Consider the following 225082-nt stretch of genomic DNA (forward strand, 5'->3'; position numbering starts at 1 on the left):
GCCATGGCCGGTTCCGCCTCCTACCTGATCGCCGCCGCCCTGCTGCTGGCCCCCCTGCCCGTGCAGGCCGAAACCGCCTGGCAGCAGGCCATGGACGACAACCCGTTCCTCTTCAACGAAGAGCTGCGCGGCGTGCTGCGCGACCAGCCCGACCTGATCAGCAATGCGCTGGACCGGGGCGCGGCGCGGCTGAAGGCCGCCGTCTGGTCGCCTCTCCAGGATGAGATCGATACCGACCTGCAACGCATCACCCTGCATGATGCCGATCTTTTCGCACCCGGCCCCCAGGGCTTCGGCGCGGCGGATACCCCGGCGAAGATTACCCTGTTCACCGCCGCCGACTGCCCCGCCTGCCCCCGCGCCGAGGCCGAGCTGGCGCAGATCGCCAAGGAGCACCCCGGCCTGCGGGTCGAGGTGCGCAGCGCCGCCGCCACCCCCGACGACCGCCTGGCCCTGGCCCTTGCGCAGGACAAGGGGCCCGAGGCCGCGCGGCGCTTCCGCTCCGGGCTGATGCAGGGGCAGACCCCCGAGGCGCTGGTGAAGGCGGAAGGCGCGGATCTGGCGCAGCTGCGCAGCCGCGCCGAAACCCCCGCCATGGTCGAGACCGTCGCCCGTCAGGCGGATCTCTTCGGAGAGCTCGGGCTGGATACCGTGCCCTCCTACGTGATGAACGACAAGCTGATCCGCGGCGCCGTGCCGACCGTCGTGCTTGAACATTACCTCGCGAAGTGAGGAGGGGCGGCCTTATTCGGCCGCCTTGACCTCGCCTTCGTCGATGGCAGCCGCGCGTTTCTCGACCTCCTCGACGATATGGTCGATCATCTGGTCATTCGACATCTTGTGGCTGGCCTTGCCGGCCAGGTAGACCATGCCGCTGCCCGCACCGCCGCCGGTAAAGCCGACATCGGTCATCAGCGCCTCGCCGGGGCCGTTCACCACGCAGCCGATGATCGACAGCGACATCGGCGTCTTGATGTGCTCAAGGCGTTTTTCCAGCGCCTCCACCGTCTTGATCACGTCAAAGCCCTGACGTGCGCAGCTCGGGCAGGAGATGATGTTGACGCCGCGATGGCGCAGCCCCAGCGATTTCAGGATCTCGTAGCCGACCTTGACCTCTTCCACCGGATCGGCCGAGAGGCTGACGCGGATCGTGTCGCCGATGCCCATCCACAGCAGGTTGCCGAGGCCGATGGCGCTCTTGATGGTGCCCGACATCAGGCCGCCGGCCTCGGTGATGCCAAGGTGGATCGGCGCATCGGTCTGTTCGGCCAGCATCTGGTAGGCGGTCGCCGCCATGAACACGTCTGAGGCCTTCACCGAGATCTTGAATTCGTGGAAATCGTGGTCCTGCAGGATCTTGATGTGATCCAGACCGCTTTCCACCATCGCGTCCGGGCAGGGCTCGCCGTATTTCTCAAGCAGGTGCTTTTCCAGGCTGCCCGCGTTGACCCCGATCCGGATCGAACAGTTGTGGTCCCGCGCGGCGCGGATCACCTCGGCCACGCGCTTTTCATCGCCGATGTTGCCCGGGTTGATGCGCAGGCAGGCGGCCCCCGCTTCGGCGGCCTCGATGCCGCGCTTGTAGTGGAAATGGATGTCCGCGACGATCGGGACCGGGCTTTCCTTCACGATCTCCTTCAGGGCGCGGGCCGAGGCCTCGTCCGGAACGGAGACGCGCACGATGTCGGCGCCGGCTTCGGCGGCCCGCTGCACCTGCGCGATGGTGCCGGCGATATCCGTGGTCACCGTGTTGGTCATCGTCTGGACCGAGATCGGCGCATCGCCCCCCACCGGGACATTGCCGACCATGATCTGGCGGCTCTTCCGGCGGTCGATATTGCGCCAGGGGCGAACGGGATTGTGCGACATGAGAGATCCTCTTCCGGCTCGGGGCAGAGATAAACCTTCCCCACCGCAGGTGCAATCGGATGGCGGGGTCCCGCAACGCAACGCGCCCGGAACCGCCGGGATCCGGGCGCCTGGTCTGCACGAGATCTGCAGGGGGCTGTCAGATCAGTCGGACTGGCGATCCTGCGGCAGGTCCGCCTCGGCCACGACCGAGATCACCTTCTGCGCGGTCGGATCCGCCGAAAGGTCCGCCACCTTGTAGTTGTCTTCCAGCTGGTCCGCCGAGAGCGCCACATTCTTGACGACGCTGGTCCCCTTGCCGGCCGGGCCGTAAAGCTTGCCGTTGACCGCGAAATAGACCGAGCCCGACATGCCGGCACGCAGATGCGCGGGCTCTTCGGTATTGGGCAGCGCGTAGCTTTCGCCGGCGGTCATGGTCTTTTCCAGCAGCACGGTGCCGTCGGCGCTGGTTACCCGCACCCAGGCCGGGCGCACGGCGACAAGCGACACGCCGGGCTTGGCATCCGCCACCACCTGGGGCTGCGGCACCGGCTTTCCGTCGGCCTGCAGGCCAAGTGCCACGGCGACCGCCTTGTCCTCGACCGAGCCGCCGGAGGCGGGCGCAGCCTCGGCCACCAGATCCGTCGTCGAGGGATCCTTGCCGACGAAGGTGCCGATCTGCGCCGGATTCAACGTGGCGATCGGCGCATCGCGCGAGGCGACGACGGGCACGTCCAGCGCCTGCGGACGATAGAGCCGGTACATGGAATCGGCAGGGGCGTTGTAAAGGCCGGCGGCCTTCTGTTCATCGGCGACCGGATCGTCGCTGGGATGGGTCGCGGCCTCCAGCGGATCGAGGTCGGCCAGCACGTCCGGGGTGCTTTCCACCGGGGCGAACTTGACCCGCTGCACCTCGTTCAGGACGGCATAGCCGCCGTAGCCCAGGCCGCAGATCAGCGCGATCAGCACCAGCGCCGAGCCGATGGCGGCGGGTTCGATGCGGCTGAACCAGCTTTCGCCGGCAGGAATGAAGGGGGTTTCGGGGGCCAGGAAGGGATCGCGCGGCGAGGGCTTGCGCGGCGCCTCCTTGCGGTCTGGCCGCGGGCGCGAGGAAGCCTCTGCCGCCATGCCATGGGCCGGCGCGAAGCCGCTTTCGCGGCAGAACTGGCGGAAGGTCGCCTCGGCATCCATGTTGAGGTAGCGCGCGTAGGAGCGCACGTAGCCGGAGATGAAACCGGGGGTATCGAAAGCCTCGGGGTCGCAGTTCTCGATGGCCGAGATGTAATTCGCCTTGATCCGAAGCTCGCGCTGGACGTCCAGAAGCGACTTGCCCATCGTGGCGCGTTCGCCGCGCATCACGTCGCCAAGCTTGACCTCGAAATCGTCGTAGCCGCGAGGCTGACGAACCGCCTGATCCCCGACAGGCTTTTTCTTCCGCCGCATGATCCCTGCCCCGTTGAGTTCCCCATGACCCGCTCCTGCCCCGATTCGAGTCACGCTCTTTGTTGACGCGAGCCTAACATGAATCAAGGAGCTTTGGGCCATTTCGCGGCATACACGCCATATTTCGGCGTGAGCCCGCGCATGAGGACTAATACTTGGGTCCTCCCCGAAATCTTCGTGGAGGGGTGACGTATTCCTGCATGTGGCCAACCCATGGAACCCCTTTTCGGTTCCCGCGGAAAGCCACGACTGTGCAAGATTCCGTGATTTGCATGAACGAAGGCTTAACGTCGCCGGGGCTCATGGACGCAAAACGCCCGGCCCCCTGCGGGACCGGGCGTTCCGGATGTGGATGCGGGTCTCGCCTAGCTCAGCCGGCCAGGTCCTGGCGGTTCAGCGCGCAGTGCGACCAGAGCTTGTCCATGGCACGCACCAGCGCGTCCAGCTCCTTGGGGCCGTGCACCGGCGAGGGGGTGAAGCGCAGGCGCTCGGTGCCGCGTTTCACGGTCGGGTAGTTGATCGGCTGGACATAGATGCCGTGGTCTTCCAGCAGCATGTCCGACAGCATCTTGGTGTGCACCGGGTTGCCGACGATCACCGGGACGATATGGCTGCCATGGTCGATCAGCGGCAGGCCCAGGGCCTTGAAGCGGGTCTTCATGATGCTGGCACGTTCCTGGTGCAGGTCGCGCAGCGCCTGGTCGCCCTTCAGGTGCCGGATCGAGGCCGCCGCCCCTGCCGCCACGACGGGGGGCAGCGAGGTGGTGAAGATGAAGCCCGGCGCATAGGAGCGGATCGCGTCGCACATCTTGGCCGAGGCCGCGACATAGCCACCGAAGACGCCGAAGGCCTTGCCCAGCGTGCCGTTGATCAGGTCGATGCGATGCGCGAGGTTGTCGCGTTCGCTGACGCCGCCGCCGCGCGGGCCGTACATGCCGACCGCGTGCACCTCGTCGAGGTAGGTCAGGGCGTTGAATTCCTCGGCCAGCTCGATCAGCTGCTCGATCGGGCCGAAGTCGCCGTCCATGGAGTAGACCGACTCGAAGGCGATCAGCTTGGGCGCCTTGGGATCATCGGCTTCCAGCAGTTCGCGCAGGTGGGCCAGGTCGTTGTGACGGAAGATGCGCTTGGCGCCACCGTTGCGGCGGATGCCCTCGATCATCGAGGCATGGTTCAGCTCGTCGGAATAGATGATCATCCCGGGGAACAGCTTCGGCAGCGTCGAGAGAGTGGCGTCGTTCGCGGTATAGGCAGAGGAGAAGACCAGCGCCGCTTCCTTGCCGTGCAGGTCGGCCAGCTCGGCTTCCAGCGCCTTGTGGTAAAGCGTCGTGCCCGAGATGTTGCGCGTGCCGCCCGAGCCCGCGCCCACATCGTTGAGCGCCTGGTGCATGGCCTCAAGCACCACCGGGTGCTGGCCCATGCCCAGGTAATCATTGCCGCACCATACGGTCACCGGACGCTCCGTCCCGTCGGGGCGGCGCCAGGTCGCGTGCGGGAAATTGCCCTTGTGCCGAACGATGTCGATGAAAGTACGGTAACGGCCTTCCTCGTGCAGCTTGCCGAGGGCCTGATCCAGTTGAGCTTCGTAAGTCACGTGGCTACTCTCTTCTTCACGTCGGGTCCGGCCCGGAGATGAAAAGCGGAGGCCGGTCTACGTCTGCTTGCGCAGGCGGGTTCCGTGTACCACCCCACCCCCGGATTTGGAATGGTAATAAAGTCCTGTGTCGCGTCTACGGAGGCTACAAATTGACGCCCCCCACATCCTTGACCTGAGTCAAGACGCGCACACCAAAGTGACCGCTAACAAAATTTTCCGCCCAAACTATGACCAGATCGAATAATCCGCAGAAAATTCGACGCTTTGACCCTTTACGCCCCCCCGAATCCGAGTCAGAAGTCAGCTGTACTCAGCAAGACTTTTTCCATTCCTTTCAAATACCTGCATATTTCCTCCCGGCCCCCGCCCCTCCCTCCGAGGGGCGGGGGTCTTGCTGTTCGGGCCCGCCCCATGGGATCGCTCCCGCAGGCAGGCCGGTCTCCGCATCCGCGCAGAACGCGTTTTGCCCGGGCGCACAATGCTTGAAAAAACAGACTGTCACATTCTGGTGACAGATCATCTGTTCGGGTGCCGGGGCGATCTCTGGACAAGCGCGGCGCGGGTGGTACGGTCCGCCCCGACCAAAGCACGACAGGAGCCCTCATGTCTCTCGACCCCGTCCTCGCCCATATCGACTCGGACCTCTCCGCCGCCACCGAGCGGCTGATGGAGCTGCTGCGCATCCCGTCGATCTCGACCGATCCCGCCTACAAGGGCGACTGCCAGACGGCAGCCGACTGGCTGGTGGCCGACCTGAACTCCATCGGCATCAAGGCCGAGAAACGCGTCACCCCCGGCCACCCGATGGTGGTGGGCCATGTGGAGGGCGAAGGCCCGCACCTGCTGTTCTACGGACATTACGACGTGCAGCCGGTCGACCCGCTGAACCTGTGGGACCGCGACCCGTTCGATCCAGCTATCGAGGACACCGCCAAGGGCAAGGTGATCCGCGGCCGCGGCACCGCCGACGACAAGGGCCAGCTGATGACCTTCGTCGAGGCCTGCCGCGCCTGGAAGAAGGTCAACGGCACCCTGCCCTGCAAGATCACCTTCTTCTTCGAGGGCGAAGAGGAATCCGGTTCCCCCTCGCTGGTCCCGTTCATGAAGGACCATGCCGAAGAGCTGAAGGCCGACATCGCGCTGATCTGCGACACCGGCCTGTTCGGAGAAGAGACCCCGGCCATCGTCACCACGCTGCGCGGCATGATGAGCGACGAGATCACCATCACCGGCCCGACCCGTGACCTGCATTCGGGCATGTACGGCGGCATCGCGATGAACCCGATCCGGGTGCTCTCGAAGGTGCTGGCGGCGCTGCATGACGACGAAGGGCGCATCACCGTCCCCGACTTCTACGAGGGCGTCCCCGAGATCGCCCCCGAGATCATGGCGCAGTGGGAAGCGCTCGGCTTCGACGAGACCGCCTTCCTGGGCGAGGTCGGCCTGTCGAAACCCGCCGGCGAGCAGGACCGTTCCGGCCTTGAGATGATCTGGTCGCGTCCGACCTGCGAGGTGAACGGCATCTGGGGCGGTTACACCGGCACCGGCTTCAAGACCGTGCTGCCCTCCGAAGCCCATGCCAAGATCTCGTTCCGGCTTGTCGGCCAGCAGGACCCGCACAAGATCCGCGAGAACTTCCGCAAATTCGTGAGCGACCTGCTGCCCGAGGACGTGAAGGTCACCTTCAAGACCCACGGTGCCTCCTTTGCCTCGCAGATGGAAACCTCGGATCCCATCTTCGAGAAGGCCCGCCTGGCGCTTTCCGACGAATGGCCGCGCGAGGCCGCCTATGTGGGCTCCGGCGGCTCGATCCCGATTGCCGGGCATTTCAAGAAAATCCTCGACATGGATTCGATGCTGATCGGCTTCGGCAAGGATGATGACGGGCTGCATTCCCCGAACGAGAAATACGACCTTAACTCCTTCCATAGTGGAATCCGGAGCTGGGCCCGCGTGCTGGACGCCCTGACCCGCTAAGGGTCGGCGATCATGGCGGGTTCCCGACAAGGAGGAGCCCGCCATGGTCCTGAATATCGAAGAAGAAATCGACGCCCGCATCGCCGCCATGGAGGCCGAGCCGCAGGCGTCCTCGGGCAGCCACATTGTCCGGCGTGAAATCCTGTTCATCACCGAAGCGGTCCACACCACCGGAGCCGAGGCGCTGTCCCCGGTCCGCGGCCTCGCGCAGATCGAGGTCTGCGGCACCGCCACCCCCTCTTCCGAGGTGCGGCGCGGCATCATCCGCTTCCGCCCCCGGGACGAGCTGCGCGCGCCCTATTACAAGGAGGCGGACCGCACCATCCGGCTGTGGCTGGACATTGCCCATCTGGACCACCTGGCGATGCAGCTCAATCACCGCAAGCGCTGGCTGTGGATCGGCATCTGGCCCGACGGCTACACCTATGCCGATGTGCATTCCCGCCCCTGAGGGGCGGGCCCCTGCCCGGTCAGACGCTCAGCGCAGCTCTCCGGCGGCGATGGCGGCCTGAAGCCGGTCACGGAAAGAGGTGTCGCGCTCCGGCAGCTCGTTCTCCACGTGGCTGGCCTCGGTCAGGAAGTGGTCATAGCCCCGGCCCATCTCGATCCCGCGGCGGGTGTGCATGTCGATGGCGTAATCGGGCACCTCGGGGGTGCGGTTGCGCGCCACCAGCTCCAGCCGGGCGAAGCCTGCCATGTCGTCCGAGGTCCGGTCCTTCGGCGCCCGGGCGATCAGGCGGATCGCATGGGCGGCAAACAGGAACCGCTCCGGAGAGGGCCAGGCGACGCGCAGGTGCTGCTGGAAGAGCGTCTCGATCAGCACCGGCAGCATCGGCTCTCCAAGGCCCACGTCCTCCACCGGAATCACCTGCAGCCGCGCCCAGAGCTTCTGCTCCAGCGCCTCGGAGGTCAGGAACATCTCGTAGCCCAGCAGCAGGGCCGTCTCGGCCGCGCCGCGACGCAGGGACTTCTGCAGCCCCGAGATCACCTCGTCCGCGGGAATGTCGTGATACGTGCGGACCTTCTGCCAGGGATCGGGGGGCATCGTCACGTCCATCGGGGGCTCCTGCGGGAAATGGGGTGGGCAGAAACGAAAACGCCCTCCGCGAAGGGAGGGCGCTTGCGCTTGAAGTGGCGCGGTTGACGGGGCTCGAACCCGCGACCCCCGGCGTGACAGGCCGGTACTCTAACCAACTGAGCTACAACCGCGTTGAGGGCGATTTACGGGACAGGGCCGGAGCCGTCAACGGGGAAAATCGACATCAGCGACAGAATTCGACGTTTTTCGCGCGAGGCCTTCCGGCACACGCCAAGCCCTTGGGCAAAAATGAAAAAAGCGCCCACGAAGGGGCGCTTTTCATTACGGCAGTGGCGCGGTTGACGGGGCTCGAACCCGCGACCCCCGGCGTGACAGGCCGGTACTCTAACCAACTGAGCTACAACCGCGCAGCTGCCGTGAGGGGGCTTCTATGGGCAGCGCACGGGACCGTCAAGACGCAGATGCCCCCCGAAACGACGAAATGCGCGGATTTTCCGGATGCCCTAGCTGCCCCCGCGCAGCGCACCGAAAGGCCGCGTCCGGACATGAAAAAAGCGCCCCGAAGGGCGCTTTTCATTACAGCAGTGGCGCGGTTGACGGGGCTCGAACCCGCGACCCCCGGCGTGACAGGCCGGTACTCTAACCAACTGAGCTACAACCGCGCAGCTGCTGTGGAGGGCGTTCTATTGGCAGGGAGGCAGACCGTCAAGCAGGATTTTCGCTTTTTCCTCGAGAAGTTGTCGCCCGCCCTGCCCGCCCCCTCACAGCCTCATGAAAACAAGGGCTAAGGCCAGAAAGGTGACGCTGCTTCCCCGGCTCATCCGGCCAGGAACGGCACCGGGATGCCGAAGGTCTGGGCCAGCAGGATGAAGTTCAGCGACAGCACCACCGCCGCCCCGGCCCCCGCCAGCACACGCCAGACCAGCCCCAGACGGAACGCCCCCATGATGTCGCGGCGGCTGACAAAGATCAGCAGCGCCACCATCGGCACCGGCAGCGCGATGCTCAGCACCACCTGGCTGAGGACCAGCGCCCGCGTCGCATCCACCCCCATGGCCACGACGGCGAAGGCCGGGATCATGGTGACGAGACGGCGCAGCCAGACCGGGACGCGGCGGCGGATGAAGCCCTGCATGATCATCTGCCCCGCCATCGTCCCCACCACCGAGGAAGAGATCCCCGAGGCGATCAGCGACAGCAGGAAGAAGCCCGCCGCCGCCCCGCCCAGCAGCGGCGTGAGGGTGTGATAGGCGGTTTCGATCTCGGCCACCTCGGAATGGCCCTGATGGAAGGCCGAGGCCGCCATCATCACCATCGCCATGTTGACCAGCCCGGCCCCGGCAAGGGCGATGATCACCTCGCGGTTGGAATAGGTCAGCAGCTTGCGGCGGTCGCTGTCATTGCGCACCTCGGCACGGTTCTGCGACAGGCCGGAATGCAGGTAGATCGCATGGGGCATCACCGTGGCGCCGATGATGCCGACGGCGATGGTCAGCGCCATGGTGTCGGGCAGTTGCGGCGTGACCAGCCCGGCAGCGGTCTCTCCCCAATGGATCGGGGCGATGAACACCTCGGCCAGGTAGCTCAGCCCGATGATGCCCACGAAGAAGGCGATGACCTTCTCCATCGGGCGGAAGCCGCCGCGATCGAACAGCAGCAGCCCGTAGGTGACCAGCGCGGTGATCACCATCCCCGCCATCAGCGGCATGTGGAACAGCAGCGCCAGTCCGATGGCACCGCCCAGGAACTCGGCCAGATCGGTGGCCATGGCCGCGACCTCGCTCACCGCCCACATGATCCAGACCACGGGGCGCGGGAAATGCATCCGGCAGTGCTCGGCCAGGTTATGCCCGGTGACGATCCCCAGCCTTGCCGAGAGCGCCTGGAACAGCATCGCGATCAGGTTGGCGCCCAGCACCACCCAGAGCAGCGTATAGCCATAGCCCGCCCCCGCCTGGATGTTCGTCGCGTAATTGCCCGGATCCATATAGGCGACCGAGGCGACGATGGCCGGCCCGGCAAACAGCAGCGCCGCCTTCGGCCCGTGCCGCTTGCCGTCCAGCACGTCGGCAATCGCCTGCCTGGTCCGTCCGGAAGAATTGGTCATGGTCATGGTCGTAAGGACTTTTGCAAAAGGAACCTGGGGAAAATAAAGCCTCGGCTACAAAGAGGTCAATGATGTACAAACAAAAGTCTTAGCATGATAAGGTTTGCATTTGCGCCGCTGCCTCTCCGGCAGTCATTGCCGGCGGGTGACAAATCGTAGCCGGGCCTTCACAATGAAACCCGGCTTGCACGCGGATCGTTCCCTGCGTATCCCGGGCGCCCGGGCTTGCGCCGGGCGCGGGCCGGACGGCAGGTCGAAGCAGGCAGGCCACAGCAGGCAGGAATGATGTCGGAAACAGAAGACGCGCCGATGACCCCAGATGATGCCCCCGACTGCGCCGCCCAGCCGGCGGAACGCTTCAACCAGGCCCGTGCCGCCCAGGCCAACGCGGTGCTGGAGGATTACGCCGAGATGATCGGCGATCTGATCGAAGAGATGGGCGAGGCCCGGATCACCGACATCGCCGCCCGCATGGGGGTGACCCATCCGACCGCGACCAAGGCCGTGGGCCGCCTGAAACGCGAGGGGCTGGCGGTGTCGCGCCCCTATCGCGGGGTCTTCCTGACCGAGGAAGGCGCCGCACTGGCGGAACGGGTGCGTGCCCGTCACCGCACCGTGGTCGATTTCCTGGTCGCCGTCGGCGTGCCCGAGGAAAACGCCGAGCTGGATGCGGAGGGGATGGAGCACCACGTCTCCGACATCACCCTTGCCGCCTTCGAAGCCTTCCTGAAGGCCCGGACCCCCTGAGCGGCCCGGACCGGCGCCTTACTTCACCAGCGTCAGCTTCACCGGCGCCCCGCGGCGTGCCGCCAGACCGGCGGCGCGGGCGAAACTGCCGTGGATCGCATCCTCCAGCCCGCCCTCGGGGGTGCCGATGACCAGTTGCAGGGCATGCCCTTCGCGGGCGCGGGTGACCAGGCTCTGGGCCGCCTGCCCCACGGGTTCCTCCAGGATCTCCTCGCGGGCGCTCAGCCCGTCGGCCTCGATCCGGGCATGGGCGGCTGCCGCGATCTCCTCGGCGCGTTCGCGGGTTTCCAGCGCGACCTCCTGACCATCCAGCGCCTCGCGCAGGCGGACATGCAGGGCGACAACCGGCGCGTCCCCGGCGGCATGGGCCAGGGCGATGGCGCGTTCCAGCAGCTCCGCGTCGCGACCCGTGCCGTCCAGCGCCACGTAGACCGGCTGCGGCCCGGGCACAGTGGCCGGCGCGTCATGGATCAGCGAATGCCGCCGCGTGATCAGGATCACCGGGGCCAGCAGCGCGGCAATGGTGGCGACCGAAAACGCCGTCAGCACGTTGGTATGTTCGGCAATGGTGGGCACCGCGAAGGGCGCGATGACACCGGCGAACCAGCGCAGGAAGTTGTAGCCAGCCGAGGCCACGGGACGCGCGACGTTCGACACTTCCAGCGCCAGCTCGGTGAACAGGGTGTTGCAGACCCCGATCACCGCACCGCTGGCGATGATGCAAAGCGCGATGGCGGTCTTGTTGCCAAAGCCCATCACCAGCAGCAGCGCCGCCAGGATCACCAGGCAGACGGTGGTGACCGGCAGCAGGCCGAAGCGCGCCTCGACCCGGGGCGCCACGAAGACCGAGAACACCGCCAGCATCACGCCCCAGCCGAAGAAGATCGCCCCCACCGCATAGGCCGAAAGGTCCAGCACGAAGGGCGCGAAGGCCAGCACGGTGAAGAAGGCGAAGTAGTAGAACAGCGCCGCCAGCGACACGGTGAACAGCCCCGGGTGCCCGAGCGCCCGGATCGGCGCGCTGAGGGATGTCTTCTGCGCCGGTTTCGGCAGCGACGGCAGGAAGATCGCGATGGCGACAAAGCCCACCGCCATCAGGGTTGCCGTGCCGAAGAAGGGAAAGCGCCAGCTTTGCGCGCCAAGCGCCGCGCCGATCAGCGGGCCCGCCGACAGGCCAAGACCCATCGCCGCCTCGTAGATCAGCACCGCGCGGCCCGTGCCGCCCTTGGCCACCGCCACCAGCACCGACAGGGCGGTCACCACGAAGAAGGCATTGCCCAGCCCCCAGCCGGCGCGGAACCCCACCAGCGCCGCAACCGAATCCGAGGTCCCCGCCAGCGCCGAGAAGACCACGATCAGCACCGCCCCCATCAGCAGCGTGCGCCTTGCGCCAAGCCGGGAGGAGACGAAGCCCGTGATCAGCATCATCACCGAGGTGACGAAGAAATACGAGGTGAACAACAGAGAGACCTGCGCCGGAGAGGCCTTCAGCCCCGCCGCGATCGAGGTCAGGATCGGGTCCACCAGCCCGATGGACATGAAGCCCACCACGCAGGCGAAGGCCGTGGCCCAGACGGCCTTTGGCTGATCGAAGAAACCGGATGTGTCCGAGGGCGCTCCGGCGGCGCCCGCATCTGTGGATGACATGGGAAAGCTCGCGGATAATGTGGAAATCGCTTGAACCAAGGCGTAATCCTCGGCGCAGGAGGAATCAAGTTGTACGATACAATAAAATACCCGGAGTGACCCGATGACCAATGAAACGCCGTGCCCTGCCGATGCCGTCACCCGGATGGAGCCCGAGATCGCCTTCATGGTCCGCGGCCTTGAGGGCATCTACCGGCGGCGGAAATACCCGATGGAGCGGGCGCATTACCTGGTGCTGATGAACCTGCTGGAGGGGCCGCTGGCCAGCGGCGCGCTGGCGGCGCGGCTGTCGCTCGACCAGTCGACGATCACCCGGCAGATCGCCGCGATGGAAAAGCGCGGCCTGGTCGAAAAGCGCGCCAACCCGAAGGACGGGCGCGGCGTGGTGATCGCCGCCACCCCCGAGGGAGAGGCCCGCTACACCGAGATGCGCGCCCTGCGGCTGGAACGGCTGTCGGAAATGCTCTCGGACTGGCCCGAGGCCGACCGCGCCCGCTTCGCGGAGCTGATCACGCGCTTCAACAGCGCGCTGATGGCCTCGGAGGGCGGTCAGGTGCTGAAGGGGCGCTGAATGCGAACGGGCGCCCGCGAAGGGGCGCCCGCCAAAGGATCGAAACCCGGCCTCAGTGGCCGAAAACGTCCGAATCCGCCATGTCGGGATCCTCGCGGCCCATGCCATTCATCGCGGCCATCTCTGCCTCCGAAAGGGCAAATCCGAAGACATCGAGGTTCTCGGCCAGCCGCTTGGGGTTGGAGGATTTCGGCGCCGGCAGGTAGCCGGACTGGACATGCCAGCGCAGCACCACCTGGCCCGGGGTGACGCCATGGGCCTCGGCGGCGGCCGTCACGCGGGGATCGGACAGCAGTTCGCCGCCGCGCCCGATCGGGCTCCAGCTTTCGGTGATGATGCCGTGCGCGTTATGCACCGCAACGATATCGTCGCGACGGTGGTAGGGATCCAGCTGGATCTGGTTCACATGCGGCACGTAGCCCCGCGACAGCAGATCGTTCAGGTGCGTCACCTTGAAGTTCGACACGCCGATGGCGCGCACCAGCCCGGCATCCAGCACCTTCATCAGCCCCTCGAAGGCCTCCACGTAGCGGCCCTGGCCGGGGTTGGGCCAGTGGATCAGCAGCAGGTCGAGGTAATCGAGGCCCAGCCGCTCCAGGCTGCCCTCGCAGGCCTGGCGCACGCCTTCGACGGAATGCCAGGTCTTGTTGAACTTGGTGGTCACGAAGACCTCGTCGCGGGGCACCGAGGAGGCCCGCAGCCCCTGCCCCACGCCCTTTTCATTGCCGTAATTCTCGGCGGTGTCGACCAGGCGGTAGCCCATATCCAGCGCGGTCTCGACGGTGCGCGCGGCCTCGGCATCGTCCATCGGCCAGGTGCCAAGACCCAGCTTCGGCATCTCGACGCCATTCGACAGCAGCGTCACAGGCGCCAGCTCAAGTGTCGTGGTCATGGAAAAATCCTCTTGTCGGAAAGCTCGGAGCGTTCCCTCCCGAAAACGCCCCGTCAAATCTGGCAGGTCGGGAACCCGCCCCCCACAGGTAGGGGCTGACGCCGCTTCGCGCCAGCCCAAGATGACGCAAAGGCAGTCTCGCACGGGCGATGCTTCGCCCGGCGCAGGGGGCACGACGGCACAGAGCCTGCCCCGCCCCGTCTCCCGGCACCATACCCCTTTCGGTCCATACCGCGCCGCGCCCCCTGCGGGCAGTCTGGCCCCGTTCGCGCAGCCCTCCAGAGGCCGCGCCGCTCCACAGGGATCAAAAAAGGACAGACGGGATGAACACCTCCTCCATCAGCGCCATCGCACTGGCCATGGCCTTCGGCTTCACCACCGCGGCCCAGGCCGAGGACAGCGTCAACGTCGGCGTGCTGCAATCGCTCTCGGGCACCATGGCGATCTCCGAGGTCACCGTGAAGAACGCCGAGGTCATGGCCATCGACGAGATCAACGCCGCCGGCGGCGTCATGGGTCACCAGATCAAGGCCGTGGTCGAAGACGGCGCCTCGGACCCGGCGATCTTCGCCCAGAAGGCCACCAAGCTGATCCAGAACGACGACGTGGCGACCGTCTTCGGCGGCTGGACCTCGGCGTCGCGCAAGGCGATGCTGCCGGTCTTCGAACGCGAGAAGGCGCTGCTGTGGTACCCCGTCCAGTTCGAGGGCAACGAATGCTCCTCCAACATCATGTACTCGGGGGCGCAGCCCAACCAGCAGCTGCTGCCCGCCTATGACTGGGCCAAGGCGGAAGGCTACAAGAGCTTCTTCCTGCTGGGCTCGGACTATGTCTTCCCGCGCACCGCGAACCTGATTGCCAAGAAGCACATCGCCAAGGACGGGCTGAAGCTGGCGGGCGAGGAATACGTGCCCCTGGGCGGCACCGATTTCTCGGCCGTGATCTCGAAGATCCGCGCCGCGAAACCGGATGTCATCTTCAACACGCTGAACGGCGACAGCAACGTGTCCTTCTTCAAGCAGATGGCCGCCGCCGGCATGACCCCGGAGAAGATGCCGGTCATGAGCTTCTCGATCGCCGAGCAGGAAGCCAAAGCCATGGGCCCGTCGCTGGTCGAGGGGTCCTATGCGACCTGGAACTACTTCCAGTCGCTCGACACCCCGGCGAACCAGAAGTTCGTCGCCGACTACCAGTCGAAATTCGGCGCCAATGCGGCGATCACCGACCCGATGGTGCACGGCTATCTTGACGTCTACGCCTGGAAGGCCGCGGTCGAGAAGGCCGGCTCCTTCGATCCCGACGCCGTGCGCAAGGCCGCCGTGGGCCTCGACTTCGACACCCCCCTGGGCGAGGCGCATTTCGCCGCCAACCAGAGCCTCGTGCAGACCGCCTATGTCGGCCAGCTCGACAAGGACGGGCAGTTCCAGATCCTGTGGACCTCGGACGCCCCGATCGAGCCCAACCCCTACGATCCGGTCGCCTTCCCCGGCAAGACCTGCAACCCGGTCACCAACTGAGCTGACACAGGGCCGTCCCCGCGCTCCCCGAGGGCGGCCCCTCCTTTCCCCAACATCGTAAGAAGGACAGACCAATGCTTGATGGCGCCCTCCTCGCGGGGCAGGTGTTCAACGGTTTCAGCGTGGCTTCGCTGTTCGTGCTGGCGGCCCTCGGCCTGGCACTCAGCTTCGGCCTGATGCGGGTCATCAACATGGCCCATGGCGAAATGCTGATGCTGGGCGGATACCTGGCCTACCTGACCTACCTGATCGTTCCCGGCCCGCTGGCCATCCTTGTCGCCATGCCGGTCGCCTTCCTGGGCGCGGCGCTGCTGGGCGGCATCCTGGAAATCACCGTGATCCGCAAGCTTTCGGCGCGCCCCCTCGACACGCTGCTGGCGACCTGGGGCGTCAGCCTGATCCTGCAACAGGGCGCGCGTTCGATCTTCGGACCGATCGGCGTCGGCGTCACCGCGCCGGACTGGCTCAACACCGGCTTCACCCTGGCAGGCGTCTACTTCCCCTCCACCCGGATCTTCATCCTGGCCGTTGCCGTGATCGTGCTGGTAGCGCTTGGCCTGCTGATCGCCCGCACCCGCCTTGGCCTGCTGGTGCGCGCCGTCAACCAGGACCGCATGATGGCCGCCGCCTCGGGCATCAACGTGCGCCGGGTCGATCTGGCCGTCTTCTGTCTGGGCACCGGGATCGCGGGGCTTGCGGGCGTCGTGCTCTCGCTGCTGGGGCCGGTGACGCCATCGGTCGGGCAAAGCTACATCATCCCCGCCTTCCTGGTGGTCGTGATGGGGGGCCTTGGCTCGATGGTGGGCACCACCATCGCCGCGATCATCCTCGGCCTTGTCTCGGCGCTCAGCCAGATCTTCGTCGATGTCTCGATGAGCCAGGTCCTGATGCTGCTTGCCGTGATCCTCTTCCTGCAGTTCCGCCCCCAGGGCGTGATCGCCACCCGTTCCCGCGCGCTGGAGGACTGATGCGATGACGAAATCCTCTCCCTTCCGTCACGCCTGGATCCTGGTGCTGATCGTCGCGGTGCTGGCACCGATGCTGGTCTCTTCCTACAACCTCAACCTGCTGGGCCGCTTCCTGTCGATGGCGATCCTGGCGGTCGGCATCGTCCTGATCTGGGGCGAGGCCGGCATCCTGACCCTGGGCCAGGGCGTGTTCTTCGGCCTCGGCGGCTATTCCATCGCCATGTACCTGAAGCTTTCGACCCTGCCCGAAGGATCGCTTCCCGACTTCATGGAATGGTCGGGCGTCATGGCCCTGCCGTGGTTCTGGTGGCCCTTCAAATCCGGCCTGCTGGCGCTGCTGGCCATCATCCTGGTGCCCGCCGTCTTCGCCGGGATCTTCGCCTGGGCCATGTTCCGCCGCCGCATCGCCGGCGTCTACTTCGCCCTGATCACCCAGGCCGTCGCCCTGACCTTCGCCACCCTGCTGACCAGCCAGCAAAGCACCACCGGCGGCTACAACGGTCTGACCGGCTTTACCGAGGCCTTCGGGATGCCCCTTGGCACCGATCAGGCCAACCGGACGCTCTACTGGATCACCCTGGCGGTGCTGGTCGCAGTCTTCGCGGGCTCCAAGTGGCTGATGGCGACCCGCTACGGCACCCTGCTGCGCGCCACCCGCGACGGCGAGAACCGCGTGCGCTTCCTGGGCTACAACACCACCCCCTACAAGGTCGTGGCCTTCATGCTGGCCGCCGTCTTCGCCAGCCTGGGCGGGGCACTCTTCACCCTGCATGCAGGCGTGGTGTCGCCGGCCTTCGTCGGCGTCGTCCCCTCGATCGAGATGATCGTCTGGGTCGCGGTCGGCGGGCGCAAGTCGCTCTGGGGCGCCGTGGCCGGTGCGCTGATCGTCAACTTCGCCAAGGACATCATCAGCTCGGCCCTGCCCGAGGCCTGGCTGTACGTCCTGGGCCTGATCTTCATCCTGGTCGTCACCTACCTGCCGAACGGTCTGGCCGGTCTGGTCGAGGATCTTCTGGCGAAATCGCGCCGCCCCGCCGCCCCCGAAGGCGCCCTCGTGGAGGAAGGCAAATGACCATGGCAACCGCTACTGCCGACCCGATCCTGAAGGTCGATGGCATCACGGTGGATTTCGACGGCTTCAAGGCCATCGACAACTTCTCGATGACACTGGAGCGTGGCCAGCTGCGCGTGCTGATCGGGCCAAACGGCGCCGGGAAATCGACGCTCTGCGACACGATCATCGGGCGGGTGCATTCGGCCTCGGGCAGCGTCACCTTCAACGGCGAGAACATCACCAACAAGCCGGAGTTCGAGATCGTGCGCCGCGGCATCTGCCGCAAGTTCCAGACGCCCGGGGTGCTGCCCTCGCTGACGGTGCGCGACAATCTGGCGGTGGCCGCGCAGCGCGACCGCCGCTGGTGGACCGCCTTCCAGATCGGCGCCAAGGCCGCCGAGGCCCGCAAGGTCGAGGATATCCTCGAACAGATCGGCCTGACCGAGCGCGCCGACACGCTGGCGGCAGATCTGGCCCATGGCGAAAAGCAGTGGCTGGAAATCGGCATGGTCGTCGCCACCGAGGCCGACCTGCTGCTGCTGGATGAACCGACCGCCGGGATGGGGCCGAACGAGACCTCGAAGACCGCGAAGCTGATCCATTCCCTGCTGGGCAAGCACGCCGTGCTGGTGATCGACCACGACATGACCTTCGTGGAGGAACTGGGCGGCAAGGTCACCGTGATGCACCAGGGGAAATTCCTGAAACAGGGCAGCGTCGCCGAGGTGCGCGCCGATCCCGAAGTGGCCGCCGTCTACCTGGGCCGGGCGAAGGAGTAAGCTGATGGAAACGCTTCTGAAGATGGACAAGGTTTGCGCCGCCTACGGGCAGAGCCAAGTGCTGTGGGACATCGACCTGGATGTGGAACGCGGCGGTGCGCTGGCGCTGATCGGGCGCAACGGCGTCGGCAAGACCACCCTGCTGCGCACCATCATGGGCGTGCAGAAGACCACGAAGGGCCGGGTGCAGTTCGACGGTGCCGACGTGACCGAAGCCAAGCCCCACGAACGCTCTCGCGCGGGCATCGGCTTCGTGCCGCAGGGGCGCCATGTCTTCCCGCACCTGACGGTGGAGGAAAACCTGCAATCGGGACTGTCCGCCCTGACCGGGCGCGGCAAGGGCCTGATCGGCAAGGGCATCCCCGAGCATATCTATGACCTTTTCCCGAAGCTCCTCCAGATCAGGCACCGCAAGGCAGGCGTGCTCTCGGGCGGGGAACAGCAGCAGCTTGCCATCGGGCGGGCGCTGGCCGGTCAACCCAAGCTGCTGCTTCTGGACGAGCCGACCGAGGGCATCCAGCCCAACGTCGTCCAGCAGATCGAGGACGCCCTGCGCCGCGTGCGCACCGAGCTGGGCGTGACCATCGTCATCGTGGAGCAATACCTCGATTTCGCCTGGTCCTTTGCCGATGACTACTGCGTGCTGATGCGCGGACGCACCGTCCGCCAGGGGCGCACGGCCCAGGAAAGTGCGGCAGACGTAGCGCATCTGGTCAACGTCTGATCCGGGGCGCTCAGGCCCCATAGCAAGGGCGCCGGAGCGGAGGATGCGGGCAAAGGGCGGTCGGATGTCCTGCCGCCCCCTGCCCCCTCCGGACTGGGGCGGGCGCGGATGCTAGCCCCGTTCGGCCAGCACCTGCACCGCCATGGCGGCCGCCGTCGCCCGGTTCTCGGCCCCGAGCTTGGCGTAGATCTGAAGCAGGTGCTTCTTCACCGTCGCCGCCGAATTGCCGAGGATCTCGGAAATATCGAGGTTCGACTTGCCGGCGGCCAGCCAGACCAGCACCTCGGCCTCGCGCTGTGTCAGGGTGAAACGCTCGCGCAGCAGCGCCTCGCGGGCGCCGGGGACCTCTTCGGTGACGCGGAACAGGTATTCGCCGGGACGCACCGGGTTGAGGTAGGTGAACTCCACCTGGCCGCCCTCCAGCGCCACCCGCACCGCGCCACCCGCCGATCCGCGTGCCGACAGAAGCTGCGCCGCCAGCAGATCGTCCAGCACCAGCCGCCCGCCCGGCAGCAGCCCCGCCAGCATCTCTTCGGCGCGCGGCGTGCTCCACAAAAGCCGCCCGTCTTCGGACAGCGACAGCAGGCTGCGCCCGGTGGCATCCAGCGCCGCGCGCGCGCCCTCGCTGCGGCGCGCATTGGCCATGTGGACGCGGATGCGCGCGATCATCTCTTCCAGCTTGATGGGCTTGGTCACGTAATCGACGCCCCCCGCCGCCAGCCCCGCGACGACGTGATGGGTGTCCGTCAGGCCGGTCATGAAGATCACCGGGATATGGTCGCGCCCCGGGGTCTGCTTGATCGCCCGGGTGGTCTGGAACCCGTCGAGCCCCGGCATCACCCCGTCCATCAGGATCACATGGGGTTCCACCTTCGCCAAAAGATCCAGCGCCCCCTGCCCGGAGGTCGCGACCAGCACCGTCAGCCCCTCGGCCTCAAGCGTGTCGGTCAGCAGGCCAAGCGCCTCGGGGCTGTCATCGACGATGAGGACGGTTTCGCCAAGATCAGTCATCCGTTTCCTCCTTCAGCCGCGCCAACAGGCCCGGCAGATCGAACCCCTCGGCCAGCGCACGCCAGGCCGCCAGCCGCGCCGGGTCGACGCCGGTGCCCGCCAGCCGGTCCAGTTCGTTCAGCACGCCGCGCCGGTGGCCGATCTCGGCGGCGGCACGCAGGGCGGTGGTGTCGATGGCGGTCCGCACGGCGACAGGCGGCGGGGGGGCGGCCTTGTCGCGCAGCCAGGTCAGGTGCAGCAGCTCCCCGACGATCTCTTCCATGGCCTTCACCTCGAAGGGTTTCGCCAGGAAGGCATCGTGATCGGCACCGCCATCGCGCGGGGCGCTGGCGCGGGCATCCTGCGCATTGCCCGACACCATCAGGATGGCGATCCCGGGGAAGCGCGCGCGCAGGTGATGCGCCAGCTCCCAGCCATCCATCCCGGGCATGGCAATGTCCAGCAGCGCAAGATCCGGCGCCTCCGTGACCTTCTCCAGCGCCTCGGCCCCGCCCGTCGCGAGGGTCAGGGCAAAGCCCAGCGGCTCCAGCACCTGCCGCGTCAGCTCAAGGTGCTGGGGATCGTTGTCGACCAGCAGCACCCTGCGGCGCGGCCCCGAATAGCCGGTGACCGGCAGGTCCTTGGCCGGCGCCTCGGCCCCGGGTTCGGCCTCGAACATCAGCATCTCGACCGTCATGGTGCTGCCCTGGCCGGGGGTGCTTTCGACCCGGATGCGCCCGCCCATGATCTCGACCAGAAGCTTGGTGATGGTCAGGCCCAGGCCCGAGCCGGGGATCGCCTGCGCCCGGGCGCCGCTGCCGCGGTCGAAGGGCTGGAAGATCCGCTCCTGATCCTGCGGCGCGATGCCGATGCCGGTGTCGTGGACCTCGACCACCAGCATCGGGTCGCGGTATTGCACGCGCATCCCCACCCGGCCCGCCTCGGTGAATTTCACCGCGTTGGTCAGCAGGTTGATCAGCACCTGGCGGAAGCGCTTGCGGTCGGCCAGCACCTGCCGGGGCAGCCGCCCCGTGCGCGCATAGGCGAAGGCGATGCCCTTCTGCTCGGCCTGAAGGCGGAACATGTCGGCCAGCTGTTCCAGCAGCTCCGGCAGGGCGATGCGATCACGCGACAGCACCATCGTGCCGCTCTCGATCCGCGAGATGTCCTGCAGCGCATCGACCAGATCGGTCAGATGCTCGGCCGAGCGGCGGATGACGTTGACGGCGTTCTTCGGGCCGGTGCCGTCGCGCTCCATCAGCTGGGCATAGCCGTAGATGGAGTTCAGCGGCGTGCGGACCTCGTGGCTGAGGCCGGTCAGAAAGCGCGACTTGGCGATATTGGCCGATTCGGCGGCCGCGCGGGCCTTCTGGGCGGCGGCCTCGGCCTTTTCGCGGGCGGTGGCCTCTTCCATCAGCTGCTCGGCCTGACGCTGGAACTCGTCCTCGACCTTGCGGCGGCTTTCATGGGCCAGCACCAGGAACCAGGCGGTCAGGCCCGAGAGGATCAGCAAGGCCAGGAACGACACCCAAAGGGCGCCGGTCACCGCCTGTTCCTGCGCCAGACTGTAGCCCGGCGCCATCTGGTGCAGCACCGCGCCGTAAAGCCCTGCGATGGTCAGCGCGAACAGCAGCGTCAGCCCCGCCACCTGCCCGATGCGCGATCGCGTGCGCGCCGCGATCCGGGGCGTCAGCAGCCGGTCCGCCAGCCGCGCCGCCTGCTGGGAGGCGCGCGCATCGGTCTTGCACAGGTCCCGGCAGCGCCCTTCCAGGGAACAGCAGAGCGAACAGATCGGCACGCCGTAGGCCGGGCATTGCGCCATGTCGACGGGATCGAAGCGGTTCTCGCAGATGCCGCACTGGCACAGGCCATCGGCGCCGGGCGCGACCTGGCTTTCCCTCGCCAGGTAAAAGCGCCCGCCGGTGCCCCAGGCGATCAGCGGGGCGGTGAAGAAGGAAATGACCAGCCCGATGACGACGCAATAGGCCTGGGCGATCTCTCCGAACAGGCCGAGGAAGCACAGCACCGCCACCAGCACCGAGAACGCCATGGCGCCGCAGCCCACGGGGTTGATGTCGTAAAGATGGGCGCGCTTGAACTCCAGCACCGGCGGCGACAGCTTCAGCGGCTTGGCGATCACCAGATCGCCCGCGATGGCACCCAGCCAGCCGACCGCCAGCATGGAATACAGATCAAGGATGCTCTCGATGGCGCGGAAGACGCCGAATTCCATCAGCATCAGCGCCAGCAGGCAGTTGAAGACCAGCCAGACCACCCGGCCCGGGTGATTGTGGGTCAGCCGCGAGAAGAAGTTGGACCAGGCGATGGAGCCCGAATAGGCATTGGTCACGTTGATCTTCACCTGACAGACGCAGACGAAGACCCCGGTCAGCACCAGCGCCACGGTGGGATTGCCGAGGAGCTGGGCGAAGGCCATGTTGTAGATCTCTGCCGGCTGGGCCGCGCGCTCGGGTGCAAGGCCCTGCGACAGCGCCAGATAGGCCAGGAAAGAGCCCAGCACCAGCTTGGCCCCGGCGATGAAGACCCAGCCCGGTCCAGCCAGCACCAGCGCCACCCACCAGCCCCGGCCGCGTTTCACCGACATGAAGCGCAGGTAGTCCACCTGTTCGCCGATCTGCGGCAGCAGCGACATCAGCAGCGACAGCCCGGCCCCGATCAGCAGCGGGTCGAACCCGCCCGAGCCAATGGTTCCCGAATGCGACAGCCAGCCCGGCAGCCGGTCGCTGCCCATCAGCGCCACGATCAGCAGCGGCGCGACCTGCAGCACGATCCACACCGGCTGCGTCGCCAGTTGCAGAGAGGAGATCCGCTTGATCCCGAAGGCCGCGATGGGAATGACCACCAGCGCGGAGATCATGTGCGCCAGCCACAGCGGCAGGCCCAGCACCATGCTCAGCGCCACCGACATGATGCTGGCCTCGATGGAGAACAGCACGAAGGTGAAGCTGGCATAGACCAGCGAGGTGACGGTGGAGCCGATGTAGCCGAACCCCGCCGCCCGGGTCAGCAGGTCGATATCTAGGCCCGATTTCGCCGCCTGGATCGCGATGGGCAGGCCGATGGCGAAGGCCAGCACCATCAGCGCGGCAATGGCCACCAGCGCGTTCAGCGTGCCGTAGCCCAGCGTCAGCGATCCGCCCAGCGCCTCGCAGGCCAGGAAGGCCAGCGCCCCCAGCGCCGTCTGGGCCACCCGCGCGGGCTTCAGCCGCACCCGGTTGGCGGTGAAGCGCAGGGCGAAATCCTCCAGCGTCTCGTTCGCCGCCCACTGGTTGTAGCTGCGCCGCTCGACCGCGATGCGCTGGATGTGACTCATGCGTGTTCCCGTCCCGCCCCATGGGTCTGGCCCCGGCGCCCATTGTGGCACTTCCCGGGGGCGGGCCTCAATGGGCGGCGTCGGGAAACCCCGGAGAGATCAGGAAGATGGCCGGGCGGCTGCCCAAGCGCTCAGCCCCGCAGCAGCCGCAGCCCCGCATCCATGGAGCCATCGCGGATGTCGTCCTCAAGCGCGCGGCGCATCACCGTCAGATCGCGCGCCCGCATCGCCGCCAGCATCTCCTTGTGGTGATCCTTGGCGATGGTCACGTCGTAGGAGTTCAGCACCTGGCGCTGGAACGGCCCCAGTTGCAGCCAGATGCTCTCGATCATCGGCAGGGCGGGCTGGTTCGGGTTCAGACCGTAAAGCCGCTTGTGGAAGGCCTGGTTCAGCTGGGTCAGCGCATCCAGATCGCCGCGCGCCACCGCCGAGTCCATCGCAAGATCCGTGGCCGTCAGCTCGTCGATGACGACATCGGACAGCCAGGGGAAGGCGCGCTCGGCGGCGTGGCCCTCCAGCGTCAGGCGCAGGCGCACCAGCTCCTCGAAACGGGCGGCATCCATCTGCGGCACCTGAAGGCGGCGGTTGCCCAGCACGTCGATGGCCTGTTCGGAATGCAGCCGCCGCACCGCCTCCCGGATCGGCGTCGGACTGAGCGAGAGCGCCTCGGCCAGCCCCCGGAAGGTCAGCGCCGTGCCCGGCGGCAAGGCCCCCAGCAGGATCGCGTTGCGCAGCCGCGCATAGGCATAATCCTGAACGGTGAGCCCGGCATCATGGGGCACATCGGGGATTTGGCTCATTTTCCGTTCACCTCGTGCGGCAAGGATGCGTGCCAAGGGGTCTCCGCTTGACTCGATTCATAATGCTATCACATACTGAAAAAAGCTATCACAAATTACCCCCGGGGAGTTGAAAATGGACAAGGCCGAAGCCGAGCGCTGGCTGGCGGAACGCCCGGAGATCGAGACGATCTTCGCCTGCATCTGCGATCTGAACGGGGTGATGCGTGGCAAGCGCGTGCCGGCGGAACAGATCGACAAGATCGTCGACGGCAGCCTGCGGATGCCGCTGTCGCTTCTGTCGATGGACGTCTGGGGCGAGGATATCGAGGGCAACGACCTGGTCTTCGACACCGGCGATGCAGACGGGCTGTGCGATTTCACCGGGCGCTCCCTGTCCCCGGTGGACTGGACGTCCCGCCCCGCGGCCTTCGCCCAGCTCTGGATGCGCGAGGAGGACGGCACCCCCTTCGCCGGCGATCCGCGCCGGGCGCTGGCCGATATCGTGGCGCGCTACAAGAAGCTTGGCCTGACCCCGGTCGTCGCCACCGAACTGGAATTCTACGTCTGCGACCCCTCCGAGGCCGCGCCGCAGCCGCCCTGCTCTCCGGTCACCGGCAAGCGTCTGGACAGCGACGGCGCCCTGTCGCTGGACGAACTTCAGCATTTCGACGCCTTCCTGAACGAGGTCTACGACGCCTGCCGTGCCCAGGGCATCCCCGCCGATGCCGCGATCAGCGAAAACGGCGCCGGCCAGTTCGAGATCAACCTGCTGCACGTCGCCGACGCCATGGAGGCCGCCGATGATGCGGTCCTCTTCAAGCGCCTGGTGCGCGGCATCGCGCGCCGCCACGGCTTTGCCGCCACCTTCATGGCGAAACCCTATGGCGCGCGCGCGGGCAGCGGCATGCATGTCCACTTCTCGCTTCAGGACGAGACCGGGCGCAACGTCTTCGACAACGGCGGCCCCGATGGCAGCCCGATCCTGCTGAACGCCGTCGCCGGCCTGCTGGCCACGATGCACGAGAACACGCTGGTCTGGGCCCCGCACGAGAATTCGTTCCGCCGCCTGCTGCCCGGGGCGCACGCGCCTTCGGCCATTGCCTGGGGCTATGAAAACCGCACCACCGCGATCCGCATCCCCGGCGGCAGCCCGAAGGCCCGCCGGATCGAACACCGCGTCGCCGGGGCCGACGCCAACCCCTACCTGGTGCTGGCCTCGATCCTGGGCGGCGCGCTGGTGGGCATCGAGCGCGATATGGTGCCCCCGCCCCCCGTCATCGGCGATGCCTATTCCCAGGACCTCGACCACCTGCCGCCCGACTGGGCCTCGGCCATCGAAAGCTTTGCCCGCGGCCAGCTGGTCGGCCAGATCTACGCCCGCCGCCTGCAACGGATGTTCGTGCAGTGCAAGCAGCAGGAACTGGGCCGCTTCACCCGCCACGTCACCGATTTCGAATATCACAGCTATCTGGAGTCCGTCTGATGGCCCCCGCCAGCTACGCCGGAAACGGCGAACACACCGGCAGCTACTATGCTGCCTCCGCCAACCCCGCCCCCGAACGTCCGGCCCTGAAAGGCGCGATCGAGGCCGATGTCTGCGTCGTCGGCGCCGGCTATTCGGGCCTCTCCACCGCGCTGCACCTGGCCGAGAAGGGCTACAAGGTGACGCTTCTGGAAGGCGCCCGCGTCGGCTGGGGCGCCTCGGGGCGCAACGGCGGGCAGATTGTCAACGGGCTGAACGCCAGCCTGCAGACTATCGGGCGCCGCTACGGTGCCGATACCGCCCGCTTCGTCGCCGGCCTGGCGCTGGAGGGCGGCAACATCATCCGCGAACGCGTCGCCACCTACGGCATCCAGTGCGACCTGAAGCCCGGCAACGTCTTCACCGCGATGAACGGTCGCCACATGAAGGAGCTCGAGGAAATGCTCGAGCTCTGGCAGGGCTATGGCCTCAACTGCCTTGAGATGCTGGACCGCGAGGCCCTGTCGCGGCACGTCAAAAGCGATCTCTACACCGGCGGCATGATCGACCACATGGGCGGCCACATGCACCCGCTGAACCTCGCCCTGGGCGAGGCGGCAGCGCTGGAAAGCCTGGGCGGCACGATCCACGAACACTCCGCCGTGCTTTCCGTCGATACCGACGCCGCGCGCCCCGTGGTGCGCACCGCCGACGGCCAGGTCACCGCCCGCATCCTGGTGCTGGCCGGGAATGCCTACCTCGGCAACGCCGTGCCCGCGCTGGCAAACCGGGTGATGCCGGTCTCGACCCAGGTGATGGCCACGAAACCCCTGGGCGAGGCACTGGCACGCGAGCTGATGCCCGCCGACACCTGTGTCGAGGACCTGCGCTATGTCCTCGATTACTACCGCATGTCCGCCGATCACCGGCTGCTGTTCGGCGGCGGCGTGGTCTATGGCGGGCGCGACCCGGCGGACATCCGCAAAAGCCTGATCGGCAACCTGGCCCGCGTCTTCCCGCAGCTTGCGGATGTGCAGATCGACCACGCCTGGTCGGGCAACTTCGCCCTGTCCTTCAGCCGGGTACCGCAGATGGGGCGCCTCGGCCCCGCCACCTATTTCGCGCAAGGCTACAGCGGCCACGGCATCACCGGCTCGCACATGTACGGCAAGATCCTGGCCGAGGCGATCCATGGCGACACCACCCGCTTCGACACCTTCGCCGCACTGCCCTGGATCCCCTTCCCCGGAGGCCGCACCTTCCGCGTGCCCTACACGGTGATGGGCGCCTGGTGGTATTCGCTGCGCGACCGGCTGGGCGTCTGATCCGCCCGAAGCTTGGGCAGGGGCGGCCCTGCGCCGCCCGCCCACTCCCCGCGCCCATCGACCGGCCTGCGCGCCCCTGCGCGGCCTTGGGCACACCCGGACGGAGAGGCATCATCGGCGGCGCCGTGATCGGCGTCTCCACGGCCCTTACCCTGCTAAAGGACGGCCATGCCGTCACCCTGTTCGATCGCGCCGGCATCTGCGCCGGCGCAAGCCAGGGCAATGCCGGCGCCTTCGCCCTGACCGACGTGACGCCCATGGCCGCCCCCTACGCCGCCACCCGCTTCTGACCTCTCCATTTTCTTGTTCCAAATACCTCGGGGGAGCGCCGCAAGGCGCGGGGGCAGCGCCCCCTCCCCGGTCGCCGCAGCGAAAAGGCCCGCCGGATCGCTCCGACGGGCCCCTCCTCCTGCCGAAACCGCGCTCAGGCCGGTTCGAACCAGTCCTCGGCCAGGGTGATCTCCAGCCGCTCCTGCACCGCTTCGGCGCTGGAGGCCACAACCAGCCCGTAGCGTCCCGCAGGCGCCGACCAGCCGCCCTTCGCGACATCGAAGAAGGCCAGCTCCCGGGCCGTCACCGTGATCTCGGCCAGGCCGCTTTCCCCCGGTGCCAGCGCCAGCTTGGCAAAGCCGCGCAGCTCCTTCTCGGGGCGCGCCACCGGCGCTTCCGCCGGGGTCACGTAGAGTTGCACGACCTCCGCACCGGCCCGGTCGCCGGAGTTCGTCACCTCCAGCGACAGGGTCACACCCGCCGCCGTCATCTTGGTGGACGACACCTGCGCCGTGCTCCAGCCGAAGCGGGTGTAGCTCAGGCCGTGGCCGAAGGGGAACAGCACGGGCACCTTGCGGCTGTCGTGGAAGCGGTAGCCGACGAAGACCCCCTCGTCATAGCGCACATGGCCGCCCTCCCCGGGATAGGAGATCGCCGCCTGCGTCCAGGCGCCGTTGTCCTTCATCGCGACAGGGAAGCTCTGCGGCAGACGTCCGCCCGGGCCCACCTTGCCCAGCAGGACATCCGCCATGGCATGACCGACCTCCTGGCCGGGATACCAGAACTGCACCACGGCCTTCACCTTGTCGAGCCAGGGCATCTCGACCGGGCCGCCGGTCTGGAGGACCACGACGGTGTTGGGGTTGACCGCCGCCACCGCCTCGATCAGCGCGCCCTGATCGCCGGGCAGATCCATATGCGGCAGGTCGTGGCCCTCGCTGTCCCATTCCTCATTGCGCCCCACAAACAGCAGCGCCACGTCGCGCGCCCCCGCAAGGGCGACGGCGGCGTCGATCTCGGCCTGTCCGGTCGGCTTCTCGATGCCGAAGCGCAGCGCCCGCACGGTGATCCCGTCATCAGGATGATCGGGCGAATAGTAGTCGATCCGCAGCTCATAGCTGCGCCCCGCCTCCAGCTCCACCGTGCCGCGCTGCTCGTCATTGGCCAGCCCGAAGAAGTTCATGCCCTTCTGCCAGCCGGTCTCTCCGTCGATGATCTCCTGCCCGTCGACATAGGCGCGCGCAAAGCCCGCATTCACCAGACCGGCCACGTAGGTGCCGCTTTCGGCGGGGGTGAAGCGGGTCTCGATCCGGACCGAGAAATTGTCCTGATCGAAATCCTCGACCGGCAGGTCGAACCAGAAGAAATTCGCCTCCTGCTCGCTCAGGGTGTGCATCGGCGCGCCCTCGAAGGAACGGCCCCGGAAGAACGACAGCTTAAGATCGCCCTTCAGCACCTCGATCAGGCGGTTGTTGCCGCAGCCCGGAGCGGTGGCGACCTTGTCGGCACCCAGGGCGGCGCGCAGCCCCTCCAGCGGGCTGACGCGGTAGGGCGCGTTGATCTGCGCCGACCCGCCGCCCATGATCCGCGCCACGGCGGCATTGGGCCCGATCGCCGCGACCGAGGGGGCGCCCGCCAGCGGCAGGATCCCGTCGTTCTTCAGCAGCACCGCACCCTCGGCGCCCAGGCGCCGGATCAGCGCGCGGGTCTCGGGCAGATCGCGGGTGACCTCTTCTTCCGGGCCCTCGCTTTCGAAGGCGCCGACGCGTTCGAACAGCTTCAGCAGCCGGGCGCAGGCGGCGCGCACGGTTTCGGGCGCGACCTCTCCGGCCTCCATCGCCGTCAGCAGGCGGGCGCCGCGGTAGCGGCTGGGGCCCGGCATCTCAAGGTCGTGGCCGGCGTTGATCGACTCTGCCGTGGAATTGGTGCCGAACCAGTCCGACATGAAGATGCCGTCATAGCCCCACTGTTCGCGGGCGACCTCGGTCATGGCCCATTTATGAGCATCCATGTGCACGCCGTTCAGCCGGTTGTAGCCGGTCATCACCGCCCAGACGCCGGCCTTCTTCACCGCCGCCTCGAAGGGCGCCAGGTAGATCTCGCGCAGCGTGCGCTCGTCCACGTCCGAGGAGATGGTCTGGCGCTCGATCTCGCTGTCGTTGGCGACGAAATGCTTGATCGTGGCGCCGACGCCCTGGGCCTGAAGCCCCTCGATATAGGCCACCGCCAGCGCCGAGGTCAGCATCGGATCCTCGGAATAGCATTCGAAGTTGCGCCCGTTCAGACCCGAGCGGTGGATGTTCACGGTCGGCGCCAGCAGCACCCGCGCCCCCTTGGAGCGCGTCTCGGCGGCCAGTTCGCAGCCCATTTCGCGCGCCGCCGCGACATTCCACGACGCGCCAAGCGCGATGGCGCAGGGGAAGGCCGCCGCCTTCGTGCCGTTGGTCAGGCCGCCGGCCCCGCGCGCGCCGTTCGGCCCGTCCGAGACCTTGAGCTTGGGAATGCCCAGCCGCGCCACCGGCTCGGTGGTCCAGAAATCCGCGCCCGCCAGCAGCGACACCTGCTCTTCGGGGGTCAGCGCGTCCAGCAGGGCGGCGATGTCGACCGGCGTGCGGGAAGGGTAATCCTTGCTCATGAACTCTCCTGAGGTCTTCGGGCCCGGACACGCCGGGCGGGGGCAATGGATCGCGGGCCATCCGACAGGGACGCACGGCCCGCGACCAGAGCGGCAGCCCGTGCGGGAAGGTCACGGGACCGCCGGGAGGCAACCGGAGGCGTCGCCGCGCGGCGCCTGACAAAACCTATACATCAGTAGGTTTTTGTGTAAAGGGGGTCGGCGCCGCCCTGCGACCCGGGGGCGGGAGGCCGCGCGGGCGCCATCGCGGTTGACTTTCACAGGCGCGCGGGGACACTTCCGGCCCTCGGCCCGAGGGCGGTATCGGCAGAAGGACAGTGCCATGAACAGCGAACAGCCCGGCCCGGCCCCGGGCACCCCCGCCAGCGGCCCCGGCGCCCGCGGCAGCTACCGCAAGGGCCAGAAGCGGCGCGCCCAGATCGTCGACGCGGCGATGGAGATCTTCGGCAGGGCGGGCTACCAGAACGCCTCCTTCGCGGCAGTGGCCGAGGCGGTGGGGCTGACCCTGCCCGGCCTGCTGCACCATTTCCCCCGCAAGGTGGACCTGCTGATCGCCGTGCTGGAACAGCGCGACACCGACATGCGCACGCGCTTTCCGGTGATCGACGACAGCTGGCTGGGCACGCTGGACTCGCTGATCCAGGTGGCGCGCTACAACGAAACCGTGCCCGGTGTGGTGCGCGCCTTCTCTCTGCTGTCGGTGGAAAGCCTGACCGAGGACCACCCCGCCGCCGCCTGGTTCGCCGCCCGAACCGAGGAAACCCGCGGCCTGATGGCGCGTGCCTTCCGGCGCGGCCTGGCCGAGGGCACGCTGAAGCCCGACCGCGACCCCGAGGCCCTGGCCGCAGAGGTGATGGCGGTGATGGACGGCCTGCAAATCCAATGGCTGCGCGCCGGCACCGCCTTCGACCTGAGCGGCATCTTCGAGGCCTATGCCCGCCACTTCATCGAGACGCACCGCGCCTGAGCGCGCGCCGCGCGGCAGAGCTGACGCCTAGCCCTCTCCCCCGGGCCGCCGCCCGGATCGGGGTGCGGGGCCGGTCTGGCCCAGCAGGTTGTCCGAAATCCGCCGCAGCACCTCTTCGGTGGCGGCGATCTCGGCGGGGGTCAGGCCGTCCAGCGCCTGGCCATAGACCCGCTCGGCCTTGTCGCGCATCCGCCGGCGCAGCGCCGCGCCCTTCTCGGTCAGGTGCACCCGCTTGGCGCGGCTGTCGCCGGGATCGACCTCGCGGCGGACCAGCGCCATGCCCTCCAGCCGCTCGACCACGTCGCTGATCGTCATCGCCCCGGTGCGCAGCTCCTGGCCCAGCTCGGTCTGGGTCTGGCCATCCCGCTCTCCCAGGGCGCCCAGGATGCGCCATTGCAGCAGGGTCAGCCGGTAGGGTCGCGCCTCGCGTTCGAAGGCGCGCTTGAGCAGGCCGGCGGCCTCCTGGGTCAGCAGGCCGATGCGTTTCTTGCCATTGGTCGTCATGGACCTCTCCGGCAGGTTGCAGGCGGCGGGCGGATACAGCCCGGGCCTGTATCGCAGATAGGCCCCCCGCCCTGCCCTGTAAAGACGCGTCCGCCGCGCCATCCCGACGCGCCGGCCCCCTTTCCCATCGACAGGAGCGGCCCGTTGCCGCTAGCCTGCCGCCGTGGGAGGAGACAGCGCAAGGTGCGGGGCCGGAAACACCCGCCCCGGTCCGGTAACAGGACCGCCGGGCGGCCATCGGCAACAATCGGCCCCAGGGGCAGGCGGTGGCATGTTGCCGGAACGCCGCCGGGGGCGTCGAGGGGATTGCATGATCGCCTGCGACAGGCCATCAGGGCGGGGGAAAGCCGCTGGCAGAATGTTGCCCACTCTGACAGGAACGTGTTTTCAAGGCGGCCACCGCGCCGCACCATGCGAGTCGACAAGATGACAAGCCGTGGACCCACCGCGGCACAGTACGAGAGCAGGAGCACAGTTAAACAGTGCCAACACATGACGCGAGGGACAGCGGAACATCCTCTCCGGCCAGCGTCCGTCCGTTCCAGGTCCGAGGACGGTTCCTGACCGCGATCGCCCTGCGGATCGAGACCGATCAGGCCGATGACGGGTTTTACAGCGCGCTGGACGCGCAGCTGCAGCAGACCCCCCAATTCTTCACGGGCGCGCCCATGGTGCTGGATTTCGAGAAGGCCCCCGCCTTCGTCCAGCCCGAGCAGATCCATCGCCTGGTCGATGAGCTGCGCCAGCGCCGGCTTCAGGTCTTCGGGGTCCAGAATGCCGGGGATGCGCAGCGCCGCGTCACCGACGCCCTGGGGCTGATCCCGATTGCCAACGGCCGCGAGGCCCCCCTGCCCGAGGCCCGCCGGGCCCCGGCGGCCGCCCCCGCCTCGGCCCCCGACGCGCCGGCCCCCGCGCCGCGCCCGGCGACCGAGAACAAGCTGATCACCGCGCCCGTGCGTTCGGGCCAGACGGTGGTTGCCGAACATGGCGACCTGACCATCCTGGGCTCCGTGGCCTCGGGGGCGGAACTGGTCGCCGCGGGCAACATCCACGTCTACGGCCCGCTGCGGGGCCGGGCCATGGCCGGCGTCCATGGTGACGAGGACGCCCGCATCTTCTGCCAGCATCTCGATGCCGAGCTGCTGGCGATCGCCGGTCTCTACCGGACCAGCGACACGATCGAAGCGGCTCTGCGCAAGAAGGCCGTGCAGATCTTTCTCGACGACGACAGACTGCGCATGGAGGCGCTCGGATGACGAAAGACAAGGAAAAGAAGAAGGCGCCTCTGGGGAAGATCATCGTGATCACCTCCGGCAAGGGCGGGGTCGGCAAGACGACCTCGGCCGCGGCGATCTCGGCCGGGCTGGCACGGCTGGGCCACAAGACCGTGGTCATCGACTTCGATGTGGGCCTGCGCAACCTCGACATGATCATGGGCTGCGAACGCCGCGTGGTCTTCGACTTCATCAACGTCATCCAGGGCGATGCACGTCTGAAGCAGGCGCTGATCAAGGACAAGCGCGAAGAGAACCTCTACATCCTGCCGACCTCGCAGACCCGCGACAAGGATGCGCTGACCGAGGAAGGCGTCGAGAAGGTCCTCGGCGAACTGCGTGAAGAGTTCGACTACATCATCTGCGACAGCCCCGCCGGCATCGAGCGCGGCGCCCAGATGGCGATGTATTTCGCCGACGAGGCCGTCGTGGTGACCAACCCCGAGGTGTCCTCGGTGCGCGACAGCGACCGGATGCTGGGCCTACTGTCCTCGCGCACCAAGCGCGCCGAGGGCGAGAAGGAGGCCGTCAAGGCGCAGGTCCTGCTGACCCGCCACGACCAGGGCCGCATCGACAAGGGCGAGATGATGACCGTCGAGGACGTGCTGGAGATCCTGGCCGTGCCGCTGCTGGGCATCATCCCGGAAAGCCAGGCGGTGCTGCGCGCCTCCAACGTGGGCTCTCCGATCACGCTGCTGGAAGACCATTCCGCCGCCAAGGCCGCCTATGAGGATGCCGTGGCGCGCCTGACCGGCAAGAAGGTCGACATGCGCGTCGAGGCAGAGCGTCGTCCCGGGTTCTTCAGCCGACTGTTCGGGCGCACGGCATGAGTCTATTCGGATTCAGCTTCAAGCCCCGCAAGAAAGGTTCGGCCGAAACCGCCAAGGACCGTCTTCAGATCCTGCTGGCGCACGAACGCTCCAGCGGCAGCGGCACGCCGGACTACCTGCCCCAGCTTCAGCGCGACATCATCGAGGTCGTGAAGAAGTACATCCAGGTCGAGCAGGACGATGTCGAGATCCGGATGGAACGCGGCAACGAGCTGTCGAGCCTCGAGATCAACATCGAAGTGCCCAGCGGCAAGCCGAAGGAAGAAGCTGCGAAGGCCTGAGGGCCTTCGCCGATTGATCCGCAGGTGCGGCGCGTGATATGTCTTCGGACAGCATCTCGCGCCGTGCTCTGCCGGTGCGGCTGACCCCTCCGCACCCGCGCGCAGACCGCGCGCGCCGGATCGCCCAAGACGGCCCCAAGGCCGCCGCGATCCCGGGCGGACCCAGCCCCGGTGCCGTCGGAGCCGCTCCGGCCAGACAGAGCCGCCGGTGACGGGGACGCGCCATGGGTAGAGACAGACGCAAGCTGGATGACGAGGCCGGACGCCTGGCCGCGCTGAGGCGCACCGCCATCCTGGACACGCCGCCCGAGGCGCCCTTCGACCGGATCACCGCGCTGGTGTGCACCGTGCTGGGCGTGCCGATGGCCCATGTCAGCCTGGTCGACCGCGACCGGGTCTGGCTGAAATCTGCGGTCGGGCTGAAGATCCGTGGCGTGCCGCGCGACCGGTCCTTCTGCACCCTGACGATCCAGACCTTCGAACCGATGATGATCCCGGACGCGACCCAGGACGCCCGCGTCCGCGACCTGGAGGCCGTGACCGGAGAGATCGGCATCCGCAGCTACCTCGGGATTCCCCTTGAAAGCCCCGACGGCTACGTGCTGGGCTCGCTCTGCGCGCTCGACACCCGCCCGCGCAGCTTCACCGAGGCCGAGATCGCCACCCTCAAGGGCTTTGCCCGGCTGGTGATGAGCGAACTCGAACTGCGCCAGATCGCCCACAGCGATGCGCTGACCGGGGCGATGACCCGGCGCGGCTGGATGGAGGCCGCCGAACGCGAAATCGCCGAGAGCCGGCGCGACGGGATGCCGGCGGCGCTGCTGCTGATGGACATCGACCATTTCAAGCGGATCAACGACACCCATGGCCATGCCTCGGGCGACCTGGTGCTGCGCGAGGTCGCCCAGACCTGCTTTGCCGAGCTGCGCGAGGCCGACCTGCTGGCCCGCATCGGCGGCGAGGAATTCGCCGCCCTGCTGCCGCTGACCGACACCGAGGGCGCCCTGGCGCTGGCCGAACGGCTGCGCGCCGCGATCTCGGGCCGGCTGCTCAGGGTCGAGGGCGGGATGCTGCATGTCACCGCCAGTTTCGGGGTCGCCGGGCTGACCCCGGGGATCACCGGCATCGAAGACTGGCTGAGTGCGGCGGATGCCCTGCTCTACCGGGCCAAGATGGACGGGCGCAACCTCTGCCGGGTGGCCTGAGCCCGCGCCCGGGGCTCAGCAGTTCTCGCCGATCAGCACGTCGAAGGGCAGCACCTTCTGCACCGGCATCGGGCTGTCGCCCTCGTCCAGCAGCGCCACCAGCGCCCGCACCGTCTCGCGCGCGATACGTTCGGCGGGATGGGCCAGGATCATGTCGATCTCGCCGCCGATCAGCAGGCCCCGGGTCTCCTCGGTCAGCTCGTTGCCGATCAGCACCGTGGGCCCGCTGCGCGCCCGCAGCGCCCGCGCCGCCCCGGCCAGCCCGCCCCCGGTCAGGAACAGCGCCGACAGGTCCGGATGGTCGCGCAGCAGCGCCGTGACCACCTGTTCGGCGCGGGCATCGCTTTCTTGGGTCGGCGGCGCCTCGACGATGGTGAAATGCGGCACCGACAGCTCGCTCATGAAGGCGCGGAAGGCGGCGGCCATGGACTGCTGGCAGACGTAGCGCGCGCTGCCCGGCACCAGGGCGACCTTGCCGCCCTTCGGGCAGAGCCCGCGGGCGAACCATCCGGCCGAGCGCCCCAGCTGCCAGTCGTTCGACCCGATGAAGCCGCGCCGCCGCGCCGAGGAGATGTCGGAAAGCATCGCCAGCACCGGCACGCCGCGCGCCGCCAGTTCCTCGATCGCCATGTTCACCTTGGGATGGTCGATGCAGACCGCCGCGATGGCATCGCATTTTTCGCCAAGCGCCAGCAGCGCCTCGGCGGTGCGGGCCGGATCCAGATCGGCGACATGGGAAAACACGGCCCGGCCCTGGATGCCGGTCTGGGAGGCGACGTCGCGGGTGATCTGATGCGCCAGGGCCTGATAGAACTGCCGCGCCCGGTCGTTCAGCAGGAAGCCCAGGGTGCGCACCGGAACCGCAGTGTCGCGCCGGCTGCGAATCGATCCGACGGCGTGGAAGCCGATCCGCTCGGCGGTGGCCAGAACATGACTGACCGTGGCGGGCTTCACCCGGCCCCGACCACTGAGGATCCGGTCGATCGTGGACACGCTGACATGGGCTTCGCGGGCCAGGTCCGCAATGGTGATGCGTGCGCTCAAACTGTCACTTCCTTCGCTGACGTGCGTCCTGCCCCCTCCTTCCCAGAGCGTAGCTAGTAGCAAACCGCCACGCACAAGCAACAGCTTAAACGTGTGGGATACCGCAAGAGGCACGTCAATGTGATGGGGGAAATCCCTCATTTCCCCTCACCTTGACGGAAAGGTTCGGACGGCGCGGCGGCATCCTTCGTGACGACTTGTGGGCGGACCTGCGACAACATACCGCCGTATACTGTTCCAGCAGACGCCAGACGTTATCCTCCAACTGTCTCCGGCGCCGCAGGATGTAACCGCCCTTCGAGCCCGGCATCCGGCCCGAAAGGGTCCCTCCCCCGGATGTCAGGGTCGCTTATGCGGCCATTTCGTGAGATAAACGCGCTACGCCCCTGTTTCGGCAAGGGCGCCCTTGCGGCGATTTGCCACAGGGTCGCTTTCTAGCCAACCGCGGGCGCGGCGTAGTTAAAGAGGTGTCCCGATGAACCGAAGAGAAGCCCTGTTCTCGCTCGGCTCCATGGCTGCAGCAGGGGGCCTTGCCTCCAGCGCCAAGGCTGCCGAGTTGCACGGCGTTCCCGCACAGACCGCCCTGTCTGCCGACAACATGCCCACCCCGGCCCGCCGCGGCGGCGCCTTCCAGGTGCTGACCGACGATACGGACCGTGCCACCGTGAAGGCCGTGTTCGACCGTCTGATCCCCTCCGACGAGCTGGGCCCCTCGGCCAGCGAAGCCGGTTGCCTGGAGTTCCTGGACGATCAGCTGGCCGGCGACTACGGCTCCGGCAAGGCGCTGTACCTGGAAGGGCCGCTGCGCCCGGAGAACGAGGAAGCCATCATGGGCTCTCCGCAGTTCCTCAGCACCCCGCGCGAGCGTTACAACACCGGTCTGAAGGCGCTGGAAGCCTATGCGCAGAAGACCGACGGCGCCGCCTTCAGCGCGCTGTCGCCCGACCGCATCGACGCCATCCTGACCGACCTCGAGGCCGGCAAGCTCGATCTGGGCAAGGACGTCAACGGCCAGGCCTTCTTCGAGCTGATGCTGCAGAACGTGCGCGAAGGCTACCTTGCCGACCCGATGTACGGCGGCAACAAGGACATGGCCGGCTGGAAGATGATCGGCTTCCCGGGTGCGCGGTATGACTACCGCCCCTACGTGGATCGCCACGACCAGGATCTGAGCCTGACCCCGGTCAGCATCATCCCCAGCAACTGACGGCCAGGAGAATAACTATGGAAACCAGACCCAAGGCCGATGTGGTCATCTGCGGGTTCGGCTGGGCCGGCTCGACGATGGCCGAAGAGCTGACCCGGGCGGGCCTCAACGTTGTCGCCATCGAGCGCGGCAAGTGGCGCGACACCTCGACCGACTTCCCCCCCGCCGTCGACCCCGACGAGCTGAAGTGGCACACCCGCCGCAACATGCTTCAGCCGATGAGCGTGGAAACCACCACCTTCCGCAACAACACCGGTCAGACCGCGGCCCCCGTGCGCAACTGGTCGGCGTACCAGTTCGGCTGGGATGTCGGCGGCGCCGGCACCCACTGGGCCGGCATGTCCTGGCGCTTCACCCCCTGGGACTTCCAGGTGGCGACGCAGACCAAGGAACGCTACGGCGCCGGTCGCCTGAACGAGCTGGACCTGGACTTTGTCCAGGACTGGGGCGTCACCTATGACGAGATGGAAACCTACTACGACCGCTTCGAGCGGATCGCGGGCACCTCGGGCAAGGCAGGCAACCTCAACGGCCAGAAGATCAAGGGCGGCAACGTCTTCGAGGGCGCGCGCAAGCGCGAATACCCGACGCCGCCGCTGAAGGATACCTACTGGATGTCCAAGTACCGCAAGACGGTCGAGGACATGGGCTACCACCCCTTCACCATCCCGGCGGGCAACCTGTCGCAAAGCTACGTCAACACCCTTGGCGTCACCATGGGTCCCTGCACCTACTGCGGCTTCTGCGACTTCCACGGCTGCGGCAACTTCTCCAAGTCCTCGCCCCAGGCCTGCATCCTGCCGGCGCTGATGCGTCGCAAGAACTTCACCCTGCTGACCGAGACCGAGGTCCTGCACGGCGTGAAGTCCGAGGATGGCAAGACCCTGACCGGCGTGAACTGCATCACCGCCGACGGCACCGAGGTCTTCCAGCCCGCCGACGTGGTCTGCTTCACCGCCTACCAGATGGACAACGTCCGTCTGATGCTGCTGTCGAAAGTGGGCACGCCCTACGATCCCTCGACTGGCGAAGGCACCATCGGGCGCAACTACAACTACCAGACCTGCGCCTCGATGACCGGCTTCTTCGATGACAGCCACATGAACCCGTTCATCGGTGCGGGTGCGCTTGGCGTGCAGATCGACGACTTCAACGGCGACAACTTCGACCACGCCGGTCTCGACTTCATCGGCGGCGGCGGCATCATGGGCTATTCGACGGACGGGCGTCCGATCGCGCACATGAACAGCCTGCGCGGCGGTGCCAAGCGTTGGGGCTCCGAGTGGAAGAAGGCCTATGCGCGCGATTACTCGACCGCGGGCAACATCTTCGTCCAGGGTACCTCCATGCCGACCCGCGGCAACTACCTGTCGCTCGACCCGAACTACAAGGACCGCCACGGCCAGCCGCTGCTGCGCGTCACCTTCGACTGGGCCGAGAACGACAAGAAGATGACCAACTGGGTCACCGACAAGGCCAAGGAAATCATGGTCAATGCCGGCGGCAAGGACATCAACCTGGAGCGCCAGACCGACCAGAGCTGGAACCCCTACAGCCAGGACAGCTCGCACACCATCGGCGGTGCCGTCATCGGTGCGGATCCGACCCGTTCGGCGCTGAACCCCTATCTGCAAAGCTGGGACTGCCCCAACCTGTTCGTCGTCGGCGCCTCTGCCTTCCCGAACAACGGCGGCTACAACCCGACCGTCACCGTCGGTGCCCTGGCCATTCGCGCGGCCGAGGCAATCCATACCGAGTACATGAAGAACCCCGGCGCGCTGGTGAAGGCATAACCCATGGCAAAGTGGATCAAGATCGCGGGCGGCGTCGTCGTCCTGGCAGCCATCGGTGCCGGCGGCTGGGCCTACAGCGCGCTGAACACCTCGCGCTCCTCGGTGGCAGATGATTCCGTCACCCTGGCCAAGTTCACCAGCTCTGACGCAGAGGCCATCAAGCGTGGCGAATACGTCATGCGCATGGGCGACTGCGCGGCCTGCCACACCCGCGAGGACGGCGATTTCGCCGGTGGCTACGAGATCGCGACGCCCTTCGGCACGCTGGTCTCCTCCAACATCACGCCCGATACCGACACCGGTATCGGCAACATGACCGAGAAGGACTTCTTCAACGCGGTCCGTCAGGGCATCGGTTCGCACGGCATGCTGTACCCGGCCATGCCCTACACCGCCTATGCCAAGTTCACCGACCAGGACATGCATGACCTCTGGGCCTACATGTCCACCGTCAAGCCGGTTAAGCACGACGTGGACGAGAACGGCGGCATGAGCTTCCCGTTCAACATCCGCCTCGCCATGGCGGGCTGGGACATGCTGTTCTTCAAGAACGAGGGCTTCACCCCCGATTCTTCGCAGTCCGAAGCCTGGAACCGCGGCAAGTACATCGTCGACGGCGGCGGCCACTGCTCGGCCTGCCACAGCCCGCGCAACTTCCTGAGCGCCGAGAAGGAAAGCGCCTACCTGCAGGGCGGTTCGCTCGGTGACTGGTACGCGCCCGACCTGACCTCGAACCCGCATGTCGGCCTGGGCAACACCTCGGCCGAGGACATCGCATCCTACCTGACGACCGGCAGCGACGGCGTGGCCGTGGCCGCAGGCCCGATGGCCGAGGCGGTGGAGCATTCGCTCCAGTACCTGACCACGGATGACGCGATGGCGGTGGCGACCTACCTGAAGTCGATCCCCGCTTCGGCCACCAAGCCCGGCACGGCCCCCAAGATGTCCGACAGCGAGACCGCGCGTCTTGCGGATGTCTACGAGGTCAACTGCTCGGCCTGCCACGGTCTGAACGGCGAAGGCATCTCCGGCATGGTGCCGGCGTTCGCGGGCAACCACGGCCTGCTGGGCGATGATGCGACCAACCTCGTTCATGCCATGCTGAAGGGCGCCCGCGCGGCCCACACGCACACGGCGCAGACGGCGGCGGGCATGCCCTCCTTCGCCTGGAAGATGGACGACAAGGACATCGCCGAGATCCTGACCTATGTCCGCAACAGCTGGGGCAACTCTGCCGCCCCGGTGTCGGCAGACCAGGTCGGCGCGATGCGTGCCGCGCTGGACGCCCGCGACCAGATCAAGGTTGCCGACTGAGGCCACTGACCGGAGGGACGCCCCGGCGCCCCTCTCCCGAAAGACCCCGAGATCGCGCCCTGTCCCGCAGGGCGCGATCTTTTCGTTTGCCCTGCCTTGCCCTGCCGGCCTCCGAACCGGCCCGCTCCAGTGCCGAAACCGGTTGGATCGCAAGAGCCGCTCCACAGAATGCAACCGGGTTTTGGGAATATGATGCCCGCCGGCAACATTTTGTCACAATGCGTTTCTTATCGGAGAATACTCTGGAGATTCCATTTTCTTTTTGCCACGCCCATCAGGTCGGAATTGCCAATCGGGGGAGCGGCATTTTTCGACCAAAGCGGGAACGAAGTATACGGGTAGAAAATGAAAGAGTTATCTCTGAAATGTGCCGCCGTGCATTGGGACAGCACGGACCTGCGGCATTGCAATCCGGCCAATCATCCAGACGGTCTTCCGGCGCGCATCCGCTCCGGAGAGCGCGCGCCCTCCATGCGCAGCAGCGACCACCCCGAGGCCGCGCGTGGCAGCGCGTCCTGGCCGCGCGGGCTTGGCACGCCGTCGCGGCGCAGCGCGGGCGGACCGCGCCTGCCGACGTCGTCGCGCACCCTGATCGGCGCCAAGATCGCCGTTTCGACGGACGGGGGCGGCCACCTGTTCGATTTCCAGCGCTGCCAGCTGATCGGCCCTTCCGGGGAGGCCACCGATCTGAAGGTCGCCTTCGCCTATGTGCGGGAACTGAAGATGCGCCTGCAATATGTCTCCACGCCCGAGGCGATGATGGACCTTCTGCGCCGCCACGCCCGGGACCGGGACGTGATCCAGCCGCTCTATCTGGAAAGCTGATCCACCCCGGCGCCAAAGGCGGCGCCTTGCCATTGGAAATGCAGCCCCCCGGGCCCGGCCAATACGCAGGCCGGTCCGGGGAATGACGGGATGCATTCCCGGCTCTTGCGATTGCATCAACCGGATGGCGCCGGCATGGCATCGGCATCGCCCGAATGGGCAATGCCGCCAACCCCATATGCGCCAGGCGATGCCCCACCTCCGGCCCTGCCCCCGGCCCGAAACCGCGGACGGTTCTTCCCCCTATGGCTAACTGCCCGAAGCGACAGGTGCGCGGCCCGGTGCGAACTGGTAGAACAGCCTGGGAGGAGCTTGCATGACCGACACGAACGGGACCATCCCCGATCCGCACCACAGGCCGACGGACCGCGAGGCCGCGCTTGCCCACGAGGTGGAGACGCTGCAAAGCGCGCTTCGCGCCATTGTCGCGGTCGCCATGCAGCATGGCCTGCGCGACTACTGCAAGGATCGCCACCCCGCCATCGTCCAGGAGCTGGAGGCCGGGCTGGACCTGTCGGAGCAATGCGTCGAACTGAAATATCCCAGGATCCTGGCCGCGCTGCAGGACATCCCGGGCCTCCGGGCCTCCTGCGGAGAGACCGGAGAGCGGACCTATTTCCAGAATGACGTCGATGATGTCGCCTATCTGGAACATGCGCTCAAGGACCGGCGCTTCGTGCTGCGCGGCATCTGGGTGGTGCCGGCCTATCGCGGCCAGGGCATCGCGCACCGGCTGCTGCGCAAGCTGATCGAGGCCGCGGACGAGACGCAGTGCGGCATCGCCCTTTATCACGAACCCTTCGGCACACAGGGCCTGAAGAAGACCGAGCTTGAGGCCTTCTACAACCGCCACGGCTTCCAGCAGCACGAGACGACACCGGGCGGCCTGTTCCGCTTCCCGGGCTCGCCTCTGGACCTTTACGCCCGCCGCCCGCGCTGAGGCTCAGCCCCGGGCGGCCCTGGCGGTGGCCCGCAGGTGCCGCGCATCGGTCCCGCAGCAGCCGCCCAGCACCCGCAGGCCGGACATCTGCCGGTAAAGCGCCCCCAGCTGCCGGCCGAATTCCTCCGGATCGCCGTCATCCAGCTCCGTGGCTTCGTCCAGCTCGGCATGGCTCTTGCGCGAGGCATTGGCGACGATGCCACACAGATGCGCCTGCCAGCTGCCGCCGTCCAGCGCCCGGGCGATGTGATCGGGATGGGCACAATTGACCATGATGCCCGCCGCCGGCGCCTCTTCGGCCAGGATCGACACCGCCGAGGCCAGGGACATGCCGTCGGCCAGGCGCCCGTCGGTTTCGACCGTGAAGGAGATCAGCGCGGGCAGCCCCGCCGCGCGGGCCGCCATCGACAGGCCCACCGCCTCTCCGGCGGCGCCCAGGGTGTAGGCGCTGACCAGATCGGCCCCTGCGGTACGCGCGGCCTCGACCTGCGGGGCGTGATAGGCGGCCGCGGCCTCGGCGGTCGCGATCCCCGGCTGGTAACCGTCGCCCCGGGGGCCGATCTGCACGCTGACCCGGGTCTCGACATCGGGATGCTCGCGCGCGACCCGAAACGCCAGCGCCACCGCGTCCCGGGTGATCCGGGTCAGATCCTGCGGCCCGTATCCCAGCACGGCGGCCCGGTCCGGGTTCGCCATCCAGGTCGGCGTGTCCAGCAAGATGCCCGCGCCGGTGTCCCGGCCAATGCCGATCAGCTCCCTGTAGCTGCGCACCAGAAGATCCCGGCCCGCCTCGGTCTCGACCAGGGGAAAGGCCGCGAAATGCGCAAGCGCCACGCCCTGGTTGAAGATCAGGTCGGTTTCCAGCCCGGTCCAGGCTATCCAGACACGATCCTTGCTCAGAAGTTCCATTCGGCCCGCCTCCCAACCGACCGCCAGGATGACATTCTAGCATCGGAATGGGTTTTCGCACAGCCCGTCGGTGCGCCCCCCCGGGATCAGCCGGTGGAATGGCCGGACAGGGCAAAACTGCCCTGCACGGTGGCGGCGCCCCGGCCAAAGGCCATCGTCAGGGCGTCCGGTCGTGCCCGAAGCCCAAGCCCGGACAGGAACTGCCGGAACGGCCCTGCCTCCCGGCGCGTGTCGATCCGGATGAACTGGCCCTCCAGCCCGGACAGCAACGCAGCCGTCAGCCGGATCGCGTCGGCCTCCCGCTCGGCGATCAGCGGTCCGATAAGGAATCCGCGCCCGAACCTGCGGCGCATGGCAAAACCGGCGATACGCCCGCCGCGCTCGATCACGCGGGTCTGCGACCGGCTCTCCAGGCTTTCCAGCACCCGGGCACGATCGGCTTCGTAGACATTCTGATCCAGGCGCAGAAGGCCGGGGAATTCCCCTGGCCGCAGCAGCCGGACGTCGCCGGAGACGGCAGGAGCCCGACACAGCAGCCCCTCGATCTTGAGGACCGGTGCGCCCACGCCCGCGCCCAGATCCCGGAACACGGCCACGTCCTCCCGGCAGGCATTCAGGAAGGCGGCGTCGCCACCGGTGCGTTCCACCGCCGCGCGGGTCAGGACCTCGAACAGGTCCGAGCCGCGCAGCCTGGGGTGGGTGATCACCATCCCGAGGGCGGAAAGCGCATTGCGATAGGGAAAATACATCGCCGAACCATGCACCCGATCCATCGCGTCGACCGCGACGATCCCCTGCCCCGACTCGAGGTTGGCGGCCCAGTCCGAACGGCGATGCGGCCAGCCGATGCTGACCGACAAGCCGTGCAATGCGTCCAGATGGCCGGGCTGCATCGCCACGATCCGCAGGTCGTGACGTTCGATCCCGCCCCGCCGGGCCATCCGCTGCATCATGTCATTCCCCTTGCCAAGGCGGACCGGCCCCACCGGGCGCCGCGATCCGTTCCCGATCCTTCCAGCTTCGGGCGGCGACAGCAAGCCGCCCGCGCACCACCTCAGATCTGCGCGCGGATGGCCGCAGTGTCGATCACCGACCAGACATTGCGGATGCGCCCGGCCTCGAAGGCGTAGAAGACATTCTCCGTGAAGCGGACCCGCCTGCCGTTCACCGGCACGTCGAACAACCTCCCGACGGGCCTGCAATCGAAAGCCAGGCCAGCGGCCAGCAGCGGCGGATCGCAGGCCAGCCGCGCCACGACAAAGCGCAGGTCCGGAATGGCTCTGAAATCGCCGATCAGCATGTCGCGGTAGCCGTCCAGACCCAGGGGCCGTGCATTGTGGGTCACCGCCGCGTCGACGTAACGGGACAGCTGCGGCCAATCCTGGCGGTTCAGGCAGGCGATGTATCCGTCATAGGTTCCAATGATCTCCTCGCGTGTCATGTCGCCCCCTTCACGTCCGAGACCACTCTGGCACACCAACCGCCCGGCGACGATCCCCCCGCGCGCCTCTCTGCTCCGGGCACGGGGCGGCAGGGCGCCGCCGGTCCCCGCCCCCCGACCCGCAGGTCTTTGCCGAAGCCGGCGCCCCCGGGTTGATTTCCTGCCGGGCCGGATAACCCTTTCCCCAATGACCGACCGCATGTCCCCTCCCTCCCGGCCCCGGGCGGCCGCGCTGCTTGCCGCAGCCCTGCTCCTGACGCTGCCCGGCTGCTCGCCGCCGAACGACACCTCGAAGGTGGTGCCCCAGTCCAACGTGGTGCAGGACGCGCGCCACGACCTGCTTGGCTTCAGCAAGACCCGGATGCGGATGTGCGCCGGCTTTCCCACCGCGACGGTCCAGATGGACGAGACCACGGACATCTGGACCTATGCCAAGAGCGGCACGCGCAGCGGCGTCGCCGTCTCCCTGCCCTCGGTCGATGCCGGGCCGCTTGAGGGTTCTGCGGGCACCGTCTCGGTCAGCGGCGGCGCGACCTGCTCCATGCAGGTCCGCTTCGTCTCCGACAAGGTGGCCGAGGTGGATTTCGCGGGCGATAGTAATACGCGTACGGAGCTTTACGCCTATTGCGTGCCCCTGGTGGACAACTGCGTCCGCGAGGCCCAGCTGGCACAGGGCCGCTAGACGCGCGCCACGCCGTGGTCCGAAAACGAAAAAGCCCCGGCGAACCGGAGCTTTTCGAAGAAAAGTGGTGGGTGATAAGGGATTTGAACCCCTGACATCTTCGATGTGAACGAAGCGCTCTACCACTGAGCTAATCACCCGTGAGGCGCCTTCTAACGAAGCCCGCCGGGCTCTGCAAGCACCTCTTTCGCATTTCCGTGCAGTTTTTCTCACGACCTAGCGGCAGCCTTCTTCGCCTCCCCGATCCCTCAGGTAACATATTGTTTTCATGTCACCTTCCCAGCCTATCGGGCGGTCCGAAAACAGAAAGGGCGCCCCAAGGGCGCCCTTTCCGCGATCTGTGAAGGATCAGTGGGCGATGGCGCCCGGCCCGTCCTTGTCGGCCAGCTTGGAGCGCGCTGCCGCAGCGGCCTCCTCGGCGGCCTCGTCCCATTCGACAGGCTCGGGCTGACGCACCAGCGCCTGTTCCAGCACCTCCCGCACGTGGGTCACGGGGATGATCTTCAGCCCCTGCTTCACGTTGTCGGGGATATCGGCCAGATCCTTCTCGTTCTCCTCGGGGATGAAGACCGTGGTGATGCCGCCGCGCAACGCCGCCAGCAGTTTCTCCTTCAGGCCGCCGATCGGCATCGCATTGCCCCGCAGCGAGACCTCGCCGGTCATGGCGATGTCCTTGCGCACCGGGATCTGCGTCAGCACCGACACGATCGAGGTCACCATGGCCAGACCCGCAGAGGGGCCGTCCTTGGGCGTCGCCCCATCGGGCACGTGGACGTGGATGTCCCAGTTGTCGAAGCGCGGCGGCTTGATGCCGATCTCGGGCGCGATGGAGCGCACATAGGAGCTGGCGGCATCGATGGATTCCTTCATCACGTCGCCCAGTTTCCCGGTGGTCTTCATCCGGCCCTTGCCCGGCAGGCGCAGCGCCTCGATCTGGAGCAGATCGCCCCCGACCGATGTCCAGGCCAGCCCGGTCACGACACCGATCTGGTCTTCCTTCTCGGCCAGCCCGTAGCGGAACTTCTTCACGCCCAGGAAGTCGTCGAGGTTGTCCTCGGTGACGGTCACGGTCTTCGCCTCGCCCTTGACGATCATCGTCACGGCCTTGCGCGCCAGCTTCGCGATCTCGCGCTTGAGGTTCCGCACGCCGGCCTCGCGGGTGTAGCGCTGGATCATCTCGGTCAGCGCGCCGTCGGTGACCTCGAACTCGCCCTTCTTCAGGCCGTGGTTCTTGATCTCCTGGGCGACCAGGTGCTGCCGCGCGATCTCGCGCTTCTCGTCCTCGGTGTAGCCGGCCAGGCTGATGATCTCCATCCGGTCCAGCAGCGGGCCCGGCATGTTGTAGGAGTTCGCCGTGGTCAGGAACATCACGTTGCTGAGGTCGTATTCCACCTCGAGGTAGTGATCGACGAAGGTGCCGTTCTGTTCCGGATCGAGCACTTCCAGCATGGCCGAGGCCGGGTCGCCACGGAAGTCCTGCCCCATCTTGTCGATTTCATCGAGCAGGATGAGCGGGTTCGTGGTCTTGGCCTTCTTCAGCGCCTGGATGATCTTGCCCGGCATGGAACCGATATAGGTCCGGCGGTGGCCGCGGATCTCGGATTCATCGCGCACCCCACCAAGGGAGATGCGGATGAACTCGCGCCCCGTGGCCTTGGCGACGGATTTGCCAAGGGAGGTCTTGCCGACACCCGGAGGACCGACGAGGCACAGGATCGGCCCCTTCAGCTTCTGGCTGCGCTGCTGCACCGCAAGGTATTCGACGATGCGCTCCTTCACCTTCTCGAGGCCGTAGTGATCCTTGTCGAGGACCTCCTGCGCCAGGTTCAGGTCCTTCTTGACGCGGGACTTGGTGTTCCACGGGATCGACAGCATCCAGTCGAGGTAGTTGCGCACCACCGTGGCCTCTGCCGACATCGGCGACATCGACTTCAGCTTCTTGATCTCGGCATCGGCCTTTTCACGGGCCTCCTTCGAAAGCTTGGTCTCGGAGATGCGCTGTTCCAGCTCGGCGATCTCGCCCTCGCCGTCCTCGCCATCGCCCAGTTCCTTCTGAATGGCCTTCATCTGCTCATTTAGGTAGTACTCGCGCTGCGTCCGCTCCATCTGGGACTTCACGCGAGTCTTGATCTTCTTCTCGACCTGCAGGACGGACATTTCGCCCTGCATCAGGCCATAGACCTTCTCCAGCCGCTCCGAGACGGGCAGCGTTTCCAGCAGCTCCTGCTTCTGGTCGACACTGATGCCCAGATGCCCGGCCACGAGGTCGGCCAGCCGCGAGGGATCGCTGCTTTCGGCCACCGCCGAGAGCGCCTCTTCGGGGATGTTCTTCTTGATCTTGGCGTAGCGTTCGAATTCCTGGCCCACGGTGCGCAGCAGCGCGCGGGTGGCTTCCTCGTCACCGGCGGTTTCCTCAAGATATTCGGCGGTGGCCTCGAAGAAGCCATCGTTTTCAAGATAGCCGGTGATGCGCACGCGGGTCGTGCCCTCGACCAGCACCTTGACGGTGCCATCGGGGAGCTTCAGCAGTTGCAGCACGTTTGCCAGCACGCCGGCCTTGTGGATGCCTTCGTTGGTCGGGTCATCCTCGGCCGGATCGATCTGGCTTGCGAGCAGGATCTGCTTGTTGTCCGCCATCACCTCTTCCAGAGCGCGCACCGATTTGTCACGTCCGACGAAGAGCGGGACGATCATGTGGGGGAAGACCACGATATCGCGCAGCGGAAGCACGGCGTAGGAGGGGTTCAGAGGCTCAGTCATGCTCTATCCTTGTCTTGGGCAGAGGGCGGGGTCCCGGTCGCGGCAACCGCTCCCTCTCCGTTTCCTGGATGTCATCTGGGGGCGCGGGCCCCTGAATGCAACCGATTGGCGTCCAGTGTGCCCGCGCCGGTGATCCCCGGCAAGCACCATATGCGCGGCTTTTCAGGCAGGATCCCCGGCCCGCCCCTGCCCCCTGACCCCGATGACGTGGCGTTGTGCCGGGCGGCACCCTGCGCCGGGGGCTCTGCCCCCATTGGCCTGCGGCCAATTCCCCCGAGGTATTTGGAACAAGAAAATGGGCAGGGGCGCGCCTTGCGTTTCATCTTTCCCCAAATACGGCTGTCGCGCCCTCTGTCCCGGGCCCGCCGTCAGGTTTTCATCTTTCCATAAATATGCATGTCTTCCGCGCGGTCTCGGGACTGGCATTCGGGCAGGGAACGCGCTATCGCGCGGCCATGACACAGCGCTTCTCCTTCACCCTCAAGGCCACCGACGGCAAGGCCCGCACCGGCGTCATCGACACGCCGCGCGGCCAGATCCGCACGCCCGCCTTCATGCCCGTGGGCACCGCCGCCACCGTGAAGGCGATGATGCCCGAAAGCGTCGCCGCGACCGGCGCCGACATCCTGCTTGGCAATACCTACCACCTGATGCTGCGGCCTACAGCCGAACGCATCGACCGGCTGGGCGGGCTGCATCGGTTCATGAACTGGGACAAGCCCATCCTGACCGACTCGGGCGGGTTCCAAGTGATGAGCCTCGCCGAGCTGCGCAAGATGACCGAGGAGGGCGTGACCTTCCGCAGCCATGTCGACGGCTCTCGGCATTTCCTGAGCCCGGAGCGCTCGATGGAGATCCAGAAGCTGCTGGGCTCGGACATCGTGATGTGCTTCGACGAATGCCCCGCCCTGCCCGCCACCGAGGAGCGCGTCGCCGAGGCGATGCGCCTGTCGATGCGGTGGGCGCAGCGCTCGCGCGATGCCTTCGGGGACCGGCCGGGCCATGCGCTGTTCGGCATCCAGCAGGGCGGCGTCACCGAGGATCTGCGAGGCGAAAGCGCCGAGGCGCTGAAGGCCATCGGCTTTGACGGCTACGCGATCGGCGGCCTGGCCGTGGGCGAGGGCCAGGAAGCGATGTTCGGCGTGCTGGACTACGCGCCCGACCAGCTGCCCACCGACAAGCCGCGCTACCTGATGGGCGTCGGCAAGCCCGATGACATCGTGGGTGCCGTCAAGCGCGGCGTCGACATGATGGATTGCGTGCTGCCCTCGCGCTCCGGACGCACCGGCCAGGCCTGGACCCGGCATGGGGTGGTCAACATCAAGAACGCCCGCCATGCCGACGATCCCCGCCCGCTTGACGAACACTGCACATGCCCGGCCTGCCGCAACTATTCGCGCGCCTACCTGCATCATGTCTTCCGCTCTCACGAGATGATCTCGGGGATGCTGCTGACCTGGCACAACCTGCACTACTTCCAGGAGCTGATGCAGGGGATGCGCGATGCCATCGCGGAAGGCCGCTTCGACGCCTTCGAGGCCGCCTTCCACGCCCAGCGAGCCGAGGGCGACATCGAGCGCCTCTGAGCCCGCCCCCAGATCCCTGACATGCAAGCGGCGCCCCCCTTTCGGGAGGCGCCCTTTTCGTACCGAAACCGGAAGGGGCCGGGATCAGAAGGTCATGATGTAGGACACGCCCATGACCACCGGATCGACCTCGGCGGTGCCGAGCCTGGTGCCGTTGAGGTTGGTGTCCATGTCGATGTCCATCCAGCGCACGTCGGCCCGGATCGCGCCGCGCGGGCTGATCGCGTAGTCGAAGCCGGCATGGGCGGCCAGGCCCCAGCTGTGCGCCAGCTCCAGACGGCCCAGCGGGCTGTCGACATCCAGGGCGGTGGTGTAGTTCACGCCCGCCCCGATGAACGGCGTCAGCGCGGACTTGTTCTTGAAGTGGTAGTTCACCGACACCGTCGGCGGCAGCTGGGTGACGTTGCCGATATTCGCGCCGTTGAGGTAGATGTCATGCTTGAAGGGCGTGGCGGCCAGCACTTCCAGGCCCAGCTGGTCGGTCAGGAAATATTCCACCGTCAGGGTCAGCTGGGTGTCATCGCCGATGGTCAGGTCGCCGGCGCTCAGGTGGCCGTTGTCGCTCTTGGGGTTCACGTTCCCCACGCCCAGACCGAAGGTGATGTCGCCCTTCTGCTGAGCGCTCGCGCCGGTTGCCGCAAAAGCCAGCATGGCGGCGGCGGACAGAAGCAGGATGCGCGTTTTCATGTCAAATCCTCTTGATCGTGCATGCCGCTCCTGTGCGCCTCTCGCGCCGCCCTGCCCTTGATCTGCATCAAGAATTCGCCACATAGCGAAAGGTGCGGCGAACGGGCGCAGCTGCGGGGCTGCCGGCCCCTTCCGCCTCTGGACCCTGCCGCGCCGATTTCCTATATAATCGCTCAGGAACAGGACGGATATGACATGACCGACACCCCCGAGCCCATGGAAGGCGAACCGCTGATCGCGCCCTCCAGCACCGATCACCCGCTCTACGACAAGGTGGCCGAGGCCTGCCGGACGGTCTATGACCCCGAGATCCCGGTGAACATCTACGACCTCGGGCTGATCTACACGATTGCCATCACCCCCGAGAACGAGGTCTCGATCATCATGACCCTGACCGCGCCGGGCTGCCCGGTGGCCGGCGACATGCCCGGCTGGGTCATCGACGCGGTCGAACCGGTCGAGGGCGTCAAGCAGGTCGATGTCGACCTGACCTGGAACCCGCCCTGGGGCATGGACATGATGAGCGACGAGGCCCGCCTCGAACTGGGCTTCATGTAAGGCGCCGGCGGCCCCGCGGGGCCGCAGCGCACCGGCCCTGCATTTCGGACAGGGCGCCTGCGCATCCGCGCCCCTTGGCAAGCAGGCCCGCCCTGCCTAAATTCCTGTGACAAGGAGACAGCCCATGTTCAGCATTCCCGGCAAGCAGGCCGTGACCATCACGCCCCGCGCAGCCTCGCAGATCGTCAAGCTGATGCAGAAGGACGGCCAGAGCGCCGGCCTGCGCATCGGCATCAAGAAAGGTGGCTGCGCCGGCATGGAATACACCATGGAATACGTTGATTCCGTGGACAAGATGGACGAGGTCGTCGAACAGGACGGCGCCCGGGTGATGATCGCGCCGATGGCGCAGATGTTCCTCTTCGGCACCGAGATCGACTACGAGACCTCGCTGCTGGAATCCGGCTTCAAGTTCCGCAATCCGAACGTGGTCGAGGCCTGCGGTTGCGGCGAATCGATCAAGTTCGCCGACATGTGATCCCGGCGGGGGCGGCGCCATGGCGGTCGACCCCGACCTTCTCGCCTATGTGAGAGAGCTTTTCGAGGGGCTGGGCCCATTGCGCACGGGGCGGATGTTCTCCGGCGCGGCGCTTTATGCCGAGGGCGATGCGATGTTCGCGATGATCGCCGCCTCGGGCACAGTCTACATGAAATCCGACGCCACCACCGAGGCCGCCTACCTGGCCGCCGGGGCCCGCCCCTTCACCTACACCCGCAAGGAGGGTGTGCGGGAGGTCCGCGCGCTGCTCTCGCTGCCCGACAGCGCCCTCGACGACCCCGAGGAGGCGCTCTTCTGGGCCCGTCTCTCGCTGCCGCCCGCGCGTGCGGCGGCGCTGGAAAAGCGGCGGCGGAAGCCGCGGCGGCCCGCCCGGGGCTGACAGGATCCCTTTCCGGCCTATGTCTGCGCTATCAGTGGCTTGACCTCCGACGCCTTCGGGTAAGAATGCAGCCGAGGTCAAGAGCCGGGAAAATCCGGGAAGGGATGGAATATGCGCAGAAAACTCGCCGCAGGGAACTGGAAGATGAACGGGATGAAAGCCTCGCTCGCAGAGATCGAGGCGCTGGCCAAGGCCCACCCCGATCCGGCCTGCGACCTGCTGATCTGCCCGCCTGCCACGCTGATCGCCGCCGCCGCGGAGATCTGCCAGGGCACCGGCGTGAAGATCGGCGGCCAGACCTGCCATGACCGGCTGGCCGGCGCCCATACCGGCGACATCTCGGCCACCATGCTCAAGGATGCCGGTGCCAGCGCCGTGATCCTGGGCCATTCGGAACGCCGCGAGGATCACGAGGAAAGCTCCGAAGACGTGCGGATGCTGGCCAAGACCGCGCAGTCGGCCGGGCTGATGACGGTGGTCTGCGTCGGCGAAAGCCTGTTCCAGCGCCAGTCCACCAACACGCTCGACATCATCGGCGCGCAGCTCTCTCTGTCGATCCCCGACAGTTCCACCGGCGAAAACCTCATCGTCGCCTATGAACCGATCTGGGCCATCGGCTCCGGCCTCACCCCGACGAAGGACGAGATCGGCGAGGTCCACGATTTCATGCGCGCCCGCCTCGAACACCGCTTCGGCTATGGCGTCGGCAAATCCGTCCGCCTGCTCTACGGCGGCTCCGTGAAGGGCTCCAACGCCGAGGAGATCTTCTCGATCTCCAATGTCGACGGCGCGCTGGTCGGCGGCGCCTCCCTGACAGCCGAGGATTTCGGCCCCATCGTCAGCGCCCTCGAAAAGGCCTGAGGCCCCCCGGCTCTCTCATCTGGCCGGAAATATCCCCGCCGGAGGCAAGCCGCCGCGCAAGCGGCGGTTTTTTCATGGCCCGGACGCAACGAAACGGCGCCCCCGAAGGGACGCCGCCAAAACCAGGGCCCAGCCGAAGCCTTACCTGGTGACGATTTCCGGCCCCATCACCGCATTCGGCAGGAAGGTCGAGATCGCGGGGATATAGGTCACCATGATCAGGAAGATGAAGAGCACGCCCAGGAACGGCAGGGCCGCCTTCACCACCCGCATCATCGGCATCCCCGCCACCCCCGAGGTCACGAAGAGGTTCAGGCCGACCGGCGGGGTGATCATGCCGATCTCCATGTTCACCACCATGATGATGCCCAGATGGATCGGGTCGATGCCAAGCTCGATGGCGATGGGGAAGACCAGCGGCGCGACGATCACCAGCAGCCCCGAGGGCTCCATGAACTGGCCGCCGATCAGCAGGATCAGGTTCACCACCACCAGGAACATCACCGGCCCGAAACCCGCCGACAGCATCGCCTCGGCGACATGCTGGGGCACCTGTTCATCGGTCAGCACATGCTTGAGGATCAGCGCATTGGCGATGACGAACATCAGCGTGATGGTCAGCTTGCCGGCCTCGAACAGGGTCTTCTGGGTGTCGCGGTGGAACCAGGCGGTGACCAGGGCCTGCGGCTTCTTCCACAGCGGCGTGTTGGCCTGCCCCTCCGCGCCCTTCAGCGGCCCCATGTCGCGATAGATGAAGACCGCCGCGATGAAGGCATAGACCGAGGCCACGGCGGCGGCTTCCGTCGGCGTGAAGATCGCGCCGGTGATGCCGGGGATGCCGTAGATCCCGACCATGATGATCACGATCAGCATCAGGCCCCAGAAGGCTTCCCTGAAACTCGACCAGACCTCGCCCATGCCGGCGAACTGGCCCTTGGGCATGTTCTTCACCCGCGCCATGATCCAGATCGCGACCATCAGCATGGCCCCCGCGAGGATGCCGGGGATGACACCGGCCAGGAACATGCGGCCCACAGAGACATCGACGGCCGTGGCGTAGACCACCATCACGATCGACGGCGGGATCAGGATGCCCAGCGTCCCGGCGTTGCAGATGACGCCCGCAGCAAAGTCCTTGGTGTAGCCCGCCTTGGTCATCGCCCCGATGACGATGGAGCCGATGGCGACCACGGTTGCGGGCGACGAGCCCGAGAGCGCCGCGAAGATCATGCAGGCGAAGACCCCGGCGATGGCCAGACCGCCCTGCAGGTGCCCGACGCAGGCGATGGAAAACCGGATGATCCGTTTCGCCACCCCGCCCGTCGACATGAAGCTGGAGGCCAGGATGAAGAACGGGATCGCCAGCAGGGTGAAGTGCCCGACGAAGGCCTGCATCAGCGTCTGCGCGATGGAGGCAAGCGAGGTATCCCCGAACCACAGCAGGAACAGGATCGAGGACAGGCCGAGCGAAACGGCAATCGGCACGCCGATCAGCATGAAGCCGATGACAAGGCCGAAAAGAATGATGACGGTCATGGATCAGCTCTCCCCGCGGCGCTCTGCGACGTCCGCGATTTCATCTTCGACTTCATGGCTGGCGACGATCCGGTCCAGCTTGCCGGCCCAGACCTTCAGCGCGACCTGCACGAAGCGGAACAGCAGCAGCGCCATGGACAGCGGCAGCACGGCATAGGGGATGAAGCGCGGCAGCTTCTCGTAGGCCTCGCCCTCGTTCATCGCGCTCTCCAGGAAGCCCAGGAAGGCGGGGAACGGGATGTCGTTGACCTCGTACCAGGATTTCGAACGGAAGCGGTCCTCGAAGCCCAGCGGGAACCAGCGCCCCCCGGTCTGGGGCAGGTTGGCGAAGTTGGCCCAGTAGTCCCAGGCGCCCTTCAGCATCAGGCAGGCATAGACCAGGCACAGCGCGATGGCGATGACGGCCAGCACCCGGCGCACCGGCAGGGGGCAGATGTCGACCACCGCATCGACGCCCAGGTGGGCGTTCTTCTTGACCGCGTAGGAGGCGCCCAGCAGCACCAGCCAGCCGAACAGGAAGACGGTCGATTCCAGCGCCCAGAGGATGTTGGAATTGAAGACGTACCGCGCCACCACATTGGCGAAGGTGATGAGCGTCATGGCGCCCAGGATCACCGCGATCAGGGTTTCCTCGATCCGGTCGACAAAGCTTTCACCGGGTGCAGCGTGCATCTGCCTCCCCTTTCCTGTCCGTTGTTGTCATTGGGGGCGAAGCGGAAGGGCGCAGGATCCGTGCCCGCGCCCTTCCCTGTCTCGCGCGGCGCGCGTCAGAACTGGGCGTTGATCGCCTGGGCGGCGTCGATGTTGTCCTGGCCGACGTCATCGGTGAACTGGTCCCAGACGGGTTTCATCACGGCGACCCAGTCGGCACGCTGCTCGGGCGTCAGCTCTCGGATCACGCCGCCGGCGTCCAGCACCCCCTGGCGGGCATCGGCATCGACCTGGGCAATGGCCGCGTTGCGCTCCTTGGTGACACCGTCGAGGATCTCAAGGAACTGATCGCGGGTGCCCTCGTCCAGGCTGTCCAGCCAGTCGACCGAGGCCACGACCATGTAGTCGAGCACACCGTGGTTGGTCTCGGTGATGCCGTCCTGCACCTCGTAGTACTTCTGGCCCAGGGTGTTGGACCAGGTGTTCTCCTGGCCATCCACGACGCCCTGCTGCAGCGCGCCGTACACTTCCGAGAAGGCCATCTTCTGGGGCGAGGCGCCAAGGGCTTCCATCTGGGCGACCAGCACGTCGCTGGGCTGCACGCGGAATTTCAGGCCCTTGGCATCCTCGGGCTCCAGCAGCGGCTTGTTGGCCGAGAACTGCTTCAGCCCGTTGTGCCAGAAGCCCAGGCCCGCCAGCCCGCGGCGCTCCATGGAGGACATCATCGCCTGACCGTTGTCGGAGGCCTGGAAGGCATCGACCGCTTCCATGTTCTTGAACATGAACGGCAGGTCGAAGATGCGGAAGACCTTGGTGAAGGTCTCGAATTTCGACAGCGAGGGGGCGCCAAGCTGAACGTCGCCCTGCAGCATCGCCTCCAGCAGCTTGTCGTCATCGTAAAGGGTCGAGTTCGGGTAGACCTCCATGCAGGCCTTGCCGTCCATCTGCTCGTTCACGCGGGTCTTCAGCAGTTCGGCGGCAATGCCCTTGGGGTGCTTGTCGGTATTGGTGACATGGCTGAACTTGATCACCATCTCGCCGGCATCGCAGCCGGCCGGATCGGCCAGGGCCGCGGAGGCGGTGACAGAAAGCGCAAGGGCAGTGGCGGCGGTGGTCAGGAATTTCATCTGTATCTCCTCCCGAGAGTGCAGGTGGGCGGGTCCTCGCCCGACTGACAGCGAAAATCCGCAAACGCGGCCCTGCACTCAAGAAAAACTGACGAAACCGTGAAGAGATCTGTTTTTCGAAGCGAAATCAGCTTCTTGCAAACAAGCCATGCGACAGGAACATAGCCGCCATGCATTCAATGTGCGAAATCCCACACAGTGAAATCGCCCATTTGTGCGGTTTCCCGCACAGTGCTCAGCGAAACGACTCGGGCCTCAGGCCATGTTTCGCCAGTTTGTCGTAGAAGGTCTTGCGCGGCAGCTTCAGCGCCTCGGCGGCGGCCGAGGCATGGCCGGCATGGCGTTTCAGCGCCGCCGACAGCAGGCTCTTCTCGATCTGCGCCATCTGCTCGGCCAGGCCCAGGTCCGAGGGGCGCTCCTCCTCCGCCTCCCCGCCCGAGAGGACAAAGCGCATTGCCGCGCTCATCAGCGAGCGCGCATTGCCCGGCCAGTCGCGGGTCATCAGCCCGGCGACGACTTCGGGGGTGACCTCGGGGGCGGCCATGCCGGATTGCTCGGCGGCCTGGGCGACATACTGGCGGAACATCACCGGGATATCCTCGGGGCGCTCCTTCAGGGCCGGGGAATGCACACTGAGCGGCTCCAGCCGGTAGTAGAGATCGGCATTGAAGCCCCCCTCCTCCACCGCCTGACGCAGCGCGGTGCTGCATCCGGCGATCAGCCGGGCGGGGGCGCCGCGCTCCATCAACTCGGCCAGGGCGAACTGCGCCGCCTGACCCAGGCCCGCGATCTCGTCGAGATAGAGCGATCCGCCGGCGGCCTCCTGAAAGGCTGCGTCCAGCGCCTCGGGGCCAAGCCCCGCCGAGGCGCGCTTGACGAAGGGGCGCTGCGCCGCCGGAGAGGACAGGTGGATGACCTCGGCCACCTTGGAGATGCCCGCGCCCGGCGCGCCGGTCACCAGCACCTCGCCGGTCAGGCGGGCCAGCTGGCGGATGCGCCGGCGCAGCGCCTCGGACTGTTCGGAGCGCCCGAAGATCATCCGCGCCGCCGGATCGCCGCTTTCCAGCTGGGCCTTCAGGCGGCGGTTCTCAAGCACCAGTTCGCGGGTCTTCAGGGCCCGTTCCAGGATCGGCAGCAGCTCGGCGCTGGCGCAGGGTTTTTCCAGAAAGCCGAAGGCGCCGCGCTTCATCGCATCGACCGCCATCGGAATGTCGCCCTCGCCGGTCAGCAGGATGACCGGCAGCTCGGGGTCCAGCTTCAGCGTGTGGTCCAGCAGGAAGAAGCCGTCGCGCCCGGGCATCCGGATATCCGACAGGATCACCCCGTCGAAGTCCGGCGTGATACGGTCCTTGGCGGCCACGAAGGAACCCGCCGGCAGCGGATCGAGATCCGCCAGCTCCAGCGTCTGGGCCAGCGCCTCGCGCACCGCTGCATCGTCATCGACCACCAGAACCTGTCGCGTCATTCCGCCTGCCTCCTGTTTCCTTCCAGATAGCCGCGCCCCGCCCGCAATGCGAGGGGTTCAGGCGGTCTCTTCGGCCAGGCCTTCCAGCTGCACGGTGAATTCGGCACCGCCATCGGGATGGTTGCGCCCCCGGATCGCACCGCCGAAACTTTGCACCAGCCCGTAGGAGATCGACAGCCCCAGCCCCATCCCCTCCGAGGCGCCAACCTCCTTGGTGGAATAGAACGGGTCGAAGATGCGGTCCGGCTCGGCAATGCCGGGGCCGGTGTCGCGCACCCGCAATTCCGGCGACGGCCCGTCGGTCAGGGTCACGGTCAGCACCTTGCGCTCGCGTCCCGCCATGGCGTCGATGGCGTTCGAGATCAGGTTGACCAGCACCTGGCCCAGCCGCACCTCTCCGCCCATGGCCCAGACCGGCCCCTCGGGCGGGGACCAGTTCAGCCGCACGTCCTCGCGCAGCATCCGCGCCTCCGTCAGCTCGAGCGCGGTGGCGGTGACGGCGTGGATGTCGATGCGGCGCACCGGCTCGCTTTCCTGGCGGGCGAAGGCGCGCAGGTTGCGGATGATGCGGCCCATCCGCCCCGCCAGCTCCTCGATCCGGGTCAGGTTCTGGGCGGCACGCTCGGGCTTGCCGCGTTCGAGGAACAGCGCGCCGTTGCCGGCAAACTGGCGGATCGCCATCAGCGGCTGGTTCAGTTCGTGGCTGATGCCCGCAGACATCTGCCCCAGGGCCGAGAGGCGCCCGGCCTGCACCAGCTCGGCCTGGGCGCGGGTCAGCCGGGCCTCGGCCTCCTGACGTTCCGCGACCTCGCGGCGCAGGCGGGCATTGGCCCCCGACAACTGCGCGGTGCGGGCGGCAACCCGGGTTTCCAGCCGCGCGTTCAGATCGGCAAGGGTGCGGCGGCGCTCGGCCACCAGCACCAGGATCAGCCCCAGCCCCAGCAGCACCAGCGCCACCACGGCGGCCTGAAGCCGCGCCAGGCGCAGCACCGGGCTGGCATCGACCAGCGCCTCGGCCCGCATACCGATCTGCGGCAGGTCGCGGGTCACGTGCAGCGCCACCCGGGGCAGGTAGGGGCCCCAGTCGATCCGCCAGATGTCGAAGCCCCCCGGGCGGGTCCGGCGCAGCCGCGTCTCGGCCCCCCCGGGCGGCGAGAAACCGGCCCCTTCCGCCGCCCGCTGCCATCCCAGCAGCTCGGACCGGTTGGAGATGAAGACGGTGCCGGAGGCATCGGTGAACAGCACCGCCGGACCGGCGCCGCGCCACTCCTGCTCCAGCAGGTCGATGTTGACGGTGACGATCAGCAGCGCCGTGACCCTTCCCGAGGCGCCAAAGACCGGGGCGGCATAGACATAGACCCGCAGCCCGCTCTCGGGATCACGGCCATGGGCCTGCCCCAGGGCCCCCTGCAGGGCCCGGGCCCGGGCCTGCGCCATGTAGGGGGTGGCGGGCACCGCACTCGGCTTGGCCTCGGCCAGGACGCGGCCATCGGCATCGACATAGGCCATGTTCAGCAGTCCGGTCCGGTCGCTCACCCGGAGCAGCATCGCCTCGGCCGCCTCAGGCGTGCCCCGCCCCTCCGACAGCGCCTGCAGCAGCGGATGGGTCTTCACCAGCACCGCGAGGTCGCGGTAGCGCTGCAGCTGACCGGTCAGCCGGTCCGCCGCCAGCGACAGGTCGGAGGCACCGCCCTGCGCCAGCCCCTCCAGCGACTGCCGGTAGCCGGCCTGGAACACCAGGGCCGAGACCAGCCCCACCGCCGCCACCAGCAGCCCCAGCATCCCCAACCTGCGTGACATCGCGTAACCTCCCCCGCCTTCTTAGCGGGAGGGCTCTTGCCATGGAAAGCGCAACTCGCAAAGTGGGCGTCATGATCCAGATATCGCAATCCCCGACGGACGCGGATTTCGTCCAGAACCCCTACCCGTTCTACGACCGGGCCCGTGCTCAGGGACCGCTGCTGGAATGGACCGATTACGGCGTGCCCGCCGCCTTCAGCTACGCGCTGGTGAACGCGCTGCTGCGCGACCGGCGCTTCGGCACCAAGCCCCCCGAGGATCTGGAGCCGCCCCGCCCCGCGCATCTCGACGGGTTCTACCGGGTCGAGGACCGCTCGATGCTGGCGCAGGAGGGGGCGGCCCACAAGCGGCTGCGCGGGCTGGTGCTGCGCGCCTTCACCTCGCGCCGCATCAACGCCCTTGGCCCCGAGATCGAGACCCTGTGCCACCGCCTGATCGACGAGTTTCCCGCCGACCAGCCCTTCGATCTGGTCAGCGCCTATGCGACCCATGTGCCGGTGATCGTGATTGCCCGGCTGCTGGGCGTCCCCGAGGACATGGCGCCGCAGCTGCTGTTCTGGTCGAACACCATGGTGGCGATGTATCAGGCCCGCCGCGACACCCGCATCGAGGAAGAGGCCGACCGCGCCTCGGCCGAGTTCTACGACTACATCCGCGGCTATGCCGAGGAGCGCCGCAGCCGCCCCGGCGACGATCTGATCACCGAGCTGCTGAACGCTGAGGAAGACGGCGAGAAGCTGACCATGGACGAGCTGATCGGCACCTGCATCCTGCTGCTGAACGCCGGCCACGAGGCAACGGTGAACACCCTTGGCAACGGCGTTCTGACGCTGCTGCGCCACGGAGAGGCGGCGCGCTGGCTGACGCCCGAAACCGTGGACGGCACCGTCGAGGAAATCCTGCGCTACGACCCGCCCCTTCACCTCTTCTCGCGCTATGCGCTGGAGGAAGCCGAGGTCGGCGGCCACCTGTTCCGCCGCGGCGACCGGGTGGCCTGCCTGCTGGGATCTGCAAACCGCGATCCCGACACCTGGGAGGAGCCGAACCGCTTCGACCCGGCCCGACCGGTGAAGACCAACGCGGCCTTCGGCGCCGGGGCGCATTTCTGCATCGGCGCGCCGCTCGCCCGCCTGGAGCTGAAGATCGCCCTGCCGGTGCTGTTCCGGCGCTGCCCGAACCTGCGCCTTGCGGAAGAGCCGCGCTATGCGGATCTCTACCATTTCCACGGGCTGAAGGACCTGATGGTCACGGTCTGATCCCGCACGCGGCCCCGTTGCGCCCCCGACCTTCGCCACCGCAACGCGAGGCCGGTGGCGCACTCCGCGGCGCCCGGGCTCCCTCATCTGGCCGGAAATATCCTGCAGGGGGTCGGGGGGATGCAAAATCCCCCCGTTTCACCGCTCTCAGAGCGGCAGCGCGGTGGTCGACTTGATCTCTTCCATCGACAGCAGCGCGGTGACGTTGTGCACCTTCACCTCCGAAATCAGCGCCTGATAGAAGGCGTCATAGGCGCGCGCATTCTTCACCCGCACCTTCAGGATGTAGTCGATGTCCCCGGCCAGACGGTGCGCCTCCTGCACTTCGGGGCGATCGCGCAGCGCCTTCAGGAAGGCCGCCTGCCAGTCGGCCTCGTGCTCGCTGGTGCGGATCAGCACGAAGAAGCAGGCGTCAAAGCCCAGGGCCTCGGGATCCAGCACCGCGACCTGCGGCCCGATGATCCCGGCTTCCTTCATCTTGCGGATCCGGTTCCAGACCGGGGTCTTGGAAGACCCCACTTTCCGGGCAATATCATCCAGGGATTGCGCCGCGTCCTGCTGCAATTGCAAAAGGATTTTCCGGTCAGTCTCGTCCAGACGGACACTCATTCCCGCTTCTCCACCGGCTTTGGAACGTTTCGTGACGTGCCAGACATCAGGGAAACGAAATTCCTTATTTCCCGACCCCCATGGCACGAACACAGGATTATTTCCTATTCTAGGGGCAAGTCAACGCCACCATGAAAAGCCCCGACATGCGACATTTTCCGATCTTTCTGGACATGGACCGCACCCGCGTCATCGTCTCGGGCGGGGGTGACGCTGCGCTGGCCAAGCTGCGGCTGCTGCTGAAGACCAATGCGGCGATCACCGTTCATGCCCTCCGCCCGCTGCCCGAGATCCGCGACCTGGCCCGCAACGGCCGGCTGCACCTGACGGATGCGCCGCTGGACGCCACTGCCCTTTCCGACGCGACGCTGGTCTATGCCGCCGACGAGGATGCCGCCCGCGATGCCGCGACCATGGCCCTGGCCCGCGCCGCCGGCGTGCTGGGCAATATCGTCGACGATCTCGAGGGGTCCGACTTCATCACCCCCGCCATGGTCGACCGCGCGCCGCTGACCATCGCCATCGGCACCGAGGGCGCCGCCCCCATGCTGGCCCGCGCCGTCAAGCGCGACCTTGAGGAGCGCCTGCCCGCCGCCACCGCGGAGCTTGCCCGCGCCGCCCAGGCCTTCCGCCCCCGTGCGGAGGCCCTGCCCCATGGCCGCGCCCGCCGCGCCTTCTGGGCCGAGTGGTTCGAAAGCCACGGCCCTGCGGCCCACGGCAACGGCACGGCCCTTGAGGCCGCGCTGGAAACACTGCTCAAGCGCCACCTTTCCGGGCAAGACGCCGAAGGACGCATCACCCTGACCTTCACCGCCAGCGCCGATCCGGACCTGATGACGCTGAAGGCCCGCAAGGCCCTCGACAGTGCCGACGTGGTCATCCACGATGACGACATCGCGCCCGGCATCCTCGAACTGGCCCGGCGCGAGGCGCGCCTGATCTCCCTGGCGCCCGCCTCCAACCGCATTCCGCCGCTGCACCAGCTCCTCGCGCTCGAGGCCGATGGCGGCGCCCATGTGCTCTACATTTCCGGTGCCCCGCTGTCCCGCTCTCTCGGGGCGGCCTGCCGCCGCAGCGGCATCACCGTCGACATCATTCCCGGCATCGCCGCCCGCGACGCGGCGCAACTGAAGGAAACCGCCTGACATGCCCCGTCCCTTTACGCCCAAGGTCGTCACCGCCAATGCCCTTCTTGAGGGCGATGTCGTCTACTTCACCGCAGCCGACACCTGGACCCGCCAGCTGGCCGAGGCCGAACTGCTGCACGATGCCGAAACCGCCGAGGCCCGCCTGGCCGTTGCCGCGCAGCAGCAGGACCAGATCGTCGGCGCCTACCTGACCGACATGAAGGACGGCGACGCCGGTCCCGAACCCACCCATTTCCGAGAGGAGTTCCGCCGCACGGGCCCCTCGAACTACTTCCACGGCAAGCAAGCGGAGGCCTGAGCCCATGTACCAGTACAACGACTTCGACCGCGCCTTCCTGGCGGCCCGCAACGCCCAGTTCCGCCAGCAGGTGGAACGCCGCATCGACGGATCCCTGACCGAGGAAGAGTTCCGCCCGCTGCGCCTGATGAATGGCCTCTACCTGCAGCTGCACGCCTACATGCTGCGCGTCGCCATCCCCTATGGCACGCTGCGCGGCGAACAGATGCGGATGCTCGCGACCATCGCCGACAAGTGGGACAAGGGCTATGGCCACTTCACCACCCGCCAGAACATCCAGTACAACTGGCCGAAACTGCCGGATGTGCCGGATATCCTCGACGCGCTCGGCGAGGTGCAGCTGCACGCCATCCAGACCTCGGGCAACACCATCCGCAACGTGACCGCCGACCATTTCGCCGGTGCCGCAGCAGATGAAATCGCCGATCCCCGCCCCGTCGCGGAACTGCTGCGCCAGTGGTCCACCGATCACCCGGAATTCCAGTTCCTGCCGCGCAAGTTCAAGCTGGCCGTGTCGGGCGCCGAACACGACCGCGCGGTGCTGCGCGCCCATGACATCGGCATCCAGCTGGTCGAGAAGGACGGCCAGCGCGGCGTCCGCGTCTTCGTCGGCGGCGGCCTGGGCCGGACGCCCGTCATCGGCAAGGTCATCAAGGACTTCCTGCCGGAAGCCGACATGCTGCCCTACCTGGAGGCCATCGTCTCGGTCTACAACACGCTGGGTCGGCGCGACAACAAGTACAAGGCGCGCATCAAGATCACCGTGAACGAGAACGGGCTGGAAACCATCAAGCAGAAGGCCGAGGAACGCTTTGCCGTCCTCAAGCCCCTGTTCGAGGGCGTCGATCAGCAGATGCTGGCCGGGATCCGCGCGATGTTCGCCGCCCCCGCCTTCCGCAACGCGCCCCTTGAGGGCTACGAGGAAGCGCGCGCCGCCTCCCCCGCCTTCCGTGCCTGGACCGACACCAACCTGTCGGCCCACAAGCAAGAGGGTTATGCCATCGTCACCGTCTCGCTCAAGAAGCATGGCGAGACGCCCGGCGATGCGACCTCGGAGCAGATGCGCCTGCTGGCCGATCTGGCCGAAAAGTACGGCCATGACGACATCCGCATCAGCCACGAACAGAACGTCATCCTGCCCCATGTCCACAAGTCGGACCTGCCCGCGCTCTACGAGGCGCTGAAGCCTGCGGGCCTGGCAACCGCGAACGTCGGGCTGGTGTCGGACATCATCGCCTGCCCCGGCATGGATTACTGCGCGCTGGCGACCGCCCGCTCGATCCCCGTCGCCCAGGAGATCGCCACCCGTTTCGAAGAGCTCAAGCTGGAGCACGAGGTCGGCCCCCTGAAGATCAAGATCTCGGGCTGCATCAACGCCTGCGGCCACCACCACGTGGGCCATATCGGCATCCTGGGGCTGGACCGCGCGGGCGTCGAGAACTACCAGATCACCCTGGGCGGCGATGGCTCCGAGGATGCGGCGCTTGGCGAACGCACCGGGCCCGGCTTTGCCTATGACGAGATCACCGGCGCGATCGAGACCATCGTGAAAACCTATCTCGGCCTGCGCGAGGGCGCAGAGGAAACCTTCCTCGCCGCCTATCGCCGGGTCGGTGCGCAGCCCTTCAAGGACGCGCTCTATCCCGAGAAAGCTGAAAGGAAGGCCGATGCCGCCTGAAGCAGCCATGGATTTCGGGGGTGCCCCCTCGCCGGATATCACGGCGCGGGTGCAATCCCTGAATGATCGTTACCGCCACCACGGCGCAACCTCGGTGCTGGAAGCGGCGCTGAAGGATCATGACGTCGGCGATCTGGCGATGGTCAGCTCTTTCGGAGCCGAGTCGGTGGCCCTGCTGCACCTTGTCTCGATGGTGGACCGGAGCGTTCCGGTCTACTTCATCGACACGCTGATGCTGTTCCAGGAGACGCTGGATTACCAGGTCGAGGTCGCCGAACGGCTGGGCCTGAAGAACATGCGGGTGATCCGTCCCGCCCCCGCGGCCCTCTCCAAGGAGGACCCGGACGACACGCTGCACCTGTTTGACACCGACGCCTGCTGCGCCCTGCGCAAGACGCGGCCCCTCCAGCAGGTGCTGGGCCAGTTCGACGGCTGGATCACCGGGCGCAAGCGCTTCCAGAGCGCGACCCGCGCCGCGCTGGAGTTCTTCGAGGCCGACGGGCCCGACCGCATCAAGGTCAACCCGCTGGCGCACTGGACCCCCGAGGACGTGCGCAACTACATGGAAGAGAACCGCCTGCCCAAGCATCCGCTGGTGGCAAAGGGGTACCCCTCCATCGGCTGCGCGCCCTGCACCAGCCCGGTCAAGCCGGGCGAAGACCCCCGCGCCGGACGCTGGCGCGGACAGGACAAGACGGAATGCGGCATCCACGTCGTGGATGGCAAGATCGTGAGAGGACCGAAAGCATGAGCATTATCGTGACCGATGAGGGCTTCTCGGCCCTGGACTGGGCTGCCGACCTGCCGGAGACGGACGTGGTGGTGCTGGCCTCCGATACCGACCCGCAAACCGCCGAAGCCGGCGCCGCTGCCCTGGTCAAGGTCGAATTTCCCTCCTTCGCGGACGGACGCGGCTTTACCATTGCCCGGGTTCTGCGCCAGAAAGGCTATACCGGCAAGCTGCGCGCCGTGGGCCATGTCATCGCCGATCAGTATGCGATGGCCCGCCGCTCTGGTTTCGACGAGGTCGAGATCAGCGACGACCTGGCCGCGCGCCAGCCGGAAAAACAGTGGAAGTTTCGGGCAGATTGGACGGCGCATGACTATCAGTCGCGCCTGCGTCACGCCTGAGGCTTCCGAAACCGCGATATTCGAGATAGGAAGGATCGCAAGATCCTTTGTGTACATATGAACCAGACCGCCGTGACCGATACCGCTCCCGCCCAGAAGGCGACCCCCACCCTGCCCGACGCCCAGACCGTGACCTTCGTCAAGCACTGGACCGACCGGCTGTTCAGCTTCCGCGTTTCGCGGCCCGCCTCGCTGCGCTTCCGCTCGGGCGAATTCGTGATGATCGGCCTGATGGGCGATCCCGACGAAAAGACCGGCCGCCAGAAACCGATCCTGCGCGCCTATTCCATCGCCTCCCCCTCCTGGGACGAGGAGCTGGAGTTCTACTCGATCAAGGTGCCGGACGGTCCGCTGACCTCGCGCCTCCAGAAGATCGAGGTCGGCGACCAGATCATCCTGCGCCCGAAACCCGTGGGCACGCTGGTGCATGACGCGCTGCTGCCCGGCAAGCGGCTGTGGTTCTTCGCCACCGGCACCGGTTTCGCGCCCTTCGCCTCGCTGCTGCGCGAACCGCAGACCTACGAGGATTACGACGAGGTGGTGATCACCCACACCTGCCGCACCCTGGGCGAACTGACCTACGGCGCCCAGCTGATCGAGGACCTCAAGACCGACGAGCTGCTGAACGAGCTGATCGGCGAGGGCTTCTGGAAGAAGATCCGCTACTACCCGACCACCACCCGCGAGGAGAGCCCGAAGATGGGCCGCATCACCGACCTGATGCGCTCCGGAGAGGTGTTCGCGGATCTCGATATCGCGCCGATCAACCCGGAAACCGACCGCGGCATGGTCTGCGGCAACCTGGCTTTCAACATCGAGATCAAGGAGCTGCTCGAGGGCTACGGCCTGGAAGAGGGCGCCAACTCCGATCCCAAGCATTACGTGGTCGAAAAGGCCTTCGTGGACTGACCCATGGTCAGCCGGAATGGAAAGGGCAGCGGGACCCCCCGCTGCCCTTTTTGCATTCCCGGGATGAAACAGCGAAAAGCCGCTTGAAAATCAGCCTTCCGAGGCTTATTTTCCCGCCTCAATTCTTCCAACGATCAAAGGAACAAAACCATAGCTCGCAGACCCCACAACGCGCCGCCAACCCGAGACACCGGCCCGCGCGTGAACGACCGAATCCGTTGCCCCGAAGTCCGCCTGATCGGCGCCGAAGGCGAAAACCTTGGTGTGGTGACGCCCCAGCGGGCGATGGCACTTGCCGAGGAAGCAAGCCTCGACCTGGTCGAGATCTCGCCGAATGCAACGCCTCCGGTCTGCAAGATCATGGACTTCGGCAAGTTCAAGTACGAACAGCAGAAGCGCGAATCCGAAGCCCGGAAGAAGCAGAAGGTGATCGAGGTCAAGGAAGTCAAATTCCGCCCGAACACCGATGTCCACGACTACGACGTGAAGATGAAGAACGTCGTCAAGTTCCTTGAAAAGGGCGACAAGGTGAAGGTGACCCTTCGCTTCCGTGGCCGCGAGATGGCGCACCAGAACCTGGGCCGCGAACTTCTCGAACGCGTCGCCGAAGACGTCAAGGAACTCGGCAAGGTCGAGAACATGCCGAAGATGGAAGGCCGCCAGATGGTCATGATGATCGGTCCGCGCGCGTAACCGCGCCCCGATCCCGACCGTCCCGACGGACCGCTGCAAACGCCCTCCCCGACCGGAGGGCGTTTTCTTTTGCCCGCCCCCGTCTTCGCGCCACTCAGCCGCATTCATCTTTCCCCAAATACGGCCGCCGGAGGCGGAACCGGGCGCGCCCCTTTCATCTTTCCCCAAATATGCCCGCCGGAGGCCGGCGCGCAGCGCCGCCCCCGCTCAGCGCCCCTCGCGCGGCTGCGGACGGGTCGGGATCTCCTTCAGAAGCCCCCCCACGCCCATGGCCGCGACATCGCCCTCCGTGACCGGCACAGCGCAAAGCATCCGCTCCAGCACCCAGTCGGCCCCGTTCAGCGCCGGGCTGCGCGCGCAGCCCGGCAGGCCGATCACCGGCAGCGCCCCCAGGTCGCCGAAGAACAGCAGGTTGCCGGGATCGACCGGCATGCCGAAGCGCGTCACCTGCCCGCCCGCGCGGCGCAGCGCCTCGGGGGCGACATCATGGGGATCGGAAGTGGCCGATCCGGTCAGGATCAGCGCCAGCTCGGCGCCCGGCACCTCGGCCAGCGCCCGGGCCAGCGCGTCGGTCTCGTGCGCCACCTCGGTATCGCTGATCAGCACCGCCCCCATCCGCTCCAGCCGCCGGCGCACCGCTTCGGGGCCCTCGGCTTCCGACGCCGCCCCGGCGACCCGGGTGCGGATCAGCGCCACCCGGCGCCGCTGCGGCGCGTGCAGGCGCAGCGCCCCCCTGGCCTCGGCACAGGCCCGCTCCAAGGCCGCGCCCGGCACCGCATAGGCGATGATCTTCACCGTCGCCACCATGGTCCGCGTCGCGCAGCGCTGCCACTGCGGCACCGTCGCGACCGAGATCATCGGATCGACCGCGTTCAGCGCATCGATGCGCGCGGCCAGCACCTCCAGCACGCCGGGCCCGGTGGCATGGATATTGACCCGCCCCGTGCCCGGCGCCCCCAGCCGAAGCCCCACGGCCTCGGGATCGGGTACCAGGGCGGCGGCCAGCCGTGCCGCGGCGGTATCCTCGTCCACGTCGCCCGGCTCCAGCCGGGCCGCGATGACCTTGTCCAGCCCCGCCGCCTCCAGCCGGGCCAAATCCGCCGCCTCCAGCCGGTGCCCCTTGCGCATCCGCCCCTCCGGCAGCGCCAGCGAATGCGCCAGCACTGCGTCCAGGGCCTGTGCGACCGGCAGGGGTCCGAACTTCACGCGGCGCCCTTCCGCAGCACCTGGACCATCTCGGCCAGGATCGACACGGCGATCTCGGCCGGGCCGGAGGCGCCGATATCCAGCCCGATCGGGCCATGGATACGCTCAAGCTCTGCGCCAAGGCCTGCCGCCTCCATGCGGTCCAGCCGCCGGGCATGGGTGCGCGTCGAGCCAAGCGCGCCGATGTAGAACACATCCGAGCGCAGCGCCTCTTCCAGCGCCGGATCGTCGATCTTCGGATCATGGGTCAGCAGCACCAGCGCCGTGCGCGCATCCAGGCCCAGCGCCTGTACCGCCTCGTCGGGCCAGTCGTTGATCACCTGTTCGCCGGGGAACCGTGCCGCCGAGGCGAAGCTGTCGCGCGGATCGATCACCACCGGGTCGAATCCCGCCACCCGCGCCATCGGCACCAGCGCCTGGGCGATATGCACCGCCCCGACGATCAGCAGCCGCAGCGGCGGATTGTGCACGGTGACGAAGCGCCCGTCCTCCTCCAACCCGGAGCGATCCATGCGGAAACGCGCCTCGAACCCCTCCTGCACCAGCCCCTCGACCCTGCCGTCGGCGCCCGAGACCACGGCGATGCGGGCCCGCGCAGCGCGACGCTCGACCAGCTCGGCCAGGGCCACGTCGGGAAAGGCCCCGCCCACCGGCTGCACCAGCACCCGGATCGTGCCGCCACAGGCCAGCCCCACGGCGAAGGCATCCCCGTCGCTGACGCCGTATTCCAACATGCGGGGCTTGCCATCGGCGATGGCCTCCTGCGCCTCAAGCACCACCGCGCCCTCGACGCAGCCCCCGGAGACCGAGCCCGCCATCGCCCCGTCCCCCGAGATCGCCAGCTGGCTGCCAACCCGGCGGGGCGCGCTGCCCCAGGTTTCCACCACGGTGGCCAGCGCGGCACCGCGTCCGGCCCGGTACCAGTCCAGGGCCTGTTCGGGAATGTCGTCAAATCGTTCCATGGGCGCCTCCTGCGGGAAGAGTGGACCTGCCCGCGCCTGCGCGCAACCGGTCCCTGAAGCCTCCAGATAGGAAGCCGATGGCAAAAGGGCCACGCCAGAGGCGCGGCCCTTCCCTGAGGTCCCGTCAGGCGGGATCAGTTGCCCTGCTGCAGCAGCGGGGTGATCCGGCGCACGGCAGCGCGGCGGTTGTCGCGGTCCGCCGAAGCGGTCTGCACCTTCAGGTCGCTTTCACCGTAGCCCTGCACCACCATGTTCTCGGGCGGGACGTCGAAATATTCGCTGAGCGCCAGCGCCAGGCTTTCGGCCCGACGGTCCGACAGCGCGAGGTTCGAGCCCGCATTGCCCACCGCATCGGTGTGCCCCTCGACCAGGAAGACCTCGCCGGGGTTGGTGGCGATCATGTCGGCCATGGCCTTGCCGAGCGTCGCCAGGTGCTGCGCCTCCTCGGGCTGGATCACCGCCGAGCCGGTCGCGAAGGTCACGTCGTTCAGCGAGACCTCGGGCACCAGCTTGCGCACCGCCGAGATGTCGCGGATCTGGCCGAGCGAGAAGGTGCGGCCCACCTTCACCTGCTCGTTGCGCAGGGCGCGTTCCAGGGCGGCGGAATCGGTGCCCTGGTACTGGATCACCTGGTCACGGTGCTGCGGCAGGTCGGCGACGTTCACCTGGCGGTAGGATTGCGTGTCGTCGAACAGCACCACCCGGTCGCCGTTTTCAAGCAGGCGGGTACGTTGCAGCACGGTGCCGTCGGCGGCGCGGATCGTCTCGATGCGTGCACCGTCGGGACGGGTCACCGTGGTGCGGGTCGAACCGTCCGAGAAGGTCTCGGTGCGCAGGTCGTTGCCGGGCTGGCGCAGCAGGACGTTATCGTCCTTCAGCACGCGATACTGGCCGTCGTTCAGCACGACCACCCGGTCCCCCGAGTTCGACACCACCTTGTCCCCGTTGTTGAGCAGGCTGCCCACGGCATAGGCGCCGATCCCGGCCACCGCCGCCTTGGCGATGGTGTCGAAGAAATCGTTGCCGTCGTCCTTCTTGCGGTCACGCGCCTGCGGAGCATCGCCCCCCGCCCTGGTGCGGAATTCCTCGTCCGAAGAGCGCGCCTCGTCCTTGCTCACCTTGTCCTCGCGGACATCGGCGACCTTGGCATCCTTGCCGGCGGCGGCCACCTCGCGGCGGCGATCCTGGCGGTTCGCCTCGCGCTTGGCCTGATCCTCGGCCATCTGGCGCGGATCGCGCTTGACGCCCGGATCCTCGGCGGCGGCGGTTTCCTTCTTCAGCTCCTCGGGCGCGATCTTCCGCGGGGCATCGCCTTCGGCGGTCTGCCGCGGGGCGTCGCCTTCGGGACGACGCGTGTCGTCACGCTGGCGGTCGGCCTGCTGGGCATCCGCCGGGCGGCGCGCGTCGTCGCGGGCCACGGCATCCTCGCCACGGCGGGGCGCCTCGTCCCCGCGCTTGGGCGCATCAGCGCTGCGCGTTTCCGAAGGGGCAGCGGGGGCACCATCCTTCTGACCCAGGCGGCGTTCCAGCTCCTTGGTGTCGGGGGCTTCCTTCGGCTCGTCCGGTTTCGACTGCGCCTTCTGCTCTGCCTTGGGCGCGGGGGCGTCGGCCTTGCGGTCCATGGCCGGGGCCTTGATGTCGCCCTTGCCCTCCGCCTTCATGCCTTCCGCCTTGGGGGCTTCTGCCTTCGTGTCCTGCGCCTTGTCGCCCAGGCGGCGCTTCAGCTCATCCGCATCGGGGCCGCCGGCCGCCTTCGGTGCCGCGTCCGCCTTGGCATTGGGCGCCTTGTCGGCACCGTCCTTGGCCCCGGGGGCCGTCCCGGCCTCGGGCTTTGCCTCGGCGGGTTTCGGCGCCTCGGCCTTCTTCTTCTGCGGAGCGGCCTCTGCCTTGCCCTTGGCGCCGTCCTGGGCCTCCATGGCCTGCGACTTGCCACCGGATTTCTCTTCCGAGACGACAGCATTGCCGCCCTTCTTCAGGGACTGGGGCGCGGCCTGCTCGGGGGCGGTCCTTTCAGCCCCCTTGCCGGGGGCGGCGTCCTGCGGCGCCTTTTCGGTGCGGGCATTGCCGGCCTTGCCGTCATCGGACTTCCCCTTGCCGGCTTTCGCGCCGTCGGCCTTTTCGGCCCGGGGCTGATCCTTGCCACCCGCCTCCTTGCCGGGACGGGCGTCCTCCTTCGGACCATGGTCGGCGGCCTTTTCTCCGCCGTTCCTGTCGCCGGCCTGCGGACCGTCGTGCTTCTTCTGGCCGGGGGCCTTGCAGTCCTGGCTCGGGGCGCAATCAGGCGCTTCCTGGCGGGGGGTCTGAGCTTCCTTCCCGCCGTCATTCGACTGCGAGAAACCCGTGGAGGGCAGCGCCAGAGCGATGCTCATCACAAGGGCCGTGGAGCTCTTCAGCAGGGTCTTGGTCATAGTCTTCCTCTCTTCCGCCGATCATGGCGGTTTCGAGCAGACAACTTCCGAGAACACATTCCGGTTCAATGCTGCGTTGCAAAGAAACAGCGGATTCCCGCCGGCCTACTCACGCAGCAGACACATCAGCCGCGCCTTCTCGCCCGGATCATCGGGCTTCGAGATCGCCTCGGCCAGGGCTTCGAGCGAGGCCACATTGTGGGCGGCGCGGAAGCTGTCGACATGGGGCAGCAGCGCCGCCACGCCGCGGGCCTTCGGGGCAAATCCGTCGAAACGCAGCAGCGGGTTCAGCCAGATCAGCTGCCGGCAGGACCGCTGCAGGCGCTGCGCCGCGCCCACCAGCAGCTCCGGATCGCCCCGGTCCAGACCATCGGTGATCAGCAGCACCACCGCCCCCTGCGACAGCACCCGACGCGACCAGTCGCGGTTGAAGGCCGCCAGGCAGTCGCCGATCCGCGTGCCCCCCTCCCAGTCGCCGGCCCGGGCGCCGGCGGCGGCAAGGGCCGCATCGACATCGCGGGTCCGCAGCAGGCGCGAGATATCGGTCAGCCTTGTGCCGAAGGTGAAGGCATGGACCCGCCCCCAGCCGGTGCCGCCACCCGCGCCCCGGGGCTGCGCCCGGTTGCTGAGGGCGTGCAGGAAATGCAGCACCATGCGGGAATAAAGGCTCATGGAGCCGGAGATGTCGCAGAGCACCACGAGGTCGGGCGCGCGCGGACGCGGCGCCTTCAGGGCCAGGGCGCGCAGTTCCCCACCCTGGCGCATCGCCTGGCGCAGGGTGCGGCGGGGATCGGGACGGCCATGGCGGGCGGGGGCCTGGCGGCGCCCGGCAACCGGCGGCACCGGCAGGCGGAGCCGCGCCAGCATCCGCCGGGCCTCGGCGCTTTCCTCCGGGCTCATCTGCTCGAAGTCGAGATGGCGCAGCCGGTCGCGCCCCGAGGCGGTCAGCCGGGCATCAAGGCGCAGTGCCTCGTCCTCGGCTCGGGGCGCGGGGGGGCGCGGCGCATCGGCGGTCAGCGCCTCGGCGGCGCGCCGTTCCGCCGGGGCCGGCGGGCGTTCCTCTGCCAGGCCGCGGACCGAGGGCAGCAGCATCGACATCATCTGTTCCATGTAGCGCGGATCGCGCCAGAACAGCCGGAAAAGCTGGGCGAAGACCCGGGTTTCCTCGGGGCGCGAGACCAGACAGGCATGCAGCGTCCAGTAGAAGTCGCGCCGGTCCGACAGGCCCGTCAGCGCGACCGCGCGGATCGCCTCCAGCGTCCGGCCGGGACCGACGGGAAGGCCCGCGCGACGCAGGGCGCGGGCGAAATGCACGATATTGGCCGCCAGTTTCGGGTCATGCGGCAGATCGGGCGGCAGCGGTGCGCTCACCGACCGGCCCCGGGGGGATTTTGCATCCCCCCGCCCCCCTGCAGCATATTTGCGGAAAGAGGGACGGCCATGTCAGGCCGGGGTCTTCGGGCTGCGGATCTCCTCCAGCAGGCGTTTCGCCCCGGCGCCCTCGATCCGGCGGATGTCATCCTGGTACTTCAGCAGCGCCCCCAGCGTGTCGGATATCACCTCCGGGGTCAGCGCGATGACATCGAGCGCCAGCAGGCATTTCGCCCAGTCGATGGTCTCGGCCACGCCGGGGGTCTTGAACAGGTCCTCGGTGCGCAGGCGCTGCACGAAGGCCACCACCTCCTGCGAGAGGGCGCGGGCGGCCTCGGGGGCGCGGGCCGAGAGGATCTCGAGCTCGCGCGCGGCATCGGGGTAGCCCACCCAGTGGTAGAGGCAACGCCGCTTCAACGCCTCGTGGACCTCGCGGGTGCGGTTCGAGGTCAGGATCACGATGGGCGGCGCGGCGGCGCGGATCGTGCCAAGCTCCGGGACGGTGACCTGGAAATCGGAGAGCGCCTCGAGCAGGAAGGCCTCGAACGGGGCATCCGTGCGGTCAAGCTCGTCTATGAGCAGCACCGGCGGGCCTTCGGGATGCGGGCGCAGCGCCTGAAGCAGCGGGCGTTCGATCAGGAAGTCCGGACCGAAGAGATCCTGCTGAAGGCGGGCCGCATCGCCGGCACCGGTGGCCTCGGCGGTGCGGATGGCGATCATCTGGGCGGGAAAGTTCCAGTCGCACACCGCCTGGGCCGCATCCAGCCCCTCGTAGCATTGCAGCCGGATCAGCCGCCGCCCCAGCCCCGCCGCAAGGGCCTTGGCGACCTCGGTCTTGCCGGTGCCGGGCTCTCCCTCCAGCAGGAGCGGCCTGCCCAGCCGCAGCGCCAGGAAGGTGACGGTGGCAAGCGCCCGGTCGGGCCGGTAGCCCTGCCCGTGCAGCAGCGCGGCCGTGGCGTCGATCGTCTCCGGTAGGGTCATGGGTCTGTCCTTCGGGCCATGCCCCCAGCCTGCGCCTGAGCGACGCAGGGTCAAGTGCGACGAAGGTCTGCGACCGGCGCCGTCGACCGGAGACTGGCCGGTCCCGTGTTGACGGAAAATCAACCTTTGCCGCCCGATAACCACTGCGGTGCCTCCGAAGGGGGAACCCGCCAGCCGGGAGGATCCATGCGCATCACCGCCGTGACCTGCGTGAAGAACGAGGGCCCCTTCCTGCTGGAATGGATCGCCTGGCAGCGGCTGATCGGCGTGACGGGACTGCTGGTCTATTCCAACGATTGCAGCGATGGCACCGACCGGCTGCTGGACGGTCTGGCGGCCCATGGCGTGCTGCACCACCTGCCGAACCCCGCCAGCGGGCGCAATTACCAGATGGAGGCGCTGAAGGCCTGCCGTCAGGAGGCGCTGGTGCGGCAGGCCGACTGGGTCTGGATCGCCGATGTCGACGAGTTCCTGAACATCCATACCGGCGATCACACGATCCCGGCGCTGATCGCGGCCTGCGGCGATCCGCAGGCGATCTCGGTGCATTTCCAGTTCTTCGGCAATGACGGGGTGACCCGGTTCGAGGATCGCCCGGTGATCGCCCAGTTCACCCGCTGCCATGATCCCGACATCTGGAACGGCCAGCTGGCGATCGAGGTGAAGACCCTGGTGCGGCGGGACTTTCCGCTGCGCTACTACGGGGCGCACCGGCCGTTCTTCGGCAAGGGTCTGGCTGCCGCGCAGCGCCCCCGCTGGTGCGACGGATCCGGTCGTGCGGTGCCGCAGCGCTTCCTGATGGCGGCGAACCCGCGGCGGATCCGCCGCTTTCCGGCCCGGGGCGCGCGCCACCACGCGACGCTGAACCACTACGCCCTGCGCTCGCTCGACAGCTACCTGGTGAAGACCGACCGTGGCGACGTGAACCGCGCGCATCGCGCCTTCGACGACAGCTACTGGCGCGAACGTGCCGATACCGCCTGGCAGGACCTGTCGATCCGGCGGCTCCTGCCGGCGCTGGAGGCCGGGATCGCAAAGCTGAAGGCGCTGCCGGGCATTGCCGCCCTGCACGAGGCCGCCGTGGCCGCCCATCGCGCCCGGGCCGGGGCGCTGCTGGCACAGGAGGGTCCCCGGCAGCTGGCCGCGCAGCTGCGCCGTTCCCCGCCCCTGCCCGAGGCCGAAACCGCGCTGCTGGTCCGGCTGGGCGTCCCCCCCGAGGCGGTGGCCACAGGGGCGTTCCGGTGAGCGGCGCGATGCAGGTGATCAACCTCGGCCTGCCGAAATCCGGCACCACCAGCTTTGCCCGGGCGATGAAGGCCGCGGGGCTGAAGGTGGCCGACCACCGCATCCGCCGCGGCCAGACTGCCGATCCGGCCCTGTGGCGCAGCTTTGTCGGGATGGCGCTGTATCGCGGCCATTTCGGCAACGGCGATCCGCTGCGCGATCTGGGCGATTTCCAGGCCATTGCAGAATGCTCTTTCCTGCAGGGCCGCCGCTCGGCCTGGCCGCAGATGGATTTCGCGCTGATTGCCGCGATCCGGGACCGGCATCCGCAGGTGCGCTTCGTGGCCACCTGGCGGCCCCCCGAGGCGCTGGCGGATTCCATGCGGCGCTGGACCAACATGGCGACCCGGCTGGAAGCGGCCAGCCTGCCCGGCCTGCCCGAAGGCTTCGGCGCCGACCCCGGGCAGCTGGCACGCTGGATCGCCGGGCATCACGCCCATCTGCACATGCTCTTCGCGGGCTCCGACCGGTTCCTTGAACTGGATGTCGCCGACCCTGCGGCCCAGGACCGGCTGGCCGGTTTCCTGGGCCGCGACCTGCCCTGGTGGGGCCGCGCCAATGCCAACACGCGCCGCCCCTCCCCAGCCTGAGGCCGCCATGAGGATCCTGCTGCATATCGGGCCGGACTGCGCCAGCGCAACGGTGCTCCAGGCGGCGCTGGCCCGGCGCCGCGACGCGCTGCGCGCGCAGGGCCTGCTGTTTGCCCGCAGCCCCGGCGCGCGCAACCACACGCGGCTCTACATGGCGGTCACCGATCCCGGCAACATCGACCCGCTGCGGCTGGCACGCGGCTACCTGATGCCCGCCGCCCAGGCCGCGCTGCGGCAGGCGGTCACCGCCGATCTGGCCCAAGAGGTCGCAACCCATCGTCCCGAGGTGCTGATCCTTTCGGCGGCCCAGCTGCTGCCGGGACTGCTGCACGAGGCCGAGCTGCGGCGCCTGCACGCCCTGCTGGCGCCGCTGTCCGAGCAGATCACCGTGATCGCCCATGTCGAGGCCCAGCCCCGGATGATGCTGCGCGCCTACGCGGCCCAGCTGCTGGAGGGGCGCCGCAGCACGCTGGAGCTTGAACAGGCACTGCCGACGCAGGAGAACTGGACCACGGCCTGCCTGTCCGCCCTGCCCCCTGCCAACCCATTCTCCGGGCAGTTTCCCAAGGTGCAGGCGCCGCTCTTCTGGCTCGATTACGCCGCCGTCGTGGCCCGCTGGGAGGCGGTCTTCGGCGCGGGCACCATGCGGCTTTGCCCCCATGACCCGCAGCAGATCCACGGACCCGGGCTGCGGGCCGTGCTGTCGCGCGACTTTGGCCTGCCCCCCCTGCCCGAACCGGAGCCCGAGGCCCCGGCCCCGCCGCCGCTCTCGGCGGCCACGCTGACCCGCGCCCGCCGGATGAACGCCCTGCTGGGGCGCTACCTGCAGCAAGAGCGGCGCCTGATCGACCGGCGCCTCAGGCTGCGCCTGCTGAGCGAGATCTCGGTCCCCGGCCCGGCGCCTGATCCCGGCGAGCTGGTACCGCTCTGCGCCCGTTTCGCCCAGGGGAATGCCGCGCTGAGCGCCCGCTGGCCGGAGCTGGCACCGGTGCTGACCCCGCCCGCCGACAGCAGCGGCGGTCGCCCCTGGCAGGAGGCCGACCCGGGCTTCGGCTTCCGCCCCTCGCCCTATCTGCTGGCCCTGCGCTGGCACATCGACCATGGCGATCCGGAGGGCAAGACCGCCGAGGCCGAGGCCTTCCTGTCGGGGGCCGACAGCCTGCCCGCCAGCGCGAATCCCGAAAAGGACGGGCTTTCCCTGGCCGCACGCGCCCTGCTGCCCCCCGCGGCGCTCGCCCGCTACCACCAGCTGCGCCAGGGCCCCTTCGCGCCCCATGACCGGCTGGGCAAGGTCCCGGAGGAGGCCGAGGCACCGCCCTATCGCCCCGCCCCCGCCCGCAGCCTGTCCCCCGGCTGCACCGGGCGCGTGGTCATCGCCTGCATGAAGAACGAGGCGCCCTACATCCTGGAATGGATCGCCCATCACCGGGCCATCGGCTTTGACGCCTTCCTGATCTATTCCAACGACTGCACCGACGGCACCGCCCAGATCCTGGAGCGGTTGCAGCAGATGGGGGTGATCGCGCACCGCAACAACGACGGCTGGCAGGGCAAGTCCCCGCAGCAATGGGCGCTTGATCGTGCCCTGCAAGAGCCCCTGATCCGCGACGCCGAATGGATCGCGCATTTCGACGTCGACGAATTCGTCAACATCCGCTGCGGCAACGGCACGCTGGACGATCTTCTGGCCCGCGTGCCCGGCGCCACCAACATCGCCATGACCTGGCGGCTGTTCGGCCATGACGGCGTGACCCGGCTGGAGGATCGCCCCGTCCTCGACCAGTTCACCCGCTGCGCCCCGAAATACTGCCCAAAGCCGCATACCTCCTGGGGATTCAAGACGCTTTACCGCAACATCGGCGCCTATCGGAAACTGTCCTGCCACCGCCCCAACAAGCTGGACGAGGGGCGCGCCGCGCAGGTCGCCTGGGTCAATGGATCGGGCCAGCCGATGCCCGAGGCGCTGCGCAGCGGCTGGCGCAACTCGCGCGCCTCGATCGGCTACGACCTGCTGCAACTGAACCATTACGCGCTGCGCTCGGCCGAAAGCTTTCTGGTCAAGCGCCAGCGCGGGCGCGCGCTGCATGTCGACCGCTCGATCGGGTATGCCTACTGGCTGCGGATGGACTGGAACGACCATCGCGATCTGACGATCCGGCGCAACCTGCCCCGGATGCAGGCCGAGCTGTCCCGGCTGAAGGCCGATCCCGCCCTGGCCGCGCTGCATGAGGCTGGCTTTGCCTGGCACCGCGCCAAGGTCGCGGCTCTGCTGGAACTGCCCGAGTTCCGGAAGCTCTACACCGAAGTGCTGCAGCTGAAGCTGAGCGCCACCGAACGCGCCGCCTACGCGCTGACGCTTGACCAGGACGGCCCCGCTGCACAGGCGCCGCCCTGATGCGCCTCCTCGCGATCCTCTGCGTGAAGAACGAGGGCGCCTTCCTGCTGGAATGGCTGGCCCATCACCTGGCCTGCGGGGTGAGCGAAGTGCTGGCCTTCTCGAACGACTGCGCGGACGGCACCGATGCGATGCTGGAACGGCTCCAGCAGATGGGCCTGGTGCAGCACCGGCCGAACCCCGGCCCCTACGACCGGCGCGGCATCCAGTTCACCGCGCTGAACGCCGCCGCGCAACACCCGGCCCTGGCCCGGGCCGACTGGATCCTGCCGCTCGATATCGACGAATTCGTCAATGTCCACATCGGCGATCACACCCTGCCGGCCCTGATCGCGGCCCTGCCCGAAGCCACCGCCATCACCCTGACCTGGCGGCTTTTCGGCAATGCCGGCGTGCAGCGCTACGCCGACCGCCCGGTGACCGAAACCTTCCGCCGCGCCGCGCCCCGCCGCCTGCCCTGGCCCTGGCGCGCCGCGATGTTCAAGACGCTCTACCGCAACGACGGCACCTATGCCAAACCCGGCATCCACCGGCCCCGCGCCCCCGATCCCGCCCGGCTGGAGGGCGCGCGCTGGTTCGACGGCCAGGGCCGCCGCCTGCCCGATCTCTACCGCAGCGAACGGATCTTCTCGCCCTTCGGGCGCGACAATCACGCGCTGGTGCAGCTCAACCACTATGCCCTCGGTGCGATGGAAAGCTACCTGCTGAAAAGCGACCGCGGCCGCGCCGTCCATGCCCGCGACCAGCTGGGCCTGGACTACTGGAGCGAGCGGAACTTCAACCAGGAGGAAGACCGCAGCATCGATGCCCTCGCGCCCGCCCGGGCCCAGCAACTGGCCCGCCTGCGGGCCGATCCGGAGCTGGCCCGCCTGCATTCCGCCGCCGTCGCCTGGCGCCAGGCCCGCTTTGACCAGCTGATGCGCCAGGAGCCGGCCCGGGCGCTGTTCGCCCGGCTGCTGATGACCCCGCCCAGCCGGGCGCTCAGCCCGGCGGAGGCCCGGTTTCTCTTCTCCCAGGCCCGCCCGGAGGCCGTTTCGCGGCCCGGATAGCAAAATTTTTCGCCGCCCCTGCCGCTGCTGGAAACATCTGGTTAAGCTTGTTGAGGCGTGATGGGAGGGCCGCAGAAGGCGGACCGGATCTTCGGAGGAGCGGATGGCCCCGGACAGAGACAGTGCGATGCTTCCTTCCCTGGCGGGGCTGGCCCCCGGCGCCTGGCTCAGGGAACTTGCCGCGACCTCGCGCAGGCGGGGCTTCTTCTACCCGCTCGGGCGGCGCCATTTCGCCAGCTTCCTGATGGGCAACCGCACCCTTCTGGTCAGTTTCGAAACGGTGCCGGCGATGCGCTCGCTCACCGAACGGGCGCAGCCGCTGGGCTGGAAGCTGGCAGAGGAGGCCGGCTGGTCCCACCTGTGCCTGGGCGCCGAACACGATACCTGGTTCCGCGCCCCCGAGATCGCCGATTTCTTCGATGCCCTGGACGAGGAAGCCTTCTTCGACCAGTTCGACACGGTGCTGTTCCACGGCGCCGGTCCCTGCGGCTATGCGGCCTGCGCCTATTCGGCGGCCAGCCCGGCGGCAACCGTGCTGGCGATCCAGCCCCAGGCCACGCTCACCCCCGCGCGCGCCGGCTGGGACGACCGCTTTCCCCAGGCCCGCCGGATCGACTTCACCCACCGCTACGGCTATGCCCCCGAAATGCTGGACGCCGCGCGCCACGCCTTCATCCTCTACGACCCGGACGAACCGCTTGATGCCATGCATGCCGCGCTCTTCTCCTGCCCCCACGTGACCGAGCTCAGGCTGCGCCACATGGGCGACGCGCTGCAGGGCGCGCTGCTGTCGATGGAGCTGCTGCACCCGCTGCTGCGCGCCGCCGCCGAAGGCAGCCTGAGCCTGCGCAGCTTTGCCCGGGCCTACCGGATGCGCCGCAACCACGTGCCCTACCTGCGCCGCCTGATGGCCCGGCTGGACGAGGCCGGGCACATGCCGCGCGCCGATATCGTCGCCGCCAACGCGGCCCGCAGGCTCGACCTGCCCCGGTTCCGCGCCCGCGCCGGGCGCAGCCGGCCGCAGGACGCCCGCCTGGCGGCCCGGGTGGCCGAATAGCTGCGCCCGCGCGCCGGACCGGGGCATCCGCGCCAGTAAATCTCTTCCTCTCCGCGCCGCTTTGCCGTAAAGCGGCGCCATGACCGATACCCTCATCATTCGCCGCCCCGATGACTGGCACCTGCATCTGCGCGACGGCGCGATGCTGGAGGCCGTCCTGCCCGAAACCGCGCGCCATTTCGCCCGCGCGATCGTGATGCCGAACCTCGTGCCGCCGGTGGTGACCGGCGCCGATGCCGCAGCCTATCGCGACCGCATCCTGAAGGCCCTGCCCGAAGGCGGAACCTTCGAGCCGCTGATGACGCTCTACCTGACCGAGGACACGGACCCCGAGGATGTGGCAACAGCAGCCGCCTCCGGCCTCGTCCGGGCGGTCAAGCTTTACCCGGCCGGCGCCACCACCAATTCCCAGTCCGGGGTGCGCGATTTCCGCAAGGTGATCCCGGTGCTGGAAAAGATGGCCGAAATCGGCCTGCCGCTGTGCACCCACGGCGAGGTCACCACCCCGGAGGTCGACATCTTCGACCGCGAGGCGGTCTTCATCGACACCGTGCTGGATCCGCTGCGCAAGGAGATCCCCGAGCTGCGCGTGGTGATGGAGCACATCACCACCTCCGATGCCGTCGACTACATCCGCGCCGCGCAGGCAAACCTTGCCGCGACGATCACCACGCACCACCTGGTGATCAACCGCAACCACATCCTCGTGGGCGGGATCAAGCCGCATTACTACTGCCTGCCGGTGGCGAAACGCGCCACCCATCAGCAGGCGCTGCGCAAGGCCGCGACCAGCGGCGATGCCCGCTTCTTCCTCGGGACCGACAGCGCCCCCCACGTGGACCCGGCCAAGGAATGCGGCTGCGGCTGTGCCGGCTGCTTCACCGCCACCAACACCATGGCGATCCTGGCCCATGTCTTCGAGGAGGAAGGCGCGCTCGACCGGCTCGAGAGCTTCACCTCGCTGCACGGTCCCGCCTACTACCGCCTGCCGGTCAACGAGGAAACGCTGACCCTGGTGCGCGGCCCGAAAGACTACCCCGCCAAGATCCTGGGCAAGGACGGCCCCGTCACCGTCTTCGACCCGGGCTTCGTGCCGGCCTGGCACGTGGCCGACTGACCCATTTTCTTGTTCCAAATACCTCCGCCGGAGGCTGGGACGCGCAGCGCGCGGCCCAATCCCCGGGCCAGAGGCCCGGGAACGCCTCCGGCGGGCATATTTGGAGAAAGATGAAACAGACCTTCGAGAGGACTTCAGATGATCCCCAGCGCCTACCCGAGCAAGGAAGAAATCGCGCGCCTGACCGCCGGCATGCTGCTGGACATCAAGGCCGTGCATTTCAATGCCGACGAACCCTTCACGCTTGCTTCCGGCCTGCCCTCGCCGACCTATATCGACTGCCGCAAGCTGATCTCTTTCCCGCGCATCCGCTCGACGCTGATGGATTTCCTGGCCTGCACCGTGATGCGCAACGCCGGTCTTGAGGCCTTCGACAACATCGCCGGCGGCGAGACGGCGGGCATTCCCTTCGCCGCCCTGGTGGCCGAGCGCATGGCGCTGCCGATGACCTATGTGCGCAAGAAGCCCAAGGGCTATGGCCGCAACGCCCGCATCGAGGGTGCGATGAGCGAGGGCCAGCGCGTCCTGCTGGTCGAGGATCTGACCACCGACGGCGGCTCCAAGCTGTCCTTCGTCGATGCGATCCGTGACACCGGCGCGGAATGCGGCCACACGGCGGTGATCTTCTTCTACGACATCTTCGAAGGCACCCGCGAGAACCTGCGCGAGCATGGTGTCGAGCTGCACCACCTGTGCACCTGGTGGGACGTGCTGGCCGTCGCCCGCGAGCGTCAGGCCTTCAGCGCGGCGACCCTGGACGAGGTCGAGAAATTCCTGAACGCGCCGCGCGCCTGGCAGGACGCCCGCAAGGGCTGAGCCTGCCGCGACGAAAGCAGCAAAAACTTGCTGCCGGGCCCCGGAGAAAGCATCGGGGCCCGCGCAGATCTTGACCCGAGGCCCCGCCTTCCCACAAGATAGGGGAAAAAGCGGCCCTCCACAGGTTTTCCACAGAGTTATACAAGTTGGCCGCACGCCCGGGTATCTGTAGAACCGGGCGATCAAGGGCATGCGGGTCCGGTCTGACCGGAACCGGCATCGGGGCGTCAGGCAGCGCCCGGCCCGGACAGGCAGAGCGGGGACGGCATGAACGAGATCACGACTTTCAACGCCACGGGCGAGACCGGCGACGTCACGGAGGCGATGCCGCATTCGGTCGAGGCGGAACAGCAGCTGCTGGGCGCCATCCTGACCAACAACGACATCTACGACCGCATCGCGCAGATCATCAACGCGAAGCATTTCTACGACCCGGTCCATGCCCGCATCTTCGAGGTCGCCGCCGCCCGGATCGCGCGCAACAACCTGGCCTCTCCGGTCACGCTGAAGGCCTTCCTGGCCGATGACGAGGGCCTGAAGGAGCTCGGCGGACCGGCCTATCTGGCGAAACTTGCCGGGGCCGCGGTCTCTTCCTATGCGGCGCGCGACTACGCGCAGATGATCTATGACCTGGCGGTGCGCCGCGAGCTGATGAAGCTGGGACGCGACATTGCCGACCAGGCCAGCCGCGTCGCGGTGGAAAACGACCCCAAGGAACAGATCGTCCAGGCGGAACAGCGCCTTTACAAGCTGTCCGAACAGGGCCAGTCGGAATCGGGCTTCGTCTCGTTCCTGAAGGCCGTGACCGATGCGGTGAACGTCGCCAACGCCGCCTACCAGCGCGAGGGCGGCCTGGCCGGCGTCTCTACCGGGCTCATGGACATGGACCGCAAGCTGGGTGGCCTGCACCCGTCGGACCTTCTGATCCTCGCCGGTCGCCCCTCGATGGGGAAGACCTCGCTTGCGACCAACATCGCCTTCAACGTCGCCAAGGCCTACAAGCGCGGCATCAAGCATGACGGCACCGAGGGCGCCATCGACGGGGGCGTCGTCGGCTTCTATTCGCTGGAAATGAGCGCCGAGCAGCTGGCCGCCCGTATCCTTTCGGAAGCCGCCGAAGTGCCTTCGGAGCAGATCCGCAAGGGCGACATGACCGAGGAGGAATTCCGCCGCTTCGTCGAGGCCGCCAAGCAGCTGGAAGCCTGCCCGCTTTACATCGACGACACCCCCGCCCTGCCGATCTCGCAGCTGGCGGCGCGGGCGCGGCGGCTGAAGCGGACCCATGGCCTGGACCTGCTGATCGTCGACTACCTCCAGCTTTGCCGCGGCACTGCCGACAACCGGGTGCAGGAAATCGCCGAGATCTCCATGGGTCTGAAGGCCGTCGCCAAGGAGCTCAACATTCCCGTCATCGCCCTCTCGCAGCTGTCGCGTTCGGTGGAAAGCCGGGACGACAAGCGGCCGCAGCTGTCGGACCTGCGGGAATCGGGCTCGATCGAACAGGATGCCGACGTGGTGATGTTCGTGTTCCGCGAGGAATACTATGTCGAACGCGAAAAGCCCTCGGACGACCGGCTGGAGGAAATGGCAGCCTGGCAGCAGCGCATGGAACGGCTGCATGGCAAGGCCGAGGTGATCATCGGCAAGCAGCGTCACGGGCCGATCGGCACCGTGGAACTCTCGTTCGAGGGCCGCTTCACCCGCTTCGGCAACCTCGTGAAGCCCTGGCAGAACGACCAGCCCGACTACTGATAGGCGAGCTCTTCGCAGATGCAGCACGGCCCGCCGCCTGAAAAACAGGCAGGCGGGTCGCAGTGATTCCCCGATCTCACAGGGCAAAAGGTCGAATGTCTCGGGCGGAAATCTCGCGTTAAGGTAAAATGGCTAGTTCCTTGAGCATCTTTTGCGGTCCCGGATCGCCCGGGCCGCTGCAGCGCAGCAATGTGCTGGACAGCCCTGCCACAGCGACCGGACACTTGCCCCATGCCCCAGATCTTCCTGATCCTGCTTCTTTTGCTGCCGCTGCGGGCCGCCGCGCAGATGGCGGATTTCAGTTATGATCCCACCCGGGTCGAGGTTGATGTCGAACTGGCCCTGATGGTCGATGTCTCGCGCTCCATGACCGCCCACGAGCTGGAGATCCAGCGCCACGGCTATGCCGCCGCGCTGACCTCGGAGGATGTTCTGGGGGTGATCTCGGAGGGGCTGCTGGGACGGATCGCGGTGGCCTATGTGGAATGGGCGGGCCCGGGCAATCACCGCGTGGTGGTGGACTGGACCACCATCGGCACGCCGCAAGAAGCGCAGCGCGTCGCCGCCGTGCTGATGGACAACCGCCCCTACGGCATGCAGCGGACCTCGATCTCGGCGGCGCTGGACTATGCCGGACGCTTCATCGCCGAGAACCAGTACGAGGGGCTGCGCAAGGTCATCGACGTCTCGGGGGACGGGCCGAACAATGCCGGCGATCCGGTGACCCCGGCCCGCGACCGGGTTCTGGCCCAGGGCATCACCATCAACGGCCTGCCGCTGATGACCGACGAGGGCGTCGGCAGCCGCTGGACCGTCACCGACCTGGATGCCTATTACCGCGACTGCGTGATCGGCGGCCAGGGCGCCTTCGTGGTGGCCGTGCACGACTGGGCGGAATTCGCCAGCGCCGTGCGCCGCAAGCTGGTGATGGAGATCGCCGGGCTTGCCCCCGCGCCCGCCCCCTCTGCGCGTCCCACGGGTTTCCTCCCCGGCGACCTGCCCGCGGCCCGGATCGTTCCGGTCGCGGGCACGGCCCCCGGCGAAAGCTACGACTGCCTTGTCGGCGAAAAGACCTGGGACAATTTCCGCCGCGCCTGGGAACCCTGAGCATCCGCGGCGGCGGTGCCCCGCCCGGTCGTCAACCCTGCAACGGCGGGCCTCTGCCGGGAACGGGGTGGCACCCGGTCGCGGCCTCTCATATTGTGCTTGCACATAATTGACCCGACTCCCAAAAAGCACGCATGAGCACCGCATTCCTCTCCATCGACCTCGACGCCATCGCCGCCAACTGGCGCGCCCTTGACCAGGCCTCCTCCGACACTGTCGAGACGGCGGCCGTGGTGAAGGCCAACGCCTATGGGCTGGGTGTCGCGAGGGTCGCCACGCGACTGGCCGCCGAAGGCGCCCGCCGTTTCTTCGTCGCCGCAGCAGAGGAAGGCGTGAACCTGCGCCGTGCCCTCGGCCCCGGGCCCGAGATCAACATCCTTTCCGGTCACATGGAGGGCGACACCAAGCTGATCGCCGAAGCCCAGCTGACGCCGATGATCAACTCGGCCGACCAGCTGGTGCGGCAGCTCGAATCGCTGCCCGGCGCGCCCTTCGGCGTGCAGCTCGACACCGGGATGAACCGGCTGGGCATGGAACCGGCCGAATGGGCGGCGCTGCGCGACATCGCGCTGGCGCAGAACCCGACGCTGATCATGTCGCACCTGGCCTGCGCGGACGAGCCCGATCACCCGATGAACCCGCACCAGCTGCGCATCTTCAAGGAGATGACCGCCGGCACCGCCGTGCCGCTGTCGCTCTCGGCCACCGGTGGCATCCTGCTGGGGCCGGAATATCACTTCAACGTCACCCGCCCGGGCATCGGCCTCTACGGCGGTCGCCCCTTCGAACAGGCGGCAACCGTGGTGCGCCTCGACCTGCCGGTGATCCAGCTGCGCGAGATCGACGCCGGCGAAACCGTGGGCTACGGCAATGCCTGGACCGCAGAGCGCCCCTCGCTGATCGCGACGCTGGCGGCGGGCTATGCCGACGGCATCCACCGCGCCATTGCCCGTGACACCGTGCTCTGGGCCGGCGAATATGCCGTGCCGCTGATCGGGCGCATCTCCATGGACCTGATCACCGTCGATGTCACCGACCTGCCGGTCGAGGTCCCCTCGGCCCTGACGCTGCTGGGCGACCAGCAGGGCATCGACGTGCTGGCCGACACCGCCGGCACCATCGGATACGAGTTCCTGACCGACCTCGGGAACCGCTACAAGAGGAGCTACCTCGGCTGATGACATTGCCCCTGCGCCTCCTTGGCGGGCTTGGCCACGCCGTGCTGAGCTTTCTTGCCCTCGTGGGGCGCGTGGTCCTGTTCCTGGCCGAGACGCTCTCTCACCTCGTGCGCCCGCCCTTCTACGGGCGGGAGTTCCTGAACGCGCTGTTCCAGGTCGGCTGGCTGTCGCTGCCCGTCGTGGGCCTGACCGCCATCTTCACCGGCGGCGCGCTGACGCTGCAGATCTACGCCGGCGGCGCCCGTTTCGATGCCCAGGCCGTGGTGCCCCAGATCGTCGCCATCGGCATGGTGCGTGAACTGGGCCCGGTGCTGGTCGGGCTGATGATCGCCGCCCGCGTGACCTCCTCCATCGCCGCCGAGATCGCCACCATGAAGGTGACCGAGCAGATCGACGCGCTGGTGACGCTCTCCACCCACCCGATGAAGTACCTCACGGTGCCCCGTGTGCTGGCGGGGCTGATCACCGTGCCGCTGCTGGTGGGCCTGGGCGACATCATCGGCATCCTCGGCGGGTTCACCGTCGCGGTGAAGTCGCTGGGCTTCAACCCGGCGGTCTTCGTGCAGAACACGGTGAACTTCCTCGAACCGCTCGACATCATCTCCTCGCTGGTAAAGGGCGCCGCCTTCGGCGTGATCGCCACGCTGATGGGCTGCTATTCGGGCATGAACTCGGGCCGGGGCGCCCAGGGCGTGGGCGCCGCCACCAAATCCTCGGTCGAGGCCGCCTCCATCCTCATCCTCGCCGCCAACTTCCTGCTCACGGGGGCATTCTTCTCGGTATGATCAGGCTGGAAAAAGTCGAAAAGACCTTCGGGTCCAATGCGGTGCTGCGCGGCGTCGACCTGGAGATCGCCAAGGGCAGCTCCATGGTGATCATCGGCGGCTCCGGCACCGGCAAGTCGGTGCTGCTGAAATGCGTGCTGGGGCTGGTGCAGCAGGACGCGGGCCGGATCCTGGTCGATGGCCAGGACACCGCAAAGACCGACCGCGACGCCTTCCTGGCGCGCTTCGGGATGTTGTTCCAGGGTGCCGCCCTGTTCGACAGCCTTCCCGTCTGGCAGAACGTCGCCTTCCGCCTGCTGCGCGGGTCGCTCAAACGGCCCAAGGCCGAGGCCCGCGAGATCGCGATCGAGAAGCTGCGCCGCGTCGGGCTGAAACCCGACGTCGCCGACCGCCTGCCCGCAGAGCTTTCGGGGGGGATGCAAAAGCGCGTCGGACTGGCCCGCGCCATCGCCGCCGACCCCGAGATCATCTTCTTCGATGAGCCCACCACCGGCCTAGATCCGATCATGTCCGGCGTCATCAACGACCTGATCCGCGAGATCGTGACCGAGATGGGCGCCACCGCCATGACCATCACCCATGACATGACCTCGGTGCGCGCCATCGCCGATAACGTGGCGATGCTGCATGGCGGCAAGATCCGCTGGACCGGCCCGGTCAGCCAGCTGGACACTTCGGGCGATCCCTACGTGGCACAGTTCATCTCCGGCTCCGCCGAGGGCCCGATCGAGGCGGTCAGGTGAACGCCCCGCTGCCCATGATCTCCATGGTGCAGCTGACGGCCCTCGGATTGATCCCGCTGCTGGCGGGGCTGGCGCTCTGGCGGCGCGGCCCCCGCCCGCGCCCCGGGCTGATCGCCGCCCCGCTCTGGCTGGCGTTTTGCGCGGCGGGGCTGGCAGGCCTGCTGCCCGATCCCCTTCTGACCCCGGGACCGCGCCTTGCGGGCCTGGTGCTGTTTGCCCTGGTGATCTGGGACTGGGGCCGCAGCCTGCGCGGCCATCGCCCCGCCCCGACCGACATCGCGGTCTGCGCCCTTGGCGCCGTTCTCGCGGCCACCCAGATCACCCTCTGGTTGTCCTGAAAGCCACAGCTTTCGCATTTCGCACAAATACGAGGCTGATTCGTTCATTTTCGGATATATATTGACCTAGGGTAAGCGGAACCTGCGCAGGATGGGAACCCGGCGGTATCCTGCCCCGTTTGACCCTCAGCACGGCGGAAACACGCCGCCCCGTCCGATGAGGAGCCGTCAATGTCCAAAGTCACTGCGGACCATCCCCTCCGCGCCATCGCCACCAGCACCCTGCAACTGGCAAGCCTTGCCTTTCTTGCCCTCACCGCCGCCGCGCTTGGCACGGCCAGCCTGCTGGCCGCCTTCGGCCTGCTGCCCTGGCCCGAACTGACGCTGGGCTACGGCGGCGAAAGCTACCAGGCCGGCATGGCCGCGCAGCTGGTATTGACCGCCCTGGCCTTTGCGCTCTGCGCCTACATCCCCGCCAATGGCCGGATCCTGGCACTGGAAACCTCGCACCGACGCTTCTCGATCTCGATGCGCGACGTGCAGCGCGCCTACATGGCCGCCCATGCCGCCGACCGGGCCGGCCTGTTCCATGTCGCCGAACAATATGACGAGGTGCGCGAGCGGCTGCTCTGGCTGCGCAGCCATCCCGACCTTGGCGCCCTCGAACCCGGCATCCTCGAGGCCGCCGCGCAGATGTCGGAGGTTTCCCAAGACCTTGCCCATGTCTATTCGGACGAGGCCATGGCCCGCGCCCAGGCCTTCCTGGCCGAGCGCCAGCAGGAACTGAGCAGCTTCGAACAGCGCCTGGCCGAGGCCAAGCGCCGCACGGAGGACCTGCGCCGCTACACCGAGGCGGTCGAGATGGACGAAAGCGTCGCCCGCGCCCAGATCAGACGCCTGCGCGACGAACTGGCCGAGATCCTGCCCGAACTGGCAGAACGCGGTCTGGTGACCTCGGTCGATCCGCGCCTGCACCGGGCCAGCGCGAACCGGGTGCCGGCCGAATAGGCTTTCATCTTTCCGCAAATATGGCGGGGGAGTCGCGCAGCGACGGGGGCAGAGCCCCCCGCCCCCCTGCGGCTTGGGCGGACGGCGCAATTCCTTTGACGGCCCTCCTCCGCTCGGGCACAACGCCGGCCATGGCCAAGCCCGTCACCTCCTTCTCCTGCGCCGAATGCGGCGCCTCCTTCACCAAGTGGTCCGGGCGCTGCGACGCCTGCGGCGCCTGGAATTCCATTACCGAGGACGTCCCCCTGTCCACCGGCCCTGCCGGCAAGGGCCTGGGCGCCGCGCGCGGGCGCAAGGTCGCTCTCACGGATCTCTCCTCCAAGGAAACCCCGCCGCCGCGCACCTCCTGCGGCCTCGACGAACTCGACCGGGTCTTGGGCGGCGGTCTGGTGCCGGCCTCGGCGATCCTGGTCGGCGGCGATCCCGGCATCGGCAAGTCGACCCTGCTGCTGCAGGCCGCCGCCGCCTTCGCCAACCGCGGGCTGAAGACCTTCTATATCTCCGGCGAAGAGGCCTCGGCGCAGGTGCGAATGCGCGCCGGGCGGCTGGGGCTGGAAAACGCGCCGGTGAAACTGGGCGCAGATACCGCGCTGCGCGATATCCTCACCACCCTGGACGAGGAACGCCCCGACCTGGTGATCATCGACTCGATCCAGACCATGTGGTCGGACACGGTCGACAGCGCCCCGGGCTCGGTCTCCCAGGTGCGTGCCGCCGCCCATGAGCTGACCACCTTCGCCAAGCGGCGCGGCGCGGCCGTGATCCTGGTGGGCCACGTCACGAAAGAAGGCCAGATCGCCGGCCCCCGCGTGGTCGAACACATGGTCGACACCGTGCTCTATTTCGAGGGCGAGCGCGGCCACCAGTTCCGCATCCTGCGCGCGGTCAAGAACCGCTTCGGCCCCGCAGATGAGATCGGCGTCTTCGAAATGACCGGTGGCGGCCTGGCCGAGGTCTCCAACCCCTCCGCCCTCTTCCTGTCGGAGCGCGGCCAGCCCAGCCCCGGCTCCGTGGTCTTTGCCGGCATCGAAGGCACCCGCCCCGTGCTGGTCGAGATCCAGGCCCTCGTCGCCCCCTCGCCGCTGTCGCAGCCGCGCCGCTCGACCGTGGGCTGGGACGGCGGGCGGCTCGCCATGATCATGGCCGTGCTGGAGGCGCGCTGCGGCATTCCCTTCGCCGGGCTTGATGTCTACCTGAACGTGGCCGGTGGCATGAAGGTCAGCGAACCCGCGGCGGACCTTGCGGTGGCGGCGGCTTTGCTTTCCGCCCGCGAGGACACCGCACTGCCCGCCGAATGCGTGGTCTTCGGAGAGATTTCGCTCTCCGGGGCGCTGCGGCCCGTGGGGCAGACGGAAAACAGGTTGAAAGAGGCGGCGAAACTTGGTTTCTCGTCGGCGATCGCTCCGGCGGGCGGCAAGCCCGGCGCCGGAGCTGGGCTGAAGCTGACCCGCATGGCGGATCTGACAAGCTTCGTAGGCGAAATTTTCGGCGCCGGTTAAGAGCGCAGCAGGACGGAGCAAGGCAGGCATGGAAGGCTTTACCATCATCGACGCGATCGTGGCGGCGGTCATTTTCCTCTCGGCGATCCTGGCGTATTCGCGCGGTTTCCTGCGCGAGGTGCTGGCCATCGTCGGCTGGGTGGCCGCAGCCATCGTGGCCTTCGCCTTCGCGCCCGAGGTGGTTCCGCTGGTCAAGGAGATCCCGGTTCTGGGCGATTTCCTGTCCGACAGCTGTGAACTTTCCGTGATCGCCTCCTTCGGGATCCTGTTCGCCGTGGTGCTGGCCATCGTGTCGCTTTTCGTGCCGCTGTTCTCTTCCGCCGTGCAGCGCTCGGTGGTGGGCGGCCTCGACCAGGCGGCGGGCTTCGTCTTCGGCATCGCCCGCGGCATCCTGCTGGTGGCCATCGGTTTCTTCGTCTACAACACCGTGCTGCCCGCCCAGGACATCGCGCTGGTGGAACAGTCGCGCTCTGCCGTGGTCTTCGCCAACCTGACGCAGAAGATCCAGGCCGAGAACCCCGAGCGAGCGCTTGGCTGGGTCACCTCGCAGTACGAAACCCTGACCGGCTATTGCAGCGCCCCCGCTGGCACCCCGTCCTGAGCACGCGCCCCCTTGAACAGCGGCGCCGGATCGTCCATCTAGCGCCCAAGGGTTACCGAAAATCGAGAAAGACGCGCACCGCAGCAGCTGCGGCCGGCGCGTCTCGTCATTGGATGTGATCCTTTCGTGACACTTGCCGCGGAGGCGCGTATGAGAAGCGCGTCGGAAATGACCGGATTCGGAGCAACGCCCTTGCCCAGCCAGCACCCAGACCAGCAGCCCCAGCAACCAAGTCAGGCCCAGCACGACATGAAGAAAGCCGCGATCGCCGCCTCTCTCGAGGACGCCCCGCGCTTCCTCGCGCATCCCTTCGACGATGACAAACTGAAGGAGGAATGCGGCATCTTCGGCGTGCTCGGCGTCGCCGATGCGTCGAACTTCGTCGCCCTTGGCCTGCACGCGCTGCAGCACCGGGGCCAGGAGGCGGGCGGGATCGTCTGCCACCATCCCGAACATGGCTTCAACTCGGCCCGCCGCTTCGGCTATGTCCGCGACAACTTCACCTCGCAGGACATCATGCAGACGCTGCCGGGCCCGATTGCCATCGGCCACGTGCGCTATTCCACCGCCGGCAAGAAGGCCGCGGTGATCCGCGACGTGCAGCCCTTCTTCGGCGAATTCTCGATGGGCGGCGCGGCCATCGCGCATAACGGCAACATCACCAACGCCGAGGCCCTGCGCAAGGAACTGATCGAGCGCGGCTCGATCTTCCAGTCCTCCTCGGACAGCGAATGCATCATTCACCTGATGGCCCGTTCGCTGCAAAAGGGCATCGCCGACCGCCTGGAAGACGCGCTGCGCCGCGTCGAGGGCGCCTTCTCGGTCATCGCCATGACGCGCTCCAAGCTGATCGGCGTGCGCGACCCGCTGGGCGTGCGTCCGCTGGTGCTGGGCAAGGTGGCCGACGGCTGGGTGCTGAGTTCGGAGACCTGCGCGCTCGACATCATCGGCGCCGAGTTCGTCCGCGAGATCCAGCCGGGCGAGATGGTGGTGATTTCCGACAAGGGCGTGGAAAGCAGCTTCCCGTTCCGTCCGCAGCCCTCGAAGTTCTGCATCTTCGAACATGTCTACTTCTCGCGTCCCGACAGCATCATCGGTGGCCGGTCCGTCTATGAAAGCCGCCGTCAGATCGGCGTGGAACTGGCGCGCGAAGCCCCGGTGGATGCGGATCTGGTCTGCCCGGTGCCCGACAGCGGCACTCCAGCGGCCATCGGCTTCAGCCAGGAAAGCGGCATTCCCTTCGCGCTCGGCATCACCCGCAACCAGTACATGGGCCGGACCTTCATCGAGCCGACCGAGCAGATCCGCAACATGGGCGTGCGTCTGAAGCTGAACGTGAACCGCGCCCTGATCCGCGGCAAGCGCGTCATCCTGGTCGACGACTCGGTCGTGCGCGGCACCACCTCGCGCAAGATCAAGGAGATGATCCTGGATGCCGGCGCCGCCGAGGTGCACTTCCGCATCGCCTCCCCGCCGACCGCCTGGCCCTGCTTCTACGGCGTCGACACGCCGCAGCGCGAAAAGCTGCTGGCGGCCACGATGTCCGAGGACGAGATGCGCGACTACCTTCAGGTCGACAGCCTCAAGTTCATCTCGCTCGACGGGCTCTATCGCGCCGTGGGCGAGGCGACGGGCCGTTCGAACAGCTGCCCGCAATATTGCGATGCCTGCTTCTCGGGCGAATATCCGGTTGCGCCCAGCGACATGATCGAGAAGGGCTTCCAGCTGAAGGCGGCGGAATAAGCCTGCCGACACCGCCGAAAACCTTGACACGCCAGCCCCTTCGGGCTGGCGTTCGCATGTCCGCCGTGGAAGGGAGGCCCCATGAACCTGTTGCAGCTTGACGCCCGCTGGCGCCGTTTCACCGATCCCGATTTCCGCAGCCCGATCGACGGGCGCGGCTTCTCGGGGCTATACGACCTGGGCTTCGAGGCCCCCGACGACTGGCCCCATGCCACGCCCGAGGGCGACGCGGTGGTCGAGGTCGGCCAGCATCGCCTGGCCTCGGAGCTGTGCCGCATCGGAGAGCACCGCTACCTGCGCTGCGTGATCCCGCTGGCGCTGCGCGGCGCCGGCGACGAGGTGTTCTGGTTCGCCCCCTGGGCCGAGGTCGCCAGTGCCGATTTCTACGCCTTCCTCGACAGTCTCGACAGCGGGGCGCCCTTCGCCGGCTGCACGGCGCGGCTGGCCAACGCCCTGCCCGGCTTCGGCGACGCCCTGGAGGGCCGCTTGCTGGGCGGCGAGGACGGCGAGCGCCCCCGTTTCCAGCCTGATGGCGGCCCGCTGGCCGAAGCCGTGGCCGAGGGGCTGTCCTTCGACACCCTGCTCGACATCTACGCCGCTGCCGGCGACGACATCCGCCCGCATCTGGGCCGCTGAGGCCTGCGCAACCTCTTGCCGAGGCCCCCTCACGTCCGCGTGCGGGGGCTTTCGCCTGCGCCGGTTCCGTGGCACCCCGCGCCCTCCACAACCGCCAGGAGATCGCCTTGCCCAGCCCGACCACGCCCACCCCCGCCATCGTCGCGCAGCAGGCCACCCAGGCCGATGCGCTGCCGCTGAACGGCATGACGCTGCTCGGCACCCGGGTCAACAACAGCGGGGCCTCTGCGCTGGTGCGTGACGGGCGCGGCGGGGTCTCTCGCGTGACCCCCGGCGACAAGCTGGATGGCTATGTGGTTGCGGCCATCGGCAACGGGCAGATCCACCTGGCCCGGGGCAGCGAGGCGCAGGTCCTCGCGATTGCCGGGTCCTGAGGCTGGCCCCGGACGCGCCACGGCCCCATGGTGGGATCATGCGCGCGTCTTCCCATGATCCCAACCTCGCAGGCTGTCCCGCCGATCACCGCGAGGTGCTTCAGGTGCTGCGCCTCCCCGGGGTTCGAGGTCCGGGGCGGCCATGTCGTTGCCGGCTATGCCTCCGGAACGGGGCATCTGTCGCTCTCTCCCTTCTCGCTTGCCGTCATCCCCGATGATCCCGGACGGGCTGGAGGGCCGCGCCTTCCGATGGCGCATTGCATCCGACCAGATCGTGCCGGACGCGATCCTGAACCGCGTGCTGGAACCCCGCCTGGGTCAGTCGCGCGCGCTCTGCCCGCCGCCGCAGGCGCACCCGGCCCCTGCGGCAACGCGACCACCTGCCGGGCCGGAGCGACGCTTGACCGGTGCCTGAAAAGGCCGCAAGACGCTGGACATGAGCGAGAATGACCTGTCCTCCCGTCCCGTCGCGCTGATCACCGGCGCCTCCCGTGGCCTTGGTGCCGCGCTGGCGTTGGAACTGGCGCAAAGCTTCCATGTGGTTGCCGTCGCCCGCACCGTCGGCGCGCTTGAGGAACTGGACGACCGGCTGCGCGCCGCCGGTGGCAGCGCCACCCTGGCCCCCATGGACGTCACAATCCCCGAGGCGATGGCGCAGCTCTGCCGCTCGATCCACGACCGCTGGGGCGGGCTGGCGCTCTGGGCGCATACGGCGGTGCATGTGGCCCCGCTGACCCCGGCCGCCCATGTGGATGCCAAGGACTGGGCCAAGTCGATTGCCACCAACGTGACCGCCATGGGCCATCTTGTGCCCTATGTCGCACCGCTGCTGGGCCGCGAGGGCCGCGCCCTGTTCTTTGCCGATGACGACATGAGCGGGGCCAAGTTCGCCTCCTCCTACGGGGCCACCAAGGCCGCGCAGATCGCCATGGCGCGCTCCTGGGCTGCCGAGACGGTGCGCACCGGCCCCCATGTCCATGTCCTGAGCCCCCGCCCCATGCCCACCGCCACCCGCGCCCGCTTCTACCCCGGCGAAGACCGCGCCGCCCTGACCCCGGTGCAGGACGAGGCCCGCCGCCTGCTCTCCGGGCTGGTCTGAGGCCACCTGCCGCAGCGGCAGGCCAGCGGCCCGGGCGGGTGTCTTGCCCCGCCCCTCCGCCTCCCCTATGCATGGGGCCGGACAGTTTCGAGGGGGCCCGACATGCGCATTCTGATCACCAACGACGACGGCATCAACGCGCCGGGCCTGGCCACGCTGGAAGCCATCGCGGCCGAGGTCGCCGGCCCCGAAGGCGAAGTCTGGGTGGTTGCCCCCGCCTTCGAACAGTCGGGCGTCGCGCATTGCATCTCCTATACCCATCCCACGATGATCTCCCAGATGGGCGAGCGCCGCTTCGCCGCCGAGGGGTCTCCGGCGGATTGCGTGCTGGCCGGGGTGCATGACGTGCTGGAGGGCCAGCAGATCGACCTGGTGCTTTCCGGGGTGAACCGGGGCAACAACTCGGGCGAGAATGCCGTCTATTCGGGCACCCTTGGCGGAGCCATGGAAGGCGCGCTGCAGGGCCTGCCGGCGATTGCGCTGTCGCAGTATTTCGGCGCCGGCAACCGCGACCTCGACGATCCGTTCGAAGCCGCCGCCGCGCATGGTGCCGCCCTGGTACGAGAGATCCTCGCGCTGCACCGTCCCGCCGGAGAGAAGGACTACAACACCTTCTACAACGTGAACTTTCCCGCCTGCCCGGCGGATCAGGTCAAGGGCCGCAAGGTCACGCCGCAGGGGCTGCGCACCGATTTCAGCTTTGCCGTTTCGCCGCAGGTCGCCCCCTCGGGGCGGCGCTTCCTGTGGGCGCGCAGCGGCAACCAGCAATCCGCCGCCCTGCCCGGATCGGACGTGGAGGCGAACCTCTCGGGCTACATCTCGGTGACGCCGATGCGGGCGGACCTGACCGCCCATGACCTTCTGGACGGGCTGAAAGGCCTCGAATGAACCCCGATTGCGGCGCGGGACGATCTGGCCCCTTCCCTAGCGGCACGGATTGCGCAATCCTCTGCCCGACGCCCTCCGCTGCCGCCTCCCGAACGTTTCCCGGATCCGCCCGAGCCTGATGCACAGCCATGATGTGACCCTCGCCGAACGCAAGATGCAGTTCCTGTTCGCCCTGCGCAGTGCCGGGGTGACCGACACCCGTGTCCTGGAGGCGATGGAGAAGGTCGACCGGGGCGCCTTCATCAAGGGGCTGTTCTCTGAGCGCGCCTACGAGGATACGCCGCTGCCGATCGCCTGCGGCCAGACCATCTCCCAGCCCTCCATCGTCGGGCTGATGACCCAGGCGCTGGAGGTGCAGCCGCGCGACAAGGTGCTGGAGATCGGCACCGGATCGGGCTACCAGGCCGCCGTGCTGAGCCACCTGGCGCGCCGGGTCTACACCATGGACCGCCACCGCGAACTGGTGCGCGAGGCCAAGGTGGTGCTGGATGCCGAGGGTCTGTCGAACGTGACGACCTTTGCCGCCGACGGCTCTTTCGGATTGCCGGAACAGGCGCCCTTTGATCGCATTCTCGTGACCGCCGCGGCGGAGGACCCTCCGGGGCCGCTCTTGGCGCAGCTCAAGACCGGCGGTATCATGGTGCTGCCTGTCGGACAGTCCGATACCGTCCAGCACCTGATCCGGGTGCGCAAGACCGAGACCGGACTGGATTACGACGAACTCTGCCCCGTGCGCTTCGTGCCGTTGCTCGAAGGCATGGGACGGGACAGCTGAAAGCCCGGCGCCAGACCGGGAGGGGGAGGCGGATGCCGCCCCCCCGTGAGCGGATGAGGATCTAACCGATGACCGAGACGACGAGCCCGCGCCCTGCGGCCCCCGCCCTGCCTGCGGTGCGCATCACGCGCCTGCTGCTGGGTGCCAGCCTGCTGGGCCTGATGGCCGCCTGCACCAATTTCGACAGCGACCTGCGGGGCGGCTTCGGCCAGTTCTCGACCGCCGATGCCGCCCGCGCGGTGACGGCGACGCGCCCGCAGCCCGACAACCGCGGCATCATCTCCTATCCGAACTACCAGGTCGCGGTGGCCCGGCGCGGCGATACCGTGGCCAGCGTCGCCCAGCGGATCGGCATGAATGCCCAGACCCTGGCCGGCTACAACGGCCTTCAGCCCGGCGACCAGCTGCGCGACGGAGAGATCCTGTCGCTGCCCTCGCGGGTGGCGGAACCCTCCATGGCGACCGGGGCCGCGGGCGTCGGACCGATCATCTCTCCGGATGATTCGAGCCTGACCACCATGGCCGGGGACGCGATCAACCGCGCCGCCGACAACGAGGTCTCGGTCACCACCCTGCCGCCGGCCACCCCCGACAAGGAGCCCGTGCAGGTCGGCCACGAGCCGATCCGCCACAAGGTCCAGCGCGGCGAAACCGCCTATTCCATCGCGCGCCTCTACGGCGTCTCGGTGCGCTCTCTGGCGGACTGGAACAGCCTGGACAGCAACTTCACCATCCGCGAGGGCCAGTACCTGCTGATCCCGCTGGTCAACCAGCAGGGCGGCAGTGCCGCCCCGGTCGCCACGGCCGCCGCCAGCACCACGCTGCCCGGCCAGCCCTCGCCGACGCCGCTGCCGCCCTCGGCCTCCAAGCCGCTGCCGGCCGACAATCCCGAGGCGATCACCGCGCCGCCCAGCAAGACCGAGCAGCAGGCCGCCAAGGCGGCCACCCCGGACCTGTCGAAGGAACAGGCGCCCTCGGGGGCGCTGATGGGCTACCCGGTGCGCGGCAGCATCGTGCGCACCTACCAGAAGGGCAAGAGCGACGGCATCGACCTGTCGGCCGAACCCGGCGCGCCGGTGAAGGCCGCCGCCGCCGGCACCGTGGCCGCGATCCTGCAGGACACCGACAACCAGAGCGTCATCGTGCTGAAGCACGAGGGCACGCTGCTGACGCTCTATTCCAACGTCAGCAACATCGTGGTGGCCAAGGGCGACACGGTCGAGCGCGGCCAGCAGCTGGCGCAGGTGCCCACGGGCGCCAATGCCTTCCTGCATTTCGAAGTCCGCAAGGGGCTCGAGACCGTCGATCCGATGCAGTACCTGTCGCAGTGAAGCCGGGTCGGGAGGGGGCGCTGCCCCCTCTTGCGCCTGCGGCGCAATTCACCCCCGGGATATTTCCGGCCAGATGATGAAGAGCCGCCCCAGAGGCGAAAGAGCCATTGAAAAAGCGCCCCGCGGGGCGCTTTTTCGGTCCGGATCAGCCCAGGGAGACGCCGTGGCGACCCGCCAGATCGGTGAAGAACTGCCAGGCGACGCGGCCAGAGCGGGCGCCCCGGGTGGCCTGCCATTCCAGCGCCTCGGCGCGCAGGGTGTCGGGGTCGACGCTGAGACCATGGGCGGCGCAGTAGCCGTCGATCATCGCGAGATACTCGTCCTGGCCACAGGGATGGAAGCCGAGCCAGAGGCCGAAACGGTCGGAGAGCGAGACCTTCTCCTCCACCGCCTCGGCGGGGTTGATGGCCGATGAACGCTCGTTCTCGATCATGTCGCGGGGCATCAGGTGGCGCCGGTTCGAGGTGGCGTAGAACAGCACGTTGTCGGGCCGCCCGGCGATGCCGCCGTCGAGCACGGCCTTCAGCGACTTGTAGTGCTGGTCGTCATGGCTGAACGAAAGGTCATCGCAGAACAGCAGGAAACGGTGCGTGCTGGCGCCCAGCAGCTGCATGAGGCGGGCCACGGTGGGCAGGTCCTCGCGCTGGAGCTCGACGATCTTCAGGGGCAGGCCCTGGCGCAGCACCTCGGCATGGATCGCCTTCACCAGGGAAGACTTGCCCATGCCGCGCGCGCCCCACAGGAGCGCATTGTTGGCACCATGACCGCGGGCGAACTGAAGCGTGTTCGCCAGCAGCGTGTCGCGGGAGCGGTCCACCCCGACCAGCAGGCCGATATCGACGCGGCTGACCTTCGTCACGGGGGTCAGCCGCTCGGGGGCGGTCTGCCAGATGAAGGCCTGCGCGCTGTCGAAATCGGGGGCCTCAAGCGGCGCCGGGGCCATGCGCTCCAGCGCGGCGGCGATGCGGGTCAGCTCTTCGGACATCTTACTCGGTCTTTGCGGGCGGTGTCGGTTCCTCGTCCTCGTCGTCATAATAGCCTTCGGCGCGCAGCTGCGCCTCGCGCTTGCGATCGACACGGCGCACCAGCCAGATCGAGACCTCGTAGAGGCCGTAGACCACGACGAAGAGGATCACCTGGCTGATCACGTCCGGCGGCGTCACCACGGCGGCCAGCACCAGGATGGCGACGACGGCGTATTTGCGCACCGCGCCCAGCCCCTCGGCCGTCACCAGCCCCGCCTTGCCCATCAGCGTCAGCAGCACCGGCAGCTGGAAGCAGAGGCCGAAGGCGACGATGAACTTGATGGTCAGCGACAGGTAGGCCTGGGCCGAGCCCTGGAAGGCGATCGAGGCCGCCTTGTGGTTGATATCCACGTCGCCGGTCAGCGTGCCCGGCTGCTGGAAGCCCAGGAAGAAGTCGAAGGCCATCGGGGTGATGACGTAATAGGCGAAGGCCGCGCCCAGGATGAACATGAACGGCGAGGCGATCATGAAGGGCAGGAAGGCGTTCTTTTCCGACTTGTAGAGCCCCGGCGCCACGAACCGCCACATCTGGTAGGAGATGTAGGGGAAGGACAGCACCAGCCCGCCCAGCATCGAGATCGAGACGGCGACGAAGAAGCCTTCCTGAAGCTTGATCAGGATCAGGCCGCAATCCTCGCCCATGGCGCTACGCGCGGTGCAGAGCGGCTCGGTCAGGAAGTTGAAGATCGGGTTCCAGACCGTGAAGCACAGCAGCATGCCGACCATGAAGGCGGCAATGCAGTGGATGAGCCGCGTGCGCAGCTCTGCCAGGTGTTCGATCAGGGGCGCGGAGCTGTCTTCCAGCTCGTCCGTCTCGTCGGTCATTCTCAGTTCTTCCTGCTGGGCAGACGGCTGGAACGGGCGGCGCGGCCCTTGGCGGCGGGCTTGGCGGCCCGGCCTCCGGAGGCGCGCTGCGCGGCGGTCTGGTGCAGCCCGGCCTGGGGCTGCGGTGCCGGCTGCGGCGCAGGGGCGGCGGGCGTGGCGGCAGCCTTCGGCGGCAGCTTCACATCCGGCACGGCCAGCGCGCTTTCGACCTCATCGGCGGCCTGCTCGGCGTCCTTTGCTGCCTCGGCCTCAAGGCGGTTGGTCGCGGCCTGGGCGGTCGCTTCCTGGATTTTCTTCGCCGTCTCCGTGCGCTCGGCGGTCATCGCGGCGCTGGAGGTCGACGTCGAGGACGGCGCGGGCGTCATCGGCCGGGTGACGGAATCCGCAGCTTCCTTGACCTTGTCGAGCCCGAATTTCTTCGGGTTCGCCATGCCTTTCAGCATCTGGTTGGTCTCTTTCATGCCCGACTGGTCAGCCGCGTCCTCCATCGCGCGGGTAAACTCCCGCGCCATGCCGCGTGCCTTGCCGACGAACTGCCCGACCGTGCGGAACAGGTTCGGCAATTCCTTGGGCCCGACCACGATCAGAGCCACGATCCCGATCAACAGGATCTCCGTCCACCCCATACCGAACATGGGTTATCAGACCTTGTCCTTGGTCTCTTCCGGGCTGACGTCGCGCGCCTTCGAGACCTTCTCTTCCTCGATCTCTTTCTCAGAGTCGTTCACGCCCTTCTTGAAGGCGGTGATGCCCTTGCCGACCTCGCCCATCAGGTTCGAGATCTTGCCGCGTCCGAACAGGACGAGGACCACGACAGCGATCAGAAGAAGGCCCATGGGACCGATATTGTTCAGCATAGCAGCTCTCCCCTGCAACGGTGGGCCTGTTCCCGGAACCCACATCTTCAAGTCACTGCGTATCTAAAGGCTCCCTGCCCTGCCGAAAAGGACCAAAGCACCGCGCACCCGAATTTTTGATCGCCCCGCAGGGCCAAACCCCCTTGACCGGGGCTTTGCACCGACCCGGCCGTCGGGCTATGGACCGCTCAGTCGGGCCAGGGTCTCGTCCTGCCAGGCGCGGATCGCGGCTGAGATCTGGGCGTGGAATTCCGCCCGGTTCTGAAGCTCTTCGAGCTTGAGAAGCAGGTAATCGGTGCCAACGGCGACACCGGCACCGAAGGCCATGCCGACCGCGCCGCCGATCACCGTGCCCAGCCCCGGGACCACGCTGCCCGCCGCCGCGCCGGCAGCGCCCCCCGCCGCCGCGCCACCGAAGGCCGAGGCGGTTTTCGAGGAGGCGACTTTCACCAGCGCTTTTGCCGCAATTTTAAGCACACCCTTGGCGACCAGCTTCTTGACCACCACCCCGGCCACCAGACCAGCCGCCGCACCACTGCCCCCGCGCAGCGCGATGCGGCCCGAAAGCCCGGCCTCCATCTGCCGCGCCACTGCCGCCAGATCGAGGCAGGGCGCCTGTGCGCAGCTTTGCAGCACGTCGATCCGGGCGCCCTCGGGCGGGCTCAGCCGGCGGTCCGAGAGGATGGCGGCATAGGCCGCATCGCGGGCCGCCCGGCCTTCTGAGAGACGCGCCTGAAGATCCGCCTGCTCCAGCAGCCGCTCCAGCGGGGCGGTCGGATCGCCCCGGCCCAGGGCCTCGCTCAGCTGGCGGCCCAGGCGGCTTTCCAGCTGGCCGGTCAGCATCAACCCCAGCCGCGTGTAATCGGCGGGCAGGCTGTAATAATGATCCAGGAAGGGATCGACATTGGCCTCCATCCCGGCGGCGGCTGTGCGCACCGCCTGCTGCAGGGCGGAACGGCTGTCGGCCTCAAGCCGGTCGAGGTCGCGCTGCGCCACGTCCTGAAGCGCCGCGATGGTACCGGGGCGGTAATCCTGCGCGCCGATCCGTTCCACCTGCATCACCAGAAGCTGCAGGGTGCGCGCGGCCTCGGGCACCGGGCGATGGGTGGGCGGCAGCAGCGCCAGCCGGGCATCGGAGGCGGCCATCAGCGGCAGCCACAGGAACCCGAGCAGGATCGTCAGCACCGCCGAGAGCAACGCGACCTCGGCCGGGCCTGCGCGGGGCGGATCGCTGAGCACGCTGCGGCGCAGGGCACGCCGCGCCAGATCGCGGGGCAGTGCCGCCCAGCAGGCCATGCCGGAGGCCAGCGCCGCCACCGCCCCGCCCCCCAGCCCATAGGCCAGCACAAGACCCAGCAGGCGATTGCCGGTCACCGCCTCGCTGCGGAAGAACAGGTAGCCGCGGATGTTCTCCATCAGCCGGGCGGCGGCAAGAAGTTGCTCCAGCAGGGCGCTTTGCGGCGCCTGTCCGGGCGCCAGCCCCGCCAGCCCGGCCAGCCCGGCCAGCCCCGCCGCCGTCACCGGGGCCGGGGCGTCAATCCCGGCCAGGGAGAGCAGCAGCGGCAGCAGGACCAGCACGAGGACCGTGCCCGCCCCCGCCCAGCGGATCGTCAGGGCAGCCCGGAAGGGCTCGGCCAGGTGCGGGGCCGCCCAGCGCGACAGGCCCGCGCGCAGCAGAACGAAGATCGGGAAGGCCGAAAGGAACAGCGCCAGATCAGGGGGACCCGCCAGCATCAGCTGCGGCAGCGCCAGCCCCACCACGATCATCGCAAGGGCCAGCGCCAGAACCACCCGCCAGGTGATCCCGGCCAGAACCCCGGCCAGCGCGCTGTCGCGACTGAGCCGGGACAGCCGGTGCGCCCGCTGCACGGCGATCAGCGCCGCCCCCACCCGGGCCAGCGGCAGCGACAGCACCGGCACCGCCAGAACCAGCCCCCAGACCGGCAGGTGCGGCAGCACCAGAAGCACCAGTGCCAGAAGCGACACCAGCGCCAGCGCGCGCAGCAGGAAGGGCAGCAAGGGCATGGTCTTGTCCGGCTCAGGGGGCTTCTCAGGGGGCTTGGCCCGACACTAGCCTGTCTCGGCGGCCCCGAACATGGGGCGGCCCTGGCACGGGCGATCCTGTGCCGGCCCTCAGGCCGGGAAGACGAAGCAGCGGTCGCGCCGGATCGTCAGCCAGAGCGGCTTGCCCGGGCGCGGCAGGAAGACATTCGGCACCGTGGCCTTCAGGATCGAGCCATCGTGGTCCATGCGGAACTCCACCAGGCTCTCGTTGCCCATGAAGCGCGCGCGCTGGACGATGCCGCGCGCCGGCGTGCCCCGCGCGGCAGTGGGCAGCGGACCGGTGCCGCCCCGATCAAAGTCGATCGACAGGTGCTGGGGGCGGATCACGATCTCGACCTCCGCACCATCGGGCAGGCCGGGGGCCAGGAACTGGCCGAAGGGCGTTTCCGTCAGCGCCCCCTGCACGCGCCCCCGGATCACGTTGATGTCGCTGAAGAAGGCCACGGCCTCTCGGTCCACGGGGGCGTTGTAGATATTGTAGGGCGCGCCCTGCTGGACGATGCGGCCGCCCCGCATCAGCGCGATCTCGTCTGCCATGCGCATCGCTTCCTCGGGCTCGTGGGTGACCAGCAGCACCGCCGTCCCCTCCTCCTTCAGCAGGTCGAGCGTCTGGTCGCGGATGCCGTCGCGCAGCCGGTTGTCGAGCCCCGAGAACGGTTCGTCCATCAGCATGACGCGGGGCTTGGGCGCCAGGGCGCGGGCCAGCGCCACGCGCTGCTGCTCGCCGCCCGAAAGCCCGTGGGGATAGTCGTCGATGTAGCGGATCAGGTCGACACGGGTCAGCAGTTCCTCGACGCGGGCACGCTTTTCGGCGCGCGAACCTGTCAGGCCGAAGGCCACGTTCTCGGCCACGCTCAGGTGCGGGAACAGGGCGAAATCCTGGAACATCAGCCCGATCCGGCGCTTTTCGGCGGGCAGGTGGCGGCCCGGGCCGCTGATCCGCTCGCCGTCCACAAGGATCTCTCCGGCATCCTGGTGCTCCACCCCGGCGACCATGCGCAGCGTGGTGGACTTGCCGCAGCCCGAGGGGCCCAGCAGGCAGCAGACCTCTCCGGCCCGGATCGTCAGCGACACGCCCGAGACGACCTCCCGGCCCTCGTAGCTGCGGTGCAGGGCGCGCAGGTCGAGGCGCGGCGGGGTCTGGATCTGCGGCATCGGCTTTCCGGCAAGGATGGGGTCCGCCGGGGTGTAGCAGCGCGCCCCGGCCCGCGCAACCGCAGGCAGAGCCGCCGAAACGGCCCTGCCGCGAAGGGCTTAGAAGGTGCTGTTGAAGGCGCCGCCATCCAGTAGCACGTTCTGCCCGATCATGAAGGCCGCATGTTCCGAGCACATGAAGGCGCAGGTCTTGCCGAAACCCTCGGCGGTGCCGTAGCTGCGCGCCGGAATGGTCGCGGCGCGAGCCGCGCGGGCCTCCTCCAGGGTGATGCCCTGCTGGTTTGCAACCCCGGTATCAAGCGACAGCGCCCGGTCGGTGTCGTGGATGCCCGGCAGCAGGTTGTTGATCACCACCCCATGAGGGGCCACCTGGCGCGCGGTCCCCGCGACATAACCGGTCAGCCCGGCACGGGCCGAATTCGACAGGCCAAGCACGCCGATCGGCGATTTCACCGATTGCGATGTGATGTTGACCACCCGGCCCCAGCCCTGCGCGATCATCCCCGGCAGCTGCGCCTTCATCAGCGCGATCGGGGTCAGCATGTTGGAATCGAGCGCCTTGAGGAAATCCTCGCGCTCCCAGTCGGACCACATGCCCGGCGGCGGACCGCCCGCGTTGGTCACCAGGATGTCGACCTGGCCTGCGGCCTCCAGCACCCGGGCACGGCCCTCCTCGCTGACGATATCGGCGGCGATCGCCGTGACCTCGACGCCGTAGGTGGCGCGGATCGCCGCGGCGGTGGCCTCCAGCGCCTCGGCGCCACGGGCGTTCAGCACCAGGTTGACGCCCGCCTCGGCCAGCGCCTCGGCACAGCCCTTGCCCAGCCCCTTCGAAGAGGCCGTCACCAGCGCCCGCCGGCCCTTGATTCCCAGGTCCATGGATCACTCCTTCCCTTGTCCTGCCGGAGGCCCGCGCCCCGTAACGCCGGTTTAACCGGCCCGGGTGCACAGTGCTCCTCCTGTCCGACGCGAAGAGACCACCCCGAGGGAAGATGCACAAGGGCACAGACAAGGGCACAGACATCGGCAAAGACATGGCCATGGGCCCGGGTCCGACCGCGGCGCCGCCGGCGACCGCCGTCGCCGTGCTGCCCGCCCCGGCGCTCGAGGTCGTCCATGGCGTCAACGAGGGGGACATCCTGTCCTTCGCGGCCGAGCTTGTGCCCGACGACATCTATCACCGGGCCGAAGGCGTGCGCCCGCTGCGGCTGATGGTGCGGGCAGAGGCGTCGGGCCTGCTGCGGCTGGCCGAGGGATCGGACCGGGGCCGGCCCGGGGCGCGGCTGCTGCTGGACAGCCTGCTGACCTTCATGACCCCCGATGCCGCCATGGCAGAGGTGCTGGTGCTGGTCGAGCTTGATCCGCTCGGCAATGTCGCGGATCTCCATGCCCTGCCGCTGGGCGACCTGCCGCCGGACACCGACCTGCGGCTGGTGGGGATCGACACAGAGACGGCGGCACGGCGCTTTGCCCAGCTCGGCTGCGTCTCCTTCGCCCGGGGCACCCGGATCACCCTGGCCTCCGGGGCTCAGCGCCCGATCGAGGCGCTGCGCCCGGGCGACCGGGTCCTGACCCGCGATACCGGGCCGCAGGCGGTGCGCTGGATCGGCCACAGCCTGCACCGCGCCACCGGGGCCATGGCCCCGGTGCTGATCCGGGCCGGTGTCCTGGCCAATGCCGGCGACCTGCTGCTCTCCCCCGACCACCGGCTGTTCTTCTACCAGCGCGAGGACCGCCTGGGCGTCGGTCGCCGGGCGCTGCTGGTCCGCGCCCGCCACCTGGTCGACGGCGAGCGGGTGATCCGGGCCGAGGGCGGCTACGTGGAATATTACCAGCTGCTCTTCGACCGCCACCAGATCATCTACGCAGAGGGGATCGCGGCGGAATCGCTGCTGCTCGACCACCGCAACCGCGCCGCCCTGCCCAAGGGGCTGGCCGATCTGCCCGGTCATGATCCCACTCTGCCGCCCCCCTACGAACTCAAGCGCGAGGACCTGAAACGCCCGGGCGCACTGGACCTGCTCGCCCGCCCCTGACCCGCGTCCGACCCGATCATCCTCCTGCCCCCCTCAGCGCGGCCTTCAGCCGAATGAAATGCATATTTTCGGAAAGATGAAACTGGCCGCCCGCCCCTGTCACTTTCTTGTTCCAAATACCTCGGGGGAGCAGGTCGCAGACCTGCGGGGGCAGAGCCCCCAGCCACGCCCGTTCCCGGGCCGCCTCCGATCCGGCGCCAGACCCCGGGGGGCCCTTCTGCACACGGTTCCCCCGCCTGCAAAGCCTGTTCTGCAAGGCCATCCTCCGCCCGCCGAGGCTTGCCCTTTTCCCAAGGGGTGCTATACGCCGCGACATGCTCGACACCGCCTCCAACCGCCCCGCCCTGCCCCCCGAGATCGCCCGCCGGCGTACCTTCGCGATCATCTCGCACCCGGATGCGGGCAAGACGACGCTGACCGAAAAATTCCTCCTTTACGGGGGCGCCATCCAGATGGCCGGACAGGTGCGCGCCAAGGGCGAGGCGCGGCGCACGCGCTCGGACTTCATGCAGATGGAAAAGGACCGCGGCATCTCGGTCTCGGCCTCGGCGATGAGCTTCGATTTCGGCAAGTTCCGCTTCAACCTGGTCGACACCCCCGGCCACTCGGACTTTTCCGAGGACACCTATCGCACGCTGACGGCGGTGGATGCGGCGATCATGGTGATCGACGGGGCGAAGGGCGTGGAAAGCCAGACCCAGAAGCTGTTCGAGGTCTGCCGCCTGCGCGATCTGCCGATCCTGACCTTCTGTAACAAGATGGACCGCGAGAGCCGCGACACCTTCGAGATCATCGACGAGATCCAGGAGAACCTGGCGATCGACGTGACGCCGGCCTCCTGGCCGATCGGCGTCGGCAGGGATTTCCTGGGCTGCTACGACATGCTGCACGACCGGCTGGAACTGATGGACCGCGCCGACCGCAACAAGGTCGCGGAATCGATCAAGCTGAACGGCCTCGACGATCCGAAGATGGCCGACCACATCCCCGCCGACCAGCTTGCCAAGCTGCGCGAGGAGGTCGAGATGGCCCGAGAGCTGTTGCCGGCCTTCGACCAGCAGGCGCTGCTGGAGGGCACCATGACGCCGATCTGGTTCGGCTCCGCCATCAACAGCTTCGGCGTCAAGGAGCTGATGGACGGCATCGGCGAATTCGGTCCCGAGCCCCAGCCCCAGCAGGCCGATCCGCGCCAGATCGCGCCCGAGGAAACCAGGGTCGCGGGCTTCGTCTTCAAGGTGCAGGCCAACATGGACCCCAAGCACCGCGACCGGGTGGCCTTCGTGCGCCTTGCCTCGGGGCATTTCAAGCGCGGCATGAAGCTGACCCATGTGCGCACGAAAAAACCGATGGCGATCTCCAACCCCGTGCTGTTCCTGGCCTCGGACCGGGAACTGGCCGAGGAGGCCTGGGCCGGCGACATCATCGGCATTCCGAACCACGGCCAGCTGCGCATCGGCGACACGCTGACCGAGGGCGAAATGCTGCGCGCCAAGGGCATCCCGAGCTTTGCCCCCGAACTGCTGCAAGGCGTGCGTGCGGGCGATCCGATGAAGGCCAAGCACCTGGAAAAGGCGCTGATGCAATTCGCCGAGGAAGGCGCGGCCAAGGTCTTCAAGCCCTCCATCGGCTCGGGCTTCATCGTCGGCGTCGTCGGTGCCCTGCAGTTCGAGGTGCTGGGCAGCCGGATCGAGCTGGAATACGGCCTGCCGGTGCGTTTCGAGGCCTCGCAGTTCACCTCGGCCCGCTGGGTCCATGGCCCCAAGGCGGCGGTCGAGAAGCTGGTGAACGCCAACAAGCAGCATATCGGCTACGACCATGACGGCGACATCGTCTACCTGACGCGCCTGCAATGGGACATCGACCGGGTGGTGCGCGACTATCCGGAGGTCAAGCTGACGGCGACCAAGGAAATGATGACCTGATCGAAGCGCGGCCCCCGGGGGCCGCGTTTTCGTTTCGCCTTCACGGCAAATCCACCATGGCGTGCATAACCCCTTGCCGCAAAACCGCCCTGCGCGCATTCTGCCGCCATGATGCGCGACAGCACCTATGGCGGGTTCGACAGCCTCCTGGCCCGGATGGAAGCCCGGCAGGATCCGCTGTCCTTCGATCCCGGAGAGGCGCTGCCGCCGCTCGATCTGGATCTGGCACCGTTGCGCAGCCGGCGCGTCGCGGCGCCCGACGGTCCGGCCCCGCGCTCGGGCCACGGGCGCAAGGCGCATGAGCTGGCCGGGGAATTCGCCGGCGCCCCCGAGCTCTGCCACCTGCATGGCCTGCTGATCGCCCATCTGCGCCGCCGGGCGCAGCCGCCACAGGCCGCGCCGCTGTTCCTGCGGCTCTGGCGGGAAGAAGCGGACGTCCTGCTGGCCCGGCTCTCGCCGCGCTGGCTGGTCTCGGCGGTGACGACCTTCGCCGATCATGGCGCGACCGAGGCGCAGCGACGCTCCGGGCTGGCGCTGAGCGTGCTGTTCGGCACGATGAAGCTGTATGAGAGCGAGCGGTTGCATTCCGGTCTGGTGCCGGAGGCCCCCTTTCCCGGTCCGCGCAAGCGCCGTCGCCTGCCGCTGGACATGGCGCCCTATGCGCTGAAATCCGGCGGGCTGGACGTGAACCTGCTGGGGCGCCTCTGGCAGGAGGCCGGCGCGGACCCGGGGATCGCGCCGCTGGCGCGCCACCTGCTGGCACTTCTGGACGGCGATCCGCGCACCGTCTTCCGCCGCCTCGCGCTGATGCGCGGAGAGCTGACGCCGCCCCCCGAAAATGATGCCTTCCGCCTGCTGCCCCTGCCCGAAGGCGCCGAGCCCGCGCTCAGCACCCGGCCCGTGGCCGATCCGGCCCGGCCGGGCTGGGGGATCGTGGCGACCCTGGACGGCGAGCTGCACGACATCGCCCACTTTGCCGCCCATCACCTGCTGACCGGGGCCGACCGGCTGTTTCTTTACCTCGATCCGCCCGATCACGGCATGGCCGCCGTGCTGGCGCGCCACCCGAAGATCGAGGTGATCCAATGCGATGACGCCCACTGGCAGCGGCTGGGCACGGCGCGCCCCGACAGCGCCGAACGCCGTCAGGCCCGCAATGCCAGCGCCTGCTACCATGGCTGCGATCTGGACTGGCTGGTGCATCTGGACGGCGACGACCGGCTGCTGCCCGACCGTCCCTTCGGCGCGGTGCTGGCGGCGCTGCCCCGCCAGGTCGCCGTGCTGGACCTGCCTCCGGTGGAACAGCTGTCGGGCCCCGCCCCGGTCTACCGCCTGCCGACCCCCGACACCCCCGCCGGAGAGGCCCTGCTGGCCGCGCTCTATCCGACCTTCGGACTGCATCTGCCGCAGGGCCGGCTGGGGCCGGCGCAGGGACGTCCGGCAGTGCGCACCGGGATCCGGGACTGCCGGCTGGGGCTGCATTACCTGATCCGGCGGGGCGCTCCGGTGCCGAACCGGGCGCTCTGGCAGGCCGGCTGGCTGGGGCGCACCCTGTCACGCGGCGCGCAGGATTTCCACGCCGGCCTCGAGGCGCGCCTGGCCCGGGGCCTCTATCCGCGCGGCAAGGACCGCTTCGGCCCCGGCGACCTGCTGGAATACCTGGCCGGCACGGAGGGCGAGGCGGCGCTGCGCCTGTTCCACGAAGAGGTCCTGGCCGACACGCCCGACATGCGCGCCCGGCTGGCCGCCCAGGGGCTGCTGCTGGATCCCGGGATCGACCCCGAAGCCCAGGTCCGCGCCGTCTTCGGCCCGCTGCCGGAAGGATCCCCCGCATGAGCCCGCGTTGGGGAATCGTCTGCACGCTGAAGGCGCCGCCCGAGCGGGTGCTGGACTTTGCCGCCTGGCACCTGGAGCTGGGGGCCACGCGGCTGCACCTGCATTTCGACGATCCCGCGGACCCGGCCCTGCCACTGCTGAGGGCCCATCCCCGCATCCGCACCGTGGCCTGCGACAGCGGCTGGTGGCGACGCATCAGCGGCTTTCGCCCGAAACGCCACCAGGCCAGGCAGACGGCCAATGCCACCCACTGCTACCGGCACAAGTGTCGGCTGGACTGGCTTGCACATATCGACGTGGACGAATTCCTGCTGCCCGAAGCACCGCTGCCCGGGCTGCTGGCCGCCCTGCCCGGCGATTGCCACAGTGCCCGGGTCCATGCCATCGAGGCGCTCTGGTCCGCCGTGCCCGAAGGCGACACCGTGCATTTCCGCGCCGCCCACCGCGATCCCGCCGCCCGCCGGGCCAGTAGTGCGCGCAGCGATCCCGAATTCGGGGCCTGGCTGACCGGCGGCCTGCTGAGCCACACCAACGGCAAGATCTTCGCCCGTCCCGGCCTGCCCGAGGCAGAGTTCCGCATCCACAACCTGCTGACGCCCGCAGGCCCGAACCCCGGAGAGGTCGTGCTCGGACGCTGCGCCCTGGGCCATTTCCACGCCGGCGCCCCGGCGCACTGGCTGGCGCAGTTCCGCTTCCGCCATGCCCGGGGCTCCTACCGGGCCGAGCTGCGCCCCCCCCGCCCCGGCACGCCCAACCTGCATGCCCATCTGGCCGCACTGGAGGCCCGAGAGGGAGAGGCCGGCCTGCTGCGCTTCCACGCCGCCACCTGCCGGGACACGCCAGAGTTGCGGAGGCGACTCGCGGCCGAAGGATTGCTGCGATGCCACGAAATGCCCCTCACGGCCCTGCGACAGCGCCATTTTCCGCATATCAGCATGGCACCCCCGGAAAACGGCCCTTGAAAACAGGGCATTTGCCCGTTTCGATTGACCTTTTTGAAAGGCTCTAGTAAGAGCGCACTCCATGAGGCGACGGTCGACCTGCTCGCCCGGGCCCTGTCGGCCCCCCTTCACGGATACGCTACGGGCCAAGATGTGTCCGTAAACCTACGGATGCACATGACCAAGTTTTCTGATCTCGACCTGGACCCCAAGGTCCTGAAAGCCATCGCCGAAGCAGGCTATGAATCGCCGACGCCGATTCAGGCCGGCGCGATTCCCCCTGCCCTGGCAGGCAAGGACGTCCTGGGGATTGCCCAGACCGGGACCGGCAAGACCGCCAGCTTCACGCTGCCGATGATCACCCGTCTGGCCAAGGGCCGCGCCCGCGCGCGGATGCCGCGCTCGCTGGTGCTGTGCCCGACCCGCGAACTGGCCGCCCAGGTCGCCGAGAACTTCGACACCTATACCAAGCACATGAAGCTGACCAAGGCGCTGCTGATCGGCGGCGTCAGCTTCAAGGAGCAGGAAGCGCTGATCGACCGCGGCGTCGACGTGCTGATCGCCACCCCCGGCCGTCTGCTCGACCATTTCGAGCGCGGCAAGCTGCTGCTGACCGGCGTGCAGATCATGGTGGTGGACGAAGCCGACCGGATGCTCGACATGGGCTTCATTCCGGATATCGAGCGCATCTTCTCTCTGACGCCCTTCACCCGGCAGACGCTGTTCTTCTCGGCCACCATGGCGCCGGAAATCGAACGCATCACCAACACCTTCCTCTCCGCCCCCGAGCGGATCGAGGTCGCGCGCCAGGCCACCACCTCCGAGAACATCGAGCAGAGCGTCGTCATGTTCAAGGCGTCGCGCAAGGACCGCGAGGGCTCCGAGAAGCGCCGCATCCTGCGCCAGCTGATCGACATGGAAGGCGAGACGCTGACCAACGCGATCATCTTCTGCAACCGCAAGACCGATGTCGACGTGACCGCCAAGTCGCTGAAGAAATACGGCTATGACGCGGCGCCGATCCATGGCGACCTGGACCAGTCGACCCGGATGCGGACGCTGGACGGCTTCCGCGATGGCTCTCTCAAGATCCTGTGCGCCTCCGACGTGGCGGCGCGCGGCCTCGACGTGCCCTCCGTGTCCCATGTCTTCAATTTCGACGTGCCGACCCATTCCGAGGACTACGTGCACCGCATCGGCCGGACCGGCCGCGCCGGGCGCAAGGGCAAGACGATCATGATCTGCGTCCCCCGCGACGAAAAGAACCTGGCCGATATCGAAAAGCTGGTCGGCAAGGAGATCCCGCGTCTTGAGCTGCCGGGCGTGAAGGCCCCGGTGCGCAGCGAGGAAACCGCCGCCGCCCCCGAGGCCAAGGAAAAGCCGCGCCGCACCCGGACCCGCAAGCCGAAGGCCGAAAAGGTCACCGAAGCCGCCGCCCCCGAGGCCGTGCAGGAGGTGAAGGCCGACAAGGTCACCGCCGCCGCCGTGGAGGCGCCCGAGAAGGCCGTGCAGGAAACCGCCGCGCCCGTCGAGAAGGCCCCCGCCGCCGAGAAGCCTGCCGAAAAGCCCGCCCGCAAGGCGGCGCCGAAAGCGGCCGAAAAGGTTGCCAAGCTCGACAAGGCCGAGAAGGCCCCCGAGCAGGTCGCCGACAAGACCGAGAAAGCCGAAAAGGCCGATGCCAAGCCCCGCGGCAACCGCGAGCGCGGCGGCAAGGGCCGTGGCGGCAACGATCGCGTCATCGTCGGCATGGGCGATCACATGCCCAGCTTCATCGCGCTGTCCTTCGAGCAGCGCCGCGCCGGCTGACGCCGGTGCCGCGCGGGCGCCGGGCTCGATGCCCGGCCCCGCGCGCCCTCTCTTCAGCCTTTCGCAACAGATCCGGTCCTAGCCTGCTCCTGTCAGCCACAGGGGTCAGGCCATGCATGTCGTTCTACCGCAGCCGCCATCGCTTGCGAATCGCCGCAGACACGCGCGCTACGCGCTCTCCCGCCCCTGTGAGCTGATCCTGGAGGACAAGGTCCTCACCGCCCGTCTGCTGGATATCTCCGCCGGCGGCGCCCGCCTGCTGCTGCCCCTTGCGGCCAGCGGCTACGGTCCCCTGCCCCAGCTGCGCTTCCGCCTGCCGCAGATCTGCACCTTCCGGGCCGATCTGCGCTGGAGCGCGCATCATCATGTGGGTCTTCAGTTCGACGAGCTCTCAGCGCGCCAGTCCGGCGCGCTGAGATCGCTTCTGTCGGAACTTGAGCGGCGCGATCAGGCCAGCCGGGAGATCACGACCGTGACCTCGGGCTTCTTGCCGATCTCGCCCTGAGCCGAGTTGCGCACGACGCGCCGCAGGGCTTCTTCCAGCTTGTCGTCGTCGCGCATGGTCTTGGCATCGGCCCGGCCCAGGAACTGGCTCAGGTCCTGTTCCAGCACGTCCACCAGCGTCACACCCGAGCGACCGGTTTCCGGCAGGCCCATGACGTCGCACCAGGGATCGCCAAGCGCCTCGTCGTCCTCGTCGATGACCGCCGTCACCGTGACATGGCCGTTCAGCGCCATGCGGATCCGGTCCCGCACGATGCCGTCCAGCGCGCCGATCTGGATCGAACCGTCCAGGTAGGTGCGCCCGGTCTCGATGTACTCGGCCACCTTCGGGGCATTGCCCGTCAGCTCCAGCATCATGCCGTTGACGGCGACGAAGGACATGCGGCCCTTCTCCATGCTCATCTTGGCATGTTCGCGCAGGTGGCGGTGCTCGCCATGCATCGGGATGACGATCTGCGGGTTCACGATGTCCTGCAGGCGCGCCAGGTCGGGACGGTTCGCGTGCCCGGAAACGTGGTAGCGCCCGGCGGTATCGTCGATCACGTCCACGCCCATCTGGCTGAAGTTGTTGATGATCGAGATCACCGACTTCTCGTTGCCCGGGATGGTCTTGGAAGAGAACAGGAAGGTGTCGCCCTCGCCCAGGGTGATGCCGTGGTGCTTGCCCCGGGCCAGCTGGGCCGCCGCCGCGCGGCGTTCGCCCTGGCTGCCGGTGACGATCATCATCAGGTTCTCGCGCGGGATCTCGCGCGCATCCTCGATGCTGATCACCTTGGGGAAGCCCGACAGGATGCCGGTTTCCTGGCCCGCCTCGATCATGCGGCGCATGGCGCGGCCCAGCAGGCAGACCGACCGGCCCGCCTTGTCGCCCGCCACCGCCAGCGATTTCACCCGCGCGATGTTCGACGCAAAGGTCGTCGCCACGAAGATGCCGGTATCACAGGAGGCTACCAGCTTCTCGACCTCCGGCTCCACCTCGGATTCCGAGCGGCCGGGATTGGGCGAGAAGACGTTGGTGCTGTCGCAGATCAGGGCGCGCACGCCATCCTTCGACACCTCGCGCCAGAGCGCCTCGTCGAAGGGTTCGCCGACGATCGGGGTCTCGTCCAGCTTGAAATCGCCCGAGTGGATGATCCGACCCGCCGGCGTGTCGATGACCAGCGCGCTGCTTTCGGGGATCGAATGCGACATCGGCAGGAAGCCCACCCGGAAGGGGCCGGCCTTGATGGTCTCGGGCCAGGCGCTTGCGGTGGTCACCACGTGATCGCCCAGACCGTATTCCGCCAGCTTGCCGCGCGCGATATTGGCCGTGAAGGCCCGCGCATAGATGATCGGCGCCCCGAGGCGTTCGAACAGATGGCCGACGGCGCCCACGTGGTCCTCGTGGGCATGGGTGATGAACACCGCTTCCAGCCGGTCGCGGTTCTCTTTCAGCCAGGTGATGTCGGCAAAGATCAGATCCACCCCCGGCGTGGTATCCATGTCGGGGAAGGCGACGCCCAGGTCCACGAGGATCAGCCGTTCCTTGCCGGCCGGCCCATACCCGTAGACATAGGCGTTCATCCCAATTTCCCCGGCACCGCCGAGCGGAAGATAGATGAGCCGATCGGTTGTCATGTAGCCCCTAGCGTTTGATTGTAGTCATAGATGACCCTGAGCCCATGGATGGTCAGGTTTTCGTCGAAATGGTCGAACAGCGTATCGCCCTGTCCGAAGAGGGGCGCAAGCCCCCCGGTCGAGATAATTCTCATGGGTCGGGCATATTCGGCGCGGATCCGGTCACAGATCCCGCGCACCAGCCCCACATAGCCCCAGAACACGCCGCTCTGCATGCAGGCCACGGTATTGGTGCCGATCACATGGGCAGGCCTGGTCACATCCACGTGCGGCAGCGCGGCGGCGCTCTCGTGCAGGGCCTGAAGCGACAGGTTCACCCCCGGCGCGATCACGCCGCCCACATAGGCGCCGTCCTCGGCCACCACGTCGAAGGTCGTGGCGGTGCCGAAATCCACCACCACCAGATCGCCGCCATAGCGGTCGAAGGCGCCGGCGGCATTGACCAGCCGGTCGGGGCCCACCTGGGTCCCGGCATCGACGCGCGGCTTGTTGGGCAGCGCGCATTCCGGTTTGCCGACCACGAAGGGACGGCAGTTGAAGTAGCGGTCCGCCAGGACGCGCAGGTTGAACACCACCCGCGGCACGGTGGACGAGATGATCACCGCGTCGATGTCCATCGGGATCTTGTTGTGCGCCAGAAGCGCGGCCAGCCAGACGTAATACTGATCGGCGGTGCGCTGATGTTCGGTCGAGGTGCGCAGGGTGCAGAGGAATTCCTGGCCGTCCCAGATCGAAAAGACAGTGTTTGTGTTGCCGCAATCAATGGTCAGCAGCATGCAGTCGTCCTCCCTGGAGTGACTGTCGGGTCGTCAGAAGTAGACGTCGGCGGCGGCGATCGCATGTCGCTGGCCGTCGACCGTCAGGACGAGGTGTCCGTTGTCGTCGATGGTCTCAAAGCGCCCGGTCAGGCTGTCGGAACCGAACCGCGCGGTGATCTCCTGCCCCAGACGGGTGGCGCGGTCCAGCCATGCCCTGCGGATCGGGGCGAAACCCTGGGTGCGGAACATGTCCTCAAGCCGGGCATAGGACGCGGCGAGGGCCGTCAGGAAGTCCTCCGTGCTGACCTGGACACCGGCCTCGGACAGCAGAGAGACGGGGCGCAGGGCGCGCGCCTCCAGCTGCTCGGGCTGCGGCGCCTCGGCCAGATTGACGCCGATGCCGATCATCAGCCCCTCGACCCGGTTCCGGCGCAGCACGCTTTCCAGCAGGATGCCCGCCAGCTTGCCGCCGTTCATCAGCACGTCGTTGGGCCATTTCAGCGCGAAGGGATCGGTGCGCCCGCTGACCAGCACCAGCGCGTCGTAAAGCGCCAGCGCGGCCACGAAGCTGCGCAGGGCGATGCGGTCGGGGCTTTCGCCCGCAACCGGCAGCACCAGCGTACCGGCAAAGTTGCCGGTCGGGTTGGCCCAGGCGCGGCCCCGCCGCCCCCGTGCCTTGGTCTGAAGGCCCGCTGAAATCCACAGCGGGCCGGTCAGGGTGTCGAAGCGACGCGCCCCCTCGTCGAGGGTGCTGTCCACTTCCGCAAGCTCCAGCCGGTCGTAACCGGCGGGCCAGGCCTTCGGCAGGTCGCTCAAGATCACTGCACCAGGGAGGCCGCGGCGGCCTGCGCCACGCCTTCCAGGCCGAACAGGTTGACCACGCCGATCAGCATGATCGCGGCGGACACCGTCAGGAAGCCCAGCAGCACGGGGTTCTTCGACTCGTCCAGCGGCTCTTCCGAGGATTTGCCGAAGTACATGAAGTAGACCACGCGCAGGTAGTAGAAGGCGCCCACCACCGAGGCCAGCACCGCCATGATCGCCAGCCACACCAGGCCGCCTTCATAGGCCGCGCGCAGCACATAGATCTTGGCGAAGAAGCCGATGAAGGGCGGCACGCCGGCCATGGAGAACAGCAGCAGCAGCAGCGCCAGCGCCCGCCCCGGAGAGGCCGAGGCATAGACGTTGAGCGAGCGGATGTCGGTCACAGGCTGGCCGTCGCGTTCCATCGACATGATGAAGGCGAAGGCGCCGATGTTCATGGTCACGTAGATCGAGAGATACAGCAGCATCGACTGCACCCCGAAGGCCGTCCCCGCCGACAGCCCCATGAGCGCGTAGCCCATGTGCGCAATCGAGGAATAGGACATCAGGCGCTTGATGTTGGTCTGCCCGATGGCCGCGACCGAACCCACCACCATCGACAGGAAGGCGATCATCGCCGTGACCTGCTGCCAGTCGCCCACGACACCGCCGAAGGCATCATAAAGCAGCCGGGCGAACAGGCCCATGGCGGCGAACTTGGGCGCGGTGGCGAAGAAGGCGGTGACCGGCGTCGGAGAACCCTCGTAGACATCCGGGGTCCACATGTGGAACGGCACGGCCGAGATCTTGAACGCCAGGCCCGCGATCATGAAGACGATGCCGAACAGCAGGCCGACGGGGGCATGGCCCTGCCCTGCCGCCTCGATGATCCCCGAGAACAGCGTGGTGCCCGAGAAGCCGTAGACCAGCGAGGCGCCATACAGCAGCATCCCCGAGGAGAGCGAGCCCAGCACGAAGTACTTCAGGCCCGCCTCGGTCGACTTCAGGAAGTCGCGGCGGATCGAGGCCAGCACGTAGAGCGCCAGCGATTGCAGCTCCACGCCCATGTAGAGCGTGATCAGGTCCCCGGCCGAGACCATGACCAGCATGCCCAGCACCGCCAGCGCGATCAGCACCGGGAATTCGAAGTGCAGGACCTTGCGGCGGGCCATGTGTTCAAGGCCCATGACCAGCACGGCGGCGGCCGAGAACAGGATGCCGACCTGCGCGTATTGCGCGAAGGCATCGTTGTTGTACATGCCGTGGAACGCGGTGGTCCCGGTGGGCCGGATCGAGATCCAGAGCCCCAGCAGCACGAAGACGGCGGCCGTTGCCCAGGAGAGGATGCCTGCGACCTTGTCCTTGCCGAGGTAGACCCCGAGGACCAGGGCCACCATCGCGTAGATCGCCAGGACGATCTCCGGAAGGATGATGTTCAGGTCAGACTGAAGCATGTTGAAGGGTCCTCCGGGTTCAGTGCGATGCGGCCGGCGCTTCGGCGGTGGCGGTGGCCGCTTCGGTGCGGCCCGCCTCCTTCAGCGCGGTCTGGTTATGCTCGACGAGGGCGGCGATCGTGGGGCCGACGCGGTCGGTCACGAAGCTCGGGTAGACGCCGAGGAACAGGGTCATGGCGACCAGCGGGCCCATGATGAGCTTTTCGCGCAGGTCGAGATCCTTGATGGTTTTCAGGCTTTCCTTCAGCAGCGGGCCCATGACCACGCGGCGGTAGAGGTAAAGCGCATAGGCCGCCGACAGGATGACGCCGGTAGCCGCGACCATCGCGATCCAGGTGTTGACCTGGAAGATGCCGATCATGGTCAGGAATTCCCCGATGAAGCCCGAGGTGCCGGGCAGGCCGACATTGGCCATGGTGAAGAACATGAAGATCAGCGCATAGGCCGGCATCCGGTTCACCAGGCCGCCGTAGGCCTCGATCTCACGGGTGTGCATCCGGTCGTAGATGAAGCCCACGGACAGGAAGAGGCCGGCAGAGATGAAGCCGTGGCTCAGCATCTGGAACATCGCGCCGTCCATGCCCTGCTGGTTCACCGCGAAGATGCCCATGGTGACAAAGCCCATGTGCGCGACGGACGAATAGGCGATCAGCTTCTTCATGTCGGTCTGCACCAGCGCCACCAGCGAGGTGTAGACGATGGCGATCACCGAGAGCCACAGCACGAAGGGCGTCATCACGTCGGCGCCCACCGGGAACATCGGCAGAGAGAAGCGCAGGAAGCCGTAGCCGCCCATCTTCAGCAGGATCGCCGCAAGGTCGACCGAGCCCGCCGTCGGCGCCTGGACGTGGGCGTCAGGCAGCCAGGTATGGACCGGCCACATCGGCGTCTTGACGGCGAAGCCCACGAAGAAGCCGAAGAACAGCAGCGTCTGTAGCCCTCCCGGGATCACGAAGCCGAACAGCTTTATCGGATCGGAACTGAAGTCGAAATTCATCAGCGCCACGATGTCGGTGGTCTGCGCATGTTCGTAGATGACGATCATCGAGATCAGCATCATGACCGAGCCGAGGAAGGTGTAGAGGAAGAACTTGAAGGTCGCGTAGATCCGGTTCGGGCCGCCCCAGATGCCGATGATCAGGAACATCGGGATCAGGCCGGCTTCGAAGAAGACGTAGAACAGGATCAGGTCCAGGGACATGAACACGCCGAGCATCAGCGTTTCCAGGATCAGGAAGGCGATCATGTATTCCTTCACCCGCCGCTTCACCCGCCAGGAGGCGGCGATGGTGATCGGCATCATGAAGGTGGTCAGCATCACGAACAGGACCGAGATCCCGTCGACGCCCATCTTGTAGCGCAGCCCGCCCAGCCAGGGACGGTCCTCGACCATCTGGAAGCCGGTGTTGGCGCTGTCGAACTGGAACAGGATGAAGAGCGACACCAGGAAGGTCAGCGAGGTGGCGATCAGCGCCACCCACTTGGCATTGCGCTGAGAGGCCCGGTCCTCGCCCCGCAGGAAAATCGCCAGGATCAGCGCCGCGATGGACGGCATGAAGGTGACGATGGACAGAAGGTTGTTCATTAGTGGGCCCCTCCGATGAGCGTCATCCAGGTCACAAGGGCCGCGATGCCGATCACCATCGTGAATGCATAGGTAAAGATGTAACCGCTCTGCCAGCGTCCGATCAGGCGCACGAAGGCGGGCACGATGCCAAGGGCGACGCCGTTGACGGTGCCGTCGATGATGGTGCCGTCACCGCGCTTCCAGAACAGCCGCCCGACGGCGAAGGCCGGACGCACGAAGAGGAAGTCGTAGATCTCGTCGAAATACCACTTGTTCAGCAGGAACAGGTACAGCGGACGGTTGGCATCGGCCAGGCGCTTGGGCAGGGTCGTGTCCTTGATGTACATGACCCAGGCGATCCCGAAACCGATCAGCATGGCGATGAAGGGGCTGACCTTGACCCAGGCCGGCGCTTCGTGGGCGGTCTCGATCACGTGGTTCTCGGGGCCGGTGTAGATCGCGCCGTACTGGATCGCGGCATGGTCCGCCGCGGCCTCTGCATGGTGCGCCGGCATCGAGAAGAAGGCCGCCATCCTGTCATGGTCTCCGAAGAAGGGACCATACCAGATCATCCCCGCCAGGATCGCGCCCAGCGACAGCACGCCGAGCGGGATCAGCATGACCTTCGGGCTTTCATGGGCGTGCTCATGGGCATGTTTGTCGCCGCGCGCCTCGCCGAAGAAGGTCATGAAGATCAGCCGCCAGGAGTAGAAGGAGGTGAACAGCGCCGCGATCACCAGCATCCAGAAGGCATAGCCGCCCATGGTGCCAGCCCAGACGCTCTCGATGATGGCGTCCTTCGACAGGAAGCCCGCAAAGCCGATATGGGTGAAGGGGATGCCGACGCCGGTGATGGCCAGCGTGCCGATCACCATGGCCCAGAAGGTCATCGGGATCTTGTCCTTCAGCCCGCCGTAATTGCGCAGATCCTGCTCGTGGTGCATCGCGGTGATGACCGAGCCCGCCGAGAGGAAGAGCAGCGCCTTGAAGAAGGCATGGGTGAAGAGGTGGAACATCGCCGGCCCGTAGGCGCCGACACCCGCCGCCGCGAACATGTAGCCCAGCTGCGAGCAGGTCGAATAGGCAATGACGCGCTTGATGTCGTTCTGCACCAGGCCGACCGTCGCGGCGAAGAAGGCCGTCGTCGCGCCGATGAAGGTGATGAAGGCCATGGTTTCGGGCGCGCTTTCCATCAGCGGCGACATCCGGCAGATCAGGAAGACGCCGGCGGTGACCATGGTCGCCGCGTGGATCAGCGCCGACACCGGGGTCGGGCCTTCCATGGCGTCCGGCAGCCAGGTGTGCAGGAACAGCTGCGCCGACTTGCCCGCCGCACCGATGAACAGCAGGAAGGCCAGCAGGTTCGCCGCGTTCCAGTCACGCCACAGGAAGTGCAGCTCGGTATCCGCGATGTGGGGGACCTGGCTGAAGATCGTGTCGAAGTCGATGGCATCGGTCAGGAAGAACAGGCCAAGGATCCCCAGCAGGAAGCCGAAGTCGCCGATCCGGTTGACCACGAAGGCCTTGATCGACGCCGCACCCGCCGAGGGCTTCTTGTAGTAGAAGCCGATCAGCAGGTAGGAGGCCAGGCCCACGCCTTCCCAGCCGAAGAACATCTGCACGATGTTGTCGGAGGTGACCAGCGCCAGCATCGCGAAGGTGAAGAGCGACAGGTAGGCGAAGAAGCGGGGGCGGTATTCCTCGGTCTCCAGGAAGTTCTCGTCATGGGCCATGTAGCCGATCGAGTAGAGGTGCACGAAGGCCGAGACCGTCGTGACCACCACCAGCATGATCGTCGTCAGCCGGTCGACCCGCACGCCCCAGGAGGCGTTCAACGTGCCGCTTTCGATCCAGCGCATGATCTCGACGTGCTGGGCGGTGTCGGGGGTGGTGAAGAAGGCGATCCAGCTCAGCAGGCAGACGAAGAACAGGACCCCGGTGGTGAGGTACTGCGCCCCTTTCACGGAGATCACGCGCCAGCCGAAGCCCGCGATGACCGCCGAGATCAGCGGCAGCAGGAGGATGATGGGGACCATGGGTTCAGCCTTTCATCACGTTGACGTCTTCCACGGCGATGGAGCCGCGGTTGCGGAAGAAGCAGACCAGGATGGCGAGGCCGATCGCCGCCTCGGCGGCGGCCACCGTCAGCACGAAGAGCGAGAAGACCTGCCCCGCGAGATCCCCGAGATAGCTGGAGAAGGTGACAAGGTTGATGTTCACCGACAGCAGGATCAGTTCGATGCTCATCAGCAGGATGATGATGTTCTTCCGGTTCAGGAAGATCCCGAAAATCCCGATGACGAACAGCACGGCCGCCACTGTCAGGTAATGTTCGATTCCGATCATGTGCCTCGGTCCCTCACGTTTCGCAGCGGACGACCGCATGGGCGGGGCCTTGCACCCCGGCGGCGGCGGTCCGTCTTGTTTTATCCTCCCGCGCGCCAAGGGCGCACGGCCTCCCCGCGGTGCGGGCCATGGCGGTCGCGGCGACCGGCCTCACAGCCCCTGCCCCGGCTTCACGTCCTTCATCTTCAGCTGGACCTTCGGATCGCGCCACATCTGCTCAAGCACGTTCTGGCGCTTGACGTCCTTGCGGTGGCGCAGCGTCAGCACGATGGCCCCGATCATCGCGACCAGCAGGACCATGCCGGCCAGCTGGAAGGGCAGGAAGTAGCGGTCGAAGATCAGCATCCCGAGCGCGTTGGTGTTGTGCATGTCGGTGGGCGTCACGGCGGTCCGCGCGGCCTCGGCCGTCGAAGCCTCGTGCCAGGAGCCGTAGGCCAGGCCGAACTGCATCAGCAGGATCAGCCCGATCAGCAGCGCCAGCGGCATGTACTTGGCCATCTCCGCCTTCAGCTCGGCGAAGTCGACGTCCAGCATCATGACCACGAAGAGGAACAGCACCATGACGGCGCCGACGTAGACGATGACCAACAGCATGGCGACGAATTCCGCCCCCAGCAGAACGAAGAGCCCCGCCGCGGAAAGGAAGGTCAGGATCAGCCAGAGCACGGAGTGAACCGGGTTCCGGGAGATCACCGTGAAGAGGCCCCCTGCAATCGCGCAGAGCGCGAAGAGGTAGAAGGAGAAAGCGGCGACGGTCATGTCTCATCATCCTCTGGTGCGTCCATGACCTCCTTGGCGAGCGCGGCGGCCCGGGTCATGGCGGGTATGCCGGCGAACATCGACATCTGTGCGATGGCCTCGGCGATTTCCTGTTTCGTGGCGCCGACCTCTAGCAGGTGGCGCACGGTGAGGCGCAGCTGGCTTTCCGCCTGCGCGCCGTGCATGGTCAGACCCGCAAGGGTCAGGAAGAGGCGGGTCTTGGCGTCCAGCCCCTCCTTGTTGAAGGCCTTGCCGAAGGCCATCTCCATCCAGTCCTTGGGCATCACCGGCCAGAGCGTCTCGAAGCCCTTGGGGGTGAAGGTCTCAAGCGAGGGGTTCATGGCCTTCGCCATGTCCTGGGCCTGCGCCATGAAGAACTCGAACGGGTTCTTCGGATCGCTCATGCCGCCTCCCCTTCCGCCGCGATCACGCGGGCCAGATCCTGGAGCGTCGCCATGTAACCGGCGATCTCCTGCGGGTCCTGGCCCAGCTCTTCCAGCAGGTCGGGGGCCTTGACGGCGACCATCTGCGCCAGGCGCACCAGCGGTCCGCGCGGCAGAGCGCGGATCTCGGACTGGATGGGCGCGGGCAGCGCGGCCCGGGTCGCCTGCGCCTCGGGCGCGGCAGGATCAAGCGCACCGGCCACGATGACGAGGATGGCCAGGCCATCTTCCAGCTCGCTGTCGGTAAAGTCGTCATCGGCCCAGGCATCGTCGCAGACCGCCAGGATCTCGCGGATCACCGGAACGCCGACCTCGGCCACGCCAGAGAGCAGCTCCTGCGCGGTTTCGTTGTCGTAAAGGCCGGTCGTCGCGGTCATCGGGGGGTCCTCAGCGGTAGGGGGCGTCAAGCTCGAGGTTGCGGGCGATCTCGGCTTCCCAGCGGGCGCCGTTCTCGAGCAGCTTCTGCTTGTCGTAGTAAAGTTCTTCGCGGGTCTCGGTGGAGAACTCGAAATTCGGGCCTTCGACGATGGCATCCACCGGGCAGGCTTCCTGGCAGAAGCCGCAGTAGATGCATTTCGTCATGTCGATGTCGTAGCGCGTGGTCCGGCGAGAGCCGTCATCACGCGGTTCGGCATCGATGGTGATGGCCTGCGCCGGGCAGATCGCCTCGCAGAGCTTGCAGGCGATGCAGCGCTCTTCCCCGTTGGGGTAGCGGCGCAGCGCGTGTTCGCCGCGGAAGCGGGGCGACAGGCGGCCCTTTTCATGCGGGTAATCCAGCGTGGGCTTGGGCGTGAAGAAGTACTTGAAGCCCAGCTTGAAGCCCTTGAAGAAATCGACCAGCAGGAAGTACTTGGCCGCGCGGGTATAGTCGACGCTTGCCATGGATCAGCCTCCAATCATCCAGCGGGCCCAGGCGCCGCCGAAAAGCTCGAATTTCGCGAGGAATGCCACCAGCACGACCCAGCCGAGCGACATCGGCAGGAAGACCTTCCAGCCGATCCGCATCAGCTGGTCGTAGCGGTAGCGCGGGGTGATCGCCTTCACCATGGCGAAGACGAAGAACACCAGGACGCATTTCAGGATGAACCACAGCACGCCGTCGGGCAGGCCCGGGATCGGCGACAGCCAGCCGCCGAAGAACAGCGTGGTCATCAGCGCGCACATCAGCACGATGGCGACATATTCCCCGATCATGAACAGCAGGAACGGGGTCGAGGAATATTCCACCTGGTAGCCCGCCACCAGTTCCGATTCCGCTTCCGGAAGGTCGAAGGGGGGGCGGTTGGTCTCGGCCAGGGCCGAGATCAGGAACAGGAAGACCATCGGCAGGTGCGGCAGCCAGTACCAGGAGAACAGGCCGAAGCGGCCGTCCTGGGCATGGACGATGTCGGTGAAGTTCATCGAACCGGTCGAGATGATGATGCCGATGATGATCAGGCCAATCGACACCTCGTAGGAGATCATCTGCGCCGCAGAGCGCAGCGAACCGAGGAACGGATATTTCGAGTTCGACGCCCAGCCGCCCATGATCACGCCGTAAACCTCAAGCGAGGAGACCGCGAAGACGTAGAGGATGGCGACGTTGATGTTCGACACCACCCAGCCGTCGTTGAACGGGATCACCGCCCAGGCCACCATCGCCAGCACGAAGCTGAGCAGCGGCGCCAGGAAGAAGACGAACCGGTCGGCGCCCGCCGGCACCACGATTTCCTTGGTGATGTACTTGCCGAAGTCGGCGAAGCTTTGCAGCAGGCCGAAGACGCCCACCACGTTCGGGCCCTTGCGCAGCTGCACGGCCGCCCAGACCTTGCGGTCGCCGTAAAGCAGGAAGGCCAGCGCCACCAGAAGCGGCACGACAACCAGTAGCACCTGGCCGATGATGACCAGAAGGATGCCTATCGGGTTGGTGGTGAAAAACTCAGCCATATGTCCTCACACCGTCGGTATTCCGTTGTCCCGCGCGATGCGCGGCGATGACGTCCGTCCGGGTCATTCCGTCTCCTCCGTGCCGGGCTGACAGTTCGGTATAAACCGCATCTGCCGTTGCGACACCAGAGCCGCCGGGAACAATTCCCAACGGACGTCTTGAAAATCTTTCACCGCATCCCAGAGGCCCTTCCGCCCCCCGCAGGACCGGGCCCGAAGACGCCTTCGCGCCCCCTGCCCGGTGCGGGATATGAAGGGTCCGGGCCACTGCGAACCTCACTCTGCCGCCATCGGCGCGGCGGCGCGTTGTGCCGCCAGACGCGACAGTTCCGCCATCACCTGGGACGCCCGGGCAATCGGGTTGGTCAGGTAGAAATCGCCGACCGGCTTGGCGAAGGCGCCCTCGAAGACCGTGCCCGCGGCCTCTGCCGTCCAGGCGTTTGCCGGCACCCGGTCGACCTGTGCCAGCAGCGGCTGGGCGGCGATCATCTTGCGGCGCAGCTGCGCCAGGCTGTCCCAGGGAAGGGCCTGGCCCAGCTCTGCCGAAAGCGCCCGCAGGATCGCCCAATTCTCCTTGGCCTCGCCCGGCGCATAGGCCGCGCGCATGGCCAGCTGGGGCCGGCCTTCGGTGTTCACGAACAGGCCGTTTTCCTCGGTATAGGCGGCGCCCGGCAGGATCACGTCGGCGCGGTGCGCGCCCCGGTCGCCGTGGCTGCCCTGGTAGATCACGAAGGGACCCGCCGGGATCTCGATCTCGTCGGCGCCCATGTTGTAGATCACGTCGGCCTTCAGCGCGGCCTCGATGCCGCCCTCGCAGACCGCGCCCACGTCCAGCGCACCGACCCGGCCCGCAGCGGTGTGCAGCACCAGGAATTTCGACCCCGCCTTCTCGGCCAGGTATTGCGCGGCGGCCAGCACGGCGGCGCCGTCCGGACCCGTCAGCGCGCCCATGCCAAGCACGACCACGGAGGGTTTTTCGGCCAGCGCAGAGAAGTCCTGCTCCATGAGGCGCAGCAGGTCGGCCCGGTCAGAGCCGAAATGGGTGTAGGGGAAGGTCAGGTCGGCGGCTTCGCCCACCAGCGTGACCTCGGCGCCCTTCGACCAGGCCTTGCGGATGCGGGCGTTCAGCACCGGCATCTCGACCGCCGGGTTGGCACCGATGATGTGGATCGCCTGGGCGGTGTCCAGATCCTCGATCGCGGCGGTGCCGACATAGGCCGAGCGGTTGGCGGCGGGCAGCTTGGCGCCATCGGTGCGCGCCTCGACCATGCCGCCCAGCCCCTCGATCAGGGTCTTGAGCGAGAAGGCGGCCTCCACCGGGGCAAGATCCCCGACCAGGCCGGCCACCTTGGCACCTTTCATGGCAGCGGCAGCGGCGGCCAGCGCCTCGGCCCAGGTGGCGGGCTTGAGCTTGCCGGCGACGCGGACATAGGGCTGGTCCAGGCGCTGGCGGCGCAGGCCGTCCCAGATGAAGCGCGTCTTGTCGGAAATCCATTCCTCGTTCACGCCATCATGGTTGCGCGGGATGATCCGCTTCACTTCGCGGCCCTTGGTATCGACGCGGATATTGGCGCCCATGGCGTCCATCACGTCGATGGTCTCGGTCTTGGTCAGCTCCCAGGGGCGGGCGGTGAAGGCATAGGGCTTGGAGGTCAGCGCGCCGACCGGGCACAGGTCGATGATGTTGCCCTGCAGGTTCGAGCTGAGCGTCTGGTTCAGATACGAGGTGATCTCGGCATCCTCGCCGCGCCCGGTCTGGCCCATCTGGGTGCTGCCCGCGACCTCGGTGGTGAAGCGGACGCAGCGCGTGCAGGAGATGCAGCGCGTCATGTGGGTTTCGACCAGCGGGCCGAGGTTCAGGTCGTCGCTGGCGCGCTTGGCCTCGCGGTAGCGCGAGAAATCGACACCATAGGCCATGGCCTGATCCTGAAGATCGCATTCCCCGCCCTGGTCACAGATCGGGCAGTCCAGCGGGTGGTTGATGAGCAGGAACTCCATCACCCCCTCGCGGGCCTTCTTGACCATCGGCGACTTGGTCTTGACCACCGGCGGCTGGCCTTCCGGCCCCGGACGCAGGTCCTTGACCTGCATCGCGCAGGAGGCGGTGGGCTTGGGCGGGCCGCCGACGACCTCGACCAGGCACATGCGGCAGTTGCCGGCAATCGACAGACGCTCGTGGTAGCAGAAGCGGGGCACTTCGACGCCCGCCTGCTCGCATGCCTGCAGCAGCGTCAGGGCCGGATCCACCTCGATCTCGTTGTCGTCGATGATGATCTTGCGAAGGTCAGACATGGGTGCTCACTTTTCTCTCAGAAGGACACCGATCTGGCTGCCCCGTGCGATCTCTTGCTTGCCGAGCGTGCACAGGTCAGCGGTCTTGGTCGGGTCCAGACCCTGGGATTTGACGTAACTCTCGCCCAGCTTGCGGATGCGGGCCTTCTCCGCCTTGCTGGTGATGTATTCCTTGATCTCGGTGCGCGTGTAGCCCATGGCCAGCGCCTGGTTCTTGAGCTCGTTCAGGAACAGCAGGCCCTTCACGGTGCGCGCATCGATGCTGTCGCACTTGTTGCTGATCTCGATGGCGATCCCGACCCAGAGCATGGGCCGGTCGAGCGAGGCCACCTCGCGCAGCGGCAGTTTCGGATTGGCGGCCAGGGCCGGCGCGGCCAGCGCGACGGCTCCGGCCAGCACCGCGCCGCGCAGCCAGCGGCGGCGATGGCGCATCAGGGCGCGCAGATGTCCCCGCACCGGACGCAGCGCGACCCGGCGGCTGGGCGCCAGGGGCGCCCGGGGATATGCGCGCAGGCTCACCATCCGGCGCAGGTCCCGCGCAGGGTCATGACATTGCCCGAGATCAGCTGCGCATCCGTGGCATCCGGACCCAGAGACCAGCTGTGGTCGGAGGTGCCGAACTGCTGGATGCAGTAGCCGACGGCCTCGTAATCCCCGGCGGCACGGGCGCCCTTGGGGCTGCGCGCCGGATCCTTCACGGTCACCACGAACTGCTTGTTGTCGCCATCGACGCCCTCGACCCCGGCCAGGAAGTACTGCCCGTCGAAAGAGGGCGCGCCGCTCTTGGCCATCTGCGACAGCTTGCCGGCCGTGCAGGAGGCCAGCCCCAGCACCAGAACCGTCAGGGCAAGCCCCCGGAGAGCGTTTTGTTTCGTCATGATAGTCACCGTCTTCAGCTGGCCTTGGGCATCAGGATGGATGCGGATCGGCCGGTCTTCTGTTTCTTGATGCGGTCCTCGATCTCGCCACGGAAGTGGCGGACAAGGCCCTGGATCGGCCAGGCGGCCGCGTCGCCGAGGGCACAGATCGTGTGCCCCTCGACCTGTTTGGTCACCGACAGCAGCATGTCGATTTCCTCGACCTCGGCCTCGCCCGTGACGAGGCGGTCCATGACGCGGCTCATCCAGCCGGTGCCTTCGCGGCAGGGCGTGCACTGGCCGCAGCTCTCATGCTTGAAGAACTTGGCCAGGCGCCACACGGCTTTCACCACGTCGGTGTTCTGATCCATGATGATCATGCAGCCGGTGCCGAAGCTGGACTGGTTGGCGCGCATCCAGTCGAAATCGAAGATCGCGTCTTCCAGCTTGTCCTTCGGCAGCACCGGGCAGGAGGCGCCGCCGGGGATGATGGCCTTGAGGTTGTCCCAGCCGCCGCGCACGCCGCCGCCGTGCTTCTCGATGATCTCGCGGACCGAAAGGCCCATCTGTTCCTCGAAGACGCAGGGGGTGTTCACGTGGCCGGTCAGCGCCATCAGCTTGGTGCCGACGTTGTTGGGCCGCCCGAAGGAGCTGAACCATTCCGCGCCGCGCCGGATGATCGTCGGCACGACCGAGATAGATTCCACGTTGTTCACCGTGGTCGGGCAGCCATAGAGGCCCGCGCCCGCCGGGAAGGGCGGCTTCATCCGGGGCATCCCCTTCTTGCCTTCCAGGCTTTCCAGCAGCGCGGTTTCCTCGCCGCAGATATAGGCCCCTGCCCCATGGGTCAGGTAAAGGTCGAACTTCCAGCCCGACCCGCAGGCATTGTCGCCGATCAGGCCGGCATCATAGGCCTCGTTGATGGCGGTTTGCAGGGCTTCGCGTTCGCGGATGTATTCGCCGCGGATATAGATGTAGGCGGCATGGGCCCCCATCGCGAAGGAGGCGATCAGCGCGCCCTCCACCAGGTGGTGGGGGTCGTGGCGCATGATCTCGCGGTCCTTGCAGGTCGCGGGCTCGGATTCGTCGGCGTTGATCACCAGATAGGAGGGACGACCGTCGGTCTCCTTCGGCATGAAGGACCACTTGAGGCCGGTCGGGAAGCCCGCGCCGCCCCGGCCCCGCAGGCCCGAGTCCTTGACCTGCTGGATGATCCAGTCGCGGCCATTGGCAAGGATGCCGCCGGTGTTGTCCCAAAGGCCGCGCGCCTGCGCGCCTTTCAGGGAGCGGTCCTTCATCCCGTAGAGGTTCGTGAAGATACGGTCCTGATCCTGGAGCATGTCTTACCCTTTGTCATCCCGGCGCGCGCGCCAGATCCGTGTCGCCTCCACCAGCACCCAGACAAGGGCGACGATGGCCGCGAAATCCAACAGGAAGGCATACCGACCCGGCAGCCCCATCTTTCCCCCGAGAAGCTGAAGACCCATCCACGCCAGCATCGTCACCGCGATGACAATCGCCAGTTGCCGGCTTTTCCGAGCCCGGGCGATCTGCGTGGAACGGTCTCCCGTCATCTCCTCTCCTCATCCGGCAGGCTCCGCCACCTGCCTTCGGGGTCTCCTAACCCTGGCCGCGCCCGCCCTCGGGCACGCCCCTCGTCAACGGATGCTCAGCGCATCCAGGGCGCGACGATGGGCACCTCGGTCCCGTCGATGCGCTTGATCGTCTCGCCGATGTCGACGGCCCGCTGGGCGCTGGCATTGTGCGGCGCGCGCTCGGCCGCGTCGAAATCGGTCAGCACCTTCGGGCCGCCCAGCGGCTCGGCGGCGTAGCGGCCGTTCTGGGGCCCCGGCACCGGCACCTCACCGGCGGCCAGCTTGTCCAGCAGCGCGGCAAAGCCCTCGACCGTCAGGTCTTCGTAATAGTCCTTGCCGATGGCGGCCATGGGCGCGTTGGTGCAGGCGCCCAGGCACTCCACCTCTTCCCAGGAGAACTTGCCATCGGCAGAGAGCGTCATCGCCTTCGGCGCGATCTTCTCCTTGCAGACGGCGATCAGATCCTCGGCGCCGCAGATCATGCAGGTGGTGGTGCCGCAGACCTGGATATGCGCCACGCTGCCAACCGGCTGAAGCTGGAACATGAAGTAGAAGGTCGCCACCTCGAGCACGCGGATATAGGCCATGTCCAGCATCTGGGCCACGGTCTCGATCGCGGGCTTGCTCAGCCAGCCTTCCTGTTCCTGCGCGCGCCAGAGCAGCGAAATGCAGGCGCTGGCCTGACGGCCTTCGGGGAATTTTGCGATCTGCGTCTTGGCCCATTGGAGATTGGCCTCGGTGAAGGCGAAGCTCTCGGGCTGTTCGTGGTGCAGGCGTCTCAGCATCGGCTCAGGTCCCGTCCTTCTTTCGTGTCTCTGACAAGGCCCCCAGGGGGCGCTCCTCGCTCTGCCCGGGCGTCCCGGGCGGGTGGCCGTTCGGCGGCCTCAGGTCTCCGGCATTGACGGGGCCGGTCCCGCATTCTTCACGACTTCGGCGCGCAGGCCCCGGTGGTCAGGCGCACGCCGCCGCCTTCAAGCCCGACGGCCTGCTTAGCAGCCATCCGGTAGCGCGCCATGGCAATCGCCTGGTCGCGGCTCAGCCCGGTCTGAAGCTCTACCGGCAGGTAGTCGCGCTCGGTGCGCAGCTCGCAGCCGACAGAGGCGACGGCCTGATCGAAGGCCAGCCCCTGCGCCTCGCTCACGTCCTGCGGGCGCATCGTGCAGGCCGACAGCGCCCCTGCCCCGGTCAGGACAAGGGCCGCGATCAGACGGGCGCGCGGCGCCGCCATCAGCGGTCCACCTCGCCGAAGACGATATCCATGGAGCCCAGGATCGCCGCCACGTCGGCCAGCTGGTGCCCGGAGGCCACGTGGTCCATCGCCTGCAGGTGCAGATACCCCGGAGCGCGGATCTTGGCGCGGTAGGGCTTGTTGGAGCCATCGGCCACCAGATAGACGCCGAATTCGCCCTTCGGCGCTTCGACGGCGGCATAGACCTGCCCCTCGGGGACGTGGAAACCTTCGGTGTAAAGCTTGAAGTGGTGGATCAGGCTTTCCATCGAGGTCTTCATGTCGCTGCGCTTGGGCGGCGTCAGCTTGCCGCGCACCAGAACGTCGCCGGGGGTCTCGCGCAGCTTCACGAGGGCCTGGCGGATGATCTTGGTGCTTTCGCGCATCTCGGCCATGCGGCAGAGGTAGCGGTCATAGCAATCGCCATTGGTGCCGACGGGGATCTGGAACTCGAACTCGTCGTAGCATTCGTAGGGCTGGGCGCGCCGCAGGTCCCAGGCCAGGCCCGTGCCCCGCGCCATCACGCCCGAGAAGCCGCGCTGCTGGATGTCCTCTTCGGTCACCAGACCGATGTTGACGTTGCGCTGCTTGAAGATGCGGTTTTCCGTCAGCAGCTCGTCGATGTCATCCAGCTTGGCGGGGAATTCGATCGCCCATTCCTCGATGTCGTCGATCAGCTTGTCGGTCAGGTCCTGGTGGACGCCGCCGGGGCGGAAATAGGCGGCGTGGAAGCGCGCCCCCGAGGCGCGTTCGTAGAACATCACCAGCTTTTCGCGTTCGACGAAGCCCCAGAGCGGCGGCGTCAGCGCGCCCACGTCCATGGCCTGGGTCGTGACGTTCAGCAGGTGGTTCAGCACGCGACCGATCTCGCAGAACAGCACCCGGATCAGCGAGGCGCGCTTGGTGATCTCGGTTCCGGTCAGCCGTTCGATGGCCAGGCACCAGGCATGTTCCTGATTCATCGGCGCCACGTAATCGAGGCGGTCGAAATACGGCAGGTTCTGCAGGTAGGTGCGGCTTTCCATCAGCTTCTCGGTGCCGCGGTGCAGCAGGCCGATATGGGGATCGGCACGCTCGACGATCTCGCCGTCGAGTTCCAGCACCATGCGCAGCACGCCGTGGGCTGCCGGGTGCTGGGGCCCGAAGTTGATGTTGAAGTTGCGGATCTTCTGTTCGCCGGTCAGCGCGTCTTCGAAGCCTTTGGACCCGTCCATCATTTCGCCTCCGCTTTCTTCTCGTCGCCGGGCAGGATGTACTCGGCGCCCTCCCAGGGCGACATGAAGTCGAACTGGCGGTATTCCTGCACCAGCTTGATCGGCTCGTAGACGACGCGCTTGGCGGTCTCGTCATAGCGGACCTCGGTGTAGCCCGAGGTCGGGAAGTCCTTGCGCAGCGGATGGCCGCGGAAACCGTAGTCGGTCAGCAGGCGGCGCAGGTCCGGGTGCCCCGAGAACAGGATCCCGAACATGTCGAAGACCTCGCGCTCGAACCAGTTGGCCGAGGGGTGGACGGAGGTGATCGAGGGCACCATCTCGTCTTCGCGGATCGCGGCGCGCAGGCGGATGCGCTGGTTCTGGTACATCGACAGGAAGTGGTAGATCACGTCAAAGCGCCTGGGGCGCTCCGGCCAGTCGATGGCGGTGATGTCGACCAGGCTGGAGAAGCGGCAGGACGGATCCACGCGCAGGAATTCCACGAAGGCCACCAGGGCCGAGGGCGTCACGTCCAGCGTCAGCTCACCGAAGGCGACCTCCCAGCCCGAGACGGCTTCGGGGTGCTTCGATTCGATATAGGCGCCGAGTTCTTTCAGGGCTTCGCTCATCGGGCCGTCTCCTCAGCGGACCAGTGTGCCGGTGCGGCGGATCTTCCGCGCCAGTTGCAGGATGCCGTACAGCAGCGCCTCTGCGGTGGGCGGGCAGCCGGGGACGTAGATGTCGACGGGAACGATCCGGTCGCAGCCGCGCACCACGGAATAGCTGTAGTGGTAGTACCCTCCCCCGTTCGCGCAGGAGCCCATCGAGATCACGTAGCGGGGCTCGGGCATCTGATCGTAGACCTTGCGCAGCGCGGGGGCCATCTTGTTGGTCAGCGTGCCCGCGACGATCATCACGTCGGACTGGCGCGGCGAGGCGCGCGGCGCGATGCCATACCGTTCCGCATCGTAATGCGGCATCGAGGTATGCATCATCTCGACCGCGCAGCAGGCCAGGCCGAAGGTCATCCAGTGCAGAGAGCCGGTGCGCGCCCAGGTGATCAGGTCTTCGCTGGTGGTCAGCAGGAACCCCTTGTCCTGAAGCTCCCGGTTCAGGGCCTGGGTGGCGACCTCACGGTCGGCACCCGCGGTATTGGATCCTGCCATCACTCCCATTCCAGCGCTCCCTTCTTCCATTCATAGAGAAAGCCCACGGTCAGCACGGCCAGGAAGACCATCATCGACCAGAAGCCCGTCATCGAGAGATCCTTGAAGGCGACCGCCCAGGGGAACAGCATCGCGATTTCAAGATCGAAGATGATGAACAGGATCGAGACCAGGTAGAACCGGACGTCGAATTTCATCCGCGCATCGTCGAAGGCGTTGAACCCGCATTCGTAGGCACTGACCTTTTCCGGATCCGGGTTGCGAACGGCGATCAGCAGAGCGGAGAGGATAAAGAACAGACCCAGGGCAACTGCGACTGCCAGAAAGATGAGGATGGGAAGATATTCCCGCAGCATCTCTTCCACGAATGGCTCCTTTCATGGGCGGCGGGGTCCGGAGGGGCCCCGCAGGGCTGTTCCGGGTTTACTCTGGCCCTCCGGCAGGGTCAACCGAGGCACGACGATTTCAACACCGTATCGGGCGTCTTCGCCAAGGTTGTAAAGGTAATCTTTTCAGTAAGTTATTTAAAAAATACATCCCTGATGCCGCATTGCCGCAGCAAGGTTCTAACCTGACTGAAATGGTCAGGAACAAAGTCGGGAATCGCTGCGCGCCCTGGCCTGTCAAAATGCCGCAGGATGGAACCGTCTGCGACGTTACGCCGCACAGCCTGCGCACGCCCCTGACGTTGGGAACGCTCCCAAAGAAGAAAATTTTCCCGCAGACCTCCGGGAAGCCCAGTAAAATCAGGCGACTTCGGACGCTTCGGAAGGCAACCCAAGCGTGTAAAACGGCTCCGGAAACTGGCCGGTGCCCGGTTCCGGACGGCAGGCATCAAAGCCCGCACGGGCGGTGATCGCCTCGAACCAGGCCCGGGTTTCGGGGAAATCGTCCAGCGTCAGGAAGTGGCAGCCCATCCAGACGGCCTGCCCCACCGCGATATCGGCCGCCGAAAAGCCCGAGGTCAGAAGATAGGCACGGTTTTCCACCGGCGTGGACAGCCGCCCCTCGATCGCCTCGAAACAGCGCCGCAGCCCGGCCAGCGCATGGGCTATGACCGGCGCCGAACGCGCCGCCTCTTCCAGCCGCAGCCGCTGGAAGCACAGCGTGTCGACATATTGCGTCAGCGTTTCCGAGAACTGCACCCAGACCAGCCAGTCGGGACGGTCGAAATCGCCCTCGAAGCGGCCCAGCGCCTGGTTGCGGAACCGCTCGCAGAGGATCTGCAGGATCGCCAGGCTCTCGAAGTAGTTCTCGCCGTCAACCTGCAGCGCGGGCACCAGCCCGACCGGGGAATAGACCCGCAGCTCGGGCGTCTGCAGCATCTCGTCCAGGGGATGGATGACCACTTCGAAGGGCACGTCCAGCTCATTCAGCAGCCACAGGATCCGCATGGAACGGCTGCCGGCACAGTGATGCAGGGTGATCATGGGCGCTCCTCCGGGCCGGAGAGCGGGAAAACCACGGGAGAGGCGGGGCGGACGCACGCGGGTTCGATGATCATGCCCCAAGCATGGCCTGTCGGAGCGACGGCGGCAAGCGGCCCGGGACGCACGCTGCGTCACCCCGGGCGGGGAACCGCCCGTCAGGAACCAAGCACCGCCCGCAGCAGCGCCGCCTGGGAGGCATCGAAGGCGGCCAGCGTCACCTCCATGTCCGGGCATCCCTTCAGGGCCTCGCGCAGGGTCGCCACCGCAATCGCGGCGGCCTCTGGCGCCGGGTAGCGATAGACCCCGGTCGAGATCGCGGGGAAGGCAATGCTGCGATCCCCCGCCTCGTACGCCAGGCGGAAGGCGTTGCGGTAGCAGGCGGCCAGCAGCGCGGGCTCGCCCCTTGTGCCGCCCTGCCAGACCGGCCCGACGGTGTGGATCACGTGGCGCGCCGGCAGGTCGTAGGCGCCGCTCAGGCGGGCCTCTCCGGTCGGGCAGCCGCCCAGGGTCCGGCATTCCGCCAAGAGCCCCGGCCCGGCGGCGCGGTGAATGGCGCCATCCACCCCGCCCCCGCCCAGCAGAGAGCTGTTCGCGGCATTCACGATGGCATCCACCGCGAAGGTGGTGATGTCGCCCTCCCGGACCGCGATCATGCCCGCGCCTGCCAGACCGCGCCGACCTCGGCCCGGATGATCCGGGCGATCAGGGCGCAGTCCTCAAGGGTGAACGTCAGCGGCAGGCGCATGTCGATCAGCCCCCTCAGGATGCGGTCGCTTTCGGGCAGGCGCTGCGCGGGGGCATAGCGCCAGCTGTCATAGCGCGAGGTGAAGCCGCGCGGCTCGGCCTCACCGAACCATTTCAGCTCCACCCCCCGGGCGGCGCAGCGGTGCAGCACCTCGGCAATGTCATCCTCGGACCAATCCGGCAGCAGGAACTGGATGGAAGAGCCGACGTAACGTTCCTGCTCCGGGCGCGGGATGGTCGCAAGACCCGGCGTGCCCGCAATGCCGGCCTCGACCACCCGGTAGCGGGCGTTCCAGGCGGCGCATTGCGCTTCAAGGCGGCGCAGCTGGGGCCGCAGGATCGCCGCGCGCAGGTTGTCCATCCGCCCCGAGATATTGGGGGTGTCGTATTTCACCTGTTCGAAGACCTCTGCCCCCGGCGCCGCGAGGTGACGATCATAGAGCATGTAGCTGCCCGAGAGCATGATCGCGCGGGCCGCCAGATCCTCGTCATCGGTGATGAGAAACCCGCCCTCGCCCGAGTTCACATGCTTGTAGGTCTGGGTGGAAAAGCACCCCGCCAGCCCGTGCCGTCCGCTGGGCGTGCCGTTCCAGGCCGCCCCCATGGTATGGGCGCAATCCTCGATCACCCGGACGCCGGCAGCATCGCAAAGCGCCATCAGCCGGTCCATGTCGCACAGGTGCCCGCGCATGTGCGACAGCAGCAGAACCTTCGCGCGGGGCAGCTTGACCGCCAGATCGTCAAGGTCGATCACCAGCCCCTCGGTGACGCCGACGTAGACCGGCACGCCGCCGACGGCGGCAATGGCGCCGGGCACCGGGGCCAGCGTGAAGACATTGGTCAGCACCGGATCGGCCGGCCCCACCCCCGCCGCCCTGAGCGCGGTCGAGATCGCATGACCGCCCGAGGCGATGGCCAGCGCAAAGCGCGCACCGGTCAGCGCGGCGAATTCGCGCTCCAGCTCAGCCACCTCTCCGGCTTCTCCGGGCAGGGTGTTGTAGCGGTGCAGCCGGCCATGGCGCAGCACCGCGACGGCGGCCTCGATGGCGTCCTCGGGGATGGGCTCCTGCTGGGTGAAGCTGCCGGTGAATACGTCGCGCATGGGCTGTCCTTCACGCCGGAACGGCGCGGCCCCATAACGTCCCGCCCGGCCCGGCCCGTCAAGCGCCCGGCGCGCAAGGGCGGCCCCTCAGCCGATGCGGGGGCCGAGGCCGGCCACCACGCAGGGCAGCATGTCGTAATCCTCCAGCAGCACCTCGGGCTCCAGCGCGGCCATGTCGGCGCCCGAAGGCCCGAAGGTCACCAGGATCGAGGGCACGCCGGCAGCGCGCGCGGTGTTGCGGTCGGTGTCGCTGTCGCCCACCAGGCAGGCATAGGCCGGATCGCCCCCCGCCAGGCGCACCGCCTCGCGCAGCGGCGCCGGGTCGGGTTTCTTCACCGGCAGGGTATCGGCCCCGACCAGCGCCGCGAAATCGCCCAGCACGCCCAGCTCCTCCAGAAGCATCCGCGCCAGCCCCTCGGGCTTGTTGGTGCAGATGGCGACCGGATGGCCGGCGTCCTTCAGCGCGCCGACCGCCTCCATCGCGCCGGGAAACAGCACGGTGTGGCGGGCGATGTCACGCTCATAGGCCTTCAGCAGCACCGGATAGAGGCGGTCGATCTCGGACTGATCCGCCGCGCGGCCGAGCCGGGAAAACCCGAGCGTCAGCATCGCGCGCCCACCGCGCAGCGCGGTGCCGGCATCCGCCGCCGTCAGCACATCCCCCGCGCCGATCTCGCGGAAGCAGGCATTCGCGGCCTCCAGCAGATCGCCACTTGTATCGGCCAGCGTTCCATCCAGATCAAAGACAACACTACGCATGATTCATCCTATCGGCGAAAATCCGCGGGACATGTTGCGCCCCGAAACCCAAGTTGATCCGACGTTCCGGCGCGTGGACTTGCGCCGGGGTCACATCCGATTAAAACGGCCCGGAAAAAGACACAATGCCCTTTCACCCTTTCCCGCATCTGTTCAGAAAGCGCGAGAAAACAAAAAGATGACGAGGTTGTCATGAGTACCGCGCTGATTGTTCTGGCCGCCGGCATGGGCACGCGAATGAATTCCGACCTGCCCAAGGTCCTGCACGAGATCGCCGGCGCCCCCATGCTGCACCATGCCATCGCCTCGGGTCTGTCGCTGGAGCCCGAGGAGGTGATCGTGGTCGCGGGCCATGGCGCCAAGCAGGTCTCGGAGGCGGCAGCCGACAGTTTCGAGGGCGCCCGCATCGTCATCCAGGCCGAGCAGAACGGCACCGCCCATGCCGTCGGCAAGGCCAGCGCCCTGCTGGCGCAGTTCGAGGGCGACGTGATCGTGCTTTACGGCGACACGCCCTTCATCCGCTCGGAAACCCTGGCGGCGATGAAGGCCGCGCGCGACCGTCACGACGTGGTGGTGCTGGGCTTCGAGGCCGCCGATCCGGGCCGCTACGGGCGTCTGGTGATGGACGGCGAGGCGCTGGAGCGCATCGTCGAATTCAAGGACGCCACCGAGGAAGAGCGCGCGATCACGCTTTGCAATTCCGGCGTGCTCTGTGCCGACCGCAAGGTGCTGTTCGATCTGGTCGCCAAGGTCGGCAACGACAATGCCGCCGGGGAATACTACCTGACCGACGTCATCGCGCTGGCGCAGGAGGCCGGGCTGTCCGCCGGGGCTGTCACCTGCCCCGAAGAAGAGACGATGGGCGTGAACTCGCGCCAAGAGCTGGCCCGCGCCGAGGCGGAATTCCAGGCCCGCGCCCGCGCCGAGGCGATGGAGAACGGCGTCACGCTGGTCGCCCCCGAAACCGTGCAGTTCGCCCATGACACGGTGATCGGTCGCGACACGGTGATCGAGCCCAACGTGGTCTTCGGCCCCGATGTCACCATCGAAAGCGGCTGCCGCATCCGCGCCTTCAGCCATCTGGAGGGCTGCCATGTCAGCCGTGGCGGCCTGATCGGCCCCTATGCCCGCCTGCGCCCCGGCGCCGAGCTGGCCGAGGAGGTCCATATCGGCAACTTCGTCGAGGTGAAGGCCTCCTCCATCGACCAGGGTGCAAAGATCAACCACCTTTCCTATATCGGGGACGCCCATGTGGGCGAGGCGACCAACATCGGCGCAGGCACCATCACCTGCAACTATGACGGCGTCCTCAAGCACCGCACCGAAATCGGCGCGCGGGCCTTCATCGGCTCCAACACCATGCTGGTGGCGCCGGTGACGATCGGGGACGAGGCGATGACGGGCTCGGGCTCGGTCATCACCTCGGACGTGGAGGCGGGCGCCATGGCCATCGGGCGGGCGCGGCAGGTGACGAAACCGGGCATGGCCCGCAAGCTGATGGAATACCTGCGCTCGAAGAAGGCGCAAAAGGCAGAGTAGGACCAGGCACATGTGCGGAATCATCGGCTATCTGGGCAAGCACGAAGCGGCCCCCTTCCTTGTCGAGGCGCTGAAGCGTCTGGAATATCGCGGCTATGATTCCGCCGGGATCGCCACGGTGAACGACGGCGCGCTGGACCGCCGCCGCGCCGTCGGCAAGCTGGTGAACCTCTCGGATGTGCTGGTGCACAATCCGCTGGCCGGCAAGTCCGGGATCGGCCACACCCGCTGGGCCACCCATGGCGAACCGACCGAGAAGAACGCCCACCCGCATCGCTCGGGCCCCGTCGCCGTGGTCCACAACGGCATCATCGAGAACTTCCGCGAGCTGCGCGGAGAGCTGAAGGACCGCGGCATCACCGCCGTGTCGGACACCGATACCGAGGTCGTGGCGATGCTGACCGCCGCCTATCTCTCGGACGGGATGACCCCGGTCGAGGCGGTGCGCACCTGCCTGCACAAGCTGGAAGGCGCCTTCGCGCTGCTCTTCCTTTTCGAGGGTGAAAACGACCTGATGATCGCCGCCCGCAAGGGCTCTCCTCTGGCCGTGGGGCTGGGGGAGGGCGAGAACTACGTGGGATCGGACGCGCTGGCGCTGGCGCCGCTGACCGACCGCGTGGTCTATCTGGAAGAGGGCGACTGGGCCGTCGTCACCCGCGAAAGCGTGCAGATCTTCGACAAGGCCGACCGGCTGGTGAACCGCCCCGTGAAGGTGGTGACGCTGGACAATGCCCGCGTCGACAAGGCCGGCCACAAGCACTTCATGGCCAAGGAGATCGCCGAGCAGCCGCAGGTCATCGGCGATGCGATCAAGCATTACCTGGGCGAAAGCGGCGCGACCATCACCCTGCCCGGAGAGGGCCTTGATTTCACGAAGATCGACCGGCTGGTCATGGTCGCCTGCGGCACCGCCTACTACGCCTGCCTGACCGCGAAATACTGGTTCGAGCAGCTGGCCCGCATCCCGGTCGAGGTCGACGTGGCCTCGGAGTTCCGCTACCGCGAGCCGCCGATCACCCCCGGCACCGTGGCCCTGTTCGTCTCCCAATCGGGCGAGACCGCCGATACCCTGGCCGCGCTGCGCTACTGCACGGGCAAGGCGGAAAAGATCGTCTCGGTGGTCAATGCGCCGGAAAGCTCCATCGCGCGGGAAAGCGACATCGCCCTGCCGATCCTGGCGGGGACCGAGATCGGCGTCGCCTCGACCAAGGCGTTCTCCTGCCAGCTGACGGTGCTGCTGGTGCTGGCGCTGGAAGCCGCGCGCCAGAAGGGCACCCTTGACGCGGAGCGCTACCAGTCGCTCGTCAGCGCGCTGCGCGCCCTGCCCTCGGTCTTCGGCGGCGCGCTGGATCGCAACGCGGTTGCCGAAACCCTGTCGCTGCAACTGGCAGAGGCGCAGGACATCCTGTTCCTGGGCCGGGGCGTCATGTACCCGCTGGCGCTGGAAGGCGCGCTGAAGATGAAGGAAATCAGCTATATCCACGCCGAGGCCTATGCCTCTGGCGAGCTGAAGCACGGCCCCATCGCGCTGATCGACAAGCATGTCCCCGTGGTCGTCATGGCGCCGCGCGACGGGCTGTTCGACAAGACCGTCTCGAACATGCAGGAGGTCATGGCGCGCGGTGGCCGCGTCCTGCTGATCTCGGACAGCAAGGGGCTGGAGGAGGCAGGCGAAGGCATCTGGCGCGCGATCGAGATGCCGCGCGTCGATCCGGTGCTGTCCCCGATCCTTTACGCCCTGCCGGCGCAGCTCATGGCCTATCACACCGCCGTCGCCAAGGGCACCGATGTCGACCAGCCACGCAACCTCGCCAAGTCGGTCACGGTAGAGTAAGGGCTGGGGCGACCAAGCCCCGGAGAGCCCCATGGACCTAGAAGCCGCCCTCGGCGCCCTGACCGCCGCCGCCGAGCCCGACCGGATCGAAGGTGTCGCCGCCTATCACAAGGCGGCGCGCAGCTATCTGGGCACGCCCAACCCGGCGATCAACGACCTGGCAACGGACTGGCGCCGCTCCCTGCCGCTGGACGAGCGCCTGAGCCTGGCGCAGGCCCTGTGGGAGACCGACATCCACGAGGCCCGCATCGCCGCCGCCAAGCTGCTGACCCAGGCCCGCATTCGCCCCGACGATGCCGCCGTCTGGGCTATGATCTGCGCCTGGGTGCCCGATTTCGACGCCTGGGCGATTGCCGATCACGCCTGCATCGCCGGGCAGAAACGCGTCATGGCGGACCTCTCGCGCCTGGACGAGATCGAGGCATGGACCACGTCCGACCACCTCTGGACGAAGCGCGCGGCGCTTGTGATCACACTGGGGCTGACGAAATCCAACCACCCCAATGCCGAAGAGGCCGCCGCCCGCGACCGCGTGCTGGGCTGGGCCGCCGGATATGTCGAGGACCGCGCCTGGTTCATCCAGAAGGCCGTCGCCTGGTGGATCCGCGACCTGTCGAAACACGACCCCGCCCGCGCAAGCGCCTTCCTGGCGGCCCATGGCGCCCAATTGAAGGGCTTTGCCCGCAAGGAAGCCGGCAAGTACCTGTAGGGCACATACCAAAGGGTGCTTGTTCCGACCGCCCCCGCAGCTTACCTTCAGACCATGACTGCCCCGCTCATAGATCCCTTCCAGCGTGCCATCAGCTATCTGCGCGTGTCGGTCACAGACCGCTGCGACTTCCGCTGCGTCTACTGCATGGCCGAGAACATGACCTTCCTGCCGAAGAAGGACCTTCTGACGCTGGAAGAGCTGGACCGCATGTGCTCGACCTTCGTGCGCATGGGGGTGGAGAAGCTGCGCATCACCGGGGGCGAACCGCTGGTGCGCCGCGATATCCTGACCTTCTTCAACGCCATGTCCCGGCACCTGGACAGCGGCGCCCTGAAGGAGCTGACGCTGACCACCAACGGCAGCCAGCTGGAACGTTTCGCGAAGGATCTGTTCGCGGCGGGGGTGCGGCGCATCAATGTCTCTCTCGATACGCTGGACGAAGAGAAGTTCGCCCGCGTCACCCGCTGGGGCCGCCTGCCGCAGGTGCTGCGGGGCCTTGATGCGGCACAGGCCGCCGGCCTGAAGATCAAGATCAACGCCGTCGCGCTGAAAGGTTTCAACGAGGACGAGCTGTTCAGCCTCGCGCAGTTCTGCGCCGAACGCGACATGGACCTGACCTGGATCGAGGTCATGCCGATGGGCGATCTGGGCAACGAGGACCGGGTGGGCCAGTACTGGTCCCTGAAGGACGTGCGTGCCCGGCTGGCGCAGCAGTTCACCCTGCGCGACCTGCCCGAAAGCACCGGCGGCCCCGCGCGCTACGTGCGGCTTGAGGAAAGCAGCCAGAAGATCGGCTTCATCACGCCCCTCAGCCATAATTTCTGCGAAAGCTGCAACCGCGTGCGCATGACCTGCACGGGCGAACTTTACATGTGCCTCGGGCAGGAAGACATGGCAGATCTGCGCCCGGCCCTGCGCAATCACCCCAAGGACGATGCGCCGCTGGAGGCCGCGATCCGCGCCGCCATCGGCCTGAAGCCCCAGGGCCATGATTTCGACTATTCGCGCCAGCGCGCCGATGGTCAGGTCTCCCGCCACATGAGCCATACCGGCGGATGACGACGACCCCGGGCGCGACGCCCTTCTACCTGTTCTACTGCCTCGTCTCGAACGCGCTGGCCCCGGCGCTGCGCCGCCGCGTCGCCGCCAAGATCGAGGCCGAAGGCCTGCCCGCTGCCCGCGCCCGCGAACGCAGCGGCCATGCCTCCGCGCCGCGCCCGGAAGGGCCGCTGCTCTGGGTCCATGCCGCCAGCGTCGGCGAAAGCGTCTCGGCGCTGGCGCTGATCGACCGCCTTCTGGCGCTGTCCCCGACGCTTTCGGTGCTGGTGACCTCGGGCACCGCGACCTCGGCCAGGGTGCTGGCCACCCGCCTGCCCGCCCGCGCCCTGCACCAGTTCGCCCCGCTCGATGCCGCCGCCCCGCTGAAGCGCTTCCTGAACCACTGGCGCCCCGATGCCGCGATCTTCGTGGAAAGCGAGATCTGGCCGCAGATGCTGGTGAAAAGCGGCGAACGCGGCATTCCCCTGGCGCTGATCAACGCGCGGATGTCGAAGACCACGCTGAAGAACTGGGGCCGCTTCGGCGACACCTTCCGCTTCCTGCTGAGCCGTTTCACCCGCATCCACACCCAGGACCGCGCCACCTTCGACGGGCTGGCCGCCCTTGGCGCCGATCCCGCGCGGCTGCACGCGGGGCCGAACCTCAAGGCGATGATCCTGCCGCCCCCGGTGGACCCGGCCCGGCTTGAACAGATGCGCGCCGCCTTCCCCGGCCCCTTCTGGGCCGCCGTCTCGACCCACGAGGGCGAGGAGGAGGCGGTGCTCGACGCCCACCTGCAGGCCCGCGAAACGATCCCCGGCCTGCGGCTGATCCTGGTGCCCCGCCACCCGGCCCGCGCGCCCGAAATCCGTGCCCTGATCGAGGCCCGCGACCTGTCGCTGCGCCAGCGCTCGCTGGGCGAGGCCCCAGAGGAGGCCGAGGTCTATCTGGCTGACACGATGGGCGAAACCGGCCTCTGGTACGCGCTTGCGCCGCTGATCTTCCTGGCCGGCAGCTTCGGCCCCGCCGGCGGCCATACCCCGTGGGAGCCCGCGCTCTTCGGCACGCCGATCCTGCACGGCCCGCATTTCGCCAATTTCACGGAAACCTACGCGCAGTTCGACGCCGCCGGTGCCGCCGAAACCACCGCCGATGCCCCGGCGCTGGCCCGTGCCCTTAACCGCCTGCTGCACGATGAGGCCGCCCGCCAGGCCATGGGCGAGAGCGCCCGCACCCTGGCCGAGGGCAGCCGCAGCGCCCTTGATGACCTTGCGCGCGCTCTTGCCCGGGACCTGGCCCTGCCCCTTCCCGCGCCCGTCCCCCCGGTGTAAGCCCGAAGGCGCAGACAGGAGGCCCCGATGACCGACCCCAAGACGCTCGACGTGATCGCCCCGAACTTCAAGAAGCGCATGTCCGGCGTGACCTCCACGGTCTACCGGCTGGTGCCGCTCCAGGCGCGCGACATCGCGATTGCCGCCTGCGGCCCCGCGGTGCCCGAAGGTGTGCCGCAGATCCCGACCTCGGCGCTGCCGGGCCTCTCGAAACGCCGCCGGGTCTGGCACGCGCGCCGCAACAACGAGATGCTGGCGGGCATCGCCCTGAAGCGCCTGCTGGGCAAGGATCTGAAGCTGGTCTTCACCTCTGCCGCGCAGCGCGATCACAAGGGCTTCACCAAGTGGATGATCCGGCAGATGGACGCGGTGGTCGCCACCTCCGCCCGCTCCGCCAGCTTCCTTGAGGTCCCCTCCCGCGTCATCCATCACGGCATCGACGCCGATCTCTTCCGCCCCGCGGAAGACAAGGCCCCCCTGCGGGCAGAGCTGAACCTGCCGCAGGACAAGATCCTGGTCGGCTGCTTCGGCCGCATCCGGCCCCAGAAGGGCAATGACCTCTTCACCGAGGCGATGCTGCGGCTGATGCCCACCCGCCCCGATGTCGTCGCGGTGATGATGGGCGGCGTGACCGAGGCCCACAAGGCCTATCACGAAGGGCTGAAATCCACGGTCGAAAAGGCAGGCCTGTCGGATCGCTTCCTGTTCCTGCCCGAAGATCCGCACTGGGACATCTCGCGCTGGTTCCGCGCCCTCGATCTCTATATCGCGCCGCAACGCTGGGAAGGCTTCGGCCTGACCCCGATGGAGGCGATGGCCTGCGCCGTGCCGGTGGTCGCCACCCGCGCCGGCGCCTTCGAGGATTTCATCCCCGACGGCAAGGCCGGCCATATCGTCGACATCGAAGACCTCGATGCCCTGACCGAAGCCACCGCCGACCTGCTCGACAATCCCGAAAAACGCGCCAGCTTCGCAATGGCCGCCCGCGCCCATGTCGAGGCGCATTGCCGCATCGAACAGGAGGCCGCCGCCCTCGTCGCGCTCTACCGCGACCTGCTCGCCGCGCCCTGAGCTTTCATCTTTCCAAAAATATGCCCGCCGGAGGCGCGAAGATCCCCGCGCCCCCGTTTCATCTTTCCCAAATACAGCCGCCGGAGGCGCCCGCCATCAGGCCGCCGGCATGCCCTGCTCGACCAGCTCCGCCCAGTAGGAACAGCCCGCCGGGATCGCCTCGTCGTCGAAATTGTAGGCCGGGTTGTGCACCTCGGCGCTGTCGCCATTGCCGACCAGGATATAGGCGCCGGGACGCTCCTGAAGCATGTAGGCGAAATCCTCGCCACCCATGGTCATCTCTGCCGGGGCACAATCGCCCGACACCCTGCGCGCCACCTCTGCTGCGAAGTCCGTCTCCGCTTCGGAGTTCACCATCGTCGGGTAGCCCGGCAGCCAGCGCACCAGCCCCTCGCAGCCCATCGCCGCCGGCACCGTCTCTCCGATGGCCTTCAGCCGGGTCTCGGCCATGGCGCGGCTTTCCTCGCTCATGGTGCGGATCGTGCCGCGCAGCGTCACCGAGCCGGGGATCACGTTGAAGGCCTTGGAAGAGCTTTCCACCGAGGTGACCGAGACCACGACCTGCGCCACCGGATCGGCATTGCGGCTGGCGATGCTTTGCAGCGCGACAACCAGCTGGCCGGTGGCAACCACCGGGTCGGCGGCCAGGTGCGGCTTGGCGGCATGGCCGCCATGGCCCTTCACGGTGATCTCGAACTGGTCGGTCGAGGCGAAGAAGGCGCCCGGACGGATCGCGAACTGGCCCAGCGGCACGCCCGGCCAGTTGTGCATCCCATAGACCTCCTGGATGCCGAAACGCTCCATCAGCCCGTCCTCGCACATCTCGCGACCACCGCCGCCACCCTCTTCGGCGGGCTGGAAGATGATCACCGCCGTGCCGTCGAAATTGCGCGTCTCGGCCAGGTATTTCGCCGCCCCCAGCAGCATCGCGGTATGGCCGTCATGGCCGCAGGCATGCATCGCGCCGGGCGTCTTCGAGGCATAGTCGACCCCGGTTTCCTCAAGGATCGGCAGCGCGTCCATGTCGGCGCGCAGCCCCATCACCTTGCCCGAGCCGGTGCTGCGGCCGCGGATCACCCCGACGACGCCGGTGCGCCCCAGCCCCTCGACCACCTCGTCGCAACCGAATTCACGCAGCTTCTCGGCGACCAGCCCGGCGGTGCGGTGCACCTCGTAGAGGATCTCCGGATGGGCGTGCAGATCGCGCCGCCAGCCGGTGATCTCGGCGTGCAGTTCGGCGAAGCGGTTCTTGATCGGCATGGTCTTCCCTTCTCAGATGGCAGGCCCGCCCGTGGCAGGGCCGGATTGGTCCCGGAACGCTAGCGAGGGCGTCGCGGCAATGTCAAATGCCCGCCCCCCGCAAGGCCCCGATCCGGCCCCTGCTGCCCGCGTTTTTGCGCGTAGGAGGTCCGCCCCCGCCCCGTATCTAGCCGTACACCACGACGGAGAGACACGATGATCCGCACAAGACACCTTCTGTTCCCGCTGGCCGCCCTGGCGCTTCTGTCGGGGGCCTCGGCCCAGGCCCAGGGGCGCGGCTTCGCCAAAACCGACACCAATGGCGACGGAGAGCTGAGCACCTCCGAGATTTCGGCCCGCAAGGCCGAGATCTTCGCCCGGCTCGACCGCAACGGTGACGGTTTCATCGACCGCTCGGAACTTGAGGCGCTGAACCGCCGCGCCGCCAAGATCATGAGCAACGCCGGGCCGATGGGCGCGCTGATGGCCGAGGCGGTGGACACCAACCAGGACGGTCGCATCAGCCAGGCGGAATTCACCGCCCCCGGCGCCTGGTTCGCCGAGGCCGACACCGACAACAGCGGCGGCCTTTCGCCCGCCGAGGCCGAGGCGTTCCGCGCCGCCCATAACAAGTAACCGCCCCGCGCGGCATGTTTTTCAGAAAGGACAGATCCATGACCAAGTTTCTTCTTCCCGCCCTCCTCTCCGGCCTGCTGATCGCCGGTTCGGCCCAGGCCCAGTCGGTGACCGTGACGGGCGGCAACGGCGGCAGCGTCGAAAGCAGCCGCGACTGCATCCGCGGCGCCGGCCAGGCGACCTGCCAGCGCAACACCACCGCCACCACCGCCGACGGCCAGACCGCCAGCAAGAGCCGCACCCGGGTGACCAATGAAAACGGCACCACGGTCGACCGGACCGGCTATGGTGGCACCACCACGACGAAGCAACGCAAGATCACCGTCAACCGCTGATGAGACCCGTCCACCCCGTCCCGCCCGCCCCCCTGCCTGGGGAGGCAGACCTGCCCGATGGCGAGCTGCTGGCCCGCATCGCGGAGCGGGACGAGGGGGCGTTGGCGCTGCTGATCACGCGCCATGGGCATGGCATCCGCGCGCTGGCGCGGCGCTACCTGAACGATGCCCACCACGCCGAGGATCTGGTGCAGGAGGTCTTCCTGCGGGTCTGGACCACGGCGCACAGCTATGACCCTGATCGCGGTCCGGGGCGGCCCTGGCTCTACCGGATCGCGACGAACCTGTGTACCGACACCTGGCGGCGCCAGCGCCTGCGCCGCTTCTTCGGGCTGACCCCCGAGATGCCGGAACCCGAGGACGAGGCCCCCGATGCCCTGCGCAGCCTGGCCGGCCGGCAGGAGCTGGACCGGCTGAAGCCGCAGATCGCCGCCCTGCCCGAGCGCCAGCGCATGGCGCTGATGCTGAGCGTGGCGGGCGGTCTGGCCAACGAGGAGATCGCCGGCGCCATGGGCACCAGCCCCGGCGCGGTGGAACAGTTGCTGGTGCGGGCGCGCAGGCGCCTGCGGGCGAAACTCGGGATCACGCCCGAAGATGGAAGGAAAGGATGACCGGATGAGCGAGCGCCATGACCACGATCCGCTGGAGCCCCTGCTGGCCAGGCTGGCCCGCCAGGATGGCGCGGGGCCGCCGCCCCGGGTGACCACCGCCGCCGTGCTGCGGCAGGTCCGCCGCCATCATGCCCCCCGGCGCGAGGCCCGCCTGCCGCGCTGGATCGCCCTGCCCTCGCCGCGCGTGCTGGGGGCCGGATTCGCCATGCTGCTGGTGGCAACGCCGCTGGCGATCGCCGGCTGGCCGATGGGCGCCTCGGGGCCCGACACTGCCGTTCTGGCCCTGGCCATGGGCGACCCGTTCGGCGATGCGGGCCTGAACAGCCTGCTGAACTTCGCGGGGATCTCGCGATGAAACGGCGCGGCATGATCCTGATCTGGGGCGTGCTGGGCGTCTCGCTGCTGCTCAATGCTGCCAGCGTCGGCGTGCTGATGCGGCTGAATACCCTGCGCAACATGCTGAACGGGGAAAGCGGCGGGCTCAGCTCGGTCTTCGATGATCACACCCGCGCCGCCGTCTTTTCCGAGATGAGGCGCGATCCGGAAGCCTTACGGGACGGTCTGGAGGCCCTGGGCCAGGCCCGTTCGGAGATGTTTGCCGCCGCTGCGGACCGGCCCTATGACCGCGCCCGGGTCGAGGCCGCCATGGCCCGGGTCCGAGACGCCACCGCCGCCCTTCAGAAAGAGGGCCAGGACCGGCTTATCGTGGCCTTCGACAAGGCCGCCGGCCTAGACGGCACGGAGGACAGCGGCGGGAACTAGGCCCGCCGCCGCCTGCCGGATCAGTGCACCCGCGCCTTGATCCGGCGCACCATCCACCACACGCCCGCCACCACGAGGGGCGTCAGGCAGGCCAGCAGCAGGCCCTTCGAGACATGCAGCGCCTCGGCCACCGGGTAGGTCAGGTAGCCCGCCAGCGACACGGCATAATAGCTGATCGCCACCACCGAGAGCCCCTCGACCGTCTCCTGAAGCCGCAGTTGCAGATCCGCGCGCCGGTCCATCGAGGCCAGAACCGCCTGGTTCTGCGCGCTGCGTTCGACATCGACGCGGGTACGCAGCAGTTCACCGGCGCGGATCGCGCGGTCCGACATGGCCTGCAGGCGGGCCTCGGCGGCCACGACCGTGCGCATCGCGGGCTCGTAGCGGCGCATCATGAACTCTCCGAAGGTCTGGCGACCCCGGAAACGTTCCTCGCGCAGCATGTTGACCCGTTCATGCACGATGGCGGCATAGGCCTTGGTGGCGGCCAGCCGGTAGGCCGCCTGGGCGGCGTGGTTCTCGACCTCCGCCGAAACCGACAGCAGCGAGGCCAGCGTGACCTCGGGCTTCGTCGCGGCCTCGCGCATGGCGGCGATCAGCTCGGTCAGCTCGACGTCGATGCGCGACAGTTCCGGGCCCATGTCGCGCACCCGCGCGAGGCCCAGCATCGACATCGCCTTGTAGGTCTCGACCTCGCAGAGGCGCTGGACCAGCCGACCGATGCGATGGGCGCCGATGCTGGGATCGGTGAAGACGGCAAAGCGCATGTGCCCGGCCGGATCGATGCGGAAATCGCCCGCGATCACGCCGCCGCGTTCCAGCACATGGGCGGTGGCCAGGCTTTCGCCGACGAACCATTCGTCGATCAGCCGGTGCACCTCTTCCTCTGCCGGCAGCGGCGCCACGCGCAGCAGCGCCGAGGTCACGCGTTCGCCCGGCGCGGCTTCCAGCCAGTCGGCGGGGAAGACCTCGAACTCGGCGGGATCGAAGGCCCGCTCGGGCAGCACCGGAGAGAACATCGTGTAGGTCACGAATTCCGTGTGGCTTTCCCATTTCAGCACGTGGCGCCCCAGCTGGCCGGACCAGTGGGTGGCCTCGGGGCTGGGATGGCTGGCCCCGTGGCGGTCCAGCAGGTCAAGCAGATGCGCCCGTTCGGCGGCGCGGTCGCGCGGCGAATCCTCGGGCGCCATGACGGCGAGGTAGGCCACGCTGCAGGGCGCGGTCAGGGTCGGGAAGGGACGCGCGTGCAGCTCGTTGGCGAGCGCGTAGCGCAGGGGATGGTCCAGCAGGGTCATGGCCTCCTCGTGGCACGTGATCCCCGAGGGATAGCGGCCCCGCGCGACGGAGGGAAGGCATTTCCCGTTACAAATCAGTGATTTGACGGAATACCTTTGCATGCGGGGGTACACCTGCCCGCGCATCCGGCAGGCGTACCCCCGCATACGCGAAAGGGGCCCCGGTTTCCCGGAGCCCCCTGATGCCTGACTGTCGCGCGGATCAGCTGATCTTGGTGACCAGATCGCCGATCGAGGATTTCGCGTCGCCGTAGTACATCATCGTGTTTTCCTTGTAGAACAGCGGGTTCTCGATGCCCGAGTAACCGGTGCCCTGACCGCGCTTGGACACGAAGACCTGCTTGGCCTTCCAGACCTCCAGCACCGGCATGCCGGCGATGGGGCTGCCCGGATCTTCCTGTGCGGCGGGGTTCACGATGTCGTTCGAGCCGATCACGATCACCACGTCGGTATCCGGGAAGTCCTCGTTGATCTCGTCCATTTCCATGACGATGTCGTAGGGGACCTTGGCCTCGGCCAGCAGCACGTTCATGTGCCCCGGCAGACGGCCCGCAACCGGGTGGATCGCGAAGCGCACGTTCTTGCCCTTTGCCCGCAGCTTGCGGGTCAGTTCGGCAACGTTCTGCTGGGCCTGCGCAACCGCCATGCCGTAGCCCGGCACGATGATGACGCTGTCGGCATCTTCCAGCGCGGACACGACGCCGTCGACCTCGATCGGCTTCTGCTCGCCCTCGACTTCCATCGCGGGGCCCGCGGTGGTGCCGAAGCCGCCCAGGATCACCGAGACGAAGCTGCGGTTCATCGCCTTGCACATGATGTAGGACAGGATCGCCCCGGAGGAGCCCACCAGCGCGCCCACCACGATCAGCAGGTCGTTGCCAAGGCTGAAGCCGATGGCCGCCGCCGCCCAGCCCGAGTAGCTGTTCAGCATCGAGACCACGACGGGCATGTCGGCGCCGCCGATGCCCATGATCAGGTGGTAGCCGATGAACAGCGCCGCCAGCGTCATCAGGAACAGCGGGAAGAAGCCGCCGGTCGAGAAGTACCAGATCAGGCAGAGCACGGCGATTGCCGCCGCACCTGCGTTCAGCAGGTGACCGCCCGGCAGCTTGGTGGCCTTGGAGCCGACCTTGCCCGCGAGCTTGCCGTAGGCGATGATCGAGCCGGTGAAGGTCACCGCACCGATGAAGACGCCGAGGAACAGTTCCACCCGCAGGATGTTCTGCTCGACCGGGGTCTTGTGTGCGAGGATCGCGGCAAAGCCCTTCAGGCCCTCATAGGTGGCCGGGTCCATGCCCAGCACGTGATGTAGCTCGAAATGGGCGTTGTAGCCGACGAAGACCGCCGCCAGACCCACCAGGGAGTGCATGGCCGCAACCAGCTGCGGCATCTCGGTCATCTCGACCTTCTTGGCGACGTACCAGCCGATCAGGCCGCCCGCCGCGATCAGGATGAGCGAGAGCAGCCAGAGGCCCGCGCCCGGGCCGATCAGCGTGGCGAAGATCGCCAGCGCCATGCCCGCAATGCCGTACCACACGGCGCGCTTGGCGCTTTCCTGGCCCGACAGACCGCCCAGCGACAGGATGATGAGGATGGCGGAGACGACATAGGCCGCCGTCGTGAATCCGAATTCCATGGTCTATCGCTCCTCAGGACTTCTGGAACATGGCGAGCATGCGCCGGGTGACGAGGAAGCCGCCGAAGATGTTGATGCCGGCCATGAAGACCGACAGCGCCCCCAGCAGGATCACGATCCAGCTCCCCGAGCCGATCTGCATCAGCGCGCCGAGGATGATGATCGAGGAGATCGCGTTGGTGACCGCCATCAGCGGGGTGTGCAGGCTGTGCGAGACGTTCCAGATCACCTGGAAGCCCACGAAGACCGACAGCACGAAGACGATGAAGTGCTGCATGAAGCTGGCCGGCGCCACCAGGCCCACCGCCAGCAGCAGTACGGCGCCGATCACGATCAGGCTGACCTGGGTCTTGGTCTGCTTCTTGAAGGCGGCCACTTCCTGCGCGCGCTTCTCTTCCGGGGTCAGTTCCGGTTCCTTGGGCTTGGGCTTCTGCGCCGCGATCGCGGCCACTTTCAGCGGCGGCGGCGGGAAGGTGATCTCGCCCTCGCGGGTGACCGTAGCCGAGCGGATCACGTCATCTTCCATGTTGTGGTTGATGACGCCGTCCTTCTCGGGGGTCAGGTCGGCCAGCAGGTGACGCACGTTGGTCGAGTAGAGGCTGGAGGCCTGCGCCGCCATCCGGCTGGGGAAGTCGGTGTAGCCGATGATGATGACGCCGTTGTCGGTGACGACACGTTCGTCCGGGACGGTGCCCTCGGCGTTGCCGCCGCGTTCCGCCGCCAGGTCGACGATGACCGAGCCCGGCTTCATGCTGGCGATCATGTCTTCCAGCCAGAGCTTGGGCGCGGGGCGGTTCGGGATCAGCGCGGTGGTGATCACGATGTCCATCTGCGGCGCGATCTCGCGGAACTTCGCCAGCTGGGCCTCGCGGAATTCCGGAGAGGAAACAGAGGCATAGCCACCCGAGGACGCGCCATCCGCCTGTTCTTCCTCGAAGTCGAGGTAGACGAATTCGGCGCCCATGGATTCGACCTGCTCGGCCACTTCGGGGCGCACGTCGAAGGCATATGTGATCGCGCCCAGAGAGGTCGCGGTGCCGATGGCGGCAAGCCCTGCCACGCCGGCGCCGACGATCAGCACCTTGGCGGGCGGCACCTTGCCGGCGGCGGTGATCTGGCCGGTGAAGAAGCGGCCGTAGTTGTTGCCGGCCTCGATCACGGCACGGTAGCCGGCGATGTTGGCCATGGACGACAGCGCGTCCATCTTCTGCGCGCGGCTGATGCGCGGGATCATCTCCATGGCCAGGACGGTGGCGCCCTGCTCCTTGCAGAGCTCCAGCAGCTCACCGTTGCCGGCCGGGTTGAAGAAGCTGATCAGCGTCTGATCCTTGCGCAGCAGCTTCGCTTCCTCGTCGGAGGGCGCGCGCACCTTGGCAATGACATCCGCCGCCGCATAGAGCGCCTCGCGGCTCTCGGCCACTTCGACGCCGGCTTCCTTGTAGGCTGCGTCCGAGAAGCCGGCCTTGTCGCCGGCGCCTGTCTCGATGATGCACGCGTGGCCCAGCTTCTGCAGTTGCAGAGCCGAGTCCGGGGTCATCGCGACTCGCGCCTCGCCCTCGAACACTTCTCTTGGCGTTCCGATTTTCACCTGTGTCGTCCCCCTTCTGAACAACGCTGAATGAATGTGCCGGGTTACCCCGGGCGGTACAGAAAAACGTGCGCAACAATATTGCGCAACCCTAAACGCAACTTAGTGCAAAACTGCCACACCAATAGCAACAAAGGGGCGACACTGCCCCTTTGCACGATACGGCCCGGTCCGGGCTGCACGATCTATCTCTCGGTGCCTTTCGTTTTGCGAATAGTTCTCCGTCCTTTTACTCGCGCTCCGAGAATACCAAGCCTCTCGGCAAGTACCACCGCGAAGCCACCGCTTCAGCTGCAACCCAGCTTTGCAGGAAGATCCGGGGTCATGGAATAGGCAAAATTGTCCCAGACCTGAGATTTTTTTTATATTCCGTAATGTGTTAGCGCAATCAAGCGCAGATCAGCCGATCCTGGTCCGCAGACCGGACTTCGGGCGCCCCCTCAGGCAGAACGCAGGGCGGGACGGGCCCGCCGGTCGGATTGCCAGGCCCGGGCCGCCTGCCCCAGCCCCTCGAACAGCGGACGCGAGACCGGATCCTGGGCGGCATGGTATTCCGGGTGCCACTGCACCGCGAGCGTGTAGCCCGGCGCCCCTTCGACATAGGCGGCCTCGGGGGTGCCATCGGGGGCAAGCCCGTCGACGACAAAGCGCGTGCCGGCCTTGATCACCCCCTGCCCGTGCAGGGTGTTGGTCATCACCTCGCGGGCGCCCATCAGCTTGTGGAACACGCCGCCCTCCGTGAAACTGACCTTGTGGCGCAGGGCGAATTTCTCTTCCTGGGTACCATCGGGCGGCATCCGGTGGTTCATCCGGCCCGGCAGGTCGCGGATCTCGGGGTGCAGGGTCGATCCCATGGCAACGGCGACTTCCTGGAAGCCGCGGCAGATGCCCAGGAACGGCTGGCCGCGCTGCACGCAGGCCCGCACCAGCGGCAGGGTGATCGCATCGCGGGCGCGATCGAAGGTGCCGTGGGCGGCGGTCTCGTCCTCGCCGTATTCGGAGGGGTGCACGTTGGGCCGCCCGCCCGTCAGCACGAAGCCGTCGTAGGTTTCCAGCAGTTCCTCGACGGAAACATAGCGCGGATCGGCGGGGATCAGCGCGGGAATGCAGTCGCAGACATCCGAGACGGCCTCACAGTTCATGACCCCGCCGGCATGGGTGCGATAGCTCCCGTCGACCACGTGGAGATTGCTGATGATACCGATGAGGGGACGTGTCATGACTGTCTCGGGCTGCCTCGGGTTACCGGATGAAGGTAATATGTCCGGAGCATGAAAGAAACGTCTGAGGCTGTGCAGGGATGCACCACGACGTCGCGCCGCAGCTCGGTGCAGCAGAACCGGGCACATCGGCGCGCCGCCGGGGCGGCGGGCGGATCATTGCAGGGCGGCGGCCTCGGTCGCGCTGCCCGCGTCGATCTGGCCGATCAGCTGACCGACCCCCAGCAGCACCAGCACCAGCACCACCACCATGGCGCGCCAGATCGGCAGCGCCGGGCGCCCGGTCCGGTCCAGCGCGGCACGCATTTCCGCCTCGCGCAGTTCTTCCTGCGTTTGTTTGCTGTTTCTCGTGGTGTCGAACATCTTCTGCATTCCCGGGCCGCACGGCGGCGGCCCTGTCTGAGGGTCAACGCCTGGGTGTCCCGGATGTTCCCGCCGCTGCCCCCTTGCAATCCGCCCCCGCGAGGCGAAGATCTGGGGAAACACTCGAAAGGATGCCCCATGAAGGATGCAGCCGCCGCCCAGACGGGCCAGACGATCTACCTTAGCGATTACACCCCGCCGGGCTGGCTTGTCGAGGATGTCTCGCTGACCTTCCGCCTTGCGCCCGATGCAACCCGGGTCCTGTCGCGCATCCGCTTTGCCCCGAACCCGGAGGGCACGCAGGACCGCTTCTTCCTGCATGGCGAGAAGCTGAAGCTGATCTCTGCCGCCATCGACGGCACCCCGGTCACCCCGGACATCACCCCCGAAGGGCTGAGCTGCGCGGTCCCCGAAGGCGCCTTCACCTGGGAGGCCGAGGTCGAGATCGCGCCGGCGCAGAACTTTGCGCTGGAAGGGCTCTACATGTCGAACGGCATGTACTGCACGCAATGCGAGGCCGAGGGCTTCCGCAAGATCACCTACTATCCCGACCGTCCCGACGTGATGGCGACCTTCCATGTGCGCATCGAAAGCGACCTGCCGGTGATGCTGTCGAACGGCAACCCCATCGCCAGCGGCGAAGGCTGGGCGGAGTGGCACGATCCCTGGCCCAAACCCTCCTACCTGTTCGCGCTGGTGGCCGGAGAGCTGGTGAACCATCCCGATACCTTCACCACGATGTCGGGCCGCGCGGTCGAGCTGAACATCTGGGTGCGCCCCGGCGACGAGGGCAAATGCGCCTTCGGCATGGAGGCCCTGAAGAAGTCGATGAAATGGGACGAGGAGGTCTATGGCCGGGAATACGACCTCGACCTGTTCAACATCGTCGCGGTCGATGACTTCAACATGGGCGCGATGGAGAACAAGGGGCTGAACATCTTCAACAGCTCCTGCGTGCTGGCCTCGCCCGAAACCTCGACGGATGCCAATTTCGAACGCATCGAGGCGATCATCGCCCATGAATATTTCCACAACTGGACCGGCGACCGGATCACCTGCCGCGACTGGTTCCAGCTGTGCCTGAAGGAAGGGCTGACGGTGTTCCGCGATGCCTCCTTCACCGCCGACATGCGCTCCGAGCCGGTCAAGCGGATCTCGGACGTGATCACCCTGCGCGCGCGCCAGTTCCGCGAGGACAACGGCCCCCTCGCCCACCCCGTCCGCCCCGAGAGCTTCCAGGAGATCAACAACTTCTACACCGCGACCGTCTACGAAAAGGGCGCCGAGGTGATCGGGATGCTGAAGCTTCTGGTCGGCGATGAGGCCTATTTCAAGGCGCTCGATCTCTACTTCACCCGCCACGACGGCCAGGCCTGCACGATCGAGGACTGGCTGAAGGTCTTCGAGGATGCGACGGGCCGCGACCTGACCCAGTTCAAGCGCTGGTATTCCCAGGCCGGCACGCCGCGGCTGCATGTCACGGAAAGCTGGGACAACGGCACCTTCACGCTGCATTTCCGCCAGGAGACGCCGCCGACCCCCGGCCAGCCCTCGAAACAGCCCCAGGTGCTGCCCATCGCGGTGGGCCTGCTGGGCCCCAACGGCGACGAGGTGCTGCCCACCACCCTGCTGGAAATGACGGAAGCCGAACAGAGCTTCTCCTTCGAGGGGCTGGGCGCGCGTCCCGTGCCCTCGATCCTACGCGGCTTCTCGGCCCCGGTGATCCTGCACCGCGAAACCGACAATGCCGAGCGCGCCTTCCTGCTGGCCCATGACACCGACCCCTACAACCGCTGGGAAGCGGGGCGCAGCCTGGCCAAGAACGCCCTGCTGCGGATGATCGCGGAAGGCATGGCGCCCGATGCCGCCTATCTCGACGCGCTGAAGACCCTGCTTGAGGACGAGACGCTGGACCCGGCCTTCCGCGCGCTGGCCATGGCCCTGCCCTCCGAGGACGACCTGGCGCTGACCCTGTTCGAAGGCGGCACCACCCCCGACCCGCAGCGGATCTGGGAAAAGCGCGAGGAAATGCGCGAGGCGATGGCCCGCCACATGCCCGACCTGCTGGCGCGACTTTACGCAGCGCATCAGGTTACCGGCCCCTACAGCCCCGAGGCCGGCCCCGCCGCCGACCGCGCCCTGTCGAACGCCGCACTGGCGCTGCTGACCCGCCTCGACGGCGGCGAACGGGCGCGGGCGCAATATGCCGGCGCCGACAACATGACCCAGCAGCTGGCGGCACTCTCCTGCCTTCTGTCCATCGACGCCGGCGCGCAGGAGCTGCAATCCTTCTACGAACAGTGGCAGCATGACCGGCTGGTGATCGACAAGTGGTTCTCGCTCCAGGTCGGGCTGGCCCGCCCCGAGGATGCCGCCGCCACCGCCGAACGGCTGGCCGCGCACCCCGACTTCACCATGAAGAACCCGAACCGCTTCCGCGCGACCTTCGGCGCCCTCGCGATGAGCCCGGCCGGCTTCCACCATGCCTCGGGCAAGGGCTATGCGCTGCTGGCCGACTGGCTGAAGAAGCTCGATCCGCTGAACCCGCAGACCACTGCGCGGATGTGCACCGCCTTCGAGACCTGGAAGCGCTACGACAGCGACCGACAGGCGATGATCCGCGAGGCGCTGGAAGGGATCCTCGCGCAGGACGGCCTGTCGCGCGACACCTCCGAGATGGTCAGCCGGATCCTGAACGGCTGACGCCCCGGCTGCCTCGGATCGGGGCAGACCCCTGGCATGCATCACATGGGACCGGCCCCTCGGGGCCGGTTTCCCTTTGGGACCACCGCGCCTTCGCCCCAGGCTGATGCAAGGTACCAGCCATGCAGGAGGCCCCCCGATGCAAAGCCCGCTCCCGAAATCCTTCCCCGCCCCGCTCCGGCCCTTCCCGGCCCACGCCCGCGCAGGGACACAGCGCGGGCTGTTCCGGCTCTCGCCGCTGCTGGTCATGGCCCTGTCGGGCTGCGGCGCCAAGCGGGCCGTCGAATCCGTCGCCGAAAGCTTTACCGAGGCCTATGCCAACGTTATCGGCACCGTCCTGGCAGAGTCCGTCATCGTCAGCATTGAAGAGTTCACCGACCGTTTCGAAGGGCTGACCCGGATCGAGGGACTGGATTTCGACCTCTCTCCCGAAGAGGAGATCACCGATTTCCGCGCCCATCCGGCGGATCTGAACGGCGACGGGCTGGAAGACTTCCTCGTGCTGGCCCGGGCAGAGGGCGGCGCGGGCGATCTGCTGAACGCCCAGATCGCGTTCTCGGACGGGACAGAGCGCTTTGCGCTGATCCAGAGCACGATCGCCCTGCCCTATACCAGCCTGCTGTCCTTTGCCGATCTGGACGGCGACGGGACCCTCGACATCCTGGCCGTGGACAGCGACAGCGGCACGGCGGCGGTGCTGATCTGGACCGGCGGCAGCTACGACGCGGCGCCGGGCGTGCTGGAGGGCACCGGCGACACCGTCCTGTCGCTGGCCCTCGCCGATGTGGACGGCGACGGCGACATCGACCTGCACGTCACCTCGGCCAGCGGGGGCACGGCCGGCCACCTGCTGCTGCTCAACGACGGGACCGGAGGGTTCACGCCGGTCGCGCTCGACAGCGGGATCTTCGGCTTTGCAGCCACGCTCACCGGCCCGACCGAGCCGGTTTTCCGCACGGCCGAGCTGTTTGCCGATCTCGATGGCGACGGCACCCCCGAGCTGATCCTGGCCGCCTCTGCCGAAGCGGCGGGAACGTCCGCCAGCCAGAGCGCCCTCCTGACCCTTGCAGGGGACAGGCTGGAGGTCGCGCAGATCCTGCCGCAGGGCGTCTACGGGGCAGCGACCCGGACCACGGATATCCAGGTCGCCGACCTCGACGGCGACGGGCGGCTGGACCTGGTGCTGACCCAGGCCGATCTTTCCGCCACGGCGCCCACGCGCGACCTGCAGATCCTGCTGCAACGGAGCGACGGCGGCTTTGACGACATCTCGGCCCGGGCCTTCGACCTGAACGCCCGGAACGATGGCAGCGCCTTCTGGAACGGCTGGAGCGAGGCGGTGATGCTTTTCGATGCCGACGCCGATGGCGCCACCGACATCCTGTGGGAGAACGACGGCACGCTCTACGTCTTCGACAATGACGGCACCGGGCATTTCGACACCGATGGCGTCGAGACTCCGCTGGCCTCGGGGGCGGATGTGGCGACGCACTGGGCCCTATCCGTCGATGGACGCAGCCTGCTGGCGCTGTCCTTGCAGGACGATATCCTGGGCGTCGGCACCTTCACCTGAAATAAGCCGCGCTGCCCCGGCACCGGAAACCTCGCCCGCTCTTGCCCCCCGAAACCGCCTGCCCTAGAACGCATCCCCAAGCCATTCGCGGAAAGGACGGATCATGCTGGATCTCACCTACGAGACCCCCAAGCCCAAGGTGATCGCGGGCGCCAAACATGACTGGGAACTGGTCATCGGCATGGAAGTCCATGCCCAGGTCTCGTCGAACGCGAAGCTCTTCTCGGGCGGATCGACGAAATTCGGGGCGGAACCGAACTCCAACGTGGCCTTCGTGGACGCCGCGATGCCCGGCATGCTGCCCGTCATCAACGAATTCTGCGTCGAGCAGGCGGTGCGCACCGGCCTCGGCCTGAAGGCGGACATCAACCTGTTCTCGGCCTTCGACCGCAAGAACTACTTCTATCCCGACCTGCCGCAGGGCTACCAGATCTCCCAGCTTTACCACCCCATCGTGGGCGAGGGCGAGATCCTGGTGGACATGGAGCCGGGCGTTGCGCGGCTGGTGCGCGTCGAGCGCATCCACCTGGAGCAGGACGCCGGCAAGTCGATCCACGACATGGACCCCAACATGTCCTTCGTCGACCTGAACCGTACCGGCGTCGCGCTGATGGAAATCGTCAGCCGCCCCGACATCCGCGGCCCCGAGGAAGCCGCCGCCTATCTGGCCAAGCTGCGCCAGATCCTGCGCTACCTCGGCACCTGCGACGGCAACATGCAGAACGGCAACATGCGCGCGGACGTCAACGTCTCGGTCTGCCGCGTCGGCCAGTACGAGAAATTCGCCGAAACCGGCGATTTCAGCCACCTGGGCACGCGCTGCGAACTGAAGAACATGAACTCCATGCGCTTCATCCAGCTGGCCATCGACTTCGAGGCGCGCCGCCAGATCCAGATCCTGGAAGCCGGCGGCGAGATCGTGCAGGAAACCCGCCTGTATGATCCCGACAAGAACGAGACCCGCTCCATGCGGTCGAAGGAAGAGGCGCACGATTACCGCTACTTCCCCGATCCCGACCTGCTGCCGCTGGAAATCGAGCAGGCCTGGGTGGACGGCATCGCAGCCACCCTGCCCGAGCTGCCCGACGAAAAGAAGGCCCGCTTCGTCAAGGACTTCGGCCTGAGCGAATACGACGCCTCCGTGCTGACCGCCGAGGTGCCGAACGCGCAGTACTTCGAAGAGACCGTGGGGGTTGCGGGCGACGGCAAGCTGGCCGCCAACTGGGTCATCAACGAGCTGTTCGGCCGCCTGAAGAAGGACGACCTGGACATCACCGAAAGCCCGGTTTCCCCTGCCCAGCTGGGCGGCCTGATCAAGCTGATCAAGGCGGACGAGATCTCGGGCAAGATCGGCAAGGATGTCTTCGAGATCCTGTTCACCGAAGGCGGTGACGCGGCCCAGATCGTCGAGGCCAAGGGGCTGAAGCAGGTCACCGACACCGGCGCCATCGAGGCCGCCGTGGACGCGGTGATCGCAGCCAACCCCGCCCAGGTCGAGAAGGCCAAGCAGAACCCGAAACTGGCCGGCTGGTTCGTCGGCCAGGTGATGAAGGCCACCGGCGGCAAGGCCAACCCGAAGGCCGTGAACGACATCGTGGCGGCCAAGCTGGCGCTCTGAGCCAGCCTGAGCAGCGGAAACGAGGAAGGGCGGGGAATTCCCCGCCCTTTTGCTTTGCCCCGCCGCGTGGGCCCTTGCCTTAAGGCACCCGCCTTAAAGGACCAGCACGCCCGAATGCTTGGCCTTTTCCTCGGGTTCCACGTGGATGGTGATCTGCGCCTCCGGCAGGGCCGCGATCAGCGCCCGCTCCACCCGGTCGCAGATTGCATGGGCATCGCTGACCGTGGTCTGACCATCCACGACCATGTGGAAATCTATGAAGGTCCGGGGCCCGGCATGGCGGGTGCGAAGGTCGTGCACCTCGATCGCGCCCTCGGCGGACTGGGAGATCACGTCGCGGATCTCGTCCAGCGTCTCGTCGCTCACCGCCTCGTCCATCAGCCCCGAGAGCGAACGCACCACCACCCGGAACCCGGCCCACAGGATGTTCAGCGCCACCAGCACCGCCAGGATGGGATCGAGGATCGCCCAGCCGGTGACCACCGCCAGCAGCACGCCGATGGCGACCCCGAGGGAAGAGAAGACATCGGTCAGCAGGTGGTGACCATCTGCCACCAGCGCCGGAGAGCCCAGCACCTTGCCGCGCCGGATCAGCACCCAGCACCACACCGCATTCAGCACCGAGGCCAGCGCGTTGACCAGCAGCCCCTCCAGGGGCGCGTCCAGCGGCACCGGGTTCTGCAACCCGTGCCAGGCCTCGCGCAGGATCAGCAGGGCGGCGACGATGATCATCACGCCTTCCAGCACCGCGCTGAAGAACTCGGCCTTGTGGTGGCCGTAGGGGTGATTCTGATCGGCCGGACGCGCCGCCACCTGAATGGCGATCAGCGCGGCAAAGGCCGTGGCCACGTTCACCGTGCTTTCCAGCGCATCCGACAGCAGCGCCACCGAACCGGTCATCCACCAGGCCAGCGTCTTCAGGCCCAGCACCACGATTCCCACGACGATGCTGCCGATTGCAATCTTGATCGTTTCGCTCATGGGTCCCTTCCGCTTGTGCTTTCCCCGCTCTTTCCCCAAAACGACCGGGATCGCAACGCCCGCCCGGCGACTTGCTGCCATGACGACACGACAATCCCGGGCCTGAGCCGGAGTCTGCCATGCCGCTGTTTCAATCTTCCTACCTGGATCTGAAACCGGACTGGATCGACCACAACGGTCATCTCAACATGGCCTATTATTCGGTGCTCTTCGACCTCTCTCTCGATCCCTTCCAGGAGGGGCTCGGCCTGGGGCCGGCCTATGTCGCCGCCTGCGCCCATACCACCTACACCGCCGAGTTCCGAATCCGCTACCGCCGCGAGTTGCATCCCGGCGCCCGGGTGCGCAGCTCGGTCCGGGTGCTGGATGTCAGCGACCGGGCCTATCACTATGCCCAGGAGCTGCTGCACGAGGAGGGCTGGATCGCCGCCACCGGCGAGGGGGTCTCCCTTCACGTCGATCAGGGCGGCCCCCGCGTCGCGCCCTGGCCCCCGCAGATCCACGCAGCGCTCTGCGCGGCCCGGGACGCCCATGCCGACAGCCCCCGCCCGGACTGGATCGGCGCACCGATGGGGCTGCGGCGCTAGGCATCCCCCCGCCCATCGCGCGCGCCGTCCGGTCACGCTTCCGCAATGCCCCTTGTCCTTCCGGGCGCAAACCTCCAGATAGGGGGACCCTGGCAGGAAGGAGTGCGCCCGATGACCCGTTACGAATACAAAGTCGTGCCCGCCCCGGTGAAGGCCGGGCGTGCAAAGGGCGTCAAGGGCGGCGAGGCCCGCTTTGCAAATGCCCTCGAAGAGCTGATGAACGAGCTTGCCGCCGAGGGCTGGGAGTACCAGCGCGCCGAGACCCTGCCGCAGGAGGAACGCTCCGGCCTGACCGGCTCCTCCACCACCTACCGCAACCTGCTGGTGTTCCGCCGCGCCCTTTCCGGCAGCCCCGCCCCGGGCCCGCAGCGCGCGCCCCAGCTGCAGACGGCCCCGGCGCCCGCCGCCCCCGCCGCCGCGCAGCAGGGCAGCGGCGCCCCGACCCTGACAGCGACCCGCGGCGAGGAGCGCCCCGATCCCGAGACGCCCCGCCCGCAGGGTCTGCGCGCCGAACGCTAGCGGCTCAGGCCTCCAGCTCCAGCGCCAGCGCGTGAATCTGCCCCATCAGTTCCGCGCCGATGGCGGCATGGACGGCGCGATGACGCGCGATCCGGCTCTGGCCGGACAGCGTCGCCGCCTTCATCCGCACGCGGAAATGGCTCTCCCCGCCCTCCTGGAAACCGGCATGGCCGCGATGGCCCTCGCTCTCGTCCAGGACCTCCAGGTGCTCGGGGTGGAACTGCGCTTCCAGACGGCTGCGAATCTCCGCTTCACGGCTCATTATTTTTCCTCTCGCCTCTTCAAAACTTTGACCGACAGTCTAAACTGCACGGCCTGACTCGGAAAGGACTGCGATCCATGCCAAAGAATGATCCCTTCGGTTTCGATATGTCCGTCTCTTCTGCAAAGAAGAAACAGAACCGCGGCCGCCGCGGCATGTCCGGCGCGTCCGAGACATCCACGCGCGTCTGCGAACACCCGGGCTGTGACCAGCCCGGCAAGTATCGTGCCCCAAAAGCCCCCGACGTGCTCGATGAATACATCTGGTTCTGCAAGGAACATATCCGCGAATACAACAACCAGTGGAACTTCTTCCAGGGCCAGACCGAAGCCGAGATGAATGCCCAGATGTCCAAGGACAAGGTCTGGGAGCGCAAGACGCGTCCCCTCGGGGATCCCGAAGCCCGCGCCTGGGCGCGCCTGGGCATCGAGGATCCGCACCAGGTCCTGGGCGAGAACGCCACCCAGAACCCCGGCCGCAACGCCACCACCACCGGCGCCACCCGCCGCCTGCCCCCGACCGAGCGCAAGGCCATCGACATCCTCGAAGCCAAGGACAGCTGGACCAAGGCCGAGGTCCGCAAGGCCTACAAGAAGCTCATCAAGGTGCTGCACCCGGACATGAACGGCGGCGACCGCAGCCAGGAAGAACAGCTCCAGCAGGTGGTCTGGGCCTGGGACCAGATCAAGGACAGCCGCAACTTCAAGTAGACCCGCGTCCCCCGGGTCCCGTTTCGCAAGGCGCGCCCCTCCCGGCGCGCCTTTTCGCATCTTTCATCTTTCCCCAAATACGGTCGCCGGAGGCGCCCTGCCCCCGGCCCGCCCCCTCCGGCCCCGGCCCCGCCACCGCCTTCATCTTTCTGCAAATATGCCCGCCGGAGGCCGCGCCCGGAGGGCGCGTTTCCCGCGAAACAGGCACTCCGCCGGGCACGCGGCCCCCGCGCGGGCCTGCCACGGCCCCGCGGCGCGTTTTGCCCTTTCCCTCGGCGCAGGCTGCGATATGGTGCCCCCTGACGCCTGCCCGGACGGTCCCAGAGGACCGCTGCACGGCTGCAATTCTCGACGACGAAGGGACGACCCACATGGCCGACGGAGCGCTCGACATCAACGCCAAGCCCACCGAGGAGATCTCGGTCCGCGAGGTCTTCGGCATCGATACCGACATGATCGTGAAGGGCTTCGAAGCGCCCTCCGACCGCGTGCCGAAGGTGGACACGACCTATCGCTTCGACCCCGACACCACGCTGGCGATCCTGGCGGGCTTCAGCCACAACCGCCGCGTCATGGTGCAGGGCTACCACGGCACGGGCAAGTCGACCCATATCGAACAGGTCGCGGCGCGCCTCAACTGGCCCTGCGTGCGCGTCAACCTCGACAGCCACATCTCCCGGATCGACCTGATCGGCAAGGACGCGATCAAGCTCAAGGACGGCAAGCAGGTCACCGAGTTCCACGAGGGCATCCTGCCCTGGGCGCTGCGCAACCCGACCGCCATCGTCTTCGACGAATACGACGCCGGCCGTGCCGACGTGATGTTCGTGATCCAGCGGGTGCTGGAAACCGACGGCGCGCTGACCCTTCTGGACCAGAACGAGGTCATCTACCCGAACAAGTTCTTCCGCCTCTTCGCCACCTCCAACACGGTGGGTCTGGGCGACACCACGGGCCTCTACCACGGCACCCAGCAGATCAACCAGGCCCAGATGGACCGCTGGTCGCTGGTCGCCACGCTGAACTACCTCAGCCATGACGCGGAAACCGCGATCATTCTCAGCAAGGCACCGCATTACAACACCGAGAAGGGCCGCAAGCAGATCGCCCAGATGGTGACCCTGGCCGGCCTGACCCGCACCGCCTTCATGAACGGCGACCTCTCGACGGTGATGAGCCCCCGCACGGTGATCAACTGGGCCCAGAATGCCGAGATCTTCCGCAACATCGGCTATGCCTTCCGCCTGACCTTCCTCAACAAGTGCGACGAGCTTGAACGCCAGACCGTGGCCGAGTTCTACCAGCGCTGCTTCGACGAGGAACTGCCCGAGAGCGCGGCGGCCGCCGCCGGCTGAGCCCGCCCCCCGCGCAGGTCATCGCAACGGCGTCGCCCCCGGGCGGCGCCGTTCGCATGTCCGCCCGGCGCATCCACCGGATCGAAAGCTTTGCGGTGCAGCCTCTGCTGTCGCGGGGAGGCGGGCGGATGGCACGGCATACGGTCTCGAAGGGTGTTGCGGCGGGCCTTGGCCTGCTGGGGTTGCTGATGCCGGCCCCGGCCCCCGCTGGCCCCGCCGGCAGCGGCCTGGCAGGGCAGTTCGCGATCTGCGCCGGGCGCTACTCGGCCTTCGTCGACTGGAGCTACCTGCTGCCCCCCGGCCCCGCCCTGACCCGCCTGCACGAGGCACGCCGCGCCGCGCTTACGGCGCTGCAGGAAGCGGCTGCCGATCCCCGCGACGCCCGTCGCCTGCTGGCCCTGCGGATCGAGGCGAAACAGGCCCAGGCGCATCTCCTGCATCGCTCGCGGTTCAATTCCGACCCCGAGGATGCCCGCCGCGCCGCCGCCCTTGCACAGCGCCAGCTGACCGCCTGCGCAGCCCTGCTGCTGCCCTGACCGCCGCCGGTCTGCCGGACCGGGCCGCAAGAGGGGTGCTTCACATTGTCGCGACGCGCCGCAATGAGACCATGAAAAATCCACAGATTGACCCTAGGTTTCCTCTACCCAGCCGGGTGGCGAGCGAACCGACCCGCCGTCCGGCGCCCTCCCCCCAATGAGAACGGAGACTCCCATGAGACGATTCCACCCCCTCCTCCTCCTCTCCGCCATCGCCTTCCCGGCAGAGGTCACCACCGCGGCGGCAGAGGTCGACGACACCAACCACGGCATCCGTGCCGAGGCGATCCAGCAGCTCTCGCTGGAAGAGATGAACGGCAGCGCCCTGGGTGGCGGCCTGCCCGGCGGGGCCCGCTACCGCAGCCTCACCCCCGAACGCGCGCTGGTGCGCGAATGGTCCAAGGACTGAACGAAGGCGGCGGCAAAAGGGCCGCCGCTCGTCCCGACGATTGCCGCAGATAAGGCGGCGATATCAAACAGCTCCGCCAGCGCGCGCTTCGCGCTTGCGAGCGCTCCGGCCAAGTGCTTTACCTTTGGCCATGAGCAAGTCCAGCGACAACCCCGCAGATCCGTTCAAGAAGGCGCTCGCCGAGGCCACGAAGGTCATGGCGAATGATCATGATCTGAACGTGCAATACACGGTCGATCCCTCGGGCAAGATGGGCGACATGGTCCGCCTGCCCCAGATCAGCCGCCGCCTGACCAAGGACGAGGTGCTGCTGGCTCGCGGCACCGCGGACGCTCTGGCGCTGCATCACAAGTATCACGACGCCGGCACCCATGCCCGCTTCGCCCCGCCCGGCCAGTTGGCCCGCGACATCTACGAGGCGATGGAAACCGCCCGCTGCGAGGCGATGGGCGCGCGCGAGATGCCCGGCACCGCCGGCAACATCGACCACAAGATCGCCGCCGAGGCACGGCGTGGCGGCTACGGCGGGATCAAGACCCAGGCCGAGGCCCCGCTGCCGGTGGCCGCCGGCTACCTGATCCGTCACCTTGCCACCGGGCGCCCGATGCCCGAGGGCGCGCAGAACGTGATGGACCTGTGGAAGGACTACATGCTGGACAAGGCCGGCGGCACGCTGGAGGATCTCCAGTCGCGGCTGTCGGACCAGAAGGATTTTGCCCGCTTTGCCCGCCAGATCATCGACGATCTGGGCTATGGCGACCAGCTGGGCGAGGATCCAGACCAGGAAGACGAGGAAGCCCAGGACGACGCCGAGGAGAATGCCGACGAGCAGGAACCCGACTCGACCGGGCAGGACGATTCCGAGGAACAGCCCGAGGCCACGCCCGACAGCTCCCAGGAGCAGCAGCAGGACCCCTCCGAGGCCCAGGTCAGCGCCGACGACATGGCCGACCAGGAAGCCACCGACGAGGCAGAGATGCCCGAGGGCGAGGCGCCGATGGATCCGCCGCAGCCCTCTCCGGCTTCCGAGGCCGATCCGAACTACAAGGTCTACGTCTCTGATTTCGACGAGGAGGTTCTGGCCCAGGACCTGGCGGATCCGGCGGAACTGGAGCGCCTGCGGGCCTATCTGGATCAGCAGCTCGACCCGCTGAAGGGCGCCGTGGGGCGGCTGGCCAACAAGCTGCAACGCCGGCTTCAGGCCCAGCAGAACCGCAGCTGGGACTTCGACAAGGAAGAGGGCGTGCTGGATGCCGGGCGCCTGGCGCGCGTGGTGGCCAACCCGACGACGCCGCTGTCGTTCAAGGTCGAGAAGGACATGGAGTTCCGCGACACCGTGGTGACGCTGCTTCTGGACAACTCGGGCTCGATGCGCGGCCGTCCGATCAGCATTGCCGCGATCTGCGCCGACGTGCTGGCGCGGACGCTGGAACGCTGCTCGGTCAAGGTCGAGATCCTGGGCTTTACCACCCGCGCCTGGAAGGGCGGCCAGAGCCGCGAGAAATGGCTGGCCGATGGCCGTCCCGTGCAGCCCGGCCGCCTGAACGACCTGCGCCACATCATCTACAAGCAGGCCGATGCCCCCTGGCGCCGCTCGCGCGAGAACCTTGGCCTGATGATGAAGGAAGGCCTGCTGAAGGAAAACATCGACGGCGAGGCGTTGGAATGGGCGCACCGGCGCATGATGGGCCGCCGCGAGGCGCGCAAGATCATGATGGTGATCTCGGACGGGGCGCCGGTGGATGACAGCACCCTGTCGGTGAACCCCGCCAACTTCCTTGAAAAGCACCTGCGCGACGTGATCGCCATGATCGAGAAGAAGAAGGCGGTCGAGCTGATCGCCATCGGCATCGGCCATGACGTGACCCGCTACTACCAGCGCGCCGTGACGATCACCGATGTGGACCAGCTGGCCGGCGCGATGACCGAACAGCTGGCCTCGCTTTTCGACAACGATCCGCGGGCCCGCGCCCGGATGGTGGGCATCCGCAAGGCAATGTGAGGACCGGGCGGCAGGAGGGCCGCGGGAATGGCAGAGAAGGACAGCAATCTCGACGCCGCCCGCGCCTTCGTGGATTTCGGCATGGCGGAGCAGGCCGCCGGGCGGCGTGAAAGCGCCTCCGGCCCCGGGTCGGCGCTTGAGGCCGCCCGCCCGACGCTGGAGATGCTGGCGCGGGTGATCCCCGAACAGGGCATCACCTCGGTGCTGGACCTGGGCTGCGGCGACTGGAACTGGATGCGCCACCTCGGCCTTCCGCATGTTGGCGGCCAGCGCCTGCGCTACACCGGCTGGGAGGCCAGCGAGGCCCTTGTCAGCCAGCTTCAGGACCAGTTCGCCACCCCCGAGATCCGCTTCCGCCTGGGCGATCTGACCACCGAGCCCTTCCCCCAGACCGATCTGGTCATCCTGCGCGACGTGCTGTTCCACCTGCCCCAGGACATGGCGCTGCGCGTGCTGGCCCGGCTGCGCCGCACCACCCGCTTCCTGATCACCACCAGCTTCCTCGGGATGCCTGAAAACGAAGGCCTGAATGCCTATCTGACCATCGAGGGCTGGGGCTTTTACCCGATCAACCTGGCGCAACCGCCCTTCTCCCTCGCCCCCTTCCTGCTGGAAGCCCGGGCCGAGCCCCTCTGTTCGGCCCGGGGCCAGCCGCGCTTCGTCTGCCTGTTCCAGTTCCGCTGACAGGCCGCGCAGCCCGACCGACGACGACTTTCGAAAGGACCCCCCGATGTTCCAGAGCTTCGAGACCTCTGCCGCGCCCGAACAGGGCCCGCCGCGCCTGGCCGCCCTTCGGGCGGAGCTGAAGAAGCGCGGGCTGGATGCCTTCCTGGTGCCCCGTGCCGATGCCCATCAGGGCGAATATGTCGCCCCCTGCGATGAACGCCTGGCCTGGCTGACGGGCTTCACCGGCTCTGCCGGCTTCTGCCTGGTCACCGCAGAGCGTGCCGCCGTCTTCGCCGATGGCCGCTATACCGTGCAGGTGCGCGCCCAAGTCGCGCAGGAGTTCGAAAAGATCAACTGGCCCGCCACCTCGGTCGGGGACTGGGCCCGCGCCGTGCTGCCGCAGGGCGCCACCCTGGCCTACGACCCCTGGCTGCACAGCCATGCCGAGATCACCCGCCTGACCGGCCAGCTTTCGCCCGCGAAGATCCGCCTCGTGCCGGTCGAGGACAATCCGCTGGATGCGATCTGGCCCGACCGCCCCGCCCCGCCGATGGGCCCGATCGTGCCGCAGCCGCTGGAATTCGCCGGCGAACCCCATGCCGACAAATGCGCCCGCCTGGGCCGGGACATGGCCAAGCGCGGCCAGGTCGCCACGGTGCTGACCCTGCCGGATTCCATCGCCTGGCTGCTCAACATCCGTGGCTCGGACATTCCGCGCAACCCGATCCCCCATGCCTTCGCCATCCTCCATGCCGGCGGCGAGGTGACGCTGTTCGCCGAGGATGCGAAATGCGATGACCTGCTGATCGAGCACCTGGGCCCCGGTGTCACGCTGGAATCCCCCGCCGCCTTCGGCGCCGTGCTGGAGGCCCTGGCGAAAGAGGCCAGCGGCGCGATCCGCCTTGATCCCGGCTCCTGCCCGGTCTGGGTGGAGCAGCGCCTGTCGGGCGCCGTGCTGGCCTGGGAGGGCGATCCCTGCGTGCTGCCCAAGGCCTGCAAGAACGCCGCCGAACTGGCCGGCTCGCGCGAGGCGCATCTGCGCGACGCCGCCGCCATGTGCCATTTCCTGGCCTGGTTCGACGCCGCCAACCAGCCCACCCTGACCGAGATCGACTTGGTCACCCGGCTGGAAATCTTCCGCCGCGAGACTAACGCCCTGATGGAGATCAGCTTTGACACCATCGCCGGGGCCGGTCCGAACGGCGCCCTGCCGCATTACCACGTCTCCCGGGACAGCAGTCGCCAGCTGGAAAACGGCCAGCTGGTGGTGCTGGACAGCGGCGGCCAGTACCTTGACGGGACCACCGACATCACCCGCACCCTGCTGGTCGGCGACAGCGCCGGCCCCGAGGAGATCGCCGCCTATACCCGCGTCCTCAAGGGCATGATCGCGATCTCGCGGCTGCGCTTCCCGCAGGGGCTTGCCGGTCAGCACCTCGATGCGCTTGCACGCTACCCGCTGTGGCTGGCGGGGATGGATTTCGACCACGGCACCGGCCATGGCGTCGGCGCCTATCTCTGCGTCCACGAAGGGCCGCAGCGGCTCTCGCGGATGTCCGACGTGCCGTTCCGCCCCGGCATGATCCTGTCGAACGAACCCGGCTACTACCGCGAGGGCGCCTTCGGCATCCGCACCGAGAACCTGCTCGTGGTGCAGGAGGCCCCGGATCTGCCCGGCGCCGATCCCCGCCCGATGTATGCCTTCGAAACCCTCACCTGGGTGCCACTTGAACGCCGCTTGATTGACACCGCGCTGCTTGCCGCAGAGGAACGGGCCTGGATCGACGACTACCATGCCACATGCCGGGAAAAGGTCCGCCCGCGACTGGACGAAGTCACGGCTCTGTGGTTGGATCGCGCGACGGCCCCACTCTGAGACCGAAACCACAATCGCCCGCCCCGCGAGGGGCGGAGCGATGTTCCGCTGTTTGACATATGCATGACACAAAGGCGGGACAGAAAGGAGACCATGACAGGAACCCAATTCATGACCGACCTCTCGATCCGTGCCGCCGCCGGCACCTGGAGCGTGCGCGCCGGCGGTGCCGTGATCGCCGAAAGCCGCGCTGCCCTTGAACTGACCGAGGGCAATCTGCCCGACGTGATCTACTTCCCCCGCGAAGACGTCGCCATGGCCTTCCTGGATCCGGGCAGCCGCACCGGCCAGTCCGATGCCAAGGGCGAGGCGACCTTCTTCTCCATCGTGACGAAAAGCACGACGCTGCAGAACGCCGCCTATTCCTACGAGGCCCCGCAGCCCGGCTGCGAACGCCTGGCCGGCCACATCGCCTTCTACGCGACCGACCTGGTCAAGATCGAACGCATCTGACCGGAAGGGGTGCCCCCGCCCCTTTCATCTTTCCGAAAATATGCCCGCCGGAGGCTCCGCCGCGCAAGCGGCGGACCCGCCTCAGCTGTGCTCTTCCGCCGCCGTCGCGGCCAGCGCCTGGCTATAGGCGCGCAGCGCATCCACGTAGCGCACCGAACCGACGATCTTCGCCTCCTGCGCGGCCCCCGTGATCACCGGCAGCACCGTGGCCCCGCCATCCTCGCGCGTGCCTTCCGCCTCGAAGGCGGCAAAGACCGCTTCCAGCCGCGCATTCACGTCGATCACCCGGCCCTCCTCCCGCAGCGCCTCCAGCCCCGCCATGGCCGGGAAGCAGGCCTCTTCGGGCAGCTGCATCACGGCGCGCAGCGGGATCATGTCCATCAGGTATTCCTGCGGCCCCCGCGCCAGGTGCACGCCGCGCTTCTCGAGCTGGGTCAGGAAGAAACTGCGGTCCACCAGCTTCGACCCGATCGCGGTCGAGATCGACACCGTCACCATCACGTTCAGCGCCACCGCCCAGTCGCCGGTCAGTTCGAAGACGATCAGCGTGGTCGAGATCGGCGCGCCCAGCACCGCCGCCGCGACGCCCCCCAGCCCCGCCAGCGCATAAAGCGTCGGAGAGCCCGAGATCTCGGGGAAGACCGAGGTCGCGATCAGCCCGAAGGCCAGCCCGGTCAGCGCCCCCATCATCATCGACGGAGAGAAGATGCCGCCCCCCATGCGCCCACCCAGGGTGATCGCCACGGCGACCGCCTTGACCACAGCAAACAGGATCGCCGCCTTCAGGTCCAGATCGCCCGACAGCGCCCGCACGGTGGTCTCGTAGCCGACGCCGATGACATGGGGGAAGAAGATCGCGATGACGCCCAGCAGGGCGCCGGCCACCGTCGGGCGCAGCCAGCGCGGCATCCCGGTGCGCGCCTGCACCCGCGCCGCCACCTTGTCGGCCAGGAAGACCGAGCGCATCAGCGCCCCCGCCACCACGCCGCAGACCGCGCCCAGCAGCAGGAAGGCCGGCAGTTCCTCGTAGAATTGCAACAGAGAGGCGGTGGGCAGCACGAACTCGGTCACGTCGCCGAATTCCCACCGCGCCAGCACCGCACCGGCCACCGAGGCGATGGTGATCGGGGCGAAGGCATGGATGGCGAAGTGGCGCAGCACAACCTCCATGGCGAACAGCGCCCCCGAGATCGGCGCGTTGAACGAGGCCGAGACGGCAGCAGCCACCGCGCAGCCCAGCAGGTCGCGCCCGGTCAGACCGTCGGCGCGCAGCCGCGTCAGCACCCAGCTCGACATCACGGCGGCCATGTGCACCGCCGGCCCCTCGCGCCCGGAAGAGCCGCCCAGCCCCAGCGTCAGCAGCGAGGCCAGCGCCGAGGCGACGCCCGCCTTGCCCTCGACCCGGCCATTGTTGACGGCGGCGCCCTCGATCACGTCGGCGACCGAACGCGCCCGGCCATCGGGGGTGAAGAAATGCAGGATCAGCCCGACGATCAGCCCGCCCAGGATCGGGATGCACAGGATCAGGTACCAGGGCAGCTCGCCCGCGAAGGTATGGACGCGGTGGACGTCCTCGACCCCGTAGGCCAGGCGTTGCAGGAAGGCGATGGCCTTGCGGAACAGCAGCGTCGCGCCGCCGGCGGCAAAGCCGATGCCGAGGGCGATCACCCAGAACTGCATCTGGTTCGGCCCCCGGGTCCGCATCAGGTGCCACCAGGCGCGCAAGGCGCCCCCACCCGCCGCCCAGAATGTGGCGACCAGGTTGCGGCGTCCGTCTGCCATGGGGGCTCTCCGGGGGTTGTGGCGGGTTCGCCCCGTCTTAGGACAGCCGTCCGCTCGGGGAAAGGCCCCCTGCCCGAAGCCGGGCAGGGTTGCGGCCCCCGGGTGACACCGGCGGGCTCACTCTGCCGTGATCAGCCGCCGCGCGGCGGCGCGGGCCTCTTCGGTGATCGCATCGCCCGAGATCATACGGGCCAGTTCATCGACCCGCTGGTCCATCGACAGCGACCGCACGGTGGAAAGCGTCTTGCCGCCTTCCACGCGTTTGGACACCTGCCAGTGATGCGCCCCGCGCGCCGCCACCTGCGGCGAGTGCGTGACCACCAGAACCTGCCCCTGCCCCGCCAGATCGGCCAGCCTGCGGCCCACCGCATCGGCGGTGGCACCGCCGACGCCGCGGTCGATCTCGTCGAAGATCATCGTCATGGAAGAGGCATCGCGGGTCAGGCAGACCTTCAGCGCCAGCAGGAAGCGCGACAGCTCCCCGCCCGAGGCGATCTTGGCCAGCGGCCCCGAGGGCGCCCCGGGGTTGGTCGCCACGGTGAAGGAGACCTCGTCGCGCCCCTCCGGCCCCGGCTCTGCCGGGTCGACCAGCGTGGTGAAACGGGCGCGCTCCATCTTCAGCGGCGCCAGCTCGGCCTCCACGGCCATGTCCAGTTGCAACGCCGAGGTCCGCCGCGCGGCGGTCAGACGGCCCGCGACCTCGGCATAGGCGGCATCGGCCTGACGCGCGGCGCGCTCCAGCTCCTCGATCTGCGCCTCGCCGCTGTCGATGGCATCCAGACGGGTGCGCATGTCGCTGGCCAGCGTCGCCAGCTCGTCGGCCAGAACGCCGTGCTTGCGGGCCAGACCGCGCAGCGCGAACAGCCGCTCCTCGGTCGCCTCAAGCTCGAAGGGATCGAAATCCAGCGCCTCAAGGCAGCGCTCGACGCCATCCACGGCTTCGCCCAGCTCGTTCATGGCACGGACCAGCGCCGCGATGGGCGCATCAAGCTGCCCCGAGGTACCCTCGGCCGCGCCATCCAGCCAGCGCGAAGCATCGCCCATCGCACCCTCGGCCCCGTCGTTGCCAAGTGCCTGAAGGGCGCGGGAAATATCCTCGCGGACCCGCTCGGCGCCCTGCATCATGCGGCGTTTCGCGTCCAGCTCGGCCTCTTCGCCGGGCAGGGGCGCCAGCTTGTCGAGTTCGGTCATGGAATGGCGCAGGAATTCCTCTTCCTCGCCGGCGCGTTGCAGCGCGGCGCGGGCGGCATCCAGCTGCTTTTCGGCGGCGGTGCGGGCGCGCCAGGCATCGCGCACCTCCTGCTTGAGGGCGGCAAGCTCTCCGAAGGCATCCAGGATGGCGCGGTGCCCCGAGGCGTTCAGCAGGCCCCGGTCGTCATGCTGGCCATGCAGCTCGACCAGCGTGTCCGAGAGCCGCCGCAGCACCTCTCCGGAGGCGCGGCGGTCGTTGATCCAGGCGGTCTTGCGACCGTCGCGGGCATTGACCCGGCGCAGGATCAGCTCTGCCCCGCCGGGCAGCCCGGCATCTTCGAGGACCTGATGGGCGGGATGGCCTTCGGGCAGGTCGAACCAGGCGGTGACCTCGCCCTGGTCGGCGCCTTCGCGCACCAGGTCGGCGCGCCCGCGCCAGCCCAGCACGAAGCCCAGCGAATCCAGCAGGATGGACTTGCCCGCGCCGGTTTCCCCGGTGAGGACGTTGAGACCCGGCCGGAAATCCAGTTCCAGCCGGTCAATGATCAGAAGGTCGCGAATGTCGAGACCACGCAGCACGGGCATATTCTCCGGTCAGGGCGGCACCCGCGAAGGGTGCTTCGTGCCGGAGAATAGAACGAACCGTGACCTAAAGCCACTCACCCTTAACGGTTTGGCGATAGATCGCGCTGAGCCAGTTGTTGCCCGCCGGTTTCATCTCCAGACCCTTGTCGGTCAGCAGCTTGTAGGCGTGATCATACCACTCGGAAGAGCGGAAGTTGTGGCCCAGGATGGCGCCCGCGGTCTGTGCCTCGTCGGTCAGACCCAGCGACAGATAGGCCTCCACCAGACGCTCCAGCGCCTCCGGCGTGTGCGAGGTCGTCTGGAACTGCTCGACCACGGTGCGGAAGCGGTTGATGGCGGCGGCGAAGTGATCGCGCTTGAGGTAGTAGCGCCCGACTTCCATCTCCTTGCCGGCAAGGTGATCGAAGGCCAGGTCGAACTTCATCATCGCGGATTTCGCATAGGGGCTGCCCGGGTAACGCTCGATCACCTGGCGCAGCGCCTGCAGCGCCTGGAAGGTCAGACCCTGGTCGCGACCGACCTCGTCGATCTGGTCGTAGTAGGACAGCGCCAGAAGGTACTGGGCATAGGCCGCATCGTCATCGCTGGGATAGAAGTCCAGGAACCGCTGGGCCGCCTGGCGGCTCTCGTCGTAGTTCTTGGCCTTGTGCTGGGCGAAGGCCTGCATGATCAGCCCGCGCTTGGCCCAGTCCGAATAGGGATAGAGGCGCTCGATCTCGGCGAAATACTTGGCGCCGACGGCGTAGTGGTTCTTGCTGACCTCGTACTCACCGCGCTCGTAGATCTGATCGGCGGTAAAGTTCTCCATGGGGGTGTCGACGTTGTCGATACCCGGCGTCTTGTCCGTGCATGCCCCAAGAGACATGGCCAACAGGACCGCACCGGTCAGCCCCGATCGAAACCCGAAGCCTGTCATGCGTGCTCTCACCCCTTGTGATCTTGCCTGCGCGGTCAGGTTTCCCCGCGACCGCCCGCCGGTCCTAGCACAGATATTTCCGGGGCAAAACGTCTTAACGACCGCCCCACCTCACGAGGGCGGCAGAGTGCCGCCCATCCCGAAGCCCGCGGGTCAGCTGTTACGCGACGGCCGGAATTTCGTCCGACGTGACACCGGCGCCGGGCAGCAGGGCGGCCTGGGCACGGTCGATGGTCACGTAGCGATAGTTCGCCGGATCGGCGAAAAGCGCCCGCAGCAGCGTGTTGGTCAGCGAGTGACCGGCGCGGATCCCTTCGTAGCGGCCCAGGATCGGGGCACCCGCCATGTAGAGATCGCCAAGCGCGTCCAGCATCTTGTGGCGCACCGGCTCGTCCGAATGGCGCAGGCCGCCGGGGGTCAGGATCTGATCGCCGTCGACGACCACGGCATTCTCCAGCGTGCCGCCCAGGGCCAGGCCCTGCTCGCGCAGCGCGTCGACTTCCCAGTTGCGGCAGAAGGTGCGGCTGTCGCAGAGCTCGCGCACGAAGGCGCCGTTCTTCATGGTCAGGGTGCGGGTCTGATGCCCGATGGCGGCCTCGTCGAAGTCGATCTCGAAGGCGATCTCCAGCATCGGGGCGGGCTTCAGCCGCGCCGTCGCCTGGCCGTTCGACACCTCGACCTCGCGCAGGATCTCGATCGCCTGATGCGGGGCGTGCTGTGCGGCAAGGCCACGGGCCAGAATGCCGCGCACGAAGGGGGCCGAAGAGCCGTCGAGGATCGGAACCTCGGGGCCGTCGATCTCCAGCAGGGCGTTGGAGATGCCGCAGCCCGAAAGTGCGGCCATGACATGTTCGACGGTCGAGACGGAGGCGCCGGCGGCATTGACCAGACGGGTGCACAGCGGCGTGCGCTCCACCAGGTCCCAGCGGGCGGGCAGCAGCGAATCCCCAAGGGCGATGTCGGTCCGGCGGAAACGGATCCCGGTCCCAGGGGCAGCGGGGCGGATCGTCAGGTTGGCCGGAAGACCGGAGTGCAGACCGGTCCCGTTGAACGTCACAGGCGCCTTGATCGTATGTTGCATCGCGTTACTTCCCATCCGGATCCGTCGGGATCCCTCATCCGGCCCGCGGCCGGGCTGCGTCTTTCCAGTCGGGGGCGTTGGTGGCGGCATCCTGCGGCCTGGCCCGGTGATCATCCGGGGCCCGCGCCATCGGCGCTCAGGGTCCCGTGATGTCGCGCAAAAGTTCCTGCGCGTTAAGTTGATCTTTAGGTAAAAGCCCCTGCCCCGGATCTCAACTCACGCTTTGCAACGCATTGCAACAGCGCCCCGAAACTGGGCGAGATGCCGCGAAAGTCTGTAACAAAGAGTCACAAAAGCCGTACAAATGCGAAATGGCCGCCCCGAAGGACGGCCATTTCCCGAAATTTCAGAGGCTTGCGATGCCTCGCCCGGATCAGTTTGCCTGACGACGCAGGAAAGCGGGGATCTCGATCCGGTCCTGATCGGGGTCCTGGGCCGGGGCCGCGCGACGGGCGGTCTGGGCCTGCGGGTCCTGGTAGGCACCCCCCTGAGGCGCGCGCGGCGGCTCGACCTTGGCGCGCGGAGCGGCCGGCGCGGGCTGCTGGCCACGGGCCGGGGCCTGCCCATGATCGGAATGCCCGGTCATGCGGTTGATCAGGGAGTTGATGCCGAAGCGCGACTTCTCCTGCGCCGGCTGGGTCTCCGTCCGACGGCCATTGCTCTGGACCGTCTGCGCGCGTTCCTGCACCTCGCGGTTGGTCTTGCCGATGGCGGCCTTCAGGCGGGCCATGGTCTCGGGGCTGGGCTCACCGGCACGGCGCGGCATGGCGGCCTGCTCGTAGCCCTGTTCCTCGACCACCTCGTTGCGGGTCGCAGCCGGGCGCGGCTGGTAGGCCGGCGGCGGCAGCTCGGTGCCCTGGCCGCGCGGCGCGGGGGCCTGCGGACGGGCCTGCTGGGCGGCGGCACGGGCCGCGAAGACATTCGCGGTGACCGAGTTCTGCGGCGCTTCGCCCCCGAAGAGGTTCGGCGCATTGTCCATGTCCTCTTCCTGGTGCATCTGGCCACGCTGCGGCGCCTGGGCGGCCGGGGCCGGCTGCTGGCGCGTCATTGCGGGCTGCTGCACCGGCGCGGGCTGGGGCTCGGGTTGCGGCTTGTGACCGACCGACTGCTCCACTTCCTCTGCCGAACGCAGCGGCTCGGCCAGCGAGCGGCGCGGCTGCGGCATGGGCTGGGCATTGTCGGTGGCGTCGATGCCGGTCGCAACGACCGAAACGCGCATCCGGCCTTCCATGGTTTCGTCCAGGGTCGAGCCGACGATGATGTTGGCGTCCGGATCCACTTCCTCGCGGATGCGGTTCGCGGCTTCGTCCAGTTCGAACAGGGTCAGGTCGTGGCCGCCGGTGATGTTGATCAGCACGCCCTTCGCACCCTTGAGCGAGATCTCGTCCAGCAGCGGGTTGGCGATCGCCTTCTCGGCGGCCTGCAGGGCGCGGGTCTCGCCGTCGGCCTCGCCGGTGCCCATCATGGCCTTGCCCATCTCGTCCATCACGGCGCGCACGTCCGCGAAGTCGAGGTTGATCAGGCCCGGACGGACCATCAGGTCGGTCACGCCCTTGACGCCCTGGTAAAGCACGTCATCGGCCAGAGAGAACGCCTCGGTGAAGGTGGTCTTCTCGTTCGCGAGGCGGAAGAGGTTCTGGTTCGGGATGATGATCAGCGTGTCGACCATCTTCTGCAGGGCTTCGACGCCGGCTTCCGCCTGGCGCATCCGCTTGGCGCCTTCGAACTGGAAGGGCTTGGTCACGACGCCGACGGTCAGCACGCCCAGCTCACGCGCGGCCTGCGCAATGATCGGGGCCGCACCGGTGCCGGTGCCGCCGCCCATGCCGGCGGTGATGAAGCACATGTGCGAGCCGGCGAGGTGATCGACGATCTGCTCGATGCTCTCTTCGGCGGCGGCTGCACCGACCGAGGGGCGGGCGCCGGCACCAAGGCCTTCGGTGACCTTCACGCCCAGCTGGACGCGGGCCTGCGCATGGCTTTGCTGCAGCGCCTGGGCGTCGGTGTTCGCGACGACGAACTCGCACCCTTCCAGCTGTTTCTCGATCATGTTGTTCACGGCGTTGCCGCCGGCGCCACCCACACCGAAGACCGTGATGCGGGGTTTGAGCTCTTCTCCCTGCCCGGGGACGCTGAGGTTCAATGTCATCGAATTGTCCGCCTGTGATCCTGTCCCGGTTGACCGGGGTTTGTTCTGCCTATCGCTTTAAAGTCTAGCGCGTTTGCCCTGTTTCGTCACCCCGTCCGATGCAAATTACACCAGATATGGAAGGGGTCGGAGGTGGGTTCGCAGCATTCCGCCGACCCCACCTCATCTTGCGGTCACCAGTTGTCCCGGAACCACCGGACCGCCCGTTTCAGGGAGCGGGCCGGATACCTGTCGGCGGGAAGGTCGAAATCCCACCACTCGTCCTGCGGGTGTGCCGCATAGAGGCACATCCCCACCGCCGAGGCGAAGGCCGGTCCGGTCGCCGCCTGCGGCAGGCCATGCACGCGCAGCGGACGGCCCAGACGGACCTGCTGCCCAAGAATGCGGCTGGCCAGCCCGTCGAGGCCGGGGATCTGGCTGGCGCCGCCGGTCAGGACGATCTGCTGGTTCGGCATATGCTCGAATCCGGCGGCATCGAGGCAGTGGCGCACCTCTTCCAGGATCTCCTCGACTCGGGGGCGCATGACTCCGATCAGCTCGGCGCGGGTGACGGTTCGGCGGTCGTGCTCGTAATCGCCGGTCTCGCCGCCGATCTCGATGCGCTCGCGGTCATCCATGCCGGTGGCGACGACGCCGCCGTAGAAGGTTTTCAGCCGTTCGGCATTGGACATCGGGATCTTCAGCGCCATCGAGATGTCGCCGGTCACATGGTCGCCGCCCATGCGCACGGTGTCGGCGTAGATCATGTGCTTCTTCATGAAGATCGACAGGCTGGTGGTGCCGCCGCCCATGTCGATGCAGGCCGCGCCCAGCTCCTGCTCGTCCTCGACCAGGCAGGAGATGCCGGTCACATAGGCCGAAGAGGCCACGCCGGCGAGTTCAAGGTCGCAGCGGTTCACGCAATGCGCGAGGTTCTGGATGGTGGCGGCCTCGACGGTCAGCATGTGCACGTCGGTCGCCAGATGGGCGCCGATCTGACCGCGCGGATCGGTCAGACCCGAGCGGTGATCCAGCGCGAAGTTCACCGGATGGGCATGGAGCACCTCGCGGCCCTCGCCGTAATCGGGCACGTCGCAGGCCGCCAGCACGCGACCGACATCCTGTTCGCTGACCACGTCGCCGGTCACCTCGACCTCGCCGGTCAGGCCATAGCTGCGCGGACCGGCGCCGGAGAAGCAGGCGATCACGTGATCGACCCGGACTTTCGCCATCTTCTGGGCATTCTGCAGAACGGTACGGATCGCGCGCTCGGTCTCGGGCATCGAATCGATCTCGCCGAAGCGGACCCCGCGCGAGCGCGTGGTGGCGACCCCGATCACCCGGAAACCGGCCTGTCCGGCCAGCGACCCGACCCCGTCCCCGATATCGGCATGCTGCTGGGTCGGATCGAAGCGCAGCACGAGGCAGGCGATCTTCGACGTCCCCACATCCAGCACCGCGACGACGCCCCTTTGAAGCGCCGCCTTGCGCATGTTCCGCATGGCCCTTTGGCTCTGGTAAAACTCCATTCTGCTGCCCCTGTTTCCCCTGTCCGTCCCGGACACCTGCCTGTTTCTCGTTACTGTTGGGCCGCGGGCCTGTAACCGCGGCCGTCTCACTCGTTATTTCTTGGTCTGGTTCTGGAAGTCGCGGATGCGCTGCCATTCCTCGATCGCATCGGGCGCCACGCGGATCGTGGGCCGGGCGGGAAGGCGCATGTCCACCACCGTGATGTCGCGCGCCAGAAGATCCTGCGCCTGGTTCAGCGCCAGCACGCGTTCCAGCGCCTGCACCGGCTTGGTCTCGGGCAGGAGAATGCGCTGATTGCGGTCCAGCACCAGGTCCCAGCGGCGTTCGCCGATCCGTTCGATGCCACGCACCCGGGCGGCCACCGGCTGGGCCGCGTGCAGGATGTCCAGCGCCTCGGGGACGGCCTTGTTGGCCCCTGCCCCGGCGATCAGCGGCAGATCCGAGCGGTCGGTGCGCAGCCCGACGCTGCCGGTCACTTCGCCCTTGTCGTCGATCACCGACAGCCCGCTGCGGGTCCGCCACACGGCCACCGGCACGCGTTCGGTCACCACCACGTCCAGCACGCCACCGCTGGCCTTGTGCAGCGCGGCGGAGGCCACCGGCGGCAGCGCCTCGATCTGGGCGCGCAGCGCATCCAGATCCAGACGGAAGGAAGAAGTCGGTTTCTCAAGCCCGACGATATCGCGCACCTTGGCCGCAGTCTCGTCGGAAGCGCCGGTGATCTGGACGTCGTGCACCATGAACTGGGGACGGTCCTCGAAGGCCTGTTTCCAGCTTTCGACCTGCTGCACCAGCGCCTCGCGGCGGGTTTCGCTGGCCAGCCAGATGCCGGCGATCAGCGCCACCACCAGCAACGGCAGCAGCACCCGCAGGAAGAACCGGAACGCCGGGCTGAGCATGAGCCGCTGCATCCGCCAGCTCCAGCGCGAAGGCGCCGGATCATGCCGCGCTTTGCGGCGACTGGCGGTCAGCGGGGTCACCGTTCGCACGAGGCATCCTCCACCAGCCATCGGCACAGCTGGCCGAAGCTGATCCCGCGGGCCGCCGCATGTTCGGGCGCCAGAGAGGTCGGTGTCATGCCCGGCTGCGTGTTGGTTTCCAGCAGGAAGATCCCATCGACGCCCTTGCTGTCATCCCAGCGGAAATCGGTGCGCGACACGCCCCGGCAGCCCAGCACCTCATGGGCGCGGCGGGCATAGTCGAGGCAGGTCTCGGCGATCTCCTCGGGGATCTCGGCGGGACAGACATGGGTCGATCCGCCGGGGGCATACTTCGCGGTGTAGTCGTACCAGCCCGAGGTGAAGATCTCGGTCACGCAGAGCGGCCGGTCGCCCATCACCGATACCGTCAGCTCGCGTCCGGGCAGATAGGCCTCGACCATCAGCGTCTCGGGCATCTCGGGGGCCAGTTCGGGCGGGCCATTGCTGCCCTCGGTCACGATATAGACCCCGACCGAGGAGCCCTCGTTATAGGGTTTCACCACATAGGGCGGGGCCATCACGTGGCCGGCGGAAATCTCGGAGCGGGAAGCGATGCGGCTTTCCGCCACCGGCAGGCCGGCAAAGCGGAACAGCGCCTTGGAGCGTTCCTTGTCCATCGCCACCGCAGAGGCCAGAACGCCGGAATGCGTATAGGGGATGCGCAGCCATTCCAGGATACCCTGGACGCAACCGTCCTCTCCCCAGCGGCCATGCAGGGCGTTGAAGACGACATCAGGGGCGATTTCCGTGAGTCGCGCCGCAAGGTCCGGTCCCGCGTCCAGCGTGACGACCTCGTATCCCTCGTCCCGGAGAGCGGCGGCGCATTCGCGACCACTGGCCAGCGACACCTCGCGCTCAGCCGAGGGGCCACCCTTTAGCACCACCACTTTCGGGGATGTCCTGCCCGACATTCCCACGATCACTGCCTCGTTTTCAGGGCCTCTCGGCCCCCACCTTTAATATGCCCGGGCCTGTACCGACCCTTGGGCGCCTTTTCGGATACATGCCGGCGGAAGTCCGGCAATGATCCTAACTGGTACCATCATGCGCCGGGTCAAGGGCCGGTGTCTCCGACGCCGGCTCCCCGAGGCGCATAATTTCCCACTGTAGCTCAATTCCGCTTATTTCATATACCCTTTTTCGCACTTCCTCACCCAGAGCTTCAAGCTCTGCGGCGGTGGCGGTGCCGGTATTGATCAGGAAATTGGAGTGCTTCTCGCTCATCTGCGCGCCGCCCAGACGGGCCCCGCGCATCCCCGCATCGTCGATCAGCTTCCACGACTTCAGGTCATGCACGTCGTCGGCCCGCCCGGTCGAGGAAAAGCCCGCCGGGTTGCGGAAGGTCGACCCCGCCGAACGATCCTTGACCGGCTGCGTCGCATCGCGCCGCGCCAGCTGGTCCGCCATCCGCGCGGCCAGCTCTGCGGGATCGCCGGGCTGCCCCTCGAAGGTGGCGCGGGTCAGCACCCAGCCCTCCGGCAGGCCGGTCTGGCGATAGGCGAACTGCATGTCCTGCGCGCTCAGCGTGACCACCCTGCCCTCCCGGGTCACGGCGCGGGCCTCGACGAAGATGTCCGCCGTGTAGGTGCCATAGCAGCCCGCGTTCATCCGCAGCGCCCCCCCGACCGATCCGGGAATGGTGCGCAGGAAAGTCAGGTCGACGCCGGCCTCTGCCGCCTTGCGGGCAACATGGGCATCCAGCGCCGCCGTGCCCGCTGTGACCCGCATCCCCTCGACCGAAATGTCGTTGAAGCCGCGCCCGAGACGGATCACCACGCCGCGCAGCCCGCCGTCGCGCACGATCAGGTTCGACCCCACGCCCATCGGGAAGACCGGCACATCGGGATCAAGCTGGCTCAGGAACTGCACCAGGTCGTCCTCATCCGCCGGCTGAAACAGCCATTCGGCCGGGCCGCCGACGCGCAGCCAGGTCAGCGCGGACAGCTCTCGTTCGGCCGTGAGGCGGCCCTTGATGGCGATCTGGTCAGGACGGGGCATGGTCTCTCCTTCGGTGCGAAGGGATAGCTAGCCTCCGGCCCCCTGCCAAGCAAGGGGGTGCGGCATCGGCGAAGCCCCGCCCGGGACCCGATCTGCCCCCCGCACCTGGGCCGCTGATCTGTCGAGAGGTCATGGCCCGTTCAGGCCGAATGGGTCGAAGGCGCCGCCTCGCCCTCGGGCGGAAGACGGCGTGCCCGGCCCAGCGGCCAGCGCAGCACCAGCGCCCCCAGCAGCAGCATCGCGAGGCCCAGCCAGGGGCCGTGCTGAAGGGTAATATAGCCAAGGCAGGGGATGCCGACGGCGATCAGGGCCAGGCGCCCGATCTCGGCGTGTCGCTGAACAGGCACGAGGGCCACGGCATTGCCGCAGACCACCCAGAACAGGACAATCAGGAAGGATTCCATTGTGCGCTCTGCCTCCTACACCGTCCGTTGGTCCGCCAAAACATTATAGGTCCTGCATACAGGTTTTTCCCTACCTGTTGCGCTTTTGCACAAGCTACTCACAACACACCGCGTCTACAACAAATTTTCTGTGGATATGTAACGTTGACCGGCATTTTCAACAGCTGGTCTCAATTGAAATGGGCGCCACGGTGAAACTCACCGCAGCGCCCATGTTTCCAAGGCTTTCGCGGCCCGATTATTCGGCGGCGCGGGCGGTTTCCAGGCGCTCGGGAAGTCGATTCGCCCAGGCCGAGATGGTCCCCGCCCCCAGGCAGACCACCATGTCGCCGGGATGGGCCTGCTCGCGTACCAGGCGCTCCAGGTCGTCCTCGCAGGTCAGGGCGCGGGCGTGGCGATGACCGTGGCGGATCAGCCCGGCCACCAGATCATCGCGCGAGGCGCCTTCGATCGGGTCCTCCCCGGCGGAATAGACCTCGGCGATGGCGACCACGTCGGCCTCGTTGAAGCAGGCGCAGAAATCATCGAACAGCGTGTGCAGGCGCGAATAGCGGTGCGGCTGGTGCACGGCGATCACCCGACCCTCGGTCGCCTGGCGGGCGGCCTTGAGGACGGCGGCGATCTCCACCGGGTGGTGGCCATAATCGTCGATGATGGTGACACCGTTCACTTCGCCCACGCGGGTGAAGCGCCGCTTCACGCCGCCGAAATTCGCCAGTGCGGTGCGGATCTCCTCGGCCTTCATGCCGAGATGACGCGCCACGGCGACGGCGGCCAGCGCGTTCGAGACGTTGTGATCGCCGGGCATCGGCAGGGTGCAGCCCTCGATCACCTGCCCTTCGGCCTGCAGCGCCACGTCGAAATGGGCGATGCCCTTCTCGTAGCGCAGGTTGATCGCGCGCACGTCGGCCTGGGCGTTGAAACCGTAGGTGACGACGCGGCGGTCGGTGATCTTGCCGACCAGCGCCTGCACCTCGGCGTGATCGGTGCAGCAGACCGCGACACCATAGAACGGGATGTTCGACACGAAATCCAGGAAGCCCTTGCGCAGCGTGTCGAAATCGCCCCAGTGATCCATGTGCTCGGGGTCGATATTGGTGACGATGGCAATGGTCGCGGGCAGACGGTTGAAGGTGCCGTCGCTCTCATCGGCCTCGACCACCATCCATTCGCCCAGGCCCACCCGCGCGTTCGAGCCATAGGCGTGGATGATGCCGCCGTTGACCACGGTCGGGTCCAGCCCGCCGGCATCCAGCAGCGTTGCCACCATGGTCGTCGTCGTGGTCTTGCCGTGGGTCCCGGCAATCGCAACGTTGGATTTCAGCCGCATCAGCTCGGCCAGCATCTCGGCGCGGCGCACCACGGGCAGGCCACGGCGGCGGGCCTCGTCCAGCTCGGGGTTGCCTGGCTTGATCGCGGAGGAAATCACCACGACCTCGGCGTTTTCAAGGTTCTCGGCGCGCTGCCCCTCGAAGATCTCGGCGCCGAGACCGGCCAGACGGTCGGTGATCGGCGAACGCTTCAGGTCGGATCCCTGCACGGTGTAGCCGTGGTTCAGCAGCACCTCGGCGATGCCGGACATGCCGATGCCCCCGATGCCGACGAAATGAATCGGCCCCACGTCCTGGGGCAGCTTTGTTGCGGCAGCGTTCACGTCACTTGTCCTTCTCGGTCTTGCGCTCGGCCAGGGCCTCGACCATGTCGGCGAGGGTTTCGGCCGCATCCGGGCGCCCCTGAGAGAGCGCCGCGCGCGCCATCTGCTCCGCGCCCTGCGGATTGTCCAGAACCAACGCGATCTGCTCTGAGAGGGTTTCCGCCGTCAGCTGATTTTCCGGGATCATGATCGCGGCGCCGGCCTCGACCAGGCCACGGGCATTGGCGGTCTGGTGATCCGAGGCAGCGGCGGCGAAGGGCACCAGGATTGCCGGGCGCCCGATCACCGACAGATCCGCCACGGTTGAGGCGCCGGAGCGGGTGATCACCAGCTGCGCCTCCGAGAGCCGTGCGGGCACGTCGTGGAAGAAGGGCTGGACATCGGCACTGATACCCTTGCCCTCGTAGAAGGCGGTGACGCGCTCCAGATCCTCGGGACGGGCCTGATGGCTGATGCGGACATATTGCAGCAGCTCGGGGCGCAGGCCGGCAATCGCCTCGGGCACCACGTCCGAGAGGATGCGCGCGCCCTGGCTGCCGCCCATGATCAGGATCGACATCGGGTAGGCCCCCGGCGCGATATAGGCAGCCCCGGCGCGTTCATGCACGGCAGCGCGCACCGGGTTTCCGGTGGCCACGCCCTCGACCCCCTGCGGCAGGGTGGTCGGCCAGGTGCCGCAGGCGACGCGGTCGACCTTCTTCGCGAACAGCTCGTTCACGCGGCCCAGCACGCCGTTCTGTTCGTGGATCATGCGGGGGATCTTCAGCAGGGTCGAAGCCGCCATCGCCGGGATCGCCGGATAGCCGCCAAAGCCCACCACGGCGGCGGGACGTTCCCGCATCATCCGCCCGACGGCGGCCAGCACGCCCCCGGCGATACGCAGCGGCACACCGGCCTTCGCGATCAGCCCGCCGCGCGCGAAGGTCGCCGAGGACAGCTCCTCGACCTCGACCGCCGCAGGGAAACCGCCAGCATAGCGGGCACCGCGGGCATCGGTCGAAAGACGGACCCGCCAGCCACGGGCCAGCATCTGCTCGGCCAGGCTTTGCGCGGGGAACATGTGGCCGCCGGTGCCCCCGGCGGCAATCACCAGAAGCGGTGCATTGCGGTTCATGAACGTCCCTCGCGTGCGCGCCCGGCCAGCATCTGGCCGATCTCGTTCTGCGGACGCGAACGGGTCAGCGCCAGCAGCATCCCCACCAAAAGCCCGCCCGCGATCAGCGAGGAGCCCCCGTAGGAGACGAAGGGCAGCGTCATGCCCTTGGCCGGCAGAAGGCGCACCGCAACGCCCATGTTGATCATCGCCTGCACCCCGAAGACCGAGGCCAGCCCGGTCCCCGCCAGACGGATGAAGGGATCGCGTTCCTTCATCAGCCGCGAGAAGCTGCGCAGCACCACCGAGGCGTAAAGCGCGATGATGATCAGCACCAGGATCAGGCCGTATTCCTCGGCCGCCACGGCGATGATGAAGTCGGTATGGGCATCGGGAAGGTTCATCTTCACCGTCCCCTCGCCGACGCCGACGCCGAAGAAGCCGCCCTCGCGGATGGCGTTCGCCGCATAGCCCAGCTGGGTCGTCGGATCGACCTCGGGGTTCAGGAAGCCGTCGATGCGGCGGGCGAAGTGGTCGGAATTCTCGTAGGCGAAGAAGCCGCCGACGCTGACCAGGCCCGCGATCGCCACCAGCAGCAGCATTGGCGCCCCGGCGACGAAATACATCACCCCCCAGCCGAACAGGATCAGGCTGGCCTGGCCGAAGTCCGGCTGCATGACCAGGATGCCGACGATGATCACCATCAGCCCGAAGGAGAACATCTTGCCCGGCGGGCCGTTGATCTCCTGCGCGGCGGCCATCAGCCAGGCGGCGGTGACGATGAAGACCGGCTTCATGAACTCCGAGGGCTGCACCGAGGCGATGCCCAGAGAATACCACCGGATCGCCCCCTTGCCGAAGTCGGTGCCCAGCACCGGCAGCAGCGCCAGCGCCGCAAAGGCCGCGAAGAAGCCCAGCACGCCGAAGCGGCGCACCCGGTTCGGCGACATCAGCGAGGCGCCGAACATCGCCGCCAGCGCCAGCACCGCGAACATCGCCTGGCGCTCAACGTAGTAGAAGGGGGGAAGCCCGTTGCGCTCGGCCAGCGGCGGAGATGCCGCAAAGCCCAGCAGAAGTCCCATGCCGAAGAGACCGAGCACGCAGCCCAAAGTCACCTTGTCGACCGTCCGCCACCATTTCGGGATGACGGGTTCGCCGTCCCGAGCCGGGATGGCGCCGTAAACCATCTCAGTCATAGATCGTCCGCCTGATGTGCCTCATCTGCCCCGGGAGTGACCGGGATGCCCCTTTTCGGGATCTGCCCCAAAGACTAGCTCAGATCCCCCCACTCGGCCAGCAAGAATACGTTACTCCGGCATTGTGCAATTGCCGGAAGCCTGTAACCTTCCCGCGACGCGTCCAGGACCGGGCCCGGAACCAGACCAGGGACCAGGGACCAGGCCAAGGACCACGCGGCGCGTCCGTCAATTTGATCACCATCGCCTTCACGAGGTTTCCATGCCCATCGATCCGCTTGCTCCGGATGAACATGCCGCAGGCCCGCTGGCCCTGCACCCGTTCAGCCTGAACCGCCTGCGCCTGTACCGCCGCTTTGCCGTGCCGCGCGCCACGCTTTTCGACGCCCTGCACGATGCGGCGCTGATGCCCGACTGGCTGGGCACCCCGGACCGCCCGCTGCGCGAGGCGCGCGTCGCCCTGCATCCGGGCGGCAGCACCCGGCTCTCCTGGGGGCCCGGAGAGGGCGTGACCCTGACCTATCAGGATGTCGAGCTGCCGGGCCGCACCGTGCATTCCGAGGTCGGTGACACCGACACCACCGGCGGGCCGGTGCTGGTCACCACGCTGGTCCTGCCCTGGGCCGGCGGCAGCCTGCTGACGCGCGAGTTCTGGTACCAGGACGAGGCCGCCCGCGATGCGCTGCTGGCCTCCGACATGGCCGCCACGCTGGAGGCCGGCTATGCCCGCCTCGAAGCGCTGCTGGGCACCCGCGCCAAGGCTGCCTGAGCCTTCGGGTTTCGCTTGCACAAAGCCGCGCCCTGCCCCATGGCAGGGCGCATGACTTTCGACACGATCATCCTCGGAGCCGGGGCCGCGGGCCTCATGTGTGCCGCCCATTGCGGCGGGCGCGTGCTGGTCATCGACCATGCGAAACACCCCGGAGAGAAGATCCGCATCTCGGGCGGCGGGCGGTGCAATTTCACCAACACCGGCACCGGGCCCGCGAACTTCCTCTCGGCCAACCCGCATTTCGCCAAGTCCGCGCTGGCCCGCTACACGCCCTGGGATTTCGTCTCGCTGGTCTCCGAACACGGCATCGCCTGGCATGAAAAGACGCTGGGCCAGCTGTTCTGCGACGACAAGGCCACCCAGATCGTCGAGATGCTGACGGGCCTGCTGCGCAAGGCAGGCGCGGAGCTGGCACTGGAAAGCACCGCCGAGGACATCCGCGCGACCCCCGGCGGGGGCTATGCGCTGACCCTGCTGCGCGCAGGGCGCCGCCAGACGCTTGCGGCACGGCGCCTCGTGGTGGCCACCGGCGGCAAGTCGATCCCGAAGATGGGCGCCACCGGCCTGGCCTACGACATCGCGCGCCAGTTCGGGCTGAACGTCACCGAGACCCGCCCGGGCCTGGTGCCCCTCACCTTCCCCGAGGGCCGCTTCGCCGCCCTCTCGGGCACCGCCCTGCCCGCCCGCGTCCAGGCCGAGGGGCCCGCCTTCCCCGAGGCGCTCCTGTTCACCCATCGCGGCCTCTCGGGCCCGGCGATCCTGCAGGCTTCCTCCTACTGGCGCGAGGGCGAAAGCATCACGGTCAATCTCTCGCCCGCAGCCGATCCCTTCACCCGCCTGCGCGCCCAGCGGCAGGAGGCCGGGCGCAAAAGCCTGACCCGCAGCCTCGACGCGCTGCTGCCCTCGCGCCTGTCGGATTTCCTGAGCCAGGACTGGGGCCTGAAGGGCAACCTCGGCGATCAGTCCGACCGCGCCCTGCAAGACCTCTCGCAGCGCCTCACCGGCTGGCAGCTCACCCCCGGCGGATCCGAGGGCTACCGCACCGCCGAGGTCACCCTGGGCGGCATCGACACGGACGCGCTGAACTCCCAGTCGATGGAGGCCAAGACCCAGCCGGGCCTGCATTTCATCGGCGAATGCGTCGACGTGACCGGCTGGCTCGGCGGCTACAACTTCCAGTGGGCCTGGGCCTCGGCCATGGCCTGCGCCCGAGCGATCAAGGGGGCCTGAAGGCCCCCGGGGCGATCAAGGGGGCCCGAAGCCTCCCGAGGCGATCAAGGGGGCCCGAAGCCCCCAGGGGCGATCAAGGGGGCCTGCAGCCCCCGCCCCTCAGGCCAGCGCCTGCACCCGGGCAACGAAATCGTCGCCGCGCTTCTCGAAACTGTCATACTGGTCGAAGCTTGCGCAGGCGGGGGCCAGCAGCACCGTGTCGCCGGCCTCGGCCTCGGCATGGGCGCGGGCCACGGCCGTGCCCATGTCGCCGCAGATCTCGACCTCGATCCCCTTCAACTGCATGGCGACATGCGCGGCCTCGCGGCCGATCACGTAGGCCTTGCGGACCTCTGCGGCATCCGACAGCAGCGGCGCCACGCCGCCTTCCTTCTCCAGCCCGCCGCAGATCCAGCGGATCTTCCGGAAGGCCCGCAGCGCCTGGCGGGCACTGTCGACATTGGTCGCCTTGCTGTCGTTCACATAGGCCACGCCAGCGATCTCGGCGATCTTCTGGCTGCGGTGCGGCAGACCGGCAAAGCTCTTCAGCGCCGCCTCGATCTGGCGCGGCCCCATGCCGAGGCTGCGCGCCACCGCGTAGGCCGCGCAGGCGTTCTGGTGGTTGTGTGCCCCGGGCAGCCCGGAGATCTCGCGCAGGTCGATGGCGCCGACCTGCCGGCCCTTGCGATATTCTGCCAGGAAGCCCTTCTTGGCAAAGACCAGCCAGCCCGGCCCCGAAAGCTTGCCTGCCGAGGACACCCGGATCACCCGGTCATCCCCCGGCCCGACCGACAGCTGGTTGGCCAGGAAGCGCCCCTCGACCTCGTCCACGCCGATCACGCAGCGATCCGGGCCGCCTTCGGCAAACAGCCGACGCTTGGCCGCGAAATAGCCCCCCGGCCCGCCGTGGCGGTCCAGGTGATCGGGCGAAAGATTGGTGAAGACCCCGACATCCGGCGTCAAAGCGCGCGCCAGCTCGGTCTGGTAGGACGACAACTCCAGCACCACGATGCCGCCATCGCCGGGCGGGTCGATATCCAGCACGCCGCGCCCGATATTGCCGGCTAGCTGCACCTCGCGCCCCGCCTCGCGCAGCACATGGGCAATCAGCGCCGAGGTCGTCGACTTGCCGTTCGAACCGGTCACCGCCACCACCTTCGGCGGCTGCTCCATCATCGCCCAGTCGGCCCCCGCAAGAGAACGGAAGAACAGCCCGATGTCGTTATCGACCGGCACACCCGCCGCCAGCGCCTCGGCAATCGCCGGATGCGGCGCCGGGTAAAGATGCGGGATCCCCGGAGATGTCACCAGGCAGGCCAGGTCCGCGCAGCCCCCGGGCTTCGCAAAATCGCGCAGCGCCACGCCCTCGGCCGCCGCAAGCTCGCCCGCGCGTGCCCCGTCATCCCAGACCACGACCTCTGCCCCACCGGCCTGCAGCGCACGGATCGTCGCGATCCCGGAGCGTCCCAGCCCCAGTACCCCGACCACCTGACCTTCGAACCCCCGGACCGGAATCATACCTGTACTCCTGTAACTTGCGCCCCGACACTGCCCCTGCCAGGCATCCGGTTGCAACCGCCTCCGGCGGGCATATTTGGGGAAAGATGAAACAGCGGGCCAGGACCCATTTTCTTGTTTCAAATACCTCGGGGGAGTCTTCCACAGGAAGACGGGGGCAGCGCCCCCGCGCGCGCCAGCCTCAGGAGGCGGTCTCGCCGCGCAGTGCCGCCTCGCCCAGCAGCACGCCCTCGGCATTGAGGTCCGTCATCACGGTCATCAGCTTCGAGAGCGCCTTGTACATCGTCTTGCGCTCGCCCGCGGTCAGTTTCTCCAGCAGGAATTTCTGCCGCGCCCGGCCCACGTGCAGAACTTCCTCCCCGATCCGGCGGCCTTCCTCGGTCAGCTCGAAGATGGCACGGCGCGCATCCTTGGGATCGGTCCCCTTGCGCAGGAAGCCCCGGTCCACCAGCGCCGCTGCCGCGCGGCTGATCTGCGCCCCGTCCAGCAGCAGTTTCTCGCAGATCTCGCCGTAGGACAGCGGGCCCGAGTTCACCAACCGGGCCAGCACCCGCCCCTCGGCGAAGGTCAGCTCGTAATAGCGGGCGAAATAGCGCGTGATGTTGCGGTTGAACTCTCCCGCCAGCATCGCGATCCGATAGGTCAGGTAGTCCTCATGCGACATGGCATCATAGTCCGGACCCTCCTTGGATTCTTCCAGAAAGTCGGGCATGGGCCAGTAGAGATGGCTCTTGGGCATGGTGATGGCATCCTGAACTCGCAACATGCGCAGGGTATCCGCAAGTGCTTGATGTGTCAAACAACCTGCGCAATCCTGCGCCCCATCCGCACCGAAATGCCACGGGAACGCTCCCCTAGCCCGCCGCGCGGCAAATGGAAACCCCGCCCGGGCCCGGCACACCTGCCTGCGCAGGCCCTCGCCGCCCCTCCGGCTTTTTCCGTTGACCGCTGCGGCGCAAGCGGGCACAGGAATGCCATGTCGATCTACAAGATTTTCCGCCGCGAGGAATGGGATGCGCTCTGCGCCGAGGGACAGACCCTGGGCGCGCCCATCGACCTGCAGGACGGTTTCATCCACTTCTCGACCGCCGAACAGGCCGCCGAGACCGCTGCAAAGCATTTCGCCGGCCAGGACGGGCTGGTGCTGGCGGCCTGCGACCCCGACCAGCTGGGCGACCGGCTGGCATGGGAACCCTCCCGCGGCGGCGCGCTCTTCCCGCATCTCTACAGGGCCCTCGCCCGCACGGAAGTCCTCTCCGTCTGGGACCTGCCGCTGCGCGACGGGCGCCACGTTTTCCCGGACGAGATCCAGTGACATCCTCCTCCCTGCCCCGGACCGGCGCCCTGGCGCGCACGGTGGAACGCGCCGGCCTGCTGGCCCTGCACCGCTGCGATCCCGAACGTGCCCACGCGCTCTCGATCGCCGCCCTGCGTGCGGGCCTCGTGCCCCTGCCCGGCCCGCTCACCACCCCGCGCCTGGCCTGTTCGCTGGCCGGCATCGATCTGGCGAACCCGCTGGGCCTGGCCGCCGGCTTCGACAAGAACGCCCAGGCGCTGCATCCGCTGTCCCGGGCCGGCTTCGGCTTCCTCGAAGTCGGCGCCGCGACGCCCCGCGCCCAGCCCGGCAATCCCCGGCCCCGCCTGTTCCGGCTGACCGCCGACCGGGCCGTGATCAACCGCTTCGGCTTCAACAACGAGGGCATGGAGGCCATTGCCGCCCGCCTGGCAGCCCGTCCGCGCGATGCGGTCCTGGGGCTGAACCTCGGCGCCAACAAGGACAGCGCCGACCGGGCACAGGATTTCCGCGACGTGCTCGCCCATTGCGGCGCGCATCTCGACTTCGCGACGGTCAACGTCTCCTCCCCCAACACCGAGAAGCTGCGCGACCTCCAGGGCAAGGCCGCCCTCTCGGCGCTGCTTGCCGGCGTGCTCGACACCCGCGACAGCCTGCCCCGCCGGATCCCCGTCTTCCTCAAGATCGCCCCCGATCTCGATGCCGAAGGGCTGGCCGACATTGCCGCCGTGGCCCGCGACAGCGGCATCGACGCGGTGATCGCCACCAACACCACGCTGGAACGCCGCGGCCTGAACGATCCCCAGGGTCCCGAGGCCGGCGGCCTCTCCGGCGCCCCCCTGTTCGAGAAATCGACCCGCGTCCTGGCCCGCCTGTCCGAACTGACCGAGGGCAAGGTCCCGCTGGTCGGCGTCGGCGGCATCAGCTCGGGCGCCCAGGCCTACGAGAAGATCCGCGCCGGCGCCTCGGCGCTGCAACTCTATTCCGCGCTGGTTTACGGCGGCCTCTCGCTGGTGCCGACCATCCTGCGGGACCTCGACGCTCTGCTGGCCCGCGACGGTTTTTCCACCCTGGCCGAAGCGGTCGGCACCGGACGGAAGGACTGGCTGTGATCACCCTCTGGCACAACCCGAAATGCTCCAAGTCGCGCGCCGCCCTCGCCCTGCTTGAGGCCAGCGGCCAACCGTTCGAGGTCCGCCGCTACCTCGACACCCCGCCCGACCTCGCAGAGCTGCGCGCGCTGCACGCCCGGCTCGGCGGCCCGCTCACCGCCATGGTCCGCATGAAGGAACCGCTCTTCCGGGACCTCGGCCTAGGCCGAGACAGCGATGACGAAACCCTCCTGAAGGCGCTGGCCGAAAACCCCCGCCTGATCGAACGCCCGGTGGCGATCCGGGGCGAAAGGGCCGTCATCGGCCGCCCCCCCGAGGCCATCGAAAGCCTGCTCTGAGCCACGGCCTCCCCGTCATCTGGCCGAAAATATCCCGGGGGAGTCTTCCGCAGGAAGACGGGGGCAGCACCCCCTCGCCCCCGCGCCTCGGCACAGCCCGCCCACGCTCCGCCTCAGACCGCCTCCGCCTCCAGCGCCGGATAGCGCCAGGCCAGGGTCACGCCCCGCGCCAGGAAGCTGATCACATAGGCGGCCCAAAGCCCGTGATTGCCCATGAGCGGCACCAGCGCGGCGGCGGCCCCCAGGTAGATCAGCACGCTCAGCGCCATCATGTCGCGCATGTCCCGCGCCCGGGTGGCACCGACAAAGACACCGTCCATCATGAAGGCGCCGACGCCCGCCAGAGGCAGGATCACGATCCAGGGCAGGAAATGGCGTGCCGCCGCCCGGACCTCGGGCGCGGTGGTCATCAGGTCGATGATCGCGCCCCCCGCCAGCGCGAAGACCAGCCCCAGCCCCAGCGAGGTGACGACCCCCCAGGTCCCGCTCAGCATCACCGAGCGGCGCAGCCCGGGCCGGTCGCGCCGCCCCATGGCCTGGCCGACCATGGCCTCGGCGGCAAAGGCAAAGCCGTCCAGCGCCGAAGAAATGATCATCATGAACTGCATCAGCACCTGGTTGGCCGCCAGCTGCACGTCACCGAAATGCGCCCCCAGGAACATGAAGGAGACATTGACCACCTGCAGCATCAGAGAGCGCAGCAGGATGTCGCGGTTCACCAGCCCCATGCGCAGCAGCCGCGCCCGGTCGAAGACCACCGGCCAGTGGCGCGCCGCCGGATCCAGGATCACCTCCCGGCACAGCCAGAGTCCGGCCAGCAGCCCGCCCCATTCCGCCAGCAGACTGGCCCAGGCCACGCCCTCCAGCCCCCAGCCCAGTTTCAGCACGAACAGCAGGTCCAGCACCAGGTTCACCGCCGTCATGCCCAGCTGGATCGCCAGCACCGCCAGGGTGCGCTCCTGCGCGATCAGCCAGCCGGTCACCCCGAACAGCGCGATGGCGGCCGGCGCGGAATAGATCCGGATCGACATGTAGGAGCGCGCCAGCCCCTCGACCTCCTCCGAGGCCGGCGACAGGCGGAACGCCCCGGCAAAGAGCAGCCCCTGGCAGGCGATCAGAACCAGCCCGGCGGCCAGGCCGATGACCATGGCACGGGTGAACAGCGCCGCCACCTCGCCGCGATCCCCGGCGCCGGCGGCATGGGCGGTCAGCCCGGTGGTGCCCATCCTGAGGAAGCCGAACAGCCAGTAGAGGCTCGAAAGCACGATGGCCCCGATGCCGACGGCCCCGATCGGCGCCGCCTGGCCCAGCTGTCCCACCACCCCGGTATCCACTGCCCCCAGGATCGGCACGGCGGCATTGGACAGCATCACCGGCAGGGCCATCCGCAGCACCCGGCCATGGGTCAGCGCGCGCACCGGCGCGACCAGGCTCATGCACCGCACTCCGCAGGTTCGGGCATCCGGAAATGTCCCGTCGCCTCGGCAATGGGACGGGCGCGGTTGTCCTGCCAGGCCTCGGCCCGGACCGAGGCATAGCGGCGCCCGGACCGGGTCACACGGGCCCGGGCATAGGCATCGCGCGGCAGGCCGGTGCGCAGGTAATCAACCGTGAAATCAATGGTCTTCGGCATCCTGGGCAGCGCGCCCGCGGCCACCGCAGCCGGGTCCATGCGACCGCTTTCCAGATCCTCCCACAGCACCGACCAGGCCAGGCCGATGACAGCGGTCGCCTCAAGGAAAGCCGCCGTCACGCCGCCGTGGATCGCCGGCAGCGCGGGGTTGCCGATCAGCTTGTCGTCATAGGGCAGGATCGCCGTCAGCTCGTCTCCGCGGCGATCGAAGCGCAGCCCGAGGAACTGGAAATAGGGCACGTGGCCGACCAGCGCCTCCAGCGCCGCATCCCGGCGCTGCTTGACCACCTGGACGGGTTCGGGGGCGGGGCGGCTCATGCTTCGGCCTCCTGTTCGGCGCGCGGCGTGAAGGTGAAGGCGCCCGAGGCCGCGGCCACCGGCGTTTCCTCGTCATCATCCAGCGCCAGCGCCCGCACGAAGGCAACCGAGCGGGTGACGTGATAGCATTCCGCCCGCGCCCGGATCCTCTGCCCCGGGGTGGCGGCGCGCATGTAATCCAGCCTCAGGTCCAGCGTCGCCGTCACGCCGCCCGAGAGCGGATGCCCCACGACCGCCGCCCCGCAGGTGGTGTCCAGCAGGGTGAAGACCGTCCCCCCCGCCATGACCCCGGTCTCGGGATCGCCGACCAGGCGCGGGTCGTAGGGGATCCAGGCCCGGGCGCGTCCTTCGGCGATCTCCTCGACCACCAGCCCGATGGCGCGGGCATGGGGAAGGCGTTCGGTGAAGGCGCGGGCGAAATCCTCTCGGCTGATGTCGGTCATCTGGTCCTCCTCCGGGCCGGGCAACCGCGCGGCGGTTGCCCTCTTCCCCGGGCCGTCCTAGGTTTCGGGGAAGGGTAACAAGGGCTGAGACAGGACATGTCTGAAACGAAGCTCGGCTTCAAGGAAATGTGCGCCCGCTTCGATGTGACACCGCGCACACTGCGGTACTACGAATACATCGAACTGCTGCGTCCCGAGCGCGAGGGCCGCGCGCGCTTTTACGGCCCGCGCGAGATCGCGCGGATGACCCTGATCATGCGTGGGCGCCGCTTCGGGTTTTCCCTGGAAGAGATCCGCCAGTGGCTGGAAATGCGCGATCAGAAGGGCTCTGCCGAACAGATGCGGATCTGGGTGACCATGGCCGACCGCCAACTGGGCGCGCTGGCCGACCAGCGCCGCCAGATCGACGAGGCGATGACCGAACTGAAGGCGCTGCGCGATGTCACCGCCGCAGAGTTGGACCTCGAATGATGCGGGAGCGGGTGTGCAGCGCCGCCCGCCGGGTGCCGCTTTTTTCGGCAGATTCGCGACATTATCCATGCTGCGGCGCGGAATATATCCACAGACCTGACCAGACCGGCAAGTTCAGTTACGGCATTCGGAATTTACCACGCACTCACGTTTTCGTGGGGTCGGCGCCCTGTAAAACAGCCCTCAGGGCCGAAGGATGCCGCCGCTGCGCCCCTCTGGGCGACCGCTGCGAATCACTGCCTGACGCGGCGTCGGAAAAATGCTGCAGCACAGCGTGAAATAGCATGTATCAGAGAAATGAAATTGCGCCCGAATGCAGGATCATCGCATTTATCTTACGTCAACCTGCCCATGACGTGACGTAGCGCTAACGCAAAGCCGCTTCTGCGTTGTATCCGTCTGACGTGGACGTCATTGCACCCGGATCGAAAAGAAAACAATCGATGTGGGTGAGAGTGATGACGGATACTGCAGAAGTGATGACGATCCGCGAGATGTGCGATGCGTTCAATGTGACGCCCCGTACCCTGCGGTTCTATGAAGCGAAAGAACTGCTCTTTCCGATCCGCGAGGGCCAGAAACGGCTCTTTACGCGGCGTGACCGGGCCCGGCTTAAGCTGATCCTGCGCGGCAAGCGCTTTGGGATCAGCCTTGAGGAGATCCGGCAGCTTCTCGACCTCTATGATCTGGGTGACCAGCAGCAGACGCAGCTGACCCGGACCTACGAAGTCGCGCAGCGCCGGCTGGAGGAAATGGAAGCCGAGAAGGCCGATCTCGAGGCAGCAATGTCCGAGCTCAAAGAGCAGATGGAATGGGTGGCCAACGTGCTCGCCTCGACCAACGCGACACGCAGCGCCGCTGAGTGACGCGCCTCGTCCCGGGGCGCCGCATGCGCCTTGGGAGGGGTAGACCATGCCGACATATTCCGGTCCGGTGGACGATCTGCAATTCGTGCTGCACGAGGTGCTGAAGGTCTCCGAGCAGGACATACCCGGCTACGCGGAGCTGGAGCGTGATTTCACCGGCGCAGTATTGGGGGAGGCGGCACGGATCGCCTCGGAGGTACTCGCGCCGCTGAATGCGCCCGGCGACCGCCACGGAGCCCGGTTCGAAAATGGCGTGGTGACCACGCCGCCAGGCTTCAAGGACGCTTTCGAGACATTGAAGAACGGGGGCTGGACGGGCCTCGACTGTGATCCGGCCTATGGCGGACAGGGCATGCCCCATGTGCTGTCGGTGGCCACCGGAGAGATGTTCTCGGCCGCGAACCAGGCCTTCTTCATGTATCCCGGACTGACCCATGGCGCCTATTCGGCGATCCATGCCCATGGCTCCGAGGATCAGAAGGCGCTCTATCTTCCGAAACTCGTGTCCTGCGACTGGACCGGCACGATGAACCTGACAGAGGCCCAGTGCGGCACCGACCTCGGACTGATGCGCACCAGGGCCGAGCCGCAGGAGGATGGCAGCTACCGCATCAGCGGCGAGAAGATCTTCATCTCGGCCGGCGATCACGACCTGGCCGAGAACGTGATCCACCTGGTGCTGGCCCGCATCACGGGCGCGCCCGAGGGGATCAGGGGCGTGTCGCTTTTCATCGTGCCGAAGGTGCTGGTGAACGTGGATGGCAGCCTCGGGGCGCCCAATGCGGTCAGCGTCGGCAAGATCGAGACGAAAATGGGCATCCACGGCAATGCCACCTGCGTGATGCGCTACGAAGGGGCGACGGGCGTCCTGCTGGGCGAGGCGCACAAGGGCATGCGCGCCATGTTCACCATGATGAACGAGGCGCGCCTTGGCGTCGCCATGCAGGGTCTGTCGCAGGCGGTGGCGGCCTATCAGAACGCGGTGGCCTATGCGAAGGACCGCCTGCAGGGCCGCGCCGTCACCGGCGCAGTGAACCCGACGGGGCCCGCCGATCCGATCATCGCCCATCCCGACGTGCGCCGGATGCTGATGGACCAGAAGAGCTTCATCGAGGGCGCCCGGGCCCTGGGCCTCTGGGGCGGTACGCTGATCGATGCCGCCCGCCGCAAGGGCGATGCCGAGGCCGAGGGGCTGATCTCGCTCCTGACGCCGGTGATGAAAGGGCTGATGACCGATCTCGGTTTCGAGGCAACGGTGCAGGCCCAGCAGGTCTTCGGCGGCCATGGCTACATCGAAGATACCGGCATGTCGCAATTCGCCCGCGATGCCCGGATCACGATGATCTACGAAGGCGCCAACGGCGTTCAGGCCCTCGACCTGGTGGGCCGCAAGCTGGCAGCAGAGGGTGGCAGGCCCGCCTTGGCCCTCTTCGCCATGCTGAAGGACTTCTGCCGGGAGGCCGCGGCGCAGGACGCAGCCATCGCCCGCGACTTTGCCGATCCGCTGAAGACGGCCTCGAAACAGCTCCAGCAGGCCGCGATGTTCTTCATGGAGAAGGGGATGACTTCGCCCGACGAAGCACTCTCCGGCTCCTGGGATTTCCTGCATCTCTTCGGGCATGTCTGCCTGGGCTATGTCTGGACACGGATGGCCTGCACGGCGCAGGCGCGCCTGATGGCAGGGACCGAAAACCCGGAATTCTACGAAACCAAACTCGCCACGGGCCGCTACTACATGGCCCGGCGACTGCCGGCGACAGAGATGCACCTCAAGCGGATCCTGTCCGGCGCCAGCCCCGTGATGGCCCTGTCCCCGGATCAGTTCTGACCCGCCGAAAGCAGGGAACGCCCGCATGTTCCGGGCGTTCCGACGCCTCCGGCGGGGATATTTATGGCCAGATGATACAGAGCCGCTGAGCTTTTGACATCATGGGGTATCCCCGTCGAAAGTGGCTCCGCCCTGCCCCGCCTCACCGGATTGGCTACCAGATATATCAGTGGCAGGGCGTCACCTGGCACGTCCATCGGCTTCCCAGCCTGTAACGCCAGATCAGTCTTGCGCAGGGTCCGTTAAAAAGGCGTGACCCGCTCCCTGTCATCTGGCCATAAATATCCCACGGGGGTGCGGGGGTGTGAAACCCCCGCCTTGCAACGCCCCGAAAGGAGACCTGATGACTGCTCACCTCCACTGCTTCGGGGAAAGCGGCAATGCCTACAAGGCCGCCCTCACCCTTCAGCTTGCCGGTTACGACTGGCAGCCCGTCTGGGTCGATTTCTTTCACGGAGCGCAACGCACTCCGGACTTCCTGAAGATCAACGAAATGGGCGAGGCCCCGGTTTTCGTCGAGGGCGATGTGACCCTGACCCAATCCTGCGTGATCCAGCTGCATGTCGCCGAGGCCACCGGAAAGCTGATGGAAGGCGACCGCAACGAGATCCTGCGCTGGATGTTCTGGGATGCCCAGAAGGGCTCCGGGCAGCAGGGGTCGCTGCGCTTCATGAGGAACTTCCTGCCAGAGGAAAAGCGCCCGAAGGAAGCGATTGCATGGCTCTCGGGACGGGTCGGTGCCGCCCTGACCGTGCTCGAGCGGCACCTGGAAAACCGCGACTGGGTGGCGAGTGCCGTCCCCACCCTCGCCGATTGCGCCTGCGCGGGCTACCTCTATTACCCCGAGCCCTTCGGCTACGACGCCACCACCTACCCTGCCATTGCTGCCTGGCTGGGCCGCCTCTCGGCCGTGCCGGGCTGGGCGCATCCCTATGACCTCATGCCCGGCCACCCCTCTGACCGGGGCCTCTGAGCCCGCAACGCAACGTCGTGGTGGAATTCATCCGCCACGGCGTCATGATGACCCAAGGGGAGGAGGAGCCCCCGGGAGCTCTGAACGGAGCGCGAGGAGATCATGACCGAAGCCTATATCTACGACGCCCTGCGCAGCCCGCGCGGGCGCGGACGTCCCGACGGCGCCCTGCACGAAGTCACTGCCGTCGCCCTCGGCAGCCAGATGCTGGACGCCATCCTGGCCCGCAGCGACCTGCCCGGCAACGGGATCGAGGACGTGATCTGGGGAAATGCCACCCAGGCCTTCGAACAGGGCGGCTGCCTGGCGCGGACCACCGTGCTGGCCTCCGATCTGGACGAAAGCGTGCCGGGGCTTTCCATCAACCGTTTCTGCGCCTCGGGCCTGGAGGCGGTGAACCTGGCCGCCAACCAGATTCGCGGCGGCGCCGGAGAGGCCTATATCGCCGGTGGCATCGAATGCATGTCGCGCGTTGCCATGGGCAGCGACGGGGCCGCCGTCGCCGTCGATCCCACCGTCGCCATGGCGCATCACTTCGTGCCCCAGGGCATCAGCGCCGACCTGATCGCGACGAAATTCGGCTTTTCCCGCGCCGATGTGGATGGCTATGCCGTGGCCTCCCAGCAGCGCGCGGCGCAGGCCTGGGCCGAGGGGCGGTTCGACCGCTCCGTCATCCCGGTCACCGACATCAACGGGCTGACGATCCTTGATCATGACGAGGCGATGCGGCCCGGCACCGACATGGCCGCGCTAGGCGCGCTCCGCCCCGCCTTCCAGGACATCGGAGAGGCCATGCCCGGCTTCGACCGGGTCGCGCTGCTGAAATACCCCGGGCTTGAGCGTATCGCGCATGTGCATCACGCCGGCAATTCCTCGGGGATCGTCGACGGGGCGGCGGCAATGCTGATCGGCTCCAAGGCCTTCGGAGAGGCCCATGGGCTGACGCCGCGCGCCCGTATCCGCGCCACCGCCCGCATCGGGTCAGATCCGACGATCATGCTGACCGGTCCGGTGCCCGCCACCGAACGCGTGCTGAAGGCCGCCGGCATGGCGATCGGCGACATCGACCTTTTCGAGGTGAACGAGGCCTTCTCCTCGGTGGTGCTGCGCTTCATGCAGGCCTTCGATGTCGATCATGGGCGGGTCAATGTCTGCGGCGGCGCCATCGCCATGGGCCATCCCCTGGGCGCCTCCGGCGCGATCATCCTGGGCACCCTGCTGGACGAGCTGGAACGTTCCGGCAAGTCCACCGGGCTGGCCACGCTCTGCGTCGCCTCCGGCATGGGGGCCGCCACCATCATCGAACGGCTCTGAGGGAGGCGACCATGACCGATTTCACCATGCTGACCGATGCCGCCGGCGTCGCCACGATCACCTGGGATGTGCCCGGACGGTCCATGAACGTGCTGACGCTGGAGGGGGCGGAACAGCTGCGCCGCCTGTTCGAAACCGCGCTTGAGGACCGCGCCGTGCGCGGCATCGTCATCACCTCCGGCAAGGACAGCTTTGCCGGCGGGATGGACCTTTCGGTGCTGGCAACCATGCAGGCAGAGGGCCCCGAAGCCACTTTCGAGGGGATCATGGCCATGCACCGCCTGCTGCGCCTGATCGAACGCGCGGGGATGGATCCGAAAACCCTGAAGGGCGGCAAGGCCGTGGCCGCCGCCCTGCCCGGCACCGCGCTTGGCATCGGGCTGGAGCTGCCGCTGGCCTGCCACCGCATCTTTGCCGCCGACCGCCCCGATGCCAAGATCGGCCTGCCCGAGATCCAGGTGGGCCTGTTCCCCGGCGCCGGCGGCACGACGCGGCTGGTGCGCAAGCTGGGGGTCATGGGCGCCTCGCCCTTCCTGCTGCAGGGCAAGCTGTCGGATCCGAAGGCGGCGCAGGCCGCCGGGCTGATCGACGCGGTGGTGGCCGATCCGCTGGCCGCCGCCCGCGACTGGGTGCTTCAGGCCGCCGAGGGCGATCTGGTGAAGCCCTGGGATGCGCGCGGCTATAAGGTGCCGGGCGGCGCGCCCTATTCGCCGCAGGGCTTCCCGACCTTCGTCGGCGCCAATGCCATGATCGCGGGCCAGACCTGGGGCGCCTACCCGGCCCCGAAGGCACTGCTTTCGGCGGTCTACGAGGGGCTGATGGTGCCCTTCGACACCGCCCTCAAGATCGAGGCGCGCTGGTTCACCCATGTGCTGATGGACCCGTCCGCCTCGGCGATGATCCGGTCGCTGTTCCTTGACAAGGAGGCGCTTGAGAAGGGCGCGAACCGTCCTGCCCTGCCCGAGGCCCGCGTGCGGCAGCTGGGCGTTCTGGGGGCCGGGATGATGGGCGCCGGGATCGCGCTGGTGGCCGCCCGCGCCGGCATCGCGGTCACGCTGATCGACCAGGACCAGGGGGCTGCCGACAAGGGCAAGGCCTATACGCAGGCGTATCTTGAGAAGGGCGTGAAGCTGGGCAAGACCAGCGAGGCCCAGATGCAGGAGGTTCTGGACCGGATCACCGCGACCACCGACTACGCCGCGCTGTCGCAGGCCGATCTGGTGATCGAGGCGGTCTTCGAGGATCCGAAGGTCAAGGCCGAGGTCACCGCCCGCGCCTGCGCGGTGCTGGGGCCGGAGGCGACCTTCGCCTCCAACACCTCGACCCTGCCGATCAGCGAGCTGGCCCGCGCCAGCACCGATCCCGCGCGCTTCATCGGCATCCACTTCTTTTCCCCGGTCGAGAAGATGGCCCTGGTCGAGATCATCCGCGGGAAGGACACCGGCGATGCGGCGGTGGCCCGGGCGCTGGATTTCGTCCGCCAGATCCGCAAGACGCCCATCGTGGTCAATGACGCGCGCTTCTTCTACGCCAACCGCTGCATCATCCCCTACCTGAACGAGGGGGCGCGGATGGTGACGGAAGGCATCTCTCCGGCCCTGGTGGAACATGCGGCGCGGATGCTGGGCTTCCCGGTGGGGCCGCTGCAACTGATCGACGAGACATCGATCACGCTGGCGCTGAAGATCGCCGGGGCGACGAAGGCCGCGATGGGGGCGGCCTATCCTGCCGATCTGGCCGCCGTCGATGCGCTGATGGAGCGGATGGCCGGCGAAGGCCGACTGGGCCGCAAGGCGGGCGCGGGCTTTTACGATTACGACGCGCGGGGCAAGCGGCAGGGCCTGTGGTCCGGTCTGGTCCCCGAAGGCAAGGGCCGGCCCGATCCCGACCTGCACGAGGTCCAGCACCGGCTGATGTTCGTGCAGGTGCTGGAGGCGGTGCGGGCGCTGGAGGAAGGCGTGCTGCTGGATGTGCGCGAAGGCGATGTGGGCGCCATCCTGGGCTGGGGCTTTGCGCCCTGGTCGGGGGGGCCGTTCTCCTGGCTGGACCTGCTGGGCACCCCCTTCGCCGCCGAAACCTGCGACCGGCTGGAGGCCGCCCATGGCCCCCGCTTCGCCTGCCCCGCCCTGCTGCGCGAAAAGGCGCGGCGCGGCGGACGCTTCCGCACGGCGATGGCAGAGGCGGCGGCCTGAACGGAAATGTGGCGAAAGCCCCCTGGCCCTCAGGCGCCGGGGGGCAGCAGCGTCGGCGCGAAGACCTGCAGCACGGCATCGACCTGCGCCGCGATGCGCGCCTCGGGCACATCGGTGCCGACCTCGGAGGTCAGCGCCTTCCACAGCAGAGGCCCCAGGGCCGCGCTCAGCATCAGGCCGGCGGTTTCCTCGGGGTTGGCGGTGCGGATCGCCCCGGCCTCCCGCAGCTGCGCGAAGCGGCTGTTGAGCGACCCGAACAGGCCGGTCAGGTTGACCTTCAGATATTCCTCGGTAACATCCGAGGCATTCGGCGTCTCCGAGATCACCAGCCGCAGCAGCGCGACCTGGCGTGGTTCCAGCAAGGTTGTCAGCACGTTGACCAGAAGGTTGCGCAATTCCTGGCGGATCGGCGCCTCCGGATCGGGGACCGGCGCACTGGGCGGGCTGTCGGTCTGATGGGCCTTGACCAGCGCATGCAGCAGCTGCTTCTTGTCGCGGAAGAACCGGTACAGCGTCCGTTTCGACATCCCGGCCTGCTGGGCGATTGCCTCTACCGTGGCACCGGCGTAGCCTTCACGCACGAAAACCTCGTAGGCCGCCTCAAGCAAGGCGGCACGCCGCTCGTCCTCGCTGAGGACGGGGGGGCGCCCGGCACGCCGGGGGACCTTTCCTGTCGGTTCCGTGTCGTTTTCCTTCATCATGTCCGGATGTTTCATGCGAGGAATATACCACGCAAGCGTTTTATATTCTTGGGCAGATTTGACTTTAGGACCTGTTTCCGGGACCCTGCCGGCCACCGGTTTTCGCCCGCACCATACGCTATCGTCGGTGGCTCGAAGGCGGATCCATCCCCCTGTCCACGCACCGAAAAGCCCGCCTTTCCGGTCCTCCCGTCCCGGTCCTCCACGGCGGCTGTGCAAAATGACCTTACGGCATCCTTCAGACCGGCGCCCGTGACATCGTGGCACAGCCTGAATGCCAGTGGCGCCCACCCGCTGGGCGCCCCGACCGCGCGCCCCGTGCCTCAGTAGCCGAAACGCGCAATGTCCTCGGCGCAGAGCGCCTCGATCCGGCGGCGCAGCGGCGCGCCCGGCGCCGGCCCCCTCCCCCGCCGGTGCGGTCGCGTTCAGATGCGGCAGCGCCAGCCGGAACCCCAGATGATCCCAGAGCGGCGCGGCCTCCCGGGCGAAATGTTCCAGCCGGATGAACAGCGCGCAGCGCTCGGCCCCGCCCGCATCGGTGACATAGCTGGGATAGGGATGCGCCCTCAGGCTGCGGACGATCAGCGGATGCTCCAGAAAGCCCTCCGGCGGCAGCGCTGCGGCCAGGCGCACCGCCGGGTGATCGAAGCGCTGCCGCCCCAGCCAGCGGTAATAGCTCAGCACCCGTGCCACCGGATCCCGGACCAGGGTGAAGATGAAAAGCCGCTGCGCCTCTCCCGGGGCCAGAACGCCTTCCAGGTCGGACAGCTTGGAATGCTTCCACAACCGCCCGCGCGCCGGCATCCCCGACAGCCGGTGGCGCCGGGCCCGCGCCTTCGGGGTATCGCCCAGCATCAGGTCGTCGCGCATCGCCCGCCCCTCCAGCGCCATCGCCAAAGAGGTGCCGCCGGTCTTGGGGATGTGGATGAACAGGTAGCCCCGACCGCGCGACAGGATCACCGGCCCCGCCCCCCGCGAAAGCGCGCCGCGTCCCGCCCTGCCGCCGCGCCGAAGATTGCGGCGGAGCGGCAAGCCATGTAGGGTCCGCCGGCAACAGGCGGGATCACCGCGAAGAGCAGGCACGCATGACGGCATTGGAAAAGTACCAGCGGCTCGAAGCCGGCGCGTTCTGGCGCGAAGGCCCGGAGGAGGAGCGCCGCGCCGTGGTCGTGTCCATCGGCAAGGCGACTCTGACGATCTCCGACGGCAATGGCCAGCCGCTGACGCATTGGTCCATCGGGGCGCTGACCCGCGCCAATCCCGGTGCCCTGCCCGCGATCTACCACCCAGGCGACCCGAGCGAGACGCTGGAGATCCCGGCCGCGGAAGGCGAGCTGATCGACTGCCTCCAGACCCTGGTCGGCGCGGTCGAGCGCCGCCGCCCCGGGCGCGGGCGGCTGCGGCTGGCGATCACCCTGGCGCTGGTCGCGGGCATCGTGGGTGCGGCCGCCTTCTGGCTGCCCGGCGCGCTGGAATCCCAGGCGCTCAAGGTCCTGCCCCGCTCCAAGCGGGCCGAGATCAGCCGCACGCTGATGAGCGACCTGCGCCCGGTCACCGGCCCGGCCTGCACCGCCCCCGGCGGCGCCGAGGCGCTGGCCCGCCTGGCCAGCCGCCTGGAACCCGCCGCCCAGGTCCCGATGGAGCTGCGGGTGGTGCGCAAGGGCGTGCGCGGCACGCTGGCGCTGCCCGGTGGCGTCATGCTGATCGACAGCGCCATTCTGGAGAATGTTGAGGATCCCGAGGCCGCCGCCGGCATCATCCTGTCGGGGATGCTGCGGGCCCGGGCCCGCGATCCGCTGGCCGAGCTGATGCATGCCTCGGGCACGATCGCGGTGATCCGCCTGCTGACCAGCGGCAGCCTGCCGGCCTCCAGCCTGGATGCCTTTGCCCGTGGCATGACCAACCAGAGCGTGACGCCGCTGTCGGCCAGCCAGCTGCTGCCGGCCTTCGATGCCGCCGGGCTGCAAAGCCGGCCCTTCGCGCGCACCCTGCCCGCCGCCGATCCCCGCATCGAGGCGCTGGTGTCCGGCGATCCCTATCCCGACGGCGCCCCGGACCCGATCATGAGCGACGGTGACTGGCTGCGCCTTCAGCAGATCTGCATCGACTGACCGGCGCGCCGCGCGCCTAGCGCCGGATGAAGGCATCCGCGAAGCCGCGCGCCCGCACCGCCTCCAGCGCCAGCGTCAGCTCCTCCTCCCCTGCGAAGGGGCCGGCCAGCACGACGCGGTAGTTTCGCCCCCCCGAGCGCCACAGCCGCAACACGGCCGGCAGACCGGTGGCCCCCAGATCCTGAACGATCCGGCGGGCGGTGTCATCGCGTTCGTAGGTGCCGATCTGCACGAAACGATCCGCTGTCTCCCGGCGCCGCAGCGGCGGCGGCAGGGGCGCGGGATCGGGCGCGGGCGGCGAAGGCACGGCGCGGGCCTCGGCCTCGGTGACCGCGTCGGGGTCGGGATCCGCTCCGGGAGGGGGCAGGCCCTGCGGCCCGCGATCCGGCAGCGACGGCTCTGCCAGCTGCCGCGGCACCGTCTCGCTCCAGAGGCGGGCCATGGCGCCGCCCTGCCCGGCTTCGGGGCCGCGCGCGGGGTTCAGACGGTCATCCCGGAAGGCGGGTTCGTAGCCTTCGGGCACGGGCAGGCCCAGCAGGCTGCGGTCGCGGCGTCGGATTTCCTCGGACGACAGGCGGCGGGGCGCGGCATCGGGCACCGCCGCAGGTTCGGCGGGACGCGCGGCCACCCGGGCGTTCGGCACGGGCGGTGTCCCCCCCGCCGGCAGGCTGGGCGTCCGGCCGCAAAGCAGCGTGCGGTCGCGGTTGACGCGCGGCACCCAGACGGTGCGGCCATCGACCCCGGCGCGCAGGAAGACGCAGCCGGCGCTGTCGACGTATTCACGGGCCTCATAGCCCACCGGCGGCGCCTCGGCGGGGCCGCGGACCTCGGACAGGGTGCGGGCGGCAGCGGACACGGCCAGGAGGCAGAGCAGCAGCGCCCCGCCGGTCCCGATCCATCCTCCCTGCCATCTCATCGCACACCCTCCGCTGCGGGACCGCCCCCAGCGGGACGGCCCCCTCTTTCTAGCGCGAGAGTCTTACTTGGTCCCGAACATCCGGTCGCCGGCATCGCCCAGCCCCGGAACGATGTAGCCCTGCTCGTTCAGGTGGCTGTCGAGCGAGGCGGTGATGATCGGCACGTCGGGATGGGCTTCCTTCATGCGCGCCACGCCCTCGGGGGCCGCGAGCAGGCACAGGAAGCGGATATTGGTGGCCCCTGCCTGCTTCAGCAGGTCGATCGCCGCGACCGAGCTGTTGCCGGTGGCCAGCATCGGGTCCACGGCGATGACCAGACGGTCGCCAAGGTTGTCCGGCACCTTGAAGTAGTACTGCACCGGCTGCAGCGTCTCTTCATCGCGGTAAAGGCCGACAAAGCCGACACGCGCCGCCGGCACCAGCTCAAGGATGCCGTCCAGCAGCCCGTTGCCCGCCCGCAGGATCGAGATCAGCGCCAGCTTCTTGCCGTCGAGCACGGGCGCTTCCATCTCCATCAGCGGAGTCTGGATGGTCTTGGAGGTCATCTCCATGTTGCGCGTGACCTCGTAGGCCAGCAGCTGGGAGATCTCGCGCAGGAGCTGGCGGAACTTCGCGGTCGAGGCTTCCTGCTCGCGCATCAGGGTCAGCTTGTGCTGCACCAGCGGATGTTTGACGATGGTCAGGTGTTCGGTGTCGCTCATGCCGCGGTCTCCAGTTTCTTGCGCAGATTTTCCTTGGTGGTTGCGTCGCAGAATGCCGCATCAAGCGCAATGGCCGCAATGCTTCCGAAGATTTCCTCGTCCCAGCCGAAGGCGCGGTGCAGATCCTCGTATTCCTTGGACATCGTGGTGTGGAAGAACGGCGGATCGTCGGTCGAGACGGTCACTTTGACGCCACGTTCGCGCAGCATCTCGATCGGGTGGCGGCGCAGGTCGGGGTAAACGCCCAGCTGCACGTTCGAGCCCGGGCAGACCTCAAGCACGATGCCTTCCTCGGCCAGACGGTCCACCAGTTCCAGGTCCTCGATGGCGCGCACGCCGTGGCCGATGCGGGCGACGCGCAGGTCATCCAGCGCCTCGCGCACCGATTGCGGCCCGCCCCATTCGCCGGCATGGGCGGTCAGCTTCAGCCCCGCCTCGCGGGCCATGTCGAAGCTCCAGGCGAAATCCTTGGGCTTGCCCATGTTCTCATCGCCCGCGATGCCGAAACCGACGATCCAGTCCCCGGCGGTCTCGGCGGCGCAGAGGGCGGCCCGTTTGGCCTTCTCGGGGCCGAAGTGGCGGATGCAGGTGATCACGCCGCGCAGGGTAATGCCCCAGTCGCGCTCGGCCTTGTCGGCGGCCTCCTGCATGGCATGCAGGTATTCCCGCCAGGCTCCGACATCGGAGCCGCCGCAGAAATCCGGGCTGAGGAAGGTTTCCGAGTAGATCACCCCGTGGGAGGCGCTCTGTTCCAGCACGGCGGTGGTCAGGCGGGCGAAATCCTCGGGGCTTTTCAACACCTCGGTCGCGGCCTCGTAGACCGAGAGGAAATGCACGAAGTCGTCGTAGACGTAGTTGCCGCGCTCATCGAAGATCCTGTGCAGGTCGATGCGCTTTTCATGGGCCAGCTGGCGGATGAAGGCCGGGGGCGCGGCGCCCTCGTGGTGCAGGTGCAGCTCCAGCTTGGGCAGGGCCGCCAGCTCGCTGCGGCGCTGTTCGTCTTCTCTCATGGCGGCTCCTTCCCGGGGCATCATGGCAGGTGGTGCGCCCTCCTGCCACGAAGCGACCGGCCCCGGCAACAGCGCCTGTCAGGCACTGATCCGGCGCAGCACCAGCGGCTGCGGTTCGGGCGGCTGCGCCCCCAGCGTGATTGCCCGCTGCACGGTGCGCACGGCGGCCTCGGCAAGGTCCGCGCGGGCGGCATGGACACGGGCCAGCGGCTGGCCGGCCTCGACGCGGGTGCCAAGGCGGAGGACCTCCGACAGGCCCACCGCCGGGTCGATCACGTCGCTCTCGACCTTGCGGCCACCGCCCAGATCCACCACCGCAAGGCCCAGGGCCTCGCCGTCGATGGCGGTGACGATGCCAGCCGAGGGCGCCGGCACGTCGCGGATGACCGGGGCTTTCGGCAGCAGATTGCGCCAATCCTCGGCAAAGCGCGCAGGCCCGCCCATCTCTGCCACCATGCGGCCAAAGACCTCTGCCGCGCGGCCCGTTTGCAGCGCCTCCTCCAGCAGGGTCGCCGCCGCCGCTTCGGTTCCGGCCAGCCCGCCCTGCACCAGCAACCCGGCGCCAAGCGCGACCGAGAGGTCGCGCAGCCGTCCGCCCTCATGCTCCGTCAGCACCCGCATGGCTGATTCGATTTCCAGCGCATTTCCCAGCTCTGACGCCAGCGGCTGGGACATGTCGGTGATCAGCGCCCGGGTCGGACAACCGGCGGCATTGGCGGTCGAGACCAGCGCCTGCGCCAGCGCGGCGGCCTCGGCTTCGGTCTTCATGAAGGCACCGGCACCGCATTTCACGTCAAGCACCAGCGCTTCCAGACCCGCCGCCAGTTTCTTCGACAGGATCGAGGCGGTGATCAGGTCGAGGCTTTCGACCGTGCCGGTCACGTCGCGCACCGCGTAGAGCCGGCGATCCGCCGGCGCGATGTCGCCGGTGGCCGAGACGATGGCGCAGCCGGCCCCGGCCACCACCTGCCGGAAGGCGCTTTCCGAGAGCTGGGTTGAGACCCCCGGGATCGCCTCCATCTTGTCGAGCGTGCCGCCGGTATGGCCCAGCCCCCGCCCCGAGATCATCGGCACATAGGCGCCGCAGGCGGCCAGCATCGGCGCCAGAACAAGGCTGACGCAATCCCCCACCCCGCCGGTCGAATGCTTGTCGAGGACGGGACCGGGCAGGTCCCAGTGCAGCCGGTCGCCGCTGTCGCGCATGGCCAGGGTCAGGACCACCCGGCCCTCCTCTCCCAGCCCCTTCAGCAGCACGGCCATGGCGAAGGCACCGGCCTGGGCGTCACTGACGTCGCCGCTCGCCAATCCCTTGGCGAACCATGATATTTCCTCGCGCGACGGGGTTTTTCCGTCGCGCAGCGTCGCGATGATCCGTCGGGCGTCCATGTTACGTGCGGGACATGTGGCCCGCGTCGAACCGGCCCGGCAGGATCTCGGCCAAGGTGGTCTCGATCCGGGTGCCTTCGAGGGTGATCATGGTCAGCTTGGTCTCGGGCTTGCCGAATTCCACCAGCTTCTGGCGGCATCCCCCGCAGGGCGGCGTCGGCGTCGGGCTGTCGGCGATCACCAGCACCTCGGTCAGCTCGGTCTCTCCGGCGGCCACCATGGCGGCGATGGCACCGGCCTCGGCGCAGGTGCCTTCCGGATAGGCGATGTTCTCGACGTTGCAGCCGGCGTAGATCGTGCCCGAGACGGCGCGGACAGCCGCCCCGACCTTGAAGTTCGAATAGGGCGCGTAGGCGTTCTCGCGCACGGCGCGGGCTGCGTCCAGAAGATCCATTGCAGTCTCCCTGCGTGAAGGGTTTGGTCATGTTGAGGGTCTAGACCCTGACCAGAGTGTCAGGTTCCGGGCGCCGCTTGGCAAGGGATATCGCGGCTTCGGCACACCCGCCTGCGCGGGCTGCCGCACTGCCATGCAGCATGCGGACCTTTCCCCCGCCGCACATTTGGTTTAACGCTGAACTACTTTCCTCAGGATGAGGCTTCCAATGTCCGACACCGACAAGGCTACCCTGCGTCAAGCAGCCCTCGCCTACCATGAAAATCCCAAGCCCGGTAAGCTGGAGGTCCGCGCGACCAAGCCGCTCGCCAACGGGCGCGACCTTTCGCTGGCCTATTCCCCCGGCGTGGCCGAGGCCTGCATCGAGATCAAGGCCGATCCCACCGCCGCCTCGCGCTATACCGCGCGCGGGAACCTGGTCGCCGTGGTCACGAACGGCACCGCGGTGCTGGGCCTCGGCAACATCGGGGCGCTGGCCTCGAAGCCGGTGATGGAAGGCAAGGCGGTTCTGTTCAAGAAATTCGCCAACATCGACTGCTTCGACATCGAGCTGGACGAGAAGGACCCCGAGAAGCTGGCAGAGATCGTCTGCGCGCTCGGGCCGACCTTCGGCGCCATCAACCTTGAGGACATCAAGGCCCCCGACTGCTTCATCGTCGAAAAGATCTGCCGCGAGCGGATGAACATTCCGGTGTTCCACGATGACCAGCACGGCACCGCCATCGTCGTCGGCGCCGCCGCCACCAACGCCCTGCGCGTCACCGGCAAGGCCTTCGAGGACATCAAGATCGTCTCGACCGGCGGCGGGGCGGCGGGCATCGCCTGCCTCGACATGCTGCTGAAACTGGGCGTCAAACGCGAGAACGTCTGGCTCTGCGACCTCGACGGGCTGGTCTGGAAGGGTCGCAACGAAGGCATGACGCCCCAGAAAGAGGCCTATGCCCAGGACACCGACCTGCGCACGCTGGACGAGGTGATCGAGGGCGCGGACATGTTCCTGGGCCTGTCGGGCCCCGGCGTCCTGAAGGCCGAGATGGTCGCCAAGATGACCGATCGCCCGATCATCTTCGCGCTGGCCAACCCCACCCCCGAGATCATGCCCGACGAGGTGCGCGCCGTCGCGCCCAACGCGATCATCGCCACGGGCCGTTCGGATTTCCCGAACCAGGTCAACAACGTGCTCTGCTTCCCCTTCATCTTCCGCGGGGCGCTGGATGTCGGCGCGACCGACATCAACGACGAGATGAAGATCGCCTGCATCGAGGGGATCGCGGCGCTGGCGCGTGCCACCACCAGTGCCGAGGCCGCCGCCGCCTACCAGGGCGAGACGCTGACCTTCGGCGCCGACTACCTGATCCCGAAACCCTTCGACCCGCGCCTGTCCGGCGTCGTGTCGGTGGCCGTGGCCAAGGCCGCGATGGAATCCGGTGTCGCCACCCGCCCGCTTGAGAACATCGAGGCCTACAAGGCCAAGCTGAACTCCTCGGTCTTCAAGTCCGCGCTGCTGATGCGCCCGGTCTTCGACGCCGCCCGCACCGCCGCCCGCCGCATCGCCTTCGCCGAGGGCGAGGACGAGCGCGTGCTGCGCACCGCCCAGATGATGCTGGAGGAAACCACCGAGAAGCCGATCCTGATCGGCCGCCCCGAGGTGATCGAGCATCGCTGCGTGCGCAACGGCCTGACCATCCGCCCGGGCATCGACTTCCAGGTGGTGAACCCGGAAAACGACCCCCGCTACCGCGACTACTGGCAGACCTATCACAAGCTGATGGCGCGCCGCGGCGTGACCCCGGACATGGCGCGCGCCATCATGCGCACCAACACCACCGCCATCGGCGCCACCATGGTCTACCGCGAGGAGGCCGACAGCCTGATCTGCGGCACCTATGGCGAATACCGCTGGCACCTGAGCTACGTGGAGCAGATCCTGGGCGGGCCGACCCGTCAGCCCGACGGCGCCCTGTCGCTGATGATCATGGAAGACGGCCCGCTGTTCCTGGCCGACACCCATATCCACGCCGACCCGACGCCCGAGCAGATCGCCCGCGTCACCATCGGCGCGGCCCGCCATGTGCGCCGCTTCGGCCTGACGCCGAAGATCGCGCTGTGCTCGCGCTCCCAGTTCGGCAACCAGGACACCGAAAGCGCCCTGCGCCTGCGCGCGGCGATGGCGATCCTCGACAGTGCGCCGCGCGACTTCAGCTACGAGGGCGAGATGAACGTGGACACCGCGCTCGATCCCCAGCTGCGCGCCACCGTCTTCCCGGAAAGCCGCTTCGAAGGTGCCGCCAACGTGCTGGTCTTCGCCCATGCCGACACCGCCTCGGGCGTGCGCAACATCCTGAAGATGAAGGGCAACGGTCTTGAGGTCGGTCCGATCCTGATGGGGATGCGCAACTGCGCCCACATCGTCAGCGCCTCGGCCACCGCGCGCGGGCTGCTGAACATGGCCGCCATCGCCGGCACCCCGGTCGCCCATTACGGCTGATCCTGTCGCGCGGGGCCGACTCAGCCGGCCCCGCGCCCCCCTTTCGGGAAAAGGCGTTTGCGCGACATGCCTTTAGAGGCTTTGCAAACCCCGCCCGACTTTGCCCCCCTCCGCTAAGATCCCGTGACTTTGCAAAATTTGCAGTGCGCCCCGGCGCATTTCTGCAAATTTATTGACGCCATCCCCGCCCGCGTCACTTCGCGTCTTGCCCGAAGCGCCTCGCCCCGCTTACCCATTACGTGCAACCCGGCTATGATCGGAACGCAGAGCTGAGGGAGGAGAGGCTCATGGGATACGGGGAGGTTTATTCCGCGTGGCAACGGGATCCGGAGGGATTCTGGATGGAACAGGCGCAGGCGATCGACTGGGCAAGACCCCCGAAGACCGCGCTGAGTGCCCGGGACGCAACCTATGAATGGTTCGCCGACGGCATGGTCAACACCTGCTGGAACGCGGTGGACCGCCACGTGGAGGCCGGGCGCGGCGACCAGATCGCCATCCAGCACGAAAGCCCGATCACCCACGCCACCAAGGGCATCACCTACCGCGAACTGCAAAAGCGCGTCGCCTCTCTGGCCGGCGCGCTGCGGATGCGCGGCATCGAGAAAGGCGACCGGGTGATCATCTACATGCCGATGATCCCCGAGGCGCTGGTGGCCATGCTGGCCTGCGCGCGTCTGGGCGCAATCCATTCGGTCGTCTTCGGGGGCTTTGCCGCGAACGAGCTTGCGGTGCGCATCGACGACTGCACGCCGAAGGCGATCCTGGCGGCGTCCTGCGGGCTCGAACCGAACCGGGTGGTGCATTACAAGCCCCTGCTGGATGCCGCCATCGAACAGGCCGCCCACAAGCCCGAGTTCTGCGTGATCTACCAGCGCGAACAGGAGGTGGCGAAGCTGATCGAGGGGCGCGACTTCAACTGGCACGGCTTCCAGTACGGCGTGAAGCCCGCCGACTGCGTGCCCGTGGAAGGCACCCACCCCGCCTATATCCTTTACACCTCGGGCACGACGGGCCAGCCCAAGGGCGTGGTGCGCCCCACCGCCGGGCACATGGTCGCCCTGCAATGGACCATGAAGAACATCTACAACATCGGCCCCGGAGACCGCTTCTGGGCGGCCTCGGACGTGGGCTGGGTGGTGGGCCACAGCTACATCTGCTACGGGCCGCTGCTGGCCGGCGCCACGACCGTCGTCTACGAGGGCAAGCCCGTGGGCACCCCGCATCCCGGCGTCTTCTGGCGGGTGATCCAGAACAACCGCATAAAAAGCTTCTTCACCGCCCCCACCGCCCTGCGCGCCATCAAGCGCGAGGACCCGGACGGGATCTGGGTGAAACGCTATGCCCAGCATGATCTCCAGGCGATCTTCCTGGCCGGAGAGCGTGCCGATCCCGACACCATCGCCTGGGCCGAAAAGCACTTTGGCGTGCCGGTGATCGACCACTGGTGGCAGACCGAAACCGGCTGGGCCATCGCAGGCAATCCGCTGGGAATCGAACTGCTGCCGCAGAAGGCGGGCTCTGCCTGCGTGCCGATGCCGGGCTACGACGTGCAGATCCTGGGAGAGGACCGCCACCCGGTGAAACAGGGCGAACTGGGCGCGATCGCCATCCGGCTGCCCCTGCCCCCGGGCTGCCTGCCGACGCTGTGGAACGCCGACGACCGCTTCCGCAAGAGCTACCTCACCACCTTCCCGGGGTATTACGAGACCGGCGATGCGGGCCTCGTGGACGAGGACGGCTATCTTTACATCATGGCGCGCACCGATGACGTCATAAACGTCGCCGGCCACCGCCTGTCCACCGGCCAGATGGAAGAGGTTCTGGCCAGCCATCCCGACGTTGCCGAATGCGCGGTGATCGGGGCGGCGGATGACCTGAAGGGCCAAAGCCCGGTGGGCTTCCTCTGCCTGTCCAAGGGGGTGGAGCGCGACGAGGCCGACATCGTGCGCGAATGCGTGGCGCTGGTGCGCGACCGGATCGGCCCCGTCGCCGCCTTCAAGAAGGCGGTGGTGGTCGAACGGCTGCCGAAGACCCGATCGGGCAAGATCCTGCGCGCCACCATGGTCAAGATCGCCGACGGGCAGCCCTTCAAGATGCCCGCCACCATCGACGATCCCGACATCCTGGACGAGATCCGCGCGGCGCTGGAAACCATCGGATACGCCCGCCAGACCCACAGGGTCTGAAACGTCCGAAACGAAAAGCGGCGGCCCCAGGGGGCCGCCGTTCCGCATATCCGGAGGGCTTGGGTACGAGGTAAGTCCCCGTCAATGCTTGCGGACGAACTCGTCCACTTGCCGCTCGGCCTCTTCCTTGGCGAGGCCGTAGCGTTCCTGAACCTTGCCGACCAGCTGATCGCGGCGCCCGGCCACGACCTCGAGGTCATCATCGGTCAGCTTGCCCCACTGGGTGCGGGCGCTGCCCTTGATCTGCTTCCAGTTGCCCTGAATCTGATCCCAGTTCATGGTCTTACTCCTTTCCAGCTTTCGGACCTTCGCGGGTCCGTCAGCAGGAAAACGCATGATAAGCGCACGTAGTTCCGACCGCAAACCGGCTCGGCGGCGGACCGCCGGGCCTCAGACGAACTGTTCCTGGATCAGCCTTTCCTCCAGCCCGTGACCGGGATCGAAGAGGATCCGGTGCTCGACGCCCGGATCGGAATGGACCTCGACCGACAGGACGTTGGTGACCGAACGCGAATCCGCATCGGCCATGACGGGGCGCTTTTCGGGCTCCAGCACGTCGAACTGGATCGAGGCGGACTTGTTCAGCAGCGCACCGCGCCAGCGCCGGGGCCGAAACGGCGCGATGGCGGTCAGCGCCAGCACGTCGGCACCGATCGGCAGGATCGGGCCATGGGCGGAATAGTTGTAGGCGGTGGATCCGGCGGGCGTGGCCACCAGCGCGCCGTCGCAGACCAGTTCCGGCATCCGCACGCGCCCGTCGACGCTGATGCGCAGCTTGGCGGCCTGGGGCCCGGCGCGCAGCAGCGACACCTCGTTGATCGCCAGCGCCTCGTGGACCTTGCCGTCGGCGCGCGTGGCCCGCATCGCCAGCGGGTTGATCACCTCTTCCTCGGCCTCGCCGACGCGGCGGTCGAGGTTGTCCTCGTCATAGCTGTTCATCAGGAAACCGATGGTGCCGCGGTTCATGCCGTAGACCGGCGCGCCCAGGCCCTTGGTGCGGTGCAGCGTCGCCAGCATGAAGCCGTCTCCGCCCAAAGCCACGATCACATCCGCCTCAGCCTCGGGCACCGAGCCGTAGCGCTCGACCAGGCTTTTCCGCGCCGCCTGGGCTGCGGGCCCCCGGCTGGCGGTAAAAGCGAGCTTCATCCGTTCCGACCTTTCTGCAACTTGTGCAACCGGCCCCGGTTGCCCCGCAACGGGGGCACGTTTCCGAAGGCCGTCATTTCGGTCCGAAACAAGCACAAAGTCCCCGCCTGCACCAGACCCCGCCGTTTTTCATGTTCATCATGACGATTTGGACACTTCCTCCCCCCCCTGCTTCCTTGTAGGAAGCGGCCAAACCCTGCTGACGGAGTTTCTGCCCATGACCGACACCGGCTTTTTCACCGAGTCCCTTTCCTCCCGCGATCCCGAGATCTTCGACGCCATCGGCAAGGAGCTTGGCCGTCAGCGCGACGAGATCGAGCTCATCGCCTCTGAAAACATCGTGAGCCGCGCGGTCATGGAAGCCCAGGGCTCCGTGATGACCAACAAGTACGCGGAAGGCTACCCGGGCAAGCGCTACTACGGTGGCTGCCAGTTCGTCGACATCGCCGAAGAGCTGGCGATCGAGCGCGCCAAGCAGCTGTTCGGCTGCGAATTCGCCAACGTGCAGCCGAACTCGGGTTCGCAGGCGAACCAGGGTGTCTTCACCGCGCTGCTGCAGCCGGGCGACACCATCCTGGGCATGTCGCTGGATGCCGGCGGCCACCTGACCCACGGCGCCAAGCCGAACCAGTCGGGCAAGTGGTTCAACGCCGTGCAATACGGCGTGCGCAAGCAGGACAGCCTGATCGACTACGACCAGATCCAGGAACTGGCCACCGAGCACAAGCCGAAGCTGATCATCGCCGGCGGCTCGGCCATCCCGCGTCAGGTGGACTTTGCCAAGATGCGCGAGATCGCCGACAGCGTCGGTGCCTTCCTGATGGTCGACATGGCGCACTTTGCCGGTCTGGTCGCCGCAGGCGAACATCCCTCGCCCTTCCCCCATGCCGACGTGGTCACCACCACCACCCACAAGACCCTGCGCGGCCCCCGTGGCGGCATGATCCTGACCAATGACGAGGCGATCGCCAAGAAGGTCAACTCGGCGATCTTCCCCGGCATCCAGGGCGGCCCGCTGATGCACGTGATCGCCGGCAAGGCCGTGGCCTTCGGCGAAGCGCTGCGCCCCGAGTTCAAGGCCTACCAGAAGCAGGTCCGCGCCAACGCCGTCGCGCTGGCAGATCAGCTGATGAAGGGCGGCCTGGACATCGTTTCCGGCGGCACCGACACCCACGTCCTGCTGGTCGACCTGCGTCCGAAAGGCGTCAAGGGCAACGCGACCGAGAAGGCTCTGGGCCGCGCGCACATCACCTGCAACAAGAACGGCATCCCGTTCGACCCGGAGAAGCCGATGGTGACCTCGGGCGTGCGTCTGGGCACCCCCGCCGGCACCACCCGCGGCTTCGGCGAGGCCGAGTTCCGCCAGATCGCCGACTGGATCGTCGAGGTCGTCGACGGCCTGGCCGCCAACGGTGAAGAGGGCAACGCCGAGGTCGAAAACAAGGTCAAGGCCGAGGTTGCGGCGCTCTGTGCCCGCTTCCCGATCTACGAAGGTCTCTGAGACCGTTATACCTCAGAGGCAGCCTTGCCTCTGCCGTGCATGGGCGCTACGCAAGCGCCCATGCAGATCGTCCGGGATTACCAGTTCGTCACCGAGAGCGACCGCGGCGCCGTCGCCGCGATCGGCAATTTCGATGGCGTGCACCTCGGGCACCAGGCGGTGCTGGACATCGCCCGTGCCGAGGCCAAGCGGATCGGCGCCCCCCTGGGCGTGATCACCTTCGAACCCCACCCCCGCCAGGTCTTTGCCCCCGACGGCCCCGACTTCCGCCTCAGCGGATCGGCCGCGCGCGCCAACCGGCTGGAGAAGCTGGGGGTCGAAAAGCTCTATGAGCTGGCGTTCAACCCGTCCCTTTCGGGCCTCAGCCCGCGCGACTTCGCCGAGAAGGTGCTGGTGCAGGGCCTGGGCATCCGCCACGTGGTCGTCGGCAGCGATTTCCACTTCGGCAAGGGCCGCGCCGGCGACATCGAGACGCTGCGGGCCTTCGGCGCCGAGCTGGGCTTTGGCGTCACCGCCGCCGAGCTGGTGCACAAGGGCGATCGCAAGGCCGACATCGAGATTTCCTCGACCGCGATCCGCGGCGCCCTGCGCGAGGGCAAGCCGCGCGAGGCCGCCGCCATGCTGGGCCACTGGCACCGCATCGAGGGCAAGGTCATCTCGGGCTTCCAGCGCGGCCGGGAGCTGGGCTTTCCCACCGCCAACATGTCGCTCGACGGGCTGCTGAAGCCGAAATTCGGCGTCTATGCGGTGCTGGTCGATATCCTGACCGGCCCCAGCAAGGGCCGCTACCACGGCGCCGCCTCGCTGGGCATGCGCCCGATGTTCGACGGCGAGGAACCCAACCTCGAGACCTTCATCTTCGATTTCCGCGCCGATATCTACGGCTGCATCCTGTCCATCGGACTGGTCGACTACCTGCGCCCCGAGCTGAAGTTCGACGGGCTGCCGGCGCTGATCGAGCAGATGGACAAGGACTGCGCCGAGGCGCGCCGCATCCTGGACGCGCTATGAGCACCCCCGATCCCATCGACCGTTCCGGCCTGCGTCCCCGCTTCTGGGAAACCGTGCCGCTGAAGAAGATGACCCAGGCGGAATGGGAAGCGCTTTGCGACGGCTGCGGCAAGTGCTGCCTGAACAAGCTCGAGGACGAGGAAACCGGCGAGGTCGCCCTGACCCGCGTCGCCTGTCGGCTGCTGGACGGCCATTCCTGCCGTTGCGCGCAATACCCGATCCGTCACCAGTTCGTGCCCGAATGCATCTCGCTTCGGATGCAGAACCTCGACCAGCACATGTACTGGATGCCCCAGACCTGCGCCTACCGCCTGCTGTGGGAGGGCAAGCCGCTCTTCCACTGGCATCCGCTGATCTCGGGCGATGCCCAGTCGGTCCATGATGCCGGCGTCTCGGTCCAGGACATCACCGTGCCCGAGTTCGAGATCCCCGAGGAGGACTGGGAGGATTACATCATAGAGGAACCCACCTGATGTATTTCAGCTCCGACAATGCGGGCATGGCCCATCCCGCGATCCTCCAGGCGATCCTCGACGCCAATACGGGCTATGCCATGCCCTACGGCAAGGACGAGATCATGGAGGGCGTGCGCGAGAGCATGCGCAGCCTGTTCGAGGCGCCCGAGGCCGCAGTCTACCTGGTCGCCACCGGCACCGCCGCCAACAGCCTGTCGCTGGCAACCCTGGCCGAACCCTGGCAGACCGTCTACTGCAGCCCCGTCGCCCATATCCAGGAAGACGAGTGCAACGCGCCCGAATTCTACATGGGTGCCGGCAAGCTGACCCCGATCGGCCAGGGCGACAAGATCACCCCCGACGATCTGGCCGCCGTGCTGGAAGGCGGGCCGCGCCGCGATGTCCATGCCGCCCAGCCCGGGCCGCTGTCGATCACCCAGGCCACCGAGAAGGGCCGCCTCTATTCCGTGGACGAGGTGACCGACCTGGCCTCCATGGCCCATGACTGCGGACTGCCCGTGCACATGGACGGCGCGCGGTTTGCCAATGCGATCGCGGCGCTGAACGTCTCTCCGGCGGACATGACCTGGCGCGCCGGCGTCGATGTCCTGAGTTTCGGGGGCACCAAGAACGGCTGCGTCGGCGTCGAGGCCGTTGTCCTCTTCGATCCGGAACTGGCCTGGGAGTTCGAGCTGCGCCGCAAGCGCGGGGCGCATCTTTTCTCCAAGCACCGCTACCTTTCGGCGCAGATGCAGGCCTACCTGGCGGATGACCTGTGGCTGGACATGGCGGGTGCTGCAAATGCGAACCTGCAGATGCTGGCCGACGGCATGCGCGAGATCGGCGTCCAGTTCCTGGAAGAGCCCGAGGCCAACATCCTCTTCGCCTACCTGCCGCGCGCCATGCATGCCCGGCTTCAGGCGGCGGGCGCACGCTACTACGTCAGCAGCGCCTCCTCCTCGGATCCCGCAGAGCCGGTGCTGGCGCGCTTCGTCTGCGACTGGTCCCTGCCCACCGCAGAGATCGACCATTTCCTGAACGTCGCGGCGGGCTGAGCCCCGCCGCCACGCGCGCCCCTCAGATCCCGATGAAATCGCGCAGCGCCTCGGCCACGGCCGGGGCGTGGGTGATCGGCCCCATGTGGCCCGCCCCCTCGAAGACCTGGCGCCGCGCCCGCGGCAGCAGGGCCGCCAGCGCATCGTTGATGCGCGTGGCCAGCACGGGACTGCGGGCGCCCTCCATCAGCAGCACCGGCATCGGCAGCGCCGCCAGCCGCCCCTCCTGCAACAGCCCCCCGGGATCGCCGTAATTGGTCTCCCGGATCGCGTCGATCACCGCGATGCGGCGGGCGAAATCGGCGCGCTGGACCTCGGGCAGCTTCTCCCAGGCCCGGCCATCGCCCCAGACATCAAGGAAGGCGCGCGCCGCGCCCTCGGCATCGCCGGCCTTCCAGGCGCTGTCATAGCCCGCCATCAGCGCGTCATGCTCGGCCTCCAGCCCCGGGAAGGCCCGAAAGCCCGCGGTGAAGAACACCGGCTCGTAGAGCGCGACGCTCAGCACCTTGTCGGGGTATTCGGCAGCCATCCGCAGCGCCACCGTACCGCCGAAGCTGTGGCCCACCAGATGCACCGGCGCATCGTCCCACATGGCGATCAGGCCAAGCGCCATCTCCATCGCCTGTTCCTGGAACACCTGGTCACCGTGCCAGGGCCCGCTGCCACCATGGCCGGGCTGGTCGAAGGCCAGAAGCTGCGCCTGGCGCTGCAGACGCAGCGCCACCCCCTGCCAGGCCCCCGAATGCGCCAGCGAACAGTGGATCATCAGGACCTTCGGCCCCTCCTCCCCCCATTCCCGCCAGGCGGTCTCGGTGCCCCGGAAGGTCGAGTGCAGCATCACAGGCGCCCTTCCAGATGGGCGCGCAGATCTTCCAGCCGGTCCTGGCCCCAGAACCGCTCCGTCCCGTCGACGATGTAGAAGGGCGCGCCGAAGACCCCCGCGGCCAGGGCCTCGTCGGTGTAGCGCATCATGGTCTCTGCCCCCAGCAGCAGCCCGCTGTCGGCCAGCGCCGGATCGAAGCCCGCCTTCCCCAGGCAATCGCGCACCACCTCATCCTCGGCGATATTGCGCTCCTCGGCCCAGCAGGCGCGCAGGAACAGCCGCACCAGCAGCCCCAGGTCGCCGCCCCCCGCCTTGTCGGCGGCGATGATCGCATAGCTCGACGGCATCGGGTTCGCCGGCGCAAAGGCCGGTTTCAGGTTCATTTCCAGCCCGGTCTTGTCGCGCGCCCGGCGCAGCTCCTGCAGGCGGTACTCTTGCCGCTGAAGCGAACGCTCGGCCGGCTTCACGCCCCCGGTCGCATCGAAAATTCTCATCAGATCCACGGGCTTGTAACGGATTTCCGCACCGGCCTCTGCGGCGATCCGTTCCAGCCCGTCCCCCGCCAGATAGCTGAACGGAGAGAAGGTGGTGAAATAATAGTCGATCTGTCGCGTCATTTGCCCTGTCCTCCGGCGCCGCGGTGATTTGGCAAGACCGTATCGGGGTGCTAAGGCGTGTTCAACGTCACGAATCTGTCTTACGCGTCGCTGCCGGAGCCTACTTCCCATGCCGAATATCATCGAGCCCAAGCTGATCGCGGGCAATGCCAACATGCCGCTTGCCCAGGCGATTGCCCGCCGGATGTCCATGCACCGCGGCATGAACGTCGACCTGGTCGACGCCCGCGTCGAACGCTTCAACGACGGAGAGATCTTCGTCGAGGTCTTCGAGAACGTCCGCGGCGAGGACATGTTCGTCATCCAGCCGACCTCGAACCCGGCGAATGACAACCTGATGGAACTGCTGATCATGGCGGACGCGCTGCGCCGCTCCTCGGCGATGCGCATCACCGCCGTCATCCCCTACTTCGGCTATGCCCGCCAGGACCGCCGCACCAAGGCCCGCACGCCGATCACCGCCAAGCTGGTGGCCAACATGCTGGTCGAAGCCGGCGTCGAGCGCGTGCTGACGATGGATCTGCACGCCGCCCAGATCCAGGGCTTCTTCGACATCCCCGTCGACAACCTCTATGCCTCGCCGATCTTCGCCATGGACATCAAGGAGAAGTTCAAGGACCGCATCCAGGACGTCATGGTCGTCTCGCCGGATGTCGGCGGCGTGGCCCGCGCCCGCGAGCTGGCAAAGCGGATCAACGCGCCGCTCTCGATCGTCGACAAACGCCGCGAGAAACCCGGCGAGATCGCCGAGATGACCGTTATCGGTGACGTCAAGGATAAGATCTGCATCATCGTCGACGACATCTGCGACACCGCCGGCACGCTGTGCAAGGCTGCGGAACTGCTGATGGACTACGGCGCGACCGAAGTGCACTCCTACATCTCCCACGGCGTGCTGTCGGGCCCCGCGATCGAGCGCGTCTCGAATTCGGTGATGGAGAACCTGGTGATCACCGACTCGATCGCCGCCAGCAAGGCCGCCCAGGCCTGCTCCAAGATCCGCATCCTGCCGACCGCCCCGATGTTCGCCCAGGCGATCCTGAACATCTGGAACGGCACATCGGTTTCCTCGCTCTTCGAGACCGGCACGCTGGAGCCGATCTACGAAGGCTATTTCCGCGGCTGACACCGGGTCGGGGGCTCTGCCCCCGCGCCTCGCGGCGCGCCCCCGGGATATTTCCGGCCAGATGATGAAGAGCCACCGGGGCCCCGACGCGGGCCCCTTTTCCATTTTCTTGTTTCAAATTCCTCGGGGGAGTCTCCCGGCACGGGAGACGGGGGCAGAGCCCCCTCAGCGGCGCGCGGCAAAGAAGGCCTTCAGCAGCTGCGCGGCCTCGTCCCCGGCCAGCCCGTCGTAGATCTCGGGCACATGATGCGCCTGGGCATGGCTGAAGATCCGCGGCCCCTGCGCCACCCCGCCGGATTTCGGGTCTCCCGCGCCGTAGTACAGCCGCGCGATCCGCGTGGCCGCGATCAGCGCGGCGCAGAACGGGCACGGTTCCAGCGTCACGTAGAGATCATGGCCCGGAAGGCGTTCGGAGCCCGCCGCCGCACAGGCCTGGCGGATCACCAGCACTTCCGCATGGGCGGAAGGGTCGTTCAGTTCGCGCGTACGGTTGCCCGCGCTTGCCACCACCCGGCCACTGGGATCGACCAGCACCGCGCCGACGGGCACTTCGCCGCGCGCGGCGGCTGAGCGGGCCTCTTCCAGGGCAAGATCCATGTGGGACGTGAAACGCATCCGCCTTCTCTGCCCTGCCCGCCGCGCGCTGGCAAGAGACGCCTCTTCCCCGGCGCCCCGATCCGCGCTAGAGGCTGGAACATGACACGCAAGCCCACGCCCCGCCCGACTCCCAAGGACCAGACCCCCGCCGCCCCCGCGGGCGAGCGCATCGCCAAGGTGCTGGCCCGCTCGGGCGTGGCCAGCCGCCGCGAGGCCGAAAAGATCATCGAGGCCGGTCGCGTCTCGGTCAATGGCCGCAAGATCGACAGCCCGGCGCTGAACGTCACCGCCGCCGACCGCATCACCGTCGATGGCGCCCCCCTGGAGGCGCCCGAGGCGACCCGCGTCTGGCTGTATCACAAGCCCACCGGCCTGGTGACAACCACCAAGGATGAACAGGGCCGTCCGACGATCTACGACGACCTGCCCGAGGACCTGCCGCGGGTAATGTCGGTGGGCCGGCTCGACCTCAACTCCGAGGGGCTGCTGCTGCTGACCAACGATGGCGAGCTGAAGCGCAAGCTGGAGCTGCCGGCGACCGGCTGGGTGCGCAAGTACCGCGTCCGCGTGAAGGGCAACCCGGAGGACGCCACCCTGGCCCCGCTGCGCGAGGGTGTCGTCATCGACCGCGAGAAGTTCCAGCCGATGGCGGTCAGCCTCGACCGGCAGCAGGGCGCCAACGCCTGGCTGACCATCGGCCTGCGCGAAGGCAAGAACCGCGAGATCCGCCGCGCCATGGAAAGCATCGGCCTGGTGGTGAACCGGCTGATCCGGGTCTCCTACGGGCCGTTCCAGCTGGGCACTCTGAAGCAGGGCGAGGTGCAGGAGCTGCGCCCCCGCGTGCTGCGCGAACAGCTGGGCCTTGAGCTGGAAGAGCCCGAGACCACCCCCGCCCGCGGCCCGCGCAAGCGGCCCGGCAAATCCGGCAAGCCCGGCGCGCCGCGGCCCGAGCGCGGCACCGAGATCGAGGCCCCGACCCGCCGCGGCAAGGCCGGCGACCCGCGCCGCGGCTCCGGCCCGGATCTGGATACCCGCACGGGCAAGCCCGCCCGCCCCGCACGCGGCGCCAAGCCTGCGGCCCGGGGCAGCGACAAGAGCTTTGAGAAAGGCCCGGCCCGTGGGCCCGGCAAGGCAGGCACACCCGATGGCAAACCTTTCCGCAAGTCCGCCGGCGCCCCCGGTGGCCGCAAGGACCCGCCCCGCGGCGAGGGCCGTCCCGGACGCGGCAAGCCGCCGCGCCGCCCCTGAGACCCCGCTTCAACGCCTGCCCTTCCGGCAGGCGTTTTGCTGCGATGCGGCGAAACCTTGCCGACCGCCGCGCGGAAAGGGCCGCCAACGGATGACCGGAGCACGGCCCTGACCTACCCTTGGGCCAGGCTTTCCCGGCACAGGCGTCCCGATGCTTCTCCGCGCGTTCCTTCCCGGCTTCCGGCTGCGCCCCGGCGCGGGCGCGCTGCTGCTGGCGGGTGGGCTGGCGGCCTGCAGCGCGCCGCCGCCGATGCCCACGGCCCCGGCCCAGAGCCTGCGCCCGATGCCGCCTGTGCCCCGCGCCCCCGCGCCCGCCACGGCGCGCAGCCTGGCCCTTGCGGCGCGATACGCCGATCTGCAGGCCGATCTGCTGACCCGGGGCCTGCTGCGGCGCGACGGCGGCGGCCCCGATACGCCCTACGGGCCCGACGACCTTGTACGGATCTTCGGCCTGCTGGCCTTCCGGTCCGAGTATGTCGCCGGTACGGCTGCCCCGGTCCTGCATCGCTGGCAGGTCCCGGTGCGGCTGGAGCTGCATTTCGGCGCGGCAGTCCCGGAGGCGCGGCGCCGCGACGACCGCGCCCGGGTCGCCGCCCTGGCGGCTCGGCTGGGCAGGGTCACGGGTCACGACATCCGCCTGGTGACCAGCCATGGCAATTTCGCCGTTCTGGTCGCCTCGGAGGATGATCGCCCCGCCGTGATCGATGCCCTGCTGGCCGCTGACCCGG

The 225082-nt window shown here is 67.7% G+C and carries 210 protein-coding genes, 4 tRNA genes and 1 pseudogene (1 of these 215 only partly in view); 111 read left to right on the top strand and 104 right to left on the bottom strand.

Annotated elements, in window-relative coordinates:
- The first annotated feature begins 3 nt into the window (after positions 1-3).
- Complete coding sequence (locus tag KM176_RS00940; RefSeq protein ID WP_160891793.1) at positions 4-732, top strand: thioredoxin domain-containing protein; 729 nt, start codon at positions 4-6, stop codon at positions 730-732.
- A gap of 12 nt (positions 733-744) precedes the next feature.
- Here the strand turns inward: KM176_RS00940 and ispG are convergent, their stop codons facing one another.
- From ispG to hemA, 3 genes are all read right to left on the bottom strand, one after another.
- Positions 745-1869, bottom strand: a complete 1125-nt coding sequence (gene ispG, locus KM176_RS00945; protein WP_160891795.1) for a flavodoxin-dependent (E)-4-hydroxy-3-methylbut-2-enyl-diphosphate synthase — start codon at positions 1867-1869, stop codon at positions 745-747.
- Positions 1870-2013: 144 nt separating this feature from the next.
- Positions 2014-3291: a helix-turn-helix domain-containing protein gene (locus tag KM176_RS00950; RefSeq protein ID WP_160891797.1), complete on the bottom strand. Its 1278-nt coding sequence runs from the start codon at positions 3289-3291 to the stop codon at positions 2014-2016.
- A 370-nt stretch (positions 3292-3661) separates the two neighbouring features.
- On the bottom strand, positions 3662-4885 hold the full coding sequence (hemA, locus tag KM176_RS00955; protein WP_160891799.1) for a 5-aminolevulinate synthase: 1224 nt from the start codon (positions 4883-4885) through the stop codon (positions 3662-3664).
- A 606-nt stretch (positions 4886-5491) separates the two neighbouring features.
- Here hemA and KM176_RS00960 point away from each other — a divergent pair.
- Complete coding sequence (locus KM176_RS00960; protein ID WP_160891801.1) at positions 5492-6865, top strand: M20/M25/M40 family metallo-hydrolase; 1374 nt, start codon at positions 5492-5494, stop codon at positions 6863-6865.
- A gap of 43 nt (positions 6866-6908) precedes the next feature.
- Entirely contained in the window at positions 6909-7316 is a 408-nt protein-coding gene (locus KM176_RS00965) for a hypothetical protein (protein WP_160891803.1), read from the top strand.
- 27 nt (positions 7317-7343) lie between these two features.
- Here KM176_RS00965 and KM176_RS00970 read toward each other — a convergent pair whose 3' ends face one another.
- The 5 genes from KM176_RS00970 to KM176_RS00990 form a co-directional block, all read right to left on the bottom strand.
- Entirely contained in the window at positions 7344-7922 is a 579-nt protein-coding gene (locus tag KM176_RS00970; RefSeq protein WP_160891805.1) for an AAA family ATPase, read from the bottom strand.
- Between the two features lie 75 nt (positions 7923-7997).
- Positions 7998-8074 (bottom strand) — tRNA-Asp (locus tag KM176_RS00975).
- Between the two features lie 160 nt (positions 8075-8234).
- Positions 8235-8311 (bottom strand) — tRNA-Asp (locus KM176_RS00980).
- A 178-nt stretch (positions 8312-8489) separates the two neighbouring features.
- A tRNA-Asp gene (locus KM176_RS00985) sits at positions 8490-8566 on the bottom strand.
- Positions 8567-8721: 155 nt separating this feature from the next.
- Positions 8722-10011 carry an Nramp family divalent metal transporter gene (locus tag KM176_RS00990; RefSeq protein ID WP_160891807.1) on the bottom strand — a complete coding sequence of 430 codons (1290 nt, stop codon included), beginning with the start codon at positions 10009-10011 and terminating at the stop codon, positions 8722-8724.
- A 309-nt stretch (positions 10012-10320) separates the two neighbouring features.
- Between KM176_RS00990 and mntR the strand changes: the two genes are divergently transcribed.
- The gene (gene mntR, locus KM176_RS00995; protein ID WP_160891809.1) at positions 10321-10758 is read left to right on the top strand and encodes a manganese-binding transcriptional regulator MntR; all 438 of its coding nucleotides are present in this window, start codon (positions 10321-10323) and stop codon (positions 10756-10758) included.
- 18 nt (positions 10759-10776) lie between these two features.
- Here mntR and KM176_RS01000 read toward each other — a convergent pair whose 3' ends face one another.
- Positions 10777-12405 carry an MFS transporter gene (locus KM176_RS01000; RefSeq protein ID WP_160891811.1) on the bottom strand — a complete coding sequence of 543 codons (1629 nt, stop codon included), beginning with the start codon at positions 12403-12405 and terminating at the stop codon, positions 10777-10779.
- Between the two features lie 103 nt (positions 12406-12508).
- On the opposite strand from KM176_RS01000, the gene KM176_RS01005 reads away from it, so the two are divergent.
- On the top strand, positions 12509-12976 hold the full coding sequence (locus tag KM176_RS01005; protein ID WP_160891813.1) for a MarR family winged helix-turn-helix transcriptional regulator: 468 nt from the start codon (positions 12509-12511) through the stop codon (positions 12974-12976).
- 52 nt (positions 12977-13028) lie between these two features.
- On the opposite strand, the gene KM176_RS01010 is transcribed toward KM176_RS01005, so the two are convergent.
- Positions 13029-13868 (bottom strand): aldo/keto reductase, encoded by an 840-nt coding sequence (locus KM176_RS01010; protein WP_160891815.1) that lies wholly within the window; start codon positions 13866-13868, stop codon positions 13029-13031.
- 323 nt (positions 13869-14191) lie between these two features.
- Here KM176_RS01010 and urtA point away from each other — a divergent pair, with 323 nt between their 5' ends.
- The 5 genes from urtA (at position 14192) to urtE (ending at position 18910) form a co-directional block, all read left to right on the top strand.
- Positions 14192-15385, top strand: a complete 1194-nt coding sequence (gene urtA / locus KM176_RS01015) for an urea ABC transporter substrate-binding protein (protein ID WP_160891817.1) — start codon at positions 14192-14194, stop codon at positions 15383-15385.
- A 74-nt stretch (positions 15386-15459) separates the two neighbouring features.
- Positions 15460-16353 (top strand): urea ABC transporter permease subunit UrtB, encoded by an 894-nt coding sequence (gene urtB, locus KM176_RS01020; protein WP_160891819.1) that lies wholly within the window; start codon positions 15460-15462, stop codon positions 16351-16353.
- A gap of 4 nt (positions 16354-16357) precedes the next feature.
- On the top strand, positions 16358-17425 hold the full coding sequence (gene urtC, locus KM176_RS01025) for an urea ABC transporter permease subunit UrtC (protein WP_160891821.1): 1068 nt from the start codon (positions 16358-16360) through the stop codon (positions 17423-17425).
- Complete coding sequence (urtD, locus tag KM176_RS01030) at positions 17422-18186, top strand: urea ABC transporter ATP-binding protein UrtD (protein WP_160891823.1); 765 nt, start codon at positions 17422-17424, stop codon at positions 18184-18186. The genes urtC and urtD overlap by 4 nt, the downstream gene beginning before the upstream one ends.
- Before the next feature lie 4 nt (positions 18187-18190).
- Positions 18191-18910, top strand: a complete 720-nt coding sequence (gene urtE, locus KM176_RS01035; RefSeq protein WP_160891825.1) for an urea ABC transporter ATP-binding subunit UrtE — start codon at positions 18191-18193, stop codon at positions 18908-18910.
- 111 nt (positions 18911-19021) lie between these two features.
- Here the strand turns inward: urtE and KM176_RS25125 are convergent, their stop codons facing one another.
- The 3 genes from KM176_RS25125 to KM176_RS01050 form a co-directional block, all read right to left on the bottom strand.
- Positions 19022-19921 (bottom strand): response regulator transcription factor, encoded by a 900-nt coding sequence (locus KM176_RS25125; RefSeq protein WP_160891827.1) that lies wholly within the window; start codon positions 19919-19921, stop codon positions 19022-19024.
- On the bottom strand, positions 19914-23234 hold the full coding sequence (locus KM176_RS01045; RefSeq protein ID WP_160891829.1) for a hybrid sensor histidine kinase/response regulator: 3321 nt from the start codon (positions 23232-23234) through the stop codon (positions 19914-19916). Before KM176_RS01045 ends, KM176_RS25125 begins: the two co-directional genes overlap by 8 nt.
- 131 nt (positions 23235-23365) lie before the next feature.
- Positions 23366-24034: a GntR family transcriptional regulator gene (locus KM176_RS01050; RefSeq protein ID WP_160891831.1), complete on the bottom strand. Its 669-nt coding sequence runs from the start codon at positions 24032-24034 to the stop codon at positions 23366-23368.
- Positions 24035-24149: 115 nt separating this feature from the next.
- On the opposite strand from KM176_RS01050, the gene KM176_RS01055 reads away from it, so the two are divergent.
- From KM176_RS01055 to KM176_RS25245, 3 genes are read left to right on the top strand one after another with little or no spacing between them, the layout of a single operon-like run.
- Positions 24150-25499, top strand: a complete 1350-nt coding sequence (locus KM176_RS01055; RefSeq protein WP_160891833.1) for a glutamine synthetase family protein — start codon at positions 24150-24152, stop codon at positions 25497-25499.
- Positions 25499-26803 carry an NAD(P)/FAD-dependent oxidoreductase gene (locus KM176_RS01060; protein ID WP_160891835.1) on the top strand — a complete coding sequence of 435 codons (1305 nt, stop codon included), beginning with the start codon at positions 25499-25501 and terminating at the stop codon, positions 26801-26803. Before KM176_RS01055 ends, KM176_RS01060 begins: the two co-directional genes overlap by 1 nt.
- Positions 26770-27093 (top strand): FAD-dependent oxidoreductase, encoded by a 324-nt coding sequence (locus KM176_RS25245; protein WP_311136127.1) that lies wholly within the window; start codon positions 26770-26772, stop codon positions 27091-27093. The genes KM176_RS01060 and KM176_RS25245 overlap by 34 nt, the downstream gene beginning before the upstream one ends.
- Before the next feature lie 134 nt (positions 27094-27227).
- Here the strand turns inward: KM176_RS25245 and KM176_RS01070 are convergent, their stop codons facing one another.
- Positions 27228-29708, bottom strand: a complete 2481-nt coding sequence (locus KM176_RS01070) for a beta-glucosidase (protein WP_160891837.1) — start codon at positions 29706-29708, stop codon at positions 27228-27230.
- 322 nt (positions 29709-30030) lie between these two features.
- Here KM176_RS01070 and KM176_RS01075 point away from each other — a divergent pair, with 322 nt between their 5' ends.
- Entirely contained in the window at positions 30031-30675 is a 645-nt protein-coding gene (locus tag KM176_RS01075; protein WP_202397707.1) for a TetR/AcrR family transcriptional regulator, read from the top strand.
- 27 nt (positions 30676-30702) lie between these two features.
- Here KM176_RS01075 and KM176_RS01080 read toward each other — a convergent pair whose 3' ends face one another.
- The gene (locus tag KM176_RS01080) at positions 30703-31179 is read right to left on the bottom strand and encodes a MarR family winged helix-turn-helix transcriptional regulator (RefSeq protein WP_160891839.1); all 477 of its coding nucleotides are present in this window, start codon (positions 31177-31179) and stop codon (positions 30703-30705) included.
- A 482-nt stretch (positions 31180-31661) separates the two neighbouring features.
- Between KM176_RS01080 and minC the strand changes: the two genes are divergently transcribed.
- From minC to KM176_RS01100, 4 genes are all read left to right on the top strand, one after another.
- The gene (gene minC / locus KM176_RS01085) at positions 31662-32435 is read left to right on the top strand and encodes a septum site-determining protein MinC (protein ID WP_160891841.1); all 774 of its coding nucleotides are present in this window, start codon (positions 31662-31664) and stop codon (positions 32433-32435) included.
- A complete protein-coding gene (gene minD / locus KM176_RS01090; RefSeq protein ID WP_160891843.1) occupies positions 32432-33283 on the top strand; it encodes a septum site-determining protein MinD in 852 nt (283 codons plus the stop codon). The genes minC and minD overlap by 4 nt, the downstream gene beginning before the upstream one ends.
- Positions 33280-33564 (top strand): cell division topological specificity factor MinE, encoded by a 285-nt coding sequence (gene minE, locus KM176_RS01095; RefSeq protein WP_160891845.1) that lies wholly within the window; start codon positions 33280-33282, stop codon positions 33562-33564. The genes minD and minE overlap by 4 nt, the downstream gene beginning before the upstream one ends.
- 224 nt (positions 33565-33788) lie before the next feature.
- Positions 33789-34769, top strand: coding sequence for a sensor domain-containing diguanylate cyclase (locus KM176_RS01100; RefSeq protein WP_160891847.1), 981 nt, complete (start codon positions 33789-33791; stop codon positions 34767-34769).
- Positions 34770-34784: 15 nt separating this feature from the next.
- On the opposite strand, the gene KM176_RS01105 is transcribed toward KM176_RS01100, so the two are convergent.
- Entirely contained in the window at positions 34785-35813 is a 1029-nt protein-coding gene (locus KM176_RS01105) for a LacI family DNA-binding transcriptional regulator (RefSeq protein WP_160891849.1), read from the bottom strand.
- Between the two features lie 475 nt (positions 35814-36288).
- Here KM176_RS01105 and KM176_RS01110 point away from each other — a divergent pair, with 475 nt between their 5' ends.
- From KM176_RS01110 to KM176_RS01130, 5 genes are all read left to right on the top strand, one after another.
- The gene (locus KM176_RS01110; protein ID WP_160891851.1) at positions 36289-37020 is read left to right on the top strand and encodes a gluconate 2-dehydrogenase subunit 3 family protein; all 732 of its coding nucleotides are present in this window, start codon (positions 36289-36291) and stop codon (positions 37018-37020) included.
- 17 nt (positions 37021-37037) lie between these two features.
- Complete coding sequence (locus KM176_RS01115) at positions 37038-38813, top strand: GMC family oxidoreductase (RefSeq protein ID WP_202397708.1); 1776 nt, start codon at positions 37038-37040, stop codon at positions 38811-38813.
- 3 nt (positions 38814-38816) lie between these two features.
- Positions 38817-40127 carry a c-type cytochrome gene (locus KM176_RS01120; protein WP_160891853.1) on the top strand — a complete coding sequence of 437 codons (1311 nt, stop codon included), beginning with the start codon at positions 38817-38819 and terminating at the stop codon, positions 40125-40127.
- A 471-nt stretch (positions 40128-40598) separates the two neighbouring features.
- Entirely contained in the window at positions 40599-40952 is a 354-nt protein-coding gene (locus KM176_RS01125) for a hypothetical protein (RefSeq protein ID WP_160891855.1), read from the top strand.
- 316 nt (positions 40953-41268) lie between these two features.
- The gene (locus KM176_RS01130) at positions 41269-41892 is read left to right on the top strand and encodes a GNAT family N-acetyltransferase (protein WP_160891857.1); all 624 of its coding nucleotides are present in this window, start codon (positions 41269-41271) and stop codon (positions 41890-41892) included.
- Positions 41893-41895: 3 nt separating this feature from the next.
- Here KM176_RS01130 and KM176_RS01135 read toward each other — a convergent pair whose 3' ends face one another.
- The 3 genes from KM176_RS01135 to KM176_RS01145 all read right to left on the bottom strand — a co-directional run bounded on the left by KM176_RS01135 (position 41896) and on the right by KM176_RS01145 (position 44242).
- Positions 41896-42801, bottom strand: coding sequence for a homocysteine S-methyltransferase family protein (locus KM176_RS01135; RefSeq protein ID WP_160891859.1), 906 nt, complete (start codon positions 42799-42801; stop codon positions 41896-41898).
- An 86-nt stretch (positions 42802-42887) separates the two neighbouring features.
- Positions 42888-43754 (bottom strand): GNAT family N-acetyltransferase, encoded by an 867-nt coding sequence (locus tag KM176_RS01140; RefSeq protein ID WP_160891861.1) that lies wholly within the window; start codon positions 43752-43754, stop codon positions 42888-42890.
- A 101-nt stretch (positions 43755-43855) separates the two neighbouring features.
- The gene (locus KM176_RS01145; RefSeq protein WP_160891863.1) at positions 43856-44242 is read right to left on the bottom strand and encodes an ester cyclase; all 387 of its coding nucleotides are present in this window, start codon (positions 44240-44242) and stop codon (positions 43856-43858) included.
- 199 nt (positions 44243-44441) lie between these two features.
- Between KM176_RS01145 and KM176_RS01150 the strand changes: the two genes are divergently transcribed.
- Positions 44442-44924, top strand: coding sequence for a hypothetical protein (locus tag KM176_RS01150; protein ID WP_160891865.1), 483 nt, complete (start codon positions 44442-44444; stop codon positions 44922-44924).
- A 65-nt stretch (positions 44925-44989) separates the two neighbouring features.
- On the opposite strand, the gene KM176_RS01155 is transcribed toward KM176_RS01150, so the two are convergent.
- A tRNA-Val gene (locus tag KM176_RS01155) sits at positions 44990-45064 on the bottom strand.
- Positions 45065-45272: 208 nt separating this feature from the next.
- Entirely contained in the window at positions 45273-47684 is a 2412-nt protein-coding gene (gene lon, locus KM176_RS01160) for an endopeptidase La (protein ID WP_160891867.1), read from the bottom strand.
- A gap of 455 nt (positions 47685-48139) precedes the next feature.
- Between lon and tgt the strand changes: the two genes are divergently transcribed.
- A complete protein-coding gene (gene tgt / locus KM176_RS01165) occupies positions 48140-49270 on the top strand; it encodes a tRNA guanosine(34) transglycosylase Tgt (protein ID WP_160891869.1) in 1131 nt (376 codons plus the stop codon).
- An 84-nt stretch (positions 49271-49354) separates the two neighbouring features.
- Here tgt and KM176_RS01170 read toward each other — a convergent pair whose 3' ends face one another.
- The gene (locus KM176_RS01170) at positions 49355-49957 is read right to left on the bottom strand and encodes an OmpW/AlkL family protein (RefSeq protein ID WP_160891871.1); all 603 of its coding nucleotides are present in this window, start codon (positions 49955-49957) and stop codon (positions 49355-49357) included.
- Positions 49958-50152: 195 nt separating this feature from the next.
- Between KM176_RS01170 and KM176_RS01175 the strand changes: the two genes are divergently transcribed.
- From KM176_RS01175 to tpiA, 4 genes are all read left to right on the top strand, one after another.
- Positions 50153-50515 (top strand): SUF system Fe-S cluster assembly protein, encoded by a 363-nt coding sequence (locus KM176_RS01175; RefSeq protein WP_160891873.1) that lies wholly within the window; start codon positions 50153-50155, stop codon positions 50513-50515.
- 124 nt (positions 50516-50639) lie between these two features.
- The gene (locus KM176_RS01180) at positions 50640-50993 is read left to right on the top strand and encodes a HesB/IscA family protein (RefSeq protein WP_160891875.1); all 354 of its coding nucleotides are present in this window, start codon (positions 50640-50642) and stop codon (positions 50991-50993) included.
- 19 nt (positions 50994-51012) lie between these two features.
- The gene (locus tag KM176_RS01185) at positions 51013-51393 is read left to right on the top strand and encodes a TfoX/Sxy family protein (RefSeq protein WP_160891877.1); all 381 of its coding nucleotides are present in this window, start codon (positions 51013-51015) and stop codon (positions 51391-51393) included.
- Positions 51394-51504: 111 nt separating this feature from the next.
- Positions 51505-52254 carry a triose-phosphate isomerase gene (tpiA, locus tag KM176_RS01190; RefSeq protein ID WP_160891879.1) on the top strand — a complete coding sequence of 250 codons (750 nt, stop codon included), beginning with the start codon at positions 51505-51507 and terminating at the stop codon, positions 52252-52254.
- Between the two features lie 141 nt (positions 52255-52395).
- On the opposite strand, the gene KM176_RS01195 is transcribed toward tpiA, so the two are convergent.
- The 5 genes from KM176_RS01195 to KM176_RS01215 all read right to left on the bottom strand — a co-directional run bounded on the left by KM176_RS01195 (position 52396) and on the right by KM176_RS01215 (position 58833).
- On the bottom strand, positions 52396-53790 hold the full coding sequence (locus KM176_RS01195; protein WP_160891881.1) for a TRAP transporter large permease: 1395 nt from the start codon (positions 53788-53790) through the stop codon (positions 52396-52398).
- Positions 53791-53793: 3 nt separating this feature from the next.
- Complete coding sequence (locus KM176_RS01200) at positions 53794-54462, bottom strand: TRAP transporter small permease (RefSeq protein ID WP_160891883.1); 669 nt, start codon at positions 54460-54462, stop codon at positions 53794-53796.
- Positions 54463-54557: 95 nt separating this feature from the next.
- The gene (locus KM176_RS01205) at positions 54558-55568 is read right to left on the bottom strand and encodes a DctP family TRAP transporter solute-binding subunit (protein WP_160891885.1); all 1011 of its coding nucleotides are present in this window, start codon (positions 55566-55568) and stop codon (positions 54558-54560) included.
- Between the two features lie 235 nt (positions 55569-55803).
- Positions 55804-57033: a sigma-54-dependent transcriptional regulator gene (locus KM176_RS01210; RefSeq protein ID WP_160891887.1), complete on the bottom strand. Its 1230-nt coding sequence runs from the start codon at positions 57031-57033 to the stop codon at positions 55804-55806.
- A gap of 57 nt (positions 57034-57090) precedes the next feature.
- Positions 57091-58833, bottom strand: coding sequence for a sensor histidine kinase (locus KM176_RS01215; protein ID WP_160891889.1), 1743 nt, complete (start codon positions 58831-58833; stop codon positions 57091-57093).
- A gap of 71 nt (positions 58834-58904) precedes the next feature.
- Here KM176_RS01215 and KM176_RS01220 point away from each other — a divergent pair, with 71 nt between their 5' ends.
- Positions 58905-60089: a cytochrome P450 gene (locus KM176_RS01220; protein WP_160891891.1), complete on the top strand. Its 1185-nt coding sequence runs from the start codon at positions 58905-58907 to the stop codon at positions 60087-60089.
- Between the two features lie 147 nt (positions 60090-60236).
- Here the strand turns inward: KM176_RS01220 and KM176_RS01225 are convergent, their stop codons facing one another.
- Entirely contained in the window at positions 60237-60698 is a 462-nt protein-coding gene (locus KM176_RS01225) for an Lrp/AsnC family transcriptional regulator (RefSeq protein WP_160891893.1), read from the bottom strand.
- A gap of 146 nt (positions 60699-60844) precedes the next feature.
- Here KM176_RS01225 and KM176_RS01230 point away from each other — a divergent pair, with 146 nt between their 5' ends.
- From KM176_RS01230 to infC, 7 genes are all read left to right on the top strand, one after another.
- Positions 60845-61843: an NAD(P)-dependent oxidoreductase gene (locus KM176_RS01230; protein WP_160891895.1), complete on the top strand. Its 999-nt coding sequence runs from the start codon at positions 60845-60847 to the stop codon at positions 61841-61843.
- A 1-nt stretch (position 61844) separates the two neighbouring features.
- Positions 61845-62144: a DUF2849 domain-containing protein gene (locus tag KM176_RS01235; RefSeq protein WP_160891897.1), complete on the top strand. Its 300-nt coding sequence runs from the start codon at positions 61845-61847 to the stop codon at positions 62142-62144.
- 4 nt (positions 62145-62148) lie between these two features.
- Positions 62149-63822 carry a nitrite/sulfite reductase gene (locus KM176_RS01240; protein ID WP_160891899.1) on the top strand — a complete coding sequence of 558 codons (1674 nt, stop codon included), beginning with the start codon at positions 62149-62151 and terminating at the stop codon, positions 63820-63822.
- A complete protein-coding gene (locus KM176_RS01245; protein WP_160891901.1) occupies positions 63812-64573 on the top strand; it encodes a phosphoadenylyl-sulfate reductase in 762 nt (253 codons plus the stop codon). The genes KM176_RS01240 and KM176_RS01245 overlap by 11 nt, the downstream gene beginning before the upstream one ends.
- Positions 64570-64953 (top strand): DUF934 domain-containing protein, encoded by a 384-nt coding sequence (locus tag KM176_RS01250; protein ID WP_160891903.1) that lies wholly within the window; start codon positions 64570-64572, stop codon positions 64951-64953. The genes KM176_RS01245 and KM176_RS01250 overlap by 4 nt, the downstream gene beginning before the upstream one ends.
- Positions 64954-65010: 57 nt before the next feature.
- Positions 65011-65862, top strand: a complete 852-nt coding sequence (locus tag KM176_RS01255; RefSeq protein ID WP_160891905.1) for a ferredoxin--NADP reductase — start codon at positions 65011-65013, stop codon at positions 65860-65862.
- A 201-nt stretch (positions 65863-66063) separates the two neighbouring features.
- Positions 66064-66555 carry a translation initiation factor IF-3 gene (infC, locus tag KM176_RS01260; protein WP_311136128.1) on the top strand — a complete coding sequence of 164 codons (492 nt, stop codon included), beginning with the start codon at positions 66064-66066 and terminating at the stop codon, positions 66553-66555.
- 207 nt (positions 66556-66762) lie between these two features.
- Here infC and KM176_RS01265 read toward each other — a convergent pair whose 3' ends face one another.
- The 5 genes from KM176_RS01265 to KM176_RS01285 all read right to left on the bottom strand — a co-directional run bounded on the left by KM176_RS01265 (position 66763) and on the right by KM176_RS01285 (position 73483).
- Positions 66763-67761, bottom strand: a complete 999-nt coding sequence (locus KM176_RS01265; RefSeq protein ID WP_160891907.1) for a molybdopterin-binding protein — start codon at positions 67759-67761, stop codon at positions 66763-66765.
- Positions 67758-68723 (bottom strand): XdhC family protein, encoded by a 966-nt coding sequence (locus tag KM176_RS01270; protein ID WP_160891909.1) that lies wholly within the window; start codon positions 68721-68723, stop codon positions 67758-67760. Before KM176_RS01270 ends, KM176_RS01265 begins: the two co-directional genes overlap by 4 nt.
- Before the next feature lie 134 nt (positions 68724-68857).
- Positions 68858-71131, bottom strand: coding sequence for an OmpA family protein (locus KM176_RS01275; protein WP_160891911.1), 2274 nt, complete (start codon positions 71129-71131; stop codon positions 68858-68860).
- Positions 71132-71236: 105 nt separating this feature from the next.
- Positions 71237-72502 carry a vWA domain-containing protein gene (locus tag KM176_RS01280; RefSeq protein ID WP_160891913.1) on the bottom strand — a complete coding sequence of 422 codons (1266 nt, stop codon included), beginning with the start codon at positions 72500-72502 and terminating at the stop codon, positions 71237-71239.
- Between the two features lie 72 nt (positions 72503-72574).
- Positions 72575-73483: an AAA family ATPase gene (locus tag KM176_RS01285; RefSeq protein WP_160891915.1), complete on the bottom strand. Its 909-nt coding sequence runs from the start codon at positions 73481-73483 to the stop codon at positions 72575-72577.
- Positions 73484-73669: 186 nt separating this feature from the next.
- Here KM176_RS01285 and KM176_RS01290 point away from each other — a divergent pair, with 186 nt between their 5' ends.
- The 23 genes from KM176_RS01290 (at position 73670) to KM176_RS01400 (ending at position 97588) form a co-directional block, all read left to right on the top strand.
- On the top strand, positions 73670-74728 hold the full coding sequence (locus tag KM176_RS01290) for a glycosyltransferase family 2 protein (RefSeq protein WP_160891917.1): 1059 nt from the start codon (positions 73670-73672) through the stop codon (positions 74726-74728).
- Positions 74725-75357, top strand: a complete 633-nt coding sequence (locus KM176_RS01295) for a sulfotransferase (RefSeq protein WP_311136129.1) — start codon at positions 74725-74727, stop codon at positions 75355-75357. The genes KM176_RS01290 and KM176_RS01295 overlap by 4 nt, the downstream gene beginning before the upstream one ends.
- A 7-nt stretch (positions 75358-75364) precedes the next feature.
- Entirely contained in the window at positions 75365-77752 is a 2388-nt protein-coding gene (locus tag KM176_RS01300; RefSeq protein ID WP_160891919.1) for a glycosyltransferase family 2 protein, read from the top strand.
- Complete coding sequence (locus KM176_RS01305) at positions 77752-78801, top strand: glycosyltransferase family 2 protein (protein WP_160891921.1); 1050 nt, start codon at positions 77752-77754, stop codon at positions 78799-78801. The genes KM176_RS01300 and KM176_RS01305 overlap by 1 nt, the downstream gene beginning before the upstream one ends.
- Before the next feature lie 127 nt (positions 78802-78928).
- The gene (locus tag KM176_RS01310) at positions 78929-79858 is read left to right on the top strand and encodes a phosphoadenosine phosphosulfate reductase (RefSeq protein ID WP_236045123.1); all 930 of its coding nucleotides are present in this window, start codon (positions 78929-78931) and stop codon (positions 79856-79858) included.
- 79 nt (positions 79859-79937) lie between these two features.
- Positions 79938-80975 carry a dihydroorotase gene (gene pyrC / locus KM176_RS01315; protein ID WP_160891923.1) on the top strand — a complete coding sequence of 346 codons (1038 nt, stop codon included), beginning with the start codon at positions 79938-79940 and terminating at the stop codon, positions 80973-80975.
- Positions 80976-81113: 138 nt separating this feature from the next.
- Entirely contained in the window at positions 81114-81791 is a 678-nt protein-coding gene (locus KM176_RS01320) for an orotate phosphoribosyltransferase (RefSeq protein ID WP_160891925.1), read from the top strand.
- 267 nt (positions 81792-82058) lie between these two features.
- Positions 82059-83543: a replicative DNA helicase gene (locus tag KM176_RS01325; RefSeq protein WP_160891927.1), complete on the top strand. Its 1485-nt coding sequence runs from the start codon at positions 82059-82061 to the stop codon at positions 83541-83543.
- Positions 83544-83774: 231 nt separating this feature from the next.
- Positions 83775-84650 carry a DUF1194 domain-containing protein gene (locus tag KM176_RS01330; protein ID WP_160891929.1) on the top strand — a complete coding sequence of 292 codons (876 nt, stop codon included), beginning with the start codon at positions 83775-83777 and terminating at the stop codon, positions 84648-84650.
- Positions 84651-84784: 134 nt separating this feature from the next.
- Positions 84785-85828 carry an alanine racemase gene (gene alr / locus KM176_RS01335; protein WP_160891931.1) on the top strand — a complete coding sequence of 348 codons (1044 nt, stop codon included), beginning with the start codon at positions 84785-84787 and terminating at the stop codon, positions 85826-85828.
- Positions 85828-86613: an MlaE family ABC transporter permease gene (locus tag KM176_RS01340; RefSeq protein WP_160891933.1), complete on the top strand. Its 786-nt coding sequence runs from the start codon at positions 85828-85830 to the stop codon at positions 86611-86613. Before alr ends, KM176_RS01340 begins: the two co-directional genes overlap by 1 nt.
- Positions 86610-87356, top strand: a complete 747-nt coding sequence (locus KM176_RS01345; protein WP_160891935.1) for an ABC transporter ATP-binding protein — start codon at positions 86610-86612, stop codon at positions 87354-87356. Before KM176_RS01340 ends, KM176_RS01345 begins: the two co-directional genes overlap by 4 nt.
- Positions 87353-87694 carry a hypothetical protein gene (locus KM176_RS01350; protein ID WP_160891937.1) on the top strand — a complete coding sequence of 114 codons (342 nt, stop codon included), beginning with the start codon at positions 87353-87355 and terminating at the stop codon, positions 87692-87694. The genes KM176_RS01345 and KM176_RS01350 overlap by 4 nt, the downstream gene beginning before the upstream one ends.
- 171 nt (positions 87695-87865) lie before the next feature.
- Positions 87866-88642 (top strand): DNA repair protein, encoded by a 777-nt coding sequence (locus KM176_RS01355; protein ID WP_160891939.1) that lies wholly within the window; start codon positions 87866-87868, stop codon positions 88640-88642.
- 131 nt (positions 88643-88773) lie between these two features.
- Positions 88774-90141, top strand: coding sequence for a DNA repair protein RadA (radA, locus tag KM176_RS01360; RefSeq protein ID WP_160891941.1), 1368 nt, complete (start codon positions 88774-88776; stop codon positions 90139-90141).
- Between the two features lie 28 nt (positions 90142-90169).
- The gene (locus KM176_RS01365) at positions 90170-90742 is read left to right on the top strand and encodes a CvpA family protein (protein ID WP_160891943.1); all 573 of its coding nucleotides are present in this window, start codon (positions 90170-90172) and stop codon (positions 90740-90742) included.
- 249 nt (positions 90743-90991) lie between these two features.
- Positions 90992-92485 (top strand): amidophosphoribosyltransferase, encoded by a 1494-nt coding sequence (gene purF / locus KM176_RS01370; protein ID WP_160892529.1) that lies wholly within the window; start codon positions 90992-90994, stop codon positions 92483-92485.
- Positions 92486-92566: 81 nt separating this feature from the next.
- On the top strand, positions 92567-93121 hold the full coding sequence (locus KM176_RS01375; protein ID WP_160891945.1) for a DUF2199 domain-containing protein: 555 nt from the start codon (positions 92567-92569) through the stop codon (positions 93119-93121).
- A 107-nt stretch (positions 93122-93228) separates the two neighbouring features.
- A complete protein-coding gene (locus tag KM176_RS01380) occupies positions 93229-93495 on the top strand; it encodes a pilus assembly protein PilP (protein ID WP_160891948.1) in 267 nt (88 codons plus the stop codon).
- A 436-nt stretch (positions 93496-93931) separates the two neighbouring features.
- Positions 93932-94594, top strand: coding sequence for an SDR family NAD(P)-dependent oxidoreductase (locus tag KM176_RS01385; protein ID WP_160891950.1), 663 nt, complete (start codon positions 93932-93934; stop codon positions 94592-94594).
- 102 nt (positions 94595-94696) lie between these two features.
- Positions 94697-95482 (top strand): 5'/3'-nucleotidase SurE, encoded by a 786-nt coding sequence (surE, locus tag KM176_RS01390; protein WP_160891952.1) that lies wholly within the window; start codon positions 94697-94699, stop codon positions 95480-95482.
- 118 nt (positions 95483-95600) lie between these two features.
- On the top strand, positions 95601-96257 hold the full coding sequence (locus tag KM176_RS01395) for a protein-L-isoaspartate(D-aspartate) O-methyltransferase (protein ID WP_160891954.1): 657 nt from the start codon (positions 95601-95603) through the stop codon (positions 96255-96257).
- A 68-nt stretch (positions 96258-96325) separates the two neighbouring features.
- Complete coding sequence (locus KM176_RS01400) at positions 96326-97588, top strand: LysM peptidoglycan-binding domain-containing protein (RefSeq protein WP_160891956.1); 1263 nt, start codon at positions 96326-96328, stop codon at positions 97586-97588.
- A gap of 145 nt (positions 97589-97733) precedes the next feature.
- Here the strand turns inward: KM176_RS01400 and KM176_RS01405 are convergent, their stop codons facing one another.
- From KM176_RS01405 to KM176_RS01435, 7 genes are all read right to left on the bottom strand, one after another.
- Positions 97734-98573: an ATP-binding protein gene (locus KM176_RS01405; RefSeq protein WP_160891958.1), complete on the bottom strand. Its 840-nt coding sequence runs from the start codon at positions 98571-98573 to the stop codon at positions 97734-97736.
- 1 nt (position 98574) lies between these two features.
- Positions 98575-99438: a twin-arginine translocase subunit TatC gene (tatC, locus tag KM176_RS01410; protein WP_160891960.1), complete on the bottom strand. Its 864-nt coding sequence runs from the start codon at positions 99436-99438 to the stop codon at positions 98575-98577.
- A gap of 2 nt (positions 99439-99440) precedes the next feature.
- Positions 99441-100073 carry a Sec-independent protein translocase protein TatB gene (tatB, locus tag KM176_RS01415; RefSeq protein ID WP_160891962.1) on the bottom strand — a complete coding sequence of 211 codons (633 nt, stop codon included), beginning with the start codon at positions 100071-100073 and terminating at the stop codon, positions 99441-99443.
- 6 nt (positions 100074-100079) lie between these two features.
- Complete coding sequence (gene tatA, locus KM176_RS01420) at positions 100080-100295, bottom strand: twin-arginine translocase TatA/TatE family subunit (protein ID WP_160891964.1); 216 nt, start codon at positions 100293-100295, stop codon at positions 100080-100082.
- 177 nt (positions 100296-100472) lie between these two features.
- Positions 100473-102320, bottom strand: coding sequence for a hypothetical protein (locus KM176_RS01425; protein WP_160891966.1), 1848 nt, complete (start codon positions 102318-102320; stop codon positions 100473-100475).
- A gap of 108 nt (positions 102321-102428) precedes the next feature.
- Positions 102429-103514 carry an ABC transporter ATP-binding protein gene (locus KM176_RS01430; protein WP_160891968.1) on the bottom strand — a complete coding sequence of 362 codons (1086 nt, stop codon included), beginning with the start codon at positions 103512-103514 and terminating at the stop codon, positions 102429-102431.
- A gap of 99 nt (positions 103515-103613) precedes the next feature.
- Complete coding sequence (locus KM176_RS01435) at positions 103614-104393, bottom strand: SDR family oxidoreductase (RefSeq protein WP_160891970.1); 780 nt, start codon at positions 104391-104393, stop codon at positions 103614-103616.
- A gap of 113 nt (positions 104394-104506) precedes the next feature.
- Here KM176_RS01435 and KM176_RS01440 point away from each other — a divergent pair, with 113 nt between their 5' ends.
- The 6 genes from KM176_RS01440 to KM176_RS01465 all read left to right on the top strand — a co-directional run bounded on the left by KM176_RS01440 (position 104507) and on the right by KM176_RS01465 (position 112560).
- Positions 104507-105550, top strand: coding sequence for a Hint domain-containing protein (locus tag KM176_RS01440; RefSeq protein WP_236045125.1), 1044 nt, complete (start codon positions 104507-104509; stop codon positions 105548-105550).
- A gap of 314 nt (positions 105551-105864) precedes the next feature.
- The gene (locus KM176_RS01445; RefSeq protein ID WP_160891972.1) at positions 105865-107472 is read left to right on the top strand and encodes a peptide chain release factor 3; all 1608 of its coding nucleotides are present in this window, start codon (positions 105865-105867) and stop codon (positions 107470-107472) included.
- A 108-nt stretch (positions 107473-107580) separates the two neighbouring features.
- Positions 107581-109308: a glycosyltransferase family 2 protein gene (locus KM176_RS01450; RefSeq protein WP_160891974.1), complete on the top strand. Its 1728-nt coding sequence runs from the start codon at positions 107581-107583 to the stop codon at positions 109306-109308.
- Positions 109305-110270 carry a glycosyltransferase family 2 protein gene (locus tag KM176_RS01455; RefSeq protein ID WP_160891976.1) on the top strand — a complete coding sequence of 322 codons (966 nt, stop codon included), beginning with the start codon at positions 109305-109307 and terminating at the stop codon, positions 110268-110270. The genes KM176_RS01450 and KM176_RS01455 overlap by 4 nt, the downstream gene beginning before the upstream one ends.
- A gap of 156 nt (positions 110271-110426) precedes the next feature.
- Positions 110427-112055 (top strand): DEAD/DEAH box helicase, encoded by a 1629-nt coding sequence (locus tag KM176_RS01460; RefSeq protein WP_160891978.1) that lies wholly within the window; start codon positions 110427-110429, stop codon positions 112053-112055.
- 112 nt (positions 112056-112167) lie between these two features.
- The gene (locus tag KM176_RS01465; protein WP_160891980.1) at positions 112168-112560 is read left to right on the top strand and encodes a PilZ domain-containing protein; all 393 of its coding nucleotides are present in this window, start codon (positions 112168-112170) and stop codon (positions 112558-112560) included.
- Here KM176_RS01465 and KM176_RS01470 read toward each other — a convergent pair.
- The 27 genes and pseudogenes from KM176_RS01470 to KM176_RS01600 form a co-directional block, all read right to left on the bottom strand.
- Positions 112503-114176 (bottom strand): ribonuclease J, encoded by a 1674-nt coding sequence (locus tag KM176_RS01470; protein WP_160891982.1) that lies wholly within the window; start codon positions 114174-114176, stop codon positions 112503-112505. The two genes, KM176_RS01465 and KM176_RS01470, sit on opposite strands and share 58 nt — an antisense overlap.
- Positions 114173-114952, bottom strand: coding sequence for a type III pantothenate kinase (locus tag KM176_RS01475; RefSeq protein ID WP_160891984.1), 780 nt, complete (start codon positions 114950-114952; stop codon positions 114173-114175). The genes KM176_RS01470 and KM176_RS01475 overlap by 4 nt, the downstream gene beginning before the upstream one ends.
- A 33-nt stretch (positions 114953-114985) precedes the next feature.
- Entirely contained in the window at positions 114986-115750 is a 765-nt protein-coding gene (locus KM176_RS01480; protein ID WP_375372113.1) for a biotin--[acetyl-CoA-carboxylase] ligase, read from the bottom strand.
- A gap of 2 nt (positions 115751-115752) precedes the next feature.
- Positions 115753-117192 carry an NADH-quinone oxidoreductase subunit NuoN gene (nuoN, locus tag KM176_RS01485; RefSeq protein WP_160891986.1) on the bottom strand — a complete coding sequence of 480 codons (1440 nt, stop codon included), beginning with the start codon at positions 117190-117192 and terminating at the stop codon, positions 115753-115755.
- Positions 117193-117211: 19 nt separating this feature from the next.
- Positions 117212-118777 (bottom strand): NADH-quinone oxidoreductase subunit M, encoded by a 1566-nt coding sequence (locus KM176_RS01490; RefSeq protein WP_160891988.1) that lies wholly within the window; start codon positions 118775-118777, stop codon positions 117212-117214.
- Complete coding sequence (gene nuoL / locus KM176_RS01495; protein WP_160891990.1) at positions 118777-120795, bottom strand: NADH-quinone oxidoreductase subunit L; 2019 nt, start codon at positions 120793-120795, stop codon at positions 118777-118779. The genes KM176_RS01490 and nuoL overlap by 1 nt, the downstream gene beginning before the upstream one ends.
- 4 nt (positions 120796-120799) lie before the next feature.
- Entirely contained in the window at positions 120800-121105 is a 306-nt protein-coding gene (gene nuoK / locus KM176_RS01500) for an NADH-quinone oxidoreductase subunit NuoK (protein WP_160891992.1), read from the bottom strand.
- Positions 121106-121255: 150 nt separating this feature from the next.
- Positions 121256-121864, bottom strand: coding sequence for an NADH-quinone oxidoreductase subunit J (locus KM176_RS01505; RefSeq protein WP_160891994.1), 609 nt, complete (start codon positions 121862-121864; stop codon positions 121256-121258).
- Positions 121861-122268: a carboxymuconolactone decarboxylase family protein gene (locus KM176_RS01510; RefSeq protein WP_160891996.1), complete on the bottom strand. Its 408-nt coding sequence runs from the start codon at positions 122266-122268 to the stop codon at positions 121861-121863. The genes KM176_RS01505 and KM176_RS01510 overlap by 4 nt, the downstream gene beginning before the upstream one ends.
- Complete coding sequence (locus tag KM176_RS01515) at positions 122265-122684, bottom strand: hypothetical protein (RefSeq protein ID WP_160891998.1); 420 nt, start codon at positions 122682-122684, stop codon at positions 122265-122267. Before KM176_RS01515 ends, KM176_RS01510 begins: the two co-directional genes overlap by 4 nt.
- A 10-nt stretch (positions 122685-122694) precedes the next feature.
- A complete protein-coding gene (gene nuoI / locus KM176_RS01520; RefSeq protein ID WP_160892000.1) occupies positions 122695-123189 on the bottom strand; it encodes an NADH-quinone oxidoreductase subunit NuoI in 495 nt (164 codons plus the stop codon).
- Positions 123190-123192: 3 nt separating this feature from the next.
- Positions 123193-124233 (bottom strand): NADH-quinone oxidoreductase subunit NuoH, encoded by a 1041-nt coding sequence (gene nuoH / locus KM176_RS01525; protein ID WP_160892002.1) that lies wholly within the window; start codon positions 124231-124233, stop codon positions 123193-123195.
- Positions 124234-124509: 276 nt separating this feature from the next.
- Positions 124510-126525, bottom strand: a complete 2016-nt coding sequence (gene nuoG, locus KM176_RS01530) for an NADH-quinone oxidoreductase subunit NuoG (protein ID WP_160892004.1) — start codon at positions 126523-126525, stop codon at positions 124510-124512.
- A 6-nt stretch (positions 126526-126531) separates the two neighbouring features.
- Entirely contained in the window at positions 126532-127044 is a 513-nt protein-coding gene (locus KM176_RS01535) for a DUF5333 domain-containing protein (protein ID WP_311136130.1), read from the bottom strand.
- Positions 127041-127403 carry a hypothetical protein gene (locus KM176_RS01540; protein ID WP_160892006.1) on the bottom strand — a complete coding sequence of 121 codons (363 nt, stop codon included), beginning with the start codon at positions 127401-127403 and terminating at the stop codon, positions 127041-127043. Before KM176_RS01540 ends, KM176_RS01535 begins: the two co-directional genes overlap by 4 nt.
- A gap of 14 nt (positions 127404-127417) precedes the next feature.
- Positions 127418-128722: an NADH-quinone oxidoreductase subunit NuoF gene (nuoF, locus tag KM176_RS01545; RefSeq protein ID WP_160892008.1), complete on the bottom strand. Its 1305-nt coding sequence runs from the start codon at positions 128720-128722 to the stop codon at positions 127418-127420.
- 3 nt (positions 128723-128725) lie between these two features.
- Positions 128726-128956 carry a DUF5337 domain-containing protein gene (locus KM176_RS01550; protein WP_160892010.1) on the bottom strand — a complete coding sequence of 77 codons (231 nt, stop codon included), beginning with the start codon at positions 128954-128956 and terminating at the stop codon, positions 128726-128728.
- Positions 128957-129060: 104 nt separating this feature from the next.
- Positions 129061-129762: pseudogene (gene nuoE / locus KM176_RS01555) on the bottom strand (NADH-quinone oxidoreductase subunit NuoE); the annotation flags it as partial.
- A gap of 137 nt (positions 129763-129899) precedes the next feature.
- Complete coding sequence (locus KM176_RS01560; RefSeq protein ID WP_160892014.1) at positions 129900-130205, bottom strand: hypothetical protein; 306 nt, start codon at positions 130203-130205, stop codon at positions 129900-129902.
- Positions 130205-131419, bottom strand: coding sequence for an NADH-quinone oxidoreductase subunit D (locus KM176_RS01565; RefSeq protein ID WP_160892016.1), 1215 nt, complete (start codon positions 131417-131419; stop codon positions 130205-130207). Before KM176_RS01565 ends, KM176_RS01560 begins: the two co-directional genes overlap by 1 nt.
- The gene (locus tag KM176_RS01570) at positions 131419-132027 is read right to left on the bottom strand and encodes an NADH-quinone oxidoreductase subunit C (protein WP_160892018.1); all 609 of its coding nucleotides are present in this window, start codon (positions 132025-132027) and stop codon (positions 131419-131421) included. The genes KM176_RS01565 and KM176_RS01570 overlap by 1 nt, the downstream gene beginning before the upstream one ends.
- A 12-nt stretch (positions 132028-132039) precedes the next feature.
- Entirely contained in the window at positions 132040-132564 is a 525-nt protein-coding gene (locus KM176_RS01575) for a NuoB/complex I 20 kDa subunit family protein (RefSeq protein WP_160892020.1), read from the bottom strand.
- Complete coding sequence (locus tag KM176_RS01580) at positions 132564-132929, bottom strand: NADH-quinone oxidoreductase subunit A (RefSeq protein ID WP_160892022.1); 366 nt, start codon at positions 132927-132929, stop codon at positions 132564-132566. The genes KM176_RS01575 and KM176_RS01580 overlap by 1 nt, the downstream gene beginning before the upstream one ends.
- 381 nt (positions 132930-133310) lie before the next feature.
- A complete protein-coding gene (locus KM176_RS01585; RefSeq protein ID WP_160892024.1) occupies positions 133311-133994 on the bottom strand; it encodes a glutathione S-transferase family protein in 684 nt (227 codons plus the stop codon).
- 155 nt (positions 133995-134149) lie between these two features.
- The gene (locus KM176_RS01590) at positions 134150-134647 is read right to left on the bottom strand and encodes an O-acetyl-ADP-ribose deacetylase (protein WP_160892026.1); all 498 of its coding nucleotides are present in this window, start codon (positions 134645-134647) and stop codon (positions 134150-134152) included.
- Positions 134644-135840, bottom strand: a complete 1197-nt coding sequence (locus KM176_RS01595) for a DegT/DnrJ/EryC1/StrS family aminotransferase (protein WP_160892028.1) — start codon at positions 135838-135840, stop codon at positions 134644-134646. The genes KM176_RS01590 and KM176_RS01595 overlap by 4 nt, the downstream gene beginning before the upstream one ends.
- Before the next feature lie 87 nt (positions 135841-135927).
- On the bottom strand, positions 135928-136599 hold the full coding sequence (locus KM176_RS01600; RefSeq protein ID WP_160892030.1) for an HAD hydrolase-like protein: 672 nt from the start codon (positions 136597-136599) through the stop codon (positions 135928-135930).
- 192 nt (positions 136600-136791) lie between these two features.
- On the opposite strand from KM176_RS01600, the gene glmU reads away from it, so the two are divergent.
- Genes glmU through KM176_RS01630 form a run of 6 tightly spaced genes read left to right on the top strand, consistent with a single transcriptional unit; the run spans position 136792 to position 144124 of the window.
- Positions 136792-138138, top strand: a complete 1347-nt coding sequence (glmU, locus tag KM176_RS01605) for a bifunctional UDP-N-acetylglucosamine diphosphorylase/glucosamine-1-phosphate N-acetyltransferase GlmU (protein ID WP_160892032.1) — start codon at positions 136792-136794, stop codon at positions 138136-138138.
- Positions 138139-138148: 10 nt separating this feature from the next.
- Positions 138149-139972 (top strand): glutamine--fructose-6-phosphate transaminase (isomerizing), encoded by a 1824-nt coding sequence (gene glmS, locus KM176_RS01610; protein WP_160892034.1) that lies wholly within the window; start codon positions 138149-138151, stop codon positions 139970-139972.
- A gap of 31 nt (positions 139973-140003) precedes the next feature.
- Positions 140004-140681 carry a DNA alkylation repair protein gene (locus tag KM176_RS01615; RefSeq protein ID WP_160892036.1) on the top strand — a complete coding sequence of 226 codons (678 nt, stop codon included), beginning with the start codon at positions 140004-140006 and terminating at the stop codon, positions 140679-140681.
- A 54-nt stretch (positions 140682-140735) separates the two neighbouring features.
- Positions 140736-141743: a GTP 3',8-cyclase MoaA gene (moaA, locus tag KM176_RS01620; protein ID WP_160892038.1), complete on the top strand. Its 1008-nt coding sequence runs from the start codon at positions 140736-140738 to the stop codon at positions 141741-141743.
- Positions 141740-143053, top strand: a complete 1314-nt coding sequence (locus KM176_RS01625) for a 3-deoxy-D-manno-octulosonic acid transferase (RefSeq protein ID WP_160892040.1) — start codon at positions 141740-141742, stop codon at positions 143051-143053. The genes moaA and KM176_RS01625 overlap by 4 nt, the downstream gene beginning before the upstream one ends.
- Before the next feature lie 27 nt (positions 143054-143080).
- Positions 143081-144124 (top strand): glycosyltransferase family 4 protein, encoded by a 1044-nt coding sequence (locus KM176_RS01630; protein WP_160892042.1) that lies wholly within the window; start codon positions 143081-143083, stop codon positions 144122-144124.
- Between the two features lie 96 nt (positions 144125-144220).
- Here the strand turns inward: KM176_RS01630 and KM176_RS01635 are convergent, their stop codons facing one another.
- Positions 144221-145384, bottom strand: coding sequence for a M20 aminoacylase family protein (locus tag KM176_RS01635; protein WP_160892044.1), 1164 nt, complete (start codon positions 145382-145384; stop codon positions 144221-144223).
- Positions 145385-145579: 195 nt separating this feature from the next.
- Between KM176_RS01635 and KM176_RS01640 the strand changes: the two genes are divergently transcribed.
- The 5 genes from KM176_RS01640 to KM176_RS01660 are packed head-to-tail and all read left to right on the top strand — an operon-like array spanning position 145580 to position 147707.
- Positions 145580-145999, top strand: coding sequence for an EF-hand domain-containing protein (locus KM176_RS01640; protein ID WP_160892045.1), 420 nt, complete (start codon positions 145580-145582; stop codon positions 145997-145999).
- Positions 146000-146037: 38 nt separating this feature from the next.
- Positions 146038-146334: a hypothetical protein gene (locus KM176_RS01645; protein ID WP_160892047.1), complete on the top strand. Its 297-nt coding sequence runs from the start codon at positions 146038-146040 to the stop codon at positions 146332-146334.
- Entirely contained in the window at positions 146334-146945 is a 612-nt protein-coding gene (locus KM176_RS01650) for an RNA polymerase sigma factor (protein WP_160892049.1), read from the top strand. The genes KM176_RS01645 and KM176_RS01650 overlap by 1 nt, the downstream gene beginning before the upstream one ends.
- Positions 146946-146949: 4 nt before the next feature.
- Complete coding sequence (locus tag KM176_RS01655) at positions 146950-147300, top strand: hypothetical protein (protein WP_160892051.1); 351 nt, start codon at positions 146950-146952, stop codon at positions 147298-147300.
- Positions 147297-147707: a periplasmic heavy metal sensor gene (locus KM176_RS01660; protein ID WP_160892053.1), complete on the top strand. Its 411-nt coding sequence runs from the start codon at positions 147297-147299 to the stop codon at positions 147705-147707. The genes KM176_RS01655 and KM176_RS01660 overlap by 4 nt, the downstream gene beginning before the upstream one ends.
- Before the next feature lie 20 nt (positions 147708-147727).
- Here KM176_RS01660 and KM176_RS01665 read toward each other — a convergent pair whose 3' ends face one another.
- The 5 genes from KM176_RS01665 to KM176_RS01685 form a co-directional block, all read right to left on the bottom strand.
- On the bottom strand, positions 147728-149002 hold the full coding sequence (locus KM176_RS01665) for a DUF3422 family protein (RefSeq protein ID WP_160892055.1): 1275 nt from the start codon (positions 149000-149002) through the stop codon (positions 147728-147730).
- Between the two features lie 202 nt (positions 149003-149204).
- A complete protein-coding gene (locus KM176_RS01670; RefSeq protein ID WP_160892057.1) occupies positions 149205-150638 on the bottom strand; it encodes an NAD(P)(+) transhydrogenase (Re/Si-specific) subunit beta in 1434 nt (477 codons plus the stop codon).
- A 13-nt stretch (positions 150639-150651) separates the two neighbouring features.
- Positions 150652-152226, bottom strand: a complete 1575-nt coding sequence (locus KM176_RS01675; RefSeq protein WP_160892059.1) for a Re/Si-specific NAD(P)(+) transhydrogenase subunit alpha — start codon at positions 152224-152226, stop codon at positions 150652-150654.
- 440 nt (positions 152227-152666) lie between these two features.
- A complete protein-coding gene (locus tag KM176_RS01680; RefSeq protein WP_160892061.1) occupies positions 152667-153446 on the bottom strand; it encodes a gamma-glutamyl-gamma-aminobutyrate hydrolase family protein in 780 nt (259 codons plus the stop codon).
- A gap of 156 nt (positions 153447-153602) precedes the next feature.
- A complete protein-coding gene (locus KM176_RS01685; RefSeq protein WP_160892063.1) occupies positions 153603-153809 on the bottom strand; it encodes a hypothetical protein in 207 nt (68 codons plus the stop codon).
- Between the two features lie 138 nt (positions 153810-153947).
- On the opposite strand from KM176_RS01685, the gene pepN reads away from it, so the two are divergent.
- The 3 genes from pepN to gatB all read left to right on the top strand — a co-directional run bounded on the left by pepN (position 153948) and on the right by gatB (position 159703).
- The gene (pepN, locus tag KM176_RS01690) at positions 153948-156512 is read left to right on the top strand and encodes an aminopeptidase N (protein WP_160892065.1); all 2565 of its coding nucleotides are present in this window, start codon (positions 153948-153950) and stop codon (positions 156510-156512) included.
- Positions 156513-156651: 139 nt separating this feature from the next.
- Complete coding sequence (locus KM176_RS01695; protein ID WP_160892067.1) at positions 156652-158085, top strand: FG-GAP repeat domain-containing protein; 1434 nt, start codon at positions 156652-156654, stop codon at positions 158083-158085.
- Between the two features lie 103 nt (positions 158086-158188).
- Positions 158189-159703, top strand: a complete 1515-nt coding sequence (gene gatB, locus KM176_RS01700; protein ID WP_160892069.1) for an Asp-tRNA(Asn)/Glu-tRNA(Gln) amidotransferase subunit GatB — start codon at positions 158189-158191, stop codon at positions 159701-159703.
- A gap of 93 nt (positions 159704-159796) precedes the next feature.
- Here gatB and KM176_RS01705 read toward each other — a convergent pair whose 3' ends face one another.
- Positions 159797-160684, bottom strand: coding sequence for a cation diffusion facilitator family transporter (locus KM176_RS01705; RefSeq protein ID WP_160892071.1), 888 nt, complete (start codon positions 160682-160684; stop codon positions 159797-159799).
- 119 nt (positions 160685-160803) lie between these two features.
- Between KM176_RS01705 and KM176_RS01710 the strand changes: the two genes are divergently transcribed.
- Complete coding sequence (locus tag KM176_RS01710) at positions 160804-161271, top strand: thioesterase family protein (protein WP_160892073.1); 468 nt, start codon at positions 160804-160806, stop codon at positions 161269-161271.
- 111 nt (positions 161272-161382) lie between these two features.
- Positions 161383-161790, top strand: coding sequence for a DUF4177 domain-containing protein (locus KM176_RS25250; protein WP_160892075.1), 408 nt, complete (start codon positions 161383-161385; stop codon positions 161788-161790).
- A 4-nt stretch (positions 161791-161794) separates the two neighbouring features.
- Here KM176_RS25250 and KM176_RS01720 read toward each other — a convergent pair whose 3' ends face one another.
- On the bottom strand, positions 161795-162052 hold the full coding sequence (locus KM176_RS01720; protein WP_160892077.1) for a BolA family protein: 258 nt from the start codon (positions 162050-162052) through the stop codon (positions 161795-161797).
- Between the two features lie 77 nt (positions 162053-162129).
- Between KM176_RS01720 and KM176_RS01725 the strand changes: the two genes are divergently transcribed.
- The 8 genes from KM176_RS01725 (at position 162130) to KM176_RS01760 (ending at position 170059) form a co-directional block, all read left to right on the top strand.
- Positions 162130-162762, top strand: coding sequence for a J domain-containing protein (locus KM176_RS01725; protein WP_160892079.1), 633 nt, complete (start codon positions 162130-162132; stop codon positions 162760-162762).
- Positions 162763-163133: 371 nt separating this feature from the next.
- Positions 163134-164117, top strand: coding sequence for a cobaltochelatase subunit CobS (cobS, locus tag KM176_RS01730; protein ID WP_160892081.1), 984 nt, complete (start codon positions 163134-163136; stop codon positions 164115-164117).
- A gap of 128 nt (positions 164118-164245) precedes the next feature.
- The gene (locus tag KM176_RS01735; protein WP_160892083.1) at positions 164246-164653 is read left to right on the top strand and encodes a hypothetical protein; all 408 of its coding nucleotides are present in this window, start codon (positions 164246-164248) and stop codon (positions 164651-164653) included.
- A gap of 175 nt (positions 164654-164828) precedes the next feature.
- Positions 164829-165062: a hypothetical protein gene (locus tag KM176_RS01740; protein ID WP_160892085.1), complete on the top strand. Its 234-nt coding sequence runs from the start codon at positions 164829-164831 to the stop codon at positions 165060-165062.
- Between the two features lie 130 nt (positions 165063-165192).
- Complete coding sequence (cobT, locus tag KM176_RS01745) at positions 165193-167064, top strand: cobaltochelatase subunit CobT (protein WP_160892087.1); 1872 nt, start codon at positions 165193-165195, stop codon at positions 167062-167064.
- Positions 167065-167091: 27 nt separating this feature from the next.
- A complete protein-coding gene (locus tag KM176_RS01750) occupies positions 167092-167748 on the top strand; it encodes a class I SAM-dependent methyltransferase (protein ID WP_160892089.1) in 657 nt (218 codons plus the stop codon).
- 46 nt (positions 167749-167794) lie between these two features.
- Entirely contained in the window at positions 167795-169606 is a 1812-nt protein-coding gene (locus KM176_RS01755) for an aminopeptidase P family protein (RefSeq protein WP_160892091.1), read from the top strand.
- A gap of 111 nt (positions 169607-169717) precedes the next feature.
- The gene (locus tag KM176_RS01760; RefSeq protein WP_160892537.1) at positions 169718-170059 is read left to right on the top strand and encodes a DUF427 domain-containing protein; all 342 of its coding nucleotides are present in this window, start codon (positions 169718-169720) and stop codon (positions 170057-170059) included.
- An 81-nt stretch (positions 170060-170140) separates the two neighbouring features.
- Here the strand turns inward: KM176_RS01760 and KM176_RS01765 are convergent, their stop codons facing one another.
- From KM176_RS01765 to ftsW, 13 genes are all read right to left on the bottom strand, one after another.
- Positions 170141-171841 carry a chloride channel protein gene (locus tag KM176_RS01765; RefSeq protein WP_160892093.1) on the bottom strand — a complete coding sequence of 567 codons (1701 nt, stop codon included), beginning with the start codon at positions 171839-171841 and terminating at the stop codon, positions 170141-170143.
- Positions 171842-171958: 117 nt separating this feature from the next.
- On the bottom strand, positions 171959-173611 hold the full coding sequence (gene recN, locus KM176_RS01770) for a DNA repair protein RecN (RefSeq protein ID WP_160892095.1): 1653 nt from the start codon (positions 173609-173611) through the stop codon (positions 171959-171961).
- 70 nt (positions 173612-173681) lie between these two features.
- Positions 173682-174533, bottom strand: coding sequence for an outer membrane protein assembly factor BamD (locus KM176_RS01775; protein ID WP_160892097.1), 852 nt, complete (start codon positions 174531-174533; stop codon positions 173682-173684).
- Positions 174534-174693: 160 nt separating this feature from the next.
- The gene (lpxC, locus tag KM176_RS01780) at positions 174694-175614 is read right to left on the bottom strand and encodes a UDP-3-O-acyl-N-acetylglucosamine deacetylase (RefSeq protein WP_160892099.1); all 921 of its coding nucleotides are present in this window, start codon (positions 175612-175614) and stop codon (positions 174694-174696) included.
- Positions 175615-175987: 373 nt separating this feature from the next.
- The gene (gene ftsZ, locus KM176_RS01785; protein WP_160892101.1) at positions 175988-177763 is read right to left on the bottom strand and encodes a cell division protein FtsZ; all 1776 of its coding nucleotides are present in this window, start codon (positions 177761-177763) and stop codon (positions 175988-175990) included.
- Positions 177764-177936: 173 nt separating this feature from the next.
- The gene (ftsA, locus tag KM176_RS01790; protein WP_160892103.1) at positions 177937-179271 is read right to left on the bottom strand and encodes a cell division protein FtsA; all 1335 of its coding nucleotides are present in this window, start codon (positions 179269-179271) and stop codon (positions 177937-177939) included.
- A gap of 93 nt (positions 179272-179364) precedes the next feature.
- Entirely contained in the window at positions 179365-180252 is an 888-nt protein-coding gene (locus KM176_RS01795) for a cell division protein FtsQ/DivIB (protein WP_311136131.1), read from the bottom strand.
- Complete coding sequence (locus KM176_RS01800) at positions 180249-181163, bottom strand: D-alanine--D-alanine ligase (RefSeq protein ID WP_202397711.1); 915 nt, start codon at positions 181161-181163, stop codon at positions 180249-180251. The genes KM176_RS01795 and KM176_RS01800 overlap by 4 nt, the downstream gene beginning before the upstream one ends.
- A gap of 118 nt (positions 181164-181281) precedes the next feature.
- Positions 181282-182250: a UDP-N-acetylmuramate dehydrogenase gene (murB, locus tag KM176_RS01805; protein WP_160892107.1), complete on the bottom strand. Its 969-nt coding sequence runs from the start codon at positions 182248-182250 to the stop codon at positions 181282-181284.
- A 140-nt stretch (positions 182251-182390) separates the two neighbouring features.
- Entirely contained in the window at positions 182391-182654 is a 264-nt protein-coding gene (locus KM176_RS01810) for a DUF2484 family protein (protein WP_160892109.1), read from the bottom strand.
- A 238-nt stretch (positions 182655-182892) separates the two neighbouring features.
- A complete protein-coding gene (murC, locus tag KM176_RS01815) occupies positions 182893-184308 on the bottom strand; it encodes a UDP-N-acetylmuramate--L-alanine ligase (protein ID WP_160892111.1) in 1416 nt (471 codons plus the stop codon).
- 1 nt (position 184309) lies between these two features.
- Positions 184310-185422: an undecaprenyldiphospho-muramoylpentapeptide beta-N-acetylglucosaminyltransferase gene (gene murG, locus KM176_RS01820; RefSeq protein ID WP_160892113.1), complete on the bottom strand. Its 1113-nt coding sequence runs from the start codon at positions 185420-185422 to the stop codon at positions 184310-184312.
- Entirely contained in the window at positions 185419-186597 is a 1179-nt protein-coding gene (gene ftsW / locus KM176_RS01825; RefSeq protein WP_160892115.1) for a putative lipid II flippase FtsW, read from the bottom strand. The genes murG and ftsW overlap by 4 nt, the downstream gene beginning before the upstream one ends.
- A gap of 262 nt (positions 186598-186859) precedes the next feature.
- Here ftsW and KM176_RS01830 point away from each other — a divergent pair, with 262 nt between their 5' ends.
- Together KM176_RS01830 and KM176_RS01835 are read left to right on the top strand one after the other, a co-directional pair.
- Positions 186860-187366 carry an SRPBCC domain-containing protein gene (locus KM176_RS01830; protein ID WP_160892117.1) on the top strand — a complete coding sequence of 169 codons (507 nt, stop codon included), beginning with the start codon at positions 186860-186862 and terminating at the stop codon, positions 187364-187366.
- Between the two features lie 51 nt (positions 187367-187417).
- Positions 187418-188599, top strand: coding sequence for a BaiN/RdsA family NAD(P)/FAD-dependent oxidoreductase (locus KM176_RS01835; RefSeq protein WP_160892119.1), 1182 nt, complete (start codon positions 187418-187420; stop codon positions 188597-188599).
- 99 nt (positions 188600-188698) lie between these two features.
- Here KM176_RS01835 and murD read toward each other — a convergent pair whose 3' ends face one another.
- Positions 188699-190096 carry a UDP-N-acetylmuramoyl-L-alanine--D-glutamate ligase gene (gene murD / locus KM176_RS01840; protein WP_160892121.1) on the bottom strand — a complete coding sequence of 466 codons (1398 nt, stop codon included), beginning with the start codon at positions 190094-190096 and terminating at the stop codon, positions 188699-188701.
- A 181-nt stretch (positions 190097-190277) separates the two neighbouring features.
- The gene (locus KM176_RS01845; protein ID WP_160892123.1) at positions 190278-190862 is read right to left on the bottom strand and encodes a MarR family winged helix-turn-helix transcriptional regulator; all 585 of its coding nucleotides are present in this window, start codon (positions 190860-190862) and stop codon (positions 190278-190280) included.
- A gap of 210 nt (positions 190863-191072) precedes the next feature.
- On the opposite strand from KM176_RS01845, the gene KM176_RS01850 reads away from it, so the two are divergent.
- From KM176_RS01850 to arsC, 3 genes are read left to right on the top strand one after another with little or no spacing between them, the layout of a single operon-like run.
- Complete coding sequence (locus KM176_RS01850) at positions 191073-191411, top strand: DUF952 domain-containing protein (protein ID WP_160892125.1); 339 nt, start codon at positions 191073-191075, stop codon at positions 191409-191411.
- Positions 191408-192502 carry a quinone-dependent dihydroorotate dehydrogenase gene (locus KM176_RS01855; protein WP_311136132.1) on the top strand — a complete coding sequence of 365 codons (1095 nt, stop codon included), beginning with the start codon at positions 191408-191410 and terminating at the stop codon, positions 192500-192502. Before KM176_RS01850 ends, KM176_RS01855 begins: the two co-directional genes overlap by 4 nt.
- Complete coding sequence (gene arsC, locus KM176_RS01860) at positions 192499-192840, top strand: arsenate reductase (glutaredoxin) (RefSeq protein ID WP_311136133.1); 342 nt, start codon at positions 192499-192501, stop codon at positions 192838-192840. The genes KM176_RS01855 and arsC overlap by 4 nt, the downstream gene beginning before the upstream one ends.
- A 113-nt stretch (positions 192841-192953) precedes the next feature.
- Here the strand turns inward: arsC and KM176_RS01865 are convergent, their stop codons facing one another.
- The 3 genes from KM176_RS01865 to KM176_RS01875 are packed head-to-tail and all read right to left on the bottom strand — an operon-like array spanning position 192954 to position 195234.
- The gene (locus tag KM176_RS01865; RefSeq protein WP_160892129.1) at positions 192954-194276 is read right to left on the bottom strand and encodes an MATE family efflux transporter; all 1323 of its coding nucleotides are present in this window, start codon (positions 194274-194276) and stop codon (positions 192954-192956) included.
- The gene (locus tag KM176_RS01870) at positions 194273-194791 is read right to left on the bottom strand and encodes a PaaI family thioesterase (protein ID WP_160892131.1); all 519 of its coding nucleotides are present in this window, start codon (positions 194789-194791) and stop codon (positions 194273-194275) included. Before KM176_RS01870 ends, KM176_RS01865 begins: the two co-directional genes overlap by 4 nt.
- Positions 194788-195234 (bottom strand): PaaI family thioesterase, encoded by a 447-nt coding sequence (locus KM176_RS01875; RefSeq protein ID WP_160892133.1) that lies wholly within the window; start codon positions 195232-195234, stop codon positions 194788-194790. The genes KM176_RS01870 and KM176_RS01875 overlap by 4 nt, the downstream gene beginning before the upstream one ends.
- 96 nt (positions 195235-195330) lie before the next feature.
- Between KM176_RS01875 and KM176_RS01880 the strand changes: the two genes are divergently transcribed.
- The 6 genes from KM176_RS01880 to KM176_RS01905 all read left to right on the top strand — a co-directional run bounded on the left by KM176_RS01880 (position 195331) and on the right by KM176_RS01905 (position 202878).
- Complete coding sequence (locus KM176_RS01880; protein WP_160892135.1) at positions 195331-195705, top strand: MerR family transcriptional regulator; 375 nt, start codon at positions 195331-195333, stop codon at positions 195703-195705.
- Between the two features lie 458 nt (positions 195706-196163).
- The gene (locus tag KM176_RS01885; RefSeq protein WP_202397712.1) at positions 196164-196571 is read left to right on the top strand and encodes a MerR family transcriptional regulator; all 408 of its coding nucleotides are present in this window, start codon (positions 196164-196166) and stop codon (positions 196569-196571) included.
- 46 nt (positions 196572-196617) lie between these two features.
- Complete coding sequence (locus tag KM176_RS01890) at positions 196618-198399, top strand: acyl-CoA dehydrogenase C-terminal domain-containing protein (protein WP_160892137.1); 1782 nt, start codon at positions 196618-196620, stop codon at positions 198397-198399.
- 343 nt (positions 198400-198742) lie between these two features.
- Positions 198743-199372, top strand: a complete 630-nt coding sequence (locus KM176_RS01895; protein ID WP_160892139.1) for a glutathione S-transferase family protein — start codon at positions 198743-198745, stop codon at positions 199370-199372.
- A 102-nt stretch (positions 199373-199474) separates the two neighbouring features.
- The gene (locus KM176_RS01900) at positions 199475-200686 is read left to right on the top strand and encodes an acetyl-CoA C-acetyltransferase (RefSeq protein WP_160892141.1); all 1212 of its coding nucleotides are present in this window, start codon (positions 199475-199477) and stop codon (positions 200684-200686) included.
- A gap of 11 nt (positions 200687-200697) precedes the next feature.
- Positions 200698-202878 (top strand): 3-hydroxyacyl-CoA dehydrogenase NAD-binding domain-containing protein, encoded by a 2181-nt coding sequence (locus tag KM176_RS01905; protein ID WP_160892143.1) that lies wholly within the window; start codon positions 200698-200700, stop codon positions 202876-202878.
- A 29-nt stretch (positions 202879-202907) separates the two neighbouring features.
- On the opposite strand, the gene KM176_RS24790 is transcribed toward KM176_RS01905, so the two are convergent.
- Positions 202908-204539, bottom strand: a complete 1632-nt coding sequence (locus tag KM176_RS24790) for a TetR family transcriptional regulator (protein ID WP_311136134.1) — start codon at positions 204537-204539, stop codon at positions 202908-202910.
- A 125-nt stretch (positions 204540-204664) separates the two neighbouring features.
- Here KM176_RS24790 and KM176_RS01920 point away from each other — a divergent pair, with 125 nt between their 5' ends.
- Positions 204665-205690: a hypothetical protein gene (locus KM176_RS01920; RefSeq protein WP_160892147.1), complete on the top strand. Its 1026-nt coding sequence runs from the start codon at positions 204665-204667 to the stop codon at positions 205688-205690.
- A gap of 16 nt (positions 205691-205706) precedes the next feature.
- Here KM176_RS01920 and KM176_RS01925 read toward each other — a convergent pair whose 3' ends face one another.
- The 5 genes from KM176_RS01925 to KM176_RS01945 all read right to left on the bottom strand — a co-directional run bounded on the left by KM176_RS01925 (position 205707) and on the right by KM176_RS01945 (position 210098).
- A complete protein-coding gene (locus tag KM176_RS01925) occupies positions 205707-206606 on the bottom strand; it encodes an SPOR domain-containing protein (protein WP_160892149.1) in 900 nt (299 codons plus the stop codon).
- Between the two features lie 63 nt (positions 206607-206669).
- Complete coding sequence (gene upp, locus KM176_RS01930) at positions 206670-207308, bottom strand: uracil phosphoribosyltransferase (protein ID WP_160892151.1); 639 nt, start codon at positions 207306-207308, stop codon at positions 206670-206672.
- Positions 207305-208318: an adenosine deaminase gene (locus KM176_RS01935; RefSeq protein WP_160892153.1), complete on the bottom strand. Its 1014-nt coding sequence runs from the start codon at positions 208316-208318 to the stop codon at positions 207305-207307. Before KM176_RS01935 ends, upp begins: the two co-directional genes overlap by 4 nt.
- Positions 208319-208396: 78 nt before the next feature.
- Complete coding sequence (locus KM176_RS01940) at positions 208397-209704, bottom strand: thymidine phosphorylase (RefSeq protein ID WP_160892155.1); 1308 nt, start codon at positions 209702-209704, stop codon at positions 208397-208399.
- A 1-nt stretch (position 209705) separates the two neighbouring features.
- Positions 209706-210098 carry a cytidine deaminase gene (locus KM176_RS01945; protein ID WP_160892157.1) on the bottom strand — a complete coding sequence of 131 codons (393 nt, stop codon included), beginning with the start codon at positions 210096-210098 and terminating at the stop codon, positions 209706-209708.
- 208 nt (positions 210099-210306) lie between these two features.
- On the opposite strand from KM176_RS01945, the gene KM176_RS01950 reads away from it, so the two are divergent.
- Both KM176_RS01950 and KM176_RS01955 read left to right on the top strand, forming a co-directional pair.
- Positions 210307-212586 (top strand): NADP-dependent malic enzyme, encoded by a 2280-nt coding sequence (locus tag KM176_RS01950; RefSeq protein WP_160892159.1) that lies wholly within the window; start codon positions 210307-210309, stop codon positions 212584-212586.
- Between the two features lie 287 nt (positions 212587-212873).
- Entirely contained in the window at positions 212874-214775 is a 1902-nt protein-coding gene (locus KM176_RS01955) for a propionyl-CoA synthetase (RefSeq protein WP_160892161.1), read from the top strand.
- Positions 214776-214856: 81 nt separating this feature from the next.
- On the opposite strand, the gene KM176_RS01960 is transcribed toward KM176_RS01955, so the two are convergent.
- The gene (locus tag KM176_RS01960) at positions 214857-215054 is read right to left on the bottom strand and encodes a CsbD family protein (protein ID WP_215558752.1); all 198 of its coding nucleotides are present in this window, start codon (positions 215052-215054) and stop codon (positions 214857-214859) included.
- Positions 215055-215165: 111 nt separating this feature from the next.
- Positions 215166-215921, bottom strand: coding sequence for an NAD kinase (locus tag KM176_RS01965; protein ID WP_160892163.1), 756 nt, complete (start codon positions 215919-215921; stop codon positions 215166-215168).
- 217 nt (positions 215922-216138) lie between these two features.
- On the opposite strand from KM176_RS01965, the gene glyA reads away from it, so the two are divergent.
- Genes glyA through KM176_RS01985 form a run of 4 tightly spaced genes read left to right on the top strand, consistent with a single transcriptional unit; the run spans position 216139 to position 219943 of the window.
- The gene (glyA, locus tag KM176_RS01970) at positions 216139-217422 is read left to right on the top strand and encodes a serine hydroxymethyltransferase (RefSeq protein ID WP_160892165.1); all 1284 of its coding nucleotides are present in this window, start codon (positions 216139-216141) and stop codon (positions 217420-217422) included.
- A 60-nt stretch (positions 217423-217482) separates the two neighbouring features.
- Positions 217483-218433, top strand: coding sequence for a bifunctional riboflavin kinase/FAD synthetase (locus KM176_RS01975; RefSeq protein WP_160892167.1), 951 nt, complete (start codon positions 217483-217485; stop codon positions 218431-218433).
- Positions 218430-218906 carry a YcgN family cysteine cluster protein gene (locus tag KM176_RS01980; RefSeq protein WP_160892169.1) on the top strand — a complete coding sequence of 159 codons (477 nt, stop codon included), beginning with the start codon at positions 218430-218432 and terminating at the stop codon, positions 218904-218906. Before KM176_RS01975 ends, KM176_RS01980 begins: the two co-directional genes overlap by 4 nt.
- Positions 218906-219943 (top strand): threonine aldolase family protein, encoded by a 1038-nt coding sequence (locus KM176_RS01985; protein ID WP_160892171.1) that lies wholly within the window; start codon positions 218906-218908, stop codon positions 219941-219943. The genes KM176_RS01980 and KM176_RS01985 overlap by 1 nt, the downstream gene beginning before the upstream one ends.
- A 22-nt stretch (positions 219944-219965) precedes the next feature.
- Here the strand turns inward: KM176_RS01985 and KM176_RS01990 are convergent, their stop codons facing one another.
- Entirely contained in the window at positions 219966-220781 is an 816-nt protein-coding gene (locus KM176_RS01990; RefSeq protein WP_236045128.1) for an alpha/beta fold hydrolase, read from the bottom strand.
- The gene (locus KM176_RS01995) at positions 220781-221383 is read right to left on the bottom strand and encodes a 2-hydroxychromene-2-carboxylate isomerase (protein ID WP_160892173.1); all 603 of its coding nucleotides are present in this window, start codon (positions 221381-221383) and stop codon (positions 220781-220783) included. The genes KM176_RS01990 and KM176_RS01995 overlap by 1 nt, the downstream gene beginning before the upstream one ends.
- 109 nt (positions 221384-221492) lie before the next feature.
- Here KM176_RS01995 and KM176_RS02000 point away from each other — a divergent pair, with 109 nt between their 5' ends.
- Positions 221493-222509, top strand: a complete 1017-nt coding sequence (locus tag KM176_RS02000) for a ribose-phosphate pyrophosphokinase (RefSeq protein ID WP_160892175.1) — start codon at positions 221493-221495, stop codon at positions 222507-222509.
- Positions 222510-222674: 165 nt separating this feature from the next.
- Here KM176_RS02000 and KM176_RS02005 read toward each other — a convergent pair whose 3' ends face one another.
- Positions 222675-223124 (bottom strand): nucleoside deaminase, encoded by a 450-nt coding sequence (locus KM176_RS02005; RefSeq protein ID WP_160892177.1) that lies wholly within the window; start codon positions 223122-223124, stop codon positions 222675-222677.
- Between the two features lie 81 nt (positions 223125-223205).
- Between KM176_RS02005 and KM176_RS02010 the strand changes: the two genes are divergently transcribed.
- A complete protein-coding gene (locus tag KM176_RS02010) occupies positions 223206-224354 on the top strand; it encodes a pseudouridine synthase (RefSeq protein WP_160892179.1) in 1149 nt (382 codons plus the stop codon).
- A gap of 151 nt (positions 224355-224505) precedes the next feature.
- Positions 224506-225082, top strand: the 5' portion of a protein-coding gene (locus KM176_RS02015) for a DUF2927 domain-containing protein (protein WP_160892181.1). It continues 365 nt past the right edge of the window; only the first 577 of its 942 coding nucleotides appear in the window; its start codon is at positions 224506-224508; the stop codon falls past the right edge of the window.

The organism is Pseudooceanicola endophyticus (assembly GCF_018760365.1).
Taxonomy (GTDB): domain Bacteria; phylum Pseudomonadota; class Alphaproteobacteria; order Rhodobacterales; family Rhodobacteraceae; genus Pseudooceanicola; species Pseudooceanicola endophyticus.

What these genes read in the sequence shown, in the direction of transcription:
- ftsW (WP_160892115.1), bottom strand. Translation starts at nt 186,597, where the DNA reads ATGACTGAGATGGTTTACGGCGCCATCCCGGCTCGGGACGGCGAACCC.
- KM176_RS01425 (WP_160891966.1), bottom strand. Translation starts at nt 102,320, where the DNA reads ATGCCCTTGCTGCCCTTCCTGCTGCGCGCGCTGGCGCTGGTGTCGCTT.
- glyA (WP_160892165.1), top strand. Translation starts at nt 216,139, where the DNA reads ATGACCGACACCGGCTTTTTCACCGAGTCCCTTTCCTCCCGCGATCCC.
- KM176_RS01615 (WP_160892036.1), top strand. Translation starts at nt 140,004, where the DNA reads ATGGACCTAGAAGCCGCCCTCGGCGCCCTGACCGCCGCCGCCGAGCCC.
- KM176_RS01290 (WP_160891917.1), top strand. Translation starts at nt 73,670, where the DNA reads ATGCGCATCACCGCCGTGACCTGCGTGAAGAACGAGGGCCCCTTCCTG.
- KM176_RS01940 (WP_160892155.1), bottom strand. Translation starts at nt 209,704, where the DNA reads ATGGACGCCCGACGGATCATCGCGACGCTGCGCGACGGAAAAACCCCG.
- KM176_RS01345 (WP_160891935.1), top strand. Translation starts at nt 86,610, where the DNA reads ATGATCAGGCTGGAAAAAGTCGAAAAGACCTTCGGGTCCAATGCGGTG.
- KM176_RS01125 (WP_160891855.1), top strand. Translation starts at nt 40,599, where the DNA reads ATGCGCAGCAGCGACCACCCCGAGGCCGCGCGTGGCAGCGCGTCCTGG.
- KM176_RS01990 (WP_236045128.1), bottom strand. Translation starts at nt 220,781, where the DNA reads ATGCTGCACTCGACCTTCCGGGGCACCGAGACCGCCTGGCGGGAATGG.
- KM176_RS01000 (WP_160891811.1), bottom strand. Translation starts at nt 12,405, where the DNA reads ATGTCATCCACAGATGCGGGCGCCGCCGGAGCGCCCTCGGACACATCC.
- KM176_RS01920 (WP_160892147.1), top strand. Translation starts at nt 204,665, where the DNA reads ATGACGGCATTGGAAAAGTACCAGCGGCTCGAAGCCGGCGCGTTCTGG.
- KM176_RS01465 (WP_160891980.1), top strand. Translation starts at nt 112,168, where the DNA reads ATGCATGTCGTTCTACCGCAGCCGCCATCGCTTGCGAATCGCCGCAGA.
- KM176_RS01960 (WP_215558752.1), bottom strand. Translation starts at nt 215,054, where the DNA reads ATGAACTGGGATCAGATTCAGGGCAACTGGAAGCAGATCAAGGGCAGC.
- KM176_RS01170 (WP_160891871.1), bottom strand. Translation starts at nt 49,957, where the DNA reads ATGAAAACGCGCATCCTGCTTCTGTCCGCCGCCGCCATGCTGGCTTTT.
- KM176_RS01880 (WP_160892135.1), top strand. Translation starts at nt 195,331, where the DNA reads ATGTCTGAAACGAAGCTCGGCTTCAAGGAAATGTGCGCCCGCTTCGAT.
- KM176_RS00990 (WP_160891807.1), bottom strand. Translation starts at nt 10,011, where the DNA reads ATGACCAATTCTTCCGGACGGACCAGGCAGGCGATTGCCGACGTGCTG.
- KM176_RS01445 (WP_160891972.1), top strand. Translation starts at nt 105,865, where the DNA reads ATGCTCGACACCGCCTCCAACCGCCCCGCCCTGCCCCCCGAGATCGCC.
- KM176_RS01830 (WP_160892117.1), top strand. Translation starts at nt 186,860, where the DNA reads ATGCCCATCGATCCGCTTGCTCCGGATGAACATGCCGCAGGCCCGCTG.
- KM176_RS01150 (WP_160891865.1), top strand. Translation starts at nt 44,442, where the DNA reads ATGTCCCCTCCCTCCCGGCCCCGGGCGGCCGCGCTGCTTGCCGCAGCC.
- KM176_RS01070 (WP_160891837.1), bottom strand. Translation starts at nt 29,708, where the DNA reads ATGAGCAAGGATTACCCTTCCCGCACGCCGGTCGACATCGCCGCCCTG.
- urtE (WP_160891825.1), top strand. Translation starts at nt 18,191, where the DNA reads ATGGAAACGCTTCTGAAGATGGACAAGGTTTGCGCCGCCTACGGGCAG.
- KM176_RS01995 (WP_160892173.1), bottom strand. Translation starts at nt 221,383, where the DNA reads ATGACGCGACAGATCGACTATTATTTCACCACCTTCTCTCCGTTCAGC.
- KM176_RS01180 (WP_160891875.1), top strand. Translation starts at nt 50,640, where the DNA reads ATGTTCAGCATTCCCGGCAAGCAGGCCGTGACCATCACGCCCCGCGCA.
- KM176_RS01270 (WP_160891909.1), bottom strand. Translation starts at nt 68,723, where the DNA reads ATGGAACGATTTGACGACATTCCCGAACAGGCCCTGGACTGGTACCGG.
- KM176_RS01560 (WP_160892014.1), bottom strand. Translation starts at nt 130,205, where the DNA reads ATGGCGGCGCCGCGCGCCCGTCTGATCGCGGCCCTTGTCCTGACCGGG.
- KM176_RS01885 (WP_202397712.1), top strand. Translation starts at nt 196,164, where the DNA reads ATGACGGATACTGCAGAAGTGATGACGATCCGCGAGATGTGCGATGCG.
- KM176_RS01135 (WP_160891859.1), bottom strand. Translation starts at nt 42,801, where the DNA reads ATGGAACTTCTGAGCAAGGATCGTGTCTGGATAGCCTGGACCGGGCTG.
- KM176_RS01200 (WP_160891883.1), bottom strand. Translation starts at nt 54,462, where the DNA reads ATGCACGCTGCACCCGGTGAAAGCTTTGTCGACCGGATCGAGGAAACC.
- KM176_RS01195 (WP_160891881.1), bottom strand. Translation starts at nt 53,790, where the DNA reads ATGACCGTCATCATTCTTTTCGGCCTTGTCATCGGCTTCATGCTGATC.
- KM176_RS01455 (WP_160891976.1), top strand. Translation starts at nt 109,305, where the DNA reads ATGAGCCCGCGTTGGGGAATCGTCTGCACGCTGAAGGCGCCGCCCGAG.
- KM176_RS01575 (WP_160892020.1), bottom strand. Translation starts at nt 132,564, where the DNA reads ATGGCAGGATCCAATACCGCGGGTGCCGACCGTGAGGTCGCCACCCAG.
- KM176_RS01975 (WP_160892167.1), top strand. Translation starts at nt 217,483, where the DNA reads ATGCAGATCGTCCGGGATTACCAGTTCGTCACCGAGAGCGACCGCGGC.
- lpxC (WP_160892099.1), bottom strand. Translation starts at nt 175,614, where the DNA reads ATGCAACATACGATCAAGGCGCCTGTGACGTTCAACGGGACCGGTCTG.
- alr (WP_160891931.1), top strand. Translation starts at nt 84,785, where the DNA reads ATGAGCACCGCATTCCTCTCCATCGACCTCGACGCCATCGCCGCCAAC.
- KM176_RS01710 (WP_160892073.1), top strand. Translation starts at nt 160,804, where the DNA reads ATGCCGCTGTTTCAATCTTCCTACCTGGATCTGAAACCGGACTGGATC.
- KM176_RS01695 (WP_160892067.1), top strand. Translation starts at nt 156,652, where the DNA reads ATGCAAAGCCCGCTCCCGAAATCCTTCCCCGCCCCGCTCCGGCCCTTC.
- nuoL (WP_160891990.1), bottom strand. Translation starts at nt 120,795, where the DNA reads ATGGTCCCCATCATCCTCCTGCTGCCGCTGATCTCGGCGGTCATCGCG.
- KM176_RS01800 (WP_202397711.1), bottom strand. Translation starts at nt 181,163, where the DNA reads ATGTCGGGCAGGACATCCCCGAAAGTGGTGGTGCTAAAGGGTGGCCCC.
- KM176_RS01230 (WP_160891895.1), top strand. Translation starts at nt 60,845, where the DNA reads ATGCGACATTTTCCGATCTTTCTGGACATGGACCGCACCCGCGTCATC.
- KM176_RS01340 (WP_160891933.1), top strand. Translation starts at nt 85,828, where the DNA reads ATGACATTGCCCCTGCGCCTCCTTGGCGGGCTTGGCCACGCCGTGCTG.
- KM176_RS01585 (WP_160892024.1), bottom strand. Translation starts at nt 133,994, where the DNA reads ATGATCACCCTGCATCACTGTGCCGGCAGCCGTTCCATGCGGATCCTG.
- KM176_RS01750 (WP_160892089.1), top strand. Translation starts at nt 167,092, where the DNA reads ATGGCAGAGAAGGACAGCAATCTCGACGCCGCCCGCGCCTTCGTGGAT.
- KM176_RS01405 (WP_160891958.1), bottom strand. Translation starts at nt 98,573, where the DNA reads ATGTCCGAAGAGCTGACCCGCATCGCCGCCGCGCTGGAGCGCATGGCC.
- KM176_RS01325 (WP_160891927.1), top strand. Translation starts at nt 82,059, where the DNA reads ATGAACGAGATCACGACTTTCAACGCCACGGGCGAGACCGGCGACGTC.
- KM176_RS01060 (WP_160891835.1), top strand. Translation starts at nt 25,499, where the DNA reads ATGGCCCCCGCCAGCTACGCCGGAAACGGCGAACACACCGGCAGCTAC.
- KM176_RS25250 (WP_160892075.1), top strand. Translation starts at nt 161,383, where the DNA reads ATGACCCGTTACGAATACAAAGTCGTGCCCGCCCCGGTGAAGGCCGGG.
- KM176_RS00960 (WP_160891801.1), top strand. Translation starts at nt 5,492, where the DNA reads ATGTCTCTCGACCCCGTCCTCGCCCATATCGACTCGGACCTCTCCGCC.
- ftsZ (WP_160892101.1), bottom strand. Translation starts at nt 177,763, where the DNA reads ATGACATTGAACCTCAGCGTCCCCGGGCAGGGAGAAGAGCTCAAACCC.
- urtA (WP_160891817.1), top strand. Translation starts at nt 14,192, where the DNA reads ATGAACACCTCCTCCATCAGCGCCATCGCACTGGCCATGGCCTTCGGC.
- KM176_RS01900 (WP_160892141.1), top strand. Translation starts at nt 199,475, where the DNA reads ATGACCGAAGCCTATATCTACGACGCCCTGCGCAGCCCGCGCGGGCGC.
- KM176_RS01635 (WP_160892044.1), bottom strand. Translation starts at nt 145,384, where the DNA reads ATGCCGATCAAGAACCGCTTCGCCGAACTGCACGCCGAGATCACCGGC.
- murG (WP_160892113.1), bottom strand. Translation starts at nt 185,422, where the DNA reads ATGAACCGCAATGCACCGCTTCTGGTGATTGCCGCCGGGGGCACCGGC.
- minD (WP_160891843.1), top strand. Translation starts at nt 32,432, where the DNA reads ATGACGAAAGACAAGGAAAAGAAGAAGGCGCCTCTGGGGAAGATCATC.
- KM176_RS01760 (WP_160892537.1), top strand. Translation starts at nt 169,718, where the DNA reads ATGACCGACCTCTCGATCCGTGCCGCCGCCGGCACCTGGAGCGTGCGC.
- KM176_RS01665 (WP_160892055.1), bottom strand. Translation starts at nt 149,002, where the DNA reads ATGACCCTGCTGGACCATCCCCTGCGCTACGCGCTCGCCAACGAGCTG.
- KM176_RS01365 (WP_160891943.1), top strand. Translation starts at nt 90,170, where the DNA reads ATGGAAGGCTTTACCATCATCGACGCGATCGTGGCGGCGGTCATTTTC.
- radA (WP_160891941.1), top strand. Translation starts at nt 88,774, where the DNA reads ATGGCCAAGCCCGTCACCTCCTTCTCCTGCGCCGAATGCGGCGCCTCC.
- nuoI (WP_160892000.1), bottom strand. Translation starts at nt 123,189, where the DNA reads ATGGCAAGCGTCGACTATACCCGCGCGGCCAAGTACTTCCTGCTGGTC.
- murD (WP_160892121.1), bottom strand. Translation starts at nt 190,096, where the DNA reads ATGATTCCGGTCCGGGGGTTCGAAGGTCAGGTGGTCGGGGTACTGGGG.
- KM176_RS01145 (WP_160891863.1), bottom strand. Translation starts at nt 44,242, where the DNA reads ATGACACGCGAGGAGATCATTGGAACCTATGACGGATACATCGCCTGC.
- KM176_RS01935 (WP_160892153.1), bottom strand. Translation starts at nt 208,318, where the DNA reads ATGAGAGAAGACGAACAGCGCCGCAGCGAGCTGGCGGCCCTGCCCAAG.
- KM176_RS01720 (WP_160892077.1), bottom strand. Translation starts at nt 162,052, where the DNA reads ATGAGCCGTGAAGCGGAGATTCGCAGCCGTCTGGAAGCGCAGTTCCAC.
- KM176_RS01515 (WP_160891998.1), bottom strand. Translation starts at nt 122,684, where the DNA reads ATGACCGCGACGACCGGCCTTTACGACAACGAAACCGCGCAGGAGCTG.
- KM176_RS01870 (WP_160892131.1), bottom strand. Translation starts at nt 194,791, where the DNA reads ATGAGCCGCCCCGCCCCCGAACCCGTCCAGGTGGTCAAGCAGCGCCGG.
- KM176_RS01505 (WP_160891994.1), bottom strand. Translation starts at nt 121,864, where the DNA reads ATGACCGTCGCCGCTTTCTCCTTCTACCTCTTCGCGCTCTGCGCGATT.
- KM176_RS01925 (WP_160892149.1), bottom strand. Translation starts at nt 206,606, where the DNA reads ATGAGATGGCAGGGAGGATGGATCGGGACCGGCGGGGCGCTGCTGCTC.
- KM176_RS01685 (WP_160892063.1), bottom strand. Translation starts at nt 153,809, where the DNA reads ATGTTCGACACCACGAGAAACAGCAAACAAACGCAGGAAGAACTGCGC.
- KM176_RS00950 (WP_160891797.1), bottom strand. Translation starts at nt 3,291, where the DNA reads ATGCGGCGGAAGAAAAAGCCTGTCGGGGATCAGGCGGTTCGTCAGCCT.
- KM176_RS01130 (WP_160891857.1), top strand. Translation starts at nt 41,269, where the DNA reads ATGACCGACACGAACGGGACCATCCCCGATCCGCACCACAGGCCGACG.
- KM176_RS01045 (WP_160891829.1), bottom strand. Translation starts at nt 23,234, where the DNA reads ATGAGTCACATCCAGCGCATCGCGGTCGAGCGGCGCAGCTACAACCAG.
- KM176_RS01475 (WP_160891984.1), bottom strand. Translation starts at nt 114,952, where the DNA reads ATGCTGCTGACCATTGATTGCGGCAACACAAACACTGTCTTTTCGATC.
- purF (WP_160892529.1), top strand. Translation starts at nt 90,992, where the DNA reads ATGAAGAAAGCCGCGATCGCCGCCTCTCTCGAGGACGCCCCGCGCTTC.
- KM176_RS01080 (WP_160891839.1), bottom strand. Translation starts at nt 31,179, where the DNA reads ATGACGACCAATGGCAAGAAACGCATCGGCCTGCTGACCCAGGAGGCC.
- KM176_RS01205 (WP_160891885.1), bottom strand. Translation starts at nt 55,568, where the DNA reads ATGAAATTCCTGACCACCGCCGCCACTGCCCTTGCGCTTTCTGTCACC.
- upp (WP_160892151.1), bottom strand. Translation starts at nt 207,308, where the DNA reads ATGAGCGACACCGAACACCTGACCATCGTCAAACATCCGCTGGTGCAG.
- KM176_RS00940 (WP_160891793.1), top strand. Translation starts at nt 4, where the DNA reads ATGGCCGGTTCCGCCTCCTACCTGATCGCCGCCGCCCTGCTGCTGGCC.
- KM176_RS01650 (WP_160892049.1), top strand. Translation starts at nt 146,334, where the DNA reads ATGAGACCCGTCCACCCCGTCCCGCCCGCCCCCCTGCCTGGGGAGGCA.
- KM176_RS01845 (WP_160892123.1), bottom strand. Translation starts at nt 190,862, where the DNA reads ATGTTGCGAGTTCAGGATGCCATCACCATGCCCAAGAGCCATCTCTAC.
- KM176_RS00965 (WP_160891803.1), top strand. Translation starts at nt 6,909, where the DNA reads ATGGTCCTGAATATCGAAGAAGAAATCGACGCCCGCATCGCCGCCATG.
- murB (WP_160892107.1), bottom strand. Translation starts at nt 182,250, where the DNA reads ATGCCCCGTCCTGACCAGATCGCCATCAAGGGCCGCCTCACGGCCGAA.
- KM176_RS01955 (WP_160892161.1), top strand. Translation starts at nt 212,874, where the DNA reads ATGGGATACGGGGAGGTTTATTCCGCGTGGCAACGGGATCCGGAGGGA.
- KM176_RS01895 (WP_160892139.1), top strand. Translation starts at nt 198,743, where the DNA reads ATGACTGCTCACCTCCACTGCTTCGGGGAAAGCGGCAATGCCTACAAG.
- KM176_RS01570 (WP_160892018.1), bottom strand. Translation starts at nt 132,027, where the DNA reads ATGAGCGAAGCCCTGAAAGAACTCGGCGCCTATATCGAATCGAAGCAC.
- KM176_RS01950 (WP_160892159.1), top strand. Translation starts at nt 210,307, where the DNA reads ATGTCCGACACCGACAAGGCTACCCTGCGTCAAGCAGCCCTCGCCTAC.
- lon (WP_160891867.1), bottom strand. Translation starts at nt 47,684, where the DNA reads ATGACTGAGCCTCTGAACCCCTCCTACGCCGTGCTTCCGCTGCGCGAT.
- glmS (WP_160892034.1), top strand. Translation starts at nt 138,149, where the DNA reads ATGTGCGGAATCATCGGCTATCTGGGCAAGCACGAAGCGGCCCCCTTC.
- KM176_RS01210 (WP_160891887.1), bottom strand. Translation starts at nt 57,033, where the DNA reads ATGACGCGACAGGTTCTGGTGGTCGATGACGATGCAGCGGTGCGCGAG.
- KM176_RS01755 (WP_160892091.1), top strand. Translation starts at nt 167,795, where the DNA reads ATGTTCCAGAGCTTCGAGACCTCTGCCGCGCCCGAACAGGGCCCGCCG.
- urtD (WP_160891823.1), top strand. Translation starts at nt 17,422, where the DNA reads ATGACCATGGCAACCGCTACTGCCGACCCGATCCTGAAGGTCGATGGC.
- KM176_RS01510 (WP_160891996.1), bottom strand. Translation starts at nt 122,268, where the DNA reads ATGAGCGATCCGAAGAACCCGTTCGAGTTCTTCATGGCGCAGGCCCAG.
- KM176_RS01600 (WP_160892030.1), bottom strand. Translation starts at nt 136,599, where the DNA reads ATGCGTAGTGTTGTCTTTGATCTGGATGGAACGCTGGCCGATACAAGT.
- KM176_RS01540 (WP_160892006.1), bottom strand. Translation starts at nt 127,403, where the DNA reads ATGACGAAACAAAACGCTCTCCGGGGGCTTGCCCTGACGGTTCTGGTG.
- KM176_RS01660 (WP_160892053.1), top strand. Translation starts at nt 147,297, where the DNA reads ATGAAACGGCGCGGCATGATCCTGATCTGGGGCGTGCTGGGCGTCTCG.
- KM176_RS01220 (WP_160891891.1), top strand. Translation starts at nt 58,905, where the DNA reads ATGATCCAGATATCGCAATCCCCGACGGACGCGGATTTCGTCCAGAAC.
- KM176_RS01385 (WP_160891950.1), top strand. Translation starts at nt 93,932, where the DNA reads ATGAGCGAGAATGACCTGTCCTCCCGTCCCGTCGCGCTGATCACCGGC.
- cobT (WP_160892087.1), top strand. Translation starts at nt 165,193, where the DNA reads ATGAGCAAGTCCAGCGACAACCCCGCAGATCCGTTCAAGAAGGCGCTC.
- tpiA (WP_160891879.1), top strand. Translation starts at nt 51,505, where the DNA reads ATGCGCAGAAAACTCGCCGCAGGGAACTGGAAGATGAACGGGATGAAA.
- KM176_RS01235 (WP_160891897.1), top strand. Translation starts at nt 61,845, where the DNA reads ATGCCCCGTCCCTTTACGCCCAAGGTCGTCACCGCCAATGCCCTTCTT.
- KM176_RS02010 (WP_160892179.1), top strand. Translation starts at nt 223,206, where the DNA reads ATGACACGCAAGCCCACGCCCCGCCCGACTCCCAAGGACCAGACCCCC.
- glmU (WP_160892032.1), top strand. Translation starts at nt 136,792, where the DNA reads ATGAGTACCGCGCTGATTGTTCTGGCCGCCGGCATGGGCACGCGAATG.
- ftsA (WP_160892103.1), bottom strand. Translation starts at nt 179,271, where the DNA reads ATGGAGTTTTACCAGAGCCAAAGGGCCATGCGGAACATGCGCAAGGCG.
- KM176_RS01630 (WP_160892042.1), top strand. Translation starts at nt 143,081, where the DNA reads ATGACCGACCCCAAGACGCTCGACGTGATCGCCCCGAACTTCAAGAAG.
- KM176_RS01005 (WP_160891813.1), top strand. Translation starts at nt 12,509, where the DNA reads ATGACCAATGAAACGCCGTGCCCTGCCGATGCCGTCACCCGGATGGAG.
- surE (WP_160891952.1), top strand. Translation starts at nt 94,697, where the DNA reads ATGCGCATTCTGATCACCAACGACGACGGCATCAACGCGCCGGGCCTG.
- nuoH (WP_160892002.1), bottom strand. Translation starts at nt 124,233, where the DNA reads ATGGCTGAGTTTTTCACCACCAACCCGATAGGCATCCTTCTGGTCATC.
- KM176_RS01450 (WP_160891974.1), top strand. Translation starts at nt 107,581, where the DNA reads ATGATGCGCGACAGCACCTATGGCGGGTTCGACAGCCTCCTGGCCCGG.
- minE (WP_160891845.1), top strand. Translation starts at nt 33,280, where the DNA reads ATGAGTCTATTCGGATTCAGCTTCAAGCCCCGCAAGAAAGGTTCGGCC.
- tatA (WP_160891964.1), bottom strand. Translation starts at nt 100,295, where the DNA reads ATGCTGAACAATATCGGTCCCATGGGCCTTCTTCTGATCGCTGTCGTG.
- KM176_RS01215 (WP_160891889.1), bottom strand. Translation starts at nt 58,833, where the DNA reads ATGTCACGCAGGTTGGGGATGCTGGGGCTGCTGGTGGCGGCGGTGGGG.
- KM176_RS01275 (WP_160891911.1), bottom strand. Translation starts at nt 71,131, where the DNA reads ATGACCAAGACCCTGCTGAAGAGCTCCACGGCCCTTGTGATGAGCATC.
- KM176_RS01775 (WP_160892097.1), bottom strand. Translation starts at nt 174,533, where the DNA reads ATGACAGGCTTCGGGTTTCGATCGGGGCTGACCGGTGCGGTCCTGTTG.
- gatB (WP_160892069.1), top strand. Translation starts at nt 158,189, where the DNA reads ATGCTGGATCTCACCTACGAGACCCCCAAGCCCAAGGTGATCGCGGGC.
- KM176_RS01985 (WP_160892171.1), top strand. Translation starts at nt 218,906, where the DNA reads ATGTATTTCAGCTCCGACAATGCGGGCATGGCCCATCCCGCGATCCTC.
- KM176_RS01865 (WP_160892129.1), bottom strand. Translation starts at nt 194,276, where the DNA reads ATGAGCCTGGTCGCGCCGGTGCGCGCGCTGACCCATGGCCGGGTGCTG.
- KM176_RS01075 (WP_202397707.1), top strand. Translation starts at nt 30,031, where the DNA reads ATGAACAGCGAACAGCCCGGCCCGGCCCCGGGCACCCCCGCCAGCGGC.
- KM176_RS02005 (WP_160892177.1), bottom strand. Translation starts at nt 223,124, where the DNA reads ATGCGTTTCACGTCCCACATGGATCTTGCCCTGGAAGAGGCCCGCTCA.
- KM176_RS01460 (WP_160891978.1), top strand. Translation starts at nt 110,427, where the DNA reads ATGACCAAGTTTTCTGATCTCGACCTGGACCCCAAGGTCCTGAAAGCC.
- KM176_RS01120 (WP_160891853.1), top strand. Translation starts at nt 38,817, where the DNA reads ATGGCAAAGTGGATCAAGATCGCGGGCGGCGTCGTCGTCCTGGCAGCC.
- KM176_RS01100 (WP_160891847.1), top strand. Translation starts at nt 33,789, where the DNA reads ATGGGTAGAGACAGACGCAAGCTGGATGACGAGGCCGGACGCCTGGCC.
- KM176_RS01765 (WP_160892093.1), bottom strand. Translation starts at nt 171,841, where the DNA reads ATGGCAGACGGACGCCGCAACCTGGTCGCCACATTCTGGGCGGCGGGT.
- KM176_RS01355 (WP_160891939.1), top strand. Translation starts at nt 87,866, where the DNA reads ATGTCCAAAGTCACTGCGGACCATCCCCTCCGCGCCATCGCCACCAGC.
- KM176_RS01435 (WP_160891970.1), bottom strand. Translation starts at nt 104,393, where the DNA reads ATGGACCTGGGAATCAAGGGCCGGCGGGCGCTGGTGACGGCCTCTTCG.
- pepN (WP_160892065.1), top strand. Translation starts at nt 153,948, where the DNA reads ATGAAGGATGCAGCCGCCGCCCAGACGGGCCAGACGATCTACCTTAGC.
- KM176_RS01875 (WP_160892133.1), bottom strand. Translation starts at nt 195,234, where the DNA reads ATGACCGACATCAGCCGAGAGGATTTCGCCCGCGCCTTCACCGAACGC.
- KM176_RS01400 (WP_160891956.1), top strand. Translation starts at nt 96,326, where the DNA reads ATGACCGAGACGACGAGCCCGCGCCCTGCGGCCCCCGCCCTGCCTGCG.
- KM176_RS01890 (WP_160892137.1), top strand. Translation starts at nt 196,618, where the DNA reads ATGCCGACATATTCCGGTCCGGTGGACGATCTGCAATTCGTGCTGCAC.
- moaA (WP_160892038.1), top strand. Translation starts at nt 140,736, where the DNA reads ATGACTGCCCCGCTCATAGATCCCTTCCAGCGTGCCATCAGCTATCTG.
- KM176_RS01240 (WP_160891899.1), top strand. Translation starts at nt 62,149, where the DNA reads ATGTACCAGTACAACGACTTCGACCGCGCCTTCCTGGCGGCCCGCAAC.
- KM176_RS01010 (WP_160891815.1), bottom strand. Translation starts at nt 13,868, where the DNA reads ATGACCACGACACTTGAGCTGGCGCCTGTGACGCTGCTGTCGAATGGC.
- KM176_RS01245 (WP_160891901.1), top strand. Translation starts at nt 63,812, where the DNA reads ATGCCGCCTGAAGCAGCCATGGATTTCGGGGGTGCCCCCTCGCCGGAT.
- KM176_RS01625 (WP_160892040.1), top strand. Translation starts at nt 141,740, where the DNA reads ATGACGACGACCCCGGGCGCGACGCCCTTCTACCTGTTCTACTGCCTC.
- KM176_RS01905 (WP_160892143.1), top strand. Translation starts at nt 200,698, where the DNA reads ATGACCGATTTCACCATGCTGACCGATGCCGCCGGCGTCGCCACGATC.
- KM176_RS01055 (WP_160891833.1), top strand. Translation starts at nt 24,150, where the DNA reads ATGGACAAGGCCGAAGCCGAGCGCTGGCTGGCGGAACGCCCGGAGATC.
- KM176_RS01115 (WP_202397708.1), top strand. Translation starts at nt 37,038, where the DNA reads ATGGAAACCAGACCCAAGGCCGATGTGGTCATCTGCGGGTTCGGCTGG.
- KM176_RS01430 (WP_160891968.1), bottom strand. Translation starts at nt 103,514, where the DNA reads ATGCCGCAGATCCAGACCCCGCCGCGCCTCGACCTGCGCGCCCTGCAC.
- KM176_RS01595 (WP_160892028.1), bottom strand. Translation starts at nt 135,840, where the DNA reads ATGCGCGACGTATTCACCGGCAGCTTCACCCAGCAGGAGCCCATCCCC.
- KM176_RS01225 (WP_160891893.1), bottom strand. Translation starts at nt 60,698, where the DNA reads ATGAGTGTCCGTCTGGACGAGACTGACCGGAAAATCCTTTTGCAATTG.
- ispG (WP_160891795.1), bottom strand. Translation starts at nt 1,869, where the DNA reads ATGTCGCACAATCCCGTTCGCCCCTGGCGCAATATCGACCGCCGGAAG.
- KM176_RS01440 (WP_236045125.1), top strand. Translation starts at nt 104,507, where the DNA reads ATGCACAAGGGCACAGACAAGGGCACAGACATCGGCAAAGACATGGCC.
- tatC (WP_160891960.1), bottom strand. Translation starts at nt 99,438, where the DNA reads ATGACCGACGAGACGGACGAGCTGGAAGACAGCTCCGCGCCCCTGATC.
- KM176_RS01655 (WP_160892051.1), top strand. Translation starts at nt 146,950, where the DNA reads ATGAGCGAGCGCCATGACCACGATCCGCTGGAGCCCCTGCTGGCCAGG.
- KM176_RS01250 (WP_160891903.1), top strand. Translation starts at nt 64,570, where the DNA reads ATGAGCATTATCGTGACCGATGAGGGCTTCTCGGCCCTGGACTGGGCT.
- KM176_RS01140 (WP_160891861.1), bottom strand. Translation starts at nt 43,754, where the DNA reads ATGATGCAGCGGATGGCCCGGCGGGGCGGGATCGAACGTCACGACCTG.
- tgt (WP_160891869.1), top strand. Translation starts at nt 48,140, where the DNA reads ATGACACAGCGCTTCTCCTTCACCCTCAAGGCCACCGACGGCAAGGCC.
- KM176_RS01740 (WP_160892085.1), top strand. Translation starts at nt 164,829, where the DNA reads ATGAGACGATTCCACCCCCTCCTCCTCCTCTCCGCCATCGCCTTCCCG.
- KM176_RS01300 (WP_160891919.1), top strand. Translation starts at nt 75,365, where the DNA reads ATGAGGATCCTGCTGCATATCGGGCCGGACTGCGCCAGCGCAACGGTG.
- nuoN (WP_160891986.1), bottom strand. Translation starts at nt 117,192, where the DNA reads ATGCTTCAGTCTGACCTGAACATCATCCTTCCGGAGATCGTCCTGGCG.
- KM176_RS01965 (WP_160892163.1), bottom strand. Translation starts at nt 215,921, where the DNA reads ATGAAGCTCGCTTTTACCGCCAGCCGGGGGCCCGCAGCCCAGGCGGCG.
- mntR (WP_160891809.1), top strand. Translation starts at nt 10,321, where the DNA reads ATGACCCCAGATGATGCCCCCGACTGCGCCGCCCAGCCGGCGGAACGC.
- cobS (WP_160892081.1), top strand. Translation starts at nt 163,134, where the DNA reads ATGGCCGACGGAGCGCTCGACATCAACGCCAAGCCCACCGAGGAGATC.
- KM176_RS01590 (WP_160892026.1), bottom strand. Translation starts at nt 134,647, where the DNA reads ATGATCGCGGTCCGGGAGGGCGACATCACCACCTTCGCGGTGGATGCC.
- nuoF (WP_160892008.1), bottom strand. Translation starts at nt 128,722, where the DNA reads ATGCTCCAGGATCAGGACCGTATCTTCACGAACCTCTACGGGATGAAG.
- KM176_RS01050 (WP_160891831.1), bottom strand. Translation starts at nt 24,034, where the DNA reads ATGAGCCAAATCCCCGATGTGCCCCATGATGCCGGGCTCACCGTTCAG.
- KM176_RS01810 (WP_160892109.1), bottom strand. Translation starts at nt 182,654, where the DNA reads ATGGAATCCTTCCTGATTGTCCTGTTCTGGGTGGTCTGCGGCAATGCC.
- KM176_RS01725 (WP_160892079.1), top strand. Translation starts at nt 162,130, where the DNA reads ATGCCAAAGAATGATCCCTTCGGTTTCGATATGTCCGTCTCTTCTGCA.
- KM176_RS01255 (WP_160891905.1), top strand. Translation starts at nt 65,011, where the DNA reads ATGAACCAGACCGCCGTGACCGATACCGCTCCCGCCCAGAAGGCGACC.
- KM176_RS01320 (WP_160891925.1), top strand. Translation starts at nt 81,114, where the DNA reads ATGATCCCCAGCGCCTACCCGAGCAAGGAAGAAATCGCGCGCCTGACC.
- tatB (WP_160891962.1), bottom strand. Translation starts at nt 100,073, where the DNA reads ATGTTCGGTATGGGGTGGACGGAGATCCTGTTGATCGGGATCGTGGCT.
- KM176_RS02000 (WP_160892175.1), top strand. Translation starts at nt 221,493, where the DNA reads ATGCCGAATATCATCGAGCCCAAGCTGATCGCGGGCAATGCCAACATG.
- nuoK (WP_160891992.1), bottom strand. Translation starts at nt 121,105, where the DNA reads ATGATCGGAATCGAACATTACCTGACAGTGGCGGCCGTGCTGTTCGTC.
- KM176_RS01670 (WP_160892057.1), bottom strand. Translation starts at nt 150,638, where the DNA reads ATGGAATTCGGATTCACGACGGCGGCCTATGTCGTCTCCGCCATCCTC.
- KM176_RS00970 (WP_160891805.1), bottom strand. Translation starts at nt 7,922, where the DNA reads ATGGACGTGACGATGCCCCCCGATCCCTGGCAGAAGGTCCGCACGTAT.
- KM176_RS01110 (WP_160891851.1), top strand. Translation starts at nt 36,289, where the DNA reads ATGAACCGAAGAGAAGCCCTGTTCTCGCTCGGCTCCATGGCTGCAGCA.
- KM176_RS01640 (WP_160892045.1), top strand. Translation starts at nt 145,580, where the DNA reads ATGATCCGCACAAGACACCTTCTGTTCCCGCTGGCCGCCCTGGCGCTT.
- KM176_RS25125 (WP_160891827.1), bottom strand. Translation starts at nt 19,921, where the DNA reads ATGACTGATCTTGGCGAAACCGTCCTCATCGTCGATGACAGCCCCGAG.
- KM176_RS01850 (WP_160892125.1), top strand. Translation starts at nt 191,073, where the DNA reads ATGTCGATCTACAAGATTTTCCGCCGCGAGGAATGGGATGCGCTCTGC.
- KM176_RS01680 (WP_160892061.1), bottom strand. Translation starts at nt 153,446, where the DNA reads ATGACACGTCCCCTCATCGGTATCATCAGCAATCTCCACGTGGTCGAC.
- urtB (WP_160891819.1), top strand. Translation starts at nt 15,460, where the DNA reads ATGCTTGATGGCGCCCTCCTCGCGGGGCAGGTGTTCAACGGTTTCAGC.
- KM176_RS01490 (WP_160891988.1), bottom strand. Translation starts at nt 118,777, where the DNA reads ATGAACAACCTTCTGTCCATCGTCACCTTCATGCCGTCCATCGCGGCG.
- KM176_RS01175 (WP_160891873.1), top strand. Translation starts at nt 50,153, where the DNA reads ATGACCGACACCCCCGAGCCCATGGAAGGCGAACCGCTGATCGCGCCC.
- KM176_RS01835 (WP_160892119.1), top strand. Translation starts at nt 187,418, where the DNA reads ATGACTTTCGACACGATCATCCTCGGAGCCGGGGCCGCGGGCCTCATG.
- urtC (WP_160891821.1), top strand. Translation starts at nt 16,358, where the DNA reads ATGACGAAATCCTCTCCCTTCCGTCACGCCTGGATCCTGGTGCTGATC.
- KM176_RS01705 (WP_160892071.1), bottom strand. Translation starts at nt 160,684, where the DNA reads ATGAGCGAAACGATCAAGATTGCAATCGGCAGCATCGTCGTGGGAATC.
- KM176_RS01565 (WP_160892016.1), bottom strand. Translation starts at nt 131,419, where the DNA reads ATGGACGGGTCCAAAGGCTTCGAAGACGCGCTGACCGGCGAACAGAAG.
- pyrC (WP_160891923.1), top strand. Translation starts at nt 79,938, where the DNA reads ATGACCGATACCCTCATCATTCGCCGCCCCGATGACTGGCACCTGCAT.
- KM176_RS01330 (WP_160891929.1), top strand. Translation starts at nt 83,775, where the DNA reads ATGCCCCAGATCTTCCTGATCCTGCTTCTTTTGCTGCCGCTGCGGGCC.
- KM176_RS01305 (WP_160891921.1), top strand. Translation starts at nt 77,752, where the DNA reads ATGCGCCTCCTCGCGATCCTCTGCGTGAAGAACGAGGGCGCCTTCCTG.
- KM176_RS01980 (WP_160892169.1), top strand. Translation starts at nt 218,430, where the DNA reads ATGAGCACCCCCGATCCCATCGACCGTTCCGGCCTGCGTCCCCGCTTC.
- nuoG (WP_160892004.1), bottom strand. Translation starts at nt 126,525, where the DNA reads ATGTCTGACCTTCGCAAGATCATCATCGACGACAACGAGATCGAGGTG.
- KM176_RS01645 (WP_160892047.1), top strand. Translation starts at nt 146,038, where the DNA reads ATGACCAAGTTTCTTCTTCCCGCCCTCCTCTCCGGCCTGCTGATCGCC.
- KM176_RS01550 (WP_160892010.1), bottom strand. Translation starts at nt 128,956, where the DNA reads ATGACGGGAGACCGTTCCACGCAGATCGCCCGGGCTCGGAAAAGCCGG.
- KM176_RS01285 (WP_160891915.1), bottom strand. Translation starts at nt 73,483, where the DNA reads ATGACCCTACCGGAGACGATCGACGCCACGGCCGCGCTGCTGCACGGG.
- KM176_RS01735 (WP_160892083.1), top strand. Translation starts at nt 164,246, where the DNA reads ATGGCACGGCATACGGTCTCGAAGGGTGTTGCGGCGGGCCTTGGCCTG.
- KM176_RS01395 (WP_160891954.1), top strand. Translation starts at nt 95,601, where the DNA reads ATGCACAGCCATGATGTGACCCTCGCCGAACGCAAGATGCAGTTCCTG.
- KM176_RS01185 (WP_160891877.1), top strand. Translation starts at nt 51,013, where the DNA reads ATGGCGGTCGACCCCGACCTTCTCGCCTATGTGAGAGAGCTTTTCGAG.
- KM176_RS01470 (WP_160891982.1), bottom strand. Translation starts at nt 114,176, where the DNA reads ATGACAACCGATCGGCTCATCTATCTTCCGCTCGGCGGTGCCGGGGAA.
- KM176_RS01310 (WP_236045123.1), top strand. Translation starts at nt 78,929, where the DNA reads ATGCTTCCTTCCCTGGCGGGGCTGGCCCCCGGCGCCTGGCTCAGGGAA.
- KM176_RS01375 (WP_160891945.1), top strand. Translation starts at nt 92,567, where the DNA reads ATGAACCTGTTGCAGCTTGACGCCCGCTGGCGCCGTTTCACCGATCCC.
- KM176_RS01945 (WP_160892157.1), bottom strand. Translation starts at nt 210,098, where the DNA reads ATGGATCTTCTGGACGCAGCCCGCGCCGTGCGCGAGAACGCCTACGCG.